Source organism: Pyrinomonas methylaliphatogenes, from assembly GCF_000820845.2.
Lineage (GTDB): Bacteria > Acidobacteriota > Blastocatellia > Pyrinomonadales > Pyrinomonadaceae > Pyrinomonas > Pyrinomonas methylaliphatogenes.
Window position 1 is genome coordinate 169,657 of sequence record NZ_CBXV010000004.1, and the last position, 230,686, is coordinate 400,342.

A 230,686-nucleotide genomic window follows, 5' to 3' on the forward strand; every position below is an offset into this window, starting at 1 on the left:
GATCCAATCAACGACCTGCCGCGCGATGCGGTGCTCATCCATCCAGATGATCTCGCGCGCTTGAATTTGACGGAAGGCATGAAGGTCGAACTCGTAAACGAGCATGGCGTGTTTTGCGGGCGCGTCTTCGCCGCCCCGGTATCGCGCGGCACGTTGCAAATCTACTGGCCTGAGGGGAACGTGCTGGTCGATCCCACCAGCCGCTCGCCGCTGGCGAGGATCCCAGCTTATAAAGACATCATCGCAACTCTTCGCCCCGTTCCGGTTCAGGAGGGCGCCAAGGAAGAGATTTACGAACCTGTGGTGAGGCCATAGCTCTTCCCCGAGCTGTTCGAGCGGCCTGAAGGGAGAGAGAGCTACGAACCTGTGATGAAGCTGTAGCCGCGAAGCGCGCCTTACATGCGGAACGGCTGTTGAAGGAAGCATGACGAGAAGGCGAGCTGACGAGGCGAGACGCTAGAAGCCATCTCGTAATTCCGGCCCAGTTCTCCTCAGCCTCTGCTATTTTTGAGATGCCTTCTACTTCTCATAGCGGTGAGCACGCCCGCCGCCAAGGCGCAGGCGTGCTCCGTTTGAGAGAAACATCAATTTTAAAGAGCTATGCGATATAGAGTCGCGGCCCACGACCCTTCGCCATTAAGCATGCGTGCTCCGTTCCGAGGGAGCTATACCCCTTTCAGCGACGCAGGAGACTGAACAAGCCGTACCAAGTCGTTTCGCGATTCTCCTCGTAGATCGCTTTGGTCAAGGGGAGTTTCATCGGACAGACGCGCACACAGTTCTGTGCATTGCCGCACTTGTGAATGCCGTCCTCTTCCATCAGCACCTGTAACCGATCATCGCGCGTCATCCTGCCGGTCGGATGCATGTTCATCAGACGGACCTGCGCGATCGCTTGCGGCCCGATATAGTTGCCATCGCCATATTGCGGGCAGGCTTCCAGACAACAACCGCATGTCATGCACCGCGAGTAGGCGTAACGCTCTTCGACCTCTTCCTGTGACATGCGCGGCCCTGGACCGAGGTCGTAGGTCCCGTCTATTTCGATCCACGCTTTGATGCGCTTCAGATGATTGAACATCTCGGAGCGATCGACGACGAGATCGCGGACGTTCGGGAATTTCGACATCGGTTCGAGCGTGATCGGTTGCTCTAACTGGTCCACCAAAGCGGAACATGATTGGCGCACGCGCCCGTTGATCACCATCGTGCAGATGCCGCAAACTTGCTCTAAGCAGTTCATCTCCCAGACGACGGGCGTGGTCGGTCGCCCGTCTTTGGTGACGGGGTTCTTCCTGATCTCCATCAAACAGGAGATGATGTTCATGTTCGGACGATATGGGATGGCAAACTCCTCCCAGTATGGTTCTGAATGAGGATTGGCCCGCCGTCTGATCCGCAGTTCGATGAACTTCCTCTCTGTGCCCATAAATCGCTCGTTTCTGCCTCCTAGCTTTTCATTTCGCTTTGCTATAGTCGCGCTTGCGCGGTTTGATCAGGCTCACATCGACCGGGATGTAGGAGAAGACCGGCCCTTCATCCGAATACTCGGCGATGGTCGTCTTCAACCAGTTTTCATCGTCCCGCTCGGGGAATTCAGGCTTGTAGTGCGCGCCGCGAGACTCGTTGCGGTTGAGCGCGCCGAGCGTGATGACGCGCGCAAGCTGTAGCATGTTGTAGAGTTGACGCGCGTGCGGCAGCGCGTGCGTCGCCCACATGTTCGAATCGTTCAACGAGATGCGCTTGTAGCGGTCGAGAAGTTCGAGAAGTTTGTTGTCCGTCTCTTTGAGTTTGTCGTTGTAGCGGATGACGGTGACGTTTTCGGTCATCCACCGGCCCATCTCTTCGTGGATGGCGTACTGATTCTCCTTGCCAGTTTGACGGATGAGCCGTTCGTTGATCTCCTGCTGGCGTTTCACTTCATCCTCGTAGATCTTCGACCCTTCGGCTCCATTGCGTTCGATGCTTTTCGCGTACTCGATGGCCGCCGGAGCCGCGACGAAGCCGCCGTAGACGCAAGAGACCAAGGAGTTAGCGCCCAAGCGATTCGCGCCGTGAATCGAGAAGTCGCACTCGCCAGCGGCCAATAGACCCGGAATGTTGGTCCGCTGGTTGTAGTCGACCCACAGCCCGCCCATCGAGTAGTGAACGGCGGGGAAGATGCGCATCGGGACATGGCGCGGATCGTCGCCGACGAACATCTCGTAGATTTCGAGGATCGCGCCGAGCTTGCGGTTGAGCACCTCTTCTGGGATGTGCGTCAGGTCGAGGTAGACTTGATTCTTGCCGCCGACGCCATAGCCCTGCAAGCAGACCATGAAGATCTCGCGCGTCGCGATATCGCGCGGCACGAGGTTGCCATAGGCTGGATACTTCTCTTCGAGGAAGTACCAGCGCTCCTTTTCCGGGATCTCCTGCGGCGGGCGCGTGTCGCCCTTCTTGCGCGGCACCCAGATGCGCCCGCCCTCGCCGCGCGCCGATTCGGACATCAACCGGAGCTTATCCTCGCCCGGAATGGCCGTCGGATGGACCTGTATGAATTCGCCGTTGGCATAGCGCGCGCCCTGCTGGTAGCAGGCGCTGACGGCGCTGCCCGTGCAGACTTGCGAGTTGGTGGATTTGCCGAAGATCAAGCCGGGGCCGCCCGTCGCCATGATCACGGCATCGGCGGGGAAGGCTTTGACTTCGAGCGTCTGTCGGTTCATCGCGACGATGCCGCGACAGACTTGGTGGCTGTCAAGCACGAGCGAGAGCATCTCCCACCCTTCATACTTCGTCACACGGCCCAGCGCTTCATATCGGCGCACCTGTTCATCGAGCGCGTAAAGAAGCTGTTGCCCAGTGGAAGCGCCAGCGAAAGCCGTGCGGTGGTGAAGGGTGCCGCCGAAGCGACGAAAATCGAGCAGCCCCTCTTTGGTGCGCGAAAACGGCACGCCCATCCGGTCGAAAAGGTAGATGATCGACGGGGCCATCTCGCACATCGCTTTGACCGGCGGTTGATCGGCGAGAAAGTCGCCGCCGTAGACTGTGTCGTCAAAATGCTTCCACGGCGAATCGCCTTCGCCCTTCGTGTTGACCGCCGCGTTGATGCCGCCTTGCGCGCAGACCGAGTGAGAGCGACGCACGGCGACGACCGAAAACAGATCCACATGGTGGCCGGCCTCGGCGATCTTCATCGCCGCCGACAGCCCGGCCAGACCTCCACCGACGACAGCGATCTTGATATCATTCTTCGCCATACTAGTAGATGATACCTCCCAGAAGTCCTCCCGGACGGATGAAGGCTACGGCTGCATTGAGGCCGACGAAAAGGAGCACAGCGCCGACCGCTAAGCAGGCGTAACCGATGGCGCGTTGCGCGCTCGGCCCGATGATGATCCCCCAATCGACGAGAAAGAGCCAGAGGCCATTGGCCAAGTGCCAGACGGTCGCCGTGATCCCGATGATGTAGATGACAAAGATCACAGGCATTTGAAATTCGCGCGATACGATGTAGAAAGCTTGATCGGGATGTGTCGCGACCGCTAGATCGTTCAGCCCGGGGATCAACCCGAACCTGAAGTTGAGCACGTGAAAGGTGATGAAGAAGAAAAGGATAATCCCCGTAATGCGTTGAATCAAGTAGAACCAGTTACGCGCATAAGGATAATGCAAGTTGTTCGGGCGCATCTCCCAAGTGATCACCAAGCCATACACGGCATGGTAGATGAGCGGAATGAAGATGCCGAAGATCTCGATCAGCAAAATGTAGGGGATGTTCTGAATATCCGTGACCGCTTGATTGAACGCTTCGCTCCCGAGCATCGCTTTGGAGTTGGTGTAGAAATGTTCGAGCAGAAAGACGCCAAGCGGGACGATGCCCGAGAGTTGATGCAATTTGCGCAAGATGAAAGTGCGACTCGGATGTATGGCCATCTTACTTTCTCCGTCGAATGAACCTCTGAATCAAGCGCCGCGGATTATACGCAGCTCTTTGCGCCATCACAAGCGATGCTCGGCAAGATACGGCTTCGCCTGCCTTAACTAAGTTTAAGCGATAAGGGTTAATTAGGTAAAATGAAAAAAGCTGAGGAAGAATCTAATCGATTCTTATAATCGGGGTGCAGATCGAAACGCTCAAAATCTTCTGCGATCTCGTCGAAACCCGCAGCTTCTCGCAGGCGGCGGAGCGCAACCTCATCACGCAATCGGCCGTCAGTCAACAGGTGCGCGCGCTCGAAGAACGGTTCCGTCGCCGGCTTCTCGAGCGCGTGCGTGGGCGGCGTGATATCCGCCTGACCGCTGCGGGTGAAGCCTTCTATGAAGAGTGTCGCAAGGTGCTCGCCGCTTACGAAAATCTGGAAGAACGGATGCGTTCGCTGACCGAGACGGTCAGCGGCGTGGTGCGCGTCGCGACCGTCTATAGCATCGGGTTACATGAGCTTCCGCCTGCGGTGCGCCGCTTTATGACGCTCTATCCCGAAGCCAAGATCGATCTCGAGTACAGCCGCACGACGCGCATTGTGCGCGATGTATTGAGCGGCGCCGTCGATCTCGGCATCGTCGCCTATCCGGAGAAGAGGCGCGGCCTCGAGGTGGTCCCGTTGCCGGGAGATAGGCTCGTGCTCATCTGTCCGCCCGGACATCCCCTATCCAAGCGGCGAATGGTCAATGCGAAGGATCTCGATGGCGAAGGGTTCATCCTCTTCGAGCGCGACATCCCGACACGGCGGGCAACCGATCGTATCCTCCGTTCTTATGGCGTAAAGGTAAGGCGCGTGATCGAATTCGACAACATCGAAACGATCAAGCGAGCCGTCGAGGTCGGCATGGGGCTGGCGATCGTCCCGCGTCCGAGCGTGCTCGATGAACAGAAGAGCGGGCAATTGGCTGTCGTCGCTTTGGCCGAGCCCGAGTGGACTCGTTCGGTCGGGGTCATCTACCGTAGCGATCGCGCGCTGAGTACGGCGGCGAGAAAGTTCATCGATCTGCTGGTCGAAGGATCGGAAACAAAATAGAGTGCTCGACGTAAAGAGGCGTTGGGGAGATGTGTTGAAAGAGGGGCGATCGATGGGCGGCGCTGCGGAAGATCAGCCTCGCCGAGCCTCATCCGTCAAGAATGGGGCGCCGGAACTTGGAGTTGGAGAGGGTGTCGAACTCGCCTGCGATGATGAAAGCGCGCAACGCGCTCCGATCGAGGACTTCGCTTTTACCCGTCCGTTATTCTCTTGAGGATGGAGCGCAGATGGGGCGCGATCGAACGTAATTCATCCCTGTGCGCTTCGGTCAAGCGCTCCAAGATGGCCGTGCCTTTCGGCGTCAGCCTAACGCGGACCTTCCTTCGGTCTTCGCGATCGCGCTCGCGCCTGACCAATCCCATGCGCGCTAATCTGTTGATTAGACCGACGGCGCTGTGATGTTTGATCTGTAGACGCTCGGCGAGCTCACCGTTGGTGATCGAATCGCTTCCCGCCCCTCTGATCGCCAATAGCGCTTGATGTTGCTGCGGAGTCAGACCGACTGTCCGCGCCGCCTCTTCGCTGAATTTGAGGAAGCGGCGCAAAGCATGGCGGAATGAGGCGAGCGCTTCGTACTCCTCTTTCTTCAAGGACCGTCTGCTCATCACTTCAACCGTTAGCGAGGGCGCGCGACAGATGTTACCATTGGCGCGTTTTGATTTACGTCGTACTACGACATATAATTGAACACCGTATGTCACTGGAAACGCAAGCGCAAAGAGCATCCGATCGTCTCTCAACGCTCGATCTCGATCAACTGAGCGCCTTTCGGTTGCTGCCGATCTCGGCGCTGGCGGCGCTGATCGGCATCAGCGCCGGTTTTATCGCCTACGGGCTCTATCTGCTCATCGCCATCGTCAGCAATCTGGTCTTCTTCCATCGTTGGGGGTTAGAGATCCCTGATCTGCGGTCCAATCCGCTGGGCCTGTGGCTCGTCATCGTCCCGGCTTTGGGCGGTCTCGTCGTCGGTTTGATGGCCAAGTACGGCACGCCGAAGATCCGCGGGCATGGGATACCCGAGGCGATGGAGGCTGTGCTCGTCAACCGCAGTCGCATCCCGCCGCGCGTCGCGCTTTTGAAACCGATTTCGGTCGCCATCTCGATCGGCACCGGTGGCCCATTTGGGGCAGAAGGGCCGATCATCCAAACGGGCGGCGCGTTCGGATCGCTGATCGGGCAGATCATTCACACGACGGCTGCTGAACGCAAAGTGCTTCTCGCGTGCGGGGCGGCAGCGGGCATGGCCGCCATCTTCAGCAGTCCCATCGCCGCCGTGATCCTGGCGATCGAACTGCTACTCTTCGAGTTCAAGTCGCGTTCTTTCATTCCGCTCGTGATCGCGACGACACTCGCGACCGCCGTCCGTTTTCAACTGATGGGGCGCGGGCCGCTCTTCAAAATCGGCGCTATCGATTTCGGCATCCCGCACGCCATCCCCTTCTACGCGCTGCTCGGGCTGGTCTCCGGCTTGAGCGCCGTCGCGTTGAGCCGTGCGCTCTACTGGATCGAAGATCAGTTTGAACGCCTTCCCCTAGATGAAATGTGGTGGCCCGCAATCGGAGGCTTGGGGTTGGGCTTGATTGGCCTCGTCTTTCCGCGCGCGCTTGGCGTCGGTTATGGGACCATTTCGGACATACTGAGCGGGCGTTTCGCTCTCGAGATGCTTCTCCTCATCATCGTCTTCAAAAGCTTGGCGCTTCTTATCTCTTTGGGTTCCGGAACGTCGGGCGGTCTGCTCGCGCCGATGTTCTTGATCGGCGCGGCGATCGGCGGCAGTTTCGCTTCCATCATTAACCTGATCTTTCCGGCGGCGCATCTATCTCCGGGGGCGTTCGCGCTGGCGAGCATGGCGGCGACTTTCGGCGCCGCTTCGCGCGCGACTTTCACCTTCATCATCTTCGCTTTCGAGATCACGCGCGACTACGATTCCGTGTTGCCGCTCATGATAGCGAGCGTCATCGCCGATGGGATAGCGCTCGTTTTGATGAAACACTCGATCATGACTGAAAAGCTGGCCCGGCGCGGCTTGCGCGTTCATCAAGAGTATGAGCCGGACATCTTGCAACAAGTCACGGTCGCCGAAGTTATGGATCGCACGCCCCCGACCGTTCCGCCGCAGATGAGATTGAGCGAGCTGGCGCGTATGATCGGCAGCGGCGACGCTTCCTTGAGCAAACATCAAGCGTTGCCGATCGTCGATGAAGAGCGCCGCTTGCTCGGCATCATCACGCGCGGCGACATCCTGCGCGCCGTCTCCGAACGCGATCCGGAAAAGACCACCGTGCTCGAAGCGGGAAGCACCGATCTCGTCGTCGCCTATGAAGACGAAACAGTGCACGAAGCGGTGGCGAAGATGCTTCGCCACAACATCGGTCGCTTGCCCGTCGTCAGCCGGAGTCAGCCCGATATTCTGACCGGCTACATCGGACGCGCGGAAGTCTTAAAGGCAAGGCTCTACAAGCTGCACGAAGAGCACGTGCGCCAGCCGGGATGGATTCGGCGTCGGCTTTACTTGCGCGCTCTGGCTCGTGCGGCGCGCGCGCGCCGATAGATACTCGCACGGCTCTGAACGATCGGATCTGGTGTCAGGGATACACGACGCGCCGTTCGGATGAAATCGCTGCTAAAATCGGGCGTTGTACGAGGCAAGAGGCTTTGCTTGTTCTCCTTGCGGCTTGGAGAATCGTTGCAGATCTAGGAGGCGGGAGAGGCGGCGCGCTGGGGCGCTCGAAGCTGGCCGATGGGTTTGCCATGAAAATTTTTCAGCGAACTGTTGAGTCGCAGCCCGCTCAGATCGAATTCAATCCCGACGAGCGTGTGCCATGAAAAGCCTAAGCGAGCTGTTGAACTTACACAGAGATTTGGATGCCTTATTCTTTGCGCATCAATCAGCATTGTTGCGTTTCGAATTCGATAAAGCTTTGAAGCTTTTGGAAAGGTATGAAAGTCTTCTTCTGCGGCACATTCGGGATGAAGAGGAGTTACTGTTCCCGATCTATTCGGAACGCGCCGAGGTCATCAAGGGTGGAAGGATAGAACTATTTCTCAACGAACATTACAAGATGAAAGAGTTGGTCAAACTTTTCAAAGAAGAGATCTCAACGCTTTCAAGCGAACCAAATCCCGATGCGAAAGTGATTCTGCTTTTAGACGGCCAATCGTTCTTCAAACGTTTGTGTGGTCATCATGATAAAAGAGAAGCTGAGTTCCTGTACCCGGCATTGGATCGCGTTACGACAGATCGCGAAAAGTATGATCTATTGAACCGCATCGCCTGTTCCTTCCCGGTCGCTGAGCGGAGTCAGGCCGAAAGTTGAAGTCGTATCTGGAGCTGTCAAGCTCAGAGATAAGTTCCAACTTCAAGCGCGCGCGGTTGACTTTATGAGACCACTCCTTGACAAACTCTGTCAGAGATGGGTTCCAGTTTCGAACGTGCGTGATGGATCAGCGGCATGCGGATCAAGCATCGGGTTGGAGCGCAGCTTTGGAGTGAGCGGTTTGCTGGATAAAGCCATTGAGAAGGAAGAACGCAGCTCATCTCTCTCGAGAAAGACGAGCTGCGTTGGTGCGAATGTTCAGCAATCGACGAGGGCCTCCTGCTCGCTTTCGAGTTCGGCGGTCGCCGTCGGCACCAAACCGCGCCGTTCAAGCTCGGCGATGATCCGCGCGGCGCTCGTTTCGACCGATTCGCGATCGGTCTCGACCAGAACCTCGGGCGCGAGCGGTTCTTCATAGGGATCGGATACGCCGGTGAAATTGGGGATCTCGCCAGCCAAAGCTTTCTTGTAGAGCCCCTTCACGTCGCGTTGGGCCAGCACTTCGAGCGGGCACTTGACGTAAATTTCGATGAAATCGGCGCCGTCCCGTTCGATCGCTTCGCGCACTTCGCGGCGCACGTCGCGGTACGGTGAGATCGCCGCCGAGATGGCGACCACGCCATTTCGCGACAGCAGACGGCAAACGTAGCCTATGCGCCTGATGTTCGTATCGCGATCTTCTTTGGAAAATCCCAATCCCTTAGACAGGTTGGTGCGCACTTCGTCGCCATCGAGGATCTCGACGCGCAATCCGCGCGCGCGTAGTTCGGTCGCGACCCTTGAGGCGAGCGTCGTCTTTCCAGCGCCTGATAATCCAGTGAACCAGAGCGTAAAACCTCTATGTAACGTCATTTTTCGAAACTCCAATCGACTTTAAAGGTTTGCGAAGATTCTGGCGGCGGGCTCATCGCCACATGCGGAAACGGTGCGCGTCTAGTTTTTGGTGATAAGCCCGCCAGAATTCGTGAACGTTAGGATTCGAGCGCGGGATCCGCGGAGCATCATCGCGGCGTGCTCAATTGATTCGGCTCTTCGCGCAACGCGCTGATGAGCACTTGGGCGACCTCGGGCCGCGTGAACTCCGCTGGCGGCAGTTTGCCCGCGCGCAGCATCTCGCGCACTTTGGTGCCCGATAGCGTCACGTGCTCGGTCGCATCATGCGGGCACGTTTTGCTCGAGGCCATCGCGCCACACGAGCGGCAGTAGAAGGCGTTGTCGAAGAAGAGCGGTGTGATTCCCAGCTCGCCGGGTTCGAACTCATCGAAGATATGATGAGCATCGTAGGGTCCGTAATAATTTCCGACACCCGCGTGATCGCGTCCGACGATGAAGTGCGTGCAGCCGTAATTCTTTCTGATGAGCGCGTGGAAGATGGCCTCGCGCGGACCGGCATAGCGCATGGCTGCTGGCAGCACGGCCAGCACCGTGCGCGCCGCCGGATAGTAGAGCGAAAGGAGCGTTTCGTAACAACGCATGCGCACTTCCGCCGGGATGTCATCGGCTTTGGTCTCGCCGACGAGCGGGTGCAGAAGGAGGGCGTCGGCGATCTCCAGCGCGCACTTTTGAATGTACTCGTGCGCGCGATGGATAGGGTTGCGCGTTTGAAAGGCGACGATGCGCCGCCAGCCGCGCTCGCGAAAGAGCGCGCGCGTTTCAGCGGGGCTTTTACGATATTCCTTAAAGGGAAGATCGCGCGGATGGTTGAGCAAACTGATGCGCCCGCCGAGCAGCCAATCGCCTTGGGCGCGAAGGGCGCGAACTCCGGGATGCGCGTCTTCGGTCGTGCGATAGACGAGGGCCGCTTCGCGCTCTTTGTCGTATGTGTACTTCTCGGCTAGATGGAGCACGCCAAGGAGATGGTCGCCTTGATAGAGGGCGACATCATCGCCTTCGCGTAAAGCGCGTGCCTCTTCTTCCGTCACTGCGAGGGTGACCGGGATGGACCAGACCAAGCCGTTGGCGAGACGCATCGTCTCGACGACCGAGCGATAATCCGCCTGACACATGAAGCCTTCGAGCGGAGAATAGGCGCCGTTGGCGATCAACTCGAGATCCGAGATGGCGCGCGCGTTGAGCTTGAGCGAAGGCATGCGCGCGGAAGCTTCGATGAGCTTCTCGCGCTCTGGGCCAGTCACTTGACGATTAACTAAAGTTCCACCATGAGGGCTGATAAGTCTCATCTTCGTCCTTATCCTCTGAGATGAAGCCTTACGTGATCAATCTTCAAATCTTTATCACTCCGCGACGAACGCGAACTCCTCTCGCGCCGCTTGATGAGCGGATTGCTTTTCGAACCACTGGAGCTTTTCGCGCAACGCGACGACTTCGCCGATTACGATCACCGTCGGCGCGCGCACCCCTGCGCGTTCGCACTCATCCGCGATCGTCCGTAAAGTGCCCGTGATGGTCCGCTGGCCGCGATATGTTCCCCAACGTATGACCGCAACGGGCGTGTCGGGTGAGCGCCCAGCGGCGATCAATTCATCGGCGATCGCGCGCAAATGAGCCGTGCCCATCAAAACGACGAGCGTGTCGGCTTGGGCGAGCGAGCGGAAGATCGGTCCGGGAACTTCGCCGCTTCGCGCCTTCGCGCCCGTAATGACGACGACCGAAGACGCCAGCTCGCGGTGCGTAAGCGGAATCCCGGCATAGGCTGGAACGGCTAGCGCCGAGCTTACACCGGGCACGACTTCAAAAGGGATGCTCGCCCGACGAAGCGCTTCGGCCTCTTCGCCGCCACGCCCAAAAAGGAACGGATCGCCGCCCTTCAAACGCACAACGCGCTCACCTCGCCGCGCCCGTTCGATGAGCAGCATGTTGATCTCCTCTTGCGGAGTGTGACGCCCGCCACCGATTTTGCCCACATCTATGCGTTCGACGTCCCTTTGCGCGAAGCGCAGAATCTCCGGGTTGACGAGATTGTCGTAGATGACCACATCGCACGAAGCAAGCAGACCGCGCGCTTTTAGGGTCAAAAGCCCCGGATCGCCTGGACCAGCGCCGACTAGATAAACGACACCGGGTCGCGCTGCGAACTTTTCATCGAACGACATCTCGTCTAGCCCTCGGAAGCTCAGAATAGACAGCCGCCATAAGCGATCGTCAATATAACGGACAGAATGTACAAGATATTATCGCAGGCTGTCAAGGCCTTTATTGTGGGGTTGTATCTTTGGCCTCGATTGAAGCTCTAAGCCGATGAATTGATCGATCGTCTCGTCGGGGTAGGCCTAGCGGTTCTCATTTCGCGGCAAGAAGTAGCGGTTGCCGGATCGGGACCGAAGTAGGTTGCCGCTGCGTGGCGAAGAGATCGGTTTCAAGCGCCCGAAAACGCTTGGCCATCGGCGCGGTAACCGTCGGGGCCGCTTAACTGGACTCGCCCGCTTCTGCGGACTTGGGGCGAAGCGATAGGGGGATGGCACCTGATAGCGAGCGGATACGGCGCTTGATTCGGATAAGGCGAGCTATAGGGACGGCACGCCGCTTCGGATGTTTTTCAGGCGCTTGACGAGCATGGAGCGGCCCGATAAACTTTTGCACTCTCGCGCGTTGAGGGCGAGCCGAATTCGGGTGGTTCAGATTGGCGAGCGAAGCGGCGCGAAGTCCCGACTCGCTCGTTTTGGCGATAGTTGATGGATTCAGGCATCGGGGAACAGACCGGCTTACTGGAGCAAGCTGCGCCAACAACTTCGGACGAGCAGGTAAAGCCGAAGTCAGAGGAAGCGTACGCGTTGCCAAATAAGCCGCTTATCGTCATTGAGCCGAGTCGCGGTTGGGCTCCCGTAGATCTGCGCGACCTGTGGGCCTACCGCGAACTGCTCTACTTTCTGACGTGGCGCGACCTCAAGGTGCGCTACAAGCAGACGGTGATCGGGGTTGCATGGGTCATCATGCAGCCTCTGCTTTCGACGCTCATCTTCACGATCTTCTTAGGGAAGCTCGCGCGCGTGCCTTCAAACGGCATTCCCTACGCGCTTTTCGCCTATGCCGGTCTTCTGCCGTGGACTTTCTACTCGAGTTCCCTTAACAGCAGCGGCAACAGCATCGTCGGCAACGCGCATCTGATCACCAAAGTCTATTTCCCGCGCGTCATCATCCCGGCGGCGGCGGTCGCCGGGCGCATCGTCGATTTCGCCATTTCTTTCACCATTCTCGTTGGCATGATGTTCTTCTACGGCGTCTCTTGGACGGCAAGCTCATTGATGCTGATCCCACTGTTGCTGCTCCTGACGCTGTTTGCGCTCGGCACAGGGATGTGGATTTCGGCGCTCAACGTCAAATACCGCGACGTGGGCATCGCCCTGCCGGTTCTGATTCAGCTCTGGATGTTCGTCTCGCCGGTGCTCTATCCGGCCAGTCTGGTGCCACCGGCGTGGAGGGTAGTTTACGACTTGAATCCGTTGGTCGGGCTGATCGAGAATTTTCGCGCCGCTTTGTTCAACATGCCGTTCAACTGGCGCGCGCTCGCGATCTCGACGGCGGTGACTTTTGCGATGCTGATCTATTCGGCCTATGCGTTTAGGCGGATGGAGAAGGAGTTCGCCGATGTGGTCTGAAGGGATCGCCGAGGCATCGAAAAGCCGGATTTTTACGGCTTCGTGATCGCGTAGCTGCGTTGAAGGCGAAAGAGCATGCGTCCCATCATCAGAGTGGAGAATCTGAGCAAGCAGTACCGCATCGGCACGCGTGGCCCAGCTTACAGGACTCTGCGCGATGCGCTAACCGGTTTTGCGCGTGCGCCGTTGGAGCGTTTGCGCCGCAACGGGCACTCCAATTCTGAGACGATCTGGGCGCTCAAGGACGTGAGCTTCGAGGTCTATCCGGGAGAGGTGGTCGGCATCATCGGGCGCAACGGAGCGGGGAAGAGCACCCTGCTCAAGATCCTCTCCCGCATCACCGAGCCCACGGAGGGCTACGCCGAGATCCATGGCCGGGTGGGTAGCCTGCTGGAGGTGGGCACCGGCTTCCACCCGGAACTGACCGGCCGGGAGAACATCTACCTGAACGGCGCCATCCTGGGGATGACCAAGAAGGAGATCGACCGCAAGTTCGACGAGATCGTGGCCTTCGCCGAGGTGGAGAAGTTCATCGATACGCCGGTGAAGCACTACTCCAGCGGCATGTACATGCGCCTGGCCTTCGCCGTGGCCGCCCACCTTGAGCCGGAGATCCTGCTGGTGGACGAGGTGTTGGCGGTGGGCGATGCGGCCTTCCAGAAGAAGTGCCTGGGAAAGATGGGAGATGTAGCAAAAGAAGGGCGGACGGTGTTGTTTGTAGGTCATAATATGGCAGCGGTTTCAAATCTCTGTGGAAGAGCGATTTTATTGGATAAGGGAAAGATCATTGCTGAAGGTCCGACTGAACAGATAATCTCCCGTTATTTGGAGAGAATACGGAGCAGTAGCCTATCTTCAGATCTCGCCTCGCGCAGAGATCGTCGCGGACGAGGTCGAGTTCGTTTTACCAGCGTATATTTTGAGGACAAAGAAGGTAACCCCATAGAGCAAGGAGTATCTGGTCAGCCACTTGTAATAGTGCTCGAGTATCAATCTGTGGATAACCGGCCATTGTATAACTGCAGGGTATCGGTTGCCGTCTATGACAGCCTAGGCCAAGTCCTGTTTAACTGTTCAAGTGAACTGACAAATAATGAGGTGATAACCTTGCCACCGAAAGCTAGGATTCGTTGTGTAATTCCCCGATTACCACTCAGCCAGAGTCAATATCTAATTTCCCCGTTTCTCGAGGTGAACCGGGAAATTGAGGATTGGATTGAGGGAGCAATGATCTTAAACGTGGTTGACGGCGACTTCTTTGGCACGGGCAAATTATACCCAGAAGGGTGGCGCGGCAAAGGGGTGTTAGTCCCTCATAAATGGCTTTTTGAACAGTGAAAGTTGAGATACGAATTCGTTTCCTTTCTGGTGTGAAGTGGTTTCGAAGCAGTGCATGATGTAGTGGAAACCTGGCTAGGTCCTTTGAAAGCCTGGCATGAACATATCAAGCACCACCTGTGCAGGACGTTGGGTATTGCAGCACACTGGCGTATGGTGTTAAGCCACGCTGAGTGAGGAATCAATTATGAAGGTTCTGATTGTTTACCATGCCGGTGCCATGGAAAACCCACGTCATATCTACCGAGCGCTGGCACAAGCCAGTGACGTAGAATTGACGGTGATAGTACCGACAAGATTTAAGGTAGAAAGGGTTTACGAACCCAGCGGCTGGCTGTGTGTTGAGCATGAGGAGAACCGCGCTGGGTATCGGCTGATCCCCGTGCCTTTACGAAATCCATACAATTATTGGCAAGGCTTTGAAAGTGAACCTTTGCGTCGCCTCATCAAAGAGGTGCGACCTGACATCATTCATGTGCTGGATGAACCTACATCAGGCTGTCTCTTTCAAGTCGTTTGGCAACGGCTCGCAGTGCCGCCGCGTTCCAAAGTGCTTTTCTATGGCTTTGAAAATTTGCCTATTCGGCTGGGGAGGCGCTCCCGCCTTAAATGGAAGTTCACGTGGGCTCAGATAGCAGGGGGAGCTGCTGCCAACAGTGAGGCTTTGGAAAACTTGAAGCGGGCTGGATTTCCCCGAAACCGCCTATTGAAACGTATCTTCTGGGGCATTTCCACAGACGTATTCAGACCGCTGAATAAGCTTACTCTTAAGAACGATCTAAACCTCGATTGTGAACATATCGTGGGATTTGTCGGTCGCCTCGTACCAGAGAAAGGTTTAAGGGTTTTGCTGGCGGCAATGCGCCGTCTTCCGACTACTGTCCATTGTCTGATTATTGGTACTGGTCCTATGCGAACGGAATTAGAGCTATGGTCAGGTTTGCCCGACTTAAAAGGGAGGATTCACTTGTTCGACGTGATGCCACCGGAGAGACTTGTGGAGTATATAAACTGCATGGACGTGCTCGCTATTCCCTCTCTAACCGTCTCGCACTGGAAAGAGCAGTATGGACGTGTGACTGGTGAGGCGATGGCCTGTGGGGTGCCGGTAGTTGGCTCTGATTCAGGTGCTATCCCTGAAGTGATAGATTCAGCTGGATTGATTGTTTCGGAAGGTGATGTTTCTGCATTGGCCAAAGCTTTGCATACAGCAATCTTTGACCGAGGAGTGCGCGAGCATCTCAAACAACAGGGCTTGCAGCGTGTAGAGCAGGAGTTGAGTGTTAAAGCCATGGTCCAGCGACTCATGGATCTTTACCGTCGAGTCTTGGAGGCATAAAATTTTGCACTTACGCCACTTCTCACACCCGATTCGCTCGGCCAAATCCTTATATCGGAAGGTCAGCATGGCCGTATACAGGTGCCTTGCCGAGCGCCAGTTTCGCAACATCCGGCGTGGCCAGCGCGACCGGTGCTGGTGTGGTGGGGAATTGCTGCCATTCAAGTGGCATCCGAGTTATGGCGTGTGTGCCAACTGCGGATGTTATGTGAACCGACGCCCGCCGCTCCCTGAAGAATTGAAACGCCTTTATTCTTTTAACCTTTACTGGCTTACCAGGCAACGACTGAAAGGACACCCAACTATTGAGCATCGCCCCGAAAACGACCTCTCTGATGGCCGTGTAGCATACTGGCTGGGGTTGATCGAACGGTATGGCCCCTCTGTGGGACGAGTGGTGGAGGTCGGTTGTGGACATGGTGTGTTGCTTGCGGAGTTGAAAGCCCGCGGATACGAATGCGTTGGCGTCGAACCGGGTGAGCAAACGGCGGAGTGGACCAGACAAAATATGGGGATAGATGTCCGTGCAGGCTTCTTCCCTGAGGTTGATCTGCCAAAATGCGACTTGTTTCTTGCCTTTGATGTGATAGAGCACAGCCCGGAGCCAGAGGCTTTTATGAAAGGGGCTGCACAATTGCTCAACCCCGGAGGTGTGGCAATTATACAAACTCCGATTAACAGGTACGATTACCAACCGCCGTTCGGGGAACGGTTTGAGGCGGCGTTCGACGACATCGAGCATCTTTTCCTCTTCACCGACAAGGCAATGCAAGAGTTGGCTCGGCGCTCAAGACTGCAAATTGTAAGCATGACAGAACGTTTGTGGCTGCATCATGAGATATGCGTGTTCGGGAAACTATGATGCATGTCTTTATGTTATCCAGTACGGCTAATGAAGTTTATTGTCCGGCATAAGTTAAGGTGGTTGACATCGCCCAGTGTAGCCCTTGCCTTCGGCGAATCCTTCTTCCGGCTCTTGGGCATGCGCTGCAAGGGGCGGGAGATTGACCTCCTCTCTCAGGTCAAACGTGTTCTGATTGTGCGGCTGGATGAGATCGGCGATGTGGTGATGACCACCCCTTTCCTGCGGGAACTGCGGCGCAATCTGCCAGATGCCTGGATGACGCTGGTGGTGAAGCCGGCCGTCTACAACCTGGTGGAACGCTGCCCCTATGTGGACGAGGTGCTGACTTACGATTGGTCGGTCGCTTGGACTAAAAGGGCTTCCTTGGTGAAAGTAACTCGGCACAGTCGAGCAATAAGACTGGCATTGAAACGTCTATGGTGGCGCAACTTCGATTTAGCGATCTTGCCTAGGTTTGATATTGATTACTATCATGGCAATTTCTTAGCTTACTTCAGCCTAGCGAGATGGCGGGTTGGATACTCGGAAGATGTTACGGAGGATAAAAGAATAGTTAACAAAGGGAGCGATAGGTTACTGACCCACCCTGTAAAAGTTAGTAATCATATACATGAAGTTGAGCGAAATCTAGACTTAATTCGTTTCCTAGGAGGAACTGTCGGCAGTAGCAGGCTTGAAACATGGCTCAGTACAGAGGATGAAAGAGTCGCGGAAAATGTTTTAACTAGTAATGGTGTAAACCCGGTGAAGGATACAGTGATTGCATTTTGTCTGGGGGCGGGTCAGGCTAAGAGAATATGGCCGGTTGATCGTTTTATTAAAGTAGCTCGATGGGTCAAGGAAAAGTATTCAGCAATGATAATTGTTATAGGAGGGAAAGATGAGTCAGGATTAGGACATAGATTGCGGCAGGAAATTGGTGAAAATGTGGTAAACATGGCTGGGCGTACCACTTTGAGAGAAACGACGGCTTTGCTTAAGCGATGTGTCCTCTATGTAGGTAATGATACTGGACCGATGCATATAGCTGCTGCTGTAGGAACTCCTGTCGTGGGTATATTCTGTCATCCTTTAGATGGGGACCCTTTACACTCTAACTCTCCTGCGCGTTTTGGTCCTTGGAAAGTCTTTAGCTGCATAGTTCAACCTCACGTGCCAATGTCTCCTTGTTCAGATGCTTGTATGGACTACAAACCGCATTGTATCCTAAACGTTTCCGTAGAACAGGTGTGCGAAGCGATTTCGATTCAATTGGATACCGTGCTTAAAAAGCGACGAGAAAGGATTCAGGAAAATAGTTTATGAAAAAAGCTCTTATTACAGGTATCACCGGCCAAGACGGTTCGTACTTAGCAGAATTGTTGCTGTCCAAAGGGTATGAGGTTCACGGCATCATTCGCCGTGCTTCCACTTTCAATACTGGGCGTATCGATCACTTGTATCAAGACCCCCACGTCAACGGCGTGCGCCTTTTCCTGCACTATGGTGATATTGCTGATTCTACGAACTTGATCAAACTCTTGTACCGCATTCAGCCAGACGAGATCTATCATCTAGCTGCGCAAAGCCACGTGCGCGTGAGCTTTGATATCCCTGAATACACGGGCGACGTTACTGGCTTGGGTACCGTGCGCATTCTGGAAGCTATACGTGAGACGGGGCTTAAGGCAAAATTCTATCAAGCCAGTAGTTCCGAGATGTACGGCAAAGTTCAGGAGATCCCACAGCGCGAAACCACGCCTTTCTACCCGCGCAGCCCGTATGCTGCCGCGAAGGTTTACGCTTATTGGATGACGGTCAATTATCGCGAAAGCTATGGGATGTTCGCTTGCAATGGGATCCTTTTTAACCACGAAAGCCCGCGTCGCGGAGAGACATTCGTCACCCGGAAAATCACACGCGCAGTGGCACATATCAAAGCTGGATTGCAGAAGAAGCTATATTTAGGCAACCTCGACGCGAAGCGGGACTGGGGATACGCCAAAGAATATGTCGAAGCCATCTGGTTAATGATGCAACAGCCGGAGCCGGATGATTATGTCATCGCGACGGGCGAAACTCACTCGGTCAGGGAGTTTCTAGAAGAGGCTTTCTCTTACGCTGGATTGGACTGGCGCGAGTATGTCGAGATAGACCCAAAATATTTCCGTCCGTCTGAGGTTGATCTTCTCGTCGGCGATGCTAGCAAAGCGAGAGAAAAATTGGGATGGCAGCCTCGGACGACGTTCAAAGAGTTGGTTCGTTTGATGGTCGATGCCGATATGGAGTTGTTGAGAGGGGCACAGCTCAGGGAGTTCTGAATTTCGGGAGTGCGCAGATAACGCATGGCTATAGATTGGCAGAAGAAGAGGGTTGTAGTCACCGGCGGCGCAGGTTTTCTCGGCTCATTCGTCGTCGAGAAATTACAAGAGCGCGGTTGTCGAGAGATAATCGTGCCTCGCTCACGTGAGTATGATCTTCGAAATCGGGACGCAATCGTCAAATTGTATGAGGTGACGCGACCGCACATAGTCATACATTTGGCAGCAGTGGTTGGCGGCATCGGCGCAAACCGTCGCAACCCTGGTCGTTTCTTTTACGACAACGCTATCATGGGTATACAGTTGATGGAGTATGCAAGACAATTTGGTGTAGAGAAGTTCGTCGCCATCGGCACGGTTTGCAGCTACCCTAAAGTCACCCCTGTGCCATTCAAGGAGGACGACTTGTGGAACGGGTATCCGGAGGAGACAAACGCGCCATATGGACTAGCGAAAAAGATGATGTTGGTGCAAGCGCAAGCTTACCGAGCGCAATATGGATTCAACGCCATATATTTGATTCCGGTAAACCTTTACGGTCCGCGCGACAATTTCGATTTAGAAACATCTCACGTTATTCCGGCGATCATACGAAAGTGTGTGGAGGCTAAAGAGAGTGGGCGTGATGAGATCGTTTTGTGGGGCGATGGATCTCCTACGCGAGAGTTTCTATATGTTGAAGATGCCGCCGAGGGCATCATTCTGGCTACTGAGCGATATAATGGCGAGCTCCCGATCAATTTAGGCACCGGAGAGGAGATTTCGATAAGAGACCTAGCCGCTTTGATAGCGAGGGAGACCGGCTTTAACGGGCGTTTCGTGTGGGATACGACCAAGCCTAACGGACAGCCACGGCGATGCCTTGACACAACGCGCGCTAAGGAACTTTTCGGCTTTCAAGCGAAATATCGTTTGCGTGAAGGGATCGCCAAAACGGTCGTTTGGTTCGAAGAGAACCGAGAGAGTTTGCGGCAGGTAACTTTCGCCTGATATTAGTTACGATAAGGTTACGGTGAGAAGTTATGTTGCGTTCGCTTCTAGGTGAACTGCCGCCTCCGCCAGATGGTAAAACCGGCTGGCCCTGGACGGAAGAGGGGCGAATCCCCTCAAATGAGGATGTTAGGTGGCCTAAGATCAGCATTGTCACGCCTTCTTATAATCAGGCTCCGTTTCTCGAGGAGACTATCCGCTCCGTCTTGCTGCAAGGATACCCAAATCTCGAATACATAATTATAGATGGAGGCAGCACCGACGGTAGTGTGGAGATAATCCGCAAGTACGAGAAGTGGTTGGCTTATTGGGTGAGCGAACCCGATCAAGGACAGTCCAACGCTATTAACAAGGGTTGGCGACGAGCGACGGGAGAGATCTGTGCTTGGCTAAACTCTGACGATGTCTATTTGCCCGGAGCATTAAAGAATGTGGCCCGGAGTTTCATTGAGTATCCCGAGAAGGAATTGTTATACGGTGATCTGTTGTACATAGACCAAAAAAGCACTATTAGTGGTTATCTTCGTGCACCAGATTTTAGTCTAGAGAGACTAGTGTATGAAAACTATATCCCGCAGCCTACCACTTTCTTGAAACGTGCGGCTCTGGAGCGAGTAGGGTACTTGAATGAGGACTTACATTTTTGCATGGACTATGATCTATGGTTGCGTATTGCGGCAAATCGGAGGTCTTTCTATTTACCTAGAACGCTGGCCGCTTTTCGCTTTCATCCTCAAAGCAAAACCACCACCCAGTTTGTACGTATGACCGTGGAAATGGCTGATGTGGCAGAGCGTTTCATGCGGGAAATCGGATCCGAGTGGCAGTTGGATTGGGAAACAGTTCTCCCCGACCTTTCAGCTCATCCTTTTTGGAAGGCAGGTTGCGCGCTATGGTTCAGTGGAGAAGTTGAACAGGCGGAGCGTTACTTGACTGTTGCATTAAGGTTACCTTTGACTTCCTCCAATACTGAGGTGGCAGCACTCAGTTTGGCACAGATATACATTAAGTGTTGTTGTGGTATGGGGGCGGTAGATAAAGTAAGCAGCTTGTTGAAACTTTCCCACCTTTAAAGTCCCTAGAGAGACTTGCAATAAGTTGGATATACTTTCTCCTGGCACAGGAGCTAGGCCATGTGGCTAGGCGACAGGTTCTGCGAGCGTTTCTACAGGCTCCGTCGAAAAATCTTCTTAAGGCTGTCATGTACTCTATTATGAGGGACGTTTGGGGGGGCAACCATCACAATGTCATGCGGCGATTTAGAAAAGCTTCAGCAAAAACTCCTGTTGGCTTCCCATTGTCGGATGTATGTAGGGATGGGGCATTAATATAATTTACTATTGCTGGCGCTGCGAAAGTAACTCCAGTCGGTTTAAGTACCCTCGGAGGCATTGTAGTGCATGTGATCACAATAACAATATGAATATAGTATTTTTCTCTCCATATTTTGGTAGAACTGGGTCGGAAGTTGCCCTGTATAATATCATCAATCACCTGACTGATTGGCCTGGCGAGCTAGTGGTGGTTTCTGGAGAAGAGGGAGATCTCTTAAATGAACTGCCGCAGGGAATAAAGCGGCATGTTCGTACTCCTCGGAGGAGCTATCTTAAGCTTTACAACAAAATATTTAAACATCTAACGGGGTTAGATAGATTCCTGATGTCAGTCGCAAGGAAGTATAGGAACTATATCTGGTATATCAATACAATTGTCCAGCCTGATGTATTACGGCACGCCCAATTGCTTCGAATACCCTGTATTCTGCATTGTCATGAATTAGAAAAAGTGTTTTTCAGTTTGTCTGAGGAGGATATGTGCAGGTTGATTGGATATCCGCGGTTGATAATAGCTTGTTCTAGAGCGGTAGAGGAAAGGTTGCGAACACTGGGACGCTCATCCAATCTCGAGGTTCTATATGAATCTATTGATGTTGGCAAGATCAGATATTCGGTGGAGAGATCAAACTCGCTCAAGAAGGAATTAGGCATAGATGATGATACTTTCGTTTGGGCTATGGCTGGAACCATAGATCCGAATAAAAACGCCGTCTTATTTGTCGATTTAGCTCACGAGGTTGCTAGTAAAGGTTGGAAAGTACACTTTCTGTGGATAGGGGATAGTAGAACCGGATACAAAATGTTTGTAAAAAATAGGGCTGAGAAGTTGGGAGTTAAAATAAGTTGGGTTGGCTCTCGTAGTCATGATTACTATGATTATTTGAATGTAGCAGATGGGTTTGTTCTAACATCTAATGCAGATTCATTCCCTCTGGTGATGCTAGAAGCAGCGGCTTTGTCTAAGCCAATAGTTGCTTTCAATTCCGGAGGAGTAAGAGAATTTGTTAAACCAGGCATGGGACTGATAGTTGATTCTTGGAATGTTAATGATTTAGTAGATGCCATGCTCGAAGTGATGACAGGGAAGGTAAAGATTGACAAGGTAGTATTGCGGAAACAAGCAGAGAGGTTTGACGTGTCTGTCCAAGTTGAACTTTGGAGAAGAACTGTAACGCGGTATTTTTCTTGACGATAGACAAGATAATGGTGAACCTTGTGAAAGGTGGCATCGCTTATGACGCCGCTCGTTTCTGTTATAATACCAACCTACAATGGTGAGGTGTGGGTGCAGAGGGCTATATCTAGTGTACTGAGTCAGTCTTATCAGAAAATAGAGTTAATCATTGTAGATGATTATTCTTCTGATGGAACTTTAGAGGTCATAGCTCAAGCGCAAAGATATGATGATAGGATTAAGATATTTAAACATACTAAGAACTTAGGAGTAGGAGCGGCGCGAAATACTGGGTTGCATTTCGCGCAAGGGGATTATATAGCCTTCTTAGATCAAGACGATTTTTGGCTTCCCGGTAAACTGATTACCCAAGTTAAGGCGCTTCTTGAATCGCCGGCTGACGTTGCCCTCTGTTATACAAATTATTACATCCAACATGCAGGCGGTGATTGCGTTCCTTTCAACGCTATTTTGCCGGATTCGGGCGGCGAGCTCATCGGAGAATTGATGCTATTCTGCCGTATTAGTTTCTCTACCACTTTATTTCGAAGGAAAGATTTGCTTGAAATAGGTGGTTTCGAAACGTGTCTTAGTGGTTGTGATGACTGGGACCTGCTGATCAAACTGGCTGGCAAAGGGAAAAAAATGCTCCATCTGCCGGACTTTTCTGCCGTCATGACCTTGCATGAACACAACCAAAGATTCCAAAAGTCGGAAAATATCATCGCTAAAAGCTGTCAAGTTCTCGATCGCCATCTCAACGACCCGCAAGTATTATCACAGTTGTCCTCTTGGTACAGAGCTAAGATCCTTCTAAGTAGAGGTTATTGTTATTCAGCTCTGAATGAAATGCGGAAAGCGCGGGAGGATTGGCTGCATGCTCTCAGCTTGAATCCTAGCTTATTAAGCTTTCGTCTTTTAGCGTGGTTGTTGTTAACATCATTGCCCGGTTCTTTTCCTAAAATCATAATTAAGAGCATTCGCGATCTTAGAAAGAGCAGTTTGTTTGGATCTAATGACTGGTGAATCGAGATGAGAGTAGGAATAAGCATCATTATAGTGAATTGGAATACCAAAGACTACCTTAGGAGATGTCTAGCCTCTATTTACAGGAATCTGCCTTCTTGCAAATGTGAAATTATCGTCGTGGACAACGCTTCTTCTGATGGAAGCGTTGAAATGGTCCGCAGTCTATTTCCCGAGGTCAAGCTAATAGTTAGTGAAACAAACCTCGGTTTTGCGCGCGGTAACAATATTGGCTTTCAAAATGCGCGCGGTGAATTTGTCTTCGTGTTGAATCCAGATACAATCGTGCTACCGGGATGTTTGGAGAGTCTATTCCAATTTATGAGAGCCAATCCCGAAGCTGGAGTGATAGGGCCTTGGATACGTGAACGAGAAAATATATCTACTGACAGCTTTCAAAATGGAGAGGCAGCATTCTTGGATGAGAAGTTAAATGTTACGAGGGAAGTCTCGATGCCAGAAAGATGGAACAATCGTTTTGGGAGAGTGCGGATACCTAACAGTATCGGCTCCAAATTCATCAAACCTCATACTAATCCAACAGTCCCTCTCGAAGTTGATTGGGTTCTTAATGCAGCATCTTTTTTCCGTCGACGGGACGTTGATCGTGACTTTCTAATGGACGAGACTTTCTTCATCGGAACTGAAGAGATAGAGTTCTGCTGCGGCTTGATGAAGCGCAAAGGACTAAAATGTTTTATATTACCCTATGCTCAGATCATCCATTGGGTTGGTAAGAGTTATTCTGGACGGATCAATTGGGCGGCTCGGTTGCACCAATTGGCTCAAGCTGCGATTTATTTCCGTCGAGAACAACTTTATGGCTCTTTTTGGGCTCGTTGCGATAGTCTTGTCGCGCTATGGGATCATTCAGTCTTATCGTTAGCATTGAAGTTAAAGAATCTATACAATTATGATGAAGAAAGAGAAAATATGCAACGCATCTATCGATCTTTGTTGCGCACAGATATTAGTCTGATTTTGGGAGGAAGGGATAAGGCTTTGCAGATAGGTAGCGAGTTTCGCGAATGGGCAAGTAGGAACAATAAGAAGAATTGAAGAGAGTTTTTTAGAAGTCGTCTCAAAAATAGTAAAAGCAGAGGACAGAAAGGTATTTATAGGACAGTTTCTAGTCATAAACGGCAACTCGCTTCTGTCTGGGACCGAGCCTTGGGCGATTTGTGAGGGGCGGTTAAGCCTTCCTAACACACATTTCAATTGGGATGTAGGGCAGAGAGGCATGTTATGATGGTTTGTCACCTGTGTACGACCACATTTGATACAAGCTATTTCAAAAATCTGTGGTTTGGCCTATCTGCGAGAGGGATAAGGTCACTATACGTCAGCCTCTCAGAATATTCGCTCCCACATTGGGCCCAAGAGATTGGAGGAATCGACTATGCTTATCTCGACGCTGCTTCTCGTAAGAAATATCCGAGGGCGATACTAAAACTCGCATGGTTGCTTCGTAAACGAAGGGTGAAAGTTCTGCAAACGCACCTTTATGATGCGGGGATCGTTGGTATTTTAGCGGCTAGGATGGCCAACGTGCCGGTCGTAATCGTCACAAGGCATCATCTGGATGAGCCGCAACTTCTTGGGGGGAAACTGCATGTGGCATTGGATCGCTGGATGGCAACACAAGCGGATTGTGTAATCGTTCCTTCTATTGCCGTGAGGCAGCACATGATTAAAAGCGAGAGGGTCCAAGAGAAAAAAATTGAAGTAGTCCACTACGGGTTTGATTTTAGCTCTTTCAGAAACGGACCTGAAGACAGATGGCGTGTTAGAGAAGAATTGGGGTTACAAGACGATTTCGTCGTTGGTTGTGTTGGTAGATTGTTTAAAAACAAAGGGCAAATTTACCTAATAGCCCCACTGAAGCATCTCGTTCAAAGAATCCCTAACATTAAGCTTCTTTTGCTCGGTGATGGGGATAAAAGTGCCATTGAGGCTGCTGCGCATAACCTCGGAGTTCAAGATCGGGTGATCTTTGCCGGATATCGTCGCGATATCTTTTCGTGTATGGCAGCTATGGATTTATTGGTACATCCTTCCCTTAGCGAATCGTTCGGACAAGTCCTAGTGGAAGCGATGGCAGTCGGAACGCCAGTTATTGCTACGAGGGTAGGTGGAATTTTGGAGATAGTCAAACATGGAGAAACGGGTTGGTTAATCCCTCCTGCTGATGAGCAAGCTGTTCTTCAAGCCATTCTATATTTATATGATAACCCAGCGGTACGAAAGCAGATGGCTGAAAATGCTCAAAAGAATGTGCGCGCCCTTTTTCCTGTCGAGAAGATGGTAGATAAATATGTAAATTGTTATAAAAAGTGTTTGAGTAAAGTTTCTAAAGTTTCAAGGAGATATTGCTGATGTCTCAGCCGCGCTTGGATGTAAATGATCAAGTCAAAGGATCGGCTTGGTGGGGAATCCATGCTGCTAGGTACTTCTTTGCAGTACCGCATGTGCGAGGGAAAAGAGTTTTAGATGTGGCTTGTGGATCTGGCTATGGGCTTGCTGTGTTAAGACGATCTGCGAGAGAAGTGGTCGGTGTCGAAGTCGAATTGGATGTTGCAAGACGTGCCAGAGTTGAAGTTTCTAAAGATACGTTCGTTTCTATCATTGTCGCTGACGGATGTAAAATGCCCTTTGTTAATGGGTGTTTTGATGTTATCACTTCTTTTGAGACAATAGAGCACATACATCACAGAGCTAGGTTCCTTGAAGAAATAAGACGTGTGTTGAAAACTGACGGTATGTTTATCATTTCGACACCGAACGCGCACTATACTCAACCAGTCAATGGGAAGCCGCGCAATCCATATCACGTTTACGAATACACTCCTGAGGAGCTAGCTCTAGAACTGCGTAACTACTTTAAATATGTTGATTTGTTCGGACAGATCTTGAGTCCGCGTTTTAAAGTTTCTCCATTTTGGGATGATCAGCGAAGGTTACCGCACACGATTGAAGTGCAATCGATGATTCTATTATGGCGAGTTTTAAACAAACTTCCTGTGATCTTAAGGGACAAGCTCAGCCAAATCTTTTGGGGGCATCCGCTTATTCCTACAGAGAGAGATTATGAATTTTCCCCCTCTGCAGTGGAGACAGCTCCGGTAACCGTGGCTATATGCCGTCAACGCTCGTAAAAGTGACATTCGTATGACCGTGCCTTTGATTAGTGTAATCATCCCAAATTACAACTATGGAGATTATATCGCGGACGCGATTGAGAGCGTTCTATCGCAAACGTACCCCGAAGTGGAAATAATAGTCGTGGATGATGGGTCCACTGATGACTCGGAGTCCAAAGTTATTAAGTATGGAAGTAGAGTGCGTTTGGTGCAGCAGCAGAATAAAGGGGTATCGGCAGCGCGAAATCGAGGTATCGCAGAAAGCAATGGACGGTTTATAGCCTTCTTGGATGCAGATGATAAGTGGCATCCAGAGAAGCTTTCGCGACAGTTTGAACAGATGAACAATCCAAAAGTCGGAATGGTTTACTGCGGATTACAATACATGGATGCTAAGGGGAGGTTCTTGAGTGTAAACCTATCGGGGAGTGAAGGTTATGTGTTGAAAGAATTGGCTCTGCTTGAAGGGCCTGGTGTCCCAGCTTCTGGGAGTTCTGCTTTAGTGCGTAGGGAATGTTTTGAAAGAGTTGGTTTATTCGATGAATCGTTGTCAACCTCAGCCGATTGGGATATGTGGCGCAGAATTGCCTGTCACTATGAGATAAGGATCGTCAGAGAGCCTTTGGTCTTTTATCGCGTACATGCTTCGGGGATGCATCACAATGTAGATCTGCTAGAACGAGATATGCTGCAAGCCGTTTCTAAAATGTTCTCGGATCCAGATGCTCAAGAGGTCCATCATTTGCGTAGGCGTTGTTACGGGAATCTATATCTGATGCTATCAGGATCATGCCTACATGCGAGGCAGTGGAAAAAGAGCATTAAGTACGCTGCAATGAGCATGCTCGCTTGGCCCCCGGCGGTCAGTTATATCGTTAAATTCCCAATGCGCCATGTGAAGAGGTTTCGTGAGAGCTCTCGGCAGAATTCGGATAAACGCAAATCCTAGTCTCCAATTTGTGAGCAAAATTATCTTCTTAGTCGCATCTGAATCCAGTGCCAATAAAAATTTAATATGAATATGACAAGATATACTTTGTATTTATCTTATTTCAGCCTTCATGAGCCTCTAGTGCAAACACAGGTTATCCCCTACCTCAAGGAGATCGCCAGGGATGGCGTTAAAGTTATTTTATTAACTTTCGAGAAGGATCTTAGAAGGCGGTGGACCAAAGAACGAATAATGAAAGAAGCGGAGAGGCTCTCCGGTGAAGGGATTGAGTGGCACTGGTTGCGTTATCATAAAAGGTTTGCCGTCTTAGCCACTTCATATGACATTGTTAAAGGGACAATCTTAGTTCGTCGCCTGATTTCTCGAGGCGAAGTAGATATCATCCACGCCCGCGCTCATGTTCCCGCTTTGATCGGTAGCATAGCCAGACGCCTGTTTGTCAGGAAAAGACCCAAGTTGTTGTTTGATATACGCGGTTTCTTCCCAGAAGAGTATGTCGATGCTGGGATTTGGAGAGAAGGTGGGGTGACTTATCGCACAGCGAAATTTGTCGAAAAATGGTTGCTAAAAGAGGCAGATGGATTTGTTGTACTGACAGAGAAAGCTCGTGAAATATTATTCCCTGAATCAAAGGCAACGGGCTTTGATAGGTTAGGACGGCCTGTGCAAGTCATCCCCTGTTGCGTCGACTTGGGCCGTTTTGCAGCGGTCAGCGAAAAGGTCAGGGAAGAGATGCGAAAAAAGCTGAATGTTGATGATAAAAAAGTCATCGCTTATGTGGGTTCCTTCGGAGGGTGGTACTTAACGGAACAGATGATTGATTTCTTCTCGGTCGCCCGCGAATTCTACAGAAACGCTTTCATTTTAATACTAACCCAACGTGACAAGGAAAGAGTTATCGAAAAACTCAGAAACAGAGGACTAGATGGTCGAGATTGTTTGGTTGAAAGCTTACCTCCGCAAGAAATTCCGACCTTTCTGAGCATAGCTGATGTTGCTTTGTCATTCATAAAACCTTGCTATTCTAAGCTCTCCTCCTCTCCCACTAAAATAGCCGAATATCTCGCCAGTGGAGTGCCTGTGGTTACAAATTCAGGTATAGGAGACATTGCCGAGTTAATTACCGAGGATGAGGTTGGTGTTGTGATCGAAAGCTTCGACTCTAGCTCCTACAAAAAAGCTTTGGAAAGGCTTGAGGAGTTAAGGAAAAAAGGCGACTTATCAGCAAATTGCCGCAAGAGCGCGAAACTTCGTTTCGATTTGATTAATGTAGGGGGGGAGCGCTATCGCGCTCTTTACAAACGCTTGCTTGGGGAGAGGTAGATGCCGGGATGGGAGCCCAGAGGATTGATTAAAATAGTTACTTGAGGGCGTAGCTGATTTAGTGCTCAGTCAAGAAAGTTTATCTGCTGAGGGGCATAGAGCTCTAAGATTCGGTTCTCAAAAGGTTAGGAGATATAACCACGTGCTATGTAAGCAGCGGTGGGGAGAGATGTTTTACCGTTTACCGAGGAGCGAAAAAACTCAGTCGGGGCGATAAAGAACCGGCGTTCGTTTGAGATATCCTCCGCAGTTCGTGAGAGATGGGCGAGGTAAAGGCGCGCACTTCGCGCACTTTAAGAGTTTTGGGTTTAGCTTCTTACCCTGAGCAAGCAGCTGCGACACGCTATCGGTTGATGCAGTTTGTCGCGCCGCTTGCCGATCATGGGATTGAGTTAATCGTTCGTCCTTTCATGGATTCCGAAACTTTCGCTAATTTATATCGCCGCGAGGCTGTGTTCCGAAATGCAGTCAGTCTTCTGGAGGCGACTGTGAGACGCGTAGTTGATCTGCTTGAAGTTTCCCAAGCCGATCTCCTTTTAGTCCAACGCGAAGCGATGATGTTCGGTCCGCCCGTCTTCGAATGGATTTCGACCAAAATTATGCAGCGTCCGATGGTCCTCGATCTAGATGACGCTACTTATGTTCGATATGTCAGTCCGACCTATGGAAAGCTCGCTAGCGCGCTCAAATGGTTCAGTAAAACCCATGATTTGATTAGCTGGTCAAAGCTAGTCATCTGCGGCAATCGAAGCATAGCTGAGTACGTTACAAGCAAGGGAAAGCGTGCTGTCATCATTCCAACCGTTGTTGACACGGACCGTTTTCGTCCTGCGAAAGAGAGGAAAAACGATGTGCCGGTAATTGGCTGGATTGGCACACATTCAACCTTCCCCTATTTGGAGTCTATTTTCCCGGTTTTGCAGAAGCTTGCTCGCAGTCACCAGTTTCGACTAAAAGTAATCGGTTCGGGTAGACAGACGCTTGAACTTCCCGGGGTTGAAATTGAAAATTGCGAGTGGAGATTGGAGTGCGAAGTCGCGGATTTACAGTCTTTTGACATTGGATTATATCCGATCAGAAGGGATGAATGGGCAATAGGCAAATCTGGTTTCAAAGCCGTTCAGTATATGGCCGTTGGTATTCCTTATGTCGTTTCACCTGTGGGAGCATGTGCAGAGATTGGTGAGCCAAACGTGACACATTTTTGTGCTAACACGGAAGACGAGTGGTATGAGGCCCTTGCGCGTTTGATAGAAGATCGCGCTCTACGGCTCAAGATGGGAAGAGCTGGGAGGAAGCATGCCGAAAGCTACTACGCGTTGTCTGATCAAGCGACGAAGTTAGCTCGTGCGCTCAAAGAAGTCGCAAACGAACGATTGAATCTAATGTCTTGAGTTGGGAAGAAGGATTAAACTGATTGCTGCGGTGCTTTGCGTATTGGTTCCATCACTATCGAAAAGGCTTTTTATCGTATTCGGCAAGATTGGCGAAGAGGTGAAAATAGGCGATAAGGTTTGATAGATTTCCAAACGTGCGAGATAGGGAGATGAAGTCAAGTTAAGCGGAGGAGATTAGGGTGTACATTTTAGGACTAACCACTCTGGGCGATGCTGCAGCAACCATTATACGGGATGGTGAGCTAATAGCAGCCGTTGAGGAAGAACGCTTTTCGCGAATAAAGCACCATAGTGGCTTTCCTTTCCAATCGATCCAATATTGTCTGAGAGAGGCGGGAATAAGCCTGGCTGATGTTGAACATGTAGCTCTTTACTGGAAACCGTGGGTGTTGTGGCATAAAGCCATGCAGGCGCTAAAGTCGGCAGCCATATCGCGCGACATGTTCAAAGCCCGTGTGGATCGTGGTATCAAGCAAGTGAGTGAAAGTTATCTAGGGATGTTCACCTATCCTCGGCGCTTGCGAAAGCGATTCGGGCCTAGCCATTTTCGGTTTCATTATTTGGAGCATCATTTATGTCACGCTGCCAGCGCATTCTTCGTTTCCCCTTTTGAGAAGGCAGCAATACTTACTATGGATGGGACAGGCGAGGATACGACGACGCTTTTCTCTATAGGCAAGGGATTGGAGATAAAACCTCTGAAAAGAATAAAGCTGCCGCATTCATTGGGTCAATTTTACTCAGCGGTTACTAACTTCCTTGGATTTGATATGTTTGCCGGAGATGAGTGGAAAGTAATGGGATTGGCGGCGTACGGTGAGCCCGAATATTACGATTTCTTTTCTAAAAGAGTGCTGTCACTTAATGGTCATCATGACTTTCAGGTCAACATTCGCGTGTTGGATCATCACTTGGCGAAACACTATCAATTTAGTGAAGAAATCGTCAGAGAATTAGGTCCTCCACGTCGTCCAGGCGAGGAGATAACTGAGAGACATCAAAATATCGCAGCTAGCGCACAACGCATTCTGGAAGATACGGTGCTACGTCTTCTACAGTGGTTGTATGAAAAGACGCGAGAAGAGAATCTATGCTTAGCAGGAGGAGTTGCATTCAATTCGGTCATGAATGGGCGAATAATCAATGAGTCGCCTTTTAAGCGCGTTTTCATACAGCCAGCAGCCGGCGATGCTGGTTGCTCACTAGGCGCAGCTTATTACGTTTACCATCAGCTTTTGAGACGCCCTCGCTCGTTTGTAATGGAACATGCTTACTACGGTCCGTCATTTAGCAACGAAGAGTGTGCCGAAGCGTTGCGGAATGCGGGCATAGAATTTGAGATTTTACCCGATGAAGAATTGCTTCCGCGCGTGGCGCGCATGATTGCAGAGGGAGCGGTCGTCGGATGGTTTCAAGGTCGAATGGAATTCGGCCCACGAGCACTAGGTAATAGGAGCTTCCTTGCCGACCCGCGACGCGCTGACATGCGCGAACTTTTGAACAAAAAGGTCAAGTTGCGCGAATGGTTTCGCCCGCTTGCGCCTTCAATGTTAGAAGAGATCTCGCATAAAATCTTTGGCAAGGCGCACTACGATCCTTTCATGATTACAGTTTTAAGCGTTACCGAAGAGTATAGGTCACGCATACCTGCTGTTGTTCATATAGACGGCACTGCACGCCCACAGACCGTAAGAAGACATATCAATCCACGATACTGGCGATTAATCAACGAATTCGGGAAGATAACCGGCGTGCCAGTTTTGCTGAACACATCCTTTAATATACAAGAGCCGATCGTCTGTCGTCCTGAGGATGCAATTAGAACGTTTCAGAGTGCCAATTTCGATGCCTTAGTGCTCGAGAATAATCTCGTGTTACGCTACAAGGAGTGATCAGGAATTTCGGTTGATAGAAATTCATGAATCCGGATGTAGTCAGTAAATTTAGAAAGCTGGAGGAGTGCGGGTGAGGTAATCTCCCTCAATTCATCCCAGGCGGGATGGCATACGGTCCACGAACCGAAGCGCTGGGCAGCCCTGCGCGCATCCGCTTGAGGATGCCCCTGGATTCATTTGGGGAAGGGACGTAACAAAGTAATGGCGCAAATTCAATCGCTATTTAATAATGTTCCCATGATATGAGTTGCCAAAAAACGCTATGGTTTTCGACCTAAGGTGCGGTAGTGATTGACGGATAAAATCAGTTGCTAATGCTAGAAGGGTTAGGAAACAGTGCTTTCTTGACGCTAGCATTAGGAAGAGACGACTTGACTCCCTATCTTTTTACCGTAAGTGTAGCTTCTACTTTATGCGATATGCTGGACCTTCTCAGGACGCAGTTGGAGAAGAGATATACGACGTCTCAGACCAAGGAGATGATAAGACGGTCTGGATTATGTTAGATAAAATTCAATGACACTCCGCCTTTTGGGTGTACCATAGGTGCAAGGAAAAACGGTCGTGTAAGGAATTATGTATAGGGTTCTGTGTATGAATAGTGGGTGCTGAAGCGCTCGGCGCGTGGCCGTTTTGCGTGCGCTCGCCTGCTCTTGGGCCATCGGTACACCCACGAGATTACGAGCGCCATCACGGACCAGATGCTAGCGCAGGTAGAGAAGTTCCGTCGAGGACCTTTACCGGAGGAGATGGCTTTTGTCTATCTGGATGGCTTCTTCTTGAAGGTCCTGCGGGAAGGGGTGGGGGCTATGTAGCTTTAGGCATCCCTTCCGAGGAGAGACAGGTTCTTGTTTCTGGCTCCTGCCACGGAGAGCGCCACTGCTTGGGAGGAGTGCGAGGGGAACTGTGGGAGAGAGGCTTAAGGCGGGATTAGCTCTTTGTCACCGATGGTCTGCTTGGGATTGAAGAAGCGATCCGCCGGGTCTATCCCCTAACCCAATAGCAGCGGTGTGTAGTGCACATGGTGCGCGCTAGCATTTTGCAGGTGCTTTCCCCAGACAGAGCCTTGCTGGCCGAGGATTTGCGGGGGGGATATGGCGGAGGGCCGGCAGGAAGCTCTCAAGATCCTTGAGAGGCTCAAGCAGATGTGGGGTGCCAGATACTTGGTGGCCTCTTGGTGGGAGAACGCAGGGCCTCTGGTGCGGTTCTATGAATACCCCAAGGTGCTTTGGCCCTACCTTTTGAGCACCAACCTGATGACGCGGTTTATCCGGTAGGTGAGGTGGGGCTAAGGTGCGGACCATAAGTTTCCCCGGCCTGAAGCGGTATTCAAGCTCCTGTATTTGGAGGGAGAGCGTCAGGAGGAGAGGTAGGCGGAGCGCGAGTTCAAGGGTTTTGCTGAGATGCGGGAAGTACTGGAGAAGATGCCTCAGGAAAGGTATGCCCCCAGACACAGAAGCTTACACATAAATCTTGACACGACCGGAAAAACGCTAAATGCTAACAAATTGGAGCAAAAAGAGAGGCTTCGAATATTAATTGCTATTAAGTTCCCATGAATGCCCTTCTTGCACTATTTTTGCTTGTACTAGGTGTGGTAGTTTCTGTCTTTGTGCCGCAGTACGGTCCAACAGCGGTGATGACTGGCGCTGTGGTTGCTTGCATGGCTGGGTACCTTGTATACCAAGCCGGGATCGATCGTAGATTCCTCTTACAACTCTTCGCTGCGGGGATTTTAGTCCGAGTCGCAATCGGAACCATCATCTTCATAGAGAATTTGCAGGATTTCTTTGGCGGCGATGCCATAACTTACGATGGGTTCGGTTACGCCTTGCTGCGAGTTTGGCAAGGTGAGATTCAATTTAAACCTGAAATAGATCGTTTCAGCGCAGGCGGCGGCTGGGGAATGTTGTACCTCGTCGCCATCATATATGCCATCATCGGACGAAACCCGCTCGCCATTCAGTTCATCAACGCCGTCATCGGTTCGGCGACGGCTGCCGTCATCTATCTGTGTGCCTATCATATCTTCCGAAACATACGCGTCGCCCGCCTTGCTGCCTTCGCTGTCGCGTTCTTCCCTTCAATCATCCTGTGGTCATCGCAAGGCTTGAAGGATGCGCCGGTTGTGCTATCGCTCGCTCTGGCGATGCTGGCGACTTTGAAGCTTGGTGAGCGTTGGAGCGTTAAATACCTCATCGTGCTCATTCTCTCGCTATTCAGCATCTTCAGTCTGCGGTTCTACATATTCTACATGCTGATCGCAGCGATTGCCGGTTCATTCATCGTCGGCATGCGCGAATTGGATGGCAAAAGCGTTGTCCGGCAATTCGCCATCATCATTTGCATCGGTTTAGCCATGACCTACCTTGGCGTATTGAGGCAAGCGGGGCAGCAGTTAGAAAAGTACGGAAGCCTCGAGGCCGTGCAGCGAAGCCGTGAAGACCTTGCTCGTTCAGCTCGCTCAGGGTTTGCCGCCGACGTTGACGTCTCGACGACTTCCGGCGCGATCAGCGTCATCCCCATCGGACTCGTCTATCTGCTTTTCGCCCCATTCCCTTGGCAGGTCGGAGGCCCGCGTCAGATCATCACTTTGCCGGAGATGGTCGTTTGGTGGTTGGCCTTTCCGCTAGTTCTGCTAGGTGGATGGTTCACGATCCGATACAGGTTGCGGCAAACGTTGCCGATACTGATTTTCACGACGATGTTGACGCTTGCCTATTCGGTCTTTCAAGGTAACGTCGGAACCGCTTACCGACAGCGGGCGCAACTGCTCGTCTTCTACTTCATCTTCGCCGCCGTCGGCTTCATCTTCCTCAAGGAGAAAGCAGAGGAGCGCGACCGCGCGGCGGAACGAGCCAGAGAAGCGATCATGGCGCGACGCGCAGCGCGACGGGCTTTGCAAAGGAAATACTCAAGCGGCAGCGAGACGTCACGGTAGCGGTTCGGTGGCGACGAAAATGGTCGATGCGATCAAGAGGTTAAATCTTTCAAAGTAGTATTCAGAAGGAAAATGTGTGGCATTGTTGGCATCGTCGATCCCCGGAAGCGCGCGATAGATGAGCAAACGCTTGCGCGCATGTGCGACGCGATCCGCCATCGCGGCCCGGACGAAGAGGGAAGGTACGTGCGCGAAGGCGTCGGGCTGGCGATGCGTCGGCTTGCCATCATCGATCTCAGAGGCGGACAACAACCGATCCACAACGAGGATCGAACCGTCTGGATCATCTTCAACGGCGAGATCTACAATTATCGCGAACTACGCGCGCATCTCGAAAAGCTGGGCCACCGATTTTATACCAACAGCGATACGGAGGCGATCGTTCACGCATATGAGCAATACGGCGCGGATTGCCCGAAGCATCTGCGTGGAATGTTCGCCTTCGCCATCTGGGATGAGAACAAGCAAGAGCTTCTTCTCGCGCGCGATCGCGTCGGCAAAAAGCCTCTCCTCTACGCGCAGGTCGGCGGCAAGCTGATCTTCGCTTCCGAATTCAAGGCGCTCCTGCTGCACCCGGAGATCAGCCGGGATATCAACTTCGAAGCGATCCATCACTATCTCTCGTTCATGTGCGTGCCTGCGCCGTTGACGGCTTACCGCGCGATCAAAAAGCTCGAACCGGCGCACACTTTGCGCTTCACGCGCGATGGCGAAGTAAAGCTCGAGCGCTATTGGCAACCGGATTTCGCGAAGAAACAGAAGATCACAGAAGAAGAGGCGGGCGAACGCGCCATCGAGATCTTGCGCGAAGCCGTTCGCGTGCGACTAATCTCCGAAGTGCCGCTCGGCGCTTTTCTTTCGGGCGGCATAGATTCGAGCGCCGTCGTCGCCCTGATGAGCGAAGAAGCGAGCGAGCCGGTGAAGACCTTCTCCATCGGGTTCGAAGAGCAGGATTTCAGCGAGCTGGAGCATGCGCGGCGCGTCGCCCGACATGTTGGAGCGGACCACCATGAATTCGTCGTGCGACCGGACGCTCTGGAAGTTTTGCCGACTTTGATCGAACACTACGGCGAACCTTACGCCGATTCTTCGGCGATCCCGACCTACTATGTTGCGCGCGAGACGCGGCGCCACGTGACCGTCGCGCTCAACGGCGATGGCGGAGATGAATGTTTCGCCGGTTACGAACGGTATGCCGCCATGCGTCTTGCGGAAGCCTACAGCCGAATTCCGCGGGCCATTCGTCAAGGCATGATCGAGCCCGCAGTGAATCTCTTCCCTGTGCCGGAGAGAAGGCGCAGTCGGGCGCGCGATCTCAAACGCTTTCTCGAAGCCGCTTCCCTGCCGACCGTGGACAGGTACATGCGTTGGGTGAGCGTGTTCGACTCAAAGGCCAAGGAAGCGCTTTACTCTGAAGGGTTCCGTCGCGAAGTCGCCTCTCGGCCTTCGAGCGATTTCATCGCGCCGTGGTTTCGCCGCGCCAATGGCGCCGGGGTTGTTGACGCTGCTCTCTTCGCTGATACGATGACCTATCTGCCTAATGATCTGCTGGTCAAGGTTGACATTGCGACGATGGCGGTTTCGTTGGAGGCGCGTTCGCCTTTTCTGGACCATCACGTAATCGAATTCGCCGCCAGTTTGCCGGAAGAGTTCAAGCTGCGCCGATTGACGACGAAGTATCTGTTGAAGCGCGTGTTGGGGCGGCTGTTGCCGGAAGAGAATCTCCACCGGCGAAAGATGGGCTTCGGAGTGCCGTTGAGCCATTGGTTCCGCGGACGATTACGCCCGTTCCTCGAATCGACGCTCCTTTGCGAACGGGCGATGCGGCGCGGGTTGTTCAAACCCGAAGCGATCAATCGCCTCGTCACCGAACACGTAAATGGTCAGCGCGACTGGGCGCATCAACTGTGGACGTTGCTGATGCTGGAGTTGTGGTTCGAAAGGTTCATCGATTGAAGTTATGGTGACACTCTGGGATTGGCCGTTCGGTATGAGATGGCTGAAATGGCGATGAAAGCATTCGCGCTTGAGGTTTTGATGAGGCATCACGGTTCCTTTTCAAGTCGTTTCATGAGAGCCAAATCGCCATGGTGAGTCGCGCTTTGGATTGGTTCAAGCAAGCTGAACGTGACCTGGCTCAAGCGGTGGATTCGCAGAACGCTGGCCGTCACGAGTGGGCATGTTTTGCTGCGCAGCAGGCTGCCGAAAAGGCTGTCAAAGCCTTGCACCTTCATCTTGGACAGGAAGCATGGGGACATGTCATTGCGAGGCTGTTGCGTGATCTGCCGGAGACGATTTCCGTTCCGTCGGACTTGATCGAAAAGGGGCGCGTGCTGGATGGCTTCTATATTCCGCCGCGTTACCCGAACAGCCATTCGGAAGGAGCTCCTTTCGAGCATTACGGTTCGTTGCAGAGCGAGGAGGCGATCCGCTATGCCGGTGAGATCGTTGAGTTCGTCCGTCTTCAAATGGCCCGATAAGGCGACCGTCGAGCGGGCGGTGCAATTATGGGCCGAGAAGGTGGCCGCGCAGCGTAAAGACGTTTTGCGCATAGGTTACTTCGGCTCTTACGCTCGCGGCGATTGGGGAGTCGGGAGCGACCTTGATCTGATCATCATCGTGCGAGATTCGCAGCAACCTTTCGAAAGACGGGCTGCGGAATGGGACACGCTTGAACTGCCAGTGCCGGCGGACGTGCTCGTTTATACGGAAGAGGAGTGGCAACGTCTGAAGCAAAGCGGCGGATTCTTCGCTTCCCTTGAGCGCGATGCGGTCTGGTTGTACGCTGCCCCGTGATCGCCGCGCTCATGTTGGCGCGCGGGGCGTTTCTGCCGTAAGATGCGAAATTTCTAACCTTCGATTGAAAGAGTTTCGCTGATTGGAGGAAAGGACGGTGAAAGGAGTGGTTCTTGCGGGCGGATTGGGCACGCGGCTTTATCCGCTCACGAAAGTGACGAACAAGCACTTGTTGCCGGTTTATAATCAGCCGATGATCTATTACCCGATTCAAACGCTCGTCAACGCCGGGATCACAGATATCCTGATCGTGACGGGCGGGAATTCAGCCGGGGATTTTCTCAAGCTGCTCGGCAATGGCAAAGCGTTCGGCCTCAAACATCTCAACTACACTTATCAGGAGGGCGAGGGCGGGATCGCCGATGCGCTTTCGTTGGCGGAAGATTTCGCCGATGGTGATCCCGTTTGTGTCATTTTGGGCGACAACATCATCGAGGGGAATATCTGTCGCGCAGTGCGCGCTTTCCGGCACCAAGGCAGCGGAGCGAAGATCTTGCTCAAAAAGGTGCCCGACCCGCAGCGTTTCGGGGTGCCCGAACTGGATGGGCCGCGCATCGTGCGCATCGAAGAGAAGCCGAAAGAGCCGAAATCGGATTACGCCGTGATCGGCATATACATGTACGACGCCGACGTTTTCAACATCATCAAAACGCTGAAGCCTTCGGCGCGCGGCGAGCTGGAGATCACGGACGTTAACAACATCTACATCGAACGCGGCGAGATGACGTGGGATGAGCTCGAAGGCTGGTGGACTGATGCCGGAACGTTCGATAGCCTGCTGCGCGCATCGAACTTGGTGGCCCAGACCGGAGCGAACAAACTTGATCTGGGCGACAAGGGAGTGAGAAGCGAAAGGGAGGTGACAAGCGGTGTCAAAGCCTGAAGCGGCGCCGTTCAAGCGCGGCATCATTCACGATGTCATCATCCGCGATCTGCGCAAGTTCGTCGATGAACGCGGCTGGTTGGCGGAACTGTTCCGGCACGACGAACTGCCCGCAGAATTTCATCCGCGCATGGCTTACATCTCCGCGACGCAGCCGCACGTGACGCGCGGCCCGCACGAGCATCGCGAGCAGACTGATCTTTTCTGCTTCATCGGGCCGTCGAACTTCAAGCTACGGATGTGGGATAATCGGCAGAGTTCGCCGACCTTCGGCGCGGTGATGACGCTCTTCGTCGGCGAAGATAACCCGAAGGCCGTGCTCATCCCGCCCGGAGTGGTCCATGCCTATCGCAACGTCGGCCACGTTCCGGGCATCGTTATCAATTGTCCGAACAGGCTCTACATGGGCGAAGGACGGCGCGAGCCGGTCGATGAGATCCGCCACGAAGACGACCCGCAGACGATCTTCAGGATGGATGATTGAAATCTTGTTGGGGGCTAATCTCTACCGCTCCCCATCCATCCTTTCCACCAGAAGATGAGGAGCATCAAGCAGGCGATCGCGATCATCACTCCCCAGACGACGAAGTAACCGTATCTGGTGTGAAGCTCTGGCATGTTCTCGAAGTTCATGCCGTAGACTCCGGCGATGAAAGTTAGCGGGAGCATTATCGCGGAGAAGATCGTCAGCACCTTCATGATCTCATTCAGGCGATTCGAGATGACGGAAAGATAAGCATCAAGTGAACCGGTGATGAGATCACGATAGTTCTCCGCTAGATCGGCGATGCGCACCAGGTGATCGTAAATATCGCGGAAGAAGGGGAGAGCTGGACCAGAGATTAGACGGAATTCTCCGTGGCTCATGCGGTAGAGGATGTCGAGTTGCTTCGATGAGATGCGCCGCAGGCGCAGGATGCTGCGTTTGAGGCTCAGTATCTCTTCGAGGATACGGTTGCTCGGTCGCGTGGTTGAAAAGATGTTCTCCTCGAGTTTATTGAGGCGTTCGTCGAAATCATCTAGCGCTGGCAGATATTCGTCAACGATGCGATCGAGGATATGGTGCAGCAAAAATGCCGCGCCGCGCTGGCATGGAACGGGTGTCGAACGCAAGAGTTGTTTGATGTAGTCGATCGCCGGAAACGGCTCGTGATGATAGGTAACGACGAAGTTCGGACCTAAGTAGCCATCGACTTCCACCGTGTTGAAGCGTTCGGGCGTCGTGTTGGTGCGTATGCCGTGAACGATGAAGAAGAGGTAGTCGGGGAACTCTTCGACCTTCGGGTGATGGCGATCCATGCGGCAATCTTCCACCGTCAGCGGATGGAACTTGAAGAGATCGAGCAAAAGGCGATCGTCATCGAGCGTCGGGCGCTCCATGTCGATCCAGATGACGAGCGAGCGATCTTGAAGCAGTGACGGCAGTTGTTCGGCGGTGAAGCCTTCCTCGACGCGCTCAGCGCCGGAACGGTAAACGAAGATCTCCATGCTTGCTCAACCCGGATTGAGAAATCGTCCGAGCGCAGAGAGTTTATCATCGAGCGCAAGGGGGAATGAACCCGCTGGGTTGTCGGACGGATTCCTGGTGGTCAGAGTCGGGGTCTTGTAGGAGCCGTCCCAATGAACCCGCTAGATTGTCGGACGGACTGCACAATGCTACGTCGAAGCCTGCTCTGTTTTGCCGTCCTCTCATCCAAGATAGATCTGCGACTTCATGGCAGCGAAAGAGATCTCTCTATAAGTTTTAGAGTCACCAGCAGCGTCAGGGGATTTAAACGTCGCCGTTGGCAGGTAGGCGGCGTAGTTGCAGAAAGCCTTCCGATACGTCAGATTCTGTCTTCCATTCGACTTTGTGCATTTTGGCTTCGTAACTCGACTCATCGTTGGCCCAGTCCGCGCCGATGACGACGGGCACAGCTTGCGCGCCTGCGCGCCGAAGCGTTTCGGCCCGATTAGCCGCCCTGATCACATCGTAGCCGTTCACGCGGTTGGAAACCTCGGCCACGATGACGGTCTCGCCCTTCCACCAGATCAGATCGGCAAGGAACGGATCGGCCTCGCGTTTCGTCTCCAGTTCTTCCAAAAGGGGCCGAAGTATCTTGGTCAAGCGCTGTTGCACTTGTGGTTGGTCTGGCGGGCCGCCTTGTCCGCCGTTGAAGAGCACCGGTGCTCGGCGAATGACATCGCGTTCGTAACGCTCGCCTTCCCGACGCCCAGCCTCGCCGCGTTGCCAAGTCGCCAGTTCTTGCAGGACGAGCTGCATTTCGCGCATCGTCGCTTCGGTGTGTTGCTGTGCTTCAGCGAGTTTGGCGATCTCCGCCTCAGTCCTTCGTTGCGCTTCGGCTAGCTCAGCGAGCCGTTCGTCAGTTCTTCGTTGCGCTTCGGCTAGTTCAGCGAATCGTTCGTCCGTTCGCCGTTGGAACTCCGCAAGCGCGGCGAAACTTTCATCGGTCCGCTGTTGGAATTCTGCAAGCCGTTCGTCCGTGCGACGTTGAGCTTCGGCTAGTTCAGCGAAACGCTCATCGGTCCGCTGCTGGAACTCTGCAAGCCGCTCGTCCGTGCGACGTTGGGCTTCGGCTAGTTCAGCGAAACGCTCGTCGGTCCGCTGCTGGAACTCTGCAAGCCGTTCGTCAGTTCTTCGTTGCGCTTCGGCCAGTTCAGCAAGCCGCTCGTCCGTGCGAAGTTGGGCTTCAGCTAGTTCAGCGAAACGCTCGTCGGTCCGCTGTTGGAACTCTGCAAGCCGCTCGTCCGTGCGACGTTGAGCTTCGGCTAGTTCAGCGAAACGCTCGTCGGTCCGCTGCTGGAACTCTGCAAGCCGCTCGTCCGTGCGACGTTGGGCTTCAGCTAGTTCAGCGAAACGCTCGTCGGTCCGCTGTTGGAACTCTGCAAGCCGCTCGTCCGTGCGACGTTGGGCTTCGGCAAGCTCGCGGACGGTGATGGCCAGTTCGTCAACCGCTTTCGTTAGCCGGTCGAACCTCTCCGGTAGCGCCAGCAAGCTTTCGGTCAGAAGCTGGCGGCGCACCTCTTCGCGGAAGGCCGCGTCGGTTCTGAGTAGTTCGAGGAACTCTTCTCTGATCATCTCGGCTAGCAACAATTATGCGGCAGGATCTGAAGTCTAGGCAAGATGCTTCTATTCGGAGATGGGTTCTATTTCCTTAGAGTCACGCGCGCCCATCGGCCTTGACGCCATCTCGAAACAATGAGAAAACTTAGGGCTCGGCTTTGTGAAGCGTCGAGAGCTTACATCGAGCTTTATCAAGCGGAACGCCATATTTTCGAGGTAATGAGTGGAAGATGGACGGAGTGAAAGTTTTCGTTGCCGATGATGTGAGCGAAAGCGGGCTCGAGCCGCTACGGGCTGCCGGCTTCCAGATCGAGAAGCGGACCGGTTTGAAAGGCGACGCCCTTTTCGAAGCGGTGCGCGATGCTGACGCGCTCATCGTGCGCAGCGAGACCAAGGTGACGGCTGAGTTGATGGATGCGGCGCGGCGGTTACGCGCGATCGGACGCGCTGGCGTCGGCGTGGACAACATCGACGTGCCAGCCGCGACGGCGCGCGGCATCGTTGTGATGAACGCGCCGGATGGAAATACGATGACGACCGCCGAACACACCTTCGCTTTGCTGCTTGCGCTTGCCAGGCGCATCCCGCAAGCCCATGCGAGCTTGAAGGCCGGTCGGTGGGAGCGGAAGAAATTCGTTGGAACCGAGTTGCGTGGGAAAACGTTAGGTATCATCGGATTGGGGCGCATCGGGCGCGTCGTCGCCAGCCGCGCTCAAGGGTTCGAGATGAAGGTCATCGCGTATGATCCTTTCGTCTCGCCGGAACAGGCGCGCGAACTCGACATCGAGCTTTTGCCGCTCGAAGCGGTCTTCGAGCGCGCCGACTTTCTGACGATTCACACGCCGCTCACGCCCGAAACGCGCGGGTTGATCGGCGCGCAAGCCTTCGCGCGCATGAAGAAAGGCGTGCGTATCATCAACTGCGCGCGCGGCGGACTCATAGATGAGCAGGCGCTGTATGAAGCGATCAGGAGCGGCAAGGTCGCCGGCGCGGCGCTCGACGTCTTCAGCGAGGAGCCGCCGCCGCCGGACCATCCGCTGCTGGCGCTCGAAGAGGTGGTCGTCACGCCACATCTTGGGGCATCGACGCGGGAAGCGCAAGAATCGGTCGCCGTGATCGTCGCCGAGCAGTTGCGCGATTACTTCTTGACCGGCAGCGTGCGCGGCGCAGTCAACATGCCAGCCGTAAGCGCGCAGGAGCTTCATACGTTGCAACCTTACTTGGCCCTAGCCGAAGCGCTCGGGCGATTCCAAGCGCAACTGACCGATGAACCAGTGCGAGAGGTGCGCCTCGAATACGCGGGAGAGGTGGCTGAGTTGAACACGGGAGCTGTGACGCGAGCTTTCTTGGCCGGCTTGTTGCGCAACGTTAGCGCCCGCGTCAACGTCGTCAACTCTTTGCTCATCGCCGAGGAGCGCGGCATCGCCGTGACAACGTCGCAACGAAGAAGCGCAGCGGAAGATCTGCCGGCCCTGCGCGCCAGCGTCGTTACGGTCAGCGGCGGACATGCGGTCGCCGCCGATCTCTTCGGGCCGCGCAATGAAGGACGGATCACGGAGATCGACGGTTTCCGGATCGAAGTCATCCCCGCCGGGCACATGCTCGTTCTGCATAATCGCGATGTGCCAGGCGTGATCGGCAAGGTCGGAACGTGTTTGGGCGCTAGGCAGATCAACATCAGCCGCTTCCATCTCGGGCGTCGCGAGCGTGGCGGCGAGGCGATGGCTGTCATCGAGACTGATGGACCGGTAAGCGATGAGACTTTGAACGCTCTGCGAGCTATCGACGAGGTCATCTCGGTTCGTTATATCGAACTAGATTCTTGATCGAAAATATCGACGGGCGGGCTCGGCGTCGAATCCGCCCGTCATATGCTGAGAGGCAGCGCGACCCGATGAGCGATTGGGAGAGAGTTGAGGATTCGCTCCTCGTCTTGGATCGTGTGACAAAGCGGTTCGACGGTTTCACCGCGGTGGACCAGCTAAGCTTGACCGTGTGCCCCGGACGAATCTTCGGCTTGCTCGGTCCGAACGGCGCGGGCAAGACGACGACGATCCGCATGATCGTCAACATCATCGCGCCCGATGAAGGACAGGTCATCTTCAAGGGGCGACGGATGACTCCCGAATTGCAAGACCGCATCGGATATTTGCCCGAGGAGCGCGGTCTTTACAAGAAGATGCGCGTCGGCGATCAACTCCGCTTCTTCGGTGAGCTGAAGGGGATGACGCGGCAGGCTGCCGAGAAGGCGGCTGGGGCGTGGCTCGAAAGATTGCAGCTCAGCGAGTGGAGGAACAGGCGGGCCGATGAGCTCTCCAAAGGCATGCAGCAGAAGGTCCAATTCATCGCGACCGTGATGCATGAGCCGGAACTGATCATTCTCGACGAGGTCTTCTCCGGCCTCGATCCGGTCAACGCCGAACTGCTGAAAGAGATCATCTTGGAATTCAAAGCCAAGGGGCGCGCGATCATCTTCTCGACGCATTTGCTCGAGCAGGCCGAATCGCTCTGCGATGATATCTGTCTGATCAACCGCTCGCGTAAGGTCCTCGAAGGCGAGCTGCGTGAAGTCAAGCGGATGTTCCGTCAGAATTCGATCGCACTGCGTGCCGAAGGGGCCGGACCTGCGCTCGAAGATCGTGAACTAGTCGCGCGCGTCATCCCGCGGAACGAGCATCTGGAGGTCGTCCTTCAGGAAGGCGCCAGCCCACAGGAGTTGCTGCGCCGTCTGGTCCAGTCGGGCGCGATCATCACCAAGTTCGAGCAGATCGAACCGAGCCTGCGGGAGATCTTTATCGCGAAGGTGAGTGGCGTATGAGGGGAAAGCTGGGGCCGATCATCCGGCGTGAGTATCTGGAGCGCGTGCGGAACAAGCTCTTCATCTTCATGACCTTCATCGGACCACTGCTGCTGATCGGGTTCGCGCTCGTGCCGGCCTTCATCTTCAAATTGGATGCGGGCGAGGCGAAGCGCGTCGTCGTGGTAGATGAGACAGGGAAGCTGTTTGCGCGCGTGCGCGATGAGTTGGAACATGGCAGAAGAGACGAAACGCGCGATGATGCGTTGCATCAGGAGCCGCGGAACGTCATGCGTTATCGAGTGATCGATGCCGGGGCGCTTCCGCCAGATGAAGCGCGGCGCGAACTGAATGAGCGCGTGCGGAAAGGCGAAGTGGATTTCTATGTCGTCCTGCCGAAAGATATCCTCACGAATGGGCGCGCTGAAATCTACGGGCGAAACCTGAGCGATGTTTTCTCCGTCGAGGATATTCAAAGGGCGCTCAACGATGCCGTCATTGCCCAACGCATGCTCGATGCGCGAATAGATCCGCAGCTCATCACCCGTTTGTCCGATCGCGTGCATTTGAACGTCACGCGCGTGAGCGAACGAGGCGAAGAGACTGATTCGGGAATCGGATTCTTCGTCGCTTTCATCACGGGATTCTTGATCTATATGACGATCATCCTACACGGGCAGGCGGTCCTTTCGGCAGTCGTCGAGGAGAAGACGACGCGCATCGTCGAAGTGCTCCTCTCTTCCGTTCGCGCGTTCGATCTGATGATGGGGAAACTTATCGGCGTCTCGCTCGTCGCGCTGACGCAATATGCCGTGTGGGGATTGGCTTTGCTCCTCTTCTCGCTCTATGGCGTGGGCGCGCTGGCGGCGAGCGGCATCAGATTCAAGCTCCCGTCGATCGCCCCATCGGTTGTGATCTACTTCTTCCTCTTCTTCATCGTCGGGTTCTTCATCTATGCGACGCTTTACGCTCTGATCGGCGCGATGGTGACGACGACGCAGGAGGGCGGACAGATCGCGATGCCGGTCGTCTTTCTTCTTATCATCGGATTCTATTTGGTCTTCCCCATCATGCGCAGCCCGAACTCCACTTTCGCTACACTGATCTCGCTGGTCCCGTTCTTTTCGCCGATACTCATGCCGGTCCGTTTGGTGACGGAAGCGCCGCCGGCGTGGGAAACGCTCCTTTCGCTCCTTTTGAGCGGGGCGTGCGCCGTCGGATTGGTGTGGGTGGCAGCGCGCGTTTACCGCGTTGGCATCTTGATGTACGGGAAGCGCGCGACCATTCCGGAAGTGTGGCGTTGGATACGGCAACCTTAAGAATGAAGCTCGATTCGAATCGGTGGTCCTAGAGGTCGATCTAACGGGACACGAAAGTTAGAACATGGGCATCGAGATCGAGAAAAAGTATCGCTTGACGCGAGAGGAGGCGGTTGCGCTCGAGAGGGAGTTGGAAAGATCGGGCGCGCGGTTCATCGGCGAGGAGTTCGAAGAGAATACGATCTATGCGGGCGGTGCGCTCGACCCTCAGCGACAGGTGCTGCGCGTGCGCCGAACGGCGAGCGGGACGACGCTCGCTTACAAAGAGCGAGCGCTAACGAATGGCGCGATCAAACACCAGCGCGAAGAAGAGACGCGCATCGAGAGTGACGAAGCCATCGCCGCCATCCTCTGCGCACTAGGCTTTCATCCTGCGCTCGTTTACGAGAAAAAGCGGAGAAAGTGGCGCTTCGCGGAGGCCGAGGTTGTCATCGATGAATTGCCGTTCGGCATTTATGCCGAAATAGAGGGTGATGCTGAAGGTATTGATCGGATTGAGAGGGAATTGGGTCTGGAGAGCGCCGAGATCGAACATGACACCTACCCGCAGCTTGCTGCGCGTCATGGCGTGAAGCGAGACAACTCGATCGAGGCGCGATTCGTCAATCAAAGCAAAAGCAATTGAGTCTTCCGAGAAGTCGGCTCGTTCAAAGCTCGCCTGTCAAAGACATGGCGAAAACAAGTCCCTGGTTTTAGCTGTGGGGAGCTGACCGAAGTCTTCTACAAAGCAGAGAAGCTATTCGATGTTGCGCCGGGACAGTTTCAGCCTACACCAAAGATGTAGAGGTCCAATCGTGCGCTTGCGCGCAAAACGCGCGGGCAAAGTAGGCTCGCGCGAGAAGGAAACAGCGCTTGCGCTCGCCAGCGTCAGATTCGTCTAAAGACCATGTTCGAAAACTTCGTCAAGCGACGGGACGCATCGGTGCGCGCGTCGAGGATGCAGATGGACCGCCGCCCTGCTCGCAGCAGTGGGAGTTGATGCGCAGCGGCGCGCCGAGTCGCTGACGCTTGCCTAATGGGGACGATTCGTGCCAGCCTCAGTTCGTTGGCCTCATATCCATTGCACAGGCGCGTTCACGGGTTCAGGCTGAGCGTGGTTTGAAACATGCTCGTTCCATCGAGAAGCTTTTGTTCGGAAGAACAAGTGATGAGCCGTGCCTGCAATGGAGCGATTTTCGGTGAAAACCAGGCTATGTTAAAATTGAAAAGTTTTTGTCATTCGCTGAAAGCATGGGGAATGGCTTGGAGGAAGTCATGAAGGAGAAGGGGGATTTGAGGAAGCTAGCTTTGAAACACGAACGTGCTTTGAATACGTTCTTGCGCGAAGCGTGGGGCCAGATTCCCGAGGAACGCGAAACGAAACTCAAAAGCCTGAAGGCGTGGGGATTCGATCTGTTGACCGGGTTGCGCGACGGTAGAGACTCGATCTTCGTCGCCGAAGCCGGCCAACATAAGGTCGGGGAGACGTACGAGGAAGAAGGCGAACGTTTCGAGGTGCGAAGAGTCATCGAGGACTTGAAGGGGGCGAAGCTGCGGATTCGCGTCGAGTTGGAAGACCGCCGCGGTGTGATCCGCGCCTATCATCGCTCGGCGGAAGGCGACGATACCCTGCTCTTCACGCTGCCAGCAGGCGAACTGCTGCTCGCTTATTTCCGCAAGCGCGGTTTCGGCAAATTGGTCGAAGCTTTCCATTCGAGCGGCCTGACCACGGAGTTCATTCAGTCGCGCGGGCAAGAAGGGCGTGCTTATGCGTTCGATGATCTGCCGGCGAAGTGGCGGAGAGCGCTGAAAGAAGCGCAAAACATGTTGCATGACCGCGTCGGTGTCGGGCGGTTCTCCCTAGTCTATTTTGGGCCGAACAAGGATGGAGATGATCGCTACATCGTTACATGGCTGTTGCCGACTATTCATCTATTCGACCTCGACGTCGCTGAGCATTTGGAGAAACTTCTTGCGGCGTTGGACTGAATGGCGATGAGGTCGCAACGGAGCTGAAAATCGAGAAGGCGGGTGGATACTCAGACTTATCTACCCGCCCTCTCGTTTGATCTAGTTCGAAGGCCGGCTCTTAGAAGCTCGGCGCGCTCGGTGAAGAGGTTTTGTCCTCTTCAGGAATTTCGGAGACGAGCGCTTCCGTGGTGAGCATCAAGCCCGCGATGGACGCGGCGTTCTGCAGCGCCGTGCGCGTCACCTTGGCCGGATCGATGACGCCAGCCTTGACCAGATCGCCATATTCGCCTGTCGCCGCGTTGAAGCCGAAGTTCTCGCTCTTCTCGGCACGCACGCGCTCGACGACGACGGCGCCTTCGAATCCGGCGTTCTGCGCGATTTGACGAAGCGGCTCTTCGAGCGCTCGCCGCACGATCGTCACGCCGATCTGCTCGTCCTCGTCAGCATTGCCGTTCGACTCGCTCACTTTGAACTTCTCGAGCGCTTTGGCCGCGCGCACCAACGCCACGCCGCCGCCAGGGACGATGCCCTCTTCGACCGCCGCCCGCGTCGCATGCATCGCATCCTCGACGCGCGCCTTCTTCTCCTTCAACTCCGTCTCGGTCGCCGCTCCCACCTTGATCACCGCCACGCCGCCGACCAGCTTCGCCAACCGCTCCTGCAGCTTCTCGCGGTCGTAGTCGGAGGTCGTCTCCTCGATCTGCGTCCGAATCTGACGCACCCGCGCTTCGATCTCCGACTGCTTGCCCGCGCCTTCGACGATGGTCGTATTCTCTTTGTCCACGATGACGCGCTTAGCGCGGCCAAGGTCTTCGAGCTTGACGTTCTCAAGCTTGATGCCGAGGTCTTCGCTCAGCATGCGTCCGCCGGTCAGGATGGCGATATCTTCGAGCATCGCTTTGCGCCGGTCGCCGAAGCCAGGAGCCTTCACGGCGCAGACCTGGAGCGTGCCGCGGAGCTTGTTGACGACGAGCGTCGCCAAAGCTTCGCCTTCGACATCCTCGGCGATGATCAGCAAGGGCTTGCCCATCTTGGCGACCTGTTCGAGCACTGGCAGAAGGTCGCGGAGCGAACTGATCTTCTTCTCGTGGATGAGGATGAGCGGATTTTCGAGCACGCACTCCATGCGGTCGGGATCGGTGATGAAGTACGGGCTCAGGTAGCCGCGGTCGAACTGCATGCCCTCGACCACCTCGAGCGAGGTTTCGAGCGTCTTCGACTCTTCGACCGTGATGACGCCGTCTTTGCCGACCTTGTTCATCGCTTCGGCGATGAGGTCGCCGATGGTCCGGTCGCCGTTAGCAGAAATCGTGCCGACCTGCGCGATGGCATCGCCTTTAACCGGCTTCGACATGCGCTTGATCTCCTCGACGGCGCGCTCCACGGCTTTGTCGATGCCGCGTTTTAGGGCCATCGGATTGGCGCCAGCGGCGACGGTCTTGACGCCTTCGCGAAAGATGGCCTGCGCGAGCACGGTCGCAGTGGTCGTGCCATCACCGGCGACATCCGAGGTCTTCGACGCGACTTCGCGCACCATCTGCGCGCCCATGTTCTCGAGCGCATCTTTGAGTTCGATCTCTTTGGCGACGGTCACGCCGTCCTTGGTGATGACGGGCGAACCGAACTTCTTCTCGATAACGACGTTGCGCCCCTTGGGCCCAAGCGTGATTTTGACTGCATCGGCGAGTTGATTGACGCCGCGCAAGATGGCGGCGCGCGACTCTTCTCCGTGAATGACTAATTTTGCCATTTCGATCTCTTCTCCTAAGTGTTCAAAGTTTGTAAAAGTGATCGGACGATCGGTTTGAACGATAGGTTCATTTCCCGCTCTGCTGTTTAGCGCCAGCGCGCTCGATGATGCCGAGGATCTCATCTTCGCGAAGGATCAAAAGCTCCTCGTCATCAACCTTGACTTCAGTCCCGCTATACTTGCCGAAGAGGACGCGATCGCCCGGCTTGACGTCGAGCGGAATGCGCTTGCCGTCCTTGTCGTATTTGCCTTCGCCGACGGCGAGCACCTCGCCTTCCTGTGGCTTCTCCTTAGCCGTATCGGGGATGATGATGCCGCCGCGCACTTGCTCCTGTTCTTCGATGCGCCGCACGATCACACGATCGTGGAGCGGTTTGATGTTTGTCGCCATAGTTTTCCTCTCCTGAGATTCAAGAATGGGTCTGTCGAAGTTCTCGCGTCACGCGTATCGCTTTTGGCGATATCGGGTGTCATGGTGGACTCTGCTCTTAGCACTCACCATAAGCGAGTGCTAACGATAAATGAGGGGCGAGGCGCTTGTCAATGTCTGGGCCAAATCTTATTTCCGCGGGCGGCGCGAAGCGGCGGCGAGGGCGCGCTCTTGTGCGCGGTAGGTCGCGACGCGCTTGGCGAGCGTATTGCGGTGGATGCCCAAGACGGCTGCCGTGCGCGAAAGATGATTGTTGTTGCGGGCGAGGGCTTTTTGAATGTAAAGCTTCTCGAATTCGGCGAGCGCTTCGTCGAGCATGATCTGGCCGTCGAGCATCTCTTCGATGATAGCTTCAAGGCGAGCGCGTATTTGCATCAGCTCCTCCAAAGGAAGTTGGCAAAGTCGAATTCGTATGACTTCCGATAGATCGTAGAGTTCTTCGAACGCTGAGGAGTTACAATTCGTCGCCCGTCAATAGCCTGTAGGCGAGCAGATAGCGCGCCGTCGTTGCGTTGACGATCTCATCAGGTAGCGGCGGGGCGGGAGGACGTTTGTCCCAGGCCAAGCTTTCGAGATAGTCGCGCACGAACTGTTTATCGAAAGATGGCGGCGAAGATCCCGGACGATACTCTTCGACGGGCCAGAAACGCGATGAATCGGGCGTCAGCGCTTCATCGATCCAGAGAAGATTGCCGTCTGCATCGCGCCCGAATTCGAACTTCGTATCGGCGATGATGATGCCGCGTGTGCGGGCGTAACTCTCCGCAGCGCTGTAGAGCTTGAGCGAAAGTTCACGCAATCGCTGCGTCATCTCTCGTCCGATGAGATCGGCCATGCGCGTTTCGCTGATGTTCTCATCATGCCCTTCATCCGCTTTGGTCGCGGGGGTGAAGATCGGTTCAGGCAATCTCTCGGCTTCGCGCAGGCCGACTGGCAAAAGATGTCCGCAGACCTCGCCCGCCCGTTGGTAGTCCTTCCAACCGGAACCGGCCAAGTAGCCGCGCACGACGCATTCAATGGGGATCACCTCAGCGCGCCGCACCAGCATCGAGCGATTCTGCAGCGAATCGGCGTGGCGCTGCACCTCTTGGGGCATCTCCTCGATCTTCGTCGTGATGAGATGATGCGGGGCGATCCCTTCCAGCTTGCGAAACCAGAAGCGCGAGAGGGCTGTCAACACTTCGCCTTTACGCGGAATGGGCGTGGGGAGCACACAATCGAAGGCCGAGATGCGGTCGGTCGCGACGATCAGCAGATGATCCTCATCCACCTCGTACACGTCACGCACCTTGCCGCGTCGCAGAAGGCGCAAACCGCTTAACTCGGTCTCTATAAGTGGGGCGCTCATCTTAAGTTTTCCACGAGGTTTAGCTGGAGATGCGTCCGGCGGATCGGATGAATTGTGGCGCCCGAAATCTGGCTTGTCAAGCGAAACGTAATCGTAATTGCCATGAGCCGAATTTCGATGTCGTTCCCATTTTCCTTCATCTCACCCTTCGTGTAAGAATAGAGCATCGCCAAGACTCGGGCTTTCTTTCATCGAAATTCATGGAGGATTTGATGCGACCAGGAAGATCTTTCATTCGCTCGCTTTGTTTGCTCCTCATCTTGAGTCTATCGGTGAGCGCGCGGCCTGTGCAACAGGCGGCTACGGCGGTCCAGCGACGGGCGCTTCCGCCTGCCCAATACATCCCGGCGCGCGATTACGACGCGCGACATTACAAACTCGACCTGCGGTTCGACTGGGAGCGCGAGCAGGCTCTGGGGACGGCGACGATCACCTTCGCGCCTTTGACGTCGAACCTGAGCCGCGTCGAATTCGATGCCGCCAATATGACGTTCGCCAGCGTCACATTGGCTGACGGTCGCCCGCTCCGGTTCGAGGCTGATGAGGCGAAAGAGAAGTTGCGCATCACGCTCGATCGCGCTTATCAACCGACCGATGAGGTTACGGTCGTTATCAACTATCGAACCAATGGTCCACAGAAACAGCCCGCGGGGATCTTCGGCACGTTTGGCGGCGGTCTCACCTTCATCAAGCCGACCGCGGACGATCCGAACCGCCCGCGCCAGATTTGGTCGCAAGGGGAGACCGAATATAACCACTACTGGTTTCCCTGCTTCGATCATCCGAACGATTTTGCCACAAGTGAACTCATCGCCACGGTCGAGAAGCCTTTCACCGTCATCTCGAATGGCAAGCTTGTCGAGCAGCGCGATAATCCGGATGGAACGCGCACCTTCCACTGGGTCATGGACCAGCCGCATGCGACCTATCTGACTTCGATCATCGTCGGCGAGTATGTGCCGATCGAGATGAATTACGATGGCATCCCGGTCATCAGCTATGTCTATCCGAACGAAGTCGAGCAAGGGAAGGTGAGCTTTGCGCGCATCGCCGATATGGTCCGGTTCTTCTCGGAGAAGACGGGCGTGCGTTATCCATACGCGAAGTACGCGCAGACGATCGTGCGCGATTTCGGCGGCGGCATGGAGAACATCTCGGCGACGACGTTGACGGATACGGCGGTGCACGATGCGCGCACGGAACTGGACCAGACGAGCGATGGCTTGATCTCGCACGAGCTCGCGCACCAGTGGTTCGGCGATTATGTCACTTGTCGTTCGTGGTCGGATATCTGGCTCAACGAGAGTTTCGCGACCTACTTTGAGGCGATGTGGACAGAGCACCGTTTGGGGCGCGACGAGTTCCTCTATTCGGAGGTCAAAGGGAATCAGGAGGCCTATTACGAGGCTTGGAGAAGAGGCTTGCGTCGTCCGATCGTCACCAAACATTACAACAATCCGGACGATCTCTTCGATGTCTACGCCTATCCGCGCGGAGCTGCCGTGCTGCACATGTTGCGGCGCGCGCTTGGCGAGGAGAACTGGTGGCGGGCGATCCATCACTATTTGACGAAGTATGCTCATCACCCCGTGCAAACGGAGGAGTTTCGCATCGCCATCGAGGAGGCGACGGGGCAGCCGATGGACTGGTTCTTCGACCAGTGGGTTTACAAGATGGGCCACCCCATCTTCCGTGTGACAAAGGAGTACGACCCGAGCAAAAAGACGCTCGTGCTTACCGTCAAGCAGGAGCAGAAACCCGATCCGAGCGAACCTTACCCGCAGAACGAGTTCTTCCGTGCGCCGGTCGAGATAGAGATCGGCACGTCACGAGGGACGCGCATCGAGCGCGTCTGGATCGAGCCGAAAGAAGAGCAGAAATTCTACTTCGCCCTCGACTCCGAACCCTTGCTCGTCAACTTCGATTACGGCGGAGCCCTCATCAAGGAGTTGCGTTTCGAAAAGCCGGTGAGTGAGCTCGTCTATCAGCTGCGCCATGACGAAGATGTGCTGGGGCGGGTTTGGGCGCTCGGCGAGTTGAAAGCGAAACTGCAAGCGAAGGATGTGGCGGAGGCGGAGAAAGAGCAGATCATCGGGGCGATCGGCGAGTCTTTGGCTAAGGACGCTTTCTGGGGAGTAAGGCGCGATGCGGCCGCGGCTCTCGAAGGAGTTCGAAGCGAAGCGGCGCGAAAGGCTCTGGTGGTTGCGACGCGAGATCAAAAATCGCTCGTGCGGGCGCGCGCCATCCGCGCGCTTGCCGCTACGGGCGACGCGACGCTCGCCCCTATCTATCAGCAGGCCTTGAACGATCAAAGCTATGCGGTGATCGATGCGGCAGCGGAGGCTTTGGGTAAGACGCGGAGCAGCGAAGCTTATGCTCTGCTGACGAAGCTTCTCGATCAGCAGTCGTGGCGTCAGCGGATAAGGATCGCCGGATTGCGCGGTTTGGCTGAGCTTGGCGATCCGCGCGCGCTGGAGATAGGCATGCGTTATGCGCAACCCGGCAACCCATTCGAAGTGCGCGGCGCGGCGTTCGCGCTCATCGGGGCGGTCGGAAAGAACGACCCGCGCGCCTTCTCGTTCCTGTCTGAGCAGTTCAACCGAGCGCTCGTCGCGCGCAACCAAGCGCTCATGATCGGAGCGATTGAGGGCTTGATCAAACTTGATGCGACGCGCGCCAAGCAGGTGCTCGAGGAAGGACGTCACTCCTTGCCTCCGCAAGCGCAGGATCTCTTTCAACGGATCGTCGGAAACTTGATGCGTGAGGCGAACACGTCGCCGTGAACTTTCCGGATGCGGCGCCTGAAAAGTGAAGTGATCGGCAAAGATGCGGTAAGGCTTGGGGCCTATCTTCTCGCGTCGTGGGCGCTGATCGGCGGGGCGGCGGGCGAGGCGAGGATGGTCCAGTCTGTCGCCCCGCCCGGGACGTTTACGCGCGAGGCGTGGCAACAGACGTCAGGGCAGAAAGAGGTGACCGCGCGCAGTGTCGGCGAACGATTAATCCTCACCTCGAACGTTTCGCTAAGCGATTACGCGGCTTACCGACGCGACGAGCGTTTTTACGTCATCATCCCGCACGCGAAACTTGCGAACGCCGCCGCCGTGCGCGCTCTCCCTGGCGCATCGGCAGAGAGTCGCGGCGATGATCTCGTCCTCTCCTTCCGTCTTCGACCGGATTCCGGGGCGCGCGTCAACCAGCGTTTCAATCGCCTTGAGATCGCCTTCACTGGCCCAGGATCGACTGCCGTCAATTCGAGCGTGCTGTCAGCGTCCGACGCGGATCGATCGAGTATGAGGTCTGAGGAGAAGCGTCGAGAGGAGGGGCGACAGAAGGCGAACAGCGCGCCTAGCTCGACTGCTAGCTCAACTGCGATCGCTATCCAGTCAAGCAGCGCTTCTAGTTCGACTGCGATCGCTACCCCTTCCCCGGAAGTCGGCGAGGATCGAAGGCCAGCGAGCGAAGCCAAAGTCGAAGATGCGCGCCGTCCCACGCTCGTCAAAAAGGGATGGCTCGCGGCGGCGCTCATCTTCGCTCTCCTTCTCGCCCTTCTTAGCGCGCGTGCGCTGAGCACGCGAAGTGGGCGGCGAAGCGAGACCAATGACGAGCTTCGTCGAGCCGAGGGCGGGACGCCGGAGTTCGGATCGCTTCCTGATTGGGAGAGCGAAGCTAGTCCGGCGCGCGAGGTTGGTGAGTCCCAGCGCCCTATGGATCGTCGTGAAGATCATCTTCCAACGATGGGCGAAGATCGGACGGATGAGGGGGCAGTCGAAACTCGCGTCGGCATCGGTGCTGAACGAAGAGAAGGGCGCGTCGCTGGCGATTTTCGCGAGGAGGTCGAATCCGAGGAAGAGCTTTGGAGATCGATCGCCACCGCCTTTGACGATCCGATCCGCGAGCGGCGCGAAGAGGCGGCCCGCGCGTTGGTCCAGATCGCCGAGCGGTCGGCGAAGAGCCGAGCCGAGATCTTCGCGCGCGCGCTTCTCGAGGCGGACGCCGAGCGACGCCGTCGCATCGGTGAAGCGATCTGCTCTGCTGGATTAGCGGATGAAGCGATATCGAGATTGGGCAATGAAGATGAAGAGGCCCGTGAGGCTTTCGCTCTGTTGTTCGTCTTAGCGAAGGCGGGAGAGCTTGAACCTCTGGCCCGCGCTATTCAAGAGAGCGAAAGCAATAGAACACGCTTAACAATCGTGCGACTTCTCGCCCTATGCGATCATCCCGATGTGTTGCCGACGTTGAAACGATTGGTTGCGCAGACCGAATTGCCCAGCGATGTGCGGTCGGCTCTGATGGAAGCGATCTATCAGCAAAGCAGCGCCAAACTCTCCGCCGAAAGGCGCGCCTCAGGTTAAATTTCGCCTCCGCTCGATGCTAAAATCTCTACTTTCGAACTCCATCGAGGATGGCTATCAGGAGAGAGCATGCCCTTCAAACTTCGCTCCGACTTCCGGCCACAGGGCGATCAACCGCAGGCGATCGAAGCGCTCGTGCGCGGTCTCAACGAAGGCGTCAAGGATCAAGTGTTGTTGGGAGTGACCGGAAGCGGCAAGACCTTTACGATCGCTTCGGTCATCGAGCGCGTGCAACGCCCGGCGCTCGTCATCGCGCACAACAAGACGCTCGCCGCGCAACTCTATCAGGAGTTCAAAACCTTCTTCCCCGAAAACGCCGTCGAGTATTTCGTCTCGTACTACGACTACTATCAACCGGAAGCTTATGTGCCGGCGACCGACACCTACATCGAAAAGGAGGCGACGATCAACGAGGAGATAGACCGGTTGCGGCTGTCGGCGACGCGCGCGCTTTTCGAGCGGCGCGATGTGATCGTGGTGGCGAGCGTTTCGTGCATTTATGGTCTAGGCGATCCGGACGCTTATTACGGCATGCTGATCTTCGTCGAACCGGGCCAGCGCATGGGGCGCGATGAACTCCTGCGCAAGCTCGTCGAGCTACAGTACGAACGCTCGGACATCGAATTCGGACGCGGCACGTTTCGCGTGCGCGGCGATACGGTCGAAATCTACCCAAGCTATCAGGATCAAGCTTATCGCGTCGAGTTCTGGGGCGACGAGATAGACGCCGTGTCAACGATCGATCCGTTGCTCGGCGAAGTGATTCACCGGCACGAGGCGCGCGTTCCGATCTACCCGCGCACGCACTACGTGATGTCGAAGCAGACGATTCGGCGCGCGATCCGCTCCATCCGCGAAGAGCTCGAATGGTGGGAGGCGCAGTTGATCGCCGAAGGCAAACTCGTCGAAGCCCAGAGGCTCCATCAGCGGACGATGTACGACCTCGAGATGATCAAGGAGATGGGCTTCTGTCGTGGGATCGAGAACTACTCGCGCCACCTGACGGGCCGACGCCCGGGCGAGCCGCCGCCGACGTTGCTCGACTACTTGCCGCGCGATACGGTCGTCATCATCGACGAATCGCACCAGACGATCCCGCAGCTCCGCGGCATGTATCACGGCGATCAGACGCGCAAACGGACGCTCGTTGAATACGGCTTCCGCTTGCCGAGCGCGCTCGACAACCGCCCGCTCAACTTCGAAGAGTTCGAAGCGCGCATCGGACAGACGATCTACGTTTCGGCCACTCCCGGACCATACGAGCTTACCAAAACCGGAGGCGAAGTCGTCGAGCAGATCATCCGTCCGACCGGATTGATGGATCCCGAAGTTGAAGTCCGGCCCGTGCGCGGCCAGATAGACGACCTGTTGCACGAATGTCGCGTGCGCGCTGAGCGGCGCGAGCGCGTGCTGGTGACGACCTTGACCAAGAAGATGGCCGAGGACTTGACCGAGTATTTCACGGAAGTCGGCGTGCGCGTCCGTTACCTGCATTCCGACATCGAAACGCTCGAGCGCGTGCGCATCCTTCGCGACTTGAGGCGCGGCGAATTCGATGTGCTGGTTGGCATCAACCTGTTGCGTGAAGGGTTGGATCTGCCGGAAGTCTCGCTCGTCGCCATCCTCGACGCTGACAAAGAGGGTTTCCTGCGGTCGGAATCTTCGCTCATCCAGACCATCGGACGCGCCGCGCGCAACGTCAACGGCAAGGTGATCCTCTATGCCGACACGGTGACCGATTCGATGCGCCGCGCCATCGAAGAGACGCGCCGCCGTCGGGCCATTCAAGAGGCCTACAATCGCGAACACGGCATCACGCCCCAAACGATCGTCAAACCGATCGAAGCGACCCTGGTGACGGCTTACGAAGCCGATTACTTCAAAGTGCCGCTCGATCTCGAGGCGTTCGAAGAGTATTCGCCCGAACGCCTCGACGAGACGATCAAGCAACTGGAGAAGGAGATGCGCGAAGCGGCGCGCGCGCTGGAATTCGAGCGCGCCGCGGAGTTGCGCGATAAGATAAAGTACCTGCGCGAACGCCAGTTGCAATTGACCTGATGGACCGCAGGAGGACGCGAAGGTGGCGAAGAGCGCTGTTTATTTGTGCAAGGAAGGAAGCGGCGATGCTTGGTTTCAAGCGCCAAGTCGCCGATTCTGCGATCAGCGGTGTTAAGCTTCAGAGGGCTGGCGGAGGTTGCTGGCATAGACTTGTATAGGCAAAGCGCATGTTCCAACGGTTTTAGACCAGAAGAGCGAGAATCAATCCGACTATGTTTCGTTTCACTACAGCCGGAGAATCGCATGGGCGCGCGCTCGTCGCGATCGTCGAAGGCATGCCCGCCGGAGTGCCCATCAGCGTCGAGGCGATCGATCGAGATCTGGAGCGCAGGCAATGGGGATATGGCCGCGGCGGGCGTCAGCGGATCGAACGCGATCGCGCGCAGATATTGAGCGGAGTGCGCCACGGGCGCACGCTCGGTTCGCCCATCGCCCTGATGATCGAAAATCGGGATTGGGTCAACTGGCAAGACGTGATGGCCGTTGAGCCGCGCGACCTGCCGCCCGAAGACGCGCGCCAACTCAAGCGCCCGCGTCCAGGTCATGCCGATCTTGCGGGCGGTTTGAAGTTCAATGCGCGCGATTTGCGCGACATCTTGGAGCGGGCCTCGGCGCGCGAATCTGCCGCGCGGGTCGCTTGCGGTGCCATCGCCAAACAGTTGCTCATCGAATTCGGCATCGAGATACGAAGCCATGTGATTCAACTGGGCGGCATCCCGAGCGAGCCGCTCGAACTCGACTGGTCCAGCATCGTCGCCATCCCGGACGATGCGCCTTTGCGCTGCGGAGACGCCGGGATCGAAAAGCAGATGGTCGCGCGCGTGGATGAAGCGCGGCGCGAAGGCGACACTCTCGGCGGGATCTTCGAGGTGGTCGCACGCGGAGTGGTCGTCGGTTTAGGTTCGCACGTTTCATGGGAGGCGAAGCTCGATGGGCGTCTGGCCCAGGCCGTGATGTCCATCCCGGCGGTGAAAGCCGTCGAAATAGGTGCAGGCGTGCGCGCCGCGGCGCTGCCCGGTTCGCAGGTTCATGATGAGATCGCTTACGATACGGAAGCGAAGCGTTTCTTCCACCGGACCAATCGCGCGGGCGGATTGGAAGGGGGCATCACCAATGGCGAAGAGCTTCGCGTGCGCGGCTACTTGAAACCGATCTCGACTTTGCGCCGCCCGCTGCGTTCGGTCGATATCGAAACCAAAGAAGAGAGCGCTGCCGCTTACGAGCGTTCAGATACGACGGCTGTCCCGGCTGCCGGCGTGATCGGCGAGGCGATGGTCGCGCTCGTTCTGGCCGGGGCCATGCGCGAGAAGTTCGGCGGCGATAGCCTCGTTGAGATGAAGCGTAATTTTCAGATGTATCTCGATCAACTGCGCGATTACTGATTTCGCGCGGTTGGTGAACCAGAGGGTTTCCCGATTAGCATCAAGGTCCCGATCGGTCGTAAAATCGTCTGTTGTGGAATATGGCTAAGCGCAAGATAGTCAAATATCCCGATCCGGTTTTGGAGACGCCGGGCGAGCCCGTGACGGAGTTCGACGCGGAACTAAAGCGGCTCGTCGAAGATATGTTCGAGACGATGTACGCGGCATCAGGCGTCGGCCTTGCCGCGCCGCAAGTCGGCGTGAGCAAACGCCTTTTTGTGATGGACTGTTCCGGCGGCAAGGATCCGGCGCAACGGCATGTCATGATCAACCCGCAGATCATCGCCACCGAAGGCGAACAGACGGGCGAAGAAGGATGCCTTTCGTTTCCCGGAATCTACCTGCCCGTGACGCGCGCGATGCGCGCCGTCATCCGCGCACAGGATCTGGAAGGGCGAGAGTTTGAGCTAGACACGCAGGAGCTTGCCGCCCGCTGCGTGCTGCACGAAACCGATCATTGCGACGGGATACTCTTCATCGAGCGCGTCTCGCCGCTCAAACGCGAGATGGTCAAACGGCGCATCAAGAAATTGATCAAAGCGGGAGAATGGTGATCGACTCTGCTTCCGCTCAGATTCGGAAAACTTTCGCCAGTCTGGATGGGTGCGCTTCCTGGCCCAGTCTGTAAAACTCGCAAAAGCTCTGATGGGCGGTCTCCATTTGCCCGGATCGATATGATTTCTTCTTCACGCGATCGCCGCGTGAAAGAGCGCGAATCTTCTCGGTCGCAGCTTCAAGCTACACCGGACGCTCCAGAACGCGCGGCGGACGCACGGTTGCGGTCAGTCCGGCGCGAACTTATCCGCAATATGGCGAGATCCCATGCGCTGCTTGTAATCGAGCACGGGGGGCTCGCCCGTCGTCAGTGCCAAGCGGTCTATTTGTGAAACCATTTCGGACGCAAGCATATTCGGCGCATACTTTGGCGTTCCTTGCAAATTCTCGAACCTTTTGCCCCGCGCGCCGAGTCCGAGCATAACCGAACGAGCCACCGAGCGTGAAGAGAGCAGATTCTTGCTTCTAGATTCTGCTATCGCGGATCCCATCGTGGCGCAGGCCATTCGGTGCAGCGAAGAGAAGGATCGTAAGAGATCTTCCGAAGATGCCGATTGGATAAGGCGGTGAAGGCGGGCTGACATGAAAACCCCAGCAGTTTATCGCTTGCGCTCCGTAATAGAAGCGAAGTCCCTGCGCGAGGTATAACATGGGGGCAGAAGGGGCGGAGTGAGATGAAGAGCTCGAATGGTCAACGGACGATCGAGTTAAGCTTAAGCGGTGTGGACTGTGCCGCATGCGTTCGGCGCGTTCAGGAATCGATCGCCAGACTTCCCGGGGTTGAAGATGTTCGTGTCGCGCCGTCCGCTCGAAAGGTCATCATCAAGTTCGATCCGAAGCTCATCGATCTCGCCGCGATACGAAAGGCGATCGAGCGCGCTGGTTATTCGGTCGCCGATCTCCCATCGACCGCTCCCGCGCTCGTCCGTCGAACGAAGATTCTAGGCATCCTCTTCAGCGCCGTTTTGTGCGGCATAGTCGCGGGAGAATGGTTCGGGGTATGGAAGAGAGTGAACGAATTCGTTCCGTTCCCTCTCGGCGTCGGAGTTGTCATCGTCAGCAGTCTGCCGATCTTCCGCAACGTTTTGCGCGCTGCGTTCAGAGGGCGGATCACTTCGCACACTCTGATGACTATCGGGGCGCTCGCGGCGTTGATCGTCGGCGAATGGGTGACGGCGGCAATTGTTGTGGCTTTCATGCGCATCGGCGGCTATATCGAGCGTCTCACCGCGCAAAGCGCCCGTCGCGCTGTGGGAGAGTTGCTCGCGCTTGCGCCGCAAACGGCGCGTGTCGAGCGCAACGGAGCGGCGCTGGAAGTGCCGGTCGGCGAAGTGAAGATCGGTGAGATAGTCATCGTCCGACCCGGCGAGAAGATCCCCGTAGACGGCGAGGTCATCGCCGGGCGCGCCACAGTCGATCAGGCGGCCATCACTGGTGAAGCTATGCCCGTCGAGGTCGCCGCAGGCGCGCATGTTTTCGCGGCGACGATCGCGCAGTTTGGGAGTTTGCGTGTGAAAGCTCTTCGCATCGGCGCCGATACGACTTTCGGTCGCGTGATCAAGATGGTGGAAGAAGCCGAAAGCCATCGCGCCGACATGCACCAGCTCGCCGATAGGTTCAGCGCCTATTATCTGCCGATCGTCAGCGCGGTCGCCGCGCTGACACTCATCATCGGCAAACCTCTCTCTGCGGTTGCCGTGTTGGTCGTCGCCTGTTCCTGTTCGTTCGCTTTAGCGACGCCCGTCGCGATGCTCGCTTCGATTGGCGCGAGCGCAAAGCGCGGCCTGCTGGTTAAGGGAGGGAGATATCTCGAAGCGTTGGCACGTGCCGACGTGATTCTGCTCGATAAGACCGGCACGTTAACGCTCGGTCGCCCGCAGATCAGCGATATCTTTTCGCTCAACGGATTGCCGATCTCCGAAATACTCGCTTTGGCCGCTTCCGCCGAACGTTACTCGGAGCATCCTTTGGCCGAAGCGGTGCGCGCCGCCGCGCGCGCGCAAAACTTGCCGCTATATGAAGCGCAGGATTTTGAAGCGCTCCCCGGTATGGGCGTGCGGGCCAAGGTGAACGGCAAGACCGTGATCGTTGGCAATAAGCATCTCATTCCGCAGGCGGGCACGTTGCCGGTGGCACGTGGTTTGGAAGCTGAAGGGAAGACGCTTCTGTTCGTCGCTTGCGATGATCAACTCGCTGCGGTGCTTGCCGCTTCTGACGCTCTTCGTCCAGATGTCACTGCCGCGCTCGACGAACTGCGCGCGCTCGGACTAGAGCGGATAGAGCTGCTCACCGGCGATAACGAACGCGCCGCGGCAGGGCTTGCCGGAAAACTCGGCATCGGGTATCGCGCCGAACTTTTGCCGGAAGACAAGATCCGTATCGTCAAAGAGCATCAAGCGGATGGGCGCACGGTCGTGATGATCGGCGACGGCGTAAACGATGCGCCGGCGCTGGCCCAGTCCGATGTCGGCGTCGCGATAGGTGCGATGGACGTGGCTATCGAAGCGGCGCACGTCGCGCTCTTGCGCGAGGATTGGTCGCTCGTGCCGGAAGCGATACGCATCGCGCGGCGAACGATGCGCGTCGTGAAGATGAACCTCGCGTTCACAGTCGTTTATAACGCGGCAGGATTGGCATTGGCGGCGTTTGGCCTGCTGCCGCCAACGCTCGCCGCCGCCGCCCAATCGCTGCCCGATCTGGGAATACTCGCAAATTCAGCCCGATTGCTGCGCCGCTAGGACGGGAAAAATCACCCTTGACATCCCTCCCCGAGCCCTTATAATCATCATCTTTTAAAAAACAATGAAGAGCGCCTGCCGAACGATGACGTTCGCCTTCTGCACGGTTTCGTGCTCATACCCGAGCCGCCCGGAAGCGGCTGACAAAATCCACACCCCAAAATTTAATAAGGAGAGAAAATGGACGCCAAAACAGCGCTGAAGTATGCTGAAGATCACGGAGCTCGATTCGTCTCCCTTCGTTTCACCGATCTGGTCGGAGCGTGGCATCACTTAACCTTCCCGATTCACGAACTATCCGAAAGCAGCTTCGAAGATGGCTTCGGCTTCGATGCCTCCAGTTTGCGCGGATGGGCTTCGATCCACGAGTCGGACATGTTGCTCGTGCCCGATCCATCGCGCTTCTGGATGGATCCGTTCGCTGAGGAGCCGACCGTATGTTTCATCGCCAATGTCGTCGATCCGATTACCAAAGAAGGCTATGGGCTCGATCCGCGATCGGTGGCCGCGCGCGCGGAGAGTTACCTCCGCTTTACGGGGATTGCCGATACGGCCTATTTTGGTCCCGAGGCTGAATTCTTCGTCTTCGACAGCGTGCGCTTCTATAACGAGCAGAACGCCGCCGGATACGAAGTCGAGTCGGACGAGGGCATATGGAACTCCGGGCGCGGCAGCAACGGTTTCGAAAGCCCGAACCTCGGCTACCGCATCCGCAACAAGGAAGGTTATGTGCCGGTCCCACCGGCTGATAGTTTGAGCGATCTGCGCTCGGAGATCGCCCTGACGCTCGAAAGCGTTGGCATTCAAGTCGAGTGTCATCACCACGAAGTGGCGACCGCCGGGCAATGCGAGATCGACTTCCGTTTCTCGACCCTTCTCGGCACCGCCGATAATCTGCAGCTCTTCAAATATATCGTGCGCAACACAGCGTATCGATACGGCAAGGCTGTGACCTTCATGCCGAAGCCGATCTACGGCGATAACGGGAGCGGGATGCACTGCCATCAGTCGCTCTGGAAGAATGAGAAGCCGCTCTTTGCCGGCGATGGCTATGCTGGGTTGAGCGATCTGGCGCGTTACTACATCGGCGGGTTGCTCAAACACGCGCCGGCGATCGTCGCGTTTGCCGCGCCGACGACCAACAGCTATAAGCGACTCGTGCCGGGCTTCGAAGCGCCGGTCAACCTCGCCTATTCGGCGCGCAATCGCTCAGCTGCGGTGCGCATCCCGATGTTCTCGCAGAATCCGAAACAGAAGCGGATCGAGTTTCGCCCGCCGGATCCATCCTGCAATCCGTATCTCGCCTTCTCCGCGATGCTCATGGCTGGGCTCGACGGGATCCAGAATCGCATCGACCCGGGCGAGCCTCTCGATAAGGATATCTACGATCTTTCGCCCGAAGAGCTGAAAGACGTCCCCAGCTTGCCGGGATCGCTCGACGATGCGTTGAGCGCGCTCGAGGCCGATCACAGCTTCTTGCTGAAGGGCGATGTCTTTACGCCACAGTTGATCGAGCGTTGGATCAGCTATAAGCGTGAGCGCGAGGTGCAGCCTTTGCGGATGCGGCCACACCCATTGGAATTTGCGCTCTATTTCGACGTCTGATCGAACAGCCTTGAGGATCTCATGAGCGCGGGGGGTTGGCCAAAGCCCCCGCGCTCTCTCTTTCGGGGCATCCGTCAAAAAACTCGCAATCGCTCGAATGCCTTGTGCTCTAGTTGCCGCGCTCCTTTCTTTGAGGCGCCCGTCAAAAAAACTATTGTCAAAACGATCGTTGCGTGATATAGTTCGCGGCTCGAATTAAAGCTGAGCGGAGGCCGGGCGCGCGGCTGAAGATTCGGATGCGGAAGATAGATCTGACCAACTTCCAAGTGGCGACGAGCGAGACGGCGCGCGATATCAATCGGCGCATTATGCTCAACCTGATCAGACGGCATCAGCCGATCTCGCGCGCCGATCTGGCGCGTTACTCCGGCCTTCAGCGCAGCACGGTCTCGGTCATCGTCGATCAGTTGATCAAAGAGAAGTGGGTGACGGAAGGGGCGAGCGGGCACGCGCCGCGCGGGCGCAAGCCGCGTTTCCTCTATCTCAATCGCGATCGCGTCGGGATCATCGGGATCAACGTGCGTCCGGCGATGACGACGATCGCGCTGGCAGATTTGGATGCCAACTTCATGGCGCAGGAATCCTTCTCGACGGCGTCCAATCCAGAGCAGTTCATTGCCGATCTGCGCACGCGGTTGCGGAACTTGATCGACACGCATCCCGGCATCGCATACGAGGGCATCGGCGTGAGTCTGCCTGGGCGCATCGATCTCGCCTCGCAGAGGTTGGTCTTCGCCCCGAATCTCGGATGGCGCGACGTCGATTTGAAGACCCCGCTCGAGGAGGCGACGGGATTGCCCGTCGAGTTGGAGAACGCGGCCAATGCCTGTGCGCTCGCCGAACTGTGGTTTGGGCGTGAAGGGGTGCGGAACTTGATCGCCGTGACGGTCTCCGAAGGCATCGGCAGCGGGGTGATCCTCGGCGGGCAGTTGGTGCGAGGCTCAAACGGGCTCGCCGGGGAGTTCGGACACATCACGATCGTCGAAGAGGGCATCGAGTGTCGCTGCGGCAATCGTGGCTGCTGGGAGGTCTACGCCTCGAATTCGGCGGCGGTCCGGTACTACGTGCAGGCGACCACATCGGCGCGCAGCAGGATGGAGAGTCGAACGCCGGAAGCGTCGCTGAGCTTCGACGATATCTTGCGTTTGGCCGATCAGGGCGATCCTAAGGCGAACGAGGCGATCGCTTCGATGGCCCACTATTTGGGCGTTGGGATCGCGCTGCTGATCACCGGTCTGGCTCCCGACGTCATCGTGCTGGTCGGCGAGGTGACGCGCTTTTGGGGGCGGATCGGCCCGATCATCGAACAGATCGTGCGCCGTCGGAATGTGACGGGCGCGCCGACGCGCATTGTGCCGACCGATCCGGCGATGCAGCCGCGTCTGCGGGGGACGATCGCGCTCGTCTTGCAGAAGCATTTCGGCGCTCCGGAAGTCGCCTGAGAGGATCTCTTTGTAAAAATTGTTCGAGGGGCGAATTAAAACTTCGAACTTTTCAGCGATGGGTTCACGAGGCTAACTCCACTTCAGATCTTGCGGACGGCAGGACCGAAAGCTCGAACGCGATCTCGTTCGGCCTCGTCGTCGGCTGAGCTTGTGACGTCCGCCAGGGCAAGGGGGCAGGCGAGTCCCGACACAGCGCGGGCAGCGAAAAAACTCGTTTCAATTGAGGAGGTGACACCATGTGTCGTGTGGTTAAAAGAGCGTCATGTAGAACAGAACGACGATGGGGCTTGCGCGGGCGCCAGTGGGCCGCTCCGCTTCAAGGCTTAGTCGCGTCTCTACTGCTCATCCTTTCCTTCCATGTCGGCGACGCTCAAGTCCTGTATGGCACGTTGACCGGAACCGTCACTGATCCGCAGGGCGCGACCGTCCCTGGGGCGACGGTTGAGGTGGTGAACGTTGGCACGGGCGTCGCTAAGAATACGACCACGAACGAAAGCGGAGTCTATCAGTTCAACGATCTACAGCCGGGCATCTACAAGGTGACGATTCAGGCTGGATCATTTCAGCCTTTCGTCCAGGAGAACGTGCAGATAAACGCGAACACGATTCGCCGCATAGACGTCCAATTACAACTGGCCGGGGTAACAGGCAGCGTAACGGTCGCTGGCTCTGAGATCCCGATGCTTCAAACTGACCGCGGTGACGTAAACTACACGCTGCCGAGTCGGCAGATCAACGACCTGCCGCTATTTGGGAGCGTCGGGCGGAACTACCAGACGATGCTTCTGCTGATCCCGGGCACTTCGCGCAGCCCTGGTTTTGTCAACAACGGGAGCGGCGAGGAGAATTCAGCCGCCGGCAATCCGCAGCGGTCGATCTCCTACAACGTCAATGGCGTATCGCGCTTGCAGAACAACACGAAGATTGACGGAGCGAGCGTCATCTATCCGTGGTTGCCGACCAACACCGTCTATGTGCCGCCAGCCGAGGCCATACAGGAGGTGAACATCGTCACCAACGCCTTTGATGCGGAGCAAGGTCTGGCAGGCGGAGCGGCAGTCAACGTGACGATCAAAAGCGGCGGGAACGATTTTCACGGAGCCTTCTGGGGATATGATACGAACAGTCGTTTCCAGTCGCGGCGTTTCTTCCAACCTGTGAACCAGACGAAGATCCCCAAGAACATCCTCGCGCAGTTCGGTTACGCGCTTAGCGGGCCCGTCATCTTGCCGCGTTTTGGCGAGGGTGGTCCAGCCATCTGGAGCGGCAAGAATAAGCTCTTCTTCTTCACGGATCTTGAGCGCACGACGCAGCGGAACGCGGCCGGGGGCACGGCGACGGTCGCACCGGCTTTCTTGCGCCCGGACGCCAACGGCAACGTCAACTTCACGGGCACGGGGATCACCGTTTACGATCCGCTGTCGGACCCCGATCCGTCAAAGCGGACGCCTTTCCCGAACAACACCATCCCGGCCAGCAGGATCGATCCGGCGGCGTTGGAGCTTATCAAAAGATTGCCGCTTCCGAACTTACCCGGTTTGACGAACAACTACGCGACGACCGGTGTGGGCCAGTTCAATCGCACCAACGTGGATGTCAAGATCAACTATAACGCGGGCGGCAAACTCACATTCTTTGGTCGTTACAGCGCTTCGCCGACGTTGATTATCGACCCGCCCGTCTTTGGCGACGCCGGTGGTCCGGCGATGAACGGCGGACAACTGGGGACAGCTCCCGGGCTCATTCAAGTCGTCGGTCTCGGCGCAACCTACACTTTCAGTCCGACGGTCGTTCTGGATGTGAACGTCGGCTACACGCGGCAGCGGCTCGGAGCCGAAGCCTTCGACATCGGCACCAACGTTGGTCTGAATATCTTGCGGATCCCTGGCACCAACGGTCCCGATAGGCTCCAGGGGGGCACCCCGGCCTTCTTCATATCCGGGTGGACCGAACTCGGCAACACCAACACCGGTAATCCGTTCCTGTTTCGCGACAACAACTATGTCGCCGCGGCGAACCTTTCGTGGCTGAAGGGGACGCATTCGTTCCGCTTCGGCTTCGACTACATGTATCCTCAGCTAAATCACTTCCAACCGCAGGGCGGGACGTTCCAAACCGTGCGCGGTTCGTTCTCCTTCACCGGCAATGTCACGAGGCGGCAGGGCGATGCGGCCAGTCTGGCCGAGAGCTCGCAGCTTCACGCTTGGGCCGATTTCTTGCTCGGCATGCCGACCCGCGCGGGCAAGGTGGACCAGCTTCGCAATCCGAACTCGGTCTGGTGGCAGCAGTATGCTCTTTACGCGCGCGATCACTGGCAGATCGGTCGGCGTTTGACGTTGACCTACGGTTTGCGCTGGGAGCGTTTCCCGGTTCCGCGGAAGGATCACACCGGCATCAACCGCTTTGACCCGGACACCGGTTTAGTCTACACGGGCGGCCTCGACGGCGTGCCATTCAATAGCGGCGTAAAATCCGGCCCCGGACAGTTTCTGCCGCGCATTGGTATTGCCTTCCGGTTGGATGACCGAACAGTGATCCGCGGCGGTTACGGGCAGTCGGCTGATCCCCGTCCCTTCCAAGACATGAGGAACGCTTATCCGGTCGCCAATATCTGGGAGATGCCGACCGCCAAATTCAACGGGGTAGATAATTCTTTCCTCCCCGTGACCACGCTGCGGCAGGGCCTGATCAACACGAGCACTCCGCCGAACATCAACGCGGGCATCATCCCGCTTCCCGCCAACGTCAGCACGACGACCATCCCGAAGACGCCGATGCGCAAGGAGATTCACTCCTTCAACGCCCTCATCGAGCGGGAACTGCCGTGGAAGTTCGTCGCTCAGATTGGTTACGTCGGCACGCGCGCGGTCGGGCAGATGGGGTTCATCAACATCAACGCTGGCCCGCCGGGAACGGGGGACGCGGGGCGTCCGCTCTTCGCCAAGTTCGGTCTGACGGGCGACATCAACATGATCATGCCCTATGGGACGACGACCTATGACAGCATGCAGCTGCTCGTTACGCGCCGTTTGGGCGGTTCGCTCTTCGGCTCGGCCTACACCTGGTCGAAAGCGATCAACTATGCGGACAACGATGGCGGTCCACGGATTCAGTACCTGCCTGAAAAGGAGCGCAATCGTGGTCCGGCAAGTTACGACCGAACACACAACTGGCAAACCTATTGGGTCTATGATCTGCCCTTCGGCAAGGGGCAACGTTGGGCGCGTGAAGGTTGGGCGAGCAAGCTGCTTGGCGGTTTCCAGCTGAGCGGGATCATGAGCGTCATGAGCGGTCTGCCGATCTATATCGTGCAGAATACGGCTCCCAATTTGCTGGCTGCCGGAAGCGGTCAAGTGCCTAACCAGCTTAAGTCCAACATCGCCATCCTCGGTGGAGTGGGAACATCCTCACAGCGCGGGTCTGCAGCTGGGCCTTGGTTCGACAACACGGTCCTCGGCATCAACTGCACTTCCAATTGCGCTTGGGCGCCGGAGAACGGGCCGCGCTTTGGGACTGTCGGCAGGAACAATCTCCGCGGACCCGGTTTCTTCGAGCTGGATCTGAGCATCTACCGCACGTTCTATTTCACGGAGAGGGTGCAATTTCAGCTCCGGGCCGAGGCGTTGAACGCGACCAACCACGCGAACTTCGCCAACCCGGATGCCAATATCAACAGCCCCACATTTGGCTTTATCACGTCAACTTACGGCCCGAACCAGTCACGTCAGTGGCGTTTTGGGGCTCGGTTGGCGTTCTGAATAAAGATTCGGATGGCTCGGGAGATCGCCCTCTCCCGAGCTATCCGAAAGGAACCCATTGAAGGAGTCCGCTTGGTCGTTCCGACGAGCAGCTAAGGGAGGAAAGGAGAATGACATCTCGCAGGTCGGCAGCATGCCTTAGCGCGTCGCTAGGCGCCTTGATCGTTTCTCTTCTGCTTGAAGGAACGATCATCGCGCAAGATTGCTCGATTCTGGATTTGCAATTCCCGACGGCTAGCGTTACCGCCACTCAGGATAGGGACAGAATGTTATGCCTTCTGGGCATAAAGTTCCCCACGCTTCCACCCAGAATAGAGGATCCAAACCGCCCCGTAAACGCTTGGCCGCGTGATCCGGCCAATCCTGAGGGCAACTGGACCGACCCGCGGGGCCATCTGGTTACGCGGACGCCGTTCGGCCTTTGGACGACCTATGATAGCGATTCTGGTGCGCAGGGCGGCGCGATGAGCGGATATGGCGATTATGGTCCGTTTTCGACCCCTCGTTACACCGATATAGATCTGCTGAAGATGAAAGACGGCACGCCCGTTACGACTGCGGAGGATTGGTGGACCAAACGTCGCCCTGAGATTTTCAGCTTGATTCAGCAAGAGCTTTACGGTAGAGCCATCGACCCGCACATCCCGATCAATTGGACGGTGAGCGCCATCACGACCGGCGTCCAGACCGTCAATGGCGTCGATTATCCTTACAGACAAAAGACCTTCACCGGGGTCGTCGATACGTCGAGCTATCCCGCCCTCCGAAACACACCGGTCATCACCGCCCAGTGCAGATTTCCCGCCGAATCGGGGCGGAGATACCCGGTGATCATCACCTACGGCGAGGGCGTAAGTAGATTTCAATACACCGCGCCTTATGGGATAGGGGTCTGCAGCTACAACCCCACCTCAGTTCAACCCGATAGCGGAGGGGCTAACCTCTCCAGCTACTTGATCGGGTTGATCAACAAAGGTAATTGGAGAAAACCCGACGATCCGGGCGCTCTGGTGGCTTGGGCTTGGGGCGTTAGCCGTTTGATCGATCGTTTCGCTACCGATCCCGATCTTGATGCGGAAAAGGTCGGGGTCGAAGGTCACTCGCGTTACGGCAAGTCCGCCTTGGTGGCGGCAGCTTACGACGACCGCATAGTCGTTGTCTGGCCCAGCGATGCGGGCGCCTTGGGCACGGCGATCGCCCGGCGACACTGGGGTGAGCCTTTGGAGTTCGTCGCTTCATCCACGTCGGAGTACCACTGGGTGAACGGGAATATCATGAAGTACATGGGGCCATTGAACCCGGGCGGCTATATCCCTCGAAGGTTGGAACTTTTAGATGTCGATGCCCATTCGACGGTAGCGCTGATCGCTCCGCGCGCGATCTTCATCACGAATGGGACGGATACGCCGCCCGGCTTTGGCGATGCGTGGGCCGATCCGCGCGGCACCTTCCTCTCGGGACTGCTCGCCTCTCCCGTTTGGGAGCTTCTCGGCTGGCCCGGCTTGATCATCCCGCCGGGGACCGTGTTCACTTCAGGCCCGGATGAGTCAGTGGGCGGCACGCCTCCGTTCAATGTGGCCTTCATCGATGGCACCATCGGCTGGAGGCGCCAGATCGAAGGTCATACGCCCGTCCCTAACTGGCCCACATTCGCTCAATTTGCCGCAAGATACTTGCGCGATGAGAGGCCGGTCATCATACCCAACCAGAAATTCACCGTCGCAAAGGGCTCGACGAATGTCGGCAAAGTGGCGGCGATCGATCCGGATGGAGGTACGCTGCGCAGTTGGCAGATTACGGGAGGCACCGGCGTCGGTAAATTCTCCATCGATCGCAGCACGGGGCAGATCACTGTCAAAGACCCGGCCTCTTTGGATTTGAGCGATACGCCGAGCTACACGTTGCAGGTTGCCGTCGGCGATGGTCTATTGATGAGTCGAAGCGAGACGGTGACGATCTCTGCCGCGACCGTTCAGTTGGTCACGACGGCGACTTTGACGAAGCTTGCCGATGGTAGCTATCAAGCGACGGTCGTCATCACTAACAACGGGTTCGCTAACGCGGAAAATGTCCGGTTGACTTCCGCCACGCTCGGCGCAGTTAGCGCAACCTCATTGCCGGTCGCGTTGGGCACGATCCCTGCGGGCGGATCTGCGAGCGTCACGCTTCAATTCCCCGCAAGCGCGGGCCCATCGGGTTCAGCCGTGATCGAGCGCTACGCGGGCAGCTATGCGGGCGGAACGTTCCTCGGAAGCATTCGCGCTCGATTGCCTTAGCCAGAGAGGAGGTGAAATGAGAGGGTTAAATCTCGCATCCCAGAAGAGTGGGTGTGGAATGAGGCTATCAAATCTCCCGTCCTTGTTCGTCTCATCGCGACGGCGGCGAGAACGAGCGAGTGAAATGAGACCATCAAATCTCCCGTCCCTTCTTTTCGCGATGGTGGTTGCCTGCTTGATTCTGCATTCTGCCGCGCGCGCTGACAATCTGACTGTGACACTGTTTTCGCCCGTAGTCGGAGCGCCGGGCAGCACGCTCTCCATTGTCGGCACGATTGTCGCGCCGAGCACAAACAGCGGTTCCGTTTACTTGAATTCGGACGCTTTGAGTCTGGCCGGCCCGTTTACGCTCAATGACGATCCGTTCATTTTGAACGCGCCGACTTCGATGGCCCCGGGCGCGACCTACACTGCCGTGCTGTTCACGGTGACGATCAGTCCACAGGCGTCAGAGGGGATCTATACCGGCTTCTTTACGATCCTCGGCGGAGAGAGCGGCGATCCGTTGGCCCTTGATCCGATAAGCAACACGGCATCGTTCGAGGTCCATGTCGTACCGGAGCCGACCGCTATGTTGCTGATCGGGACAGGATTGATTGGGATCATGCTCAGAGTGCGTCGGCGGCGGTGAAGTTTCAAGGAGCGCATGTTATGACTTCGATTCCGTTGCGATGGCCGTCGCGAGACGAGGCGGTGAAGTTTCAAGGAGCACATGTCATGCCGTGCTTCTCTCTTCTGGCGAAGCCATGAAGATTACTGCCGGAGCGCCCGAAGGCTCTGGCAGTAACTTTTGCGTTTTAAAGGCGAACAGCCCTTAAGAAGGTTCTTTCAAGTCCGGGAGCGATCTCCGAAGATGGTTCATCTATTTGACCGACGATCTGCGCCTTCGCTCAGTAGCGTGGCGTACGCTTTAGTCATCGTTTGCGTCCTTTTGGCGAAGGGCGAGGCTCAGCAAGGTTCACTTCCGCACCTGCGTCGGCAAGGGACGGCCACACAATTGATCGTCGACGGCCAGCCGTTCCTCGTCCTCGCCGGCGAACTCGGCAACTCTTCCGCCTCGAGCCTCGAGTACATGCGACCCATCTGGCCGAAGCTCGTCAAACTCAACTTGAACGCGGTGCTCGCCCCGGTTTATTGGGAGTTGATCGAACCGAGCGAGGGCAAGTTCGACTTCAGTCTCGTCGATGGTCTGATCGAGGAGGCGCGGCGTCATAAGCTGCGGCTTGTCTTCCTCTGGTTCGGTTCGTGGAAGAACAGCATGTCGTGCTATGCGCCGGCATGGGTAAAGCAGGATCAAAGGCGGTTTCCGCGCGCGGAAGATCGCGCGGGGCGCGGCCTGGAGATCCTGTCGCCTTTCAGTCAAGAGAACGTCGAAGCGGACGCGCGCGCTTTCGCTGCGCTCATGCGCCACTTGCGCGAAGTGGACGGGCAGGACCACACGGTGATCATGGTCCAAGTCGAAAACGAGATCGGGATGATACCCGACTCGCGCGACCGCAGCGCCGTCGCCAACAAGCTCTTCAGCCAGCAAGTGCCGGCGGAATTGATGAGTTACTTGGAGCAGCATAAAGAGACGCTTCATCCGGAACTGCGCGCCGCTTGGGTGGCAAACGGTTACAGGGCGCGCGGCACATGGGAAGAGATCTTCGGCAAAGGGCCCTTGACCGATGAGATCTTCATGGCGTGGCACTTCGCCCGTTACACGAACCGCGTAGCGGAACGAGGCAAGGCTGAATACCCGCTGCCGATGTTCGTCAACGCCGCGCTCATCCGCCCGGGCTACGTGCCCGGTCAATATCCGAGCGGCGGACCGTTGCCGCACTTGATGGACATCTGGCGCGCGGGCGCGCCGCAGATAGACTTTCTCGCGCCCGACATCTACTTCCCGAATTTCACCGAGTGGGTGCGACGTTACCATCGTGCGGGCAATCCGCTCTTCATCCCCGAGATCGGCCTCGGTCAGCTCAACGCGGTCCAGGCGCTTTATGCCTTCGCTCAACATGACGCGATCGGTTTCAGCCCATTTGGCATCGAATCGGCGGATGAGGCGACAGGAGAGGCGCTTGCCGCCGGTTACGATCTTCTGAGGCAGCTTGCGCCGCTCATCCTCGCGCATCAGGGGAAGGGGACGATGGTCGGCCTGTTGCCGGAAAATCTCGAACTGCAACGCCAACCGCAACAGATCAGCTTAGGCGGTTACAGGTTAAACGTCACTTATGAACGCCCATCGGCGGAGCGCGCGCCGCTTTCGGGCGGATTGGCGATCGCCATCGGGCAAGATGAGTTCCTGTTTGCCGGAACTGGGGTGACGGTCACGTTTGAAGCCGATTCGCCTGGTGACCCGCAGGTCGGCATTCTCTCTGTGGAAGAAGGGAAGTATGTGAACGGAGCGTGGGTGGCGGGGCGTCGTTTGAATGGCGATCAGACGCATCAGGGGCGTCACCTGCGACTTGAGCCGGGCCGGTTCAGCATCCAACGCATCAAGCTCTATCGTTACCGTTGAGATCGTTTCGAACGAGCGGATCGTCAATGGGGATCGGAAGAGGCTTGAGGGCTAGCGGCCATCGCATCCGCGCCATCGACGCTCGCATTCGCTGGTCCAGCCGTCGAATATGAAGTGGAGGGCAAAATCAGAAGTGAATCAACGGCGCAAGGCGATCATTCCGGTCTTGAGTTTCGTCATCGCCTCTTTCATGAGCGCAGGCGTTATGGCTGAGGATGGCTATCGTCTGTGGTTGCGTTACGATTCGCTTCCCAAACAAACAGTCGAACGCTATCGGCCTCATGTGGCGAGTTTGGTGGTTCAAGGAAGATCGCCCACTTTGGCGGCCATTCGAGAAGAGTTGGTGGCCGGGCTTTCCGGCTTGCTTGGGACGAAGGTTGCGGTCGCTGCCGATCTCGATCGCGACGGCGCCATCATCGTCGGGACGCCGCGAAGCTCGCCGCTGATCGCTCGATTGAGATTGGACCATCTGTTGCGCGCGCTCGGACCCGAAGGGTACATCATCCGTTCCGTCAGGTTGGACGGGCGGAGGGCGATCGCGATCGCGTCTGATGGTGAGGTAGGCGCGCTCTACGGCGCATTCCATCTCTTGCGTTTGATGCAGACCGTGCAACCGCTCGATGATCTTGACATCGTCGAGCGCCCGCGCCTTCGTCTGCGCATACTCAATCACTGGGACAATTTGGATGGCAGCATCGAGCGCGGTTACGCGGGACGATCGCTCTGGAATTGGAGCGAACTTCCCGCGCGAGTGGACCAGCGATTGCGCGATTACGCGCGCGCTTGCGCGTCGGTCGGGATCAACGGTTCGGTGTTGAACAACGTCAATGCCGACGCGCGCATTCTGAGCGCCGAATATCTGCGCAAGGTCGCGGCGATCGCCGACGCCTTTCGCCCTTACGGCGTGCGCGTTTACCTTTCGATTCGCTTTTCGGCGCCGATGGAGCTCGGTGGATTGCCGACCGCCGATCCGCTCGACCCGACGGTCGCCGCGTGGTGGCGGCAGAAAGCGGACGAGATTTACAGCCTGATTCCGGATTTCGGCGGCTTTCTGGTCAAAGCCGATAGCGAGGGGCAGCCGGGGCCGCGCACCTACCGGCGCACGCACGCCGACGGGGCCAACATGCTCGCCGCGGCGCTCGCGCCGCATGGCGGAGTTGTGATGTGGCGCGCTTTCGTCTATGACCCGAAGCCCGGTTATGATCGCGCCGCTGCCGCCTATGACTCGCTCAAACCTTTCGATGGGAAGTTCGCGCCGAACGTCTTGCTGCAAGTCAAGAACGGGCCCATCGATTTTCAACCGCGCGAGCCTTTCCATCCGCTCTTCGGCGCGATGCCGAAGACGCAGTTGATGCCGGAACTGCAGATCACGCAGGAGTACTTGGGTTTTTCCAATCATCTCGTCTTCCTCGCCATGATGTGGCGCGAGTTTCTGGACTCGGACACTTACGCTGAAGGGCCGGGTTCGACCGTCGCGAAAGTGATAGACGGCAGCCTCTACGGGCAGCGTTTGACGGGGATGGCCGGGGTGGCGAACACGGGATCGGATAGGAACTGGACCGGTCATCATTTCGCGCAGGCGAACTGGTACGCTTTCGGGCGACTCGCTTGGGACCCAAATCTTGCGCCGCGTCGGATCGCCGAAGAGTGGGTGCGGATGACCTTCACGCGCGATCCCGCGACCGCCGAGCGGATCGTGCGGATGATGCTCGAATCATACGAGGCTTTGGTCGATTACATGACTCCGTTGGGGCTGCATCACATCATGTGGCCGGGCCACCATTACGGACCAGCTCCGTGGTGGGACAAGGCGGAGCGGCCCGACTGGAACTCGGTCTACTACCATCGCGCCGATGCGCGCGGCCTCGGATTTGATCGAACGGCGACGGGGAGCGATGCCGTAAGCTGCTACAACCCGCCGATCCGCGACCTCTTCGCCAATATCGCGACGTGTCCGGAGAAGTTCCTCCTCTGGTTTCATCACGTGCCATGGGATTATCGCTTGCTTTCAGGCCGGACTTTGTGGGATGAACTGGCGCTTCGCTATCAACGCGGAGTCGATTGGGTGCGCGCGGCGCGCAAAGAGTGGGACGCGCTCGCTGACAGGATCGACGCGGAACGGCACGCGGAAGTGGCCCGGAAGTTGGCGATTCAAGAGCGCGATGCCGTCTGGTGGCGCGACGCCGTCCTGCTCTATTTCCAGACCTTCGCGAAACGTCCGCTTCCGCCGGGCGTGGAACGACCGGCGCACACGCTCGATTTTTATATGACCACGAGTTTGAAATGGTAGAGGGTGAAGTCGGATCTGGTTGGATGATGATGGAAGCTGATATGCTGTGGGGCTTCTTCTGATTTCAGATGCTTGGGGAAAGAGATGAAGATCGCAGATCTACGAACGACGACCGTCAGTGTTCCGCTCGAAGCGCCGCTTCGTCATGCCAACGGTTGCCATTGGGGGCGATTCGTTCGCACGCTCGTCGAGATCGAAACGGATGATGGTTTGATCGGTCTTGGCGAGATGGGCGGTGGCGGCGAATCTGCCGAAGCCGTCTTCCGCGCCATCCGCGAGCAGCTTCTGGGTCATGATCCGAGCCGGCTGGAAGAGTTGCGTTTCTTGCTCGCCAATCCGACCGCCTCGCTCTACAACAACCGGACGCAAGTTCTGGCCGCCATCGAGTTCGCCTGTTTGGACATCCTCGGGCAGCGGTGGGGCGTGCCCGTGAGCGAGATTCTGGGCGGGCGCGTGCGCGAGCGCGTCGAGTTCGCTTCCTACCTCTTCTTCCGTTACGCGAATCCGCGAACGGGTGCGGGCGAGGTGCGCACCGTCGAACAGTTGATCGAGCATGCGCGAGCTTTACGCGAACGATACGGTTTTCGCGCGCATAAGTTGAAGGGCGGGGTCTTCCCGCCTGAGTACGAACTGGCGTGCTATCGCGCGTTGGGCGAGGAATTCGGTGAGGATAGCTTCAGGTTCGATCCGAACGCTGTGTGGAGTGTGGGCGAGGCCATCTGGTTCGGGCGCGAGATCGCTGGGATGAAGAACGATTACTTGGAAGATCCGGTTTACGGGCTGGAGGGGATGCGACAGGTGCGCGAGCGCGTTCCGCAGTTGCTGGCGACGAATACGGTGGTGGTCAACTTCGAGCAGTTGGCGGCCAACGTGTTGCGGCGCGGGGTGGATGTGATCTTGTTGGACACGACCTTTTGGGGCGGGATGAGGCCGTGCGTGAAGGCTGCCGGGGTCTGCGAGACGTTCCAGCTAGGGATCGGCGTGCACTCGTCCGGAGAGTTGGGAGTGCAGCTTGCGACGATGCTGCACGTCGGGGCGGTGCTGCCCAACCTGCGGTATGCGGCCGATGCGCACTATCACCATCTGGCGGATGACGTGATCGAAGGCGGGAAGATGCGCTACGAAGACGGAGCGATCAAGGTGCCGGATGGACCGGGCTTAGGTGTGAAACTGGATCGTGAGAAAGTGGCGCAGTATGCGGAGGAGTACCGGCGGTTGGGTGGATACCCGTATGACAAGGATCCGTTGCGTCCTGGGTGGGTGGCGTTGATCCCAAACGAGCGCTGGGCCGATCCGGCTGATGCGCGACAGCCGCGGATCCCGTATTGAAAGATTTTGCGCTCTCGCCCGGAGATTGAAGCGAGGATGAGAGCGCCTTTTCGAAGTTTCATGGTTCGCACCAGATGCACTCTGAGGAAGGGATGGTTGGCATGATGGATTCCGGTTCGCGCGCTTCCTTTACTGAGAAGTTGGAACCGCTCTTGACGGATGAGGTCGAACTGCGGCGGCATGTCGAGAAAGCGGTCGAAGAGACGCAGGTCATCGACATGCACACGCACCTGTTCTCCATCGAGTTTGGGAAGATGGCCCTGTTCGGCATAGACGACCTGCTCACCTATCACTATCTGATCGCCGAGATGTTTCGCTCAGTCGAGCTGAAGCCGGAACGTTTCTGGCGGATGAGCAAACGCGAGCAGGCCGATCTCATCTGGCGGACGCTCTTTGTCGAAAACAGCCCGCTCTCTGAGGCGGCGCGGGGGATCGTCACGATCCTCAAAGCTTTCGGACTCAGCACGAACGCCGCCACTCTCGACGAAGCGAGGGAATTCTTCGCGACACAGGATGTGGCGAAGCATTTCGATCGGGTCTTCGAGATGGCGCGCGTCAAAGCGGTCGTGATGACCAATGATCCGCTCGATGCGCGCGAAGCTCACGTCTGGGAGAACGGCGTGCGCATCGATGCGCGCTTTCATGCGGCGCTTCGTCTGGACCGCGTGCTCAATGATTGGACGAACGCGGTGCCGAAGCTCGCCGAGCGCGGATATGCCGTCGAAACGGCGATCGATGCGAAGACGGTCGCCGAAGTGCGCCGTTTCCTCGATGATTGGATCACACGCATGAGGCCGCTCTACATGGCCGTCTCGTTGCCGGATGATTTCCGTTTTCCGAGCGATGATGTGCGCGACAGACTGCTTCGCGAAGCGGTGTTGCCGACCGCTCGCGCCGCGGGGCTCCCGCTCAGCTTGATGATCGGCGTGCGGCGCGGCGTGAATCCCGCCTTGCGGATCGCGGGCGACGGGGTGGGGCGAGCCGATGTCAAGGCGGTCGAGCGGATGTGCGCGGAGAATCCGGATGTGCGTTTCTTCGTCACCTTCCTGTCGCGCGAAAATCAACACGAACTGTGCGTGGCGGCGCGCAAGTTCAGCAACTTGATGCCTTTCGGTTGCTGGTGGTTTCTCAATAACCCTTCGATCGTCGCGGAGATCACCCGCGAGCGGATCGAACTGCTGGGGACGAGTTTCATCGCGCAACATTCGGATGCGCGCATACTCGAACAGTTGATCTACAAATGGAAACACTCGCGCCGCGTCATCGCCGATGCGTTGGTTGAAGCCTACACGCGGTTGCTCGCCAGCGGTCGCGCCGTCACGGCGCGGGAGATCGAACGCGATGTCGCGCGGCTGTTCTCCGAAAACTTTCGCCGGTGGGTCGCGATCGAAGGCGCGCCATAAGCTTGACTTGAAGGATCTTTTCTGGCCGATCGAAGAGGGAAAGGAGCGAGAGGGCGAAAGATGTTGCCTTATAAGAATCCAGAGCTTTCGGCAAAGGAGCGGACGCGCGATCTGCTCGCGCGCATGACTTTGGAAGAGAAGGCGGCACAGATGATCTGCGTCTGGCGGCAGAAGTCCGAAACGCTCGTTGACGAAAAAGGCGAGTTCGATCCACAGCGAGCCGCCGCGGCCTTCAAGGATGGTCATGGTTTGGGACAGGTCGGGCGACCGAGCGATGCCGGAGGCGGGCGCGATGCGCGCGGGATGGCGGAGCTGACCAATGCCATTCAGAAGTTCTTCATCGAGAAGAGCCGGTTGGGCATCCCCGTGATCTTTCACGAGGAGTGTCTGCATGGGCACGCGGCGCGCGACGCGACCAGCTTCCCGCAACCGATCGCGCTCGCTTCGACTTTCAACACGGAATTGGTCGAAGAGGTCTACGCGACGACGGCGGAAGAAGCGCGCGTGCGCGGCGCGCATCAAGCGCTCACGCCGGTCGTCGATGTCGCACGCGATCCGCGCTGGGGGCGCGTCGAAGAGACTTTCGGCGAGGATCCGCACTTGGTCGCGCAGATGGGCATTGCGGCGGTGCGCGGTTTTCAGGGCGACGCGCGTTTTCGCGATCGAAAGCATCTGATCGCCACGCTCAAACATTTCGCCGCGCACGGGCAGCCGGAATCGGGCATGAACTGCGCGCCGGCGAACGTCTCGTTGCGCGTGTTGCGCGAAACGTTCCTTCACCCCTTCAAAGAGGCGATTCAAAAAGCGGGCGCGATCAGCGTGATGGCTTCCTACAATGAGATAGACGGCGTGCCCTCTCATGCCAACCGGTGGTTGTTGCGCGATGTGTTGCGCGGCGAATGGGGCTTCGGCGGGTTTGTCGTCTCGGACTACTACGCCATCTGGGAGTTGCATTATCGCCCTGAAACGCACGGCCATTTCATCGCCGCTGATAAGCGCGAAGCCTGTCGTTTGGCCGTGCGCGCTGGCGTCAACATCGAGCTTCCCGAGCCGGATTGCTATCTCCATTTGGTCGAACTGGTTCGCGAGGGCCGCTTGCGCGAAGAGGAATTGGACGAACTTGTCGCGCCGATGCTCCTGTGGAAGTTCAAACTGGGCCTATTCGATGATCCTTATGTCGATCCGGACGAGGCCGAGCGGATCGTCGGCTCGGAGCGCAACCGCTCGTTGGCGCTGCGCGCGGCGCGCGAAGCGGTCACGTTGTTGAAGAACGATGAGCAACTTCTGCCGCTCGATCTCGCGCGATTCAAAAGGATCGCCGTCATCGGACCGAACGCGCATCGAGTCCTGCTTGGCGGTTACAGCGGCGTGCCGAAAAGTTATGTTACGGTCTTGGATGGGATCAAGGAGCGGGTGCGGCATCGCGCCGAGGTGCTCTATGCTGAGGGCTGCGGCCTTACGATCGGCGGCTCGTGGGACCAGGACGAGGTCGTGTTGAGCGATCCGGAGGAGGACCGAAAACTCATCGCCGAGGCGGTCCGGGTCGCCGAACGGGCTGACGTCGTCATCCTGTGCATCGGCGAGAACGAGCAGCTTTCGCGCGAGGCCTGGTCGCTTGCGCACATGGGCGATCGGGCCAGTCTCGATCTCGTCGGTCGGCAAGAGGAGCTGTTTCAAGCTCTGGTCGCCACAGGCAAGCCGATCGTCGTTCTCCTTTTCAACGGTCGTCCGCTCTCGATCAACAGCGTGAGCCGAGACGCGGCGGCGATCCTCGAATGCTGGTATCTCGGCCAGGAGACGGGGAGGGCCGTCGCCGAAGTGCTCTTCGGCGATTTCAACCCATGCGGGAAGCTGCCCATCACGATCCCGCGTTCAGCCGGGCATTTGCCAGTCTTCTACAACCATAAACCGTCGGCGCGCCGCGGCTACCTTTTCGATGACGCCTCGCCGCTCTACGCCTTCGGTTACGGTCTGAGTTATACGAACTTCTCGATCGAGAATGTGCGACTCGAACGCGAACGGATCGGGCGCGACGAGGCGACGCGCGTCTTTGCCGACATAGTTAACGAGGGGACGCGCGCCGGGGCCGAGGTGGTCCAGCTCTATGTGCGCGATCTCATAAGCTCTGTGACGCGCCCCGTTAAAGAACTGAAGGGTTTCCGAAAGGTCTTTCTGAATCCGGGCGAAAAGCGCACCATCGCGCTCGAGATCACGCCTGAAGCGCTCGCTTTCTACGACATCGAGATGAACTACACGGTTGAGCCGGGAGAGTTCGAGATCATGATCGGCCGTTCATCGCGCGATGTCGATCTGCGGAGAGTGACGTTGCAGGTGATCTAGCGCGAGCAAGCGGCTCACGAACGAAAGAGGAGTGCCATGGCTGATCGCATCCATCGACTTCCGGTCAAAGAGAAGCTCGGTTACGCGCTCGGCGACGTCGCGACCAACTTCTTCTTCCAATCGATGATCCTCTACCAAACCCGTTTCTACACGGACACGGCGGGGCTTTCGGCGGCAGCCGTCGGGTCGATGTTTCTCGTGCTCAGGTTGGCGGACGCCTTCTTCGATCCGGTCATCGGCGCGTTAGCTGACCGGACCGAGACGCGCTGGGGCAAGTTCCGCCCATGGATTCTGTTCACCGCCATCCCGTTCGGCGTCATCTTCTGGCTCGTCTATGTGGTGCCGGACTTCGGGCCGACCGGAAAGCTCATCTACGCCTACGTCACATACACGCTGGTGATGATCCTCTATTCGGCGAGCAACACGCCCTATTCGGCGCTCATGGGCGTGATGACTCCGGATGCGAGCGAGCGGAGCAGCATCGCCAGCTATCGCTTCGTCGGCGCGCTCGTGGGGCAGTTCATCATCCAAGCGTTGCCGTTACCGCTCGTCGTTAAATTCGGCGGTTCCGTCAATTCCGCTAGAGGCTGGGCCATCACGATGGCGATCTTCGGCGCGGCGATCGTCGTCTTGAACCTGATCGCCTTCGTCAGCACGCGCGAGCGCGTCGCTCCGCCGCCCGAGCAGAAGCCTTCGTTGCGAGAGGATTTGCGGAACGTTTTCACCTGCGGCCCTTGGGTCGTGATGTTCGTCCTCACGTTGCTCGTCTTTACGATGCTCGTCGTGCGCGGCAGTTCGACGAACTACTTCTTCGCTTACTATCTCGACCAGCAGCAGCTTCGCGCCTTCCTCGACAGGTTGGGCTTGGCGGCGGCCAATGGCGCGGCGACGTGGTGGGAAATGGTCTTAGATTCGCTTGGCCTGCTGGTTAAAGCAGATGGCTCGAATGCCGCCGCCGTCGGGCTGAGCCTGTTCTTCGTGCTGGGCAGCCTCGTACAGATCGTCGGGATCATCCTCTCTAAACCGCTCGCCGACCGTTTCGGCAAGAAAGAGGTCTTCATCGCGGGCGTAGCGGTTACAGCCGTGGCTACGGCCTTGATCTTCTCCGCTGGTCCAACCTCCATCGGCTATGTTTTCGCGTTGGGCATCCTCTGGGCCATCGGCTGGGGACCGACCGTGCCGCTGCTGTGGGTGATGATCGCCGACGTGGCCGATTACTCGGAGTGGAAGACTGCGCGCCGGGCCACAGGTTTCATGTACGCCGGGATCCTGTTTGCGTTAAAGGCGGGTTTGAGTTTGGGCGGCGCATTGAGCGCCTGGGTGCTCGAAGCCTACGGCTACGTTCCCAACGTGGCGCAGACCGAACGCGCGCTTCTCGGGATCCGTCTCGGAGCGAGCATCTATCCGGCCGTCGCGCTCGCCTTCGTCCTCATCTGTCTCGTGATCTATCCGATCGGCAAGCGGCTCAACCTGCGCATTCAAAACGAACTCGAAGAGCGGCGCAAGGGGTACGCGCCGCAAACAGTGCCTTCGACGATGAAGTGAGAGGGGCGAACATGATGAGATCAACGATGATCGCGCTCACGCAACGCTCAGCAGTCAAGCGCGCTCTATCAAGAGCGACGAAGCTTTTGATGGTCATCCTGCTGGCGACGGCGGGCTTCGGCCAAGAACCGGCGCTCAAAGATGCATACAAAGATGCTTTTCTCATCGGCGCATCCATCAATCGGGCGCAAATCTACGAACGCGACGCACGCGCGGTGGGCATCATTCGGCGCCACTTCAACGCTGTTACGGCGGAGAACGTCTTGAAGTGGGAACTGGTCCATCCGGCGCCCGATCGTTACGATTTCGCGGCGGCGGATCGCTTTGTCGCTTTCGGCGAAAAGTACGGTATGACGATCATCGGCCACACGCTCATCTGGCACAATCAGACGCCGCGCTGGGTCTTCGAGGATGAGCGGGGGCGGCCCGTAAGCCGCGAGGTTCTGCTTGAGCGCATGCGCGACCACATTCACACGGTCGTCGGGCGTTATAAGGGTCGGATCCGTGGTTGGGATGTCGTCAACGAAGCGTTAAATGAAGATGGCACGCTTCGGCAGTCGCCCTGGCTGAAGATCATCGGCGAGGATTACATCGCGAAAGCGTTCGAGTTCGCGCACGAAGCCGATCCGGGAGCGGAACTCTACTACAACGATTACTCTCTGGAGAACGAGGCCAAACGGCGCGGCGCGATCGAACTCATCCGTAAACTGAAGTCTCAAGGCGTGCCGATTACGGCCATCGGGCTACAGGAGCATAACCGGCTCGATTGGCCGAGCATCGCGCAGGTCGATGAGACGATCGCCGCTTTTGCCAAACTCGGCTTGAAGGTGAACGTCACCGAACTTGACGTGAGCGTGTTGCCGTGGGTGGAGCCGGGATCGGACGAGGCGAAGCGCGCCGCTTCCGATCCGCGGCTTAACCCGTATACCAAGGGCTTGCCAGATGAGGTTCAGCAGAGACTGGCGCGACGGTACGCGGAACTGTTCAAGATCTATCTTAAACATCGCGATGTGATCGATCGCGTCTCGTTCTGGAACGTGACGGACGCCGATTCTTGGTTGAATGATTTTCCGGCGCGCGGGCGGACCGATTACCCGTTGCTCTTCGATCGCGCGGGGCGTCCGAAACCGGCCTTCTACGCCGTCATCTCCGTCGGCATGAACCGATCGGCGGTCGGAAGCCGACGCGCCGCAAGGGGTGATGAGTCGAATCGAAGGACGGTTCGGAAGACGGATCTCAAAGCGCGCTGAGTCGAGCCGAGAAGAGGTTCGGAAGGTCAAGTTCGCTGCGAGGAGAGCTTATGAAGCATCAACGTCCAATCGCGTTTGCGCTCTGCTTGGCGCTCTTTTGGTCATCGGTCGCCGCGGCGGGCCAGACGCCTCTTCCGCCGTACAAGGATCCATCGCTTCCCGTTGAAAAGCGCGTCGAAGATCTCGTCGCGCGCATGACCCTTGAGGAGAAAGTCTCGCAGATGGTCAACGCCGCCGCTCCTATCGAGCGGCTCGGGATACCGGCCTACGATTGGTGGAACGAAGCTTTGCACGGGGTGGCGCGCGCCGGATACGCGACCGTCTTCCCGCAGGCCATCGGATTGGCGGCGACGTGGAACGATGATTTGATCCATCGCGTGGCGGACGTCATCGCGACCGAAGCGCGCGCCAAACATCACGAGTTCGTGCGGCGCGGCGAGCGCGGGCGCTATCAAGGGCTAACCTTCTGGTCGCCGAACATCAACATCTTCCGCGATCCGCGCTGGGGGAGAGGTCAGGAGACCTACGGAGAAGATCCATATTTGACGGGACGTTTGGCCGTCGCTTTCATTCGCGGATTGCAAGGCGATGATCCGCGCTACTTCAAAGTGGTTGCGACCGCTAAGCACTACGCTGTGCATAGCGGGCCGGAACCGGAGCGCCACAGCTTCAACGCCATGGCGAGCGAACGTGACTTGCGCGAAACATACCTGCCGGCCTTTCGCGCCAGCGTCGTCGAAGGCAAAGTCGCCGGCGTGATGTGCGCTTACAACCGGACGAACGGCGAGCCGTGCTGCGCCAACCGGCGGTTGCTCACCGACATCTTGCGCGGCGAATGGGGCTTTACGGGACACGTCGTGTCGGATTGCGGCGCGATCGAAGATATCTACCGACGCCACCGCTTTGCGCGCTCCGAGGCCGAAGCCGCGGCGCTTGCGGTCAAAGCCGGCACCGATCTGAGCTGCGGCAACGAATATAAGTCGCTGGTCCAGGCGGTCAGGGAAGGGTTGATCAGTGAGCAGGAGATAGATGCGGCCCTCAAACGTCTATTGACGATCCGTTTCCGGCTCGGCATGTTCGATCCGCCGGAGATGGTGCCATACGCGCGCATCCCGTTTTCGGAGAACGATTCTCCCGCGCACCGGCAGTTAGCGCTCGAAGCGGCGCGACAATCGATCGTGCTGTTAAAGAACGAAGCCGGCGCGCTTCCGCTGCGCAAAGATCTTCGGACGATCGCCGTCATCGGACCCAACGCGGACGCGCCTGAAGTTCTCCTCGGCAACTACAACGGACAGCCATCGAAATCGGTGACGCCGCTTGCTGGGATCCGCGCCAAGGTCTCGCCGCGGACGAGAGTCATCTATGAGTTGGGTTCGACTCTAACCGGCGAGCCGGTCGCCCCTGTACCCGCTTCAGCCTTGCCCGGCGGATTGAAAGCGGAATACTTCAACAACAAGGATCTGCAAGGTCAACCCGCGCTCGTGCGCACCGACGAGCAGGTCAACTTCAATTGGGATCGCGGACGGCCCGCGCCGCAAGTGAACGACGATGGTTTCTCCGTGCGCTGGACCGGACGATTCGTTCCGCCGGAATCTGGGCCATACCGAATCGGCGCCATCGCCGACGACGGCGTGCGCGTTTATCTCGACGGGAAGCTCCTCATAGATGAGTGGACGCCAAGTCCGAACAACCAACCGCGCACCCTCCTGAAGGACGTGCAGCTCGAAGCTGGGCGCGCTTACGACGTGCGCATCGAATATTTCGACCAAACGCGCGCGGCTGTGGCCCGGTTCGTCTGGTCCTTCCCGCGTTTCAAAGAGCGATTGATCGAAGATGCTGTGCGCGCGGCTCGACAGGCGGACGCCGTCATCCTCGTGCTGGGCATTTCGCCGACGCTCGAAGGCGAAGAGATGCAGGTCAACGTCGAGGGCTTTCGCGGCGGCGACCGGACCGATATCGCTTTGCCGCGAGCGCAGGAGGACCTGTTGCGGGCGGTGCAAGCGGTCGGAAAGCCGACGATCGTCGTCCTTCTGAGCGGCAGCGCGCTGGCTGTGAACTGGGCCAGCGAACACAGCCAAGCGATCCTCGAGGCGTGGTATCCGGGCGAAGAAGGCGGGACGGCCATCGCCGATGTGCTCTTCGGCGACTACAATCCGGCTGGGCGGCTTCCGGTCACCTTCTATAAATCGGTGGGCCAGCTGCCGCCGTTTGAAGATTACCGAATGGAGGGGCGCACCTATCGCTATTTCCGCGGCGAACCGCTCTACCCATTCGGCTTCGGTCTGAGTTACGCGCGATTTCGGTACAGCAACTTGCGTTTGAGCGCGGAGAAGATACGCGCGGGCGAATCGCTTACGGTAAGCGTCGATGTCGAGAACGTAGGCCAGCGCGCGGGCGATGAAGTGGTCCAGTTGTACATCACCGATCTCGAAGCGACCGTGCCCGTTCCCATCCGCTCGCTCGCCGGTTTCAAACGGATCTCGCTGGCGCCCGGCGAGCGGCGCACCGTGCAGTTTACGCTCGCGCCGCGCCAGATGTCGCTCATCGATGACCGAGGGAGGCGCATCATCGAGCCCGGCGCATTTCTCATCAGCGTCGGAGGCAAACAACCGGGATTCACCGGGCGCGCCGATGCCGCGACGACCGGCGTCGTCACCGGACGTTTCACCGTCTTCGGGGAGAAGCTAGAGCTTCCGGAGAAGTGAGCGTCAAGCCATCGGCTCTCTCGCACGAGAAGCGAGAGCCCGCTCCCTTCGGCTCGGAGGGGGAAAGATGCGGCGGGAATGGCCCGATCTTCTGGCAGAACGGTGTTTGAAGACGAGAGGTTTAGGATCCCCCGGCGCTCTATCGCGGCAGCAATAGACAGTATCGCGAGTTTGAAGGCGAGAGGCTTTAAGATCTCCAACCTCGGCGCTTGGATAATTAGTTCGAGGCTCGAATGAATTCGGGGTCCGGCATCATCGAATTCGAAGTATCGATTGGGGAAGGAGGTTTGTATGCAAAGCAGGAGGCGCCGATTCTCAGTTGAAGGCACGCGGAAGGTTGGGGTTCTTCTCCCGATCGTCGTTTGGATCTGTTCGCTCGCTTTGTTCCCGTTTAGGGAGGGCGAGGCCCAATCGAACATCATCGCGCAGAGCGATTTCGAAGATGGCACGTTGCAAGGATGGATCCCACGTGGCAGCGGCGTCGTTTTGACGAACACGACCGAGGCGGCGCATGGTGGGGCGCGCAGTCTCAAGACGACGGGGCGGTCGGCCACTTGGCACGGGCCGAGTCTGGATTTAACCGGCAAACTCCTGAAGGGAGCAACTTATCAGATCACGGCTGCGGTGCGACTCGTGTCGGGGCAACCGGCCAGCACTTTGAAGATCACCATGCAACGCTCTCCGGTCGGCGATACGACCAAGTTCGATCAGATCGCTTCGAGCGCGACGGGGGGCGTGACCGATTCCGCTTGGGTGACGCTGCAAGGGCAGTACAGTTTCGCCACCGATGTCACGGGCTTGTTGCTTTATGTTGAAAGTCCGGACAATGCGACGGTCCAATTTTACTTGGACGATGTGAGCGTTGTGATGGTCGCGCCGCCTCCGGGTGGACCGCGTGACGACTCGGGAGTCCGCGGCGGGTTCGAGACCGGGACGGCTGAAGGATGGATGCCGCGCGGGAGCGTCACTTTGACCGTGACCACCGCCGATCAACACAGCGGCAGCTATAGCCTTCTGACTTCTAATCGCACGGCGGCGTGGCAAGGGCCGCGATTGAATGTGACGAGCAAGATGTACAACGGATCGCGTTATCGCATCTCCGTTTGGGTCAAGCTCGCCCCCGGCTCGCCGCCGACCAACATGCGCGTAAGCCTCGAACGGACGCTTGCTGGGACGACGACCTTCCATACGGTCGTGCCGAACACGCAGGTGACTGCGGATCAATGGAAGCAACTCTCGGCCACTTACGATTACACATTCAACCACGATTCGCTCTATCTCTATGTTGAGTCGGCGAGCGGGACGCCATCGTTTTACATAGACGATTACGATGTCAGTTACGTTCCGCCGCCGGAGCCGGAACTGAACATCCCGTCGGTTTATCAAACCTTGTCCGATTACTTTCCGGTCGGCGCGGCGATCTGGCAGGGCAACATCACCGGACCGCACAGCGTGCTGTTGACAAAACATTTCAATAGCATCACGGCGGAAAACGACATGAAGTGGGACGCGCTCGAGCCGACGGAAGGGAATTTCAATTTCGCTACCGCCGATGCGCTTGTCAACTTCGCCATGGCGAACAACATGCTAGTTCGCGGTCACACGTTAGTTTGGCACAACCAGAACCCATCATGGTTGTTCAAGGATGCCAATGGCAACGATATGCAACCGACGCCGGAGAACAAGGCCTTGTTGCTTCAGCGTCTGGAAAACCACATTCGCGCCGTCGTCGGCCATTTCCGCGGCAAAGTCTACGCTTGGGATGTGGTCAACGAGGTGATCGATCCGAGTCAACCGGACGGCTTCAGGCGCAGCAAGTGGTACGAAATTACGGGCCCCGATTATATCGAGCGCGCTTTCCGCGTTGCACACGAGGCGGATCCCAATGCCAAACTTTACATCAACGATTACAACACGACGGATCCGGTCAAGCGCGCGTTCCTTTACAATCTCGTGCGCGATCTGAAGCAGCGCGGCGTACCGATCGATGGCGTCGGCCATCAGATGCATAGCAACATCGCTTGGCCATCGACCGCCGATGTCATCGCGACGATCAACCTGTTCGCCGGATTGGGGTTGGACAACCAGATCACCGAGCTCGATGTCAGCGTCTATACGGACTCGACGACCAGCTATGCGAGTCCGCCGCAGGATGTTCTGATCAAGCAAGGTTATCAATATCGCGATCTGTTTCGCGCCTTCCGTTATCTCAAGGATGAGATCAGTTCGGTCACGCTGTGGGGCTTGGCCGACGATCATACGTGGTTGAGCACGCCGACGCGGCTCAATTGGCCGCTTCTGTTCAACGAGCAGTTGAAGGCGAAACCGGCCTATTGGGGAGTAGTCGATCCGTCGCAACTTCCCGGTAGCGGTTCGATGGCTTCGACCACCGGCGCATACTTCATCGGGCCGGGGGGAAGGCGTGCGATGGCTGCTTTCTCTTTGAGCAACAACGGACCGGCGGGGACGTTCGCCTTCAACTACCGCGACGATCTTTCCGTGGTTCAGTTCAAGAGCACGGATGTGATCAGTTACGCCATCTCGCCTTATGCGCAGGGGGCGATCTCCGGTTACCGCGTGACCTTCACCGTCGTCGGGGCGCTCAACAAACAACCGGGTTACATCTTGGTTGGATCGGCGATCGATGCGGGGCCGGTCGGCTCGCGGCGCGATGCGCTTTCGCTCGCGATCTATACGCCGACCGGCGATTTGATCTTCTCGAGCGGCGGCCCGATCGAAGGCGGCGACATCGCGATCAATCCGTGAGCTTAGTCAGCGAAGCGAGCCCTGTTCGATCCGGCTCGCTTCGCGGAATCATTCGCCATTTGCGTCTTCAGGATAAAACGCGGGATCGCCCTCAGAGGGCCAAAAGGAAACTTTTTCGAGTTTGAGAGCAGATGGATTGAGGAGGTTTGAGATGAGACGAGCGATCCTCTATTTCTTACTCGCAGGTTATCTCTTCTTCGGTCAACAGCGGGTTCGCGCCGACGCCGTCACCTACGGCATCACGCCTGTAAGCGGCGGGTATCTCTATTCGTTCACTTTGATCAACACGGGAAGCACCGGCGGCGATCTCTACGATCTGCTGCTACGCATTCCGACGCCGATCAGCAACATAGATGTTTCGACGATCGGCGCGCCGCCCTTTTGGGGCGATGCTTCGGGAGGGTTCCTCTCCTACGGTCCGATAGATCTAGCGACCTCTTTCATCGACTGGTCCGCTGAAATCGGCGCGGAGTTGCCCGTGGGAAGTTCGCTCGATGGCTTTTCGTTCCGCTCTTCGGCTCTGATCCAAGGGCCGATTCAATTCTCCTTAAACGGCGAGGAGTCTTTCGCTGATGCGACGGCGGTGCCCGAACCGGCGGGCGCGTTATTGCTGGCGATGGGAGCGATCGGCGCGATTGCCCTCAGGCGCAAGCGGCAAGATGCGGCATGAGGTCGAAAGCCGCTTGGAGCGCGCAGGGATGGGGACGAATTTCGCGGCGGGGCGGGAGCTCACACGGGCTTTTGCCTCGCTGCGTTTTAGCCGCTCGAAAGAAAATGGCGCTTTCAGGCCCACCTTCACGCGCTGCCGCTCGTCGGGGCTGGACAAGATCCCTTCCTTCGCTATGATTCAATAGGTTTCAGTTCAATCCACATCGCTCGGCGTTCGGTGGGCACCGGGCGGAACCGTTCAAAGAAAAAATGAGGAAAGGACTCTTGATACTGCTCGCCCTTCTGTTCATCGCGGCTCAGGCCAAAGCCCAGAGCGATCCGTTGATCGTTAACGTTGAAGGTCGCCGGACCATCAGCCTCGACGGGCGTTGGAAGGCGATCGTTGATCCTTACGGTATCGGCGAAGAGCAGAAGTATTTTCGCGACGCGCATCAACGCACGGCGAGCGATCTGATCGAATACAACTTCGACACTGCCGATTGGCTCGACGTGCCCGGGGATTGGAATTCGCAGCGCGAGCGGCTCTTCCTTTACGAAGGGGCTGTTTGGTACAGAAGGTTGTTCGACTACCAGCGCTCGGCTGGAAAGAGGCTCTTCGTCTACTTCGGCGCTGCTAATTACATCGCTGATGTCTACCTGAATGGAGAGAGGATCGGGCGGCACGAGGGGGGATTCACGCCCTTCAACTTCGAGATCACCGATCGCGTGCGCGATGGAAGCAACTCGCTGATTGTGAGGGTGGACAATCGCCGCCTGCGCGAAGGCGTGCCCACGCTCGTCACCGATTGGTGGAACTACGGAGGTTTGACGCGCTCCGTCGCGCTCGTCGAGGTTCCGGAGACCTTCATCCAAGACTATTTCATCCAACTGCAGAAGGGGACGCGCGATCGAATCGCCGGGTGGGTGAAGTTGAATGGGAAACGGCTGGTCCAGAGGGTCACCATCAGGATTCCAGAGTTGAACCTTTCGCAAGCGGTCAACACGGATGCGAACGGATATGCGGCGTTCAGTTTCCAAGCGAAGTTGGATCTATGGACGCCGGAGAATCCGAAACTCTACGACGTCCAGCTCGTCGCGGAGACGGATAGCGTCACGGATCAAATAGGTTTCCGTTCCATCGAGGTTCGCGGGACCGACATTCTGCTCAACGGGCGACCGGTCTTCCTGCGCGGCATCTGCCTTCATGAGGAGGCGCCGTTTCGCAGCGGACGCGCCTTCAGCCGCGAGGAGGCGCGAACGCTGCTCGGTTGGGCCAAAGAGTTGGGGTGCAATTTCGTCCGCCTGGCCCATTATCCGCACAATGAGCAGATGGTCAGGGAGGCGGACCGGATGGGGCTTCTCGTCTGGGCCGAGGTGCCGGTCTACTGGGGCATTCAGTGGGAGAGTCGGGAGACGCTCGCCAACGCTTTGAATCAGTTGACGGAAGAGATCACGCGCGACAAGAACCGCGCCGCCATCGCGATCTGGTCCGTCGCCAATGAAACGCCGCAGAGCGAAGCGCGCTTGCGGTTTCTCAGAAGCTTAATCGAACGCGCCAGAGAACTTGATCCGACGCGACTCGTCAGCGCGGCGATGTTGCCTCGCCGCCCCGCCGAAGACATCTACGTGATCGATGATCCGCTGGGCCAGTACGTGGATGTGCTCGGTTGCAACGAATACGTCGGATGGTACGACGGTTTGCCGGAGAAGGCCGATCGCGTCCAATGGCAGATCGCTTATCAAAAACCGCTGATCATCAGCGAATTCGGCGCGGGGGCCGTCTATGGGCTGCACGGCGACCGCTTGACGCGGTGGACCGAAGAGTATCAGGAAGAGGTCTATCGCCATCAGATAGGGATGTTGCGCCGGATACCCCTTTTGCGCGGCGTCTCCCCCTGGATCTTGATGGACTTCCGTTCGCCGCGCCGGCCATTGGTCGGCATTCAAGATTTCTATAATCGCAAAGGAGTGATCTCCAATCGCGGCGAGAAGAAAAGGGCCTTCTACGTCCTGCGGGAGTTCTATCGCGAATTGCAAGAGCGATCGGGCGCGAACGTCCGGTGAGCGCAGTTTGGAAGGAGGCGGGCGATGAGAGACAAGGTGCGTTGGGGCGTGCTGAGCACGGCGCGCATCGCCGTCAACAAAGTCATCCCAGCGATGCAGCGAGGCGAGTGGACCAGCGTCATCGCGATCGCTTCACGCGATGTCGAGAAGGCGCGGCGCGTTGCGCGATCGCTCGGGATCGCGCGCGCCTACGGCTCATACGAGGAGTTGCTAGAGGATAAAGAGATCGAAGCCATCTACAACCCTTTGCCGAACCATCTTCATGTTTCGTGGACGATCGAGGCGGCGAAGCGAGGCAAACATGTGCTGTGCGAAAAACCGATCGCCCTCAACCTGGAGCAGGCGCGACGGCTCCTCGAGGTGCGCGATCAAACGGGCGTCCTGATACAGGAAGCGTTCATGGTTCGCACGCATCCGCAGTGGTTGGCGGTCGTCGAACTGGTCAAATCTGGTCGCATTGGAGATCTACGCGCCATCACTGGATTCTTCAGTTACTTCAATCGCGACGCCGAAGACATCCGCAATCGGTTGGAGTTTGGCGGCGGCGCGCTCATGGATATCGGCTGTTATCCGATCACGCTCTCGCGTTTCGTCTTCGGTGAAGAGCCTCGCCGCGTGCTGGGCTTGATCGAACGCGACCCGGATTTCGGGACGGATCGGTTGACTTCGGCGATGCTCGATTTCCCTTCAGGGCAATCGAGCTTCACGTGCAGCACGCAGCTTGTGCCTTACCAGCGCATGCAGTTTTTCGGGACGCGCGGGCGCATTGAAGTTTTAATCCCTTTCAATGCGCCGCCCGATCAGCCGACGCGCATCATCATAGATGAAGGGAAAGACTTGTGGGGCACAGGCGCGGAGGTGCGCGAATTCCCCATCTGCGATCAATACGCGATTCAAGGCGATCTATTTTCGCGCGCCATCCGCGAAGGGCGACCGCAGCCGATCCCTTTGGAAGATGCGGTGAGGAACATGGCGGTGATCGATGCGATCTTCCGCTCCGCCGAAACTGAGAGGTGGGAGGTGCCGGAACGTCTGTGAGCCTCGTTCGAGGCGCACCAGAGGGGTTGGATCGAGCTTGCGCCTTTCGAGTCGGAGCGTATTATCCCGCGTGGCGCGTTCAGCGTGTGGGGCGTGAGGGTCGGAGGGCGATCCCCCGCGGCGGAGACGGTTTCTTCTTTGGCGGTCGATCCGATTAGAATCTTTCTCGTGCAGAGCGTCGAAGAGAGGATAGATTCGCTGACGAGCGACTTGCCCGATCCGGAAGGAGCGCGCCGATTCTATGAGCGCGCGGTAGCGGAACATGGGCAGACTGCGGGGCTTTTCAAACGCGATGCCGGACTGCTGGCCGATGCTTTGGCGCTAGCGGCTTGGAGCCCTTTTCTCGCTGCGACGCTGTTGCAGCATCCTGATTATCTGGTGTGGCTCGGGCGCGAACGCGCGAGCGCGCGCGTCAAGACCGCGGAAGAGATAAGCGAGGGGCTGGCGCGCTTCGCTTTCACGAACTCGCAACTGGATAGGCAGATTTTGCTTGCGCGTTTTCGCCGGCGCGAGCTTCTGCGCATCTACCTCCATGACATACGGCGCACGAGTACGATCGTCGAGATCACGGAGGAGCTTTCCAACCTTGCCGATTCGATCTTGCAATATGCGCTCGATCTGGCGCGTCAGGAGATGGACAATCTCTATGGCGTGCCCTTATGTGCGGACGCGCGCGGCAGGAAGGGGATCGCGAGTTTCGTGATCATCGCGATGGGCAAGTTGGGGTCGCGCGAGCTCAACTATGCTTCCGATATAGATTTGATGTTCCTCTATTCGGATGACGGCGAAACTTCCGGAACAGGAGCGCGCGGCGCGGCGACGAATCGAGAATACTTCAATCGTTTGGCCGAACGGATTGTGCAGCTTGTCGGGCGTCCGGTGGGTGAGGGAGCCGCGTACCGCGTCGATCTGCGTTTGCGGCCATATGGGCGCGATGGCGCGCTGAGCTGCTCATTGGCGGAAGCGATCAGATATTACCGTGAGAAAGCGCATCCGTGGGAGTTACAGGCTTTGATCCGCGCGCGCGCTGCGGCGGGCGATGCGTCATTGTATGCGCGGTTCGCCGAGGAGGTGCGCGCAAGCATCTATCGCTCGGATGAGACCGTTGAGCGCGCGCTCGAGCATGTGCGCACAGCGAAGCAGAAGATAGATCGCCATCATGCGAAAGAAGGGCGCGGTTATAACGTCAAGTTGGGGCGTGGAGGGATACGCGAGATCGAGTTCATCGCGCAAGCGCTTCAGCTCGCCTACGGCGGAGGCGATATCTGGCTACAAGCTCCGCACACGCTCATCGGTCTGGGACGTTTGGCGGATCGCGGGCTCATCACCGAACGCGAGCGCAGCGCCCTTTCGGCGGCATATGTCTTTCTGCGCATGCTTGAGCACCGTTTGCAGATGGAGCATGGTTTGCAGACGCACACCGTTCCTGAGGATGAGGGCCGTAGAGAATTGGTCGCCCGGCGCATGCATTTTGTCGGTCCGCGGGCGTTAGCGGAATTCGACGCCGCGCTTGCCGAGCACACGGCCAATGTTCATGCCGCCTTCGCGCGGATCTTCAACCTTCGCGAGGTTGATGCTGATCGCCTCGCGCCGCGCGGGGGTGATCTCGGCGCAGCCGGAGAACCGATCGGCCCCTCAGGCCCGGAAGCGAGATCCATCATCTCTTCAGCCTCGGCGTTTGCATCACGTTTCACGCGGCGGATTGGTCAAAAGGAGATCGTCGAATCGCTGCGCGAAGCGATCGCGCTCTCTCCCAATTCGCGGCGCGCGCTTTCAAACCTCGAACGCATCGCCGCCTCGCTCGCCAAATTTGAGGGAGAAGTCTGGCTCGACGAAAGATCGCTCGGTGAGCTAGTCCGTTTATGCGGCGTATCTGATCCGTTCAGCGAGATGATCGCCAGTAACCCATCGCTCATCGAAGCGCTCTCGGTCCCTCGCGAAAGGGTGCTCAGCCGCGAGCATCGCGCGTTGTTACATGAGGCGGTTTGTCGGGAAGGGAGCTTTGGCGGCGAGCTTGCCGCATTGCGGCGAACGTGGGCGCGTTTGATCGTTGAGATCGCATCGCGCGATGTGGCCGGTGAGCTATCGCTCGCCGAAGCGAACCGTTTGCAGACCTCTTTGGCTGAAGCGAGCCTCGATCTCGGCTGTTCAATCGCGCGCCGCGAGGCGACGCGCCGATATGGCGATCTCGATCGCTGGCCGCGCCTTGTCGTCTTCGGCCTCGGGAGATTGGGTAGCGGCGGAGTCGATTACGGATCGGATCTGGATATCGTGCTCGTTTACGATGGCGCCGACTCGTTCGCCAGCGCGCTGACGCCAGAAGAGGCGCATGGCCATTTGGCCGAGATACTTGTCGCCGCCATCTCGAGCATGACGCGGGATGGTTACCTCTATCGCGTCGATATGCGCCTGCGGCCTGATGGCAAGAACGGTCCGCTCGCGGTGAACGAACGGGCGTTCATCGACTATCTACGAGAGCGGGCATCGGTTTGGGAGTGGCTCGCGTATGTCAAATTGCGGGCCGTCGCCGCCGACCTCGAATTCGGTCGGGCGCTCGAGGAGAGGGCGCGGCGGGCGATCTATGAAGCGGCCAGAAAGCTCGACGATCAGCGCTTGCGCCAGCAAGCCCGCCACATACGCGAAAGGCTGGAGCGAGAGCGAACCGAACGATCGTCGCGTTCGCTCGACATAAAATTCGGTCGCGGCGGCATGCTCGACGTCTATTTCGCCGTGCGCTACCTGCAATTACGGGATGGGGTGCTTGATGAAGGCGATGAGCGTTCGACGCTGCATACGATCGAGCGGCTGCGAGCGGCGGGTTCGTTGGATGAAAGCGATTACCTCGCCTTGCGGGAGGGGTACAGCCTGCTTCGCCGACTGGACCACTATTTGCGGTTGATCGCCGGGCGTTCGACGCGCTTGCCGGTGGCCGGTCATCCGACGCTCGATGATCTCGCCCGTTGCTTACGATTCAGCTCGCCCGAAGAGCTATTGGCCGCGCTCGCCGAAAGCATGGCGCAGATTCGCGCCGCTTACGAGCGCATCATCGCGCCATGAGATGGCGCTTAAAGCAAGCTTTCGAGCCTTGCGGCAAGTTGACCGACAAGATCGCCCTTCGGATCGAGCCCGCCGATCGGCGCGCCGGCGATGTTGCCCCCTCGGTCTATGATGACGATGGCGGGAAGCTGGTCCACTCCGAGGCGGCGCGAAACCGCACCTTCGGGGTCGCGTAGAACGGGCACCGTCAGGCTATACCTGCGCGCGAAGTCCTTCAGTTGATCGTCGGAAGCGTAATTTTTCGACTTGGGCGATTCGGAATCGATGCTCACCCAAAAGACTTCAACCCCGCGGTTGCGATAGTCGTCCGCGAGTCGCTGCACGCCTTGAACCTGCGTGCGCGAAAGCGGCAACCACGAAGCCCCAAATGCGAGCACGACGACTTTGCCGCGCAGCTCGTTCGATGTGATCGTTCGCCCGTCGAGCGAGCGAAATGAGAACTCGACCGGCCCAGTCGCCATGGTTGCGACTGGGAAAACCGCGAGCGCGATAAGGAGAATGATCATCCTCATCAAATTAGGCATGCGTTCATTGCGCATTTCATCGACTCCTTACTTTCGAGCGTATGAGCTCATCGGCCCATCCGGCTATCGACTCCGCCCCATAGCGCATCTCATCGATTCCTCGCCTTCGCAAGCTTAAGGCATCTCCCAAGCGCGATTCAACCGCCGGTTGTTTGGATGAACGCCAAATCGCCCCAGTTGTTCGGTCCTACATGAAGGCGATTGTTCCAAGCGGGCAGCAAGATTCGAGGGAAGGGGGCTTATAAAAGCGAGGGGGAGCTATAAAACGGGAGCGGCTTAAGCCTCTCCCTTCATGCATATGATTTCGCTGAACGGGTGATGGCAAGAAGGGGGCGGTTGGCCTCGGCGGGCAAGCATGGCGGGGGCCTTCGATTGGTCGAGGCCGGCGAAAAAAACTCTTGACAACTCGTGCGAGCGGAGTTAAATAAACACGCCATCCGAAGGGTAGTCGGTCCTCACAGGGATACAAAAACCTGCCTCTAGTTCTTCCCCCCCCATGTGCCCCGGCAAGGGAGGTGAATGCGAGGCTCTGGGCTGACTTGTATCAGCCTTCCTTTGCGCTGTGAAGGGTGTGAGTCTACGCCATGTAGCGAGTCTTTGAGGTGCGATCGATGGAGGGAAGGAAGATGCGGAGGAGCTTAGCGTACCGCAAGGTGCTGGCGATCTGTTTGAGCATCGTGTTGGTGTGGCCTAGCGGCGTGATTGTGGGGCGAGAAGTTGGCGGTCGTCTGGCGCGTGAGAGTCGGCAAAAGGTAATCGAGTGGGGGTATCGAGCCGGACATTTGTTGGTGAGGTTTCGGGCTGGAGTGAGCGAAAGCGAGCGGCGGCGCGTGATCAGGGCATACGGTTTAACTTCGGTTGGGCGGTTGCGCGGCGAATCTATGGTTGAGCGCGTTGAGGTGGGAGTCGGTCGAGAGTTGGCCATAGCGGCGCAGCTTGGGCAGGAGCGAGCGGTCGAGTGGGTTGAGCCGGATTGGGAGGTTGTGGCGACGTCATTGGGCAATAGCGTGAAGCGCGTTTCTGAGCCAGGATCTTTAGTGAGAAGAGTCGGCAAGCGAGTGGCGCTCGGCGGGGCGCGGGCTGCGGTTGCAGGCGTGAGCGTGGCGGTGATCGACAGCGGGGTGGATTTCAGTCATCCGGATCTGGTTGGGTGGCAGTGGCGTAACGCTGGCGAGTTGGAGAACGGTGATGATGATGATCGCGACGGATTTATCGACGATTTGGCGGGATGGGATTTTGTGACTGGGCGTGGCGAAGTGGTTGACGAGCAGGGGCACGGGACGATGTTGGCGGGTTTGGTGGCCAAAGGGCCGGGCCTGAGCGGCGGGCAAGTCTTAGGCGAGAGCGAGTTTGATCTCCGATTGATGAATCTGCGAGTGTTGGATAAAGAGGGGCGGGGGCATGTAAGCGCGGCGATTGAGGCGATCGATTATGCCATCGGGCATGGGGCACAGGTCGCATTGTGCGCGTGGGGCTTAGGGGCAGAATCGCGATTCTTGCGCGAGGCTATGGAGCGGGCCGATCGCGCCGGTGTAGTTGTTGTTGTGGCGGCGGGCAATGATGGACATGTGTTGGTCGAAGGTGAGCCATCTGCGATGGTCACCGCACAGTCTCCAGGCAGCGCCTTCACATGGTATCCGGCCAGTTGGTCATCGAAGAATATTTTGGCGGTCGGGGCGACCGATCAGTTTGGGCGATTGACGGAGTGGTCCAACCGCGGGCCGACGGTGCGGGTTGTGGCGCCAGGCGTTGACTTGTGGACGACGCGGGTGGGTGGTGGATACACGACGGTGAGCGGGACATCAGCGGCGGCAGCCGTGGTGGCGCGCGTGGCGGCGCGTTTGAAGGCGGTGGATTGGACGCGGACGGCAGCTCGCGTGATCGAAGCGATCACCTCTTCGGCCCGTCGCGAGGGGACTGAGACTATCGGTGTGGTGGATGAAGCCGGAGCGATAGAGGCTTTACGTCGCGAGCCGGGCCAAGATGCCGCAGGGAGCGATAGACGCAGGATGACGCCGCGGCCCGCGTCGCCACCGAAAGCGGAAGCGCTCGTACTCGATCCGCCGCGGCCCGCGCGTGGGCCGCAGAACTTGCCGCGTTTAGATGAGGTACGGCGTGTGCGCGCGACCCAAATCCGCATGGACGCACCGGTGCCATCGCGGCAGCGTTACTGCTGGCCGGGTGACGCGGCGTGCCGACCACGACCGGCGCGGCGGGAGCGACCCGCGCCACCTACATTGCCGCCAAGTGGGCCGGGGATGAAGCCGGGAACGGGGATGAAATTGCGCGAGATGCTCGAGTGGTGGCGACCCATGGGGCAGTTGGCGGCTGTTGGGACGAGTTGGATGGGCGCAATGGCGAAGCGTAGCGGCGCGGCAGCGAGGGCATTAAGCGCATTCAAGCTAACCGAATCTAAGTCAGTAGCGCGGAGCGGCGCGGCGGCGGGTTGGATTTGGGCCGATTGTCAGCAGGTGCAAGGTTACGTTGACGACTATTATGGTTATTACGGCGGCGGTTATGTGGCGATTTACGTCGATGGGATGCAAGCTGGTGGAGGGAATGCCAATGCTGGAGGGTATTTTGCTTTCGATATCTCCGGATTGGTCAACGACGGGCAGGAGCATTACATCTCGGCGTGGACGTGGGATTACTACACATACTACTGGTATGAGATAGGTGAGACGACCGTTTCCGGCTGCTGGCCGAGCTTCGCTCCGCCGCGGCTCGATCCGCGCAACGAGACGGGGCAGCCCGGGGTCAACCTCGAGTCGCAGAACATCAACTGGAGCGTGCCGCTGATCAGCCTACCCGGGCGCGCCGGGCTCGATCTCGATTTGAGCTTGACCTACAACTCGCTGGTCTGGACGCGGTCAGGCGAGGCTATCATGTTCGATGCCGACCACGGTTATCCGAGTCCGGGCTTTCGGTTGGGGCTTCCGATCATCCAGCCGCTCTTTTACAACGCGCAAGTCGGCGTCTACTCATATCTGCTGATCACGGCGAGCGGCGCGCGCGTCGAGTTGCGGCAGCAAGGTGGGAGCAACGTCTACGAGGCGGCCGATGGCAGCTACACGCAGTTGATCGACTACGGATCGAGCTTGTTGGTGCGGACCACGGATGGAAAGCAGTACTGGTTTGCGCCGACGGTTTACAGCGAATGGCGGTGTGTGCAGATCAAAGATCGCAACGGCAACTACATCACGATCAACTACGATGGCAACGGCAATCCGACCACGATGATTGACACGTTGGGGCGGACCATCCAGTTCAACTACGACGGCAACGGGCGGCTGCTTTCGATCACACAAGCGCGGGCGGGCGGCGGGCAGATCACCTGGGCGACGTTCGGGTATGGGGATATTTGGATGGCACCGGACTTCCCTGGGCTAGCTGTAATGGGGCCGCAGGGCAGTTGGGTGTCGGTGCTGACGCGCGTCGGGTTGCGCAACGGTTCGCGCGTCGAGTTCGAGTACACGCCGTTTGGTCAGGTGCGGTTGATCCGGCGAGTGGCCGAGGATGGGACGCAGCTTGCTTACACGAGCTACAACATGGGGACTGGGCCACACAGCGACTGCCCGCGATTTTCCGAGCAGCGTGACTGGGTGTTGTGGGGCGTGATGAACGAAAGCCAAGAGGTGGTGACCAGCTACCAGGCGGCAGCGGATGGTTCATGGAGCCAAGTGACGACGCCTGATGGAGTGACACAGAAGGAGTACTACTACACTTCGGGGTGGCAGAAGGGGCTGGTCTATCAAACGGAGACGTGGGCCGGCGGGGTGCGGCGGAAGTGGACCACGGTTGCGTGGACGCAGGACGACGTGAACTTGCCCTATCAGAAGAATCCGCGGCCCGTGGAGATCAACGTTTATGACGAGGCCGGGAATCGGCGGCGGACGACGATCGACTACGGGCCATACGCGGCGTGGAGCTTGCCGTACGTGGTGCGCGAGTACGCAGCCGATGGGGTGACGCTGCTGCGGCAGACCTACACGGACTATCGGTTAGATGGCGAGTACGTCAACCGGCGGATCATCGGGTTGGTCGGCGCCGTGCATGTGGCCGATGGCAACAACGTGTGGCAGAGCAAGATGGTCTATCATTACGACTGGGGCGGCGAATACTTTGCGGGAACGGCGCCGAGCGTCGGGCACGATGGGAGCAACTACGGCGCTGGTCTGATCTATGGGCGCGGCAACTTGGTGGGCGTGCAACGGTTCGACGTTGGGGCGATCGATGATGAGAGTCGCGCCGTGTGGGTGGAGACGCGTGGCTACGATGCGGCCGGGTCGGTGAGGTTTATCCGTGATGGGAGCTGGCATCAAGTGGTCTACGATTACGGGGACAACTTTTCGGATGGGAACAATGGGCGGAATACGCGAGCGTATGTGACGGGAGTGACCGATGCAGATGGGTACAGTTCGTACACGCAGTATGATTACGACACTGGGTCGGTGACGGCGCGGCGTGATCCGAAAGGGGCGGTAGAGTTGTTGGAGTACGATGAGGCTGGGCGGTTGGTGCGCGAGACGAATCAGAACACAGGGGCCTATGTGCGGTGGGTCTATCCGGCAGCGGGCGATTATGTGGTGAGCTATCGGACGGTGCGGCAGGTGGGCGAGGAGTTGATGAGCGCAACGTTCTATGATGGTGTGGGGCGGGTGCGTGCCGTGGCGAGCGATTTTCCTGGGAGCAGCGGTGGGCGGCGAGCGGTGCATTACATGAACGACGCGATGGGGCGGCGGGTGTGGGCATCGAATCCGGCGGAGATCAACGACAGTTGGCAGCCTGTTGGCGACGATGCTGGTGATTGGCAGTGGACGAAGCAGGAGTACGATTGGCAGGGGCGGGTGACGCTGACGATCAATCCTGATGGGAGCACACGTGAGTTAAGTTACACTGGCTGCGGGTGCGCAGGCGGTGAAGTGATTACGAGCAGAGATGAACGAGGTCGAAGGAAGCGGCTCTACAAGGATGTGTTGGGCAGACTCACCAGAGTTGAAGAACTCAACTGGGACGGGAGCGTCTATGCGACAGCCTGGTACAGCTACAACGGGCGTGACCAACTCATTCAAATCAATCACGAGGGGCAGGTGCGGACGTTCGAGTATGATGGGCATGGGCGGTTGTGGAGAAGGACCACTCCTGAACAAGGGCAGACGATCTATAGCTACAATGCGGATGATACGGTGAACACGATCACTGATGCACGTGGAGCGAGTCAGACGTTTCAGTACAACGGGCGGCACTTGGTGACGGCGATCAACTATGGCGTTCCACAAGGAGTGGCTCCCACTGCGAACGTGCAGTATGGGTATGATGAAGGAGGGAATCGGGTGTGGATGGAGGACGGGATGGGGCGGGTGGATTACGAGTACGATGTGTTGGGGCGGTTGGTGGCGGAGACGCGGTATTTCAATGAGTTAGGGCAATCTTACAGGCTCACGTACCAGTACGATTTAGCAGGGGAGTTGACGCAGGTGACGAATCCGTGGGGTGTGGTGGTAGGCTACACCAGAGATCAGACCGGCCAGGTGACGGCCATCACCGGAGCCGGTTATGCTGGGGTGACTGTATATGCGCAGGGGATCAGGTATCGAGCCTTTGGGGCGGTGAAGCAGGTGACGTATGGCAACGGGCGACAACAGAGCGTCGCGTATGACAACAGGCTTCGTGTGAGCAGATGGGAAGTGGTTGGGGTGTTAGGGTGGGAGTATGGGTATGATGATTTTGGTGAGCGGAGTGGGCGGGTGACGTTTGCGCGGAACCTGTACGACAACAGATTGGATCGGAGTTGGGAGTACGATCAGGTGGGGCGGTTGCAGCATGCGTACAGTGGGGAGGAGGCGCGAGCGCACGTTGGGCGAGGTGAGTGGGGGAGTCCGACCGGGCCGTATGCGCATAGCTATGAGTATGACGTGTGGGGGAACATGGTGAGGCGTGTCGGGTGGGGCGGCTGGGCAGGGGCCTTCAGTGTGAGTTACGTTGGGAATCGGGTCGTTGGGTTAGGGTACGATGGAGCAGGGGACTTGGTGGACGACGGGCGGCAGCAGTATGGGTATGATGCGGGAGGGCGGCAGGCGTGGGCGCAAGGGAGCGGGTATCGGTTAGAGCAGAGGTACGATGGGGACGGGTTGCGGGTGAAGAAGGATGACAACGGGGAGGTGGTCTATTACATTCGGTCGAGCGTGTTGGGCGGGCAAGTGGTGGCTGAGGTGAGGAACTGGGGATATGGCTGGAGTTGGAGCAGGGGGTATGTCTATTGGCCTGGTGGGGAGCTATTGGCGGTGCAGCAGGGCGGGGTGAGATGGGTGCACCGAGATCCAGTGGTGAAGAGTCAGCGGTTGACGGACGAGGCGGGGAGTGTGGTGGCGGTGGTGGAGTTGGATCCGTGGGGCGGAGAGACGGACAGATGTGTGAAACAGAGGCAGCAGCCGTACCGGTACACGAGTTACGAGCGGGATGGGGACGGGGTGGATCAGGCGCTGATGAGGAGTTACCACGGGTGGTGGACGCGGTTCAACGAGCCGGACCCATGGGAAGGGAGTTATGACTTGACGGATCCGCAGTCGTTCAACCGGTATGCTTATGTGCAGAACGATCCGGTGAACTTTGTGGATCCGACAGGGATGCTGACGGTGGGTCCGGTCAACGGGGTGCAGCTTGGGGTAGTGACGGTGAGAGCCGATGCTGGGCCTGACTGGACGGCGTTATGGGAGTTATGGATGTTTGGGATGCAGATGGATCAGCGGTTGCTGCCGCCGTTGATTGATGAGCCGCCGGAGTTGCCAGCGGTGCCGTCACAAACTACCGCTTCTCGACAGGATTTACATAGACTTGTCAATGACTGTCGCATCCGAGCAATGCTTGACACTATCGCTTATGCTGAAGGCACAGCTGGGGATCCCAACAATGGTTATGGGACCCTTGTCAGAGGGGAGGTTGTTAGATCGCCGAATAACCCAGCTCTTGTGGGTCAAAGAGACGTCATAATCAACGACTTCTCGCAGCATCCGAATGCGTTGGTGCGAGTTGGTGGAAGTTTGTACAGTACCGCTGCTGGGCGTTGTCAGATCAGATACCAAACTTGGAATGAGCTTGGCTTGTCAGATTTCAGCCCTGAAAATCAAGATCTCGGTGCCGTGATATTGATGCAGCGGCGCGGGATGATCGATCCGCTGCTGAGCGGCAATTTCGCGCAAGCGATCAAGAGAGGGAATAGGGAATGGGCTAGTTTACCCGGATCCCCTTATGGTCAAGGGAGAAGAGGGATGGCTCAGCTTCAGCGGGTATATAAGGAAGCACTCGCTAATTGTCAGAGGCAGCAGAACCGCTGAGGAATAGGGTTAGAAGATTTTTACTTTCTTGGCTACTAGTTAGCTGTCTTGTATCTATGAGTTGTTCTACTCCGGTGTCAATGCTGCCCAGCGGCGCGCAACTCACACTTAAAGACTTGTTTGAAGCCGTTTCAAATCCATTCTTTCAAAAGATGAGGCAGCAAATACGTGCAAAGCCGGAAGAGCAAACGAGCTTCAGCGTGGAAGTAGGAATAGAACGTCCGGTCAATGTGCCGGAAGATGTATTGCGAATACTCAGATATGATGAACGGAATCAGACCTGTCTTGCATCGGGGCAATCGATCAATGGCATTCTAGCAACATGGTTTGTTGCATCGGAAGTTAACCTGAATGATGATGACCTGCCAGATCTGATTGTGATGGCCGCCAATCCATGTTTGTTTGGCGCGAATGTCGACCCGTTTTGGGTGTTTTGCGCCACGCCGCAAGGGCACGAGCTTGTGCTAAGTGAGAGCGCGACGGTCTTAGATGTGCTAGACAAGCGGACTAACGGCTATCGCGAAATAAGACTAATGAGGCTATCAGCGACTGAGAAAATCATCACTGTTTACAGATTTGATGGTAGAAAATATCAGGCGCGTTTTTCTAGGGTGGAATCGATTAGGCAGTAGGTGACCGATCCACAATCGTTCAATCGATACAGCTATTGTGAGAATGATCTGGTGTGTGGGTCCAGAAGGGTTAGTGCCGAAGATCATGTGTGAGGTGATAGGGAATAGTGAGACAGGCTATAACGTGTATTGTGTGTGTGGGGGGAGGGGAGTATGGGAGATGGTTTAAATGAAGTTGGTGGCAAGGGTCGAGTAAATGAGGCTAATGGCGGAGGCGGCGCGCTGGCTCCGCTGCAAGGTCCTGCTTCGCAGCCACATCCGGCGCCATCAGTCAAACCGCAGCAGAAGGAGTTCGATGACTGTGTGAAACGAACGATCTCGCAATTCAGAAAGGAGTATATTGCGCAAGGAGGCAAAGCGTTACTTGGGGGAGGCTTATTGATAGGAGGAGTATGGATCCTCATCAGAGGGGTTCCCGGGGCAAGGCCAGCTGGCGGTGTTGGTTTTAGAGCTGCCAGGGAGTTTGTCCGATCTAGCAGCATACACAGTCTCGATGATGCCTTCAATGCATTGAAAGTCGGAGGATTGCTAAGTTTGTCACCTGCCCTTCTCGGAGGATTGCTCATCAAAGAGGCAGTTAATGAAGGCGAGCAAAGCGAAATAAAACTCAAGCGCGCCATAGAGGAGTGTAAAAAGAGGTTCCCCGAAGCCAACCACAAGGTTCCGTTGCTACTGTAACCGCCTTTGTCTTTGCAGGCGATGGTAGAGAGCGTCGTCAAAATCTATCTGATTATCCTTATATGGTCTGGTCTGTGTGACCTTTTGGTCAAACTCTTCAGGGCGTTCCGATCATGGACACTAAATGGTAGGCTGGTGATATCGGATGCATGTCTAAGAAGCCTTCTAAGGGGCGCATCCATGGCCGTTGTCGGTTATGTGGTGCTTGACTTGTTCATTTCGGGCAGAGTGCTTGTACAGGCAACCTTGTTGCTTGTGATGTCCTTATTGATTGTGCAAGAGTACGTGTTGTTCTTAACGGGAAAATTACACTTGGCGAAGCTACAAAACAGCGAGTCCGAAAAGACCAAGGGGTAGGGCGCGCGGCAATCGAGGGCGGAAGAGGCAGTTGGTTCGTGCTAGAAAACGTCTTGGTTTACGGATTAGCTGGATGGGTGGCTGCCTTGGTCACGAGGTTGTTGGTGGGAACAATCTCTCTCCGCTTTCAATTAGCACTGACCTTGATGAGCATGTTGCTGGGCGGTTTAATGGCGTTGTGGCAATTGAAAGTGGACAAAGCGCGGTAATGAAGCGCTAGCTGCGCGCTCCTAATGGTGAGCGAGGTTCGGAGGTGAATTCCCTTCACTGGGAGCGGGTTCGGACGGTAAAAGTCGGTGAGAGCAAATGTCTCGTGAATTGTGTTGTAGATCCTCATCCTTGCTGATCTCCGATCAGCTTGGGCTTCTCAACTGAGTGGAGATTCATCAGAAATCTCCAATCTTATACTCTTCTTGTACTACGCGCTTACGGCCATTGGTTGAGCACTCCGAGTAGTAGTGTCAAGCGCTATGGCAATCTCCGCTTGCTTCCAGCGCTGTTTGCGTGGGATCAGAAGTGGGCAAACCGCGACCCGTAGCCTAATCACACGCGCCACTCTTTCAGGTCATCATCTTATTCACTCAGTTGACCAAAGTTCCGACAGTCAAACGGCAATAAGCGGGCACATGAAAATTCCGCACATTATCAAGAAATTTTTCGTATGCGCGGTCGAAAGGGATTATGATATGGTTTGGAGGTATCCGCGGAAATCGGCGAAAGCTCAGGAAATCAACGACTCCACGACTCGCGGCCTTCTGGCTCCTGAGGTCGGGAAGAGGGTTGAGGATAGGTGAAAAATCTGATGGTCTTCGTTACGAGGGCAGGTGTTGTTAGACCGTAGCGGAGTGCAGCGAGTACCGACGTAATCTGACGGTTCGCTACAAAGATTATATTCCGTTAGATTCTCTTTAAAGGTTGATGATATCAAAGGAGTTAGGTATGGAACCTGATTTGGTCGGGAGGATAGCTGCTAAAGTAGCTCTTCTACCTGTCGAGCAGCAGAAGAAAGCGCTCGAATATGTCGAGGCGTTGCTGGAACAAAGCGTCAATCGTCCTTTACGCGGAGGGCGGAGTCTGATGGGCGCATTCGCCCATCTAGGTTTGAGCGTCACGGACGAGGACATAGAAGAAGCGCGCCGCGAGATGTGGCGTCACTTTCCACGCGAGGAGGCGTAGAAATTGCACGGCATCGTCACAGACACGCATCCGCTGTTGTGGTATCTGTTCGATCCGGTGAAACTATCGGAAGCGGGGCGCACGGCGTTTCTTGAGGCTGAAGCCAGGGGAGAAGTCATTCATGTTCCTTCAATAGTTGTGGTGGAACTGCGTTATTTGGTCGATAAAGGGAAGCTTGGCGAAGTGCATTATGAGGTGATTTTGCAGGTTTTGCGCGACAGCGTGCTGCCGCTTAAGATTGCCGCGCTTGACATAGAGGTTGCCGATAAACTTATTTCCATTCCGCGAGAGATCGTCCCCGATATGCCAGACCGAATCATTGCAGCAACAGCGCTCAAGCTCAATCTACCGTTGGTGACGAAGGATGAGGATGTCCGCAAACTCACCAATGTGGTGACAATATGGTGAGCATTGGTGGCCGAGGTCTTGGCGGATCTGGCTTTGAAAAAGTCGATCGTGCATAAGCGGAGCCTTCGTTGCAGCCTTGGTCGCATTGCTCTGGTGCTCATTATGGCATGGCTGTGCAGGTGTAGATCGTCAACTACTCCATAGCTGAAGCTAGGGGCTTGTAGCTACCCGGAGGCGCTACCTTGAGCAAGCAACTCGTTTGGCTGGTTGACAGCAGCCCTCGCCCGGATGTTCCGGGCCGCCACAACGTCGGCAGGCGCAGCGAACCCGCACGATATACAGGAGAAACGCGCTTGCGTTGGACGATTGCGTTTGTCGATGCATCTACAGACCGGACACGTCCGACTGGTGTTGCGAGGGTCTACAAGAACCACAGGTACACCAGCCAGCCATGCCTTGTACTCGATAAAGGACCGGAGCTGGAAGAACAACCAGTTATGCAATCGTGCACGCTGCCGACGACGGGCCGTTACCCGGTCGCGGATGCTCGTCAGGTCTTCGAGGGCAATCCCGCGTCCGGTGCGTTGCGCTGTGGCCACGATTGCCTTGCTGACGACGTGGTTGACATGGCGTTGAAAGCGCCGTTGCTTGCCGCTGAGCTTGCGCGGCTTCCGTTTGGCAGAGCGCGTGCCTTTCCGCTGGGATTCCATCGGCGGTGTGCGTCGATGCGTCGCTTCTGCTCGACAGTTGCTCCGGTGTAGGTGATGCCGTCCGAATCGGTCGCGATGTTGACGACGCCGAGATCGGCACCGAGTATGTCACCTGCTTTCGTGGTCGGCCGCTCCTCCACGTCACAGACGACGTTCAGGTAAAACGTGCCCTGGTAGAAGACCAGATCGACTTCACCCTTCCGCAACGGCAGATACCGACGCTGGTAGTCGCCACAAACAAAAGGCATCACTTGGCGACCGTTGAGTGTCCAGATACTCACCTGGTCGCCGGGCTTAAAGCGGAGAATCCGGTCATCATAGGCAATGCTGCTATGAGGGCGGAAGGTCCGCCTCACCTTCCGGTCCGTCTTGTAGCGTCGGCAACTTTGGCCCGAGAGCAAAGCGCTTTTTGATGAAATACGCGCGGGCAGGTTTGCATTGGTCATTTCCGAGACATTGCTCAGCGAGCGTGCGCCAGAACAGGGGCAGCAAGCGTTGGCTTCGATTCCACTGAGCGAGGTTGAACTCATCGAGTACAGCAATGAAGTTGATGTGTTGCGCGACGCCTACATTGCTGCAGGCGTGGGTAGTGCAGCATCTGCTGCTGATGCCGAGCACGTTGCCATAGCCTCCGTGGCAGAGGTGGATTGGGTAGTGAGTCGGGACTTCAAGCACATCGTCCATTACATCGCTATCCAGAAGGCCAGCGCGAGGTTCTGCACAAATCCGGCTCTGGAAACGACCAGATCGGGTTTGGCGCTGCAAGCAGATCTTTGCGCTGAGCGCGCTCCGCAGGACCCAGGGAATGGCGCTAGCTGGCTGCAAGGTCCCCTCTTGCTGTCCGATCGCGAGGGAGGGAAGCGATCGAGAGTTCAATGATTGCCAAGCTATCCGTGTCTCTTCGGCTCATCATCAATTTGAGGAAAGGGTTCAATGATCGCTCGGTTATCGACTGCGCAAGCCCGAGGCTTTCCACTGGATGCAGGATCTGGATGATATCGTGCAGCGCGCTTCGACAAGTCGTTCGCCGCCCATTTCCACTGGATGCAGGATCTAGATGATGGACCACAGTGCTAGGTTCTTCCCGCCGGGCCATATTCCTCTCATTCTATCTCAGAGGAAGGTCGCACAAGTCGGTCATTTATGAGATGGCTGCTGGTTCGATCCTCTCCGTCTCCAAAAGATCATTGTTGGCCTCTCGCGCTCGGGTCGCCAGTGGGCGGCGGCGCATGATCCTCTTTAGCTGGCGGACCGAGCAGCTCTGTGAGGATCGGCTTGAGCGCATCGGCCCACACTTGATATCCCTTGACGTCTAGATGTAATCCGTCTGGCATCGCCATACCCTCACGAAATCTCCCATCCTTATCGGCCAATTTATCGTTGATGTTCAGGTACCTGATCCTTTTCCCGTCAGCGAATTTTGATATGTTTTCGTTGATCTTGTTGATGATCGGCATCACAGCCGGATTATCGTTGCGTGGCGTGATCCCCATCAGGATGATTGTCGCGCCGGGCGCTTTTCGCTGGCAGATATCCAAGATGGCTTTAATCCCACGAGTGACATCCGCGATTCGCGGGTCATCGGGCCCTTCGGGCGATCTGTTGCCGATGTTATTCGTGCCGGCCATCAAGACGATGACCTTAGGGTTGACGCCGTCCAACTCCCCGTTGTACAGACGCCACAGGATGTTCTGAGTCGTGTCACCGCCCCAACCGAAATTGGCGGCGTTCCAGCCGAAGAAGTTCTGGCGCCAGTTCTCCAGAAAACGTTTGTATTGCGCATCGCTCGTGCCCCAGCGTCGGGTGATCGAGTCGCCTAGAAAATAGACATCGATGCGCCCTTTCTTTCTCTTCTCAAGCAGCTCAGCATGCGCGATCATCGAGTTTCGATCCGTGCGAGGCACAGGTTGATCGGCTGGCGGAGCGCTTTCGACGTGCAAGCTCGGATTACGGTTCGAGCGATCCGCTGTGCTCGACTGACTGGGCAATTGGCGTGGCGTGACTTTGCCGCCGCGCACGAGCGTGTTGAGCCATTCTTCCGCACGGACGGTGTAAGGGCGTTGCTGTTCCGGCGTCGCTTGGTGGTTGTGTGGAGAGTCGATCATCGGAACGACCTCTTTAGGCCCTTTAATTTGATTGAAAGCGATCCAGATGCCGACCGGCGGTGTGACCGTATCGACGAACCCAATGGCGACCAGAGCAGTGGCTTTAATCCGCGAAGCGAAGTTGACCGGATCAAAGTAGAGCGCCGTCGCCATGATCTTGGGATTATCCGCAGGCCAGTTCGGATAGCCTGACGCCCGACCATGAAGCGGCCCGTTCGTGTCGCATCCGGCTGGCTCGTTGACGATGACATGAGTGATCTTCGGGTGCAGCCCGGCAACGGCAAGCGCCTGCTGCCCGCCCATGCTCGTCCCCATCACGACGAGCGTTTGTCCATCCCAATCGGGCCGGTGCGTGATGTAATCCACGGCGCGGTAGTCGGCCAAATACATCTGTAGAAAGTAACTCTTATCGCGATCCTCGCGCCCGATCAGATGATAGTTCTTGAGCTCTTCTGGTAGCGCATCGTAGTATGACTGCGGCGCGTTGGGCAGCACGTCATGCGGCTCGATGTTCAGCGCAAGCCAACCTTGGGCCGCGCGGTCGGTGACCCACTGTTTTTGCAGAGGGTAGGGAGGCCCGGCCCATTGGAAGATGACCAGCGCCGGAAACTTGCCTTCTCTTTTCGGCTTGGCGATCTGCCCGTAGATATGTTTGCCGTCCACGTTGTCCATTCTGATCGTCGCGTATTCCACGCCGGGCTTGTCGCTTTCGCCTGGCGTCAGGACGACGTTCTCCGGGATCCGCTCGAGCGATTTGATCTTGGAATCCCAAAAGAGATCGAAGTCCGCTGGGCGCGGGACCGATGGGCGCAGCTTTTCCGGCGCTACCGCCGCTCCGAGGGTGACGCTTTCACTTGAGCCGGGCCTTGAAACTTGAACGTAAACCATCGCCGGCTCATCGAGCGTGACTTCAATCGTGTTGCGACCAGCCGAGAGATCAAGAGTCCCGGTCTTAATCACGCTGTAGTTATTCTTCTTGACCGTGTAAGTGTAGAGCCCTTGGGCCGTTCCTTGCGGCACGTGGGCTGTCCAGCCGACCTTCTCGCCAACAGCGTAAATGCCGCTCGGCTTGTACGGCGTAAAGATCGGCTGTTGGGCGACGCACAGGCTCGCGGCAATGTGGCAATAGATCAGCGCCGCGAAGATCATCCGAACGCAATGGCTTCGAGTGCTCATCGTGCCTATCTAGACTCCGTAGGTTCGATCTCAAATCTGCGGTTGATGCGCGCTTACGATTGGCGATGTCGCGAATCGCTCAATGTAAGATTATACAAAAGATCCCTCGGTTCGAAGTCGGCGTTTGAGTTGGATCTTCAAGTTGCTTCCCGCCGACCAAATATCTCCTCGTGCAACGCGCAATATTCCGCCCACGTGTCAATGTCGCGCACGACATATGGAGAAGAGACGGAGACGCAATGTAGCAGGTCGCGCTTCTGGTCCAGTAGAGCGCGAAGCCCGCGCGTTTCGTCAAGGCGCAACAGATCATCGCGCAACGCGAGATCGATCAGCACCGGATGGCCTCGACGCCCTTGCCATTCGGGGACGATCAGTTTTGCTCCCGTCGCCTTCCGCGCTTCGATCAGGCTTCGCATGACGGATGGCGGGATCGCCGGTTGATCGGCGAGCGCTATCATCACAGCGTCAGCTTCCTCTCGGATCGAAGCGATGCCGCACGCGATGGATGCGCTCATCGCGCTCTTCGGATCCGGATTGTGAGCGAAGTCGACGCGCCAGTCTTTCAGCTTCGCGCGCACTTCATCCGCTCTGTGGCCAACAACGACGATGATCTCGCGCAACCCTGCGGCGCGTAAATTCTCTAAACACGCCTCGATCACCGTTCGCTCTCCGAAAGGTAGAAAAGGTTTGAATGCTCCCATGCGGCGCGAGCGCCCGGCGGCAAGAAGCAGCGCGATGATTCTCGGTTCAACGTTCATGGTGTGAGCAGGGCGGTGAGTCCGCGCTTGGCCAGAACGCCGACCATGTGACGCCGGTAAGATGTCGATGCGGCGACGGTCGTGCGCAAAGGTTTGGCCGTTTGCCGGACCAGTTCTGCGACTCTTTCTAGCCTTTCCGGCGTGAGCGGTTGTCCGACGATCATCTCGCGCACACCCTTGACGAGCCGCGGACTCGGATTGACCGCCGTGAGCGCCATACGCACGTCCTCACATCGACCAGCCTCGTTCACGCGCGCTGCAACGGCAACGCCCGCCAGCGGATAGTCAACCGACGAACGGACGCGGTACTTCAAATATATGCCGCGCCAATCGGCGAACTCCGGCGCGACGTGCACGGCGCAGACGATCTCGTCCGGCGCGAGTTCGTACTTCTTGATCCCATCGTTGACGAAGAACTCGGCGAGTTTCACGCAACGTTCGCCGCGTGGACCGGCGATGTCGATCGTCGCATCGAGCGCAAGCAGCGCGGGCGCAAGATCGCCTGAATAGGCCGCCCAGCAGCGTCGCCCGCCCGGCGCGACGTGGCAGACGGTGCCGTCTTTCTTCAAACAGAACCCGTTCGCTTTGCGCCAGAAGTATGATTGATTGTAGTAAACGCAGCGCGTGTCGAGACAGAGGTTGCCGCCCACGGTCCCCATATTTCTGATGTTCGGGCCGGCAACTTGCGACGCGGCCGAGGCGATCACCGGAAAGCGCGAGCGGATGATGTCGTGCTCGGCCACTTCGCTGAGACGCGCGAGCGCGCCGATGCGCAACCCGCACGCGGGATCGAACTCGATGGCGCGAAGCTCATCGAGACGGCTGAGATCGACAATGTGCGCCGGAGTTTCGATCCTCATGCGCATGTTGACTACTAAGTCAGACCCGCCCGCCAGCAGCTTCGCCTGCGCGCCGTGTTCTTCGAGCAGACGCACCGCTTCGGCGAGCGTGTGCGGACGGTGAAGCGTAAAAGATGCCATCGCCATGGTTTTCAGCCCCGTGCTCAGAATGTCACCTTGAGAGCTTCGCCACTGGCATGACCACGCCAGCCGACGCAAGCACAAGTTCGTCATCGCGCGAAGCGAACGCTGACGGACCGCTCATCGACGCCTGAATTCAACGCCAGCGTAAATCTCCGCCGCCGGGATCGTCACCTTGATCGCCCATAACCACAACGGATCTTCCGCTTGTCGATATTCGCGCTTGCGCCACTCGTCGCCTTCAAGCGAGAAGTGTTCGATAAACGCTTCATCTTGTGATCGAGCGATGCGCCAGCGAGCGCGAAGATCTCGCCGTCGTAGTACTCGTGCTTGACTTCAGACATCTCTTCGATGCTGAAGTGGTCATCGAGCGTGTAATGACGTTGCGGGGCTCGTCGCATCTCCGCTCCTTTCATCGAGATCCATCGACCGCGCCGCTCTGCGTCTAGGTTCCACCTCATCTTCAAGCGGTCGGTTTCTCTCCGTGGCCGTTTGCGTCCTTGTCGCGCCGCCGCTTCTCCGCGAGGGCTTTCAAAATCTTCTCGGGCGTGATCGGCAGATCTCGAATGCGCACGCCGACGGCGTCGTAAATGGCGTTGGCCACCGCCGGAATGGTCGCCGCCAAGCTCCCTTCGCCCGCCTCTTTGGCGCCGAACGGACCTTCGGGATCGATCGTTTCGACGATGATCGTTTCGATGGGCGGCGAATCCACCGCCGACGCCGTCTTGTACTCGAGTAGGCCCGGATTCATCGTCAACCCCTTTTCGAAGATCTGCTCTTCAGCGACCGCCTGGCCCAGCCCCATCCAGACCGAACCTTCGACCTGCCCTTCGACGTTGAGCACGTTGATCGCGCGACCGCAATCGTGCGCGACCCAAATCTTGTCGACCGTGAACTGGCCGGTTTCGGGATCGACCGTGACTTCAGCGACTTGAGCTGAGTAAGAGTAGGCGACGCCCGGACCGACGCCCGCGCCGCGAAAGTTGCCGCCCTGCGCTTCAGGCGGCGGCGTGTACGCTCCTTTGCCGATGAGCGTGCCGCCTTGTTCGATCGCCGCCATCAACGCCTCTTGATAGCTGATGGCGCGTTGCGGTTCGTCTTGCGGAAAGATCTTCTCGTCGCGCGCGACCAATCTGTCGGGGCTTTCGCCGAGAAGTTCGGCGGCGACGCGAAAGAGCTGCCGCTTGATGTCGCGCGCCGCTTCGCGCGCCGCGTTTCCGGCCATGAAGGTGACGCGCGACGAGTAGGAGCCAAGGTCCACGGGCGTGATCGCCGTGTCGGCTGCGATGACGCGCACGCGATCGAGCGCGACGCCCAATTCTTCGGCGACGATCTGCGCGTGAATCGTCTCCGTCCCTTGGCCGATCTCCGCCGCGCCCGTGTAGACGGTGACGCCGCCGTCGTAATCTATTTTGATTGAGACGTTCGAGTGCGGCATCTTGGAACGGATGATCGAGTTGGCCGCGCCCGAAACGTAGTGCGACCCGCCGATGCCGACGCCGCGCCCGAAGGGAAGTTTGCCGCGCTTGTTCTTCCAATCTGAGGCTTCGATGACGCGCCGCAAGCATTCATCGTAACCGTAGCTCGTCACGCGCAATGAATTGACGGTGAACGTGTTCGGACGAAGACAATTCTTCAAACGAAGTTCAGCCGGGTCCATGCCGATCTCTTCGGCCAGCATGTCGAGTTGCGATTCGAAAGCGAAGCGGATGCCGACCGTACCGTGCCCGCGCATCGGCCCGCACGCCGGTTTGTTCGTCAGCACGCGGTAGCCGTCATACTTGATGTTCGGGATGTCATAGATGGCCGCGAGCAGCGCGCCAGCGTAGAGGATCGTCACCACGCCGTATGAACAGTACGCTCCGCCGTCTTGAATGACTTTCGCTTCGACCGCCGTGATGCGCCCGTCTTTGGTGACGCCCGTCTTGAGTTCCATGTACTGTTCAGGGCGCCCGCGATGCGCGTAAAAGACCTCTTCGCGCGTGAAAGTGAATTTAACGGGCCGACCTGTTCTCTTTGAAAGAAGACACGCGGCGATCTCGTGCGTGAAGGTTTCGGATTTGCCGCCGAAGCCGCCGCCGACAAACGGTTTGATGACGCGAATCGAAGACATCGGGATGCCGAGCACTTCGGCGAGCGTGCGATGGACGTAATGCGGCGTTTGCGTCGAGGTCCAAAGCGTCACGCGCCCGTCATGTTCCCAGTGGGCCACGCACGCGTGCGGCTCCATCGGCGCGTGCGTCACGCGCGGCTGGAAGAAACGATCGAAACGGACCGCGCCGCCCGATTCGATGGCTTCGCGAAAGCCCCGTTCGACGTCGCCGAAATGGTGATGGTACTCCTTCTCGATGTTGCGTTTTCTATCGGCATGAATCCAAAGGTTCGGATCCTCGCAGGCCATCGCCTCTTCGGGAGTGAGAAAAGCGGGCAGGACCTCGTACTCAACTTCGATGAGGTCGAGAGCCTCTTCGGCGATCTGTTCGGAGATGGCGCAAACCGCGGCGATCTCGTCGCCGACGTAACGAACTTTGTCGAGGCAGAAGGCGGTCTCATCGTGCCCGATGGGCAGAATGCCGTAGCGCGCCGGCGCGTCTTTGCCCGTCACTACTCCCATCACGCCCGGCAACCGTTCGGCCTTTGAAGTGTCGATGCGCAGGATGCGCGCGTGCGGGTGCGGCGAACGGAGTATCTTGCCGTAAAGCATGCCGGGCAAGCGCAGATCATCAGCGTAAAGAGCCGTGCCGGTCACTTTGGGCGGACCATCGGTTGCGGGAATGCGCTTGCCGATGACGGAAAAGGTGCGTTCGCTCATCGCAGCCTCCGGAGCGGAAATGGTAGCCAGTCACGGTTACATGATAGCAGCTTTCGCGTGAGGATGCTCCGCTGCCTTTGCATCTTGTGAAGCGTTTGAAAAAGATGTGCTCCACCCTTTTTCCATCACGAGAAGGGTGGAGCACAGAGAAGCGGTGCCCGTGGACAGTGGGGGGTGAGAAGAACTTTCTGAGCAGGTTCGTTTCAGCCGACTTTGCGCGCGAGCAGTTGATCGAGCGCCCATTTGCCGCCGCCTTTGATCACCACGATCAAGGCGAGCCCGATCGCCAAGAGATGATATTCGAATCCTTCACCTCTCTGCATGCCGCTCCAGTTCATGAAAAAACCGTTGTGCCAATGTACGAGCGCGATCGCGCCGAGCATGATCAACCCGATGCTGAAGGCACAGAAGCGGCTGAGCAGACCGAAGATCAAACCGAGCGAGCCGAAGAACTCGCCGATGATCACCAGAAAGGCGATCACCGCTGGAATCCCCATCTGCGAGAAGAAGTTGATGGTCGCCGAAAAACCGTAACCGCCAAATAGGCCGAGAAGCTTCTGTGCGCCGTGCGGGAAGATCACGATGCCAAGAAACAGCCGCGCCAGCAACGCCGCAATATCATCCTCCGTGCGAAGAAGTTTGTTCCACATCTCTCTTTCCTCCTTCTCGAGATTTCGATAGATCATGGCAGATCGATTAAGATCATCTCGCCACGGGAACGGGTCGAAATATCAAGCCGCGTCACATCGTCGATGCGCGCTTGGTCTCCGGCAGCCAGTTCGCGCCCGTTGACGATCAACTCTCCTTCGATTACGTAAAGAAATGCGCGCCGCCCCGCGCTCAATTCATGCGCTAGGATGTCTTCAGGGCGAACCGTCGAGACGTATAGAGTCGCATCTTGGTGTATCCTGACGGCGCGCCCGCTCGCCGCTCGGCCCGAAGCGATCGGCAGCAGCTTACCGATTCGTTCTTCGGGCGTAAAGTGGGCCTGCTCGTAGGACGGGGTAAGTCCCTTTTGCGCGGGCAGAACCCAGATTTGCAGAAGGTGAACCGGTTCCGTCGCCGAGGCGTTGAATTCGGCGTGCGCGATCCCCGTGCCGGCGCTCATCCGTTGCACTTCGCCCGCGCGTGTGATCCCGCGCCCGCCCGTGCTGTCGCGGTGCTCGAGCGCGCCGCTTAGAACGTAAGTGACGATCTCCATCTCGCGGTGCCGGTGCATGTCGAAACCGCGCCCCGGCTGAATGACGTCATCGTTGAAGACGCGCAGCGGTCCGAACGACACGTTCTGCGGATCGTAGTAGTGGTCGAAACTAAAAAGCCAGTATGTTGAGAGCCAATCGTTCGCGAAGTGGTAGCGATCTTTGGCGGGAACGATGCGGAACATCGCCCATCCTCCTTTCGATTATCCGCTGCGGTCATAACCGTTCGCTGTTAAACTGTTAATTGATTGACATTTTTTAGATGCCAGAATTCCCCGCTGCCCGAGTCATCCGATCCGTATCTTGCCGAGCAGTTCGATCAATTTGCGCTGCTCCTGGCGCGTCAGCGGGCGCATTACCGTCTCGGCGAAGCTCTGAACCTCGATCAGGCTATCGGCCAGAAACTTCGCTCCAGCGTCCGTCAAAGCGACGAGTTTTTTGCGGCGGTCGCCGCAGGCCAACCTTTTGACGTAGCCGCGCTTCTCCAATAGATCGATGAGCTTGGTTACGTTGGCTCGCGAAGAGAGCAGCCGTCGCCCGATCTCCGATTGCGAAAGCGGTTCACCCGCGCCGTTTAAGATTCGCAGCACGTTGTAGTGGTTGTCAGTCAGACCGAAAGCGGCGAATCGCTCATCCGAGGCGCGCCACAGGCGGTCTCCGATCCGCATGAGGCGAACCACCGCTTCCTCGGCGTCGCTGCGCGGGATTTTCACCTTGACGGCCATGACGAGACGGAATATAACCAATCGCTGAGAAATTGTCAACCGATTGACAATTCTCCTTCATCAGATCCGCGGGAGAGTTGAGGGCCGTTCGCCGCATTGACACGGAATCGCCCGGCGTGGATGCTAGCGAAGCCCTATGCCGATGGATTACGGGGAACAGCGGTTGAAGATTCACGAAAACGTGCCATTGGCCCCCTTGACCACGCTCAAGGTCGGCGGGCCGGCCCGCTTCTTCGCGCGCGCTGAGAGCGAGGAGCAGATCGGCGCGGCGGTCGCCTTCGCCGAAGAGCGGGGCTTGGCGCTGTTCGTCCTCGGCGGCGGGAGCAACGTCGTCATCGCCGACGAGGGATTCGATGGTCTGGTTCTGCAAGTGGCGCTGCGCGGCATCTGCGTGCGCGCCGAAGGCGAACGGATCGTGTTGACGGCGCAAGCGGGCGAAGAGTGGGATGATCTGGTGCGCTTTTCGGTCGAGCGCGAGTGGGCCGGGATCGAATGTTTGAGCGGAATCCCTGGGTCGGTCGGCGCCGTGCCGGTTCAGAACGTCGGCGCCTACGGGCAAGAGGTGGCGGAAACGATCGTCTCCGTCCGCTGCTTTGACCGTCGAGAACGGAAATTTTGTGAGCTTTCGCGCGACGAGTGCGGGTTCGGTTACCGGACGAGCATCTTCAACGCCGAGGAGCGCGACCGATACATCATCGCTTCGGTCACCTTCGCCCTGGCGCGCGGCGGTGCGCCGAGGATCGTTTACGAAGATTTGCGAAAGCATTTCGGCGCGAGGCGACCTAATCTTGCGGAGGTGCGCGAAGCCGTGCTTCAGATCAGGCGTGCGAAATCGATGGTGATCGACCCTGCCGATCCCAACTCGCGGAGCGTCGGCTCGTTCTTCAAAAATCCCGTCATTACGGCAGAGGAGTTCGCCGCTTTGAGCGAGCGGTGGGGACCGGTGCCGCATTTCGATATGGCCGATGGGCGCGTCAAACTGATGGCGGCGTGGCTGATCGAACGCGCCGGTTTCCCGCGAGGATATCGCAAGGGAGAGGTCGGGATTTCGACCAATCACAATTTGGCGATCATCAACTGTGGGCGCGCGACGGCTAGAGAGATCGTCGCTTTGAAGGACGAGATCCAGCGTCGTGTGGCCGAGAAATTTCACGTGTGGCTTGTTCCCGAGCCGGTCCTCATTGGATTCGATAAATCAATAGTCTGACCTCTTGCTTCGAAAGCGCGCAGCGAAAGCATAGTGCCAATTAGCCTCCGGTTTCATGAGGCATTTCGAGAGTAAAATCGCAACGCAAGGCGCGGCCATCCGGCGCGATCAGCTCGCAGGCGAAATATTGTGAGAAACTGAAACTGTTTTGGCACAACGGAATCGTCCCCAGCAAGAGGACCGTCCCGGCCAGTTGCGCGCGCATCGGTTGAGGCAATCGGTCCAGCAATTCCTCTGGCCGAAGCAATTCGGCCAGCGTGCCGCGTTGATAATAATCGGTCTTATCTTCCGGTGTGATCCAACTGATGAGTTCCAGTGCGTCCCAAAAATCGCGCACATCGCGGTAGCGCCATGCCCGTGTGGCGATAGGTTTGGGAAGTTCCTTGGCCTCAAGGATCGATCGCCGCTCCAGTGCGCGATCGGTCAAATCGCTCCCGACGGTGACCAGAGCCTCTCCCAGTTCCGACGAGATGAAGATCAGCGCGGCTTCCGCTTCACCTGAGACTGTGCGCGATGGCACGCGCACGGAAGGCGATTGCGAAAGATATTGGGCCGAGAGGTCGTAGAAGATCGGCACCGCGGGCGGCGGTGGGACGCCGTGAAGCTCGAGTTCGCGGATGTGGCGTTGCACATCGCTGGGGTTTCGCCCCGTATAGCCGGCGACGACGAGGCGTTCGGCCGTTATGCGGATCGTCCGATCTTCGAGTGCGAAAGATAGCTCCTTCATGCTGGTCATAGACGACGATCGCGTAAAGCGGGGAAGGTGGTTCTCACCTCGCGCACATGAGTCGGATCGAGCGCGCCGTAAAGGATCTGTTCGCCTTCGCCCGCGCGCGCCGTCGGCGTTCCCCATGGATCGACGATCAAACTGTTGCCCAGTAGCTGTTGATCGCGCATGCGACCGCTCGCGTTGCAACAGACCATGTAGGCGAGGTTCTCGATCGCGCGGGCGCGCGCCAGTACCAACCAGTGCTCCAGTCGCGGATATGGCCACGCCGCTGTGACGAGGAAGATTTCGGCTCCGCGCTGGACCAGCTGTCGATAAAGTTCCGGAAAGCGCATGTCATAGCAGGTCGTCAGGGCCAGCACGCCGAAAGGGGTGTCAATGACGGTCAGCCCGTCGCCCGGGGTGAGCAGCTCGCTTTCGCGAGAATCGTAGCCGAATAGGTGAATCTTGCGATAGGTCGCGCGCAGACTTCCATCCGGCGCGAAAAGGAGGCTCGTGTTGTATAGCCCCTGTGATGAGCGTTCGATGATGCTGCCAGCGTGCAACCATATCCCAAGGTCGCGCGCCGCCGCGGAAAAACGGCGCGATGAAGGGCCGGGGATCGGTTCGGCGTGATGCTCATATTCCTCGAAGTTGAAGTAGCCGACCGTCCACAGCTCCGGGAAGATTGCCAGCTCTACGCGGCGTTCCATCCGCGCGAGAAGCGCCAGACCGCGTTCGATTCGGTCTTGGCAGCTCTCTTCTGCGCGGTGACCGATCTGCAGCAGCGCGATATCAACGGCCATCTTCAGCACCCAATCTCTCCATGACGATCTCTTCCGTATGTTCGAGATGGAGTCTCACGGCGCGCTCGGCTTCCACAGGATCGCGCCGCAAGATAGCTTCGACGATCCTCTGATGTTCATCGATCACTTCTCTGAGACGCCCCAATTTGGTGATCGCCGTCAGCCCGACGATCTGAAAGACGTTCCGCAGATTGGTGATGATCTCGGTGACTTTGGGGAAGCCGGTCAACTGGGCCAGCAGGATGTGAAAATTGCTATCGGCGGTAAGGAATGCCGCGCGATCGCCGCGCTCCAAAGCTTCTTGCTGTGTGACGAGCAGCTTGCGTATGCGCTCGGCGTCGGCGTTGGCGATGCCTATCGTCGCTAGGCGGTTGGCGATGGGGGGTTCGAGGACGGAGCGGAGCCAGAAGAGTTCGCGCACCTCCTCGGGAGTGATACGGCGCACGCGCTTGCCGCGGGAGCCGACCGGTTCTAATAGGCCCTGACTCTGAAGCTCCTGCATGACTTCGCGCACGGGCGTGCGCGAGACGCCGAACTTTTCGGCCAGAGTCGCTTCGGTCAGTACGGCGTCGGGAGCGATCGTGCCTTGCAAGATGGCCCTCTGCAGGGCTTCGTAGACGTGCTGTTTCATCGTCTTGGGACGTTCCACGGGCAGCAGATCCGCCGTTGGGGCTGTCGTTTTCATCGCGATACACCTCGAGACGGATTGATGTGACAAGGGCTTTGTGAAGTCGGGCAAGAGTTTACCCCAAAGGGGGCGCGATCAATAGGGGCGCGAGCCCGAGGATCGGCGGGAGATTTTGGCCCTTGAATTCGCATACGGTATACAGTATAATGTATTCGTTCTTCGATGGCAAGAACGGAGGAGAGAGGTGGCGACTTTACGACGAAGCTTAGCCGTCATCGGCGCGATATTCGTTCTGGTTGCGTGCGGCGCGGCGCAGGTCGCTGTGCTGCCAGAAGGCCATTTCGCCAAAGTCAACGGCATCGAGCTCTACTACGAGATCCACGGACAAGGCGAGCCCTTGTTGCTAATTCACGGTTTCGGCGGATCGGGGCAGGATTGGGCTCCCGTCCTTGAGGAGTTCGCCAAGCATTATCGCGTGATCCTTCCAGACATGCGCGGGCATGGGCGCTCGACCAATCCGACCAAGCAGTTCACCCATCGACAGTCGGCTCTCGACATGTTCGCGCTTCTCGACTTGCTTGGCGTCAAGACGTTCAAAGCTATGGGGATCAGCAGCGGCGGGATGACGTTGCTCCATATGGCGACGCAGCAGCCGTCGCGCGTTGAGGCGATGGTTCTGATCGGCGCGACGAGCTATTTCCCCGAACCGGCGCGGCAGATCATGCGCCGTTCGACCGTCGAGAGCATGACGGCCCAGGAGTGGGAGCGTGCGCGCCGGATTCACAAGTACGGCGATGACCAGATCCGCATGTTGCGTGAACAGTTTCATCGGTTCAAGGACAGCTACGATGATATGAACTTCACTCGTCCGCTCCTTTCCACGATCACGGCGAAGACGTTGATCATCCATGGCGATCGCGATCAGTTCTTCCCCGTCTCGATCCCGGTCGAGGAGTACTGCGCGATCCCGAACTCTTTCCTCTGGATCATTCCGAACGGCGGTCATGTGCCGATCGCGGGGAACGTCCAAGAATTCACGCGCATAACTTTGCAATTCCTGAGCGGGGCTTGGGATCAGAGCAAAAAACCATGGGATTGCCATGCGGCAACGGAGAAGTAGGGCGTTTCCGCGTCCCGAGGAGGTGTAAGATGTGGCGAAATGATCCGTGTGCTTCGAAGATGGCCTTCTTCAGGCTCATTTTGGTGATCAATGATCCGTGTGCTTCGAAGATGGCCTTCTTCAGGCTCATTTTGGTGATCGTCGTGTTGCCAGCGATCGTCTTCGGACAAGCGACGACCTCTACGGGGAGCATTCAGGGGATTGTCAGCGATCCGCAAGGGGCGGTCATTCCGGGCGCACGTATCACCATCACGAACAAGAGCACGGGGCAAACGGTCGAGCTTGTGACTTCGAGCGCCGGAGCGTACAACTCTGGCGCTTTGATCCCCGGTGAGTATTCCGTTCGCGTGGAGGCTCCCGGATTCAAAGCGGCGGAAATAAACGTTCGCGTGCAGGTTGGGGTAGTCACCCCGGGCAACATCCAGCTTCAGGTTGGGGCGGCGACCGCCGTCGTCGAGGTAAGGGGCGAACCGGTTCTTGTGAGCACGGAGCAGCAGACGGTCTCGACCGTCATCGCTTCGGATTACGTCGCGAATCTTCCGTTTAACGGACGCAATTTCCTCAACCTCGCGCAGCTCGCTCCGGGCGTGCAGATTCAGGATGCGGGCAACTTCATGCCGACGAAGGTCGGATTTTCGTCGATCTCTTTCGGCGGGCGGTGGGGGCAGACGGCGCGCATCGAAGTAGATGGCATAGACATCAGCGATGAGTTCTTCGGGACGACGACGCAGGATATCCCGGCCAACGCGATCAGCGAATTTCAGCTCGGTCAATCTTCGCTCGATCTTTCGACCGGGCTTACTTCTTCGGGCGCGGTCAATGTGGTGACCAAATCCGGAGGGAACGAGTTTCATGGCGACGCTTTCGTCTTGGCGCGCTTTCATAATACGGCGGCGCGCATTGGACGACGGGACCAGTTCTTCAGGCGCGTGCATTATGGCGGGCAAGCGGGCGGCCCATTAGTTCGAGATAAGCTCTTCTTCTTCGCCTCCTATGAGCATCCGCGGCAGGATCTGTTCACGCCTGTGGAGCTTAATCCGCCGTTTTCCGCTCTTTCGGGTGGATTCAACACTCCCGTGCGCGAACATGCCGGGGTCGCGCGACTCGATTGGCAGATCAAGACCAACTACCGCCTGTTTGCGCGCTTCTCTTACAATCAGAACGATGTCACGACGGCAGTCCAGAATACCTATCAGCCTTTCCGCAACGTCTCACAGGCTACCGTTTACGCTGGCGGATTAGACTTCAACACCGGCACCTACACGCACAGCGTGCGCGTTGGATACACGCGAAATCGCATCGATCTACTTGATGCCGTCCGCGCGAGCAAAGCTTTCGATCCCGCTCCGGGCATCTCGGTCGTCATCGGAAACAGCCCCGTGTGTGGTCCTGGACCGGCGAACCTTTTCTGTTCAGGGCCTAGTTTTATCGCGCCGCAATTGGAACGACAGCGCAACTTGCAGACGAAGTATGATGGCAGCAAGGTCATCGGCTCGCACATCATCCGTTACGGGGTGAACTTCACGCGCATTCGCAGCGTCGCCGTCGCGAGTCTGATCGGCGCGGCCCCTTCGGTCTTCAGCGTCTTCAACCCGATGACGGTCAGTCTGGCGGCGGCTGGTCCATTCCCGGGCGGCTCTTCCAATCCCCTGAACTATCCCGTTGTCGCCGTCGTCATGGGCAATCGCGCGGGCTTTTTGACCGAAAGGCCCGAGTTCGGGTTCCCGGGCGGGGGCGTTTTCGACGATCGCTTCGGTTGGTATATCGGCGATGCTTGGAAGATTCGGCGCAACTTCACGCTCAACTACGGCGTGCGTTACGTCCGCGATACGGGGCGGAGCGATGCCGATCTACCGCCGTTGCCCGTCTTGGATCGTTGGCAGCCCGGCTTGGGACGGCGCGTCAATCAACCCAACAAGGATTTCGCGCCGCAACTCGGCTTCGCTTGGGATCCGTGGGGGCGCGGGCGAACCTCGATTCGGGGCGGCATCGGCATTTACTACGAGAACCTGTTACATGCGAACACGGTTTTTGATCGGCTCGCGCGCGTGGAGAAGGGGATTTTCAACAGCATCTACTCGTTCTGTCCAACCCCGGTCTTGCGCATGCCTTCGGGGACGATCCGGGATGTGTCGAACATCTGTTTCCGACCGATCGGCGCGGTGGCTCAATTGATCGCACCCTTGCAGGCGCAGATCTACGCCGAGACATTGGCCGTTGGGCCACAGAGCAATCCGCAGTTTATCGGGAACAAGCTTTCGAGCGCGGGCACCAATGGCTTGATCTCTCCCGATTATCGCACGCCCTATTCCGTGCAGATGAACATCGGCGTGCAGCATGAACTAAAGCCCGGATTAGTGCTCAGCGTGGATTATGTGCGCAACGTGGGGCTCCACTTCCTGCTCGGCTACGATGTCAATCATGTCGGCGACGCGCGCTTTTTGAACCGGAGCGCCGCGCTCAATGCGATCAACGCGGTCAATGCGCAGTTCGGTTGTCCTGCCGGAAGCGCCGGGATCGATTGCGCCATTCAAAAGGGCGCGACGATCGTCGATTATGCACGTAGCGGGTTGGATTCGGCAAACGCGCTCTTCGGCGGAATGCCCAGCACGTTGTTCGGGGTTCCTGCGGATCGCGGCGCCGCTTTCGCGGGCCGAGATCCATCTTTAGGGCAGTTGATCATGCTCTTCCCCATCGGGCGTTCGGTCTATAACGCTCTGCAGGTTTCGTTGCGCGGCAGGCTCATCAAACCGTTGCCGTTTGTTCGCAATGCCGATTTTCAGATCTCATATGCTCTATCGCGGTTCGTCGGTCCGAGCGTCAATCAGGACTTCACTCCGGTGGCGGTGGATTATCGCGCTCCGCTCGCTTTCGTCGGTCCGAACAGCATGGATCGCACGCATCAATTGAGCGTCGGCGGTTGGTTCGATCTGCCTTACGCATTTCGCCTGGGGGTGATCTCGCACGTCAAGACGCCTCTACCCGTGTCGCTCAATTTGCCGACTGCGGGGAGTCCAGGAGAGATCTTCCGCACCGATTTCACCGGGGATGGAACGACTGGTGACCTATTGCCGGGGACGAAGATCGGCGCTTTCGGGCGGAGCGTCAAGCTGGACCAGTTAGGATCTGCCATCACGAACTACAACAACACCTATGCTGGCAAACTGACCCCCGCCGGACAAGCTTTGGTCGACGCCGGGCTGTTTACTGCGCAGCAGCTTGCCGCTTTGGGCGCGGCGATGCCGAGCTTGCGGTTGCCGCCACCTGATCAAGTGGGCATCGACTCTTTGATCACGACGGATCTGCGTCTTAGCTGGACCTATCGGCCCATCAGCGGGCGCGAGACCTTCACTATCGAGCCGAACGTTGCGGTCTACAATCTCTTCAACATCGCCAACTATGATCCGGCGGGCGCGACGTTGAGCGGCGTGTTGAGCGGCGCGCCCGGGTCGGTGAACGGAACTCCGCCCGGATTGCGCGTCAATCGCATCACTTTCGGCTACGGGATGTATTCGTTCGGCGGCCCGCGCGTATTCGAGTGGGGATTGAGGATCGGATTCTGAGTTGGAGGAGGGAACGCGATGCGAACAGGGAAGCAGTACGAAGAGAGTCTGCGCGACGATCGTTGCGTTTACTTGAATGGCGAGCGCGTCAAGGACGTGACGCGCCATCCGGCTTTCTCTGGCGTGATTCGCACCGTCGCGCGAATGTACGATCTGGCTGCCGATCCTGCCGAGGACATGACCTTTCGTTGCCCCGAGACCGGCACGTGCGCCAACAAGGTGTTCATGATCCCGCGTTCGCGCGAAGATCTGCAAGCGCGGCGATGCGCCATCACGAAGTGGGCCAAGATCTCCAACGGCTTCATTGGGCGTGGGCCGGATCATGTGGGATCGTTCTTCGCCGGATTCGCCAGCGCATCAGAAGTGTTCAACACGCCGCGCCATCGATTCGGCCCTAATGTCGAACGCTTCTATCGCAAGCTCGTCGAAGAGGACTTATACGTGACCTACGTCATCATCCCGCCGCAGATCGACCGCAGCTCTACCGCGCATGCGTGGGGAGAGGAGTTGTTGCAGGTCGGCGTGCTGGAGGAGCGAGATGATGGCATCGTGGTGCGCGGCTCGCAGATGCTCGGCACCGCCACGGCGGTTTCGGATTATCTCTTCGTCAGTTGCATCAAGCCTTTGACTTCGGATGATGAACGCTATGCCTTATCTTTTGTCGTCCCCGTGCGGGCGCCGGGCGTGAAAGTCTATTGTCGTCGGTCCTATGCCATGTCACAACCGAGCGGCTTCGATTATCCGCTTTCGACGCGCTTCGACGAGACGGACGCGCTGATCGTTTTCGACGACGTCTTCGTCCCGTGGGAAAATGTTTTCGTCTACCGCGATGTGAATCAGCTTCGCCGTCAGTTCTTCGAAACGCCGGCACACGTTCTAGGCAACAATCAGGCGCAGATCCGACTCATCACGAAGATGAAGTTTCTTATCGGCGTGGCCCGCAAGATCGCCGAAGTGAACGGCATCGACGCGATCCCATCGGTGCAGGAGAAGCTCGGCGAATTGGCGTCGTTGGCCGCTTTCGTCGAGGGGATGGTGCTCGCATCGGAGGCCGAGTGCATTATCGATGCCAACGGCGTCGCGCGTCCCAATCCGCGCTTCCTGTATGCGGCGATGGGGTTGCAAGCCGAAACTTATCCGCGCGCGGCTTTGCTATTGCGCGAATTGGCTGGCGGCGGTCTCATCCAGTTGCCATCTTCGTACAAAGATCTGTTGGCCGAAGAGACGCGCCACGATCTTGAGCGGTACTTGCGCTCTCCGCGCCTCGCATCCGAGCAGCGCGTCAAACTTTTCAAGCTGGCTTGGGACATCGTCGGTTCGGAATTCGGCGGACGCCACCTGCAGTACGAGATGTTCTATGCGGGCGCGCCTTTCGTCGCGAAGAACTACGCTTTTCGCCATTATGGCTACGATGAAGCCGTCGCTTGCGTCGAGGGGTTTTTGAGTAGCTACGAGCTCGACGAGGATTCAGCCTGTCGATGAAGGTGGAAGCGGGATTATGAGCAAACCGGAACTTGAGTTCACCCCTGTTCAGAATGTAGCGTGGACTCCGGTCCCCGACGGCGTGCCTGGTCTTTACGAGCGCATCCTCGCGCGCGATCCGCGAACCGGTGTGGTCACGCGCATCCTTCGTTTCGATCCCGGCACGGACACGTCTCCGATGGGAGCGGTGGTCCACGACTTTTGGGAGGAGGTCTATATCCTCGAGGGCGAGTTGCATGACCTAAGCTTGGGAAAGACTTTCGGTGCGGGCTCTTACGCTTGTCGTCCGCCCGGGATGAGACACGGCCCGTGGCGCACGGAGAGAGGTTGTCTGACCTTCGAGGTGAGGTATCACGCGCGGGAAGAGCCGTGACTTAGAAGAAGCGCCGCGCCCGAGAAGCAGAGGTATGCATGAGAGTGCGGATGAGATGGTTGACCCGCGGTCGTTGCGAAACGCGATGGGCCGTTTCGCGACGGGCGTCTGCGTTCTGACGGTGAATGTCGGCAGGGAGCTTCATGGAATGACGTTGAATTCGCTCACGTCTGTGTCGCTTCATCCGCCGTTGATTCTGGTTTGCTTGGCGAACGGCACGCGCACCGAAAGGGCCGTGCGCGCGCGCGGCGCCTTCGTCATCAACGTCTTGCGCTATGAACAGTTGGATCTCGCCAATCGTTTCGCCCGTCCGGGCGAGGACCATTTCAAGGATCTGGCGATCTTATGGGATGAGCGCGGCCTTCCTCTTCTCCCCGAATGCTTGGCTTATGTGATGGGGCGCGTGGAAGAGATCCGCGCTGCCGGCGATCATCAGATCGTCATCGCGCGCGTCGTCGGATTAAAATGCGGTGAGGGGCGTCCGCTCCTTTTCTTTCGCGGGCAGTACCGCGAGATCGGGTCAGGCAACGTTCCTGCCGAATACTGGTACTGGTGATGCAGTCCGGTCGCCTATCGAACGATGACCGGGCATCATCCGATAGGCGACCGGAGGCATCGCGCGGGTTAATTCTAGTCGATCATCGTTTGATGAGGACGAAGACATTGAATTGCGGTCCGGTTGGCGCTGGTGACTTCAGTCCGACCGGAGCGGCGACCGCAAGGCCGGTCATCGGAAGGCGCACCGCATTGCCGTCATATGTGCCTGCCAGCACGGGGGCGGCGAAATAGTTCTGCGCGTTACGAATCTCATACCGGTCGCCAACCTTCAACACCGAGCTGAGGTTCGCTTCGACGCTCGACCGTCCATCCCAGTTGTAGACGATGATGTGCGCGCGCGTTGGATCGTATTGATTTTGGCGCACGATGACGTTCGGTTGAGTCGGCTGCCCGACGGTTAAAGTCGAATGGGCGTCGAGATTGGTCATCGCTTGCCAGGCGAGCAGATCGCCGCGCGGCGAGTTAGCCGATTGCGAGATGAGAAACGGCGGTAGCGTCGCGCCCGGGAACTGGTAGTAAGTGTTCCAGTCCCAGCGGTAGTTCAACAGGTAAGGGAGCGCGCCGCCATCGAGGATCGTCACCTCGTTCGATCCGGCGATCAGGTTATTGGTCACCTCTAAGCTCTCCCACGGCAACACGTACAGCGGCCACCAGCCGCCGACGACCATGTTGCGTTTGAATGAGCCGTTCTCGGCGAACCCGTAGCCGAGCTGCACGTTTCGCGCCGTGTTGCCGTAATGATAGAAGTAGTTGTCGTCGATCTCGATGTTCTCGGCAGGCGTTCCGCCTCCGACGAGCAGATTCGGGACGAGTTCGCCACCCGCTGCCCCATTGCCGAAGACGACGTTGCCTTGAATGTAGAAGTTACGCAAACGCGCGTTCGCGGTCCCGTAACCGTGAATGCCGAAGCCGAACTGGTTGAAGACGATGTTGTCGATGAGACGTTTCGCCCCCGTGTCGTTCTGTACATAGATGCCATGTCCATGTCCGCGATCAGGGGCGAACCAACCGTTGTTGTAGATGATGTTGCCGTAAATTTCAGCATCCGGTGCGGCGGTTCCGGCGAAGATGCCGTTACCGTTGTCGTGGATGATGTTGTTGATCACTTTATGGCCCGGACCGGCGAGCATGATGCCATGCCCGCGACCGTAATAAGGGAACGATCCGGTCTCGCAGATCGTGCGCGGTCCGATCGCATCGGGGGCATAAGGGTTCGACGTGCAAGCGCCGCCATAATTAGTCCAGCTATATGAATTCATGATCTCAAGATCGCGCACGATCGTATACGCTCCTTGAAGCACCAGCGTATTAGCCATCGTCCGCGAACGGGCGTCGAGCGTCACACGCTCGCCGGGATAGGCCCGAACGGTGATCGGCGAAGTGGCTGTGCCGGTGAGCGTGCTGGTGAAACTACCGACGTAGACTCCGCCGCGGAGCCAAATGGTCGCGCCCGGTTTGACGGTCGAAGGTTGGGCCAGCGCCGTGGCCAGATCCCACGGTCGTTCTTGGCTCCCATCGCCCATCGGAGTGCCGTTCGGCGCGACGAAGAAGTCGGACCCGGTTGGTGTTGGAGATGGAACGGGGCTCGGTGTCGGTTGCGGAGTAGGAGTAGGAGTTGGAGTTGGAGTGGGCGTGGGCGTGAGTATTGGTTGGGTCGAGAGTTGTTCCGCGGTGATTCTGAGATAGTTGAAGTTCCCTGCGTATCCGGACCAGCCATTGCCGTCTACGACCAAACGCATCTTGTGCTGTCCGCCCGTCAACGGTACGCCGCGTTTAGTGACGGTTTGATAAGTTTGCCAGCCCTTTGTGTTAGGGATCGTCAGCGGTCCGGTGACGTCTACGCCATCGAATTCGATGTGAAATCTACCCCCTAGATCGACCGATGCGACGCGCGCTTCGATCGTGTACGTGCCGGAACTTGCGACGTTGACCGTATAGACGAGCCATTCACCTTGTCGCGTCCATCCGACATTGTAGCCGCCGCCGCTATCGCCACACGGTTCGATATCGACGCCCGTATTGCGGTAGCTGCCGCCCAGATTCGCTGCCTCTTCATCGTGATAAGCGTTCCCTTCGCCGCCTTGGTCGAAATCTTCGGCTTGGACGATGCCGGGCAGCGCGATGGGCGATCCGAAAAACGGCGTCGTCGCGGCCATCGCCCAAGCGAGATGCAGATCGTTTGTGCTGGCGATCAGCAAGATCAAAGATGCGCACAGCAGCAAGCCCGAAAAGCGTTTCATGATCTGTTTGATGCTCATCGCGCGGTCTTGAAGCGAGTTCACTTTGTGCGAAGCTGATCTCATCTATCTTCTAGGCCTCCCCAAAAGAATGCTTGTGTTTTCGTCGGACAATTACGGATGCGCTCCGTTTCATCTCGTGAAGATGTCCTGTGCGGAGAGTTCCGCTTGAGAACACACCTCCACGGGTCGGGATGTGGACACCCGGCGCTTTGGCGAGTTCCCGTGTCGAAGCTAAGGACGTTTCCGATGTCGGGGCTTTATGAGGGGCAAGCGAAGAGCGATGATAGGAGGACGCCCTTCGCCTGTCAACCGGTTTTTCCGCGATTTACGTGTATAAATCGATCAAAGTCGTGTAATTTCGCTTCTCCGACGACAATCGCTTGTCAGGTGAGGTGCCGCCGAATCGAGCTTCTTCTCCGGATTGCAATCTTGTCGCAACTGCTCGCAAATGCGTCTCAAGGAGCAAATTCTTGCGGCGACGATCAGCGCAGATATCGTCTCGAAGTTTGCAGCGATGGATTCAATTCATTGATTCGGACCGTGTTCTGTCGCCGCTCCGCTCGACGCTTCGGTCGGGCGAGGGCTCTTCCGGCGTGGACTTTCCCGGCATGTGAATTGCCCTAAGCGACGGGGCGCGGCGATCGAAAATCTTGTGGGGCGCGTTACGGGTTCATCGCGCGAGGGTTTTCGTCGAGTGTCCCCCCATCGTCCGCGCAAGAGACGGTTTCGCCTTTTCGAGGCTTCCCTGCGGGGTCGTAAAACGGGTCGAATGGCCCAGGCTGGCGAAGCTCTGCCCGTCGCGGGTCTACGTCCAATGGAAAGCGATCTTCTTTCGAAAAACTTATCGAGGTGATGGGGCGTTGAGTTCTGTCAAGACAAAAGCCAAGAAGAAAAAGAAGAAGACGGCGTTAGTGATATGCCGTAACGGTAAACAGTTCTGGACTACGCAAACGCAATTCTGGCAATGGATCAGAGATCGTGTCATCGCCAAAGTGGCGGACAATCCTCTCACCGGGGTCTTCTTCCGCGAGCACGAAGAGGTGATGGTCCTCGCGGCGCATACCGTGCTCAATCTTGCGGCGCCGAACCATTTGCGTGAAGCGTTGCGCGCACGGCGGATGATTTGCCGAAAGAGATGACGGCTTGACGGGGGCGGCTGTGGCTAGCTCGAGAGCGAGATGGACTCCGATCATCCTCGCGCTCATTTTGAACGTCCATGCGGAATGCGCGCTAGCGCAAACTGCTGCCGCGAGAGCGCGAACGGTTTTCGAATCGACGGTCGCGCGGTATTTGATCGGGGCGCGCGATGTGCTCGATATCAGAGTCTTCAGACGTCCTGAGCTTTCGCGCGACGCTGTACGTGTTGATGAGCGCGGGATGATTCAGATGCCGCTCATCGGCGAGGTGCAGGCGGCGTGTCGGACGGAAGGCGAAGTCGCCGCGGAGATCGCCGAGCGATATCGCCGTTACTTACGCCGTCCGCAGGTCGATGTCTTCATCAAGGAGTACAATTCGCAACAGGTGGCCATCATCGGTGCCGTCCGTGCGCCAGGCAGATTCCTCTTACAGCGACGCATACGCCTATTGGAATTGCTCTCGTTGGCCGGCGGACCAACTGACCGTGCCGGGCGGCGCTTGCAGATCATTCGCACCGCGGGTCCAGCGCCGTGCGCGGCAGAGGGCTCGGAAGACGAGGATGGCATCGTCTTCTACGATTTGAAAGATGCGTTACGCGGCGATTCCGATTCTAATCCGTATCTTCTTCCAGGTGATATCGTGACGTTGCCCGAGGCCGATCAGGTTTACATCGTCGGCAATGTGCTCCATCCGTCGGCGATCCCGCTCACCGAACAGATCACCGTTTCGCGCGCGATCGCCATAGCCGGCGGGACGCTGCCGGACACGAAAGCCGATCGCGTGCGCATCATTCGTCAGACGCCGACTGGCAAAACGGAGATCTACGTCGATTTGAAAGCGATCGATCGCCGACAGGCAGAGGACGTCGCGTTGCAGGCCAACGACATCATCGAAGTGCCGACTTCCGCTGGCAAACGCCTCATCCGTAGTCTGCTCGGCGGACTCGTGCCGAACGTCGGGATGTTGCCGGTGCGCGTCGTGCGTTAGTGAAAGGGCGGTTCAATTCAAATGATGAAGGGCGATCCAGAGAAGGAGCCGCAAAGCCTCATACGCTTGGATGCGTCGGCGCCTTACCCTAAGCTCTACGCTGATTACGATCATCGTTGGGAGAGGGAAGAGAGGACACAGCAAATCGTCGCCGGTTACTGGCGCGCGGTGCGGCGGTACTTGTGGCTAGTGATCGGTTTGGTCGCGCTCGCTGCAGCGGCGACGGCGATCTACATGGCGCGGCAGCCGGACCTATATCTCGCCAGAGCGCGCGTCGAGATCGGCTCAGAGGAGGATTCGGCGCTCAGCCTCTCTCCAACTGGTGGACCAGTGGTGATCAATCGTAGCAGCGATCCGACCTATTTCAGCACGCAGCTACAGATTCTGACCGGATCGCAACTGCTGCGGCGCGTCGTTCGCACGCTTGATCTCGAGCACAACCCGGAATTCTTGCGTCCGCGCGCGGTGCGCGATCTTTCGCCTTGGCTGAATCTGCGGCGCATGTTGATGCTGGGCACGGGCCAGGAGAAGAGCGCCGGGCAGCGCGGGACGAGAGGTCAGATGCCGCTGCCCAGTGAGATCGCGCCGGCCACAGAATCGCAGGATGATTTCGACGTCGCCATGCGATTGGATCCATATGTGAGGACGATCGCGAGCAGCTTGAAAGTCGATCCGGTCAAAGAGGTTCGGTTGCCCGTCAAGGAGACCCGACTGATCGACATCAGCTTTCGGCATCCGGACCCGTATGTCGCTGCAACCGTCGTCAACACCATCGCCGAAACTTACAAGCTCTCCAATCTGGAAAAAAGAACAAGCGCGCGCGCGACGACGAGCCAATTCTTGCAACGGCGAATCGCCGAGCTTCAGGCGCAGATTCGCGCTGGCGAAGCGCAGCTTCTCGCCTATTCCAAAAGCCATCAGATACTCTCGCTCGATCCGAGCCAGAACACGGTGGTCGAACGATTGGCCGGGTTGAATCGTCAATTGCTCGATGCGGAAAATGAGCGCAAATTGGCCGAAGCGGCCTATCTTGCCAGCTTGGAGCCGGGCGCCGCCGAGGCGATGGTGGAGAAAGAGGATGGCATCAGTGTCGCGGCCTTGAATAAGTTGACTGAACTGCGTCAGCGTCGTGCGCAACTACTGGTTGAAGCGACTGAGGAGATGCCGGAGGTTAAGGAGGTCAACGAGCAGATCGCGGAACTCGAGCGTCAAATCAACGAAGCGCGCGCGCGCGCCAAAGATGTCATGCTCACCAATCTGCGGACGCGCTATCGGCAGGCTCTGGCGCGCGAAGAGGCTTTGCGTCAAGCGTTCGACGAGCAGCGCGGTGAGACATTGACGCAGAACGAGGCGGCGATCAACTATCGCATCATCCAGCAGGAGATAGAGACCAATAAATCTCTGCTCGATAATCTCCTGCAACGCGCCAAAGAGAACGGCATGGCGATGGCCGGTGTGGCTAACAACATTCACATCGTGGAATACGCTTTCCCCCCGAACCGCCCCATCGGTCCGGCGCGCTTGCAGGCGGTCGGGCTCGCCATCGTGTTAGGGCTCGCCGTCGGGATCGGATTGGCGATCTTCCTCGATTATTTGGACGATAGTTTGCAATCCGCCGAAGAGGTGGAAAGGGAGTTGCACCTGCCGGCATTAGCGGCGATCCCGACCGTCTCCAGCCGGCGTTCGTTGTCCAAAGCGGTGGCCCTGCAAACGGATGGAACGGCGCACCCGGAGTTGTTGGTCGGCGACGGAGGCGAGTCGGGCCTGGCCGAGACCTATCGTCAGCTTCGCACTTCGGTTCTACTTTCGACGCCGGGACACGCGCCGAAGACGCTGCTCGTCGCCTCGAGCGCGGAAGCGGAAGGCAAGAGCACGGTGGCGGTCAATGTAGCGTTGATCCTTGCGCAGACCGGGGCGCAGGTCCTCTTGATCGACGCGGACATGCGCCGTCCGAAGCTTCATGAACTCTTTGGCTTGAAGAACGAACGCGGATTGAGCACGCTCCTTTCGAGCGAGATCCGCAACGGTGATGCCTTCAAATGCATCCACGACTCCGCAAGAGGAGTACAGGTGCTCACTTCTGGGCCACTGGCGCCCCACCCCGCAGAGTTGCTCGGTTCGGACCAGATGCGCGCTCTGCTCGAGGAGCTTCGCGCTCGCTTCGATTACATCATCGTCGATTCGCCGCCCATCGCCTATTTCACTGATGGCGTTGTCGTCGCCACGCTTGTCGATGGCGTGATGCTCGTCGTTCGGCGTGGTAAAAGCTCGCGTCGCATCGTTCGCCGCACACAGAAGATCCTGCACGATGTCGGTGCGCGGATCTTCGGCGTGGTGTTTAACCATGCCGGCATGCCCAGCGATGCGGCATATTACCGTTACAATCGTTAAAGCAAGGGATGGAGAGTCCGAAGCGCCGCTAGTTTGCGCTGAAAATAGAGGCGCGAGCGAGGGCGCCCCAGATGTGCGCGCGATTCTTATGGCAGCCGCGCAGCATGCTTCGATCTGAACGGAGCGACTGCGATAGTCGCCCGATCTCACGTCAATCCTTGTCATGTTCCGTCTCGCACGCGATGGAGAATGGCCGACGGGGAAGCGGGCGATCTTCTGGGGCGCGCTCGGCCTCATCCTCTTCGCGTCCATCCCTTATGGCACGGTCGGCACTTGGTGGGAGGCGGCGTTCGAGTGCGCCGCCTTCGCGCTCGGCCTCTTGTGGTTGATCGAAGGTTACGTGCGTGGGACGTGGCGGTTACGAGGCATGGATCTGCTGTTGCCGCTCGTCGGTGGCGTCGTCCTCGCATGCGTTCAGTGCTTCACCGGGCGAAGCGCCGATCCATACGGCACATGGTTGATCTTTCTCAAGCTCGCCGCGCTGACGCTCGTGTTCGCGTCGTTGCTCGCGTGCATGGACAGTTTAGGGCGTCTTCGTTTAGCGATTCATTTCATCATCGCGCTCGGCGTGGGGACGGCGCTCTTCGGCATCGCGAGACAGGTAGCGCAGCATCAGGCGCAGGGGTTTCTCCTCCCGCTGCTCAAGCCTGATGTCGGATATGCACAGTTCATCAACCGCGACCACTTCGCTTTTTTGATGGAGATGGTGTTCGGACTGCTCCTCGGATTGCTCTTCGGCAGGGCGATGGCGCCGCACCGCATGCTCGTTTACCTCGCCGCAGCGTTATTGGTTTGGGCTTCGCTCGTCTTTTCGAACTCACGCGGAGGGATCATCATCTCTTTCCTTCAGCTCAGCAGCGCTCTCGTCATTCGAGATCGGCTCGGGGCGCCGATCAAGGGCCGGGCGTTCTTCGGGCGTGTGCTTCTTGCCGTCTCTTTGCTCGCGGTGATGATGATAGGCGTCGTGTGGTTGGGCGGCGAGCGGTTGTTGGTCCGATTGGAATCGGAGCCGCTCGCGCGCGAATTGGGCGATGGAGTTGACAAGGTACGGCGCTTGGGGATCTGGCGCGCGACCTGCGAGTTGATCGCCGATCACCCGCTGTTGGGAGTCGGGTTCGGCGGCTACTGGACCGCCATCCCACGTTATTATCGCTACTCGGGAGAATGGGAACTATATCAAGCGCACAACGATTATCTGGAATTGCTGGCGAGCGGAGGCGTGGTTGGCGCTCTTCTTGGGGTATGGTTCTTCGCCGCGCTCGTTCGTCGGGCGAGGATCGCTTTCGCTTCCTCAGATCGATTCCGGCGGGCAGTTTGTTTCGGCGCAAGTCTAGGCATCTTCGGCGCGCTCATTCATAGCGCGGTCGATTACGGATTGCACATCACGATCAATGCGCTCGTCTTCTTGCTATTGGCGACGATCGTTGCGGTCGAAATAGATTCTCCTTCGGAAAGGTGGCACGGGAAATGTACAGAGGAGTTATCGTTAGTGTCATCGTCGTAAGTTTAATCTTCGGCGCACAGTTCGGCATCCGGGCGATCGCTTCGGGTGGAGACACAGCAGTGCGACCGAAAGGCGAATCGGCGAAAAGATTCAAAGCGATCGGAAAGCTGATCGTTTACGGCAACAAGAAGGTTCTCGTTGACGATCGTTTCGCTCCGTCCGGCACGACCATCTTCGACGGCGCGAAAGTACGCACGCTTGATGGGACCAGAGCCACTGTGCTCTTCGGCGCGCATGGGCGGCTCGATTTAGCGCCGCAAACCGAAACGCTCATTCGCTTCAGCGAATCGCAAGTCGAAGTCGATCTAGATCGCGGAGGTGTCATCTTGATGGCGCGAAAAGGATTGACGGGCAAGGTCAACACGACGCAAAAACTCGTCGCCGTAGCAGAAGCGAAGGATGGCGATTCGGATGAGGCGACGGTCGATGTCTACGTCGATGAGCGTGGCCCGATCGTCAACCAAGGGGCGGCGGCAAAGGCGGGAGCCGTCGGGGCGCTTGGTTCATCCGCGCTCGCTTTGATCCAAGGTGCGGGCGCGCCACTTTGGCTTGCGCTCGGCGCGACCGCTTTCGTGATGAGCGAAACGGTCGTCAGTGAGGAACGTCCGACCGCCGTAAGTGCGGCGGCGCCTTGATGATCGTCATTGGACGTATAAGGCGCGCATTCGTGCGAACCGTCGGGCGAGTGCGTGGGTTGACGGGGGCCACCCGTGCGTGTCGCGTTCCTTTTGAGCGGGATGGTGCTCTTTTCGACCGGCATGTTGGCTGCGGGGCGTGCCGGATTGGGGCGGTTGCTGGCTGCCTACGGAGTGGCGTCGGCCTCATCTTGGGCGGTCGAACTGGCTGTGCGCGTGAACGCGGCGGACCCGGAAACGCATTACGCACGCGCCAATCTGCTGGCTTCCGCTGGCGATTTCGAGGAGGCCAGCCGTGAGATGGAGACGGCCATCGCGCTTCGTCCGCAGGACTATTTTCTGTGGTTGGCGCTCGGTGATTTGCGCGAGCGAGCGGGTGATGCGGATGGCGCGCGTTTGGTTTTCGCGCGCGCCAAAGAGTGTGCGCCGTACTATGCGCAGCCCTATTGGCAGATGGGCAATCTACTGTTACGTCGCGGGGAACGCGAACAAGCCTTTGTCGAGATCGCCGGCGCGATCGAACGCGATCCGCAACTGCTTGACATCTCTTTGTATTTGGCGTGGAACGCTTATGCGGGTGATGCGGAGGCGGTCGCACGCGCGTTGCGTTTAGATGCGCTTGATGGATCGGCGGCGTTGGCCTTCGCGCGCTTCTTGATCGAGCGCGGCCAGCCCTCAGAAGCGGTCGCGTTCTTCGGCACGGCGCGCGGCGCACATGATGAACGGAAGCGCCAAGAAATACTCCGCGCTCTCGTCCATGCCGGATATTTCGCCGAGGCGGTAAGACTTCGTCCCGAAGCGAAGAGCGAGCGCGAGGAGATGCCATTTATGATCGGCGAAGAATCGAGCGATCCGTTCGGTTGGGAGCTGGTGCGTGGAAGCGAGCGCGCGCGTGCCATTCTCGATCAGCCTGCGGGCCGCGCCGGAAGTGGCGCGTTGCGCCTTGAGTTCAATGGCGAGTCGGATCCAGATATGGCGCTGGCGATGCGGACACTTTTGGTCCAGCCGGAGACTGCGGCGCGATTGCATTTCGCCGCACGTGTGGAAGATGTCGTAACTGGCGGGGCGCCAATCGTCGTCGTCACGGATGCCGCGACGGGACGGACGCTCGCCGCATCCGACCCGATTTCAGATGACGGATGGCGCGATCATGAGTTAACTTTCAACATTCCGGCGGGCACGCATGCCGTGCGCATCATCGTTCGTCGCCAACGTTGTGCGCAAATGCCGTGTCCTGCCTTTGGGCGCGTCTGGTTAGACTCATTCTCGCTCGTGTCGCATGCGTCCGGAATGTGAACTCTCATGATCGAGCGCGATGGAAGGTACGAAGACCGAACCGAAGTGCGATTCTGATTTCATCACTGCCGAACGGCAGCGCCTTTTGCGCGAGTACGAGCGGCGCGAAACGGCCATCGGAGCGGACCGCTATGCGCCTTGGCAACCGGCTGAGATATTGCTGCGCGATGAGAGGAAGCGGCTCGCCGCGGCAATGCTGCAGCGCGTCCACGCCTTTCCGCAAGCCGGGGATCAGTGTTTGGAGATCGGCTATGGCGCTCTCGGTTGGCTCGGTGAATTGATCTCGTGGGGAGTGAAAGAGGTTGATTTACACGGCATCGAGTTGAATGCGAGGCGCGCGCAGCAGGCGCAAGAGCGATTACCGCGCGCGGATCTTCGCATTGGCGATGCCGCCGCTCTTCCTTGGGAAGACGAAACGTTCCATTTGGTGATCGTTTCCACGGTCTTCTCCTCGATACTCGATGCACAAGTGCGCCATATCATCGCGCGCGAGATAACGCGCGTCGTGCGACCGGGCGGCGCTCTCCTCTGGTACGATCTAGCTGTCAACAATCCGCGAAACCATCATGTGCGGGGGATCAAGAAAGATGAACTGCGCCGGCTCTTCCCGCGGTTTCGCGGAGAGATAAAGCGCGTGAGCTTGGCCGCACCGCTTGCTCGCCTCATCGCCCCGCGAAGCTGGACGCTGGCGACGGCGCTCGGAGCGATACCGCTGTTGCGCACGCATCTGCTGGCTGTGCTGATCAAGCCGCGCTGATCTCGATCCTTGGTCCGAAAGAGAAGATGGCGCGAGAAGTCTGCTGGTCAGTGAGACGGCGGCGACTGATCGACGGATGGACGCATGCTAGAACAGTCAAAATCAGGGCTCGCGCAAGCGCGCGAGCGTCTGCCGGAATTCAGGATCGGTCCATCGGGTGATTGGGTTGCGCTCAAACTGCGCGACTTGTGGGAATATCGCGAGTTGCTTTACTTCCTCATCTGGCGCGATGTCAAAGTGCGTTATAAGCAAACGCTGCTCGGCGCAGCATGGGCGATCATCCAACCTTTCATGACGATGATCATCTTCAGCCTCTTCTTCGGGCGACTGGCGCGTATGCCTTCAGACGGCATCCCTTATCCGGTCTTCAGCTATGCGGCGCTAGTGCCATGGATGTTCTTCGCATATGGCTTGAACCAAGCGGCCAATAGTTTGGTGGGAAGCGCTAATTTGATTAGGAAAGTCTATTTCCCGCGCTTGATCATCCCGCTGGCAGTCGTGCTATCGGGCGCGCTCGATTTCGCGTTGGCCTTCACCGTGTTGCTTGGGATGATCTTTTACTACGGCATCGCGCCGACGGCGAATGCGCTCTGGTTGCCCCTCTTCTTCTTGCTCGCGGCGATGACCTCTCTTGGAGCCGGATTGTGGTTCTCAGCTCTGAACGTCGAGTATCGCGATGTGCGGTTCGCGTTGCCGTTCTTTACGCAGTTTTGGATGTTTGCGACGCCGATCGCCTATCCGAGCAGTCTGCTCTCTGAACCGTGGCGCACGCTCTTCGGCGTGAATCCGATGGTCGGCGTCGTCGAAGGTTTCCGCTGGGCGCTGCTCGGCGCAAACACGCGCCCGGGCCCCATGATTTTGGTCTCCGCCGCCGCTGCCGCGCTGTTACTTGTGAGCGGCGCTCTCTACTTCCGGCGCATGGAGAAGACATTCGCCGATCTCGTCTGAAATCTCGATGAACGCTTTTCGCGCGCAATTCGGCGGACGCTTGGCGGCGGACGGCGGTCGATGTCTGATTATCGGCGAAGTGGCTCAGGCGCATGATGGCAGTCTCGGCATGGCGCACGCTTTCATTGACGCTATCGCCGATGCGGGCGCGGATGCCGTCAAATTCCAAACGCACATTGCCGATGCTGAAAGTTCTCCGCTCGAGCCGTGGCGCGTCAAATTCAGTCTGCAGGATGAGACGCGCTACGACTATTGGAGGCGGATGGAGTTCACTGAAGAGCAATGGACGGGGTTGCGCCGCCATGCGCAGGAGCGCGGCTTGTTGTTTTTGAGTTCGCCTTTCTCGCTCGAGGCCGTCGAGCTATTGGAGCGCGTTGGCGTCGCGGTTTGGAAGGTCGCTTCCGGGCAGGTGACCGACGCGCCGGTGATCGAACGGATCGCGCGATCCGGCAAGCCCATTCTAGTTTCAACCGGGATGAGCGCGCTCGCTGAGACGGATCGCCTCATCGCGCGTTTGCAAGAACTTAGTTCATCGTTCGCCGTCATGCAGTGTAGTTCGATCTATCCATGTCCGCCGGAGCGCGTCGGTCTCAATATGATCCCGTTCTTTCGCGCGCGTTACTCGTGTCCCGTAGGGCTATCGGATCATTCCGGGACGATCTATGCAGGTTTAGCGGCGACCACGTTGGGTCTCGATGTGCTCGAGGTTCACGTCACCTTGAGCCGCGAGATGTTCGGTCCAGATGTCGCCTCGTCCGTGACGACGCGCGAGTTGCGACAGTTGATCGAAGGGGTGCGGTTCATCGAACGGATGCTGGCCCATCCGCTCGACAAAGATGGCGCAGCCGAAGAACTCGGGCAGATGCGCCGCATCTTTACCAAAAGTCTCGCCGCGCGCGCGCATCTGCCGGCGGGAACCGTCCTGCGAGCCGAACATTTGACGGGCAAAAAGCCAGGCGTCGGCATCCCAGTGGGACGGCTGAACGAAGTGATCGGTCGGCGCACGCGGCGCGAAATAAGGGCAGGCGAATTGTTGTTCGAAGCGGATATCGAAGCGTGAACCGGCCTCTCCGAAGTTGCATCTCGTTGAAGCTGCTCTCTGACTCAACGTCGCTCATCGGAAAGCGATTTGACATTCGATTCAGATATGCGAAAAAGGCGAAAGCGGCGGATCTGCGTGGTCATCACGGCGCGTCCGAGTTACAGCCGGATCAAATCGGCGCTGCGAGCGATTCAGGCGCATCCCGAACTCGAATTGCAATTGGTGGTCGCCGCTTCCGCGTTGCTCGACCGTTACGGTATGGTCGCGCGGCAGATGGCCGATGATGGGTTCGAGATCGCGGCGCGCGTCTACATGGTGCTCGAAGGCGAAAATCTGGCGGCGATGGCGAAGACGACCGGGCTCGGTCTGCTGGAGTTGGCGACCGTCTTTGACAACTTAAAACCGGATGCGGTCGTCACCATCGCTGATCGGTATGAGACGCTCGCTACTGCCATCGCCGCCGCTTACATGAACGTTCCCGTAGTTCACGTCCAAGGCGGAGAGGTGACCGGTTCGATTGACGAGAAGGTGCGTCACGCCGTCACGAAGCTCGCCGATCTGCATCTGGTGGCGACTGAACGGGCGCGCGAGCGCGTCATCAGGATGGGCGAGGACCCGACGAGCGTGCACGTCACGGGCTGTCCCTCGATTGATCTTGCGGCGGAGGTGTTGCGCGATCCGACGCTTAACTTCGATCCCATCGCGAAATACGGCGGCGTCGGCGCGCCGCTCGATCTTGCGCGCGGCTATCTCGTCGTGATGCAGCATCCGGTGACGACCGAATATGAGCTGGCCCGGCGGCACGTTTGGGAGACGCTTTGCGCCGTGCGCGATTCCGCCTTGCCGACGCTGTGGTTCTGGCCCAATGCGGATGCCGGATCGGACGGCGCATCTGGCGCCATTCGCGCTTTTCGTGAGAACGAACGACCGCGGAATATACGCTTCTTCAAAAACATGGCGCCGGACGATTTCCTTCGCTTGATCTACAACTGCCGGTGCTTGATTGGTAATTCGAGCGTTGGAATCCGCGAGTGCGCTTACCTCGGCGTGCCGGTCATCAACATCGGATCGCGGCAGGATGGGCGCGAGCGTGGGCGCAACGTGCTCGATGTCGGCTACGGTCGGCGAGCGATCATTGAAGCGCTCGCACGACATTTGGGCAACGGGCGTTATCCATCCGATCCGCTCTACGGCGACGGGCGCGCCGGTCAACGAATCGCTGAACGATTGGCGCAAGAGCCGCTGCGCATCGAAAAGAGATTGACTTACTGATGCGCGCCGAAGCCTTATCCGTGATCTTTCCAATTAGTTGAGAGAGAAGATGCGCGTCCTCGGGATCGTGCCGGCGCGCGGCGGCTCGCGCGGCATCCGGCGCAAGAACATACGCCGCTTGAACGGCACGCCGCTTCTACAGTACACGGCGGAAGCGGCGCTCGCTTCGCGCCGTTTGTCGCGCGTCATCCTCAGCACGGAAGATGATGAGATCGCCGAAGTCGGTCGCCGGTGCGGATTGGAGGTCCCTTTCCGTCGTCCATTGGAGCTGGCCGAAGATGCGACGCCGATGCTGCCCGTCATCCGTCATGCCGTCCATTATCTCGAAGAGCGCGGAGACTTCTTCGACGCCGCATGCGTGCTGCAACCGACCAACCCTTTGCGCCGCCCGGAGTTGATCGACGCGTGCATCGAGTTTCTCGAAGAAGGCGGTTTCGATGCGGTCATGACGGTGTTGCCCGTGCCCGCCGAATACAATCCGCACTGGGTCTATCTTTGCGCCGCAGACGGCACGCTGCGCTTGAGCACGGGCGAGCGCGACCCTCTGCCGTGTCGGCAACAGCTGCCACCCGCTTTTCATCGCGACGGATCGGTCTATGTGGTCCGCCGCGATGTGTTGATCTTGCGAAACAGTTTATACGGAGAACGGCTCGGCGGTTATCAACTCGACCCTCGCGAGAGCGTCAACATAGATGAGCCGGAGGATTGGCGACGCGCCGAAAGACTCATGGCGCAACGCTCGAACCGGGTCGAATGAGACGCACAATGGGATGTAAAGCGTTTCGCTGCAGGCATTCTGAAAGAGCCGCCGCTAGCGCTTTCTACGCTCTATCATCAATCAAGAACAGGTAAGGATGGCGTGATCGAACATGAAAGAGATGGATCGGCAGCAAGAGGAGACATTGGCCTACTTTCGCCGCGCCGCTGGGGAGTGGCGACGAAGGGCTGAAGGCAGCGTGCCGCGTAAAGTCAACGTCATCAAACAGCGCAATGATTACGTGTTGCGCGTCGCGCAAGAGCGCGCGCGGACTGCGTGCGCTCTCGACGTCGGGTGCGGGACGGGCGAACTAGTTTGCGAGCTTGCCCGTCGCGGCATCGAGGCGGTTGGCGTCGATTTCGCCGCTGAGATGATCGCGTTGGGCAGGCGGAAGGCCGAGGACGAGGGGATCGCCAATGCCCGGTTTGTCCACGCTTCGATCTTCGAGTACGACCCCGAAAGCAACCGCTTCGATCTCGTTTCGGCCAATGGCTTCATCGAATACATCTCGCCTGCTGAACTTGGCGAGTTCATTCGCCGCGCTCGCGCCCTTCTCGCCGCGGGCGGTTCGCTCGTCATGGGATCACGCAACCGTCTGTTCAATGCTTTTTCGCTCAACGAATACACGAAGATGGAGATTGACAGAGGGGCGTACGAGCGGCTCGTCGCCGAATCGCTCATCTGGGCGGACGCTTCTTCGTTCGAAGAAGCGCGTGATTCGCTGCTTGCGCGTGATGGGAAGTTGCCTTCGATCGATCGCCATCCGCTGACCGGCATCGGCGTTCATACGCGCCACCAGTACACGCCGGGCGAATTGATTCGCCGCTTGACCCGCGCCGGATTCGAGCCGGTCGGCATCCGCGCCGTCCACTATCACGCCGCGCCGCCGCGCTTTGCGCGCGAGCATCCGGACGCGCACGTCCAGTTCGCCGAGACGATGAACGCTTACGCGCCCGCTTGCTTGTGCCTCATCCCGTTCTCCTCATCCTTCATGATCCACGCGGTGCGGAGTTAGGACAGCAGATTGAGCGTTTGAAGAATCTGATAACTCATGATCCACGCGGTGCGGAGTTAGGGCATAGTGGGGCAACCGTCATGCGCTATTCGTCCGATCTCGCCGAAGGGAGCGCGCCCGGCGCCGACGTTTCAGACACTTGGGGAGGCTTTTAGATGGCGATGGGAACGGTGACGATCGTGATGTACCACTACGTGCGCGATCTTCGGCGTTCGCGTTATCCGCGCCTTAAGGCGCTGGATCTCGATCTTTTCCGCGAACAACTCGCGTACATCAAGCGTCACTATGTGATCATCACGATGGAAGAGTTGATCTTCGCTGTCGAGCAAAGGCGCGGCGCGTGGAGGCTGCCGCCGAACGCCGCGCTGTTGACTTTCGACGATGGCTATCTGGACCATTTCATTAACGTTTTCCCGCTGCTCGATGAGATGCGGGTACAGGGGAGTTTCTTCCCGCCGGCGCGGGCGATTCGCGAGCGCAAAGTTCTCGATGTCAACAAGATCCATTTCGTCCTCGCGGCGTGCGAGGACCCCAGCGAAATCGCCGATACGGTCTGGCGCGCAGGCGCGGCGCATGGCCTTGATCTTGCCGTCGCGAACGAGCGGGCGCCAAAGTCACGGCACGACCGGCCCGAAGTCGCCTTCATCAAAAGGGCGCTGCAATCGGAGTTGCCTCGCGAAGTGCGCGCGCCGCTCTTGGATAAACTGTTCGCGCGTTACGTGACCGAAGATGAGGCGGCTTTCGCCGCAGAGCTCTACATGAACGTCGATCATTTGCGGTGCCTGATGCGCCATGGAATGTTCATCGGGTGCCATTCGGACGATCATGTTCGACTCGGTCAGCTCGATGCGGAAGAACAAGCGCGGCAGATAGACGGGGCGTTGGAGTTTCTCGTGGAGATAGGCGTTGATCTCGATGGTTGGGTGATGTGTTATCCATACGGCGATGTGAACGAGACGTTGTTGGAGATTCTGCGAGCGCGTCGTTGCCGGATCGGTCTGACGACCCGCGTTGGATTGGCCGGAGCCGAAAACGATCCGCTTCTTCTGCCGCGTCTTGACACGAACGATCTGCCGAAGCGAGCCGACGCTCCGCCGAACCAGTGGGCCACGCACGCTGGACTCAACGGCTACGCCTCACAAGGGGGCAGGTGATGTGCGGGATTGCCGGACTTTTCGGGTTGAAGTGCGCCGCGACGAAGATCGCCGGAATGGTCGCGCTCCAACGTCATCGCGGACCGGACGGGTGCGGTTTCTACTTCGATCCCAATGGCGTCGCCATGTTGGGCCACAACCGCTTAAGCATCATCGATCTATCCGAAGCGGGCGCGCAGCCGATGATGGATTGCACAGGGCGTCTGCACATCGCCTTCAACGGCGAGATCTACAACTACCGCGAACTACGTCAAGAGTTGCGCGATTATCCGTATCGCAGCCAGACCGATACGGAAGTCATCTTGGCGGCGTACGCCCGTTGGGGCGAAGCGTGCCTCGATAGGTTCATCGGCATGTTCGCTCTGCTCATTTGGGATGAGCGAGAGAAACGGTTGTTCGCCGCGCGCGACCGGTTCGGCGTCAAACCGCTCTACTACCATCAGCGACCCGACGGAGCGTTGATGGTTGCCAGCGAGATACGGACGCTGCACGCGGCGGGAGTCGCGCCCGAACCGGACGCAAGAACGTGGGCTGATTATCTCGCGCACGGATTGTCTGATCACTCAACGCGCACTTTCTGGGAGGGGATCGAAGCGCTCGCGCCCGGCCACTGTTTGACGTGGCAGAACGGTTGCACGCGAGTGCGATGTTGGTATGACCTTGTCGAACGCGCGGGAAGCGATCTGGACCGGCGTCCTGTTAGGGAAGTCGAAGAGGAGTATCTCGCCCTGTTGACCGAAAGCGTGCGACTGCGTTTTCGCTCTGACGTCCCGGTCGGGATAAATCTGAGCGGCGGCCTCGACTCCTCAACCCTGTTCGGACTGGTCCAGTTGACGCAAGAAGGGGGATCGGTCAAAGCCTTCACTTACGTGACGGGCGATCCGCGATACGATGAACTCCCCTGGGTAGAGCAGATGCTTCAGCGCACGCAGCATGAATCGGTCATCTGTCGTTTGGAACCGGAGACGGTTCCGCAACTGGCTGCCGCCGTCTTTGCCCATCAAGATGAACCGTTCGGCGGTTTGCCGACGCTCGCTTATGCGCAACTTTGCGCGCGCGCTCGTGCCGAGGGCGTCATCGTTCTGCTTGATGGTCAAGGGATGGATGAGCAGTGGGCTGGCTACGACTACTATGCGACGGATGACGAAGAACGATTGGTGCAGGGGACGACCGGAAAGAGCGTGCGCCCGGATTGTTTGACTGATGAGTTCAAGTGGTTGGCCGAATCGCTCTCTTCGCCGCAGCCGTTTCCAGATCGGCTGCGCAATCTCCAGTACCGCGACATCCGTTACACCAAAATGCCCAAAGCGTTACGCTTCAACGATCGAGCGTCGATGCAGGCGTCGGTCGAACTGCGCGAACCCTTCTTAGATCATCGTCTGTTCGAACTGGCTTTGAGGCAACCTATCGAAAGGAAGATGCAAACCGGAGTGCGCAAATGGTTGTTGCGCAAAATAACCAGAAGATTGTTACCTGAAGGCGTCGTCGAGGCGCCCAAACGCCCGTTGCAGACGCCGCAGCGCGAATGGTTGCGCGGCGAATTGCGTGACTGGGCCAGTGCGCAGATCGAGGCCGCTTTGACGGGCAACAGTTGGTTAAAGGCATCATCGGTGCGCGCCGCATGGCGCGAATACTGTGCCGGAGAGAGCGACAACAGTTTCTACGTCTGGCAATGGATCTCCTTGGGACTCGCCTCCACCGAGCGCCGACGTCTGTTGAATTGTCTAGCGCATTTCGCTCCCGAAGATTGCGTGAAGGAAACGACATGCGCCGTGTGATCGCTCCTTTCCCAAAAGCCATCTCCGCTGCATGGGGACGGAGGCGGCGAGCGGAAGATAGTAAATCCTCGTTCGGATGGTGTTTCGCATGGGCTGTGAACTGGTTTCGATCATCATACCGTGTTATCGGCAGGCGCGATATTTGGGCCAGGCCATTTGCAGCGCGCTCGCGCAGACCTATCCTCATGTGGAGGTGATTGTCGTCGATGATGGGTCGCCGGATGAGGCGGCGGAGGTGGCCAGTCGGTATGTTGGGGTGCGTTTGATCAGGCAAGCGAATCGTGGGGTTGCGGCAGCGCGCAACGTTGGGTTACTGGCGAGCGGAGGAGAGTATGTGATCTTTTTGGATGCGGATGATAGGTTGTTGGAGCGTGGGGTAGAGGTTGGAGTTGAAGCGTCAAGATCCCATCCGTATTGCGCGTTTGCTTGGGGCATGTGCCGCCACATTGCTGCGGATGGTTCGCCCGTCCCGTTCCGGCAGAAGCCACGCATCGAGGCGAATTACTACGCGGAGCTACTACGGAACAACTACATTCGCACGCCCGCGACCGTGATCTATCGTCGTTGGGTGTTTGATGAGGTTGGCTTGTTCGATGAATCGTTGCATGGACCGGAAGATTACGATCTCAATCTACGCATCACGCGCCGCTTCCCGGTCTATTGTCACGGCCAAACGGTCGCCGAATATCGCATCCACACGGCTTCGGCGTGTCATGATTCGACGCGCATGTTCGCCGAGACGCTCGCCGCGCTTCGCTCGCAGTGGCCATATGTCAGAGGGCATGGGGAACATGAGGCGGCTTATCGCGAGGGCTGGCGAGCGTGGTGTCAGCTCTTTGGCAACCGCATCATGGATGAATTGCTCTTGCGGCGCGGCTTGAAGGTGACAGCGCGCGGTTTGGGGTTGCTATTTCGCTACTATCCGCGGGGCGTCGCCTACCGGCTCTGCCGCGAACTGCATCGCGCCATGATCGGATGAAGGCTTTTCGTCGTCACTCGGAAGATTAGCGCATTTCGCGAGTGGGCGAAGATGCCTCTACGAATCACCGTAGAGATGTTCGGTTCCCCTGGGCGACGATACCTTGCAGGTCAACGTGATGTCTCTGGTTTCGATCATCATACCGTGTTATCGGCAGGCGCGATATTTGGGCCAGGCCATTTGCAGCGCGCTCGCGCAGACCTATCCTCATGTGGAGGTGATTGTCGTCGATGATGGGTCGCCGGATGAGGCGGCGGAGGTGGCCAGTCGGTATGTTGGGGTGCGTTTGATCAGGCAAGCGAATCGTGGGGTTGCGGCAGCGCGCAACGTTGGGTTACTGGCGAGCGGAGGAGAGTATGTGATCTTTTTGGATGCGGATGATAGGTTGTTGGAAAACGCAGTGGAGGTTGGGGTAGAAACGTTGACCGCCCATCCAAACTGCGCTTTTGTCTGCGGTCACTGTCGGATCATCACCGCCGATGGCGCGATGGTTGCTTTCCCGCCGGAAAAGAGGATCGAGGGGGATCACTATCTGGCATTGCTACGCCACGACTACATCCGTTCGCTGGCGACCGTGATCTATCGTCGTTGGGTGTTTGATGAGGTTGGCTTGTTCGATGAGTCGTTGCGTGGGTCCGAGGATACGGACCTTTATTTTCGCATCACGCGCCGATTTCCAGCGTACTGTCATGGTCAGGTGATGGCCGTTTACCGCTGGCATGAGGGGAACGCGACGCGCGATTTCGGCATGATGCTTCAATGCACCGTCTCGGTTCATCGCCAGCAGTGGCCCTATGTTCGGGGACGGAAAAACTACGAGCAAGCGTACCGGGAAGGGTTGAGACATTTACAGGCGCTTTACGGAGAGCCGCTGGTTGCACATATCCGCGACTCTTTGCGGCGCGGCGAATGGCAAGCGGCGGCGCGCGGGGCGTCATTGCTCGCGCGTTACTATCCGGAAAGACTGTTTCGGCGCGGATATGGGCGGCGCGTTCTCAAAGAACTCGGTCGGCGTTCGTTATCGTATCTGTTTGGCGCGCATCGAGCGAAAACCTTTCCCTCGAAGGGACCCTTTTGATCATGAGAGGCGAACGATGGAGGAGGCGCGAACGGAATTGACCGGGCGCAATTCTGCGGCGATTTCAAACCCTTATCTTTCGATCGTCATCCGCGCGCGCAACGAGGCGGAGGGTTTGCATCGCGTTTTCGAGGCGCTCCGCGCGCAACGATGCGATTTCGCCTGGGAGACGATCGTCGTCGATAACGAATCTGAAGATGAGACGCCTGAACTATGTGCGCGCTACGGCGCGCGCGTCATCAAGATCAGTCGCGATGAATTCACTTATGGGCGCGCGCTCAATCGCGGCATCGCCGCCGCATGTGGCGAGCTTGTTCTATTGCTGAGCGCGCATTCGCTGCCCGTCGGCTCGCGTTTTTTGGAGGCGGCGGTGGCGCCGTTTGCCGATCCGCAGATAGGCGCTGCGCGTTGCCTGAACGCACATGATCTCGAACAGATGGCGGCCTGGTATCGGGCGCGCGACATCAGTTATCGTTCGTTGGAAGAGCAACGGGAAGCCGAGATCGGTAGCGAATGGACGCGCCTTTATCCGGCAGCGACGTGTTGTGTATTGCGGCGCGCTCTATGGGAACGCATCAAATTTGATGAGGAGATAGAGGCGAACGAGGACAAGCTGTGGGCTTCGCAAATTCTGCGTCACGGTTTCGTCGTACGCTGCTGCGCCGAAGCAGTCTACTTTTATACGCGACATCGCGGTCGACGCGCGGCGCGGATGAGAGACTTACGCGAACACCTCGCCCTTTATCGTTTGACCGGTCAGCCGCCTCTTGGTCGGGCGCGATTCGCCTTGCGAGTGATCAAAGCGATGTTTCTCGCCCCGCTCGTTTCCGCGCGCTATCTGTGTGAACAGGTGAGCTGGAACTTCGCCTTGCTCTCCATCCCGCACAAAGCGCGACGCTCGCCAAGGAGCGGAAGTGTCCCGGAGTTCGACGCGCGGCAAGCGGTCAGGTGATCTGGAGGCATTCGGTCACGTACGAGGGCATCGAAGGTGGCCCAGTGTTTGGGCCGATGCGATGATGAGTGAATTCGCCATTCGAGCCGAAGGGCTTTCGAAAAGATATCTGATCGGGGCACAGAGGCCGTACAAAACTCTGCGCGATGCGTTGATCGAAGTGGCCCATGCCCCTTTCCGAAAGCTCGGTTTATCACGCGCAAAAGCGAACGGGCGAGTCGCGCCGAGCGAGATCTGGGCGTTGAAGGACGTCTCATTTGAGATCAAACGTGGCGAAGTCGTCGGCATCATCGGGCGCAACGGCGCAGGCAAATCGACTCTGCTGAAGATCCTCTCGCGCATCACGGAGCCGACGCGAGGCTTTGCCGATGTGCGCGGGCGCATCGGCTCGCTATTGGAAGTCGGCACGGGATTCCATCCCGAATTGACCGGGCGCGAGAACCTCTTCCTCAATGGCGCGATCCTCGGCATGCGGAAAGAAGAGATCAAACGCAAGTTCGATGAGATCGTCTCTTTCGCCGAAGTCGAGAAGTTCATCGACACGCCAGTCAAGCATTACTCGAGCGGAATGTATCTGCGTCTGGCGTTCGCCGTCGCTGCGCATCTCGAACCGGAGATCCTGTTGGTGGATGAAGTGCTGGCCGTCGGCGATGCCGCTTTCCAAAAGAAATGTTTGGGGAAAATGGGCGAGGTGGCCAAAGAGGGACGGACCGTGCTCTTCGTCAGCCACAACATGGGCGCCGTTCGTTCGCTATGCGAGCGGGGGATCTTTCTGGAGAACGGGCAGGTGCTTCATCAAGGCGAAGTGAGCGAATGCATCGAAACCTATTTTCGCGCAATCGGCGCGCTTCCCCCCCGCGATGGCGTCGTCGCTGCCGTCAACGGCAGCAGGTTCTCTCCGATCATCATCAATGGGAGAAGCGGCGGAGCGGTCCATCAATCACAAGCGTTCACGGTCTCAACCGAGTTGCGCGTCGAGCCGCACATCAGCGGGTTCAGCCTGTTCTGCATCATCGAAGGGATGGACGGCGCAAACGTCGCCATCGTGCGCGAGGAGAGAAAGGTCCAGCGTGTGAGCGAGAACGGACGGTATCGCATCACGGTTGGTTTCCCGCCGCTGTGGCTCAATCCAGGGCTTTACTCGATCTATTTCAAAGTCTTCTTCTGGAGCGAGCGCCAGGGCGCGCGGCACGTCTCGGATCGCTACCCGCTTGATATCGCGGGCGAGAGCAGTCTGACGCAGGCCATCCTTCAACCGCGCGCCATCTGGCAGATAAGCGAAAAGTGATGATGCCTTTCACTACCTTTTGCCGATCGCGAGCGATTCGGCAACCTTCGATGCCGGTCCAAAAATCCTCGGCGGAGACGGCGATTTGAAAGAATCCACTTGTTGGGGGCGAAAAAACGTGCGCGCTTTTGCTGCAACTATTGAAGTTCGCAATCCGGCGCGAGTGATCGCCGCATATCGCGCCAGCCGGCAAGCCGTCCGATGGCCCGTGCCGATCGACGCGCATCCATCGATGAGCGCGCACCGCCGCGAGTTCGTGCGCGCGCTGGCGGAAAAGAGCGTGCCTGAGATCTTACGCTCTTACGTCTATTTCTCGGTCGCGGAGATGGAGCGGATGTTGCGCCTTGCATCGCGTTACGTGCTGCTCGAACCGCTGCGCGGAATCGGTCTCGAACTCGGGGCGGGCAGTGGACTGCTCTCTTCGCTGGTCGCCAGAAGCCGCGAAGTCGACGCGATCTTCGCCGTCGAGATCTGCGAAGAAGCGGCCGATCTGCTGCTTCCCAAAGTCGCCCGTTGGGTGCTCGGCGACGAAGCGCACAAGGTCGTCCCCATCATCGGTTCGTTCGATAATCTGCTTCTGCCCGATAATTCGCTAGACTTCGCCATCGAGATAGACGCTTATCATCATTCGGACGATCTGCGCGTCACCTTCACCGAGTGTGCGCGCGTGCTCAAACCCGGCGGGTGGTTGCTCTGTTTCGATCGTTGCTGGCCGGACGATCATCCCGATTGGGATATCGAACGGCTGCTCTCCTTGCAGTACACGCCGGAATTTCTCGCCGCCAACGGTTATCCGCCGGATCTGAAGCTCACGCGCCGCGAAAACGGCGAACACGAGTATAAGCTGCGCGAGTGGCGCGCCGGGTTCGAGGCCGCTGGCTTTGAACTTTGTCGTTTGTGCAAGTTCTGGCGCGCCGTGCCGACGCGCGAAGCGATCAAAGCGGCGCTCTCCATTCTGCCTCTGTCGCTTCGACGAAGGCTGTACGAACCGGGCGAAGAGAGATTCGTGACGTTCCGTTGGTGGCTGACGCAACGTTGGCGAACGCTATGGCGCAACGTCGCTGGGCCGAAAGATCTGGCCGCGCCCGCTCGTTGGCCGCAGATGAATATCTTCGCTCCGCGCGAAACGAGCGTCCTGCTGTTGCGCAAGAAGAGGTAGTTTCGGCTCGTCCGAAACTTCGGAGGTTTTCAAAACGGCGGACACGGGCGCGATGATCGGCATCACTCTTTTGATCCCCGATGGCGTGGGCGCACGCAACTTTTTGCTCGGCGCGTTCTTGCCGTCGCTTGCAGCGAAAGGGCGCGTGCAGGTATTGCACCGGCTCCCGCCGTCGGCGCTCGAGATGGTGAGCGCGCGGGCCGAGATCGAATGGGAGCAGCTCATCGGGCCGAAAGAGACGCCCGCACGCTTCTTCTTGCGTAACGCGCTGGTTTCGGCCCACATGTACCGCGCCGACACGATGGCGATGCGATTCAACTTGCGTTTGCCCATCAACGGATCGTGGCGCACGCGCTATGGCGTGCGCGTAGCGCGGATGGTGGGGCGCGCCGCTTCGCTTTCAGTTCGCGCGGTCGCCGCGCTCGATCATCTCCACGGCGGATTGTTGCGCATAGGGGGCGAGGTGGACCACTACCGGCAGTTGCTCAAAAAGTTCGGCTCGCGCGTGCTCTTCTGTTCGCATCAACGTCCGCCGAGCGTCATCCCGGCCGTTTTAGCGGCCCGCTCGCTTCGCATCCCGACGGCGACCTTCATCTTCAGTTGGGACAATCTGACGAGCAAAGGGCGCATTGCCGCGCCCTTCGACTACTATTTCGTGTGGAGCGCGCTGATGCGCGACGAGTTGCTTCGTTACTACCCGCAGCTTTCGCCTGCGCGCATCGAGATCGTCGGGACACCGCAATTCGATCCATACGCCGATGAGGCGCTCCTTTGGTCGCGCGAAGAGTTCTTTCGGCGCATCGGCGCCGACCCTCGCCGCCCGCTTATCTGCTACTCCGGCGGCGATGTGACGATCGCGCCCGAAGATGCCGAACATGTCGGCGTTCTTCTGGAACTGATTCGCGCCGGACGGATCAAGAGAGCGCCGCAGGTTTTGCTTCGCCCATCGCCGGTGGATGATGGAAAACGTTACGCGGAGGTGCGTGCCAGATACCCGGAATTGATCTACGCGGCCCCCAGTTGGATCAGGCAGGACGCCAGCGACTGGGCCAGCGCTTGTCCGACCCAGGCCGACGCTCAATTCCTCGCCAATCTCACACGCTATGCGGATTTGAACGTCAACGTCAGTTCGACGATGACGCTCGATTTTGCCATTCACGACAAGCCCGTAGTCAACATCGCGTTCGATATCGCTTCGCCGCCGCCATTCGGCTTGCCGCTGTGGGAACATCACTACAGATTCGAGCATTACCGCCCTGTTATCGAGTTGGGGGCCGCGCGTTTCGCGCGGTCGCCCGACGAGTTGGCCGCACACATCAACGCCTATCTTTCCGATCCAACGCTCGATCGCGAGGGGAGGCGAAAGCTCGTGGAACTAGAGGTCATGCTTCCGCTCGGATGCTCCGGCGAGCGGATCTCGCGGGCCGTGATGCGCATCGCCGCGGAAGGTGAATGAGAAGAAGGGCCGTAGGGGAAAGGGGGGAGCGTCATGCGTAGGATTGTCAAAATACGTCGCAGAAGAAGAGCGGCTAAGGATGATTGCCTGAAAAGCGCGCCGCTTCTGAAGCCCGGGCACATTTACGCTTTGCCAGATGGGCGTAAGCTGGTGTTGGAAGCCGATGGTGATGGTTATCTGCTTTATCATCCTCTGGTCTGGGGCGGATTGCCGTGGGTCTCCTCTTGCCCTATCGAATATGAGATAGATGCACACGGGCGAATCTTGACTTCCACGGGGCAACCGACGCCTTGGCGCGCCGAGGATCTACGCGAACTCGGCACCGCGGTCGAAAATTCCGAACGGAGTGCGCTGCGCTGATCGCTGGTGCGTCTTCCCGCTCATTGCGTGACATCGCAACTGAAGATCTGTTTCGTCTGTCACGAGTATCCACCTGCGACGCATGGCGGCATCGGCGCTTTCGCGCAGGTCTTGGGCCGCGCTCTCGTGCGCGCCGGTCATCACGTGCGCGTCATCGGGATGGGAACTGCAGCGTCAGAAGAGGAAGACGAGGGCGTATGTGTCTACCGTTTACCGACAGATAGCGGGCGTTACGGTTGGATTCGCAACCGCTGGCGTCTTTTTCAGCGAATCGCCGCATGGAGCGCGCGCGGCGAAATAGATCTCATCGAAGTGCCAGATTGGGAAGGGTGGGCTGCCTGCTGGCCGTCGTTGCGCGTCCCGGTTGTCGTACGCGCTCATGGTTCGATCAGCTATTTCGCGTCCGAACAAGGATTGCCCGTCGGGCGAAGGGCTTTCTGGATTGAACGCGCTTCATTGCGGCGTGCCGATTCTTGGTGCGCTGTCAGTCGCTACGCGGCGGAGCGCACGCGTGAGCTATTTACGCTGCGCAACCCCCCTGATCGCGTCCTCTACAACTGCGTGGAGCATATGGTGTCGAGAGAGGAGTTCCCGCGATCGAGACAGACCGTCGTCTTTGTTGGCACGCTGGCGGCGCGCAAAGGCATCGCGCAGCTCATCGAAGCGTGGCCGATGGTCGCGCGCGTCTGTCCGGCGGCGGAACTTCACATCATCGGCAAGGATGGTCGCGCTGAAGGTGGAGGGTCGATGCGCGCGGCGCTTATTGCGCGACTTCCCAAAGAGGCGAAGGTCCATTTTCACGGACATCTGACGCGCGCTGAGACGCTGCGCTTCTTCCAACGTGCGCGCGTCGCCGTCTTCCCTTCGTATGCAGAGGCTTTCGCGCTCGCGCCATTAGAAGCGATGGCTTGCCAGTGTCCGACGATTTACAGCCAGCGTGGCAGCGGCCCAGAGTTGATCGAGGATGGGAAGAATGGTCTGTTGATCGATCCGGCGTGTCCCGAACAGATCGCCGCGGCGATCATACGTCTGCTGGCCGACGATGAACTGGCCCAGCGATTGGGACAAGAAGGGAAAAGAACGGTCGTGGACCGTTTCGCGCTCGCCATCGCTGTCGAGCAGAACGAAGCTTTCTATCGCGACGTGATCGCGAACTTCGAGCGCTAAAAGAAGCGCCGACTTTGCACCAGACCCACATCGAAACTGCGGATGCGAAGTCGCGCGATCACGAAAGACCATAGCAAGTGGCCAGAGTTTAGAGGATGGGGCATGGGGTAAAAGCCGAGCGCATCGACGATCTGGGGGCGCGGACGCAAGAGATGAAGATCGAACGACTTCGCGGTTGGCGGATCGCCTCTGCCGTGCCAAGCGGCCTCGACGATTGCTGTTTGATCGTGCCGACTTACTGCCGACCACGCGAAGTAGTGAGGCTGCTTGAGACGGTAAAGGCTCTGCCTGATCATCCCGCCGAAATTATCGTCGTCGATGGGTCGCAAGACGAATTGACCGAGCGAGCCGTACGTCGTTGGGTTGCTGACCAGCATGCGGGCTTCTCGCTGCTCTACGCGCGAAGCCGCGCAGGGTTGACGCGCCAGCGAAACGTCGGCATAGATCTCGCCTCCGGCGAGTACGTCTTCTTTTTAGACGATGATTGTTTGCCGCAGGCCGGATATTTTGCGGCGATCAGGGATGTCTTTCTGGCGGATGAAAGGGTCGGCGCGGTTGGTGGATTGGCGATCAATCAGATGGCGCAGCCCGTCCCGCGTCGTTGGCGCATACGGTTGTCGCTCAAGATCGTCCCGCGCGTCGAACCGGGCACTTATCATGCTTCGGGAACTTCCGTGCCGCCGAACTTGATACGCCCTTTCACCGGCACGCGCGCGGTCGATCTGCTTTGCGGCGCGCATTTCGCCTTTCGTCGCGCCGTTTTTGCGCGCCATCGTTTCTCGGAGTTTTTCGCTGGTTACGCACAAGGCGAAGACATGGAGTTTTCGTTGCGCGTCGGGCGCGAATGGAAACTGCTATGGTGCGGAGATGCGCGCGTTGCGCACCATCACGCGCCAGGCGGAAGACCCGCTCCGTTCGCGAAAGGGAAGATGGAGGTGCGCAATCGCTACTTCATCTGGAAGCGACATGTGACCGACGTTCATCTTGTCGATCGCGCGCGCTTCTGGTTCGACGTGATCCTTCTGGCTGCGATGGACGTGGCGTGGTTCTGTTCGCGTCCGTGGCAGTTGAGCTGGGCGCAGCATGCGATCGGAGTCGCCTGTGGAGCCGTCGGTTGCGCGCTCGCACCGCCACGCTATGAGGAGCGGTTGCCATCGGTTCGCTACGTCCTGGCAGAAGGCGATGACGATCACGCATCTGGGTGGTCATGATGATCCCCAACGCAAGTTCAATTCCGCTGGCTAGAAACGTCAGGATCGGGCGGGCGACTCAGAAAGTCGATCTAGCGCTCCTCCTTCTGATCGGCGTGATCGCCATCCCGGCGATGGCCACGGTCGGCATCGGATATCCGGCTGCCGGCGCGCGTTGGTTCTTCGGTCTTCTGTTGCTCGCGCTCGGTTATCAACTGGCGCTCAAGCGCGATTGCCGGCGATTCGTCGCTTTGCTTATAGGCGTGACGCCCGTCCTCATGATGTTGCGCGACTTCTTCTTCTACAGCGCTGTGACGGCCATGTTCGCGTGCGGAATCATCGCTTGGTCGTTCCTGTTCCCAGAAGAGTTTGGCGAATTATGGCGGAACCTTTGGTGGCGGATGCTCTTCTTTGTCGCCATGCTCTATTGGGCGCTCTCGTACTATCTGACCGGCGAATACGCGAGCAATTTGCGCGTCATGGAACTGGTCTTGGCCGCCGCGTGTCTTCATCTGCTGGCCGGACACCGTCGGATGTTAGCTGTCGCTCTGTTCGGTTGTTGTCTTTCGGTTCTTTCTATCGGCATCGCCTTTCTGCCCTATGGTGATCGTTTGGGATCGGCGGAGATCGGCGGTTACAGCCTCGGCAATCCGATCACTTTCGGGTTGCCTCTCGCGCTCATCATCACGTTGCTCGTCGCCGATGATGGCAAGTGGCTGTTGTTGGAGCGGCATCGGCTTTGGCGTTTGTCGCTCGGATCATCGGCGGGAGCGTTGCTTCTGCTCTCGACGTCGCGCGGCAGTTGGGCCATCGTCATCGCCAACTTGATCGCGCTGTTTCTGATCGGCGGACGGCGGACGCAAGAACGCCGGGTCGCATTGGCGCTGCTTGCCGCTATGGCGCTGGCTACCATTCTCCTGCTCGTTTCACCGAAGGGCGAAGATCTCGAACGAGCTTTCGAACGGACCGCTTCCGCCGATAGTTCATGGGCGCATAGCTCCAGCGGGCGAACGGATCAATGGCGGCTATTTCCGCGCATCTTCGAAGATGCGCCGCTCTTCGGTTTCGGACCGGGAACGGGCCCATTCGTACACGAACAATATTCGCTGTGGGATAACTCGCTCAGCGTGCACGGCAAGATCCTTCAGTGGCACTCGCTCTATCTACTGATCGGAGTCGAGACGGGGGCGTTGGGCCTTAGCTTTCTGATCCTCTTCCTGCTCTCGCTTCTTGCGCGCGGGATCGCGCATCTGCGCGCGCGCGGCGAGATCGTCCCGTTGCTCGGCATATTGAGTTTCATCATCATCGGCTTTTCCGTCTCCGGGTTCGATGCCTCTTCCGGCCTCTTCCTCGGTTGCGGTCTTGTCGCGGCGCAAAGATCGGAAAGCGCGGGACGGACGAGGGGCAGGCTTCATCCTTCATCTCTGAAAAACGATACGCGCCCTCATCCGCGCTAGATCCGGTCGAGGGCGGGATTCATCTGAGAAGTCTTCGATGAAGTTACTGATCGTCTCTCACGTCGTGCATTATGAAGAGGGCACGCGACTTTACGCTTACGGCCCCTACGCGCGTGAAGTAGACGTGTGGGCCGAGCTCTTCTCAGAAGTCGCCATCGCTGCGCCGTGCCGGAAGGAGCGCGCGCCGGGGGATTGTCTGCCGTTTGCACGACGAAACATCTCGATCATCCCGCAGCGCGAAACGGGCGGCGAGACGTGGCGCGCGAAGCTTCGCCAAATCATCTTGCTGCCTTTGCTCGTCTTCGATCTCGTGTGCGCCATGCGCCGAGCCGATGCGATTCACATCCGATGCCCGGGAAACTTAGGATTGTTGGGGACGATCCTAGCTCCCTTCTTCTCCAAATTCCTGGTCGCCAAGTACGCGGGGCAATGGACCGGCTATCCGGGCGAAACATGGAGCGTGCGGCTGCAGCGTCGTCTTCTCCGCTCTTCGTGGTGGCGCGGTCCAGTGACAGTCTACGGCGCGTGGCCCGATCAGCCAGCACACATCATCCCTTTCTTCACCTCGATCATGACGCGCGAGCAGATGATGCGCGCCGGTCGCAGCGCCGTTCGTCGGCGGAGCGACGGAAAGCTGCGCGTCCTTTACGTCGGACGGTTGACGGCAGCCAAGAATGTCGAAGCCGTATTGTCGGCGCTGGCCCAGTTGCGCGATGCGCAGCGAGATCTCTCCTGCACTATCGTCGGCGATGGGCCGCGCCGCGCGCGACTCATAGAAATGGTGAAAGAGCTTCGGCTCGAGGATCGCGTCACCTTCGCCGGCAGCGTCGGGTTCGAGCGCGCGCTCGATTTCTACGATTGGGCCAACGTGTTGGTCCTCGTTTCCGAGACGGAGGGGTGGCCGAAAGCGATTGCCGAGGCGATGGCCTTCGGTCTCATCTGCATCGGCTCGGATCGCGGACTGATCCCGCAGATGTTGGCGGATGGGCGCGGCATCGTCGTGCCGCCCGGGGACGCGCAAGCGCTCGCCACCGCGCTTGCGGACATCGCCACGCATCCCGCCTCATATGACGCAATGCGCGCGCGCGCTGTCGCTTGGGCCGAGAGGTTCTCGCTCGATGATCTGCGCGATGCGCTTCGCCATCTCCTCTCCTTGTGGTGGGACGTCGAGCTTGCTGGACCAGTCATTGAAGCGCATGACCGGATAGACACAGCTTCGCAAATCGAGGCGGGTGAACCTTCTGATTCCATTCGCCGAAGCGCACACGCCAGAAGAACATGAGACGAGAAGAGAGGACGGGACTGCTCCGGATCGTCGTTTTGGGTGGAGGAGCCGCCTTCACGGAGCTCCATCTGCCGGCGTTGCAAGCGCTCGGTTGGACTTCGCGTCTTGTGGTCGTCGAGCCTTCGGCGCGCGCGCGCGCGCGACTCAAAGCGCGCGATGGTTCGCTAGTCTGCGTAGAGCGTGGATACGCCGAATTCTTCGATGATCTCGCGGAGCCGGAAGAGTTCGACGCGGCGCTCGTTGCACTGCCGAACAGTCTGCACGCGGAAGCGGTGGAAGCGGCTCTGCTCGCGGGCTTGCACGTTTTGTGCGAAAAGCCGTTGGCGCTGGAGGCGCGAAGCTGCGAGCGGCTGGGCCAGTTGGCTGATGATCTTGGCCGGATTCTATCCGTCGGCATGGTCAGAAGGTTCTTGCCAAGCGTCGGCGCGTTGCGCGAGGCGTTGCGCGCAGGATTCATCGGCCCGCTCGAAAACGTCCACATCGAATGCGGCGAGCCTTACGACTGGCCATCGGATAGCGGCTCTTTCTTCGCGCCGGAGAACGGTGGCGTACTGGCTGATGTGGGTGTGCACTATCTCGATCTGATAGCGGAGCTTTGCGGCGCATGCGAGCCGATCGCGTACACGGATGATTGGCGCGGCGGCGTGGAAGCGAACGCGAAACTCGAACTCGTCTCAAGTTGTGGCGTGCGGATCAAATTAGCTCTGTCACGTACGCGGAAGCTGCGCAACACGGCTATCTTTCAAGGCGAGCGAGGTATCCTCGTCCTCGCGCATGACGCTCATGATCATTGCCTTTGGCGTTCCGACGATGGGCGCTTGATCGGAAAACTCTCGGCTGGCATTACCAGCAGCCGGGACGGCGATGGGACCGTGCGCGAAGCGTTCATCGCGCAATGGTTGGCGTTCGCCGAAGCGATTCGGGGAGGAGCAGCGCCATCGGTTTCAGGGCGGCAGGCTGCCGAGACGATGCGCATCGTCGAATGGGCCTATGGTGAGCGGAAGCGCAAAAGGGCCGCCTTCACAGGAGCGGGCTCCGAAACGGCAAACGCGCTTGCGAGGAGGGCATGGGGGGAGGGAAACGGCGGCGGCGCGCCCGCGACCTTGCGCTCCGCGAGAGTGGTCATCACGGGGGCGACCGGATTCATCGGCGGGCACCTCGTCGCGCGCTTGAGCGGGCAGACGCGGGAGATCATCGCTCCGGTGCGCAACTACGCGACCTGCGTGCGCATCGCGCGCTTTCCGGTAGAACTGCCGCGTGTGGACCTGCTCGACCTGAAGCAAGTGACGGAGCTCATGCGTGGCGCGCGCATCGTCTTTCATCTCGCCTACGGAAGTGACGAGCGAGGTGGCGCTCGACTTACCATCGAGGGGACGCGAAACGTCGTCGAAGCGGCCATCGCGTGCGGCGTCGAATGCGTCGTCGTCATGAGCACGGTAAGCGTCTTCGGGCGACCGGAAGCGGATGCCTTCGTCGATGAGACGTGGCCTTACGGCGAGCGCCTTGATGAGTACAGCGCGAGCAAAGCGGAGATGGAGCGATGGTGTTTGCAACGCGCCGCGAGCGGTTCGGGCGCGACGCGCATCGTCGTGCTCAATCCTTCGTGCGTGTACGGTCCCGAAGGGAAGCTCTACACGCAATTGCCCATTCAGCAAGCGCGCAAAGGGAAGTTCTGTTGGGTCGAAGAAGGGCGCGGGGCGGCGAATTACACGTATGTTGATAATCTCATAGATGCGATGATGCTCGCCACCGAACGCGCCGCCGAAGCGCATGGCCAACGTTTCATCATCAACGATGGTTGCTGTTCGTGGCGCGAGTTCCTCACGCCGCTGCTCGGCGAGTATGCGATGGCGCTTCCCTCGCTGAGCGCGCATGAGATCTTGGCGCATCGCGAGACGACGCAACGCGCCAGCCTGAAAGCGATTGTGGCGCACATGGCGCGCGACCAAAAACTCGCCGAGATGATCGGCACCCTACCTGTCATCGGAAGATCGTTGCGCTTTCTCTTCAACGCCTCACCGATCATGCGTGCGCGTCTCGCTAAGATGCGCACGAGCAACGTCGCGCGCGCAAACGGAGCGTTGTCGTCTTTGCCGCCAGAGTGGCTCGTTGATCTGTTCGGACCGGCGACGGCGCGGTTTTCGTCCGGGCGCGCCGCGCGCGTGCTCGGTTGGAGGCCGCACGTCACGCTCGCGGAAGGTCAGCGGATCACGGCAGCGTGGTTGCGCGAAGTCGGGTTGCTGTAGGAAACGCCTGCCATTCTGGCGCGCAAGACTCGTCATCATCTCGCGTTCGGCGAGATCGCCTATGCGAATTGGCATCATGCACATCACCGACACGCTCGATGCTGGCGGAGCCGAACGCATCGCCGTGCATCTCGTCAACCTGCTCCCGCGCGCCGATTTCGCGCCACACTTGTGCACGACGCGGCGCGACGGAGCGTTGGGCGATCTGGTCGCTGCGGATGTCAACCGGTTGCGACTTGTGCGGCGACATCGTTTCGACGTGGACGCGATCCGTCGTTTGTGCGCTTACGTGCGCGAGCATCGTATCCGCATCCTGCACGCTCACGGAACCTCGCTCTTCGTCGCCGTCGCTGCAGCGAGCATGCCGCCTTATCCCGTCGTCGTCTGGCACGATCATTACGGGCGGTGCGAATTCGATGATCGTCCGGTGTGGCTTTATCGGCTGGCGACGCGCCGTGTCGCCGCGATCATCGCCGTCAACGAGAAGTTGGCCGACTGGGCCAAAAAGCGTCTGCGCGTCGCGGCGGAGCGGGTTTGGTACGTGCCGAACTTCGCCGTCTTGCCGCCTGCCGAGTTGGCAAGCGATCTACCCGGAGAGCGCGGCCAAAGGATCGTTTGCGTCGCCAACTTCCGCCCGGCCAAGGACCATTTCACTTTGATTCGCGCCATGAAGCGCGTGGTCACATCGTTTCCAAACGCCCACCTGCTTCTGGTCGGCGTGACGAATGATGCTCTTTACCGTGCCCGCGTAAGCGAAGAGATAGTCAGGGAAGGGCTGACCGGCAACGTCTCCATCTTGGGCCAGCGCGCGGATGTCGCGGCCATTCTGCGCGCGTGTGACATCGGCGTGCTCGCCTCAGCGTCGGAAGGGTTCCCCGTCACGCTGCTCGAATATGGATTGGCGGCGCTGCCTTCGGTCGCCACCCGCGTCGGGCAGTGCGCCGAAGCGCTCGACGGTGGCCGGACGGGCTTGCTCATTTCACCGGGCGCGCCTGATGAACTGGCCGCCGCTTTGTGCGCGTTGCTGGGCGCGCCGGACCTGCGCGCGCGTCTCGGCGAGGCGGCCTTGCGGCGCGTGCAAAGCGTCTACAGCCCAAGCGCTGCGCTCAAAGCCATCGAGCGCATCTATGCCTTGATCTAGAAGCGACTCCAAATGTGCGCAGAGGTTAAACCGGCTTCGGTATTGGCGGATGAATTTCAAGGTGGAGCCGCATCCGCGCTTTCATCCGAACGGGGGTGAGGATGACGGTCCTGCTCGTCGGGAATTTTCTGTCCGAAAGCGGCGGCACACACGGCGTGTGCGAGGAGTTGGCCGTTCGTTTGGAGGATGCCGGGTGTCGTGTGATCACCGTCTCGCGATCGCGCGCGCGCCTGCGCAGGTTGTGCGAGATGGTCGGCGCGGTGTGGCACCATCAGCGCGAGTACGAGGTTGCGCATGTTGATCTGTTTAGCGGAGACGCTTTCTTTTGGGCCGAGGCCGTTTGCTGGACTTTACGGCGCGCGCGCAAGCCTTATGTTTTGACCTTGCACGGCGGGCGTCTCCCGCAATTCGCTCATCGGTGGCCGCGCCGTGTGCGTCGTCTGCTCGCTTCGGCGGCAATCGTCACGGCTCCGTCAAATTATTTGCGCGAGCGCATGCTGCCTTATTGCGCGAGAATCGTGGTGCAGCCGAACGCGCTGGAGCTTGCGCGCTATGAGTTTCGCGCACGCGCGCAACCAAAGCCACGTCTGGTTTGGTTACGCGCCTTTCATGAGATCTACAATCCGGCGCTGGCCGTCGGAGTAATTCGCCGTCTTGTACCGGATTATCCTGCGCTGCGCCTCTTGATGGCTGGTCCGGATAAAGGCGACGGCAGTTTAGAGCGCGCACGCCGTCTCGCCGGGCAGAACGGCTTCCTCGATGGGCACATAGCTTTTCGCGGTTCGATCGATAAACGCGCCGTACCGCGATTTTTACAGGAGGGGGACGTCTTCCTAAATACGGCGAACACGGATAACACGCCGGTGAGCGTCATCGAGGCGATGGCTTGCGGGTTGTGTGTGGTGAGCACGAACGTTGATGGTCTGCCGTTTTTGCTCGAAGATGAGCGCGATGCGCTGTTGGTCGCACCCGGCGATGCGCAGGCGATGAGCGCGGCGGTGCGGCGCATCTTAACGGAGCCCGGATTGGCTTTACGCTTGTCGGAGAACGCGCGTCGCAAAGTCGAAGCATTCGATTGGTCAATGGTTCTGCCAGGTTGGTTGAGCATATTCGAGGAAGCGATGATAGGGCGGTCCAATGGCTGCGGAGCGTAAAATGGTTCGGCTCTTCGTTCGTAAAACACTAGGTTGCGCGCCGAATCGAAGCGTCTGATCGGTCCACTTCCATTTGCTAATCTCTTTTTGCGTTAGGATGGGAAAACTCGACACGCTCTATGCACGATTGCCCGTCTGGGCGCAGCATATCGCCGTCAGTTCATACGGCGTCTATTGGCGATGGTTGCGTTTCGGCTTGGGGTTCAAGCGCGCGCTTGCCGAATACATCGCGCGCGAGCGCTTCAGCGCAGAGGAGTGGCGCGATTGGCAACAGCGCCGTTTGCGTGAGCTATTAACCATAGCCGCGACAGAAGTGCCCTATTATCGGCAGACGTGGGGCGAGATCGAGCGGCGGGCCGCGTGCGCTGGCCATCTTGCGGAACTTCCGTTGCTCGAAAAGGATGCTGTTCGGCGTTCGCCGCAATCTTTCTTGCGCGCAACAGCCGAGAGGTTGAAGCTATACGTTTTCCATACGAGCGGTTCGACGGGAATGCCGATCGCTACCTACTGGACCAGAGCGGAGATGCAGCGCGCCATGGCGCTAAGGGAGGCGCGCTCGGCGCGTTGGGCCGGAGTCTCCTTCAACTTGCCGCGCGCCACGTTTTCGGGCCGGATGGTCGAGCCTGATGCGGAAAGCCGCGGTCCCTTCCATCGTTTCAATGCGGCGGAGCGACAGGTTTATCTTTCGGCTTTCCACTTGCGCCCCGAAACGACGCGCCGTTATGCGGAAGCGCTCGCGCATCACCGCGTGAAATGGCTGACCGGTTATGCCGTCTCATCTTCTTTGTTAGCGAAGTTTCTGTTAGCCGAAGGGATCGAGTTGCCGTTGAAGGCGGTCGTTACGACGAGCGAGAAATTGACGCGCGAGATGCGCGACTCGATCGCGCGCGCGTTCGGTTGTCGCGCTTACGAAGAGTACGGTACGGTGGAGAACGCTTCGTTCGCCAGCGAATGCGAACGAGGCCGCTTGCATGTCAGCCCGGACGCAGGCATCATCGAGATCCTTCGCCCTGATGGGAGCGCGTGTCTTCCCGAGGAAGAGGGCGAAGTGGTCGTGACCGGTCTGCTGCGCGATCATCAACCTTTAATTCGCTATCGTCTCGGCGATGTGGCCGCGTGGGGCGCCGAACGATGCCCGTGCGGGCGCGCCATGCCCGTCTTGAAGGAGATAGTTGGAAGGCTCGAAGATGTCGTCACCGGGCCGGATGGCCGTCAGATGGTCAGATTCCATGGCGTCTTCGTGGACCAGCCGCACGTCTTTGAGGGCCAGATCGTACAAGAGGCGCGTGATCGCATACGCGTGCGCGTAGTCCCGGCGGACGGATTTGCCGAGGCGGATGCGCGCGAGATCGCGCGTCGAATTCGCCAACGGCTCGGACCGCAGGTGAAGGTGGAGGTCGAACGCGTTGACCGCATCTCGCGCAGCGGAGCGGGAAAGTTCAAAGCCGTCATCTCGCGTTGCGATGAGACGGAAAGAGCGTGCGACATCGGTTCGATTCATCCCGAGAATTAATCGATCCCGATTAGCGAGAAGCGCACGATGCGAAACCCTGCGCGAGAAAACGACTGGCCGTTGGTGACCGTCATCATGCCCGTGCGCAATGAGGCGCGTTTCATCGCGCGCAGCCTCGGCGCCGTTCTTAATCAAGACTACCCACCCGAACGGCTGCAGATCATCGTCGTTGATGGCATGTCGACCGATGGGACGCGCGAAAAGGTCGAGCGGTTGCGGCGGCGCGGCGTGGACCTATGTCTGATCGATAATCCGGGGGTGATCGTACCGACCGGCCTCAACGCCGCGCTCCGGTTGGCCAAAGGCGAAGTGATCGTGCGCGTTGATGGTCACTGCGAGATCGCGCCCGATTACGTGCGCCGTTGCGTCGCGCATCTCGAAAGCGGCGAGGCGGATGGCGTCGGTGGTCCACTGGAGACAGTCGGCACGGGCATCGTCGCGCAAGCGATCGCGCGCGCGATGAGTTCGCCTTTCGGCGTCGGCGGAAGCGCCTTTCGCACCGTGCGCGACCGCGCGCTTTACGTCGATACGATCGCTTTTCCGGCCTACACGCGGCGCATCGTGGAGATGGCCGGCCCATTCGACGAAGAGTTGGTTCGCAATCAAGATGACGAGTACAACTACCGTTTGCGCAAACTCGGCGCGCGATTGTTGCTTGCGCCCGATGTGCGCGCGCGTTACTACAGCCGTAGCTCTTTTCGTTCGCTCTGGCGACAGTATCTGCAATACGGTTACTGGAAGGTTCGCGTGTTGCAAAAACATCCGGCACAGATGCGTTGGCGGCAATTCGTCCCGCCGCTCTTCGTCTTCGCCATCGCCGTCGCTTCGATCCTCGCCCCTTTCGATGGGGGGAGTAGTTTGATGACTCTCGGCCTCGTTTATAGCGCGAGCGCGATCGCGTGCGCTTTGTATGAGGGGCGCTCATATCCGACCTTGATGCCTTTGGTCGCGCTCGCCTTTGCGACGATGCATCTAGCCTACGGGATAGGATTCTGGGTCGGCCTGATCAAATTCCGGCGTCTGTGGCGCCCCTATGATGCTGAGGGAAGCGTTCACGGATCGATCCGCGGTTGAATGCCGATGAAGAAAGGGCGCGCGCATGGCGCTTAAGGAGTTGTCGTTCAACGGAGCGTGGGAACGCAAAAGGATCAACCTCGCTTCCCTCGCTTCGCTCGCCGCAATCGGGACCTACGTCTTCTTCCGTCTACACGGTTTGACTGCCGATCATCTCTGGTTCGATGAGATGTTCAGCGTGGATGCGGCGCGCCGCGGTTGGGGCGATTTGCTGGCATTCATCGCAGAGGATGCCGTTCATCCGCCGCTCTTCTACCTTCTGCTGAAAGCTTGGATAACGATCGGTGGCGAATCGCTCTTGTGGTTGCGGCTGTTGCCGGTGCTCCTTTCGATCTTAGCGCTCATTCCGCTGTCACTGCTTTGCCGGGAGCTGAAACTTCGACCCGCTGAGACAAATCTCGCCATCGCGCTCATGGCGGTCAACGGCTTCCTCGCGTATTACGCGCGAGAGGTACGGATGTACAGCTTGCTCTTCCTGTTAACCGCGTGCGCGTTGCTCACATTTTGGCGTGTCTTGCGCGGGAGTCCTCGGCTCGCGTTATTCCTTGCCGACCTAGAACAGAATCTCGGTTGGCTGACACGCCGTTCTGCAACTCATGGACAAATGTCCCATGGTACCGTCCCGGTTGCTTCCTGCCTCATCCACCGGCACCGGCCTTGCGGCCTGTAACCTCCGATGTCCGCAGGCGTCACTTCCCGCCGAACTGGCGGTAGAGAGCGAGCGCAAGTAGGTTTTTGGCTGCGTTCACGTCCCGGTCATGGCGCGTACCGCACCCGGGGCAGTCCCACTGCCGTACGTCCAGTGCCAGCGCCTCCAGTACCTGCCCGCAGCACGAGCACATCTTGCTGCTCGGAAAGTACCGGTTCGCCTCCACCATGCGGCTGCCGTACCACACGCACTTGTACGCCAGCATCCGCCGGAATTCGCCCCAGCCCACGTCCGCGATGTGCCGCGCCAGCTTCGGGTTTTTCACTAGGCCGCTCACAGACAGGTCTTCCACCACAATCACCCGCTTGGTTTTCGCCAGGTGTGTGGTCAGCTTGTGCAGGAAGTCCTGCCGGATATGGCGGATTCGCCGGTGCAGCCGGGCCAGCCGCAGGGCCGACTTCTTCCGGTTCTTCGACCCCTTTTCCTTCTTGCTGTGCCGCCGCTGCCGCCGGCGCAAAAGCCGCAGGCGCCGCAATAGCGGCTTCGGTGCTAGGATCTTTTCCACCACCCCGTCGTCTTGCACCAGCGTGGCGAAGTGCGCCAGGCCCACGTCAATTCCTACCGCCGGGCCCCGCACCGGCTCCGGCTCGGGCAGATCCACCTCCACCGTCAGGCTCACGTACCACCGGTCCGCCTCCCGGCCCACCGTCGCCGACAGGATGCGGCCCTGGACCTTCGGCTCCTCCTTCAGCCGGATGAGGCCCAGCCGGGGCAGTTGCACCGCCCGGCCCACCACTCGGATGGCGCCCGTCAGCCGGAACCGGTCATCCCGCCCCTTCTTCCGAAACCGAGGAAAGCCCACCTTCCGGCCTTCTTTCAGGCCCCGGAAGAAGTTCTGGAAGGCCCGGTCCAGGTCCCGCAGCGCCTCCTGCGGCGCGCACTTGGACACCTCATACAGCCAGGGGAACTGCGTCTTCTTCAGGCGGTTCAGCTCCCGGTGCTGCTCGATAGCATTCGTGCTCTTGCCCGTCTGCTGATACAGCTCGATGCGCCGGGCCAGGCCCCAGTTGTAGGCGAACCGGGCGGCACCGGCGTGCTTCGCCAGCAGGATGCGCTGCTGGACATTCGGATCAAGTTCGTACCGGTAGGCACGGTTAACCTTCACGTTCGATGGCCTCCAGAGCTTTTTTCGCCTTGTTCCGGGCCGACCGGCGGCCGTAAAGGCGGGCACAGAACGACGTCAGGGCCTCGATCATGTCCTGGACCAGGTCATCCTTGACCTCACCGGGCTCGACGACCACAATCCTCCGTCCCTGGGCCGCCAGGGCCGCTTCGACGTACTCGAAGCCGAAGCGCATGAGCCGGTCGCGATGTTCGACGACAATGGTGCCCACCTTTGGGTCGGAGAGCAAGCGTATGAGCTTGGGCCGATGGGACCCGATCTCGGAGACAGCCCGGGTGACTGCCCAACCATGTTCGCTGGCATAGGCCACCAGCCTGGCGATTTGCCGGTCCAGATCCGCCTTCTGGTCGGCACTGGACACGCGGGCATACAGGGCCACGGCCCGGGAAGTGGCCTCCGGCTCCTTGACGAGAATCTTCCCGGTGGGTGTCTGTTCAAAGGGAACCGGCATCTTCCCTTGCCGCACCCAGCGCCAGGCAGTCTTGTACGAGATGCCCTGCTTTCTCGCCCATTCACTCAGCTTCATGTGGATAGGACAGCCGATTTATCCATTTTTGTCCATAGTCTAGTGGATAGTTCTCAACCCTTCGTTCTACCGATTGATGACCACATATGCCACGTTCAATGGGCAATTGGGTTTCAGGTTCAACGTCTCTTTGGGACTAGCGCTCTTCCTCGCGCCCGTTCTGATCTCGGCTTATCGGATCTTTCGATCCGGCGGGCGATCGTCGCTCTATCCGTCGCGATCAAGCGTGTTTGCGGAGATGGAACGTTCCCGACGAGAAGAGCGGTCCGCATTCGCTTTCTTATGCTTCTTTGCTTTCATCCCCATCCTATCGCTCTTCGCCGTTTGTCAAGCCATCCCGCAAATGATTTGGCTCCCGCGCGGGTTGATCATCGCCGCCGCGCCCTATCTCATGCTCGTCTCGATGGCAGTTCATCGGTTCGGTTCGCGATTGGTGCGAGGGGGCGTTTTGTGCGCGTTGCTTTGCTGGGCCAGCGCCGCGGGTTTCAAATCGCTCGATCAGATCGATTATCGGAAAATAGATTGGGGGAGCGTCGTCGAGCAGATGAAGCTTCGTGGGGGAGCGGAAAAGGGGCGAACGATTCCCGTTTACGTGACGGACCGCTTTCACGCCTACAGCTTGAAGTTCTATCTCCGCTGGGTTGACGAGAAAGGGTTCAACGTCGTCTTCGCCGATGGTTCCGGATTCACCCATCCGAGCATTCAACCGAGGTTTCTTCGCCAGCTCGAATCGGTGCGTGTCGAGCGGTTGGACGAGCTCAGAGGGGATAGGTTCTGGGTCATTTTCATTTGCGATGAGTGGCAGCGCGCTGAATGGCCGCAACGGGCTTTCAATCCCGCAGAATTCGCCGTCGGCGATCTGTTCTCCGACCCGCTGGGACAGGTGTGCGCCTTCCCCGTTTGGCGAAAGCTGCGTAAGATGCGGCTATCGGCGTCAGCCCTGTTCTGGCTTCAGCGCATTTCAATGCGGAAAGGAGCGGTCTCTGAGGCGCAGCGGCGCGCTCGATGATCGGCCCGATCGAAGCGGGCGGCAATTCTGTCGCAATTGCTCGCAAATGCGTCTCAAATCACTGGAAGCGGGGCGACGCGCTGTTCCCGTCGTATGGTCCATCGCTGAGAGTCACGCGCATGAAATCGGGGGTTCGGGCCTCAGCGCGCTGGCGTGGAGCATCTCTGGGCTGGGCATGTCGTTTGCTCTGTCGGAGTAAGGGTCGAGAAGGTTTGATTCGGCCTCTCAGGCGGTAAGCGATTGTTCGTCATCTAGGCGGCGGCAATGTGAGCTTCCCGCAGCGCAGGGACGGATTGACCCTCTCGCCCATCCGCACTCGAGCAAATCAGAAGCGGCCTTGCAGCAGGCTTCCCCGAGGGGTATCGGCGTATTCCGCAGCGCCTGAACGTGTCTCGCTATTGCTATGTTTGTTCGATCGAGTGTTGGATTCGGATTTACCTTGCTGGCGCAAACGACGCAACAGCTGTCATTGTTATGTTTGTTCGGTCGAGATGTTGGATTCGGTTGACGTTCGCTCCTTTTTTCTCCTCAGAAACGCGCCGCTGGGATATCGCGAGCTTGCGCGAATCGGCGTATGCATCGAAAGGTTCTGTCGAGGTGCGAGAGCATCTAGGAGGGCGTGATTCGATGAAGGTCGAGCGGCGCACATATTTACAGGCGGGGGCGAGGGGGATCATCCTCGGGGCGACGCTCTTCAATCTATTCGTCTGCCTTCGGCACGAGCTGTATCATTACATCCATTATGGTAATAGGTTGGATGAGGTGGTCATCAATGCGAAGAGGATGAGCGCCGTGCGCGCCGACCTGCCGCGCCGCGGCATTGTCGGTTATCTGAGCGACCGTCGCGGAGAAGACGCTGATCATGAATGTACGCGAACGCAATATAACCTCATCCCGATCATCGTCTCCTGCTCGCCATCCTCGACCGAACCCATTGTGATCGGGGATTTCCGCAAGCCAACCACCGCCGCTGAGATCTACCGCGCCCGCAAACTCACCCCGCTTCGGGATTACGGCAACGGAGTAATGCTGCTCGTCGGAGGTGGTAGTTCGTCTGAGTCGGCGCTTCGCTAGCGCAGTCGAAGTCGTTTTGCTGTGTCGGGCGTGATCCGAAGAGGTTGCCTTTGGGTTTCGAGATAGCCTCATCTCTAGCGCTGGCCCTGCTCTTCGCATACGCGAGCGGCGCTTTATTTACCGATCTCCTGTGGCCTCAGGCGCACCCGTTGACTCTTTGCCGCGTGCGGTGGTGGTTGGGGATAGGTATCGGATTGGGTTTGAGTTCGTGTCTCGCTTTGCTCTGGCTTGTCGCCTACGGGCGTCTATCGCGCGGGTTGATCGTCGTCGATGCTCTCGCCGTCGCCGTTTTGGTTGCGCTCCGTTGGCGGTTGAAGGATGAGGTGAGCGCGGGTTCAGTGAAGCTTGCGGAGGAACAGGTTTCAAGCCACGAGCGCGGACCGAGAGCGATGAGCGCGGGTCCAGTGAAGCTTGCGGAGAATCGTGGAGATGAGATCTTGCGCGGCGGTTTGTGCGTCGCAGTGGTTGCGGGCGGTGTCGCCTATGCCCTCTTCTCCTTGAACAGTCCGCATGGGACATTCGATGCATGGATCATCTGGAATCTACGTGCGCGTTACATCTTCCATGGGGCGGAAGATTGGACCATCGGATTGAGCCGTTATTTTTGGGCGCCGGATTATCCGCTGCTCCTTCCTCTGAGCGTCGCGCGGTGTTGGGAGTATATAGGGCGCGACACGGTGCTGGCGCCTGCGGCGGTGGCGCTGCTTTTCACTTCGGGAACCGCCGGATTGCTCTACTCATCGCTCTCTTTCTTGCGCGGCAGGGAGCAAGCGATGCTTGGGACACTGATCCTCATCAGCGCGCCGTTCTTCATCGCGCACGGGGCGCATCAGTATGCCGACGTACCCTTGGCTTTCTTCTTTTTGGCAACTTGCGTACTATTTTGCCTGCACGACGTTGCGAGGTTGAACGGCGATTGGCGCTTGGTGAGGCTGGCTGGCATGATGGCAGCTTTGGCCGTATGGACCAAGAACGAAGGCGGGCTCTTCTTTGCGGCGATTATGCTCTCACGCGCCGCAATGACCTGGCGAACGGGCGATTGGCGCGCTGTCTGGCGAGAAGCCAAATCGTTCTTTTGGGGTGCCCTTCCGATCCTGCTCGTCGTCATCTATTTCAAGTTTCGGTTCGCGCCTCCAAACGATCTCGTCATCGCGCAAAACGCCGAAACGACGGCGGCGAAGCTATCGGATGCGTCGCGCTATCTTACTGTGCTTCGCGCTTATGGGGTGGCGACCATCAACTTCGGTCACGAGTGGTACAGATACTTTTCCATCGGACCAGCGTTACTGCTGGCGATTCACTGGGCCTGCTTCGGGATCGAGCCGAAGGCGCGTGCGCGCGCGTCGTTCGTCTTCAGCCTCCTCGGTCTGATGCTGATCGGTTATCTGCTCGTCTATGTGACGACCTATTTCGATCTCGTTTGGCATCTGAAGAGTTCTCTGAGCAGGTTATTGTTGCAGCTCTATCCGAGCGCACTCTTCGCCTATTTCATGATCGCGCGTGGTACTGAGGGCGGCATGAAGGCGAGGTCAGTTAGCTGCGCGATGGCGTGTAAAGATGGGTAGCGAAGTTCCATTCTTTCGACCAGACATCAGCGAAGAAGAGATCTCGGCGGTCGTTGCGACTCTGCGTTCGGGATGGTTGACGAGCGGCCCGTGCGTAGAGCGTTTCGAGCGCGAGTTTGCGGCATGCGTCGGCGCGGCGCATGCGGTCGCCGTCAATTCCTGCACGGCGGCGCTGCATCTCGCCGTCGAAGCATTGGGCCTTAAGCGGCGTCAAGCGGTGTTGGTGCCGACGATGACGTTTGCGGCAACCGCCGAGGTGGTTCGGTATCAGGGCGCAACGCCGATCTTAGTCGATTGCGATCCGCAAACGCTCAACCTCAGTCTCGAAGATGCCGCGCGAAAGCTGGCTCAACTGACGGAAGGGAGATTACCGCCGCGCATCAGGGCGGACCTTCCCGTCGTCGGCATCATGCCGGTCCATGTCGGCGGCTTGATGATGGACATGGAGGCGATTTGGGCGTTCGCCGTAGAGCATAATTTGTGGGTCGTCGAAGATGCTGCGCATGCGCTGCCAGCGGCGATGCGTCGCCAGGACGGGACATGGCAACGGTGCGGCGAGGGGACAGCGGATGTCACATGCTTTTCGTTCTACGCCAACAAGACCATCACGACGGGCGAGGGCGGGATGGCCGTGACGAACAACCGAAACCTTGCGGATCGCATGCGCTTGATGTCGCTGCACGGCCTATCGCGCACGGCGTGGGGGCGTTATACAGGGCAGGGAAGTTGGGATTACGAGATCATCGCGCCCGGTTACAAATACAACTTGACCGATATTGCGGCGAGCCTCGGCATTCGGCAATTGGCGCGTGCTGAACAGATGCGTCGCAGACGCGAAGAGATCGCCGCGCGTTATCTCGAAGCCTTCGCCGAAGTGGAAGAGATCGAGTTGCCGCCGACGGATCCGGCGCGCCTTCATGCGTGGCACCTGTTCCCGATCAGGCTCCGTTTGGAGCGATTGCGCGTATCGCGCAATGGTTTCATCGAGAGGTTGTGCGCTTGCGGCGTGCGCTGCTCTGTTCACTGGCGTCCGCTTCATCTTCATCCTTACTACAGAGAGCGTTTCGGGTGGCGCCCGAGCGATCTTCCTATCGCCACGCGCGTGTGGGAACGCTTGGTAAGCCTGCCCATCTTCTCGGCGATGACGGATGACGAGGTCGCTCGTGTGATTCAAGCGGTGAAAGAACTGTGCGCGCGTTACGCGCGTCCCACCGGGCATGCCCGATGACGGATGACGAGGTCGCTCGTGTGATTCAAGCGGTGAAAGAACTGTGCGCGCGTTACGCGCGTCCCACCGGGCATGCCGTCGAGCAAGCGAGTTGGCAAGCCGTTTGAAGCGTCATGAGCGATCTGGAGCGCGAAAATATAAGGACGGGATTGCCGCGCGCGGCGGAGGCTATCTTGGCTTGCGCGGTGCTCGCGCTCGTCGCGCCGCTGCTCGTTCTGGTTGCTCTGGCCATCCTTGTGACAGATGGCGCGCCCGTCATCTTCCGTCAAGAGCGCGTCGGGCGTGGAGGAAGACTCTTTCGAATCTACAAGCTGCGCACGATGCGCGCATCCATTGGGCCGCAGGTGACATCGGCGGATGATGTGCGCGTGACGCGGCTCGGAAGATTATTGCGCCGGGCCAAGATAGACGAGTTGCCCGCTTTGTGGAACGTCATCAAAGGCGACATGGCGCTAGTCGGCCCGCGCCCCGAAGTGCCGCGTTACGTCGCGTTGGATGATCCGCGATGGCGCGCTGTGCTCGCGGTCCGGCCCGGTTTGACCGATCCTGTCACCGTCCAATTGCGCGACGAGGAGCGATTGTTGGCGCAAGTTCGGGGAGATCGCGAAAGGTTCTATCTCGAAAGGTTGCAGCCGCTCAAGCTTGAAGCGTACTTGCGCTATTTACAAAGGCGAAGTTGGCGAAGCGATCTATGGGTGCTCTTTCTGACGTTCATCGCCATCATCTCGAGCCGGATCGGCGATGATTTCCATGAGTTGGGGAAAGCTTCGGTGGGGCGAAGCTCAAGCGAAAGCTCGTGATGGCGGTGCGCGCTATGAGACCGAAAATCGTGCGCGCGGATCGAAGTTCAAGCGAAAGCTTATGACGGATCATTCATATTTGAACGGCGGAAAACGCAGAGTGCCGATGAAGCTTTTCAACGCCCGTATCTACCTTTACGTGTTGCCGGATCTGGTGGTCATGAGCGGCGCGTTCGCGCTCGCCTATCTATTGCGGTTCGATTTCGACGTTCCGCCCCGCGAGGTGCGAAACGCGCTTGTGCAATGGCCCATGGTGCTCGCGCTTCAGTTCGCGGCGCTCTTCTGGACCGGCGCCTATACGTTCATCTGGCGGTATATCGGCATCGCCGAATTGAAAACGTTCATCAAGAGCGCCGTCTATTCGAGCGCTCCGCTCATCCTGTTACGTTTCTTCCTGCCGGATCCGCACGCTTATGGGCGCGTGCCGTTGTCGATCATCCTGATGAACGCGATGCTCGCCTTCGGCGGCCTGCTCGGGATACGCATCCTTCGTCGCGTTCTGTACGAGCGTTTCGAAAAACGGCACAAAGCGCAGCGAAGCGACGGGCGGAAAAGACCGGTATTGCTGATCGGCGCCGGACGCGCCGGCGTGCTCGCCGTGCGTGAGATACAGAGCTGCGGCGACGTGGATCTAGATGTCAAAGGTTTCATCGATGATGATCCGCGCAAGCAAGGGTCGGTGATTCACGGCGTCCCCGTGCTCGGCACGACGCGCGATCTGCCGCGACTGGTCGAGGAGTTGAAGATAGATCACGTCGTGATCTCGATCGCGCAAGCGTCGCGCCGCGATTTTCGGCGAATTTTGGATCTTTGCGAGCAAGTGCCGATTAAGGCGCGGATCATTCCGGGATTGTACGAGCTATTGCAGGGCAAAGTGCAAGTCAGCCGCGTGCGCGATATCCAGATCGAAGATCTGCTGGGGCGCGAGCCGGTTCACTTGGATCAAGAGTTGATGGAACGGTTGTTGGCCGAGCGCGTCGTGATGGTCACCGGCGCCGGCGGATCGATCGGATCGGAGTTGGCGCGCCAGGCGGCGCGTTTTCGGCCCAGCCGTCTGGTGCTGGTCGAGCGGGCGGAGTTCGCGCTCTTCAACATCGAGCGCGAGTTGAAGCAGAAATGGCCCGATCTCGAGATCGCCGCGGTGGTCGGCGATGTGGGCGATGAGGTGCGGATGCGCGCCGTCTTTGCGCGCCATGCGCCGCACGTCGTATTGCACGCGGCGGCGCATAAACACGTGCCGATGATGGAACGCAACGTCGCCGAAGCGGTGCGTAACAACGTGTTGGCGACACGCTCATTGGGCCAGTTGGCGGGTCGTTTCGATGCCGAGGTCTTCGTGCTCATCTCGAGCGACAAGGCCGTGCGTCCGACGTCGATCATGGGCGCGACCAAGCGTGTCGCCGAACTTGTGGTTCAAGATCTGAATCGTCGTTACGCGACACGTTACGTCGCCGTCCGTTTCGGCAACGTGATCGATTCGGCCGGTTCGGTCATCCCGATCTTCCGCCAGCAGATACGCGAAGGTGGCCCGGTGACGGTCACCCATCCGGATATGACGCGCTACTTTATGACGATCCCGGAAGCGGCCCAGCTGGTCTTGCAGGCCGGAGCGATGGGCGAAGGCGGCGAGATCTTCATCCTCGATATGGGTGAGCCGGTCCGCATCCTCGATCTGGCGAAACAGATCATCAAGCTTTCGGGTTTGAAGCCGTTCGAGGATATCGAGATCGTCTTTACCGGCATGCGTCCGGGCGAAAAGCTGTTCGAGGAATTACAGATGACCGAAGAGATGATGACTCGGACGCGACATCCGAAGATCTTCATCGGGCGCATCTCGGCCTATCCTCCGCGCGTCGTCAATGAAGCCCTCGAGCGGTTAGCCGATCTCGCCCAGCGCGATGATGAAGCCGGGATCAGAGATTACCTGACGCGCCTTTTGCCCGAAGCGCAGCTCCGGAGAGCGCCAGTGGATTCAAGTCCTTTCGCCGCAGTCAAAGCGGTTCAACTCGCGGCGCGATCTTGAGCGAAATAAGGGATCGACGATACTCGGTTGATCCAGTTCTCGGCGAAGGGAAGACTAAAGATGCATCTCATCGAGGCGCCGGATCGAAGTGCGGCGAGCGAATGCGATGGGCGCAATTTGGTCTTTTTGGTGGGTTGCCCGCGAAGCGGCACGACGTGGTTGCAACGCCAGCTCGCTTGTCATCCACGGATCCACACGGCAATAGAATCGCACCTATTCGATCACATCATCGGGCCGATCTTAAGGCGCTGGGAGTACAGCATAGACACGCGCAACGGTGGAATGGGACCGGCGGCTTACTACACCGAGGAAGAGTTTTTTCGGATGATCCGGTCGTTTTTGCGCGCGCTGCTGCGTCCGATGATCGAAGACTTGAGGGACGGAGAGATCTTTCTCGATAAGACGCCGTCGCACGCGCTTTTTCTGCCGGAGATCGTGCGCCTGCTTCCAAGGTGTCGCATCATTCATCTGTTGCGCGATCCGCGCGATGTCGTCGCCTCTTTGCTTGCCGCGTCGCGCTCTTTCGGTTCGATGTGGGCGCCAAAGGATGCGCGCGCGGCGATTCGCATGTGGACCGAACACATCTGGTGGGTGCGGCGCGAGGGCCGTCGGTTGCCGCCCGCGCAATTTCACGAAGTACGCTATGAAGAGTTGCTCCGCGCTCCGCATGAGGCGTTGAAAGTTTGTGTCGAATTTCTCGGTTTAGAGTGGAGCGATGACGAGATCGCGCGCGCCGTCGCGGCCAATGAAAAGAGCATCGCGCGCTCCATTGGCGGGACGGCGCTTTACGTCGGCGGCGAGCTTGCGCGAAATATTGGGCCGAACAAGCGCGATCCGGACGGCTTCGTGCGTCGCGGCATATCCGGCTCGTGGCGCGCGGATCTATCGTTGCGCGAACGCTTCTGGATATGGCGCACGGCGCGCAAAGAGATGGCTGAGCTCGGCTACCGCTGGCGCTTCCTTTTCTTCGTATAACACAAACCATTTGCTCCTCGGCGACTCTTGACTCGAAAGAACGATCTCGGTCGTCAGCCTGAGAGCATCGTCGCGGAAGATGTGACTCGAACACGAAACCCAAATGACGAACGATCCTCTGTTGATCCCACCGTATGGCGGACGCCTCGTCGATCTCATGGTCGAGGACGAGGAGCGCGCCGAGTTGATTGCGCGCGCGAACCAACTCTCTTCGGTGCGACTTTCGCCGCGGTCGGTATGCGATCTCGAACTGCTGGCGACGGGCGGTTTCTCGCCGCTCGATCGTTTCATGGGGCGCTGCGATTACTTGCGCGTCATCGGCGAGATGCGGCTTGCCGACGGCGCGATCTTCCCGATCCCTGTGACGTTGCCTGTCGGCGAGACGGATGGCCTGCAGATCGGGCGCGAGGTCGCTCTGCGCAGTCCGAAGAACGAACTGTTGGCCGTCATGCTCGTCGAGGAGATTTACGAGTGGGATCGCATGCAGGAAGCGGCGGAAGTTTACCGGACCACCGATTCGCGCCATCCGCTCGTTGCCGAAATGGCCTCGTGGGGACGGTTCTACATCTCCGGGCCGCTTCGCGTCCTATCGCTCCCGAAGCATTATGACTTTCCCGAGCTACGCCACACCCCACAACAGGTGCGCGCGTTGCTCGTTCGGTTGGGGCGGGCCAACGTCGTCGCCTTTCAGACGCGCAATCCGATGCACCGGGCGCATGAAGAGCTGACGCGCCGCGCGGCGCAAGCCGTTGACGGCACGCTATTGATCCATCCATCGGTCGGGCTGACCAATCCGGGCGATGTGGACCACTACACGCGCGTGCGGAGCTACAAAGCGCTGGTCGAACGATATTACGATCCGCGGCGCACGTTACTCAGCCTGCTGCCGTTGGCGATGCGCATGGCTGGGCCACGGTCGGCATTGTGGCACGCGATCATCCGGCGCAACTACGGTGCCAATTACCTCATCGTCGGACGCGATCACGCAAGCCCGGGGCGCAACGCGAAAGGCGAGCCGTTCTATGGTCCATATGAGGCGCAACAGTTGTGTTCGCGCTTCAGCGAGGAGATAGGCGTCCGTATTCTCTGCTATGCGGATATGGTCTATCTGCCGGCAGAGGATCGGTACGAGGAACGGCATCGCGTCCCACGGTCGGCGAAATCTCTCGCCCTTTCGGGAACTGAAGCGCGCGAAAGGTATCTCGCTTGCGGGCGTCCGCTGCCGGCTTGGTTTACGCGCCCGGAGGTCATGCGGGAACTAGCGCGCGCCTATCCACCCAAACATCAACGCGGTTTCTGTATTTGGTTGACCGGATTGCCGAGCGCAGGCAAATCGACTATCGCCGATGTCATCGCCGTCAAGCTTGTCGAGCACGGTCGCCGCGTCACGTTGCTCGATGGCGACGTGGTGCGCACGCATCTTTCGAAGGGGCTCGATTTCTCACGCGAGGGGCGCGACACGAACGTTTTGCGCATCGGCTTCGTCGCGTCGGAGGTCGTCCGTCACAACGGCGCGGTCATCTGCGCTGCTATCAGCCCGTATCAAGCGACGCGCGATCGTGTACGTTTGATGATCGGGGAGGAGAGTTTCATCGTCGTCTTCGTCAATACGCCGCTCGAAGTTTGTGAGCGACGCGATGTCAAAGGGATCTATGCGCGCGCCCGCGCCAGCCAAATAAAAGGCGTGACCGGAATCGACGCGCCTTACGAACCACCTGCGGATCCGGATCTGGTGCTGGATACCTGTCAAGATTCGCCGGAAGAGTGTGCGCAAAAGGTCATCGAGCTATTGAGGGAAAGGGGCTTTCTACGGAACGATTCCGGCGTGCGCGATGGTGGGCATGACGTTCACGACAAAGACCGGCGCGCGTCACCCCTTCGCCTCGCGTCATCCAGCTTGGTCCGCCCGTTTACGCTCTTTTGGACCGCTGTCATCGATCTCCTTGGCCCGGTCAGGGAGCTAATCGGAAGCCTGTTCGACAAGATCTGAGTGATGAGCGACGAGATCATTGGGTTGATCCCGGCGGGCGGACGCGCGCGCCGCATCGCGCCCTTGCCTTGCAGTAAGGAGATTTATCCGGTTCTCCCCCGCGAGGCTGACAGCGAAGAACGCCCCAAGGTCGTCGGACAGTATTTGATCGAAAGGATGAGATCGGCGGGCGTGCGGCGCATCTACATCATCCTGCGCAAAGGGAAGTGGGATATCCCGAGCTATTTCGGCGATGGCGCAAGGCTGGGGGTGCGGATCGCGTATCTGATCGCGCGCCATCCTTTCGGTCCGCCGTACACGCTCGATCAAGCTTTCCCTTTCGTCGCGCGATCGCTCGTCATGTTTGGTTTTCCCGACATCATCTTCTATCCGGCTGACGCTTACAAAAGCCTGCTCGCTCATCAAGCGAACGCCGGAGCGGAGATCGTCTTGGGCCTTTTTCCCGCGCCCGCCGGGCGCTGCCTCGATAAGATCGAAACGGAGGTTGATGGGCGCGTCCGTTGCGTCGAGCGTCACACGCGCTCCGGTCACACGTGGACCATCGCCGTGTGGACTCCAGCTTTCAATCGATTCCTGCACGAGCGCTTGCGCGAAGATCTAAAGCGTCGCCGGAATAGTTCGGGGTCGAGCAAGAGCGCAGAACTCGGCGAGCTGACGGTCGGCGATGTCATCGCCGAAGCTGTTCGAGCGGGCTTGCGCGTTCATGGCGTGCGATTATCAGGCGCCTCATACCTTGACATCGGAACGCCGGAGGACCTGAGGCGAGCTCCGAGTTACGTTGCGCGTATGGAAGGGATAGTGCGCGACCGGACCACGAGCGAATGAAGGCGGCGACGCTCGCAGGTTCGAATTCAGCGTATATTGAGGACAAAGGCATGGCAGGAAGACGATACAAAGTGAGCGTCGGATTGCCGGTTTACAACGGCGAGAACTATCTCGAAGCGGCGCTCGATTCCATCTTGGCACAGACCTACGAAGATTTCGAACTGATCATTACGGATAACGCTTCGACCGATCGGACAAGGGATATCTGTCTAGATTATGCGGCGCGCGACCGGCGCATCCGCTACTACCGCAACGAGGAGAACATCGGCGCGCCGCGCAACTTCAATCGCGCCTTCGAGTTATCATCCGGTCAGTATTTCAAGTGGGCGCATCATGATGACGTGCTCGCGCCAAAATTCCTGGCCAAGTGCGTTGAGGTGTTGGATGACGATCCGACGATCGTCCTCGTCCATTCGAAAACGGCGCGGATCGAAGACGGGCTAGAGGTTGTCGGCGCTTACGACCATGCGATGCGGGTCGATTCGCCCGATCCGCGCATACGCTTCCGCGACGTGCTCATGGTCCGCCACTGGTGTTACGAGCAGTTCGGCGTGATCCGCGCGCAAACGTTGCAGAGCATGCCACTCTTTGGCGCGTACATCGCTTCCGACCGCCGCTTCATGGCCGAGCTCGCATTGCTCGGCAGATGGTACATCATCCCAGAATATCTGTTCTTCAGGCGACAGCATCCGCAAGCGGCTTCAAACATCTGGCCGTTGCAAGCGCGCGCCGCGTGGTTCGATCCGCATGTAGCTGCGTTGCTGAGCTTCCCGCATTTCAAGGAAGTGGCTGAATACGTCAAGTGTTTGCAACGAGTGCCGCTCGACTGGTCGGTCCGGTTGGATTGTTATCGTACGCTCTCGCAGTTCTGTCGGCTGAATCGGCGTCATCTGATGGACGATCTATGGATCGCCGCCATCAAGGCGCTCAATCGTTCGCGCGGCGGGCGTCGCTTGATCGGTTGGACGAAGCGGATGCGCGGGCGAATCGCAGGTCTGCCTTCCGAACGCCACTCGAACTAGCGCGACGAGGATTCTCGATAAAAGCTCTCAAAAGAAGAAAGGATAAAAGCAGATGAACGCGATCTATCTCGATTCGCGCCACTCCGAAGAGGAGCGGCGCCATCGCATCTACGACGGCCACTTCTACGCCTTTTCGCCAACGCCAGCGACGCGGGCGCTCTGTTCCTTCGCTCGTCAGATGATCGAGGAAGCTTTTCATCCGCTCGATCCGCGGACGGCGCAGTTCGCTCTCTCGGTCGAAGAGTTCGTCGCCATCGCCGGACCGTTGAAGCCGCAGTTCATTCACCATCCGCGCGTCAAGGGGCTGGTCACCGAAATGTTGGCCGAGTTCGGCTGTGATCTGAACGAGACCTATTTCGACGTGCCGCGCTTGCGCGTCGTCACGCACGACCGCTATTTGACCTCGGGCGTCGGCTACGTCCTCCATCCGCACCGCGATACGTGGTATTCGGCCCCGATGTGTCAGATCCATTGGTGGCTGCCGATCTATGCGATCGAGGCCGAGAACTCATTGGCCTTTCACCCGAAGTATTGGGATCGGCCCGTGGAGAACGATTCGCATCTATTCAACTACTACGACTGGAATCGCGAACGGCGCAGCGCGACGCAACATGTCAAGAACGATCCGCGTTTTCAACCACATGCGCAAGGGCCGATCGAGACCGAGCCGGAGCTGCGTTTCGTCTGTGACGCTGGCGGCGCGATCCTCTTTTCGGCGGCGCATCTGCATTCGACCGTGCCGAACGTGTCGGGGGTGACCCGCTTCAGCATGGACTTTCGCACCGTGCACCTCGGCGATTTAGCGGCCCATCGCGGCGCGCCCAACCTAGACTCTGCGCCCCAGGGAACGACGTTGCGCGACTTCTTGCGCTGCTCGGATTTCGCCCCTCTTCCGCCGGAGATCATCAACGAGTACGACGACGCCGAAGCGATCCGTGGAAGAGAAGAGTTTTTGGTCTTCCGGCCCGATAAGGCATCGAGCGTGGCGCGCTGAGTTCCACGGAGGATGGATGATGAAGGCTGTGCTTCTAGCCGGAGGTTTCGGCACACGCATCAGCGAGGAGACGGCGGTGCGTCCCAAGCCGATGGTCGAGATCGGCGGGCGGCCCATCCTCTGGCACATCATGAAGATCTACTCCGCGCACGGGATCACGGATTTCATCATCTGCTGCGGATACAAGGGCTACGTCATCAAGGAGTATTTCGCCAACTATTTCCTGCACATGTCGGATGTCACTTTCGACATGCGCTCGAACCGCATGCAGGTTCATTGCGGGCATGCCGAACCGTGGCGTGTCACATTGATCGACACCGGCGAGCAGACGATGACTGGCGGACGGTTGAAGCGCGTCCGTGAGCATGTCGGCAATGAGACCTTCTGCTTCACCTATGGCGATGGGGTAGCCGACATCAACATTACCAGATTGATCGCCTTTCACAAGGCGCAAGGGACGCTGGCGACGATGACCGCGACGCAACCGCCGGGCCGGTTCGGCGTCGTGTCCTTGGCGAAGGATGATTGCCGGATCACGCGCTTTCGCGAGAAGCCTAACGGCGCATGGATCAACGGCGGTTTCTTCGTTCTCGAGCCCGGAGTGTTCGACTACATCGAGGGCGATGCGACCGTTTGGGAGCAGGAGCCGTTGCGGCGACTGGCGCGCGATGGTCAATTGTCCGCTTACAAACACAACGGTTTTTGGCATCCGATGGATACTTTGCGCGACAAGTTCTTCCTCGAAAAGCTCTGGGAGAGCGGAGAGGCGCCATGGAAGGTCTGGTAACACAGAGTCTGGCGAATCGAATCGCCGTCGTCACGGGCGCCTCTTCCGGCATTGGGTGCGCGATCGCGCGGCAACTGGCGGCCTGCGGCGCGCGCGTCTGCCTTGTGGGGCGCAAGGTCGAGACCTTGCTCCGCGTCGCAAGTGAGACCGGCCACGCCGCTTCGCTCGCTTTCTGCTATCAAGCCGATCTCGAGCGCGAGGTTGATATTCGCGCGCTCGTCGCCAGTTTGCGCGAGGATTGCGGTCGAGTAGATGTGCTCGTCCACAGCGCCGGCACGATCTCGCTTGGACCGGTAGAGGGTCTTCCGGTCGAAGATCTCGACCGACAGTTTGCCGTCAACCTTCGCGCGCCTTATCTGTTGACGCAAGCTTTGCTCCCGCAGATCAAAGCGTGTCGCGGCCAGATCGCCTTCATCAACTCCAGCGCAGGCCTCAATGCCAAAGGCAGCATCGCGCAGTACGCGGCGACCAAGCATGCGCTCAAAGCTTTGGCCGACAGCTTGCGCGAAGAGGTCAACGGCGATGGCGTGCGCGTCTTGAGCCTCTATATCGGGCGGACGGCGACGAAGATGCAAGCGGATGTGCATCGCTTCGAAGGTCGGGAATATCGCGCGGAGCTGCTCATCCAGCCGGAGGACGTCGCCGCAATTCTCATCAGCGCGCTCTGTTTGCCGCGCACTGCTGAGGTGACCGACATTCACATCCGTCCGATGTCTAAAGTCGCATAAGTCGGTCGGCGTGGTTCGTTCGGAAAGATGAGGCTGAGCGTCATCATCCCATGCTTCAACGCAGCGCGCACGCTCTCTTGTCAACTTGAAGCGTTCGCCGCGCAGGAGTGGGACGGCGAGTGGGAGGTGATCGTCGTTGACAACCTTTCGACCGACGACACGCAGCGTGTCGCGCGAAAGCACAGCGGAAAATTGCCGCGCTTGCGGATCGTCGAAGCCGAAGCGAAGCGCGGTCGCGCTTACGCTAGGAACTTCGGCGCGCGGGTCGCTTCGGGCGAAGCGTTAGCTTTCTGCGATGCCGACGATCAGGTCGCGCCCGGATGGCTTGCCGCCATCGGCGCGGCGCTCAAGCGCGGCGATCTGGCGGCATCGCGCTTCGACGTGACCAAACTCAATCCCGTCTGGTTGCAGAGCGTGCATCGCAATCCGCAAGAGACTGGGTTGCAGCGCATGCGTTTCTTCCCATATCTGTTTCACGCTGGCGGTTCGGGGCTCGGCGTCAAGCGCAAGTGGCACGAACGGCTTGGCGGGTTCAATGAGACTCTTCCGGTCCTTGAGGATGCCGAATATTGCTTTCGCGCTCAGATCTTAGGCGCGCGGATCTGTTATGCCGAAAGTGCCGTCGTGCATGTGCGCTATCGCGCGGGTTGGTTGACGCTTTTTAATCAAGCGCGGCTGTGGGCCGTTTACAACGTGCTCATCTATAAACGTTACGGCCTGTGCAACGGCCACCGCGTGCCGCGCGCGTGGCGAAACTACCTCGACGATTGGCGGCGTTTCTTGTGGCGCCTGCGGCGCGCGCGCGACCGCGCAAGCTTTGCCGAATGCGTCTGGCGCGCCGGATGGCAAGTGGGACTGCTTCAAGGGAGCATCGCTTTCGGATCTGCGCCGGTGTCGCTCTAAGATGTCGCAGAGCCTTGTAGTGTGAACTTCAATCTTCAAAGATCGACGCAGCGGGTATGGCGGCGGTTGCGCCGCCCGTTGGCCTACGCGCTGGTCCACTTACGGAGGCGGACGCTCGGCGTCGTCACCGGGGTCGAAACCGCGCGGCCCATCGTCGCGCTGACGTTTGACGATGGGCCGCATCCCGATTCCACGTCTGTGCTGCTCGATGTGCTGCATAAGTACGGCGCGCGCGCGACCTTCTTCATGGTCGGAGCGATGGCGCAGGCGTATCCCCGTTTGGTCGAGCGCGTCGCGTTGGCTGGCCACGCGATCGGCAATCACACTTTCGATCACCTATCGCTTGCGCAACTAGGCCGACGCGAACGGTGGCGGCAGCTCTATGCTTGCGCGCGCGCCATCGCGCCATACGGCGCGCGTCTGTTCCGGCCACCTTTCGGGCATCTTAACCTTTCGGCGCGCCTCGATCTGCTGTGTGCCGGATACGAAGTCGTCACATGGAACGTCGTGATCGAAGATTGGTTCGCCGCCGATTCGCAGGCGATGGCCGCGCGACTGGAAGAGGAGATCAAACCGGGCAGCATCGTCCTCCTGCACGATGCCATCTACCGCGAATGGGCGGAGGATGGTGCGCCACATCACGACCGAACGCATCTGATCGAAGCCGTCGAATTGACGCTCCGGCGATTGCGCTTCCGTTTCCATTTCGTCACCGTCCCCGACCTGCTTCGGTGCGGAACGGCGTGCCGTCGTTACTGGCACGTCGAACGTAGCGCCGATTGGAAATCGTTGCGTTACCGTTGGTAATCGCCGTTCCTTTCGCAAGGAGAACGAACATGTCGAATGCGCGTTGCCGTTTGTGCGGCGAGGAGTTGCGCCATGTGTTCGCGGATCTGGGCGTCTCTCCGCTGGCCAACGGCTACTTGAAACCGGAACAACTGTATGAAGCGGAGAAGTTCTATCCACTTCGCGCCTACGTCTGCGAGAGGGATTTTCTGGTCCAGCTCGAGGAGTGCGAGCCGCCCAGTCGCATCTTCAGCGATTACGCCTATTTTTCATCCTATTCTTCGACATGGTTGCGCCACGTCGAAAGATACGTGGACGATGTGATCGAGCGATTCGCGCTCAGGCGCGACCGACCGATCATCGAGATCGCGAGCAACGACGGATACCTCTTGCAGTTCTTTCAACGTCGCGGATTCAAGGTGCTCGGCATTGAACCTGCCGCCAATGTGGCCGAAGCGGCGCGCGCTAAAGGAATTCCGACGCTCACGCGCTTCTTCGGCGCAGACACGGCACGCGATCTGCGCGCGCAGGGGCGGCGCGCCAAGTTGCTCATCGGCAACAACGTGCTGGCCCACGTGCCGGATCTACACGGCTTCGTCGCCGGGATGAAGATCCTGCTCGCCGCGGACGGCATCTTCACGATGGAGTTTCATCACCTTCTGTCGCTCGTCCGCGGGCATCAATTCGATACGATCTATCACGAACATTTTTCATACCTTTCGCTGCTCGCGGTGGAACGCCTTTTCGCCGCGCATGATCTGGCCCTATTCGATGTCGAGGAGTTGCCGACGCACGGCGGATCGCTGCGCGTCTACGGCAAGCACGCGCAAGCGCCTTCGCCACACCGGACGGCGCGCATCGAAAGGCTGCGCGACAAGGAGCAGGCCGCTGGCTTGAATGATCTGAAGACCTATCTCGCCTTCGGCGAGCGGGTGAAAGAGACGAAGCGACGGTTGCTTCGCTCTTTGATCGAGATCAAAGAGCGAGGCGGTCGCATCGTCGCCTACGGCGCTCCAGCCAAAGGCAATACGCTGCTCAACTATTGCGGCATCGGGCGCGACTTTGTCGAGTACGCGGTCGATGTAAGTCCACACAAACAAGGCTTATTCCTGCCGGGGACGCGCTTGGCGATCAAGGATCCGGAGGCGATCCGCGAGACGCGCCCGGATTACTTGCTCATCCTTCCGTGGAACATCAAGGAGGAAGTGATGGGGCAGATGAGTTGGATCGGCGAATGGGGCGGCAAGTTCATCGTGCCGATGCCGGAAGTTTCCGTCATCTCCGCCGATTGCCCGCAAGAAAGCGTCTGCGCTCGCGCGTCCCGACTAAGTTCGAGAGGAGAAGATCATGGTTCCAGATCCCAAGGGGCGGCATGATTGCCTTTCGGTCGTGATCCCGGCTTACAACGAAGAGGCGACGTTGGCGATGATCGTCCGCAAGGTGATCGGAGTGCCGCATCTGCTCGAGGTCATCATCGTGGACGATTGCTCGACGGATCGCACGTGGGAGATCGCTCAGCAGCTTGCCAGAATCTACCCGAAGGTGAAGGTCGTCCGTCACGAACACAATGGAGGGAAGACGGCTGCGGTCAAAACCGGAATCGCGCTCACTTGCGGCGCAATCGTCGTCATTCAAGACGCCGATTTGGAGTACGACCCGGATGAGATGGGCGGATTGATTCAACCCATCCTCGATGGCCGGGCGGACGTCGTCTATGGTTCGCGCTTTCTGGTCCGGCGCGCGGCGCGCGTCCTCTACTTCTACCACTATCTCGCCAACAAGTTTTTGACTTTCGTGTCGAATCTGCTGACCAATCTCAACCTGACCGATGTCGAGACGGGTTACAAGGCTTTCAATGGCGAGATCATCCGCAACATGGTCATCGTTTCGCGCGGATTCGGATTCGAGATCGAAGTGACGGCGAAGGTGGCAAAGCTTGGGTGCGCCATCTACGAAGTGCCGATCAGCTATTACGGGAGGACTTACGAGGAGGGGAAGAAGATCGGCTTGCGCGATGGTCTTGAAGCGCTTTGGTTCATCCTGCGTTTCAATCTGCTCTGCAACGCGCGCTCGTCTTTTCGTCATCTGCCGCAGTTAAGACGGCTCCAGCCATCGAGCGCGCTGGGAGCGGTAGGCGATCCACGAATGGGAAGGACCTGAACGCATACTCGGTCGGTTTCAGGGAAAGAGCATGGTCGAGGTGCTATCTGCGAACGCTTGTGATATGCGTTCGAACGCGAAGACCACGCGCGTCGTTGGCGCGAGGCAACTGGCAACGTTCAGGCTCATCTGCTGGGCGATCACCCTTTGGTTGGGCGGATGGCAAGCGTGGAGCGGGCGGTATGCGATGGGATCGGACGGGATCTCATATCTGGACATCGGCGACGCCTTTTGGAAAGGTGATTGGGGCGCGATCATAAACGGTTACTGGAGCCCGTTCTATCCTTGCTTGATCGGCGGAGCGGTGCGTCTCATCTCGCCTTCGCCGCGCGCGGAGTTTCCGCTCGTCCATCTGGTCAACTTCGTCATCTTCTGTGTGGCGCTCGCGGCTTTCGATCTCCTGTTGCGCGAACTCAGCGCGTGGCGGCAATGGGAAGGAAACGACACGTGGCCGCCAGCGCTTTGGATGATGCTCGGTTACGTCCTCTTTCTCTGGACGACGTTGGATCTGATCGACCTGAAGATCGTCAGTCCGGATCTTTGCGTCGCCGTCTTCGTCTATCTCGCCGTCGGTCTATTGCTTCGGCTCGCGCGAGGCGAAGCGAGTTTGCGGAACCGTCTGTTATTGGGCGCGACGCTCGGCTTCGGTTATCTGGCGAAGACGGCGCTTCTTCCGCTCGGTCTAGCTCTGCTTGCGGTCTACGCCGCGCGATGCTCGGCCAAGTGCGCGCTAGTGGCAGCGGGTGCCTTTGCGCTTGTCGCCTGTCCGTTCATCCTCGCCCTTTCGTTCAGCAAAGGCGCGATCACTTTTGGCGAAAGCGGCAGGTTGAACTATGCGTGGTATGTCAACGGCGTCACGTATCGACATTGGCAGGGTGAGACTGCTGGTCCAGCGCGACACCCGACGCGAAAGGTCATGGAAGAGCTTCCGGTGTACGAATTCGGGCATCCGGTCGGTGGAACCTATCCGCTGTGGTACGATCCATCCTACTGGTACGACGGGGTGCGACTCGAGTTCGACCCGGCACGACAGACGAAGCGGTTATTCACCAGTCTCAAGTTCTTCTACGGCGCGTTTTTGAATTTGCATGTCAAGCAACTTGCCGAGAGTGGGGCTTTACCGAGGCTCATCTCTCCGGCGTTGTTCGCGCTTATCTTCTGCTTTTCGATTGGGCGATGGCGAGCCGTGCTGACAGGAGCAGCGCGCGCATGGCCGCTCTTTGCCCCCGCCGTCGCCGCTTCCCTCATGTACGCGCTCGTGTATGTCGAGACGCGACACATCGCGCCTTTCGCCGCGCTCTTCTTTCTAGGGGCGCTGGGCAGCGTTCCAGTCGCCGGGCGGAGCAGGGAACGCGCGGCGAAGGTCGTCGTTCCGGTGATCGCCGCTGCGTTCGTCTTCACGCTCATCGTTTCGTTTTCGCGCGCCGAAGCGGCAACTCCGGACTGGCGAGTCGCCGAGAAGTTGCGGCAAATGGGGCTGCCGCCGAAGGCCAAGGTCGCCTCGCTCAAGTATGCCAATCCAGCCCACACGGGATGGGCGCGGCTAGCGCGCGCAAGGATCGTCGCCGAGATCTACTCGGGTGCGTTTCGCGCTGACGAGAACGACTTCTGGCGCGCCGATGAAGCGGTCAAGAAACGGGCCTTGTGCGCCTTCGCTGCGGCGGGCGCGGTGGCGGTCATCTCGCATGGGATGCCGCCTGAGAGCTACCCAGCCGAATGGCGTCCCGTCGGCGAGACCGGTTATTTCATCCGTTTCTTAAGCGGATCAGAACAACGGTGCGTTGAGCGGTCGAAGGGTTAAGCGACGGGTGCCCGAAATCTCTCTAGGGGGAGTATATGCGATCGAGTTCGGTTCAGCCCATTGCGGTATTGCGCGAGAACGATCTGCGACGCTCATCGCCGCCAGCGGATGAAAATGAAGGCTTTACCAAGGTCGGTGAGTGGATGCACGATTTCATTCGCACACTATATCCACTTTGCCGAAGCATCACCGGTGACGGTGTGCGACGGACGCTGGAATTGATCGACGAACGCATCGCGCTCGACGTGCACGAGGTGCCGAGTGGGACTAGGGTCTTCGATTGGACGGTGCCGAAAGAGTGGAACATCAAGGATGCTTACATCAAGGATTCGAGCGGCAAGCGCGTAGTCGATTTCAAGAGGAACAATCTACACGTCGTCAGCTACAGCGTGCCCGTCAGAAGGTGGATCTCCTTTGCAGAATTGAAAGAGCATCTGTTCACTTTGCCGGAGCATCCGGACTGGATCCCGTATCGAACCTCTTATTATCGGGAGAGTTGGGGATTCTGTTTGAGTCACCGGCAGTTCATGGCGTTGCGCGACGACGAGGAGTACGAAGTGTGTATAGATTCTTCGCTTGAAGATGGTCATCTGACCTACGGCGAGCATCGCCTTGCGGGCGAAAGCGATGATGAAGTGCTCGTTTCGTGTCACATCTGCCATCCGTCTTTGTGCAACGATAACCTATCAGGCATCGCCGTCGCGGTCGCGCTGGCCGAGCGGCTGCGTTTGCTCAAGCGGCGTTACTCTTACCGATTCATCTTCATCCCCGGAACGATCGGTGCGATCGCTTGGTTGGCGCAAAACGTCGAGCGCGTTCATCGGATCAAGCACGGGTTGGTGCTGACGTGTGTCGGCGATGGCGGCCCCATCACGTACAAGCGCAGTCGTCGTGGCAACGCGGAGATAGATCGCGCTTTTGCGCACGTCCTCGCGCACGCGCAGGCCAGCTCCAACATCGTCGATTTCACCCCTTATGGGTACGACGAGCGGCAGTATTGTTCGCCCGGATTCAATCTACCCGTCGGCTGCTTGATGCGAACGCCGCATGGGCGCTTTGCCGAGTATCACACTTCGGCTGACGATCTCGATTTCGTCTTGCCCGAAGCTTTAGCCGATACGCTCACGACCTGCCTTTTCGCGTTCGATGTCATCGAGAACAATCGCGTCTATGTCAATCTCAACCCGAAATGCGAGCCGCAGCTTGGCCGACGCGGTTTGTATCGCGCCGTCGGCGGACAGAGCGAGCGGGCGATGGAGGAGTTGGCGATCTTGTGGGTGCTCAATCTCGCCGATGGCACGCACACTTTGCTCGATATGGCTGAGCGTTCGGGCCTGCCGTTCGCCGTTCTCAAACGCGCGGCGAAACTGCTCACCGAACATGAGCTGCTCGGACCACTTTATTGAGGCTCCAACGTGAAGGGTGCGTTCTTCGCCTGATCCGATCGGCGTCGAGTTATCGCTATTAGGGTGAGAATTAGGTACGAGTGAAGGCGGCAGGTTATCGGCGTGGGGCGACGTTTCAGGGATGGACTGCATAGCGCGTGTTCGTCGCTACCGGAAAGAGTCGAGCGGGAGGCGATCTGATATGAACATCCTCGGCATCTCAGCCTTCTATCATGATAGCGCCGCGGCATTGATCCGCGATGGCGAGATCGTCGCCGCGGCGCAAGAAGAACGGTTCACGCGCCGCAAGCACGATGCCTCGTTTCCGGCGCGGGCCATCGAATACTGTTTGCGCGAGGCCGGATTGAAGGCGGAGAAGCTCGACGCGGTGGTTTTCTACGAGAAGCCGTTGCTCAAAGCCGAAAGGCTATTGGAGACCTATTTAGCCTTCGCGCCGCGTGGTTTCCAGTCCTTTCGCGTCGCTTTGCCGACTTGGTTGCACGATAAACCCAACATCCCGCAATTGATCCGGCGCGGATTGGGGAGCGAGTACGCCGGACCAGTTCTGTTCACGCAGCATCACGAGTCGCACGCCGCGAGTGCCTTTTATCCGTCGCCTTTCAAGAGCGCGGCCATCTTGACGGCAGATGGCGTTGGCGAGTGGGCGACGACGACGATCGGCTTGGGCAACGATCACGAGATCAGCTTGACGCATGAGATCAGGTTTCCGCACTCGCTCGGAATGCTCTATAGCGCTTTCACCTACTACACGGGTTTCAAAGTCAACTCGGGCGAGTACAAGCTCATGGGATTAGCTCCATACGGCGAGCCGCGCTACGTCGAACTCATCTACGATCATCTGCTCGAACTCGCCGAGGATGGTTCCTTCTGGCTCAATCAGGAATATTTCGATTATTGCACGGGATTGACGATGACCAACGAGAGGTTCCATCGCCTGTTCGGCGGCCCGCCGCGACGACCCGAGACGCCGTTGACGCAGCGCGAGATGGATCTTGCGGCGAGCATTCAACTCGTCACGGAAGAGGTCATGTTGCGTCTGGCGCGCCGCGCGCATGCCGAAACGGGATGCCGCCATCTATGCATGGCGGGCGGCGTGGCGCTCAATTGCGTGGCGAACGGGCGCTTGTTGCGCGAAGGTCCATTTGACGAGATCTGGATCCAGCCGGCGGCGGGCGATGCTGGCGGCGCTTTGGGCGCGGCGTTCTACGTCTGGCATCAGATGTTGGGCCATGGAAAGGATGGTCGGGATCTTATGCGTGGCGCATTGCTCGGGCCAGAGTACACGGACGAAGAGATCGCCGCATATCTAGCGCACGTCGGGGCCGTCGCCGTCAGGCTCAGCGAACGCGATCTGGCCCAGCGCGTCGCGCGCCTTCTTTCCGAGGAAAGAGTCGTGGGATGGTTTCGTGGGCGCATGGAGTTCGGTCCGCGCGCTCTCGGCGCGCGCAGCATACTCGGCGACGCGCGCAGTCCGCGCATGCAATCGATCATGAACCTGAAGATCAAATTCCGCGAAAGCTTTCGCCCGTTCGCTCCATGCGTGTTGCGTGAGTGCGTTGCCGATTACTTCGATCTCGCAAGCGAAAGTCCATATATGTTGCTGGTCGCCAAGGTCAACGAGCGCCAACGCCTGCCGCTCGACCCGCGGGACGAAGAGCGGTGGGGGATCGAGAAGTTGAACGTGCCGCGAAGTCGCATCCCCGCCGTGACGCATGTCGATTACAGCGCGCGCGTGCAGACCGTGGATGCCGAACGACACGGCCTGTTCTACGAAATGCTGCGCGCTTTCTACGAGTTGACCGGGTGCCCCGTGATCGTCAACACGAGCTTCAACATCCGCGGCGAGCCGATCGTCTGCTCGCCCGAGGACGCTTACCGGTGCTTCATGTACACCAACATAGATGCTTTGGCCATCGGCAATCACCTGCTGCTCAAAGAGGAGCAACCGCCGCTTCCCGGGGCCGAAGCCTACCGCGCACGATTTGAACTCGATTGAAGCACGATGGTCCGAGCGAGGTGAAGATGCAGATCACGGAACTAGCCTGTTTTCGGCGCGTCAACTGGCAGCCTGACGAGCGGGAGCGGCGGCGCTTCGCTCTGGCGATGTTGGTTGGTTGCTTCTCGCTTGGCGCGATCATCGCATGGCGTGCGGCGGAGATCGGTGCGTCATCTCTCATCCTGTGGGGAGCGGGCGTAACGCTCGCCATCTTCGCGCTTTTGCCGCGGCTCGGACGAATCGCTTATCTTGCGATCTACGTGCCGACGAGCCTCGTCGGTTACGCGATCAGCAATCTCCTGTTGACCATCATCTTCTTCTCCATCGTCACACCTGTGGGAGCGTACCTGCGTTTGCGCGGCGAGGACCCGCTCCAGCTCAAACCCGATCGCCGCGGTTCGACGTGGCGCAGACTTCCAAAAGAGAAACGAAAGGGCGATCTCTATCGCCAATTTTGATCCCGCTGCGTTTCGGTGAATTCGACGCCGCGGTGAGGGGACATGCGATGAACGAGAGATTCGAACGAAATCCTGGATTCTTCCGCGATCTGGTCGCTTTCCTCGCGGAGAACAAGAAATGGTATTTGATCCCGATCGTCTGCGCGATCATCCTGCTCGGATTGTTGATCATGCTTGGCGGGACGGCTGCCGCGCCGTTCATCTACACCCTGTTCTGATCGCAGAGAAGCATCATGGTCGCCACCTCATCGTCTGCGGAAGCCTCGCGCCGACCCGCCGCCTGGATCGCGCTGGCCCTGTTCTGGGCAGCTTTCGCCTACCTGTGGGTTTGGCCGTGGTTCCGTCCGCGCGGAGAGTATCTGTGGGGGCACGTCCAACTGCGCGACATCTATTTCGGCATCCCCATCGCCGCGGCGACGCTCTGTTTAACCATCGTCATCTGTTGTCGCGCGCGCGCGCGCCGTTCAGTCGCTTTGCGACTGGCGGCGGTCACCGTGCCGACCATCGCGCTGCTTTTCATCTTCGATGCCGTTTACACGTTCGGTTACCTGAAGATTTGGCGGACCAACTACTACTTCGATCTGGCGAAAGTCTCGCGTCGTTACAACGCCATCGATGAAGAATTGGGATTCAAGCGGCTTGCGCGAGTGTCTTGGCGCGGGCGCAAGAGCGCGGAGACGGGAGAGGTCTATTTTCGCACGGATGAGAACGGCTTTCGCAATCCGCCGGGGATCGAACGCGCCGATGTCGTCTTCATCGGAGATTCTTACACCGAAGCCGCCGAACTCCCCGAAGAGCAGACATTCGTCCGTCGTGTGGCGCAAGCGACTGGGCTGCGCGCGGTCAATCTCGGCGTCGGCGCTTACGGGCCACAGCAAGAGGAAGTCGTATTGCGACGATACGCTCTGGCCTATCGTCCGCGCGTGATCGTGTGGCAATTGTTCGAAGGGAATGATCTTCTAGACGCGCAGGGCTATGCGAAGTGGCGGGAGTCGCCGACCCGCCCCTATCTGCCTCTCGCAGCGCGCTACTTCAATAACTCGCTCATCAATGAATGGTTCGCGCGCACGCGACTTCGCGCGCCGGAGCGGAATCTGGCTCCAGCGACGATCCATTACACGGATGGCACTGTGCGCGAACTGTTCATCCGCTATCCTTATTTGCCAGATCAACCGGTCCAGAAAGTTTGGGGCTTTGAGGAGACGAAACGCGCGCTCGAAGCGGGAACGCGGTTGTGTCGGGAGCGTGGGATTGAGTTATTGGTCGTCCATGTGCCGGTGATGGTGCGCGTCATGGCTCCGTTCGTCACGTTCGCGCGCGAGGCCGATCGCGGGCGTTTTCTGCCCGGCGAGGTCGTGCAAAGCGAGGGCGATTTTGAGAGCGAATTGGGGCGCTTTTGTCATCAAATCGGTTGTTCGTACATCGGCCTCTTCCCGGTCTTTCGTCAAGAGGCGGCGCGCGACAATCGCGGATTGTACATCCCGACGGATGAACATCTGGATGCGCGCGGCCACGCGATCGTCGCCCGCACGATCGGCGAATGGCTCGCTCAATCGAACGAGTTGAATTACTCGAAGTGAACGGTTCTGGCGAAACATGAGACCCTCTCCGCTCATGGCGTGCTCGCGCCATTTTAATTGGCGAACGATCGAATCGATAAGCGCGCCTTTTAGGCGTGACGCGCTTCATCTTGCCAGCAGGACGGAACGCGCTTTGCGCATGAGGTCCATCAGATGGCGAAACCCGAACCAAAATCGGCTCTGCACGTCATGGCTATAGACTGCTGCGAGCACATCCTCGAAAGATTGAGACGCGCTTTGGGATCGCGCTTGACCGCTATCGGAGCGGAAGAGACGCCGCTGGCGGAGCGTGAGGAACGGTTCGATTTGATCGTCGTCGGCGTCCCGAGTTATCCGATAAGGCGTCTGTTCATCAGCGATCTGCGCCGCGCCTTCCCGCGCATCCCGTTGCTCGTGCTCCGGCGCGATCCGACCGGTGAGGGTGAAGCGATCCATGGCGAATTCATCTTGAGCGACGTCGAGAGTGAAGAAGATCTCGATATCGTCCGGCGTGTGCGTCGCTTCCTGCCGTTTCCGCCTTGCATCCATACGCAAAGGACGGAGCACTATGAAATATTGCGACGGGTGATGCGCGTCATCGCCGAGCAGTACAGAGATCCGAAGCTCAATCTGCCGAAGGTGGCGCGCGCGCTGCATATCTCGCCAGTCAGATTGTCGCGCATCCTCAATCAGGAAGTCGGCATCAGCTTCCGTCAACTGCTTAGACAGACGCGCATCGAAGAGGCCAAACGGATGCTCGCTTCGAGTCGTTACAGCGTAAAGGAAGTTGCCGCGCGCGTCGGTTTCTCCGATAGCCACTACTTTTCGCGCAGTTTCAAAGAGGTCACAGGCATGAACGCGAGCGAATATCGAAAGGCTGACGGCAATTCCGTCCGCGCCGCTTTTTGAAAGCGATCTGTCAGGGAGCCTATCGCTGAGCTGAAGAGGCCGCGTGTGACCCCATCGGTCCGCTTCAGTTCTGGCTCTTCAAACCGTACTTGAACTGACCTCCTCTCTCCGTGCGACCCCATTGGTCCGCTTCAGTTCTTGAGCATGATCCCAAACAACAGCGCGAGATGTGTGATGCCGTGCTGAATGGCGTAGCGCGTCAGGCTCGACGCATCATGGATCTCGAGTTTCTCCATGATCCTCTTGCGGTGGGTTTTGACCGTCTCTAGACTGATGTGGAGCGCGCGCGCGATCTCTTTGGAAGATTTGCCCTCGGCGATCAATTGCAGAACCTCGCGCTCGCGCGGAGAGAGTCGGTTGATCGTTCGTTCCTTCGAAGTCAACGCCATCCCGATCACAGCAGAGCCAAGATGCAACGCCCCTTGCGCCGCGTGACGGATCGCCTCCAATAACTCCCGCACCCTCCCGTTCTTGGCTATGTAACCGACGACCCCGATGTCGAGCATTCGCTGCACGTGGAGCTCGTCCACGCAATTTGAGAGCACGATGAGTCGCGTTTGGGGGCTCGTTTGGCGAATGCGATATGCCGCTTCGAATCCGTTCAGCTCTGGCAATGCGATTTCGAGGATGACGACTTGGGGATGGCATCGCTCGACTAGTTCGAGGAGCTCCCTTCCAGTCGCACATTCCCCGACGATCTGCAGATCCTCTTCTCGTTCGAGAAGCGCGGCAAGCCCTTTGCGCATGATCTCTTGTGCTTCTGCTAGGGCGATCGTAATCATACCTGTTCTCTCTTGATTCAAAGATGGTTGCGTCTCGTCGGAAAAGTCGGCGCGTTGTCAGACGGCGAGCTCATCTAGTTTGTAACTGGGTTTCGAATTCAGCGTAAAGAGACCTGAACTTCATGGGGGATCGCCAATCGGTTTCAGGGTTAGATATGGTTCTTCGTTCCGAGTGGAATTGACGACGTTTGTGGCGAGCGAGAAACGCGCCATCCACCCGCGGCTCAATGCGCTTAGCGATCCAAAGTGGAGGTACTCTAACACTATTTGACGGGATAGGCAATCACGATTTGACGGGATATACAAGCGCGGTGCGAAATGTCAAGATACGCTCAGCGGTTTACTTTGAAACTCGGACCAGGGTTGCTCCCTTCGCCAACAACCCCGGCGTCTCGTTATTAGCTTCGCCGGGCTCTCGCTTTCAAGACCGACTTGGAACCGGGCGTAGACGAGGCTGTTTCGATCTCAAGCGTAACGGGACGTGAAGCGTTCGCTTCGATCGGGAAGCATCCGGTCGAGGAAGCCTAGCCTTCGCTTCGAAGCGGTGATGAAGCGAAGGTTTTTACTCCGATTGCCCCTTGGAGGTTAGGTCGATGTCCTCTTACCCGAATTCGATCCATGCCGTCTCTCTTGCCAAAACTCCCATCCCACAGATCATCGGTCGCTCGCCCGCAATCAAAGATCTTTGTGCGCTCATCGAACGGATCGCCGCGACCGATAGTTCCGTGCTCATTACGGGCGCGACCGGCACGGGAAAGGAGCTAGTCGCCCGCGCCATCCACGCGCGTAGCGCGCGTAGCCACGCGCCGTTCGTCGATATCAATTGCTCAGCGATCCCCGATACGCTCTTCGAGGCCGAGCTGTTCGGTCATGAACGAGGGACGTTCACCGGCGCGCACGAAACCAGACGCGGCCTGTTCGAGAAGGCCGCCGGCGGCACGATCTTCTTCGATGAAGTTGATATGCTCAATCTGCACACCCAAGCCAAATTGCTGCGCGTCCTTCAGGAGAAACAGTTGCGGCGCGTCGGCGGACGCACGAACATCGTCGTCGATGTGCGCATCATCGCGGCGACCAATCGGGATCTACAGGCGGCGGTCGCCAAAGGTCTCTTTCGCGCCGATCTCTTCTTCCGCCTGCGCGTCGTGCCATTGCGCGTGCCCGAACTGTGTGAGCGGGTCGAGGATATACCGCTGCTCGTCGAATACTTCCTGCAAAGACATGCCGAAAGCCGCAGCGAAGCGCCACGACGCTTCTCCCCTGAAGCGCTACGCGCCTTGATGCGTTATTCGTGGCCGGGCAACGTGCGCGAGCTCGAGAATGCGATCGAGTACGCGCTCGCCATCGGCGAGAAGATGGAACTCTCCGTGGATGATCTGCCGACGCACGTCCTGACCTCAGCGCGACGGGCAAGCGACGAGGTCGATGGGACCGAGATGGACGAATTGTTGCTCGGCAGCTTGCCGCTTTCCGAAGTCGAGCGCCGATATATCCTCTTCGTGCTCAAGCGCCAACAAGGGAATCAAATCAAGGCGGCGGCGGTTCTCGGGATAGATCGCCGCACGCTCTACCGCAAGCTGAAACGCTACGGTCCGCTGTCGGATTTGGATGAGTGGCGCAACGATGAAAGTGGCGTGAAGTGAAGAGGCACAGCGATCAGGGGCTAAAAATGAAAGTTCTCGTCACTGGGGCGGAAGGGTATATCGGATCACAGCTCGGGCCGTTTTTGCTCGCGCGCGATCATGAGGTCCTCGGCCTCGATACCGGATTCTACAAAGATGGGTGGCTGTACAATGATGGCGCAGCGCGTTTTCCCGCCTGTTTCAACAAAGACGTTCGGCGCGTGACCGAGGATGATCTGCGCGGGTTCGATGCGGTCGTGCATCTCGCGGAGTTGTCGAACGATCCTCTGGGCCAGTTCGATCCGCGCGTGACGTATGAGATCAACTATCGCGGGAGCGTCGGCCTCGCGCGCGCTTGTCGGCGAGCCGGCGTCCAGCGGCTCATCTACTCCTCTTCGTGCAGCGTGTACGGAGTGGGCACGGACGATCATAAGACGGAAGAATCCGGCGTGAATCCGCAAACGGCGTATGCCGAATGCAAAGCGCTCGTCGAACGCGAGCTTTTTGAGATGGCTGATGACAGCTTCTCTCCGGTCTTCCTGCGCAATGCCACGGCCTATGGTCCTTCGCCGCGAATGCGGTTCGATCTCGTCTTGAACAACTTGGCCGGTTTGGCCTGGACGACAGGTGAGATCAAGATGACGAGCGACGGGACGCCGTGGCGTCCGCTCGTGCATGTGCTCGACATTTGTCAAGCGATCGCTTGCTGCCTGGAGGCCCCACGCGAAGCAGTTCATAACCAGATCTTCAACGTCGGTTGCGATGAGGAGAATTACCGCGTGCGTGAAATCGCCTCGATCGTCGCGCGCGTTTTCCCCGATTGTCGGATAAGCTTCGGAGAAAGCGGCGCGGATAATCGCAGCTATCGCGTCAGTTTCGCGAAGATACGCGCGCAACTCCCTTCGTTTCGTCCGCAATATCGCGCGATCGATGGAGCGCGGCAGCTCCGCGAGCTTTTCGCCAAGGTCGCGCTCGGGCGAGAGCGGTTCGAATCGCGCTCCTTTACGCGCTTAAAACAGCTCGAATATCTGGTCGGAAGCGGGCAACTCGATGCCGACCTCTTTTGGACTTGAACGGAAGGCGATGATCTTTGTGGAGACGGAACTAGCGGGCGCTTATCTCGTGGAACTCGAAAAGCGCGAGGATGAGCGCGGATTCTTCGCGCGACTCTGGTGCGAACGAGAATTCGCCACACACGGTTTGACGTCTCGACTCGCGCAAGTCAGCCTCTCGTTCAACCGACGACGCGGAACGCTGCGCGGGATGCACTACCAAGCTGCGCCTTATGAGGAGAGCAAAATGGTCCATTGCGTGAGGGGCGCGATTTACGATGTCATCATCGATCTGCGCGTCGGTTCCCACACGCACGCGAAATGGTTCGGCGTTGAGCTGTCGGCGGATAATCGCCGTGGCGTATTTGTGCCCGCCGGATTCGCCCACGGATTCCTCACTTTAACCGATGACGCGGAAGTGCTCTATCACATCTCGCACCCTTATGTCGCTGCTGCGGCGCGTGGCGTGCGGTTTGATGATCCAGCCTTCGGCATCCGCTGGCCCATCGCTATCGAGGTGATCGCCGAACGCGATCGAAACTGGCCTGCCTATCTCACCACGATGCGCTGCGGCGCGAATTCGCGCTGAGACGAGTTGACCCACGAGGTCACAAAGATGTCACACGCAGACCGAGCGCGCAAAGGAAGCTTACCCGCCTGAGATCGGCGCATGAGGCCGCTGGACTTCACCGTGAACGGCAGCGGGTGAGATTAAAATTACCCGCTAGCGTTCCCTGCTCGAATTGAACTTACGCGAAACAGCGCGCCGTCTGGAGGCGCTCAACGTCCAGCTCCAGCGAGATTTCGAGTCGCCATGAGGTTCGGTTGAGGTGAAAAGCGATTTTCAATCGCGCGGCTTCGGCATCCTCATGCGTCGCGTTTTTCCATCATGGTCTGACGTTTCGAACGAGCGAAGCTGCGACCGCCTGCTCATCTTCGCTCTCCCATTCGTTTGACCCTGAGATGCGGAACGCATTTTGCTCTCATGTAAGACGCGGCGTTGAACTTCGCGCGCTTTTGACCCGCACCCACGCGGAGAAAAGCGCTGGATCCTGCCTACCATTCAGCCAGCGGCACCGATGTTGGGAGGGGCGGCGGGGAAAAGGGCGTGACGGGCGAAGCTTCAACGCCGCAAAACTCAGCACGCCTCAATCCTTCTTCGACGCGCGGCGTTCAACTATCAAAATCTCACGCCGCATGGTCACCTTGATCCTCCCTGTGTGCCCATAAAGACTCGATCGAAAAAGGCGGCGGTTGCCTTATCAACCTTCAGCCAGTTCGCGTAGCGCATGAAATGGTGCGTGTCGTCTGGTATCACGAGTTCTTCACACTTCACCCCCGCTTTCTCTAAACGACGGATGAGATCGACGGTTTGACTGAAACGCACGTTGCGATCGTCATCGCCGTGGATCAAAAGCACAGGAGAGCGCCACGTCGCTACGGACGAGACGGGCGATGAAGCCCACGCGACCCGGAGCGCTTCGTCGAGGTCCGGAGCTTTCTCCACACGCGGCTCAAGCAACGGACGCGCCCGCTCGCCGGTCCAGTCGTGCACGCCGTGAATGTCCACGCCAGCGGCAAAGAGACTCGAATCGCGCGCTAGCGCCAGCGCCGTCAAGTAGCCGCCGTAGCTGCCGCCGTAGATCCCGATCCGTCGCGGATCAACCTCGGGCAAAGAGCGAAGATACTCGCCTGCCGCCTTGATGTCTTGATATTCGGACGCGCCGCGCGATCCGGCCCGCGGTGGATTGTGAAACTCATAGCCGTAGCCGATTCCCAATCGGTAGTTGACTGAAAGGACGATGTAACCTCGACTGGCCAGATACTGGTTGAGCGCATAGGCGTTGGCATAATAGTCCGAATAGTGCCAACCCAAGAGCATTTGGCGCGGCGGCCCGCCGTGAACGTAGACGATTGCCGGGCGGCGTCCGCTCACACCCTCCTTCATGAAGAGCTGCGCATGAATCTCCAGCCCGTCGGGCGCGCGATAGACGATCTTCTTCGGGGTGACGAGTTGCTTTGCGGGAAAGTCTTGCGGGAGGCGATCCTCCGCAAGCAATCGAGCAGACCCGCCGTTGAAGGGCATCACTGCCGGAAGCGGCGGGCGCTGCGCCGTCGCGCTGATGAGGGCGATCGTCTGCATGTCACCTGTCACCACGGGCGACCACTCCAGCCCTGTTCCGGGCGTTAGAACTTCCGGCGCGGCGCGATCGACGGGGACGCGCACGATGTGGCGACGGTCAATGTCATCCGGATCTGGCCCGGTGTTAGCGGCGAAGACCAGAAAACGTTTGTCCGGTGTGAGCGAGATATGTTCGGCCATGTAGCGGCCCGGCGTCAGGAGCAGTGGCTCGCCGCCCGCTTCCGGGATCGAATAAAGGTGGGGCCAGCCGTCCATGTAGGAGAGAAAGATGATCCTTCCACCGGCAGCCCAGTGAAGATTGGGGCCGCCATCAGTCGTCGGAAAGGAGCCGCGCAGAGCGTTCGGGCTTTCCCAAAGCAGCCGCGCTTCGCCTGTGATCACATCCGCCGTCCAGATGGCCCACCTGTTCGGTCGCTGTTCGAGGATGGGTTCGGGCGGACCACCCGTGCCGGGACGACGGATGAAGGCGATCCTCTTCCCGTCGGGGGACCACCGCGGATGAGTGTCGCGCGAGGTCGAAGGCGCGATCCAAAGGATCGGCGTGCGCTCATCAGTGTAGATGCCGATGAAGGAATGATCGCCGCGGTTCGAAACGAAGGCCAAGCGATCGCCATCAGGCGACCACACGGGAGAGCCGTTGTCGCCGCGTGCGGTGAAAAGCTTACGCGCCGGAGCCGACCCGTCGATCGGCACGACCCAGATCGCGCGGTCGCGCACGAAAGCGACTTGATCTCCGCGCGGCGAGATGACCGGTTCGTCTCCTTCGGCTAGCATCTTCGGCTCACCGCCCGCAAACGGCACGCTCCAGATGGCGACTTTGGGCGGGACGGGGCTGGAGGTCGGATTGACCGGCAGTGAATCGTCCCAGTTCGCGCCGTGATCCCCGCCGCGCACATAGACGACCCAGCGCCCGTCGGGCGAGATCGATAGGCTCGAAATCTCTTGCCCATCATCCGTCTCATAATTGGTCAGCTTGCGTGCGCGCCAATCGGGTGCCTCCGCCACCCAAACGTTGCGCCGCCCTTGCTCGTTGAAAGCCCACGCTATGCGCGCTCCGGTCGATGAGGCGACGAGTTCATTGGGGAATGGATAACTGCGCACCTGTTCGAGCGAGAATATTGCTGTCGATCCGATCTGCGCGATCGCCGGGATGGGCGCTTGAACTGCGATGAGCAAGGCGATGGCGAATAAAGAGAGGCCGCTATCCCTCTCTCTCATATCGCTTCCTCCGTCGTTTCAGCGTGATGAGACAGCCTTGGGCTAAAGCATAAATCCATTCGCCTTCTCCATCAATGGACGCCGATAGAGCCCTCGGAGATATGAAGAGAGTAAGCCGAACCATTATCTCGCCTTCAATGGACGCTGAAGAACAGTGCTCAAGGGCGAAGGAGAAACGCCCAACATTAAATTATCTCGCCTTCAATGGACGCTGAAGAACCTCGTCCTCTCGATTGGCGGCGCGGGGGGCGGTCCGATGGGTGGCTCGGGGGCTGTTGATTTTGACCGTGCGGTCAGCTAAACTCGATTGTCGTAGTTGAATTTGAAGCTGTCTAAGGGGAGAGGCCATGGTGACCGACAGCGCGTTGTTGGAGCGGATCAGGGCGGGGAAGCTGGTCGAGCGACCGGAACATGCCAATGAGCGGTATATCGAAGGCCTCAAACGGACGTTGATCGTCTCGGCTGACACTGAGCTGATCAGCGCGCCGGCCTATCTACGTGCGGCGCAGGATGCGCCGAACATCAACGCATACATCTCGGCGCTGGGGATCATTCAAGACGAACTCGGGCACGCGCATATCGCCTACCGGTTGCTGCGCGACCTCGGAGTTGACACCGATGCGCTCGTTTACGAAAGGCGCCCCGAAGAGTTCAAACACCCTTACGCCTTCGACGTTCCGCTCGAGTCATGGACCGAGTTGGTCGTCGCCAACGCTTTCTACGATCGCGCCGGCTTCGTGCTTTTGGGCGATGTTTTTCGTCATACGAGTTACGGGCCGTGGAAGAGGGCATTGGTCAAAGTGGATCGTGAGGAGAATTTCCATCTGCGTCATGGCGAACGTTGGATGAGCATTCTGGCCCAAGATCCGGAACGGAAGGAAGAATTGCAGCGCGCGGTCGATTGGATGTTCGTCCTTACGCTCGAATGGTTCGGTTTGCCGGACCACCTCAAGCGGCATACGGAGCAGATCTCTTATGGCCTGAAGGGAAAGACCAACGATCAGTTGCGTCAGGAGTGGATGTCGACCACCGTGCCGTTCTGCGAGAGTTTGGGGTTGCGTGTCCCCGCCCATTATGATGATCGGACCGGTCAGTATGTGATCGATGTGCCGTTTCCGGCGGAATTCGATGCCGAGAGGAAGCGTTGGCTATTCGAGCGGGGGCCGATCACTTGGGAGCAAGTGTTGGAACGGTGGCGAAAGCGCGGTCCGGCGAACGGCGAATTGGTCGGCGCCATTCAGCGCGGGTATGCGCAATTGAGGCGCGCCATCGCCTCATGATCGCGGATGGATCGGAAGGTGACGGAATGGCGGAAGAGAGGGGATTGACGGTCGAAGCCATCATCTCTGCGTTGAGTGAGGTTTACGATCCCGAATATCCGATCAGCATCGTGGATCTCGGCTTGATCCGCGGCGTGGAGATCGATGGTGGAGTCGTTCGCGTAAAATTGACCTTCACGAGTTTAGGCTGCCCTTGCACGGAGTTGATATGTGATGATATCCGCGCCCGGTTGTCACGGATCGGCGGCGTCAAACGCGTGGAGATCGAGGAAGTCTTCGATCGTTGGGACGCCAGCGCGATCAGTCGCAAAGGGCGTGAGGTGCTGCGCAACTTGGGAGTCATCTGAAAGCGGCATCCATCTTCGAAAGAGGTGAGGGGCGGGAGCCTTGAATCGGCGAGAGGAATACTACGAAGTCTTCGCGCGTCATGAAGCTGGTGACCCTTTGCATCATGTCGGGACCGTGAAGGCGAGATCGGTGAGTGATGCCAAGGTCTTCGCTTACACGCTCTACGATGAGCTGAAGTGGCGCGATATGTTCGTCGTCGCGCGGCGCGAACTGATCTGGATCATCGCACCGGCTTGAGTTTGGGGATAGGCGATGCGACGTTATCTGGTGTTCGGTCGAACGGAATATGCTGAGCCGCTGAAGGAACAGGGCGTGTTGTCGGTCGAAAGCGAGCAACTAGCCCGACATCAGGCGGTCGAAGAGTTCGGTGAGCGATGGGTCGAACTCGTTTTGATCCCCGAGGCTGAGATTCACTGGGTGGTGCGTGCGGAGGGGAGGGATGGAGCGTGATTGGATGGAGGACGATGCCGCGCTGGCCGCGATCGTCAACCTCATCGTCGTTCTGGCCGATAACAAGTACTATCTGGGACGGCGCCTTTCCGAATGGGTCGTCGGCGCCCCGTCGCTCGAAGGGGCGGTAGCCGCTGCCGCTTTGGCGCAAGAAGAGCTCGGCCATGCGCGCGTCCTTTATCCGCTTCTCGAAGAGCTGCCGTTCCCGGGGCGCCCCAGCCCATTGGAACGCGGTAACGGGCGTCATCGGCGTTACGCCGTCAGCTTCGTCGTCGAGCCGTGGTCCAGTTGGGTTCACGCCGTGGCGGGCCTCGCCTTGATCGATCCGGCCATCAATACGATGTTCGAACATCTGACCGATTCGACTTACGTCGCCCTAGCGCGTCGCGCCGCGCGCATCCTGCAGGAGGAAAGTTTTCACTCGGAGTATGCCGAAGGGCGCGTGCGCGAGTTGGCGGAAACTTCGGAGGGGCGATGCGCGCTGCAATCTTGCGTCGATGGGCTGCTTCCGGAGATGTTGCTCTGGTTCGGTCCACAGCATGAGCCAGGCGTCGAAGCTCTGCGGCGGGAAGGGTTGATCGCCGGAGAGAATGAAGTATGGCGACAGCGTTACTTGAATCGTGTCGCCCCTCTTCTGCTCGAAGTCGGCTTGCGGTTGCCTGCTCATCTGAGTTGGAATCGGACCCGATCGGCGTGGGAATATGAGGCGTTGCCGTGGGAGGATTGGGATCAACTCGAACGCCGCTTGAGGAGGAAGGCGAAGCTCTGATCTGCCCCTGGTGCGGATCGCGCGAAGTGGAGCGTCTTGGCGCGTTCGGCCCGCAGTTGATGACCGAGCAGTATCTGTGTCTTCGCTGTCGCAGCCCGTTTGAGCGCATACGTCAGCGAAGCGATTCCGAGAGGGAATCGCGCTGACGATCTTTATTGTGTGGCGGATTCATCGAAGGTGGCGCATCTAAGGTTAGCACGTCGAAGCGCTGAATTCACCGATAAGCAACTTAATTTGCTGAGAGCGACCTACAGGATATGCGGCGAGCGAGGGCTGCGCGCGTTGTCTTTGCAGCGTGTGGCTGAGGCCGCGGGCGTCAGCAAGGGGGCGATCCTTTACCACTTCAAAGATAAGGAAGAGCTGTTGCATGCCACTATGAAGTGGGTGTTGATGCGCGTGGCCGAGCGCATCCGTCAAGCCGTTGACCGGACGATCGCGCCGCGCGAGAAGATCGCCGTCGCCATCGATGCGATCTTCATCGGTCCGGAGGCGAATCGCCGTTTCTATCTCGTCTACTTGGATCTCATCGGATTGGCGGCGCGCAGCGAAAGGTTCGCCCGCCTGATCGCGGATATGCGCGCGATCGAAGAGGGCGTGTATGCGGAAATCGTGCGAGTCGGGGCGGCTCAAGGGGCGTTTCGTGTTACGGATGTCGACGCTGCGGCCAAAGTGGTGCGCGCCATCATCGACGGCCTCTTCATCGAGTGGTTGCAAGAGGCCGATTGGCGGGCGATGCACGAGCGTTACCGAACGCTCTGTAAGCGATCGGTGCTGGCCTACTTGAGTCACGCCGATTGAGTCTTCGGTCCGCCGCGGCGCGCGCGTCACCCTGTATTTCGCATGCCCGCGGCGATCCCGTTGATCGTCAGCAAGATGGCATAGAGAAGTTTATCTCGATCGATGTCGCCGCACTTCGCTTCGTCCCCCGTTTCGCAAGCGCGCTTGCGCGCCAAAAGCTCGACCTGGAAATAGCTCAACGGATCGACGTATGGGTTACGCACGGCGATCGAGCGTTGTAGTACGGGAAGATTGTCGAGCAACTGCTTCTCTCCGGTGATGGCGAGAAGCATACGGCGCGTGCGCTCGTATTCGTCGGCGAGCATGTGGAAGATGCGTCGTCCTAGCTTCTTGTCGGGCGTGCGCGCCGCATACTGACGGGCGATCCGCATGTCGGCTTTGGCGAGTGCCATCTCGATATTCGACAGCGTGCTGTGGAAGAAGGGCCATTCGCGGTACATCTCGCGCAGCAGGCGAAGGTTGGCGCGCGGGCTTTGGCGCAAGAACTTCTCGAGCGCAGTGCCGACGGCCAACCATCCGGGCACGAGGTGTCGGCTTTGCGTCCAACCGAAGACCCATGGGATGGCGCGCAGATCGTCTAGGCTGCGCGAGCCTGCCTTACGTTTCGCCGGACGCGAACCGATACGCAAATGCTGGAGTTCTTCGATCGGCGTCGCTTGGGCGAAGTAGTCATAGAACCCTTCGGTCTCGCGCACAAAGCGGCGATAGGCGGCGAAGGCTTCTTCTGAGATCTGCTCCATCACCTCTTTCCACTTAGCGAGCCGTTGCTCATCTATATCTTCGTGGGGAAGGCTGGCCGCGATCGTCGCTGCCGTGGTCGTCTCAAGGTTGCGCAAGGCGATCTCAGGTAGTCCGTACTTTGACGAAATGACCTCGCCTTGTTCGGTGATCTTGATGCGCGCGGCGACCGTGCCGGGCGGTTGTGCGAGGATGGCTTCGTGCGTTGGCCCGCCGCCGCGCCCGATGCTCCCCCCTCGCCCGTGGAAGAGTCGCAGTTCGATCTCGTGCGCGCGCGCCACCTCGCAGAGTCGTTCCTGCGCCTTGTAAAGCTCCCAACTCGAGGTCAAGATCCCGCCATCCTTGCTGCTATCCGAGTAGCCGATCATGACCTCTTGCAGTCGGGCGTGCGCGGCGATCTGTCGCTGGTAGATCTGATTTTCGAATAGACGGCACATCACCGTAGGAGCGCGCCTGAGGTCATCGATCGTTTCAAAGAGCGGGACGACGCCCAACCTGGTGAGCAGCCGCGGCGCTTCTGCGCCGTCGCTCTCCCATTGCCACAATCCAGCTTGTTTAGCTAAGACGAGGACGGCCAGAAGATCGCTCACGTTGCGCGTCATGCTGACGATATAGGTGCGAATGGCGCGCGGGCTGATCTCGTCCAAAGCCCGCCGTGCGACGCGGAAGACGTTGAGCGTTTCGGTCGTCTCGTCGCTGAAATGCGCGTCAGGGCTGATGAGCGGGCGCGGTGTCGAAAGCTCGTCGGTGAGCCACGCGACGCGCTCTTCTTCGCTCATCTGCGCGTAACTCGGAGTTATCCCGAGCGAGCGCGTGATCTCGTCCAACGCAGCCGTGTGACGATCGCTGTGCTGTCGAAGATCGAGCGTCGCCAGATGCAGATCGAAGGCGGCAACTTGGCGCATCAAACGATCCACTTCGCGCGCCGCGTGGACGGCTCGATTGGCTCGTAAACTGTCGCGCAGCACGCGCAGGTCTTCCCACAATTCATCTCCGGTGCGATAGACGCTCGCCGCGTTCGATTTGGATTTAGTGAGCGCCGCGATGATCGGCAGCCCCGGTCGCGTCGAGATGAGCGTTTGCGGCGATTCGATGCGCAGCGCCGTCGCTAGATCGCGATTGCGCCTGAGGGTGTTCTCCAAGCGCACGTAGATGTACGAAAGCTTCTGCCTGTAAGGCTCTTCTGGATTTCGTCGGTTAATATCTTCAGCGGCTTCCGGTAGTTCGCGCGCGTCCTTCGCCAGCGAAGCGCGCAGCTCTTCTGTCGGCGGCGCGAAGCGCGCTGATTCGCTCAGCCGTTTGCTCAGTTCGGCGACGGCGGCTAAGTATTTGCGCAACACTAAACGTTGCTGTCGCCGCAAGGTCTCCCACGTCACTTCCGGTGTGACGTAGGGGTTGCCGTCTCGATCGCCGCCGATCCATGAGCCGAAGCGGATCGGCGCGGCACCGTCGCGCAAACGCACGCCGGGGAAATATTCGGCGAGTTGGCGTTCGAGCTCTTCAAGCAGAGTCGGCAACGCATCGAAAAGCGTCGTGTCGAAATAGTAGAGGCCGTTGCCCACTTCGTCGAGCACCGTCGGCTGCGTTTGCCTGACCTCGTCCGTTTGCCAGATCATTTCGATCTCGGTCGCCAGTTGTTCGCGCAACTGTTCGCGCTCGCGCCGCGTCAGATCCTTCCGATCGAAAGCGGCGAGCAGATCGGCGACGCGCCGATGCTTCATCAGGAGCGTCCGGCGCGCAGCTTCGGTCGGATGGGCCGTCATTACGGGCATGATCTCCAGGCGGTCGATCACCTCTTGCATCCGCGCGCGCCGTCTCTCGGCGCAATCATCGCCGGTCGCCGAGAGGCGGCGGAAGGTATCGGCGAGCGATCCGCGTTGCGGATGATCCGGCGTGTGCCGTTCGTAGTAGCGTTTACGTCGGATGCGGTGATACTGCTCGGCGATATTGACCAACTGGAAGTAGACCGAAAAGGCGCGAATTACGCCGATGGCCTCATCGAGGTCGAGGCTGCGGATCAGTCTCTTCAACCGGCGTTCATCCGCCAGCGAATATTGTGCGCGCAAACGTTTGCAGAGTAGGCGCACCTGCTCTTCGGTCTCGAAGAGGCGTTCGCCGCCGAGCCTTCTGAGCGTTTCGCCGAGTAGATCGCCCAGCCTGCGAATGTCAGCTCTAAGGGGAGCATCCTTAGCCCGTCTCCCCGCCTGTTGAGACGCTGCTGTCGCTGTGCTCATCGCTTCGCCATCCGGATGATCGCGCACCGAAAGCCGAATTTTACCGGAATGTTGTTAGCAGTAGGAAGCGGGGAATTCGAGAGAGTCTTCTTCGGTGAGAACCTGAATAAAAAGATCGCAGTTCAGAGCATCCGATGCCCCGACCCGATAGCCCCGACTACTATCGGATCAAACATGCTTTCGCGCGGACCTCTGAACTGCGATCGAAGGTTGCGCTGCGACGCAACCGAACTCTGGGGAGTAGGCTCTCAGCGTACTCCCACGTGAATCGCCGCGATGCCCCCCGTCAAATTCCGATAAGAGACCTTTTGAAAACCCATCTGCTCCATCATCTTCGCTAGCTTCCGCTGATCGGGGAAGTTGCGAACCGAGCGTGGCAGATACTGGTACGCTTGCCGATCGCCGCTGATCCACCCGCCGATCCTTGGAAGCAGATGGTCGAAGTAGAGGTTGAAGAGCGCGCGAAATCCGGGCACCTGTGGGTGCGAAAACTCTAGGATCGCGATCATCCCGCCCGGACGCAGCACGCGCCGAAACTCCCCTAATCCCGCTTCAACGCTCGCCAGATTGCGCAATCCGAAAGCGATGGTGACGATATCGAACGTCGCATCGGCGAAAGGCAACCGCAGCGCATCGCCTTCGATCAGTGGAAGCGGCAGATCGGCGACCGCCGCTTTGCGCTTGGCGAGCGTCAACATTGGCCGACAGAAGTCCAGACCGATGACGCGCGCTTCGACTTGGCTGGCGATGGCGAGCGCGAGGTCGCCCGTCCCACAAGCGACATCCAGCACGCGCGACCTCGCCTGACCCGCCGCTTCGCGCACACGCTCGACCACCGCTTGACGCCATCCTCGGTCGAAGTTGGCCGACAGCAGATGATTTAAAAGATCATAGCGGGCGGCAATGGCTTCAAACATCGCACGAACCCGCCGTGCGTGCTCCGTTCGCGCCTCAATCTCTTCGTTGACGTTCGTCACGATAATCCTTGCGATGCGGAAAATGGTTGCGGGAATCTTGCGATTGACTTAAATAATCGCACTCGATCAGTTCGATTTCTCCGTCGGTATCGTCACGCGCACGATTTCAACCTCACCGCGATTCGCCATCGCCGAGCGAAGGGCTGCCCCATCGCCGAGAGCGACGGTGACCGCCGGCGCGTCTTTGAATAAGCGTATTGCCACCTTCTGCAGATCAGCGGGCGTGAGCGCGGCCAGACTGCGCGCTTCATCTGAAGTCGTCACGCCATATGTCTCTTCGTCGAGCCAGAGATCGGCTAAAGCGTCCGCGCTGCTGAGCGGGCGGTTGATCGTCGAAAGGCGCTCGCGCCGCGCGCGTTCAAGCTCTTCGTTCGAAGGTGGGGTTGCCGTAAGATCGCGTATCACTCTTTGAGCCGCATCGAGGGCCGGGGCGAGATCGGCGGCGCGCACGGACGCGCCGAACGTGAAGAGTCCAGAGATCATGTGCGCTTCGTGGCGCACGAAGGATGCGGTGCGCGCGAGCGCCGGAAGTTCGTTCGTCCATCGCGTGCGGGCGATGAGCGCGAGGATCTCCGCGGCGGGGCGGTCACGATCGCGACGCGGCAGGCCGCGCAGGGCGAAGCGCACCTCAGCTGTCTCCGCTCCGGGCAGATCGAGGATCAGTGGGCGCACGTTGGGCGCTTCGGGCTGGCGGAAGGTGGCCGGCACGCGAGTTTCGCTCTTGCGCCACGGGCCGAGCAATTGGCGGAAAGCGCGCATCGCACGAGTTCGATCGACGCCGCCGATCATTACGAGCGTCGCGTTGTTCGCGTTAAGGAAGCGTTCGCGGGCGAAAAGGAGATCGGCGCGCGTAATGCGTGCGAGCGACTCGGCGGTGCCGATGATCGGTCGGCCAAGCGGATAGCTGCCGAACAGGCGCGCGGCGGTCGCGCGATCGGCGATCAGATTGGGGGCGACGCTCGTCCCGCGCAAAAGTTCGAGACGCGCTTCGCGCAGCCGCGCAAAGGTCGCCTCATCAGGCGGTTGATTCAAAACGGCGTTTCGCAATAACTCGACGAGCCTTTCGAAATCATCTTTCGGGGCGACGAGCGTGATCTCGATCAGATCGTAATCGGTCACGACATCCAATCGCCCATCGAGTTCTTCACTGACATAGCGGCGCGTCCCGGGATCCGGGAAGAGGCTGTCGGCGAGAAGCGCCATCGTTCCCTCTTTGCCGGCTAGATCGAAGATCGCGCCGCTGTGAATGCGCAGTTTCAAAAGGACGTTCGGATCTGCGGGTCTGTATTGCAGGAGGATCTTCAGCCCGTTCAGCAGTTGCTCGCGCTGCGGTTCGATAGAGTTCTGATAAGCGTATGCGGACAGAATCGGCCAGCCGCAGATCGTGAGCAAGAGAAGAGCTGTGCTAAATGAAATTCGCCTCATCTTCCGATTCCGATCCGTCGTGAAACTCTGCTCGTGGTGCCCATCCTTTCGGGAGAGCCTCGCTTTCGACCGCTTGCGCCTCCCGAAGGGAAGGCCAACCTGATGGCCTGGGGGAGCGGCAGACAGTTTAGAGACGCTTTTTCGTCGGCGTCAACCGTTCACGCCATCGGCGCATCCAAGAACGTGGCTGAAAAAGGCTTGTACGCGCTCATCGTCGTCTTGAGGTATAATCGCATTCGGTTTTGCGATTGGGTCGGGATGAGTGAAAGTTCGAAATTCGCCGCACCTTTACATTTCCCCGCGTGCGGTTATAAGGTGGAGCCATGAAGAGATGTCCGACTTGCCAAGAGGAGTTCGCCGATCAGTTCAGCTTCTGTCCCGTCGACGGCACTCCGCTCAACGGTCTACATGCGGTGAGCGCGCTTACGGCGCTCGAGGAAGATACGGTGAACGTCGCTGCCGACTCCGAAACTCGGACGTTCACGCAGGCAGGAGAGCAGTCGGTTTCGCCCGTTAGCGCGGAGAGCCGCGAGGTCCCCGAGCTGCACCTGACAATTATCGACGACATCGGTTTGTGGCAACGCTTGGTGGGTGAGCTGCGTGAAGTCGCCCATCAATCGCAGCTTACGTGGCCCGAGTTCAAGCGTGATCCGATCGGCTTCATCCGGCGCTCGATCGCCGGCTATGGGCTCTTATTGTGGCGTTTCTTCTCGCGCCCGAACGTCGCGCTGGCGGTGACCTCCGCCTTCGTCATCGTCTTCTCGCTGATAGCGTTGGTCTTGGTCCTCGATCGCGCGCGCGGGCGATTGGTCGCCGAGCAGGTGCGCGACGATCTCGAATTCAAGGGATTGATCAATGCGGAGATCCCGCTAGAGGAGGAGCAGAAGCCGAAGGATCAAGGCATCGGGACCGGAGAGCAGGGGAGAGCCGGTTTCAATAAAGGGCGCGGCGAAGGTTCAAAGCCTCAGTTCGAACGCGCTGGTGGCGGTGGCGGTGGCGGACAACAGGAAACGATGCCCGCTCAGCAAGGCAAACTCCCCCCGCCCGCTCCGATCCCCGCGCCCATCCCGAAAGAGCCGCCTAAGTTGAAAGAGCCGCCTAAAATCGTCGGCGGGATGGATATCGATCCGGCGCTTTACCGCGATATCCCTATGCCTAATTTCGGCGATCCGCGTTCGAATTCGCGGATCTCGTCCTCCGGTCCAGGAACCGGCGGAGGCATGGGGTCGGGTGAAGGGACTGGCGTCGGTTCCGGTAGCGGCGGCGGTTACGGTCCGGGACGCGGCGGCAATATCGGCGGCGGTGATCGCAACATCGGCGGCGGCGGTGGGGGCGGCGGCACAGGCGATGATGTCGGCCCGTTCCCGGCGAGCCGCGTGACGCAAAGAGCGCGAATACTATCCAAGCCTGAGGCGCGCTACACGGAAGAGGCGCGCAAGAACAACATCACGGGCACGGTCGTCCTACGCGCCGTGCTCGCGGCAAACGGTGAGGTCACCAATATCGTGCCGATTCAGCGTTTGCCCTACGGGCTGACGGAAAGCGCGATCGCGGCGGCAAAGCAGATCAAATTCATCCCCGCGATGAAGGATGGGCGCCCTGTTTCGCAATACGTCAGGCTGGAGTACACCTTCACCATCTACTAAGAGTTCAAACTTCGATGGCCCAACGCTTCGATAAAGCTCGAGGCGTTGGGCCATCGTGTTGTTTGCTCCCTGGGCCAATTGCTTTCTGGCAGAAGGTCGAGCCGCCACTTCCATTCAAGCTGCGGCGAGCTTTTCGGCCAGCTTTCGTATCCGGCGCACGCCTTCCTGCAACCGTTCGAGCGAAGTTGCATAGGAGATCCTGATGTAGCCTTCGGCTCCGAAGCCAGCCCCATCGGTGACGACTGTGTGCGCTTCTTCGATCAATCGCTGTACGAACGCTGCCGATGTTTTGACCTCTCCGCGTAGGCAACCGCGAACATCGGGAAAGGCGTAGAACGCGCCTTCGGGTTCGAGGACGCGGAAGCCCGGAATCTCGCGCAACGCACCGATCAGCCATTCGCGCCGCCGGCTGTATTCGGCGAGCATCGCAGCGACGCAATCTTGCGGACCATCGAAGGCTTCCGCCGCCGCGCGTTGCGCGATCGAAGTCGGATTGCTCGTCGAGTGTTGCTGAACTTTAAGCATCGCGCTGGTCCACTCGCGTGGCGCGATCGCGTAGCCGATCCGCCAACCGGTCATCGCGTAGGTCTTCGAGAATGAGCCGGCGATGCATAGGCGATCGCGAAGTTCTCGCGGGAGCGTCGCCGCGCTCCACACTTTCGCTGGCGGATAGACGAACTGTAGGTAGCATTCGTCGGAGATCGTATAGATGCCGTGTTCTGTGGCGACTTCCATGATCCGTCGGAACTCGTCCGGCGGGATCACGCGCCCCGAAGGGTTGGACGGCGAATTGATGATGAGAAGGCGAGTGCGCGGCGTAATGGCGCGTTTGACTTGTTCGGCGGTCAGCGTGAAGCCGGTCTCTTCCGTTTCGATGAAGACGGGTTTTGCGCCGGCGAAAACGACGATCTCCGGGAAAGTGACCCAGTAGGGTTTGGGGATCAAAACTTCGTCGCCCGGATCGACGAGCGCGACGATGGCGTTGAAGATCGCTTGCTTCCCGCCAGCCGTCGCCATCACTTCCGAGAGATCAAAGCGCGTGCCGAAATTGCGTTCGTAGTAGCCGATGATCGAGGTGAGCAACCGGCGCGTCCCCGCCGTCGGCGTGTATTTCGTCTCACCGGCCCGCAGAGCTTCGATCGCCGCTTGTTTGATGTGTTCGGGCGTATCGAAGTCTGGTTCTCCCGGGCCGAGATCGACCACATCGATCCCCGCCGCGCGCATTTCGACGGCCTTTTGCATAGCCATCATCGTTGAAGAGGCTTGCATTTTGGCCACATTAGCTGACACGTGGAAGCTTTCTTGCACTCGAGCAGTCATCTTTCAATCGTCCTTCTCTCTTGAGTCAATCGCATTACGCGGTAGGCTCCGAAGATCAACTCGCGCTGCGCCTTCGCGTTAAGCCATGAAGGATAACCGAAATGATGGGCATCGTTCAATCTATGAGTACGGGAACAACGATCGAGCAAAAGGGCGCTCTCTTGCTCGATGCCGACATCGTTCAATCCGGTGAGTACAGGAACAACCTTGACGCTCCTATCGCCGCTTGCCTTATATTACCCGCGCTTGGTCGTCGCCGATTCTCTCACGGCGGGGCAAACTAACGTCTCTGGTCTCGATCTGCTGGTCTGAGACAGCGGATCGGTCTTTAGGCCAGCGAACAAGCTGCGCTTCTGGTCAGATGGGCGCGATCACTCTCTCGCTGATCCGTCCTCGTATCTTCGGAGAGAAGCACATGGATGCGCGTTTACGAACTCTTATCTCACACATAAGTGTAGGAATCTGCATCGTCGTCTATCGCTTGAAGAACTAGCTGAAGCGGTAAGTCTTTCTCCTTCCGGTCTTTAACAGCTTCACCACTCTGCGCTTGGAAGGTGCTATAATCGTCGCGTGAAGATATACCTCGACCTTTGCGCCATTCAAAGACCGTTGGATACGCAGAATCAGGTCAGGATAGTTCTCGAATCGGAAGCTGTTTGGGGTCCCATTTCGTATTGCGAGCACGGTTGCGCGGAAATAGTCTGCTCGGAAGCGTTGTTGTACGAAGTCGAGCAGGGTAATTTAGCCGTTCGAAGAGAGCACGCGGTGGCGGTTCTGGCGAAAGCGCGCAGCATGATCGAAGTCACCGATGGGGACAAGGAGCGAGCAGCGGAATTCGTGCGGTATGGCATCAAGCCATTGGACGCGCTTCATCTCGCCCTAGGGGAATCGTGATCACGGAAGCAAAAACGCTGGCGGAAATAGATCAACAGGCCCTTCGCCTGCTCTACAAAGAATTGGGCGTGGCGAATACAGCGCGCTTTTTGAAGCAGTTCACCTTGGGCTACGGTGACTACACCGAGGAGAGAGCGGCTCTTTTCGCCGATGTGTCGTTGGACGAGATCGCCGATGACGTCAAAAGGCGGAGAGAGAAGGCGTAAACTGGTAGCGCTCGAGGTCTACTCTGCTCTCGCCAATAGATGTGGGGAGGATCAAGCGTGCCAGATTTCTCTGCTCTATAAGGCTTTGAATCAAAACTGCCGAGAATCTGGCTCCACTCGCCCCGGAAGATGCGCCGCCCGGGGCCATTCTGACCAAACGGGAGGTGGATGAGAAACTTTCGTCTCTGAGTAAGCTAGGCAGGCTGGCTGTCGTGGTAGATGATTGGTTGGCGTGAGCCGCTTTAACGGAAATGATCTCGGCGATAAACCGGACCACCGTCGCCGCCGAATTGGGCCGGTTGGGCTTCGACGTGGAGCTGTTCGGTTTGGGCGCGCAGAAGGACGAAGTTTACGTCCGGTCCTTGGCAACCGGGATCGCAGATGCCCTTCGGCAGATCTCGGCCCTCGCCGCTATCGATGAGTGGAAAGCCAAGGAGTTGACGGATAAGGAAGCCGATCCACAGCCGTTGAAACGAAAAAACAACCGATCACCACTTTAGGCCTTCCTCTCGCGCCCAATATCTTTTCCCATCTGCCGCAGTTGAAACGAAAAAACAGCCGATCATCGTGTTAGGAAAGCTCTCGCTCTGGCAAGCAGTTTCGAACGACGATTATTGTGAGAAGCTTCCGGCTCCGAGCGTTGGGAGTTAGGCTTTGCTCTAGCAAGCAGCTTCGAACGACGATTATTGTGGGAAGGGGGAAGCAAAGGGATCGGGAGCTTGAAGGGTTCAGGGGCGATCCACGCGGGCGATTTGCGCGTTAGCGCTTCTGGCTCGACTTCCTGCCCCTCTTTTTGGCGGCCTTTTTTGCCGATTTGGATTTCGCCGTTTTTGAGCGCGAGGCTGAAGCGCGACCGCCTTTCTTGCCGCCCTTGCGCGCCGGCGACTTGTTGACTTTCTTGCCGCGTCCAGATCCGCCGGGTTTTTTGCCGCCGCCGGTCATCTTGTTGACCGTCGCCCAAGCGAGACGTTCGGCCTCGTCTTCGGAGACGCCGCGCCGCTCGTAGCTCTCTTCAATATGCTCGGCTTGGCGTTTCTGTTTGTCGGTGTATTTGGACTTATCCCCTCTTGGCATAAGTGACCCTCCGTGATGTTTGGGTAAAGCGAATGCGCGGAGTATAGCACGAGGCGGGCCTAGAGTGTCTCAACTTTTCCGAAATTTTTCGCGCATGCGTCTTTCGACCGATGGCGGGACCAGACCCTGAGCGGCGCCGCCGAGTTGATAGATCTCCTTGACGAGTCGCGAACTGACATAGGAATAGGCTTCCGCCGCCATCAGGAAGACCGTTTCGATGCGCGGTTCCAAGCGCCGGTTCATCAGGGCCATCTGTAGTTCGTATTCGTAATCGGAGATGGCGCGAATGCCGCGAATGATCGCGTCGGCTTGACGTTCGATGGCGAAACGGACCAGCAACCCTTGAAACGATTCGACGCGCAGGTGACACGCGCCACTGTTTATGTTGGCGAGCGCTTCGGCGAGCATCTCCTGCCGCTCTTCGAGCGAAAAGAGCGGGCGCTTTTCCGGGTTGATGAGGACGGCGATGATGATCTCGTCAAACAGTTTGCAGCTTCGTTCGATGATGTCGATGTGACCGTAAGTCACCGGATCGAATGAACCTGGATAGATGGCGCGTCGCATGGCGTATGCATCTCGCTCGATAGTGCCAAGCCGTAGCGAAAATTAGCATAGCGACGTTGTTTGAGACAACCGTTCGAGGGTTATGGCTTGCCGAAAGTGGGCCATTTCAATTGACGAATCTCCGCATGCGCACGCTGATCGCAAAGCCGATGCCGATGAAGGTGGCGAGCACGGATGAGACTCCTGCGCTCATCAATGGGAGCGGGACGCCGATGACCGGCAGCAAACCGAGCACCATCCCGATGTTGATGAAGATTTGAAAGGCCAAACCGCCGATAAGGCCCATGATGACGAGCATGCCGGTGCGATCGGGCGCTCGCCGCGCGTTGGAGAAAAGGCGTGAAAGAAGCAGCACGTAAGCGATCAGCAGCGAAATGGAGCCGACGAAGCCGGTCGTCTCGGCGGTCACGGCGAAGATGAAGTCCGTATGAGGCTCGGGCAGAAATTTGAGACGGCTCTGCGAATATTCCGTCTCGCCCCATGTGCCGAAGACCCTCCCGCGCCCGACCGTTAGGATCGATTGCCATGTGTGATAGCCGTAACCGCGACGGTCGGCGTTCTCCGGATCGAGGATGACCTTGATGCGTTCTTGCTGATAGCTTTTGATGAAACCGGTCTTCACGCCGATCGTGTAAGCGGTCGGGACGCTCGCCAGCCCGAGGACCAGCGCGGCGATGACGATCCACAGGCGGATGGCTGAGAGGAAGAGGACGACGGCCAGCAACGGAAAGTAGGTGAGCGCCGAGCCGGCATCGGGTTCGAGCAGGATGAGCCCGACCGGCAAAGCGAGGATGGCGATCCCTATCGCTATCTCTTTCCACGAGAGCGGCCCTTGGCGCGGTTTGCCGAATTGACGGGCGAGCATCAGGATCGTCGGGATTTTGACGAATTCTGAAGGTTGGAATTGACCGACGCCCGGGACGCCTATCCAGCAGCGTTGGCCGTTGATCTTGAGCCCGATCCCCGGGATGAGGACGATGACCAATAGCAGTAGACCGAAGATGTAGAAGGCGGGGGCGTACTGGACCACTTTGCGGTAGTCCGTCAGCGCGACGACGAGCATCGTCACGAGCGCGATCGCTAGCCCGATCAACTGCTTTTGCCAATAGTTCGCCGTCGGTTGCGCGTTGTAGATCTGCCAGGTGCCGAACAGCACGATCCCTGTCGCCAAGATGGCGAGCAACCAATCGAAGTCGCGATAGCGGCGTTTCTCAAAGATGGCAGCCATCATCTATTCATCGCCAGTTGTGGTGCGGGCGCGCCGCGCGTCTTCTCGTAGTAAACGTCGTAGATGGCGCGCACCGCCGGAGCCGCGTAACTGGCGCCGAACCCGACGTTTTCGATGAGCGCGAGGGCGGCTATTTCCGGTTTATAGGCTGGCGCATACGAGACGAACCAGGAGTGGTCTTTGTTCTTGCCGACGTCTTTGCCGAGGCTGACGACTTGCGCCGTTCCCGTTTTACCGGCGATGTCGAAGCCCGGCATGCGGATACGAGCCGCCGTGCCCGCATCGTTGACCACGGCCCACATCCCGTCCACGACGAGCTTGTGATGTTCGGGCCGGATCGGGACGATCTTCGGCGCCGGTTGCTCGTAAACCTTTCCCGGGCGAGCGGGGAACGGCCCCATTTCGCGCACGGGTCGGAACTCTTTGAGCAGATGCGGAGTGTAGAGTTTGCCTCCGACGCCGATCGCCGCGATCGCTCGCAGCAGCGCTAGAGGCGTAACGAACTCGTAAACCTGACCGAACGAAGCGTAGACCGTATCGATATCCTTCCACTGCGGATCGCGCGGATTGAATCGCGCTTTGAACTCCGGTGACGGGGTCCAACTGCGCAGCTCGTGCGGAAGATCGACCCCCGTGCGTTTGTTGAGCTCAAGCTCATCGACCATACGCATGATGCCGTCGATGCCCATCTTCAGACCGAGCCGATAGAAATAGCCATCGCACGACTTCATGATCGCTGTCCGCAGATCGGGCATCCCGTGATTCCCCATGCAGCGCGTGAACTTGTTGCCGATCAGGATCCCGCCGCCGCAAAGCAGGCGCGAATGCTCGACGGTGATCGCGCCTTGCTCCAGTCCAGCGATCGCCATCGGGATCTTCCAGGTCGAGCCGGGCGGGTAGCGCCCACGAATGGCGCGGTTGTAGAGCGGATGTTGCGGGTCGCGCAGCAGCGCGGCGTATTCGGCCCGCCCTTCGCGCGTCGTGATTCGCTGCGAGAAGAGGTTCGGATCGAACGTCGGGTAAGAGGCCATCGCGAGGATCTCGCCGTTGTTCGGATCCATGACGATGATGACGCCGCGTTTGGTCGGCATCTTCTTTAATTGCTCTTCCGCCGCGCGTTGCAGGTCAAGATCGATCGTCAAGACCATGTCTTGGCCCGGTTGCGGCGGAACCTCTTCGAGCACCGCTTGGATATGACCGCGGCTATCGACGACGACGCGACGATAACCATCGCGCCCGCGCAGGTACTCATCGTAGACCGCTTCGACGCCCTCCTGCCCGATGATGTCGCCCGGTTTGTAACCCTTCTCCTTGTACTTCGGATCTTCGAGTTGTTTCGGGCTGATCTCGCCGACGTAACCGAGGACGTGCGCGAGCAAGCCGTCGGGCGGATACTGGCGTTGCGGTTGCTGCTCGACGCGCAATTCGGGAAACTCCAGTTTATGCGCTTCGACCCAGGCGATGTCGGCTGGCGTAGCGTTCTCCTTGATGCGCACGGATTCAAAAGCGGGCATGGTGCGCATCTGTTCGAACCTTTCGCGCAAAAATTCGGGATCGAGGTTCAGCCCTTGAGAAAGCGGTTCGACGAGCGCAGAAAGATCCTTCCCCTTCACGTCTTCGCGCGAAAGGATGATGTTGTAGATTGGGCGCGAATCGACGATCACGCGCCCGTATCGGTCCATGATGACGCCGCGCGGGGCCGGAATCGGAAGCAGACGGATGCGCTGATTTTCAGCGCGCTCAGCATAGTAGCTGCCGCGCACTATCTGAAGAAAGTAGAGTCTCCCGGCGAGCACGGCGAGCAGGGCGAAGACGATGATCTGGATTGTGGCGAAGCGCGCGCGCAAGTTTTGCGATTCGTCTTCGAAGAACTTCATAACGCCTCTTCCGTGCCCCCCTTTCAAGGGCGCGAGCGGTCCCGATTCATAGGTGACGATTGGTCAATCGGCGGGCCAGACGCCGCCGAACGGCGAACTGGCGACGCCTTTGGGCCCTCTCACCGAAGTTGTAATCGTAGATCAACATCAGAATCGTACCGCCGATCGTCGTCGCGATCAATTTGAAAGCTAGCGTCTCAGCGAACGGGTAGATCAGCGGTTGGTTGAAAATAGCGTGCAAGAGCGCATAGACGATCGCATCGAGCGCCGTCGCCCCCGCCAGGACGAGGATGCGCATCAAGGGAGTGTTGAGCATAACGCGCGTGCTGAGCGCGGCGATGATGTAAGCGATCAAGGTTCGGCTGAACCCCCCAGCGCCGAGCAGTCCGCCGCTTAGGGCATCGACCGCGAGTCCGATCGCGCCGCCGATCACCACCGCTTGTACGGCGTCGTACTTGAGGGCGTAGTGAACGACGACGATGAGCGGAAGGTCGAGATAGACCGAGGGCGGCCACACTACGCGAAGGGCCGCTTGGATGGCGACGACAAGCGCGATGGCGATGGCCGCTCGTATCTTTATGCTCATTTCGGAAATTTTGTCGCTCTCACTGCTTCTGCTTGTGAAGCAAGTGCCGCTCGTATCTTTATGCTCATTTCGGAAACCCCGGCGCTCACCGCCCCTTCTTCTCCACGTTCGGAAGCGAGCGATCCATCTCCGGACGTTCCGGATGGTAGAGGAGGACGGCGACTTCCTCTAGCGATTCGATCCGCGCGCTCGGTTTCAACAGAATCTCATGGGTCGTCGTCGCCGCTCCGGGTTTGACTTCGACTACTGTCCCGATCTTCAATCCCGGCGGATAGATCCCATCTTGCCCCGTACTGATCACATAGTCGCCGATATTGACCGTCTCTAAGCCGGAAACGTAAAGCATTTTGAGCAGACCGTTATGCTCTTCAGATCCGCGCACGACGCCGATCGCGCTCGATGACCCGAGTTGCCCGACGATGGCTCCGACGCCGCTACGTTCATCGGTGATCAGCATCACTTGGGCCGTCCAAGGGCTTGTCGCGACGACGCGCCCGACGAGCCCGTCGCTCGTCACGACGGGCATCTGAAGCTCAACGCCCGAGGCCCGCCCTCGATTGATGATGATGGTGTCGAACCACGCAGAAGGATCGCGCGCGATGACGCGCGCCGGAACCACCCTGTATTGGCTCTGCTCCTTGAGCTCGAGGAGGCTCTTCAACCGTTCATTCTCGTCGCGCGCGGCGCGCAACTCGCGCAGTTCGGCTTCGGTCGCCGCCAGACTTCGCCGCAGTTGTTCGTTCTCGTAAGCCGCTCGGTGTAAATCGACCACGTAGCGCACGGCAGCGGAAGCGGAACCGAATAAACTGGTCGCCACGCGCTCCACAGGCGCGATGATTGCCTGCGCCCAGACGCGAATCAGACGCTGCTTGGTGACAGGGTCGCGCGCATCGATCGTCATCAAAGCGAAGTTGATGGCGAGCAGAGCGCCGAGCCAAAGCGGGGCGCGTTGTCTGATCTCCCTTTGCGAGAGCATGGCCGTTCGCGCGCGGAGGATGAAGGGAAGTGGGCGCTCTTAACATTGTCAGAGGCATGGGAGAGGCGCGCCGCAAAAACCCTTCATGCTGCCGCTCAATTAAACGCCAGTCGCCAGCGCGTTATCCCACTTGACGCGCTTCAGCAGATTGAAATCCGAAAGCATCTTGCCCGCACCGAGCACGACCGATGAGAGCGGATCTTCGGCGATCGAGACGGGCAAGCCCGTTTCGATCGAGAGACGTTTGTCGAGGTTCTTCAAAAGGGCGCCGCCGCCCGTCAAGACGATCCCCCGCTCGACGATATCCGCCGACAGTTCGGGCGGCGTCCGCTCGAGCGCGACGCGTACGGCGTTGATGATCGTCGAGACTGAATCGGCCAGCGCTTCGCGCACCTCTTCATCGGTGATCGTGATCGTTTTGGGAATGCCTTCGATCAGATTCCGCCCGCGCACTTCCATTGAGAGCGGCTCGTCGAGCGGATAGGCCGAGCCGAGCTCGATCTTGATCGTCTCGGCGGTCCGCTCCCCGATCAAGAGGTTGTATTTGCGCTTGATGTACTGCGTGATGGCTTCGTCCATCTCGTTGCCGGCAACCCGCACGGCGCGCGAGTAAACGACGCCACCCAAGCTGATGACGGCGATATCCGTGGTCCCGCCGCCGATGTCGACGATCATGTTACCGTGCGGTTCGGTGACGGGAAGGCCAGCGCCGATGGCCGCCGCCATCGCCTCTTCGACCAGATAGACTTCGGACGCGCGCGCGCGATAAGCTGAATCTTCCACCGCGCGCCGCTCAACCTGCGTGATCTCGCTCGGAATGCCGATGACGACGCGCGGGCTGACCCACGTCTTGCCGTTGTGGGCTTTGCGGATGAAGTGCTGAAGCATCTTCTCCGTCACCTCGAAGTTGGCGATCACGCCGTCTTTCATCGGACGGATGGCGACGATGTTGCCCGGCGTGCGCCCTAACATCTCTTTCGCCTCTTTGCCCACGGCTTCGACTTCGCCCGTCACCTTGTTGATGGCGACGATCGAGGGTTCAGAGACGACAATCCCGCGCCCCTTGGCATAGACGAGCGTGTTGGCGGTGCCAAGATCGATGGCCAGATCGCTGGAGAATAGACTGAAGATAGACTTGAATGCCATTTACTCTTTTACCATTTTTCACATGATTTAGATGCATTCGAGAAGTGAACCGTTCTCGCCCTCTCTCATGCCCCAGCCCGCTTCTTCTGCGGCGTAGCGAAGCGAGGGTTAACGGGCAAAGATACACGAACTAGCCGCACAACGCTAATCAACCGGGGTGATTTTCGCTGTGGGCGTTGGAAGCGGCTGCGGCGGCGATGCGCACGCAATCTTTCCGTGCCGCTTTCGCTTCATACATAGCAGCATCGGCCCGCGCAAGCAACTGTTGAGGGGACTGGGCGTGTTCCGGAAAAGCCGCGACGCCGAAACTGGCGGTCAATTGAAGGCGCAGTCCGCGCCCACCTGTGAAGCGGTGATTAGCGATGCGCGCCCGCACGCGCTCGGCGACATGTGCGGCGTGTTTGGCATCCGTCTCCGGCAGGATGATGACGAACTCGTCGCCGCCGTAGCGTGCCACGATGTCCGTGTCGCGGACCGAAGAGAGGATGACGGCTGCCATCTCCATTAGCACATGGGAGCCGACTAAGTGGCCATGTTCGTCATTGACGCACTTGAAATCATCGAGGTCGAGGAAGAGGGCGGAGACTGGCGAGCCGTAGCGTCTGGCGCGCTTGATTTCGCTGATGAGGTGTTGGCGGAGGAAACGTGCGTTATGAAGCTTCGTCAAATCATCGGTTTGCGAGAGGCGCTCCGCTTCGGCCAAACGAATCGCCCGGAAGATGGCGGCGGCGATCGGCGGGGCCAGCGCCGTCACTAGCATCTCGTCTGCTGGCGAGAAGGCGTTGCCGCGCTCGGCTTCGATGACGCCCAGAACCTTATCTTCGTGGACCAGCGGCGCGGCGAGCAACGCGCGCCCTTCATCGAGTGCGCTCATGAGTTTGACTTGGGAGGCCGCCGCTTGAGCGAAGGCCGAGACGCTCGCCACAGATGTGGCGTTTGGCGATGAGCTGGATTGGATGTAGGTCAAAAAGGGTTCGAGCGAAGTCGCGATGCCTTCATCCTGAGCGAGATAAAAGGTCAAACGCTCGGCGCCGATGAGCGGAGCGAGTTTACGCAAGGTGATCTCGACGGCGCGACGCTGATCTTCCGTAAAATGGAGCGCTGCGACGAGCGCGAAAGCGGCGCGTAGTGGTTCGGAGGCGAGATCGTCCGGGATTTCGATCTCCGGGAGCGGCCTTCTTTCCGCTTCTTCCTCGGCGGCGATCTCTGCGACGATATCGCGGCCCTCGATCTCGTGAAGGAGGGCTGGTAGCTGAGCCGCCTCATCGGCGACGAGATGGAAGCCTATGCGCTTCAGGGCCGCATGGCTGAGACGGCGCGCCGTTTGCGATTCATCGGGCGAGTGGAGGCGGCAGGCGATGATCGGGACTGAAGGCCACCGCGCTTTGGCCCACTGGACGTTTCGATTGAGCGCGTTCATCCGGTCGCCGGCGATGACTCCGTGGATGATCGCAGATGGGGGCTCGGCAGAGCTCGCTTGATCTTGAACGAAAAGGACTTCGATGCCGGCAGCGCGCAGCGCCTCGGTCAGCTCTCCGACCGCGGGCGCGCTCCTTTCACAGTTAAGAAGGATCACTCGTTTGGTCATGCCTGAAGCCCCCGTCTGCTCGCCTCAACGGCTACGTTCTCCGATGGGAAAGCGGTAGCGCTCGCGATGGCCCTGCGAGTCTTCGGCTTCGACAGAAAGTTCGCGTGTACCTGCCGGGATGGCGACCTGCAACCGAAAGGATCCGTCGCGCGCCGCGAGCGTTTCGCGCCCGGCGATGCGGACAGTATTGCCCGGCTGGGTGCGTCCGCGCACGATGTAGATGTTTCCGGCGACGTATTCGGTCTCAACGTCCCACACGACGAGCCGAGCGCTATCTTGAGCGACGATGATGCTGAACTTCTGAGGTTCGCTCCACTCGCTGACCTGCCCCGAGGGGGCGACGGCGCACACGCGCCAATAGTAGACGCCCGGGCGCAACTCACCGACGTTGAACTCCGTTGAGGTCAATTGATCGCGTTCGATCACCTTGCCGGTGGCGACGAAGAAGGGAGAAGTGGCGACCTCGACGCGGTAGTAGGCCGGCGTGCCCGTGCTCGGACGTTGCCATCGCAAGACGATGGAACTGGAGCTGCCCGCGCGCACGATGATCCGTTCGAGGTCGCGGGGCGCTGTCGGGATCGGGACGTCGAGCAGATGCTCGCGCCGCGCGATGTTGCCCATCTGATTGATCGCCAAATATTCGCCGGCGCGTATGACCGTCTTCTCGCCGCTGCGCGTGGTGGTTTCGATGCTGCCCGTGCTGACGCGAATGTCCTCGGTGTTATCCTCGCGCACGCCGAAACTGGCTCCCGTTTGAGCGGCCAAGCGGCTTTCGGTCAGGCGCGTTTCGATGATGTTGTTGGTCTTATCGGTCTGCTCCTCGGTGCGGACGTTGATCTGGCCGCGTTCGACTGCAACGCGCACGTTGGTCTGTTGCCCGCCATCGATGATCTGATTATCGCGTATCGTGACCACGCTGTTGGGGCGGACCAGCAAGGTCGAACCGTCAGCCAAAAGGATGCGCGCTCGTCCATCGGTCTGCGTCTGCACGATGTCGCCCGGGAAAAGCTGCGTGTTAGCGTTGACCTGAACGGTTTCGCGCGTTTGCGCGCGCACGACGCGGACGTCGCCCTCGAAGGAGAGGAAGCGCGCTCCAGTCCTGATGGTCGCTTCATCGTTCTTGAACGGGTTGCCGTGCCGCCAAAAATAGATAAGCGCGCTGCCCAGCGCGATCCCGAGCAGAAGAAGAGTGATGAAGATATAGACGGATCGTTTGGAAAGGACCAACCATTCGATTTCGAAAAGGGATGGCTGCTTGGTACGCATGGCCAAAACATATCAAACCAAGATTGCGGGGCTTCAAGCTGAAAACTCTTTCTGCCGAAGCGCTCTTCGCTTGGGCAGAAAATCGCTGGGTGAGGGGGCAGGCGCAGCCTTCCGAGCGGCACCCACGTGCAAATTATCATAGCCTCATTTCGGCTTCAAGCTCTATGCTCTCTTCGCTGAAATAGGTCCTCTTGCAGGCTGATCGGCATCCATCCGCGCATGGATCGGTGGCGCTCGTCGCCTCGAATCTCGCTCCTTTTTATTCGGCTGCGCATCGCGAACGCTTGACTTCTCATGCCACTTTAATGGATGTTAAGCGCCCAAGCTCTTCTCATTAACTCAAAAGGATCGAAGGCCTTCGCTTTTTGCCGAGGAAGGCGAAAGATGCTTGGCAGGCATTGGCTTTCCCGTAACTGGCTTTCTTAGGAGGAAAGGGGGAATGAAAAGTCGCTTCATTACGTTCCTCGCGCTCTTCTTGTGTTTCGGCGCGGCGAGTCGGGCGCAAGATAAGCCGCAAGCCTTCGTCGGAGCGCAGATCATCCCGATCTCTGGTCCACCGATTCCGAACGGCGTGCTTGTCGTCCATCGCGGCAAGATCGTCGCCGTCGGTCCGGCTTCGCAAGTCGCCATCCCGTCCGATGCGGAGCGGCATGACGTCACGGGCAAAGTCATCATGCCCGGGCTCGTCGATACGCACAGCCACATCGGCGGCGGCGCGGGCGGCGACGCTTCGGCCCCGATGCAGCCCGACGTGCGCATCCTCGATTCGATCAATGTTCGCGACACGTCGCTCAAGCGGGCGCAAGCGGGCGGCATCACCACCGTCAACATCATGCCCGGATCGGGCCACTTGTTGAGCGGCCAGACCGTGTACGTCAAGCTTCGGAACGGCAATACGATCGAGGATCTGCTGATCCGCGACGCGCAGGGCAACTACATGTGGGGCATCAAAATGGCCAACGGGACGAACTCGTTGCGCCCAAACTCGCCCGGTCCCTTCCCGGGCACGCGCGCCAAATCGGCGGCCATCGTCCGCGACATGTTCACCAGAGCGGTCGAGTACCGCGACAAGATACGGCGCGCCGGAGGGGATCGCTCGAAGCTGCCGCCGCGTGATCTGGGGCTTGAAGCCTTAGTTGAAGCGATGGAGGGCAAGAGGATCGTACACTTCCACACGCATCGCCACGATGACATCCTGACGGCGATCCGTTTGTCGAAAGAGTTCGGTTTTCGCGTCGTGCTTCATCACGTCTCCGAAGGCTGGCGTGTGGCGGACGAGATAGCGCGGGCGCGCGTTCCCGCTTCGATCATCGTCATCGACAGTCCCGGCGGAAAGCTCGAAACCGTCAACCTCGTCTTTCAAAATGGAGCGATTTTAGATCGGGCCGGTGTGCCGGTCGCTTTCCACACGGATGACTACATAACGGATTCGCGTCTGTTGCTCCGATCGGCGGCGTTGGCCGTGCGCGCCGGGATGTCGCGTGACAAAGCGCTCGCCGCGCTGACGCTCACTGCGGCGCAGATGCTCGATCTGCAGGATCGCATCGGAAGTTTGGAGCGCGGCAAAGACGCCGATTTCATCATCCTCTCGGGCGACCCGCTGAGCGTTTACACCAAAGTGCTCGAGACCTACGTCGAAGGCATCAAGGTCTTCGACCGCAGCAACCCACAGGATCGCCTCTACGCTGTCGGCGGTTACGGCGCGAGCCGCGATCAGGACGTGCACATCGAATGCTTCGAAGATGGGGAGGGACAAAGATGAAGATGATCGAAAAAGTTTTGCGCGCGCTCACCTTCATCAAGAGGCATGAGAAATCGTCGGGCGCATTGGTCGTCCTACTGTTGGCTTCCGCCGCGGCGCAAGCGCAGATCGCCGTGCGGGGCGAGACAGTTTACACCATGGCGGGCGCACCCATCCGCGATGGCGTCGTGCTCATCCGCGACGGCAAGATCGAACGCGTCGGTCCAGCTTCGCAGGTGGCGATCCCAGTGGGCTACCGGACCTTGACGGCGCGCGTCGTCACGCCTGGACTCATCGACGCGCATTCGACCGTCGGGCTTTCCGGCTACTTGAATCAGCCGCACGATCAGATGCAGCTCGACACCTCGGCCCCGATTCAGCCTGAACTGCGCGCCATCGATGCCTACGACGCGCGCGAGTTTCTGGTCGGGTACTTGCGCTCATTCGGCATCACGACCGTGCACACGGGACATGGCCCCGGCGCGCTCATCTCGGGCCAGACCATGATCGTTAAGACCGTGGGAGACACGATCGATCAAGCGGTGATCGTCCCGGAAGCGATGATCGCTGCGTCGCTCGGTCAGGCCGGACTGGGCCAGGGCGGCAAGTCTCCGGGCACGCGCTCGAAAGAGATCGCCATGTTGCGCGCTGAGTTATTGAAGGCACAAGATTACGTCGCCAAGCAGAAGGCCGCAGGCAACGACCCGTCCAAGGCTCCATCGCGTGACATACGGATGGAAGCGCTCGCGCGCGTCATACGCGGCGAGATCCCATTGCTCGTCAACGTCCACCGCGCGCACGACATCATGTCGGCTTTGCGCGTCGCCAAAGAGTTCGGCATCAAGATCGTGCTCGACGGCGCGGCGGAAGCCTATCTCGTCATGGACCAGATCAAAGCCGCGGGCGTGCCGGTCATCATCCACCCGACGATGTACCGCGCGGCGGGCGACGCCGAAAACTTGAGTATGGAAACGGCAGCGAAACTCCGCCGCGCTGGCATCCCAGTCGCTTTGCAGAGTTGTTATGAATCTTACGTGCCGAAGACGCGCGTCGTGCTCTTTGAAGCCGCCATCGCTGCAGCTAATGGATTATCGTTCGAAGAAGCGTTGGCGACCGTCACGATCGATGCGGCGCGCATTCTCGGCATCGCCAACCGCGTCGGCTCGCTCGAGCCGGGCAAGGATGCGGACGTCGTGCTGTTCGACGGCGACCCGTTCGAGTACACGTCGCACGTCACAGGCGTCATCATCAACGGTCAGGTGGCGAGCGAAGAACGACGCTGAAACGACGGACGAGGGCGCAAGATGAGTGCATCTTCCGCCCGATATAGAAGATCGGCTCATCTTCCGTCCCGTCCACAACCGATGAGGAGATTCGGCAAATGAGATCATGGCGTAATGCTTTAGTCGCACAAATCCTGGTCCTGCTCGCGCTCTTCTCCGTTCATGTCACCGCGCAACAGCAGGCAGCCTCGGCAGCTTCCGAAGTCCGGGCGAGCTACGAAAAGAGCGAGTATCAGATCCCGATGCGCGATGGCGTCAAGCTCTTTACGGTCGTCTACTCGCCGCGCGATAAATCGAAGAAGTACCCGATCCTGCTCAACCGCACGCCGTACGGCGTCGGTCCATACGGCCCCGATGCTTACAAAACTTCGCTCGGGCCATCGCCGCTCTTCATGAAAGAGGGCTACATCTTCGTCTATCAGGACGTGAGAGGGCGATATATGTCCGAAGGCGAGTTCGTCAACATGCGCCCGCACAAAGAGCAAAAAAGCGGTCCAACCGACACGGACGAAAGCACCGATACGTATGACACCATTGACTGGCTCATCAAGAACGTGCCGAACAACAACGGGCGCGTCGGCATGTGGGGCATCTCGTACCCGGGCTTCTACGTGGCGGTCGGGATGATCGATGCGCATCCGGCATTGAAGGCCGCGTCGCCGCAAGCGCCGATCGCCGATTGGTTCATCGGCGACGACTTCCATCACAACGGCGCTTTCTTCCTGCCGCACGCTTTCAACTTCTTGGCGACCTTTGGCCGTCCGCGCCCGCGCCCGACGACCGAGACGCCGCCGCGTTTTCAGCACGGCACGCCCGACGGTTACAAGTTCTTCCTCGAACTGGGCCCGCTACAGAACGCCGACCGCAAATATTTCAAGGGCGATGTCGCCTTCTGGAACGAGATGATGGAGCATCCGAACTACGACGATTTCTGGAAGGCGCGCAACACGCTGCCGCACTTGAAGAACATCCGTCCGGCGGTGATGACCGTCGGCGGCTGGTTCGATGCCGAAGACCTGTACGGCGCGCTTCATACTTATAAAGCGACCGAGAAACAGAGTCCGGACGCTTACAACATCCTCGTCATGGGGCCGTGGTACCACGGCGGATGGGCGCGATCCGATGGTGACTCGCTCGGGGCGATCCAGTTTGGTTCCAAAACGGCGGAGTTTTACCGCAACGAGATCGAACTGCCGTTCTTCAACTGCTTCTTGAAAGACAAGTGCGACCGGAAGCTTCCGGAAGCGTATGTCTTCGAGACCGGCTCGAACCGCTGGCGGACGTACACCGAGTGGCCGCCGCGTGCGGCGCAACCGCGCGCCATATATTTGCGCGAAAATGGAAAACTATCGTTCGATCC

Annotated in this window: 185 protein-coding genes and 1 pseudogene (2 of these 186 running past the window's edge); 142 read left to right on the plus strand and 44 right to left on the minus strand. The window is 58.5% G+C overall.

The features are described 5' to 3' along the window. Positions 1-315: the 3' portion of an FdhF/YdeP family oxidoreductase gene (locus PYK22_RS05315; protein ID WP_041975542.1), read on the plus strand. 2,049 nt of this gene lie to the left of the window's left edge; only the last 315 of its 2,364 coding nucleotides appear in the window; its start codon lies off the left edge, out of view; the stop codon is at positions 313-315. Between the two features lie 361 nt (positions 316-676). Here the strand turns inward: PYK22_RS05315 and sdhB are convergent, their stop codons facing one another. The 3 genes from sdhB to PYK22_RS05330 are packed head-to-tail and all read right to left on the minus strand — an operon-like array spanning position 677 to position 3,915. After that, positions 677-1,429 (minus strand): succinate dehydrogenase iron-sulfur subunit, encoded by a 753-nt coding sequence (gene sdhB, locus PYK22_RS05320; RefSeq protein ID WP_041975114.1) that lies wholly within the window; start codon positions 1,427-1,429, stop codon positions 677-679. Positions 1,430-1,457: 28 nt separating this feature from the next. Next, positions 1,458-3,239 (minus strand): succinate dehydrogenase flavoprotein subunit, encoded by a 1,782-nt coding sequence (gene sdhA, locus PYK22_RS05325; protein WP_041975115.1) that lies wholly within the window; start codon positions 3,237-3,239, stop codon positions 1,458-1,460. Position 3,240: 1 nt separating this feature from the next. Then, entirely contained in the window at positions 3,241-3,915 is a 675-nt protein-coding gene (locus PYK22_RS05330) for a succinate dehydrogenase cytochrome b558 subunit (RefSeq protein ID WP_041975116.1), read from the minus strand. Positions 3,916-4,100: 185 nt separating this feature from the next. Between PYK22_RS05330 and PYK22_RS05335 the strand changes: the two genes are divergently transcribed. Beyond that, positions 4,101-4,997, plus strand: a complete 897-nt coding sequence (locus tag PYK22_RS05335) for a LysR family transcriptional regulator (RefSeq protein WP_041975117.1) — start codon at positions 4,101-4,103, stop codon at positions 4,995-4,997. A 191-nt stretch (positions 4,998-5,188) separates the two neighbouring features. On the opposite strand, the gene PYK22_RS05345 is transcribed toward PYK22_RS05335, so the two are convergent. Next, the gene (locus PYK22_RS05345; RefSeq protein WP_041975119.1) at positions 5,189-5,602 is read right to left on the minus strand and encodes a MarR family winged helix-turn-helix transcriptional regulator; all 414 of its coding nucleotides are present in this window, start codon (positions 5,600-5,602) and stop codon (positions 5,189-5,191) included. A gap of 89 nt (positions 5,603-5,691) precedes the next feature. On the opposite strand from PYK22_RS05345, the gene PYK22_RS05350 reads away from it, so the two are divergent. Then, entirely contained in the window at positions 5,692-7,548 is a 1,857-nt protein-coding gene (locus tag PYK22_RS05350) for a chloride channel protein (protein WP_041975120.1), read from the plus strand. Between the two features lie 271 nt (positions 7,549-7,819). Continuing rightward, positions 7,820-8,314, plus strand: coding sequence for a hemerythrin domain-containing protein (locus PYK22_RS05360; protein WP_041975125.1), 495 nt, complete (start codon positions 7,820-7,822; stop codon positions 8,312-8,314). Between the two features lie 258 nt (positions 8,315-8,572). Here PYK22_RS05360 and cysC read toward each other — a convergent pair whose 3' ends face one another. The 3 genes from cysC to cobA form a co-directional block, all read right to left on the minus strand. Further along, complete coding sequence (gene cysC / locus PYK22_RS05365; protein ID WP_041975127.1) at positions 8,573-9,166, minus strand: adenylyl-sulfate kinase; 594 nt, start codon at positions 9,164-9,166, stop codon at positions 8,573-8,575. A gap of 149 nt (positions 9,167-9,315) precedes the next feature. Continuing rightward, positions 9,316-10,494, minus strand: a complete 1,179-nt coding sequence (gene sat / locus PYK22_RS05370) for a sulfate adenylyltransferase (RefSeq protein WP_041975129.1) — start codon at positions 10,492-10,494, stop codon at positions 9,316-9,318. 54 nt (positions 10,495-10,548) lie between these two features. Beyond that, positions 10,549-11,367, minus strand: a complete 819-nt coding sequence (gene cobA, locus PYK22_RS05375; RefSeq protein ID WP_041975131.1) for a uroporphyrinogen-III C-methyltransferase — start codon at positions 11,365-11,367, stop codon at positions 10,549-10,551. A 579-nt stretch (positions 11,368-11,946) separates the two neighbouring features. On the opposite strand from cobA, the gene PYK22_RS05380 reads away from it, so the two are divergent. The 24 genes and pseudogenes from PYK22_RS05380 (at position 11,947) to PYK22_RS05490 (ending at position 39,050) form a co-directional block, all read left to right on the plus strand. Next, positions 11,947-12,870 (plus strand): ABC transporter permease, encoded by a 924-nt coding sequence (locus PYK22_RS05380; RefSeq protein ID WP_083437626.1) that lies wholly within the window; start codon positions 11,947-11,949, stop codon positions 12,868-12,870. A gap of 75 nt (positions 12,871-12,945) precedes the next feature. Then, entirely contained in the window at positions 12,946-14,208 is a 1,263-nt protein-coding gene (locus PYK22_RS05385; protein WP_041975134.1) for an ABC transporter ATP-binding protein, read from the plus strand. Positions 14,209-14,395: 187 nt separating this feature from the next. Next, positions 14,396-15,547 (plus strand): glycosyltransferase, encoded by a 1,152-nt coding sequence (locus PYK22_RS16415; RefSeq protein WP_060635360.1) that lies wholly within the window; start codon positions 14,396-14,398, stop codon positions 15,545-15,547. A 67-nt stretch (positions 15,548-15,614) separates the two neighbouring features. Then, positions 15,615-16,409, plus strand: coding sequence for a class I SAM-dependent methyltransferase (locus PYK22_RS17175; protein ID WP_083437627.1), 795 nt, complete (start codon positions 15,615-15,617; stop codon positions 16,407-16,409). Positions 16,410-16,439: 30 nt separating this feature from the next. Then, positions 16,440-17,717 (plus strand): glycosyltransferase family 9 protein, encoded by a 1,278-nt coding sequence (locus tag PYK22_RS05400; protein WP_041975135.1) that lies wholly within the window; start codon positions 16,440-16,442, stop codon positions 17,715-17,717. Next, positions 17,714-18,712, plus strand: coding sequence for a GDP-mannose 4,6-dehydratase (gmd, locus tag PYK22_RS05405; protein WP_041975137.1), 999 nt, complete (start codon positions 17,714-17,716; stop codon positions 18,710-18,712). The genes PYK22_RS05400 and gmd overlap by 4 nt, the downstream gene beginning before the upstream one ends. A gap of 24 nt (positions 18,713-18,736) precedes the next feature. Continuing rightward, complete coding sequence (locus PYK22_RS05410; RefSeq protein ID WP_041975138.1) at positions 18,737-19,702, plus strand: GDP-L-fucose synthase family protein; 966 nt, start codon at positions 18,737-18,739, stop codon at positions 19,700-19,702. 32 nt (positions 19,703-19,734) lie between these two features. After that, positions 19,735-20,775, plus strand: coding sequence for a glycosyltransferase family 2 protein (locus PYK22_RS05415; protein WP_060635363.1), 1,041 nt, complete (start codon positions 19,735-19,737; stop codon positions 20,773-20,775). 346 nt (positions 20,776-21,121) lie between these two features. Continuing rightward, positions 21,122-22,228 carry a glycosyltransferase family 4 protein gene (locus PYK22_RS05420; RefSeq protein ID WP_041975141.1) on the plus strand — a complete coding sequence of 369 codons (1,107 nt, stop codon included), beginning with the start codon at positions 21,122-21,124 and terminating at the stop codon, positions 22,226-22,228. A gap of 45 nt (positions 22,229-22,273) precedes the next feature. Continuing rightward, on the plus strand, positions 22,274-23,239 hold the full coding sequence (locus tag PYK22_RS16425) for a glycosyltransferase (RefSeq protein ID WP_060635364.1): 966 nt from the start codon (positions 22,274-22,276) through the stop codon (positions 23,237-23,239). A 6-nt stretch (positions 23,240-23,245) separates the two neighbouring features. Further along, positions 23,246-24,298: a glycosyltransferase family 2 protein gene (locus tag PYK22_RS05430; RefSeq protein WP_083437629.1), complete on the plus strand. Its 1,053-nt coding sequence runs from the start codon at positions 23,246-23,248 to the stop codon at positions 24,296-24,298. 189 nt (positions 24,299-24,487) lie between these two features. After that, positions 24,488-25,615: a glycosyltransferase gene (locus tag PYK22_RS05435; protein ID WP_162199797.1), complete on the plus strand. Its 1,128-nt coding sequence runs from the start codon at positions 24,488-24,490 to the stop codon at positions 25,613-25,615. Continuing rightward, positions 25,615-26,394, plus strand: coding sequence for a class I SAM-dependent methyltransferase (locus PYK22_RS17180; RefSeq protein WP_083437630.1), 780 nt, complete (start codon positions 25,615-25,617; stop codon positions 26,392-26,394). Before PYK22_RS05435 ends, PYK22_RS17180 begins: the two co-directional genes overlap by 1 nt. Positions 26,395-26,407: 13 nt before the next feature. After that, complete coding sequence (locus PYK22_RS05440; RefSeq protein ID WP_060635365.1) at positions 26,408-27,328, plus strand: glycosyltransferase family 2 protein; 921 nt, start codon at positions 26,408-26,410, stop codon at positions 27,326-27,328. A gap of 72 nt (positions 27,329-27,400) precedes the next feature. After that, positions 27,401-28,654, plus strand: coding sequence for a glycosyltransferase family 4 protein (locus PYK22_RS05445; protein WP_162199798.1), 1,254 nt, complete (start codon positions 27,401-27,403; stop codon positions 28,652-28,654). Positions 28,655-28,914: 260 nt separating this feature from the next. Beyond that, positions 28,915-30,048 (plus strand): glycosyltransferase family 4 protein, encoded by a 1,134-nt coding sequence (locus tag PYK22_RS05450; protein ID WP_041975146.1) that lies wholly within the window; start codon positions 28,915-28,917, stop codon positions 30,046-30,048. Between the two features lie 182 nt (positions 30,049-30,230). Beyond that, positions 30,231-31,943, plus strand: a complete 1,713-nt coding sequence (locus tag PYK22_RS05455; RefSeq protein WP_041975147.1) for a carbamoyltransferase family protein — start codon at positions 30,231-30,233, stop codon at positions 31,941-31,943. A 650-nt stretch (positions 31,944-32,593) separates the two neighbouring features. Next, a pseudogene (locus PYK22_RS18010) lies at positions 32,594-33,421 on the plus strand (IS256 family transposase); the annotation flags it as partial. A 188-nt stretch (positions 33,422-33,609) separates the two neighbouring features. Then, positions 33,610-34,887 (plus strand): ArnT family glycosyltransferase, encoded by a 1,278-nt coding sequence (locus PYK22_RS05465; RefSeq protein WP_157770688.1) that lies wholly within the window; start codon positions 33,610-33,612, stop codon positions 34,885-34,887. A gap of 72 nt (positions 34,888-34,959) precedes the next feature. Beyond that, a complete protein-coding gene (asnB, locus tag PYK22_RS05470) occupies positions 34,960-36,843 on the plus strand; it encodes an asparagine synthase (glutamine-hydrolyzing) (protein WP_041975150.1) in 1,884 nt (627 codons plus the stop codon). 131 nt (positions 36,844-36,974) lie between these two features. Further along, on the plus strand, positions 36,975-37,367 hold the full coding sequence (locus tag PYK22_RS05475) for a HEPN domain-containing protein (protein WP_173568267.1): 393 nt from the start codon (positions 36,975-36,977) through the stop codon (positions 37,365-37,367). Next, the gene (locus tag PYK22_RS05480) at positions 37,321-37,683 is read left to right on the plus strand and encodes a nucleotidyltransferase domain-containing protein (protein WP_041975151.1); all 363 of its coding nucleotides are present in this window, start codon (positions 37,321-37,323) and stop codon (positions 37,681-37,683) included. Before PYK22_RS05475 ends, PYK22_RS05480 begins: the two co-directional genes overlap by 47 nt. Positions 37,684-37,780: 97 nt before the next feature. Continuing rightward, positions 37,781-38,566: a sugar phosphate nucleotidyltransferase gene (locus PYK22_RS05485; protein ID WP_041975557.1), complete on the plus strand. Its 786-nt coding sequence runs from the start codon at positions 37,781-37,783 to the stop codon at positions 38,564-38,566. Beyond that, a complete protein-coding gene (locus PYK22_RS05490; RefSeq protein ID WP_041975152.1) occupies positions 38,553-39,050 on the plus strand; it encodes a dTDP-4-dehydrorhamnose 3,5-epimerase family protein in 498 nt (165 codons plus the stop codon). The genes PYK22_RS05485 and PYK22_RS05490 overlap by 14 nt, the downstream gene beginning before the upstream one ends. 14 nt (positions 39,051-39,064) lie before the next feature. Here the strand turns inward: PYK22_RS05490 and corA are convergent, their stop codons facing one another. Further along, a complete protein-coding gene (gene corA / locus PYK22_RS05495; RefSeq protein ID WP_041975153.1) occupies positions 39,065-40,054 on the minus strand; it encodes a magnesium/cobalt transporter CorA in 990 nt (329 codons plus the stop codon). 283 nt (positions 40,055-40,337) lie between these two features. Beyond that, complete coding sequence (locus PYK22_RS05500) at positions 40,338-41,645, minus strand: coiled-coil domain-containing protein (protein WP_175577164.1); 1,308 nt, start codon at positions 41,643-41,645, stop codon at positions 40,338-40,340. Positions 41,646-41,860: 215 nt separating this feature from the next. On the opposite strand from PYK22_RS05500, the gene serA reads away from it, so the two are divergent. The 5 genes from serA (at position 41,861) to PYK22_RS05525 (ending at position 47,714) form a co-directional block, all read left to right on the plus strand. Then, entirely contained in the window at positions 41,861-43,456 is a 1,596-nt protein-coding gene (gene serA, locus PYK22_RS05505) for a phosphoglycerate dehydrogenase (protein ID WP_041975154.1), read from the plus strand. 68 nt (positions 43,457-43,524) lie between these two features. Continuing rightward, positions 43,525-44,448 carry an ABC transporter ATP-binding protein gene (locus PYK22_RS05510; protein WP_041975561.1) on the plus strand — a complete coding sequence of 308 codons (924 nt, stop codon included), beginning with the start codon at positions 43,525-43,527 and terminating at the stop codon, positions 44,446-44,448. Then, positions 44,445-45,746: an ABC transporter permease gene (locus PYK22_RS05515; RefSeq protein ID WP_041975155.1), complete on the plus strand. Its 1,302-nt coding sequence runs from the start codon at positions 44,445-44,447 to the stop codon at positions 45,744-45,746. The genes PYK22_RS05510 and PYK22_RS05515 overlap by 4 nt, the downstream gene beginning before the upstream one ends. A 64-nt stretch (positions 45,747-45,810) precedes the next feature. Then, positions 45,811-46,371, plus strand: coding sequence for a class IV adenylate cyclase (cyaB, locus tag PYK22_RS16440; protein ID WP_060635370.1), 561 nt, complete (start codon positions 45,811-45,813; stop codon positions 46,369-46,371). A 629-nt stretch (positions 46,372-47,000) separates the two neighbouring features. Then, complete coding sequence (locus PYK22_RS05525; protein WP_041975566.1) at positions 47,001-47,714, plus strand: TIGR00703 family protein; 714 nt, start codon at positions 47,001-47,003, stop codon at positions 47,712-47,714. Positions 47,715-47,814: 100 nt separating this feature from the next. On the opposite strand, the gene groL is transcribed toward PYK22_RS05525, so the two are convergent. The 4 genes from groL to PYK22_RS05545 all read right to left on the minus strand — a co-directional run bounded on the left by groL (position 47,815) and on the right by PYK22_RS05545 (position 51,224). Further along, complete coding sequence (gene groL, locus PYK22_RS05530; protein ID WP_041975157.1) at positions 47,815-49,446, minus strand: chaperonin GroEL; 1,632 nt, start codon at positions 49,444-49,446, stop codon at positions 47,815-47,817. Positions 49,447-49,513: 67 nt separating this feature from the next. Next, positions 49,514-49,837 carry a co-chaperone GroES gene (groES, locus tag PYK22_RS05535; protein ID WP_041975158.1) on the minus strand — a complete coding sequence of 108 codons (324 nt, stop codon included), beginning with the start codon at positions 49,835-49,837 and terminating at the stop codon, positions 49,514-49,516. Between the two features lie 168 nt (positions 49,838-50,005). Then, on the minus strand, positions 50,006-50,251 hold the full coding sequence (locus tag PYK22_RS05540; RefSeq protein WP_157770689.1) for an exodeoxyribonuclease VII small subunit: 246 nt from the start codon (positions 50,249-50,251) through the stop codon (positions 50,006-50,008). Positions 50,252-50,330: 79 nt separating this feature from the next. After that, complete coding sequence (locus PYK22_RS05545; protein ID WP_041975161.1) at positions 50,331-51,224, minus strand: phosphoribosylaminoimidazolesuccinocarboxamide synthase; 894 nt, start codon at positions 51,222-51,224, stop codon at positions 50,331-50,333. A gap of 212 nt (positions 51,225-51,436) precedes the next feature. On the opposite strand from PYK22_RS05545, the gene PYK22_RS05550 reads away from it, so the two are divergent. The 24 genes from PYK22_RS05550 (at position 51,437) to PYK22_RS05680 (ending at position 96,370) form a co-directional block, all read left to right on the plus strand. Continuing rightward, positions 51,437-54,007, plus strand: a complete 2,571-nt coding sequence (locus PYK22_RS05550; protein ID WP_162199799.1) for a M1 family aminopeptidase — start codon at positions 51,437-51,439, stop codon at positions 54,005-54,007. Positions 54,008-54,016: 9 nt separating this feature from the next. Further along, positions 54,017-55,576, plus strand: coding sequence for a hypothetical protein (locus PYK22_RS05555; RefSeq protein WP_041975162.1), 1,560 nt, complete (start codon positions 54,017-54,019; stop codon positions 55,574-55,576). A 69-nt stretch (positions 55,577-55,645) separates the two neighbouring features. Continuing rightward, the gene (gene uvrB, locus PYK22_RS05560; protein ID WP_041975164.1) at positions 55,646-57,634 is read left to right on the plus strand and encodes an excinuclease ABC subunit UvrB; all 1,989 of its coding nucleotides are present in this window, start codon (positions 55,646-55,648) and stop codon (positions 57,632-57,634) included. A gap of 212 nt (positions 57,635-57,846) precedes the next feature. Next, positions 57,847-59,016 (plus strand): chorismate synthase, encoded by a 1,170-nt coding sequence (gene aroC, locus PYK22_RS05565; protein WP_041975166.1) that lies wholly within the window; start codon positions 57,847-57,849, stop codon positions 59,014-59,016. Positions 59,017-59,096: 80 nt separating this feature from the next. After that, positions 59,097-59,609, plus strand: coding sequence for a peptide deformylase (def, locus tag PYK22_RS05570; protein ID WP_041975167.1), 513 nt, complete (start codon positions 59,097-59,099; stop codon positions 59,607-59,609). Positions 59,610-60,284: 675 nt separating this feature from the next. After that, positions 60,285-62,348 carry a heavy metal translocating P-type ATPase gene (locus PYK22_RS05585; protein WP_041975170.1) on the plus strand — a complete coding sequence of 688 codons (2,064 nt, stop codon included), beginning with the start codon at positions 60,285-60,287 and terminating at the stop codon, positions 62,346-62,348. A 180-nt stretch (positions 62,349-62,528) separates the two neighbouring features. Then, a complete protein-coding gene (gene glnA / locus PYK22_RS05590; protein ID WP_041975171.1) occupies positions 62,529-63,953 on the plus strand; it encodes a type I glutamate--ammonia ligase in 1,425 nt (474 codons plus the stop codon). A 236-nt stretch (positions 63,954-64,189) separates the two neighbouring features. Further along, positions 64,190-65,395: an ROK family transcriptional regulator gene (locus PYK22_RS05595; protein ID WP_041975172.1), complete on the plus strand. Its 1,206-nt coding sequence runs from the start codon at positions 64,190-64,192 to the stop codon at positions 65,393-65,395. A gap of 239 nt (positions 65,396-65,634) precedes the next feature. Beyond that, a complete protein-coding gene (locus tag PYK22_RS05600; RefSeq protein ID WP_083437633.1) occupies positions 65,635-69,156 on the plus strand; it encodes a TonB-dependent receptor in 3,522 nt (1,173 codons plus the stop codon). Between the two features lie 266 nt (positions 69,157-69,422). After that, complete coding sequence (locus tag PYK22_RS05605; protein ID WP_157770690.1) at positions 69,423-71,432, plus strand: cadherin repeat domain-containing protein; 2,010 nt, start codon at positions 69,423-69,425, stop codon at positions 71,430-71,432. A 160-nt stretch (positions 71,433-71,592) separates the two neighbouring features. Further along, positions 71,593-72,063, plus strand: a complete 471-nt coding sequence (locus tag PYK22_RS05610) for a PEP-CTERM sorting domain-containing protein (RefSeq protein WP_041975173.1) — start codon at positions 71,593-71,595, stop codon at positions 72,061-72,063. 222 nt (positions 72,064-72,285) lie between these two features. After that, complete coding sequence (locus PYK22_RS05615; protein WP_041975174.1) at positions 72,286-73,935, plus strand: GH35 family beta-galactosidase; 1,650 nt, start codon at positions 72,286-72,288, stop codon at positions 73,933-73,935. Positions 73,936-74,125: 190 nt separating this feature from the next. Further along, the gene (locus PYK22_RS05620) at positions 74,126-76,225 is read left to right on the plus strand and encodes an alpha-glucuronidase family glycosyl hydrolase (RefSeq protein ID WP_041975573.1); all 2,100 of its coding nucleotides are present in this window, start codon (positions 74,126-74,128) and stop codon (positions 76,223-76,225) included. 84 nt (positions 76,226-76,309) lie between these two features. Beyond that, the gene (locus PYK22_RS05625; RefSeq protein ID WP_041975175.1) at positions 76,310-77,554 is read left to right on the plus strand and encodes an enolase C-terminal domain-like protein; all 1,245 of its coding nucleotides are present in this window, start codon (positions 76,310-76,312) and stop codon (positions 77,552-77,554) included. Between the two features lie 101 nt (positions 77,555-77,655). Then, a complete protein-coding gene (locus PYK22_RS05630; RefSeq protein WP_211197621.1) occupies positions 77,656-78,957 on the plus strand; it encodes a hypothetical protein in 1,302 nt (433 codons plus the stop codon). 60 nt (positions 78,958-79,017) lie between these two features. Then, positions 79,018-81,297, plus strand: a complete 2,280-nt coding sequence (locus tag PYK22_RS05635; protein WP_041975176.1) for a glycoside hydrolase family 3 N-terminal domain-containing protein — start codon at positions 79,018-79,020, stop codon at positions 81,295-81,297. A 36-nt stretch (positions 81,298-81,333) separates the two neighbouring features. Further along, a complete protein-coding gene (locus PYK22_RS05640; protein WP_041975177.1) occupies positions 81,334-82,842 on the plus strand; it encodes an MFS transporter in 1,509 nt (502 codons plus the stop codon). An 11-nt stretch (positions 82,843-82,853) separates the two neighbouring features. Further along, positions 82,854-84,092, plus strand: a complete 1,239-nt coding sequence (locus tag PYK22_RS05645) for an endo-1,4-beta-xylanase (RefSeq protein WP_211197622.1) — start codon at positions 82,854-82,856, stop codon at positions 84,090-84,092. 50 nt (positions 84,093-84,142) lie between these two features. Next, entirely contained in the window at positions 84,143-86,797 is a 2,655-nt protein-coding gene (locus tag PYK22_RS05650; protein WP_083437635.1) for a glycoside hydrolase family 3 C-terminal domain-containing protein, read from the plus strand. A gap of 291 nt (positions 86,798-87,088) precedes the next feature. Beyond that, a complete protein-coding gene (locus tag PYK22_RS05655; protein WP_060635375.1) occupies positions 87,089-89,563 on the plus strand; it encodes an endo-1,4-beta-xylanase in 2,475 nt (824 codons plus the stop codon). A gap of 151 nt (positions 89,564-89,714) precedes the next feature. Next, on the plus strand, positions 89,715-90,233 hold the full coding sequence (locus PYK22_RS05660; RefSeq protein WP_041975178.1) for a PEP-CTERM sorting domain-containing protein: 519 nt from the start codon (positions 89,715-89,717) through the stop codon (positions 90,231-90,233). 248 nt (positions 90,234-90,481) lie between these two features. Further along, positions 90,482-92,275: a glycoside hydrolase family 2 protein gene (locus tag PYK22_RS05670; RefSeq protein ID WP_041975180.1), complete on the plus strand. Its 1,794-nt coding sequence runs from the start codon at positions 90,482-90,484 to the stop codon at positions 92,273-92,275. 24 nt (positions 92,276-92,299) lie between these two features. After that, entirely contained in the window at positions 92,300-93,313 is a 1,014-nt protein-coding gene (locus tag PYK22_RS05675; protein WP_041975181.1) for a Gfo/Idh/MocA family protein, read from the plus strand. A gap of 138 nt (positions 93,314-93,451) precedes the next feature. Then, positions 93,452-96,370, plus strand: coding sequence for a [protein-PII] uridylyltransferase family protein (locus tag PYK22_RS05680; RefSeq protein WP_157770691.1), 2,919 nt, complete (start codon positions 93,452-93,454; stop codon positions 96,368-96,370). Between the two features lie 8 nt (positions 96,371-96,378). On the opposite strand, the gene PYK22_RS05685 is transcribed toward PYK22_RS05680, so the two are convergent. Continuing rightward, positions 96,379-96,909: a peroxiredoxin family protein gene (locus PYK22_RS05685; protein ID WP_083437636.1), complete on the minus strand. Its 531-nt coding sequence runs from the start codon at positions 96,907-96,909 to the stop codon at positions 96,379-96,381. 611 nt (positions 96,910-97,520) lie between these two features. Between PYK22_RS05685 and PYK22_RS05690 the strand changes: the two genes are divergently transcribed. The 5 genes from PYK22_RS05690 to PYK22_RS05720 all read left to right on the plus strand — a co-directional run bounded on the left by PYK22_RS05690 (position 97,521) and on the right by PYK22_RS05720 (position 107,479). Beyond that, positions 97,521-104,228, plus strand: a complete 6,708-nt coding sequence (locus tag PYK22_RS05690) for a S8 family serine peptidase (protein WP_041975184.1) — start codon at positions 97,521-97,523, stop codon at positions 104,226-104,228. Between the two features lie 56 nt (positions 104,229-104,284). Beyond that, positions 104,285-104,860: a hypothetical protein gene (locus PYK22_RS05695; protein WP_162199800.1), complete on the plus strand. Its 576-nt coding sequence runs from the start codon at positions 104,285-104,287 to the stop codon at positions 104,858-104,860. Between the two features lie 153 nt (positions 104,861-105,013). Then, positions 105,014-105,538, plus strand: a complete 525-nt coding sequence (locus tag PYK22_RS05700; RefSeq protein WP_157770693.1) for a hypothetical protein — start codon at positions 105,014-105,016, stop codon at positions 105,536-105,538. Positions 105,539-106,834: 1,296 nt separating this feature from the next. After that, a complete protein-coding gene (locus PYK22_RS05715) occupies positions 106,835-107,071 on the plus strand; it encodes a hypothetical protein (RefSeq protein ID WP_041975189.1) in 237 nt (78 codons plus the stop codon). A 3-nt stretch (positions 107,072-107,074) separates the two neighbouring features. Continuing rightward, positions 107,075-107,479 carry a type II toxin-antitoxin system VapC family toxin gene (locus PYK22_RS05720; RefSeq protein WP_041975190.1) on the plus strand — a complete coding sequence of 135 codons (405 nt, stop codon included), beginning with the start codon at positions 107,075-107,077 and terminating at the stop codon, positions 107,477-107,479. Positions 107,480-107,643: 164 nt separating this feature from the next. Here PYK22_RS05720 and PYK22_RS18300 read toward each other — a convergent pair whose 3' ends face one another. Beyond that, positions 107,644-108,129 carry an RNA-guided endonuclease TnpB family protein gene (locus PYK22_RS18300; RefSeq protein ID WP_060635377.1) on the minus strand — a complete coding sequence of 162 codons (486 nt, stop codon included), beginning with the start codon at positions 108,127-108,129 and terminating at the stop codon, positions 107,644-107,646. 438 nt (positions 108,130-108,567) lie between these two features. Between PYK22_RS18300 and PYK22_RS16455 the strand changes: the two genes are divergently transcribed. Next, complete coding sequence (locus PYK22_RS16455; protein ID WP_060635379.1) at positions 108,568-109,008, plus strand: PIN domain-containing protein; 441 nt, start codon at positions 108,568-108,570, stop codon at positions 109,006-109,008. 305 nt (positions 109,009-109,313) lie between these two features. On the opposite strand, the gene PYK22_RS16460 is transcribed toward PYK22_RS16455, so the two are convergent. The 8 genes from PYK22_RS16460 to PYK22_RS05770 all read right to left on the minus strand — a co-directional run bounded on the left by PYK22_RS16460 (position 109,314) and on the right by PYK22_RS05770 (position 117,923). Further along, entirely contained in the window at positions 109,314-111,410 is a 2,097-nt protein-coding gene (locus PYK22_RS16460; RefSeq protein WP_083437638.1) for an acetylxylan esterase, read from the minus strand. Between the two features lie 137 nt (positions 111,411-111,547). Continuing rightward, positions 111,548-112,168 (minus strand): nucleotidyltransferase family protein, encoded by a 621-nt coding sequence (locus tag PYK22_RS05740; RefSeq protein WP_041975192.1) that lies wholly within the window; start codon positions 112,166-112,168, stop codon positions 111,548-111,550. Next, positions 112,165-113,148 carry an FAD binding domain-containing protein gene (locus PYK22_RS05745; protein ID WP_162199801.1) on the minus strand — a complete coding sequence of 328 codons (984 nt, stop codon included), beginning with the start codon at positions 113,146-113,148 and terminating at the stop codon, positions 112,165-112,167. The genes PYK22_RS05740 and PYK22_RS05745 overlap by 4 nt, the downstream gene beginning before the upstream one ends. Before the next feature lie 170 nt (positions 113,149-113,318). Further along, entirely contained in the window at positions 113,319-113,549 is a 231-nt protein-coding gene (locus PYK22_RS05750; RefSeq protein WP_157770694.1) for a hypothetical protein, read from the minus strand. Between the two features lie 62 nt (positions 113,550-113,611). Continuing rightward, complete coding sequence (hcrA, locus tag PYK22_RS05755) at positions 113,612-115,960, minus strand: 4-hydroxybenzoyl-CoA reductase subunit alpha (protein WP_041975195.1); 2,349 nt, start codon at positions 115,958-115,960, stop codon at positions 113,612-113,614. A gap of 203 nt (positions 115,961-116,163) precedes the next feature. After that, the gene (locus PYK22_RS05760) at positions 116,164-116,610 is read right to left on the minus strand and encodes a DoxX family protein (protein WP_041975586.1); all 447 of its coding nucleotides are present in this window, start codon (positions 116,608-116,610) and stop codon (positions 116,164-116,166) included. A gap of 32 nt (positions 116,611-116,642) precedes the next feature. Continuing rightward, positions 116,643-117,344 carry a pirin family protein gene (locus PYK22_RS05765; RefSeq protein ID WP_041975196.1) on the minus strand — a complete coding sequence of 234 codons (702 nt, stop codon included), beginning with the start codon at positions 117,342-117,344 and terminating at the stop codon, positions 116,643-116,645. A 102-nt stretch (positions 117,345-117,446) separates the two neighbouring features. Further along, positions 117,447-117,923, minus strand: coding sequence for a MarR family winged helix-turn-helix transcriptional regulator (locus PYK22_RS05770; protein ID WP_157770695.1), 477 nt, complete (start codon positions 117,921-117,923; stop codon positions 117,447-117,449). Positions 117,924-118,026: 103 nt separating this feature from the next. On the opposite strand from PYK22_RS05770, the gene PYK22_RS05775 reads away from it, so the two are divergent. After that, positions 118,027-119,091 carry a UDP-N-acetylmuramate dehydrogenase gene (locus PYK22_RS05775; protein ID WP_041975588.1) on the plus strand — a complete coding sequence of 355 codons (1,065 nt, stop codon included), beginning with the start codon at positions 118,027-118,029 and terminating at the stop codon, positions 119,089-119,091. A 40-nt stretch (positions 119,092-119,131) separates the two neighbouring features. Here the strand turns inward: PYK22_RS05775 and PYK22_RS05780 are convergent, their stop codons facing one another. Genes PYK22_RS05780 through PYK22_RS05790 form a run of 3 tightly spaced genes read right to left on the minus strand, consistent with a single transcriptional unit; the run spans position 119,132 to position 121,288 of the window. After that, the gene (locus tag PYK22_RS05780) at positions 119,132-119,827 is read right to left on the minus strand and encodes a DUF2848 family protein (protein WP_041975198.1); all 696 of its coding nucleotides are present in this window, start codon (positions 119,825-119,827) and stop codon (positions 119,132-119,134) included. Further along, positions 119,824-120,603 carry a carbon-nitrogen family hydrolase gene (locus tag PYK22_RS05785; protein ID WP_041975199.1) on the minus strand — a complete coding sequence of 260 codons (780 nt, stop codon included), beginning with the start codon at positions 120,601-120,603 and terminating at the stop codon, positions 119,824-119,826. Before PYK22_RS05785 ends, PYK22_RS05780 begins: the two co-directional genes overlap by 4 nt. Then, on the minus strand, positions 120,593-121,288 hold the full coding sequence (locus PYK22_RS05790; protein WP_041975200.1) for a GntR family transcriptional regulator: 696 nt from the start codon (positions 121,286-121,288) through the stop codon (positions 120,593-120,595). Before PYK22_RS05790 ends, PYK22_RS05785 begins: the two co-directional genes overlap by 11 nt. Before the next feature lie 187 nt (positions 121,289-121,475). Between PYK22_RS05790 and PYK22_RS05795 the strand changes: the two genes are divergently transcribed. From PYK22_RS05795 to PYK22_RS05815, 5 genes are all read left to right on the plus strand, one after another. Beyond that, positions 121,476-122,351 (plus strand): alpha/beta fold hydrolase, encoded by an 876-nt coding sequence (locus PYK22_RS05795; RefSeq protein WP_211197623.1) that lies wholly within the window; start codon positions 121,476-121,478, stop codon positions 122,349-122,351. Between the two features lie 110 nt (positions 122,352-122,461). Further along, positions 122,462-125,914, plus strand: coding sequence for a TonB-dependent receptor (locus tag PYK22_RS05800; protein ID WP_157770696.1), 3,453 nt, complete (start codon positions 122,462-122,464; stop codon positions 125,912-125,914). Between the two features lie 18 nt (positions 125,915-125,932). Continuing rightward, entirely contained in the window at positions 125,933-127,396 is a 1,464-nt protein-coding gene (locus PYK22_RS05805) for a 4-hydroxyphenylacetate 3-hydroxylase family protein (protein WP_041975202.1), read from the plus strand. Positions 127,397-127,412: 16 nt separating this feature from the next. Further along, positions 127,413-127,769 carry a cupin domain-containing protein gene (locus PYK22_RS05810; RefSeq protein WP_041975203.1) on the plus strand — a complete coding sequence of 119 codons (357 nt, stop codon included), beginning with the start codon at positions 127,413-127,415 and terminating at the stop codon, positions 127,767-127,769. A gap of 34 nt (positions 127,770-127,803) precedes the next feature. Further along, positions 127,804-128,325: a flavin reductase family protein gene (locus PYK22_RS05815; RefSeq protein WP_041975204.1), complete on the plus strand. Its 522-nt coding sequence runs from the start codon at positions 127,804-127,806 to the stop codon at positions 128,323-128,325. 82 nt (positions 128,326-128,407) lie between these two features. On the opposite strand, the gene PYK22_RS05820 is transcribed toward PYK22_RS05815, so the two are convergent. After that, complete coding sequence (locus PYK22_RS05820; protein WP_162199802.1) at positions 128,408-130,585, minus strand: carbohydrate-binding protein; 2,178 nt, start codon at positions 130,583-130,585, stop codon at positions 128,408-128,410. Positions 130,586-131,427: 842 nt separating this feature from the next. Here PYK22_RS05820 and PYK22_RS05825 point away from each other — a divergent pair. The 31 genes from PYK22_RS05825 to PYK22_RS05975 all read left to right on the plus strand — a co-directional run bounded on the left by PYK22_RS05825 (position 131,428) and on the right by PYK22_RS05975 (position 167,409). Next, positions 131,428-131,706: a hypothetical protein gene (locus tag PYK22_RS05825; RefSeq protein ID WP_041975206.1), complete on the plus strand. Its 279-nt coding sequence runs from the start codon at positions 131,428-131,430 to the stop codon at positions 131,704-131,706. Between the two features lie 19 nt (positions 131,707-131,725). Beyond that, entirely contained in the window at positions 131,726-132,691 is a 966-nt protein-coding gene (locus PYK22_RS16465) for a polysaccharide biosynthesis/export family protein (RefSeq protein WP_060635381.1), read from the plus strand. A gap of 24 nt (positions 132,692-132,715) precedes the next feature. After that, positions 132,716-135,082: a GumC family protein gene (locus PYK22_RS05835; RefSeq protein WP_162199803.1), complete on the plus strand. Its 2,367-nt coding sequence runs from the start codon at positions 132,716-132,718 to the stop codon at positions 135,080-135,082. Between the two features lie 163 nt (positions 135,083-135,245). Next, on the plus strand, positions 135,246-136,586 hold the full coding sequence (locus tag PYK22_RS05840) for an O-antigen ligase family protein (protein ID WP_041975209.1): 1,341 nt from the start codon (positions 135,246-135,248) through the stop codon (positions 136,584-136,586). After that, positions 136,550-137,221, plus strand: coding sequence for a hypothetical protein (locus tag PYK22_RS05845; protein ID WP_157770697.1), 672 nt, complete (start codon positions 136,550-136,552; stop codon positions 137,219-137,221). Before PYK22_RS05840 ends, PYK22_RS05845 begins: the two co-directional genes overlap by 37 nt. A 102-nt stretch (positions 137,222-137,323) precedes the next feature. Beyond that, positions 137,324-138,517 (plus strand): tetratricopeptide repeat protein, encoded by a 1,194-nt coding sequence (locus PYK22_RS05850; RefSeq protein ID WP_041975211.1) that lies wholly within the window; start codon positions 137,324-137,326, stop codon positions 138,515-138,517. A 19-nt stretch (positions 138,518-138,536) separates the two neighbouring features. Then, positions 138,537-139,274, plus strand: a complete 738-nt coding sequence (locus PYK22_RS05855; RefSeq protein ID WP_060635382.1) for a class I SAM-dependent methyltransferase — start codon at positions 138,537-138,539, stop codon at positions 139,272-139,274. Between the two features lie 84 nt (positions 139,275-139,358). Continuing rightward, complete coding sequence (locus tag PYK22_RS05860; protein ID WP_041975212.1) at positions 139,359-140,222, plus strand: ABC transporter permease; 864 nt, start codon at positions 139,359-139,361, stop codon at positions 140,220-140,222. Between the two features lie 7 nt (positions 140,223-140,229). Further along, positions 140,230-141,282: an N-acetylneuraminate synthase family protein gene (locus PYK22_RS05865; protein WP_041975213.1), complete on the plus strand. Its 1,053-nt coding sequence runs from the start codon at positions 140,230-140,232 to the stop codon at positions 141,280-141,282. 87 nt (positions 141,283-141,369) lie between these two features. Then, positions 141,370-142,536 (plus strand): UDP-N-acetylglucosamine 2-epimerase, encoded by a 1,167-nt coding sequence (gene neuC, locus PYK22_RS05870; protein ID WP_041975215.1) that lies wholly within the window; start codon positions 141,370-141,372, stop codon positions 142,534-142,536. 49 nt (positions 142,537-142,585) lie between these two features. Next, positions 142,586-143,293, plus strand: a complete 708-nt coding sequence (locus PYK22_RS05875) for an acylneuraminate cytidylyltransferase family protein (protein WP_041975216.1) — start codon at positions 142,586-142,588, stop codon at positions 143,291-143,293. A gap of 112 nt (positions 143,294-143,405) precedes the next feature. Then, the gene (locus tag PYK22_RS16470) at positions 143,406-144,308 is read left to right on the plus strand and encodes a class I SAM-dependent methyltransferase (protein ID WP_060635383.1); all 903 of its coding nucleotides are present in this window, start codon (positions 143,406-143,408) and stop codon (positions 144,306-144,308) included. Positions 144,309-144,463: 155 nt separating this feature from the next. Next, entirely contained in the window at positions 144,464-145,462 is a 999-nt protein-coding gene (locus PYK22_RS05885) for a polysaccharide deacetylase family protein (RefSeq protein WP_041975217.1), read from the plus strand. After that, a complete protein-coding gene (asnB, locus tag PYK22_RS05890; protein ID WP_060635384.1) occupies positions 145,462-147,240 on the plus strand; it encodes an asparagine synthase (glutamine-hydrolyzing) in 1,779 nt (592 codons plus the stop codon). The genes PYK22_RS05885 and asnB (PYK22_RS05890) overlap by 1 nt, the downstream gene beginning before the upstream one ends. Before the next feature lie 88 nt (positions 147,241-147,328). Next, positions 147,329-148,219, plus strand: a complete 891-nt coding sequence (locus PYK22_RS05895) for a glycosyltransferase (protein ID WP_060635385.1) — start codon at positions 147,329-147,331, stop codon at positions 148,217-148,219. 118 nt (positions 148,220-148,337) lie between these two features. After that, complete coding sequence (locus PYK22_RS16475; protein WP_060635386.1) at positions 148,338-149,297, plus strand: glycosyltransferase; 960 nt, start codon at positions 148,338-148,340, stop codon at positions 149,295-149,297. Between the two features lie 16 nt (positions 149,298-149,313). Next, positions 149,314-150,249 carry a glycosyltransferase gene (locus tag PYK22_RS05905; RefSeq protein ID WP_041975218.1) on the plus strand — a complete coding sequence of 312 codons (936 nt, stop codon included), beginning with the start codon at positions 149,314-149,316 and terminating at the stop codon, positions 150,247-150,249. A gap of 64 nt (positions 150,250-150,313) precedes the next feature. Next, a complete protein-coding gene (locus PYK22_RS17875) occupies positions 150,314-151,537 on the plus strand; it encodes an ABC transporter ATP-binding protein (RefSeq protein ID WP_083437680.1) in 1,224 nt (407 codons plus the stop codon). Between the two features lie 85 nt (positions 151,538-151,622). Further along, positions 151,623-152,696 carry a class I SAM-dependent methyltransferase gene (locus PYK22_RS05915; RefSeq protein WP_157770701.1) on the plus strand — a complete coding sequence of 358 codons (1,074 nt, stop codon included), beginning with the start codon at positions 151,623-151,625 and terminating at the stop codon, positions 152,694-152,696. 52 nt (positions 152,697-152,748) lie between these two features. After that, entirely contained in the window at positions 152,749-154,152 is a 1,404-nt protein-coding gene (locus PYK22_RS05920) for a glycosyltransferase family protein (RefSeq protein WP_041975220.1), read from the plus strand. A 33-nt stretch (positions 154,153-154,185) separates the two neighbouring features. After that, complete coding sequence (locus PYK22_RS17495; protein ID WP_157770702.1) at positions 154,186-154,512, plus strand: hypothetical protein; 327 nt, start codon at positions 154,186-154,188, stop codon at positions 154,510-154,512. 6 nt (positions 154,513-154,518) lie between these two features. Beyond that, the gene (locus PYK22_RS05930; protein ID WP_083437644.1) at positions 154,519-155,679 is read left to right on the plus strand and encodes a glycosyltransferase family 4 protein; all 1,161 of its coding nucleotides are present in this window, start codon (positions 154,519-154,521) and stop codon (positions 155,677-155,679) included. Between the two features lie 95 nt (positions 155,680-155,774). Continuing rightward, positions 155,775-156,890, plus strand: coding sequence for a glycosyltransferase family 2 protein (locus PYK22_RS05935; RefSeq protein ID WP_041975223.1), 1,116 nt, complete (start codon positions 155,775-155,777; stop codon positions 156,888-156,890). After that, the gene (locus PYK22_RS05940; RefSeq protein ID WP_041975225.1) at positions 156,887-158,326 is read left to right on the plus strand and encodes an O-antigen ligase family protein; all 1,440 of its coding nucleotides are present in this window, start codon (positions 156,887-156,889) and stop codon (positions 158,324-158,326) included. Before PYK22_RS05935 ends, PYK22_RS05940 begins: the two co-directional genes overlap by 4 nt. A gap of 37 nt (positions 158,327-158,363) precedes the next feature. After that, on the plus strand, positions 158,364-159,608 hold the full coding sequence (locus tag PYK22_RS05945) for a glycosyltransferase family 4 protein (protein WP_041975226.1): 1,245 nt from the start codon (positions 158,364-158,366) through the stop codon (positions 159,606-159,608). Then, positions 159,605-161,857 (plus strand): NAD-dependent epimerase/dehydratase family protein, encoded by a 2,253-nt coding sequence (locus PYK22_RS05950; protein ID WP_041975227.1) that lies wholly within the window; start codon positions 159,605-159,607, stop codon positions 161,855-161,857. Before PYK22_RS05945 ends, PYK22_RS05950 begins: the two co-directional genes overlap by 4 nt. Positions 161,858-161,918: 61 nt before the next feature. Further along, the gene (locus tag PYK22_RS17850; protein ID WP_060635387.1) at positions 161,919-162,998 is read left to right on the plus strand and encodes a glycosyltransferase; all 1,080 of its coding nucleotides are present in this window, start codon (positions 161,919-161,921) and stop codon (positions 162,996-162,998) included. 101 nt (positions 162,999-163,099) lie between these two features. Further along, positions 163,100-164,152, plus strand: coding sequence for a glycosyltransferase family 4 protein (locus PYK22_RS05960; RefSeq protein WP_041975228.1), 1,053 nt, complete (start codon positions 163,100-163,102; stop codon positions 164,150-164,152). Positions 164,153-164,249: 97 nt separating this feature from the next. Beyond that, the gene (locus PYK22_RS05965; protein ID WP_041975229.1) at positions 164,250-165,665 is read left to right on the plus strand and encodes a phenylacetate--CoA ligase family protein; all 1,416 of its coding nucleotides are present in this window, start codon (positions 164,250-164,252) and stop codon (positions 165,663-165,665) included. Between the two features lie 27 nt (positions 165,666-165,692). Next, the gene (locus PYK22_RS05970; RefSeq protein ID WP_041975230.1) at positions 165,693-166,739 is read left to right on the plus strand and encodes a glycosyltransferase family 2 protein; all 1,047 of its coding nucleotides are present in this window, start codon (positions 165,693-165,695) and stop codon (positions 166,737-166,739) included. A 25-nt stretch (positions 166,740-166,764) separates the two neighbouring features. After that, the gene (locus tag PYK22_RS05975; protein ID WP_041975231.1) at positions 166,765-167,409 is read left to right on the plus strand and encodes a glycosyltransferase family 39 protein; all 645 of its coding nucleotides are present in this window, start codon (positions 166,765-166,767) and stop codon (positions 167,407-167,409) included. A 19-nt stretch (positions 167,410-167,428) separates the two neighbouring features. On the opposite strand, the gene PYK22_RS05980 is transcribed toward PYK22_RS05975, so the two are convergent. Both PYK22_RS05980 and PYK22_RS05985 read right to left on the minus strand, forming a co-directional pair. Further along, a complete protein-coding gene (locus tag PYK22_RS05980) occupies positions 167,429-168,553 on the minus strand; it encodes an RNA-guided endonuclease InsQ/TnpB family protein (RefSeq protein ID WP_041975232.1) in 1,125 nt (374 codons plus the stop codon). After that, positions 168,543-169,097, minus strand: a complete 555-nt coding sequence (locus PYK22_RS05985) for an IS607 family transposase (RefSeq protein WP_041975233.1) — start codon at positions 169,095-169,097, stop codon at positions 168,543-168,545. Before PYK22_RS05985 ends, PYK22_RS05980 begins: the two co-directional genes overlap by 11 nt. Positions 169,098-169,173: 76 nt before the next feature. Here PYK22_RS05985 and PYK22_RS05990 point away from each other — a divergent pair, with 76 nt between their 5' ends. The 24 genes from PYK22_RS05990 to PYK22_RS06105 all read left to right on the plus strand — a co-directional run bounded on the left by PYK22_RS05990 (position 169,174) and on the right by PYK22_RS06105 (position 196,095). Continuing rightward, the gene (locus PYK22_RS05990) at positions 169,174-170,106 is read left to right on the plus strand and encodes a hypothetical protein (RefSeq protein WP_041975234.1); all 933 of its coding nucleotides are present in this window, start codon (positions 169,174-169,176) and stop codon (positions 170,104-170,106) included. 597 nt (positions 170,107-170,703) lie between these two features. Beyond that, positions 170,704-171,180: a hypothetical protein gene (locus PYK22_RS05995; protein ID WP_162199804.1), complete on the plus strand. Its 477-nt coding sequence runs from the start codon at positions 170,704-170,706 to the stop codon at positions 171,178-171,180. Positions 171,181-171,230: 50 nt separating this feature from the next. Then, positions 171,231-172,745 (plus strand): ArnT family glycosyltransferase, encoded by a 1,515-nt coding sequence (locus PYK22_RS06000; protein WP_041975236.1) that lies wholly within the window; start codon positions 171,231-171,233, stop codon positions 172,743-172,745. After that, on the plus strand, positions 172,738-173,973 hold the full coding sequence (locus PYK22_RS06005) for a DegT/DnrJ/EryC1/StrS family aminotransferase (protein WP_041975237.1): 1,236 nt from the start codon (positions 172,738-172,740) through the stop codon (positions 173,971-173,973). The genes PYK22_RS06000 and PYK22_RS06005 overlap by 8 nt, the downstream gene beginning before the upstream one ends. Before the next feature lie 113 nt (positions 173,974-174,086). Further along, positions 174,087-174,773 carry a sugar transferase gene (locus PYK22_RS06010; RefSeq protein ID WP_083437645.1) on the plus strand — a complete coding sequence of 229 codons (687 nt, stop codon included), beginning with the start codon at positions 174,087-174,089 and terminating at the stop codon, positions 174,771-174,773. A gap of 61 nt (positions 174,774-174,834) precedes the next feature. Next, positions 174,835-176,796 (plus strand): polysaccharide biosynthesis protein, encoded by a 1,962-nt coding sequence (locus PYK22_RS06015; protein WP_211197626.1) that lies wholly within the window; start codon positions 174,835-174,837, stop codon positions 176,794-176,796. 60 nt (positions 176,797-176,856) lie between these two features. Next, entirely contained in the window at positions 176,857-177,771 is a 915-nt protein-coding gene (locus PYK22_RS06020; RefSeq protein ID WP_041975238.1) for a sulfotransferase family protein, read from the plus strand. A 103-nt stretch (positions 177,772-177,874) separates the two neighbouring features. Then, the gene (locus PYK22_RS06025; protein ID WP_083437646.1) at positions 177,875-179,761 is read left to right on the plus strand and encodes a bifunctional sulfate adenylyltransferase/adenylylsulfate kinase; all 1,887 of its coding nucleotides are present in this window, start codon (positions 177,875-177,877) and stop codon (positions 179,759-179,761) included. A 3-nt stretch (positions 179,762-179,764) separates the two neighbouring features. Next, entirely contained in the window at positions 179,765-180,586 is an 822-nt protein-coding gene (locus PYK22_RS06030) for a nucleotidyltransferase family protein (protein WP_041975239.1), read from the plus strand. A 50-nt stretch (positions 180,587-180,636) separates the two neighbouring features. Further along, a complete protein-coding gene (locus PYK22_RS06035; protein ID WP_060635389.1) occupies positions 180,637-181,608 on the plus strand; it encodes a glycosyltransferase family 2 protein in 972 nt (323 codons plus the stop codon). Positions 181,609-181,660: 52 nt separating this feature from the next. Then, the gene (locus tag PYK22_RS06040; RefSeq protein ID WP_041975240.1) at positions 181,661-182,602 is read left to right on the plus strand and encodes a phytanoyl-CoA dioxygenase family protein; all 942 of its coding nucleotides are present in this window, start codon (positions 181,661-181,663) and stop codon (positions 182,600-182,602) included. Between the two features lie 19 nt (positions 182,603-182,621). Beyond that, the gene (rfbF, locus tag PYK22_RS06045; RefSeq protein ID WP_041975607.1) at positions 182,622-183,389 is read left to right on the plus strand and encodes a glucose-1-phosphate cytidylyltransferase; all 768 of its coding nucleotides are present in this window, start codon (positions 182,622-182,624) and stop codon (positions 183,387-183,389) included. Next, positions 183,374-184,117: an SDR family oxidoreductase gene (locus tag PYK22_RS06050; RefSeq protein WP_041975241.1), complete on the plus strand. Its 744-nt coding sequence runs from the start codon at positions 183,374-183,376 to the stop codon at positions 184,115-184,117. Before rfbF ends, PYK22_RS06050 begins: the two co-directional genes overlap by 16 nt. Before the next feature lie 27 nt (positions 184,118-184,144). Next, the gene (locus tag PYK22_RS06055; RefSeq protein WP_041975242.1) at positions 184,145-185,020 is read left to right on the plus strand and encodes a glycosyltransferase family 2 protein; all 876 of its coding nucleotides are present in this window, start codon (positions 184,145-184,147) and stop codon (positions 185,018-185,020) included. 21 nt (positions 185,021-185,041) lie between these two features. After that, positions 185,042-185,827 (plus strand): polysaccharide deacetylase family protein, encoded by a 786-nt coding sequence (locus PYK22_RS06060; RefSeq protein ID WP_060635390.1) that lies wholly within the window; start codon positions 185,042-185,044, stop codon positions 185,825-185,827. A 29-nt stretch (positions 185,828-185,856) separates the two neighbouring features. Beyond that, the gene (locus PYK22_RS06065; protein WP_041975243.1) at positions 185,857-187,182 is read left to right on the plus strand and encodes a class I SAM-dependent methyltransferase; all 1,326 of its coding nucleotides are present in this window, start codon (positions 185,857-185,859) and stop codon (positions 187,180-187,182) included. After that, a complete protein-coding gene (locus PYK22_RS06070) occupies positions 187,154-187,966 on the plus strand; it encodes a glycosyltransferase family 2 protein (protein WP_083437648.1) in 813 nt (270 codons plus the stop codon). Before PYK22_RS06065 ends, PYK22_RS06070 begins: the two co-directional genes overlap by 29 nt. 64 nt (positions 187,967-188,030) lie before the next feature. Beyond that, positions 188,031-189,767, plus strand: a complete 1,737-nt coding sequence (locus PYK22_RS06075) for a hypothetical protein (protein WP_041975244.1) — start codon at positions 188,031-188,033, stop codon at positions 189,765-189,767. A gap of 143 nt (positions 189,768-189,910) precedes the next feature. Further along, positions 189,911-191,173: a DUF4910 domain-containing protein gene (locus PYK22_RS06080; protein ID WP_041975612.1), complete on the plus strand. Its 1,263-nt coding sequence runs from the start codon at positions 189,911-189,913 to the stop codon at positions 191,171-191,173. 181 nt (positions 191,174-191,354) lie between these two features. After that, positions 191,355-193,169 carry a carbamoyltransferase family protein gene (locus tag PYK22_RS06085; RefSeq protein WP_041975245.1) on the plus strand — a complete coding sequence of 605 codons (1,815 nt, stop codon included), beginning with the start codon at positions 191,355-191,357 and terminating at the stop codon, positions 193,167-193,169. Positions 193,170-193,189: 20 nt separating this feature from the next. After that, on the plus strand, positions 193,190-193,627 hold the full coding sequence (locus PYK22_RS06090) for a hypothetical protein (protein ID WP_157770705.1): 438 nt from the start codon (positions 193,190-193,192) through the stop codon (positions 193,625-193,627). A 47-nt stretch (positions 193,628-193,674) separates the two neighbouring features. Then, positions 193,675-193,845: a DUF5989 family protein gene (locus PYK22_RS17835; protein ID WP_173568268.1), complete on the plus strand. Its 171-nt coding sequence runs from the start codon at positions 193,675-193,677 to the stop codon at positions 193,843-193,845. Positions 193,846-193,860: 15 nt separating this feature from the next. Further along, on the plus strand, positions 193,861-195,207 hold the full coding sequence (locus PYK22_RS06100) for an SGNH/GDSL hydrolase family protein (RefSeq protein ID WP_041975248.1): 1,347 nt from the start codon (positions 193,861-193,863) through the stop codon (positions 195,205-195,207). Positions 195,208-195,360: 153 nt separating this feature from the next. Then, the gene (locus PYK22_RS06105; RefSeq protein ID WP_041975249.1) at positions 195,361-196,095 is read left to right on the plus strand and encodes a helix-turn-helix transcriptional regulator; all 735 of its coding nucleotides are present in this window, start codon (positions 195,361-195,363) and stop codon (positions 196,093-196,095) included. A gap of 131 nt (positions 196,096-196,226) precedes the next feature. Here the strand turns inward: PYK22_RS06105 and PYK22_RS06110 are convergent, their stop codons facing one another. Further along, complete coding sequence (locus PYK22_RS06110) at positions 196,227-196,877, minus strand: LuxR C-terminal-related transcriptional regulator (RefSeq protein WP_041975250.1); 651 nt, start codon at positions 196,875-196,877, stop codon at positions 196,227-196,229. A 593-nt stretch (positions 196,878-197,470) separates the two neighbouring features. Here PYK22_RS06110 and PYK22_RS06115 point away from each other — a divergent pair. The 3 genes from PYK22_RS06115 to rfbC are packed head-to-tail and all read left to right on the plus strand — an operon-like array spanning position 197,471 to position 200,140. Beyond that, positions 197,471-198,520 (plus strand): sigma-54 interaction domain-containing protein, encoded by a 1,050-nt coding sequence (locus PYK22_RS06115; protein ID WP_060635391.1) that lies wholly within the window; start codon positions 197,471-197,473, stop codon positions 198,518-198,520. 26 nt (positions 198,521-198,546) lie between these two features. After that, positions 198,547-199,572 (plus strand): NAD-dependent epimerase/dehydratase family protein, encoded by a 1,026-nt coding sequence (locus tag PYK22_RS06120; protein ID WP_041975251.1) that lies wholly within the window; start codon positions 198,547-198,549, stop codon positions 199,570-199,572. A 10-nt stretch (positions 199,573-199,582) separates the two neighbouring features. Beyond that, positions 199,583-200,140 carry a dTDP-4-dehydrorhamnose 3,5-epimerase gene (rfbC, locus tag PYK22_RS06125; protein WP_041975252.1) on the plus strand — a complete coding sequence of 186 codons (558 nt, stop codon included), beginning with the start codon at positions 199,583-199,585 and terminating at the stop codon, positions 200,138-200,140. Positions 200,141-200,752: 612 nt separating this feature from the next. Here rfbC and PYK22_RS06130 read toward each other — a convergent pair. Beyond that, on the minus strand, positions 200,753-202,912 hold the full coding sequence (locus tag PYK22_RS06130; protein ID WP_083437650.1) for a S9 family peptidase: 2,160 nt from the start codon (positions 202,910-202,912) through the stop codon (positions 200,753-200,755). Between the two features lie 347 nt (positions 202,913-203,259). Here PYK22_RS06130 and PYK22_RS06135 point away from each other — a divergent pair, with 347 nt between their 5' ends. From PYK22_RS06135 to PYK22_RS06165, 7 genes are read left to right on the plus strand one after another with little or no spacing between them, the layout of a single operon-like run. Then, positions 203,260-204,192 carry a Phenylacetic acid catabolic protein gene (locus tag PYK22_RS06135; protein ID WP_041975254.1) on the plus strand — a complete coding sequence of 311 codons (933 nt, stop codon included), beginning with the start codon at positions 203,260-203,262 and terminating at the stop codon, positions 204,190-204,192. Between the two features lie 26 nt (positions 204,193-204,218). After that, positions 204,219-204,539 carry a metal-sulfur cluster assembly factor gene (locus PYK22_RS06140; RefSeq protein ID WP_041975615.1) on the plus strand — a complete coding sequence of 107 codons (321 nt, stop codon included), beginning with the start codon at positions 204,219-204,221 and terminating at the stop codon, positions 204,537-204,539. Between the two features lie 40 nt (positions 204,540-204,579). Then, a complete protein-coding gene (locus PYK22_RS06145; protein ID WP_041975255.1) occupies positions 204,580-204,777 on the plus strand; it encodes a hypothetical protein in 198 nt (65 codons plus the stop codon). A 15-nt stretch (positions 204,778-204,792) separates the two neighbouring features. Then, complete coding sequence (locus PYK22_RS06150) at positions 204,793-204,990, plus strand: hypothetical protein (RefSeq protein WP_041975258.1); 198 nt, start codon at positions 204,793-204,795, stop codon at positions 204,988-204,990. Continuing rightward, entirely contained in the window at positions 204,980-205,759 is a 780-nt protein-coding gene (locus PYK22_RS06155; protein WP_060635392.1) for a Phenylacetic acid catabolic protein, read from the plus strand. Before PYK22_RS06150 ends, PYK22_RS06155 begins: the two co-directional genes overlap by 11 nt. Before the next feature lie 26 nt (positions 205,760-205,785). Further along, on the plus strand, positions 205,786-205,905 hold the full coding sequence (locus PYK22_RS18435) for a hypothetical protein (protein WP_456238928.1): 120 nt from the start codon (positions 205,786-205,788) through the stop codon (positions 205,903-205,905). Positions 205,906-205,936: 31 nt separating this feature from the next. After that, positions 205,937-206,557, plus strand: a complete 621-nt coding sequence (locus PYK22_RS06165; RefSeq protein ID WP_157770706.1) for a TetR/AcrR family transcriptional regulator — start codon at positions 205,937-205,939, stop codon at positions 206,555-206,557. 26 nt (positions 206,558-206,583) lie between these two features. Here the strand turns inward: PYK22_RS06165 and ppc are convergent, their stop codons facing one another. From ppc to PYK22_RS06180, 3 genes are all read right to left on the minus strand, one after another. Then, positions 206,584-209,529 carry a phosphoenolpyruvate carboxylase gene (ppc, locus tag PYK22_RS06170; RefSeq protein ID WP_041975619.1) on the minus strand — a complete coding sequence of 982 codons (2,946 nt, stop codon included), beginning with the start codon at positions 209,527-209,529 and terminating at the stop codon, positions 206,584-206,586. 248 nt (positions 209,530-209,777) lie between these two features. Next, entirely contained in the window at positions 209,778-210,506 is a 729-nt protein-coding gene (gene ubiE, locus PYK22_RS06175; RefSeq protein WP_268871518.1) for a bifunctional demethylmenaquinone methyltransferase/2-methoxy-6-polyprenyl-1,4-benzoquinol methylase UbiE, read from the minus strand. A gap of 66 nt (positions 210,507-210,572) precedes the next feature. After that, on the minus strand, positions 210,573-211,931 hold the full coding sequence (locus PYK22_RS06180; protein ID WP_083437651.1) for a M16 family metallopeptidase: 1,359 nt from the start codon (positions 211,929-211,931) through the stop codon (positions 210,573-210,575). A gap of 323 nt (positions 211,932-212,254) precedes the next feature. Between PYK22_RS06180 and PYK22_RS18140 the strand changes: the two genes are divergently transcribed. Next, positions 212,255-213,577 carry an energy transducer TonB gene (locus tag PYK22_RS18140; protein ID WP_060635395.1) on the plus strand — a complete coding sequence of 441 codons (1,323 nt, stop codon included), beginning with the start codon at positions 212,255-212,257 and terminating at the stop codon, positions 213,575-213,577. Between the two features lie 114 nt (positions 213,578-213,691). On the opposite strand, the gene PYK22_RS06195 is transcribed toward PYK22_RS18140, so the two are convergent. Further along, positions 213,692-214,825, minus strand: coding sequence for a pyridoxal phosphate-dependent aminotransferase (locus tag PYK22_RS06195; RefSeq protein WP_211197627.1), 1,134 nt, complete (start codon positions 214,823-214,825; stop codon positions 213,692-213,694). A 261-nt stretch (positions 214,826-215,086) separates the two neighbouring features. On the opposite strand from PYK22_RS06195, the gene PYK22_RS18145 reads away from it, so the two are divergent. The 4 genes from PYK22_RS18145 to PYK22_RS06215 all read left to right on the plus strand — a co-directional run bounded on the left by PYK22_RS18145 (position 215,087) and on the right by PYK22_RS06215 (position 216,497). Then, the gene (locus PYK22_RS18145) at positions 215,087-215,209 is read left to right on the plus strand and encodes a hypothetical protein (RefSeq protein WP_268871519.1); all 123 of its coding nucleotides are present in this window, start codon (positions 215,087-215,089) and stop codon (positions 215,207-215,209) included. 453 nt (positions 215,210-215,662) lie between these two features. Then, positions 215,663-215,791: a PIN domain-containing protein gene (locus PYK22_RS18150; protein WP_162199805.1), complete on the plus strand. Its 129-nt coding sequence runs from the start codon at positions 215,663-215,665 to the stop codon at positions 215,789-215,791. After that, positions 215,788-215,997 carry a hypothetical protein gene (locus tag PYK22_RS06210; protein ID WP_041975267.1) on the plus strand — a complete coding sequence of 70 codons (210 nt, stop codon included), beginning with the start codon at positions 215,788-215,790 and terminating at the stop codon, positions 215,995-215,997. Before PYK22_RS18150 ends, PYK22_RS06210 begins: the two co-directional genes overlap by 4 nt. A 251-nt stretch (positions 215,998-216,248) precedes the next feature. After that, positions 216,249-216,497: a hypothetical protein gene (locus PYK22_RS06215; RefSeq protein ID WP_041975268.1), complete on the plus strand. Its 249-nt coding sequence runs from the start codon at positions 216,249-216,251 to the stop codon at positions 216,495-216,497. A 259-nt stretch (positions 216,498-216,756) separates the two neighbouring features. Here PYK22_RS06215 and PYK22_RS06220 read toward each other — a convergent pair whose 3' ends face one another. The 9 genes from PYK22_RS06220 to PYK22_RS06260 all read right to left on the minus strand — a co-directional run bounded on the left by PYK22_RS06220 (position 216,757) and on the right by PYK22_RS06260 (position 226,302). Beyond that, on the minus strand, positions 216,757-217,071 hold the full coding sequence (locus PYK22_RS06220) for a hypothetical protein (RefSeq protein WP_041975269.1): 315 nt from the start codon (positions 217,069-217,071) through the stop codon (positions 216,757-216,759). A gap of 69 nt (positions 217,072-217,140) precedes the next feature. Further along, the gene (gene coaD / locus PYK22_RS06225; protein WP_041975270.1) at positions 217,141-217,635 is read right to left on the minus strand and encodes a pantetheine-phosphate adenylyltransferase; all 495 of its coding nucleotides are present in this window, start codon (positions 217,633-217,635) and stop codon (positions 217,141-217,143) included. Between the two features lie 106 nt (positions 217,636-217,741). Continuing rightward, a complete protein-coding gene (locus tag PYK22_RS06230; protein WP_041975271.1) occupies positions 217,742-218,863 on the minus strand; it encodes an FtsW/RodA/SpoVE family cell cycle protein in 1,122 nt (373 codons plus the stop codon). After that, positions 218,863-220,740 (minus strand): penicillin-binding protein 2, encoded by a 1,878-nt coding sequence (mrdA, locus tag PYK22_RS06235; RefSeq protein ID WP_060635398.1) that lies wholly within the window; start codon positions 220,738-220,740, stop codon positions 218,863-218,865. The genes PYK22_RS06230 and mrdA overlap by 1 nt, the downstream gene beginning before the upstream one ends. A gap of 46 nt (positions 220,741-220,786) precedes the next feature. After that, positions 220,787-221,326 (minus strand): rod shape-determining protein MreD, encoded by a 540-nt coding sequence (gene mreD / locus PYK22_RS06240; RefSeq protein WP_041975272.1) that lies wholly within the window; start codon positions 221,324-221,326, stop codon positions 220,787-220,789. An 85-nt stretch (positions 221,327-221,411) separates the two neighbouring features. Beyond that, positions 221,412-222,302, minus strand: a complete 891-nt coding sequence (gene mreC, locus PYK22_RS06245; protein ID WP_060635399.1) for a rod shape-determining protein MreC — start codon at positions 222,300-222,302, stop codon at positions 221,412-221,414. Positions 222,303-222,401: 99 nt separating this feature from the next. Further along, a complete protein-coding gene (locus tag PYK22_RS06250) occupies positions 222,402-223,448 on the minus strand; it encodes a rod shape-determining protein (RefSeq protein WP_041975273.1) in 1,047 nt (348 codons plus the stop codon). A 148-nt stretch (positions 223,449-223,596) separates the two neighbouring features. Continuing rightward, positions 223,597-225,036, minus strand: a complete 1,440-nt coding sequence (locus PYK22_RS16485) for a GGDEF domain-containing protein (protein WP_060635400.1) — start codon at positions 225,034-225,036, stop codon at positions 223,597-223,599. A gap of 24 nt (positions 225,037-225,060) precedes the next feature. Next, positions 225,061-226,302 (minus strand): fibronectin type III domain-containing protein, encoded by a 1,242-nt coding sequence (locus tag PYK22_RS06260; RefSeq protein ID WP_041975274.1) that lies wholly within the window; start codon positions 226,300-226,302, stop codon positions 225,061-225,063. A gap of 439 nt (positions 226,303-226,741) precedes the next feature. Between PYK22_RS06260 and PYK22_RS06265 the strand changes: the two genes are divergently transcribed. From PYK22_RS06265 to PYK22_RS06275, 3 genes are all read left to right on the plus strand, one after another. Further along, positions 226,742-228,064, plus strand: a complete 1,323-nt coding sequence (locus tag PYK22_RS06265; protein WP_041975275.1) for an amidohydrolase family protein — start codon at positions 226,742-226,744, stop codon at positions 228,062-228,064. Beyond that, complete coding sequence (locus tag PYK22_RS06270) at positions 228,061-229,326, plus strand: amidohydrolase family protein (protein ID WP_211197628.1); 1,266 nt, start codon at positions 228,061-228,063, stop codon at positions 229,324-229,326. The genes PYK22_RS06265 and PYK22_RS06270 overlap by 4 nt, the downstream gene beginning before the upstream one ends. Positions 229,327-229,424: 98 nt before the next feature. After that, positions 229,425-230,686, plus strand: partial view of a CocE/NonD family hydrolase gene (locus PYK22_RS06275; RefSeq protein WP_041975276.1) — the 5' portion only. It continues 631 nt past the right edge of the window; 1,262 of the gene's 1,893 nt are visible here — the first part of the coding sequence; it begins with the start codon at positions 229,425-229,427; its stop codon lies beyond the right edge, outside the window.

Bases quoted from the DNA above. Each gene is read 5' to 3' on its own strand.
- sdhB (WP_041975114.1), bottom strand. From the start codon at position 1,429: ATGGGCACAGAGAGGAAGTTCATCGAACTGCGGATCAGACGGCGGGCC.
- sdhA (WP_041975115.1), bottom strand. From the start codon at position 3,239: ATGGCGAAGAATGATATCAAGATCGCTGTCGTCGGTGGAGGTCTGGCC.
- PYK22_RS05330 (WP_041975116.1), bottom strand. From the start codon at position 3,915: ATGGCCATACATCCGAGTCGCACTTTCATCTTGCGCAAATTGCATCAA.
- PYK22_RS05345 (WP_041975119.1), bottom strand. From the start codon at position 5,602: ATGAGCAGACGGTCCTTGAAGAAAGAGGAGTACGAAGCGCTCGCCTCA.
- PYK22_RS05350 (WP_041975120.1), top strand. From the start codon at position 5,692: ATGTCACTGGAAACGCAAGCGCAAAGAGCATCCGATCGTCTCTCAACG.
- PYK22_RS05360 (WP_041975125.1), top strand. From the start codon at position 7,820: ATGAAAAGCCTAAGCGAGCTGTTGAACTTACACAGAGATTTGGATGCC.
- cysC (WP_041975127.1), bottom strand. From the start codon at position 9,166: ATGACGTTACATAGAGGTTTTACGCTCTGGTTCACTGGATTATCAGGC.
- sat (WP_041975129.1), bottom strand. From the start codon at position 10,494: ATGAGACTTATCAGCCCTCATGGTGGAACTTTAGTTAATCGTCAAGTG.
- cobA (WP_041975131.1), bottom strand. From the start codon at position 11,367: ATGTCGTTCGATGAAAAGTTCGCAGCGCGACCCGGTGTCGTTTATCTA.
- PYK22_RS05380 (WP_083437626.1), top strand. From the start codon at position 11,947: ATGGATTCAGGCATCGGGGAACAGACCGGCTTACTGGAGCAAGCTGCG.
- PYK22_RS05385 (WP_041975134.1), top strand. From the start codon at position 12,946: ATGCGTCCCATCATCAGAGTGGAGAATCTGAGCAAGCAGTACCGCATC.
- PYK22_RS16415 (WP_060635360.1), top strand. From the start codon at position 14,396: ATGAAGGTTCTGATTGTTTACCATGCCGGTGCCATGGAAAACCCACGT.
- PYK22_RS17175 (WP_083437627.1), top strand. From the start codon at position 15,615: ATGGCCGTATACAGGTGCCTTGCCGAGCGCCAGTTTCGCAACATCCGG.
- PYK22_RS05400 (WP_041975135.1), top strand. From the start codon at position 16,440: ATGAAGTTTATTGTCCGGCATAAGTTAAGGTGGTTGACATCGCCCAGT.
- gmd (WP_041975137.1), top strand. From the start codon at position 17,714: ATGAAAAAAGCTCTTATTACAGGTATCACCGGCCAAGACGGTTCGTAC.
- PYK22_RS05410 (WP_041975138.1), top strand. From the start codon at position 18,737: ATGGCTATAGATTGGCAGAAGAAGAGGGTTGTAGTCACCGGCGGCGCA.
- PYK22_RS05415 (WP_060635363.1), top strand. From the start codon at position 19,735: ATGTTGCGTTCGCTTCTAGGTGAACTGCCGCCTCCGCCAGATGGTAAA.
- PYK22_RS05420 (WP_041975141.1), top strand. From the start codon at position 21,122: ATGAATATAGTATTTTTCTCTCCATATTTTGGTAGAACTGGGTCGGAA.
- PYK22_RS16425 (WP_060635364.1), top strand. From the start codon at position 22,274: ATGACGCCGCTCGTTTCTGTTATAATACCAACCTACAATGGTGAGGTG.
- PYK22_RS05430 (WP_083437629.1), top strand. From the start codon at position 23,246: ATGAGAGTAGGAATAAGCATCATTATAGTGAATTGGAATACCAAAGAC.
- PYK22_RS05435 (WP_162199797.1), top strand. From the start codon at position 24,488: ATGGTTTGTCACCTGTGTACGACCACATTTGATACAAGCTATTTCAAA.
- PYK22_RS17180 (WP_083437630.1), top strand. From the start codon at position 25,615: ATGTCTCAGCCGCGCTTGGATGTAAATGATCAAGTCAAAGGATCGGCT.
- PYK22_RS05440 (WP_060635365.1), top strand. From the start codon at position 26,408: ATGACCGTGCCTTTGATTAGTGTAATCATCCCAAATTACAACTATGGA.
- PYK22_RS05445 (WP_162199798.1), top strand. From the start codon at position 27,401: ATGACAAGATATACTTTGTATTTATCTTATTTCAGCCTTCATGAGCCT.
- PYK22_RS05450 (WP_041975146.1), top strand. From the start codon at position 28,915: ATGGGCGAGGTAAAGGCGCGCACTTCGCGCACTTTAAGAGTTTTGGGT.
- PYK22_RS05465 (WP_157770688.1), top strand. From the start codon at position 33,610: ATGGCTGGGTACCTTGTATACCAAGCCGGGATCGATCGTAGATTCCTC.
- asnB (WP_041975150.1), top strand. From the start codon at position 34,960: ATGTGTGGCATTGTTGGCATCGTCGATCCCCGGAAGCGCGCGATAGAT.
- PYK22_RS05475 (WP_173568267.1), top strand. From the start codon at position 36,975: ATGGTGAGTCGCGCTTTGGATTGGTTCAAGCAAGCTGAACGTGACCTG.
- PYK22_RS05480 (WP_041975151.1), top strand. From the start codon at position 37,321: ATGCCGGTGAGATCGTTGAGTTCGTCCGTCTTCAAATGGCCCGATAAG.
- corA (WP_041975153.1), bottom strand. From the start codon at position 40,054: ATGGAGATCTTCGTTTACCGTTCCGGCGCTGAGCGCGTCGAGGAAGGC.
- PYK22_RS05500 (WP_175577164.1), bottom strand. From the start codon at position 41,645: ATGATCAGAGAAGAGTTCCTCGAACTACTCAGAACCGACGCGGCCTTC.
- serA (WP_041975154.1), top strand. From the start codon at position 41,861: ATGGACGGAGTGAAAGTTTTCGTTGCCGATGATGTGAGCGAAAGCGGG.
- PYK22_RS05510 (WP_041975561.1), top strand. From the start codon at position 43,525: ATGAGCGATTGGGAGAGAGTTGAGGATTCGCTCCTCGTCTTGGATCGT.
- PYK22_RS05515 (WP_041975155.1), top strand. From the start codon at position 44,445: ATGAGGGGAAAGCTGGGGCCGATCATCCGGCGTGAGTATCTGGAGCGC.
- cyaB (WP_060635370.1), top strand. From the start codon at position 45,811: ATGGGCATCGAGATCGAGAAAAAGTATCGCTTGACGCGAGAGGAGGCG.
- PYK22_RS05525 (WP_041975566.1), top strand. From the start codon at position 47,001: ATGAAGGAGAAGGGGGATTTGAGGAAGCTAGCTTTGAAACACGAACGT.
- groL (WP_041975157.1), bottom strand. From the start codon at position 49,446: ATGGCAAAATTAGTCATTCACGGAGAAGAGTCGCGCGCCGCCATCTTG.
- groES (WP_041975158.1), bottom strand. From the start codon at position 49,837: ATGGCGACAAACATCAAACCGCTCCACGATCGTGTGATCGTGCGGCGC.
- PYK22_RS05540 (WP_157770689.1), bottom strand. From the start codon at position 50,251: ATGCAAATACGCGCTCGCCTTGAAGCTATCATCGAAGAGATGCTCGAC.
- PYK22_RS05545 (WP_041975161.1), bottom strand. From the start codon at position 51,224: ATGAGCGCCCCACTTATAGAGACCGAGTTAAGCGGTTTGCGCCTTCTG.
- PYK22_RS05550 (WP_162199799.1), top strand. From the start codon at position 51,437: ATGCGACCAGGAAGATCTTTCATTCGCTCGCTTTGTTTGCTCCTCATC.
- PYK22_RS05555 (WP_041975162.1), top strand. From the start codon at position 54,017: ATGCGGCGCCTGAAAAGTGAAGTGATCGGCAAAGATGCGGTAAGGCTT.
- uvrB (WP_041975164.1), top strand. From the start codon at position 55,646: ATGCCCTTCAAACTTCGCTCCGACTTCCGGCCACAGGGCGATCAACCG.
- aroC (WP_041975166.1), top strand. From the start codon at position 57,847: ATGTTTCGTTTCACTACAGCCGGAGAATCGCATGGGCGCGCGCTCGTC.
- def (WP_041975167.1), top strand. From the start codon at position 59,097: ATGGCTAAGCGCAAGATAGTCAAATATCCCGATCCGGTTTTGGAGACG.
- PYK22_RS05585 (WP_041975170.1), top strand. From the start codon at position 60,285: ATGAAGAGCTCGAATGGTCAACGGACGATCGAGTTAAGCTTAAGCGGT.
- glnA (WP_041975171.1), top strand. From the start codon at position 62,529: ATGGACGCCAAAACAGCGCTGAAGTATGCTGAAGATCACGGAGCTCGA.
- PYK22_RS05595 (WP_041975172.1), top strand. From the start codon at position 64,190: ATGCGGAAGATAGATCTGACCAACTTCCAAGTGGCGACGAGCGAGACG.
- PYK22_RS05600 (WP_083437633.1), top strand. From the start codon at position 65,635: ATGTGTCGTGTGGTTAAAAGAGCGTCATGTAGAACAGAACGACGATGG.
- PYK22_RS05605 (WP_157770690.1), top strand. From the start codon at position 69,423: ATGTTATGCCTTCTGGGCATAAAGTTCCCCACGCTTCCACCCAGAATA.
- PYK22_RS05610 (WP_041975173.1), top strand. From the start codon at position 71,593: ATGGTGGTTGCCTGCTTGATTCTGCATTCTGCCGCGCGCGCTGACAAT.
- PYK22_RS05615 (WP_041975174.1), top strand. From the start codon at position 72,286: ATGGTTCATCTATTTGACCGACGATCTGCGCCTTCGCTCAGTAGCGTG.
- PYK22_RS05620 (WP_041975573.1), top strand. From the start codon at position 74,126: ATGAGCGCAGGCGTTATGGCTGAGGATGGCTATCGTCTGTGGTTGCGT.
- PYK22_RS05625 (WP_041975175.1), top strand. From the start codon at position 76,310: ATGAAGATCGCAGATCTACGAACGACGACCGTCAGTGTTCCGCTCGAA.
- PYK22_RS05630 (WP_211197621.1), top strand. From the start codon at position 77,656: ATGATGGATTCCGGTTCGCGCGCTTCCTTTACTGAGAAGTTGGAACCG.
- PYK22_RS05635 (WP_041975176.1), top strand. From the start codon at position 79,018: ATGTTGCCTTATAAGAATCCAGAGCTTTCGGCAAAGGAGCGGACGCGC.
- PYK22_RS05640 (WP_041975177.1), top strand. From the start codon at position 81,334: ATGGCTGATCGCATCCATCGACTTCCGGTCAAAGAGAAGCTCGGTTAC.
- PYK22_RS05645 (WP_211197622.1), top strand. From the start codon at position 82,854: ATGATGAGATCAACGATGATCGCGCTCACGCAACGCTCAGCAGTCAAG.
- PYK22_RS05650 (WP_083437635.1), top strand. From the start codon at position 84,143: ATGAAGCATCAACGTCCAATCGCGTTTGCGCTCTGCTTGGCGCTCTTT.
- PYK22_RS05655 (WP_060635375.1), top strand. From the start codon at position 87,089: ATGCAAAGCAGGAGGCGCCGATTCTCAGTTGAAGGCACGCGGAAGGTT.
- PYK22_RS05660 (WP_041975178.1), top strand. From the start codon at position 89,715: ATGAGACGAGCGATCCTCTATTTCTTACTCGCAGGTTATCTCTTCTTC.
- PYK22_RS05670 (WP_041975180.1), top strand. From the start codon at position 90,482: ATGAGGAAAGGACTCTTGATACTGCTCGCCCTTCTGTTCATCGCGGCT.
- PYK22_RS05675 (WP_041975181.1), top strand. From the start codon at position 92,300: ATGAGAGACAAGGTGCGTTGGGGCGTGCTGAGCACGGCGCGCATCGCC.
- PYK22_RS05685 (WP_083437636.1), bottom strand. From the start codon at position 96,909: ATGCGCAATGAACGCATGCCTAATTTGATGAGGATGATCATTCTCCTT.
- PYK22_RS05690 (WP_041975184.1), top strand. From the start codon at position 97,521: ATGCGGAGGAGCTTAGCGTACCGCAAGGTGCTGGCGATCTGTTTGAGC.
- PYK22_RS05695 (WP_162199800.1), top strand. From the start codon at position 104,285: ATGAGTTGTTCTACTCCGGTGTCAATGCTGCCCAGCGGCGCGCAACTC.
- PYK22_RS05700 (WP_157770693.1), top strand. From the start codon at position 105,014: ATGGGAGATGGTTTAAATGAAGTTGGTGGCAAGGGTCGAGTAAATGAG.
- PYK22_RS05715 (WP_041975189.1), top strand. From the start codon at position 106,835: ATGGAACCTGATTTGGTCGGGAGGATAGCTGCTAAAGTAGCTCTTCTA.
- PYK22_RS18300 (WP_060635377.1), bottom strand. From the start codon at position 108,129: ATGGAATCCCAGCGGAAAGGCACGCGCTCTGCCAAACGGAAGCCGCGC.
- PYK22_RS16460 (WP_083437638.1), bottom strand. From the start codon at position 111,410: ATGAGCACTCGAAGCCATTGCGTTCGGATGATCTTCGCGGCGCTGATC.
- PYK22_RS05740 (WP_041975192.1), bottom strand. From the start codon at position 112,168: ATGAACGTTGAACCGAGAATCATCGCGCTGCTTCTTGCCGCCGGGCGC.
- PYK22_RS05745 (WP_162199801.1), bottom strand. From the start codon at position 113,148: ATGGCATCTTTTACGCTTCACCGTCCGCACACGCTCGCCGAAGCGGTG.
- PYK22_RS05750 (WP_157770694.1), bottom strand. From the start codon at position 113,549: ATGCGACGAGCCCCGCAACGTCATTACACGCTCGATGACCACTTCAGC.
- hcrA (WP_041975195.1), bottom strand. From the start codon at position 115,960: ATGAGCGAACGCACCTTTTCCGTCATCGGCAAGCGCATTCCCGCAACC.
- PYK22_RS05760 (WP_041975586.1), bottom strand. From the start codon at position 116,610: ATGTGGAACAAACTTCTTCGCACGGAGGATGATATTGCGGCGTTGCTG.
- PYK22_RS05765 (WP_041975196.1), bottom strand. From the start codon at position 117,344: ATGTTCCGCATCGTTCCCGCCAAAGATCGCTACCACTTCGCGAACGAT.
- PYK22_RS05775 (WP_041975588.1), top strand. From the start codon at position 118,027: ATGGATTACGGGGAACAGCGGTTGAAGATTCACGAAAACGTGCCATTG.
- PYK22_RS05780 (WP_041975198.1), bottom strand. From the start codon at position 119,827: ATGACCAGCATGAAGGAGCTATCTTTCGCACTCGAAGATCGGACGATC.
- PYK22_RS05785 (WP_041975199.1), bottom strand. From the start codon at position 120,603: ATGGCCGTTGATATCGCGCTGCTGCAGATCGGTCACCGCGCAGAAGAG.
- PYK22_RS05790 (WP_041975200.1), bottom strand. From the start codon at position 121,288: ATGAAAACGACAGCCCCAACGGCGGATCTGCTGCCCGTGGAACGTCCC.
- PYK22_RS05800 (WP_157770696.1), top strand. From the start codon at position 122,462: ATGGCCTTCTTCAGGCTCATTTTGGTGATCGTCGTGTTGCCAGCGATC.
- PYK22_RS05805 (WP_041975202.1), top strand. From the start codon at position 125,933: ATGCGAACAGGGAAGCAGTACGAAGAGAGTCTGCGCGACGATCGTTGC.
- PYK22_RS05810 (WP_041975203.1), top strand. From the start codon at position 127,413: ATGAGCAAACCGGAACTTGAGTTCACCCCTGTTCAGAATGTAGCGTGG.
- PYK22_RS05815 (WP_041975204.1), top strand. From the start codon at position 127,804: ATGCATGAGAGTGCGGATGAGATGGTTGACCCGCGGTCGTTGCGAAAC.
- PYK22_RS05820 (WP_162199802.1), bottom strand. From the start codon at position 130,585: ATGAGCATCAAACAGATCATGAAACGCTTTTCGGGCTTGCTGCTGTGC.
- PYK22_RS05835 (WP_162199803.1), top strand. From the start codon at position 132,716: ATGAAGGGCGATCCAGAGAAGGAGCCGCAAAGCCTCATACGCTTGGAT.
- PYK22_RS05840 (WP_041975209.1), top strand. From the start codon at position 135,246: ATGTTCCGTCTCGCACGCGATGGAGAATGGCCGACGGGGAAGCGGGCG.
- PYK22_RS05845 (WP_157770697.1), top strand. From the start codon at position 136,550: ATGTACAGAGGAGTTATCGTTAGTGTCATCGTCGTAAGTTTAATCTTC.
- PYK22_RS05850 (WP_041975211.1), top strand. From the start codon at position 137,324: ATGGTGCTCTTTTCGACCGGCATGTTGGCTGCGGGGCGTGCCGGATTG.
- PYK22_RS05855 (WP_060635382.1), top strand. From the start codon at position 138,537: ATGGAAGGTACGAAGACCGAACCGAAGTGCGATTCTGATTTCATCACT.
- PYK22_RS05860 (WP_041975212.1), top strand. From the start codon at position 139,359: ATGCTAGAACAGTCAAAATCAGGGCTCGCGCAAGCGCGCGAGCGTCTG.
- PYK22_RS05865 (WP_041975213.1), top strand. From the start codon at position 140,230: ATGAACGCTTTTCGCGCGCAATTCGGCGGACGCTTGGCGGCGGACGGC.
- neuC (WP_041975215.1), top strand. From the start codon at position 141,370: ATGCGAAAAAGGCGAAAGCGGCGGATCTGCGTGGTCATCACGGCGCGT.
- PYK22_RS05875 (WP_041975216.1), top strand. From the start codon at position 142,586: ATGCGCGTCCTCGGGATCGTGCCGGCGCGCGGCGGCTCGCGCGGCATC.
- PYK22_RS16470 (WP_060635383.1), top strand. From the start codon at position 143,406: ATGAAAGAGATGGATCGGCAGCAAGAGGAGACATTGGCCTACTTTCGC.
- PYK22_RS05885 (WP_041975217.1), top strand. From the start codon at position 144,464: ATGGCGATGGGAACGGTGACGATCGTGATGTACCACTACGTGCGCGAT.
- asnB (WP_060635384.1), top strand. From the start codon at position 145,462: ATGTGCGGGATTGCCGGACTTTTCGGGTTGAAGTGCGCCGCGACGAAG.
- PYK22_RS05895 (WP_060635385.1), top strand. From the start codon at position 147,329: ATGGGCTGTGAACTGGTTTCGATCATCATACCGTGTTATCGGCAGGCG.
- PYK22_RS16475 (WP_060635386.1), top strand. From the start codon at position 148,338: ATGTCTCTGGTTTCGATCATCATACCGTGTTATCGGCAGGCGCGATAT.
- PYK22_RS05905 (WP_041975218.1), top strand. From the start codon at position 149,314: ATGGAGGAGGCGCGAACGGAATTGACCGGGCGCAATTCTGCGGCGATT.
- PYK22_RS17875 (WP_083437680.1), top strand. From the start codon at position 150,314: ATGAGTGAATTCGCCATTCGAGCCGAAGGGCTTTCGAAAAGATATCTG.
- PYK22_RS05920 (WP_041975220.1), top strand. From the start codon at position 152,749: ATGATCGGCATCACTCTTTTGATCCCCGATGGCGTGGGCGCACGCAAC.
- PYK22_RS17495 (WP_157770702.1), top strand. From the start codon at position 154,186: ATGCGTAGGATTGTCAAAATACGTCGCAGAAGAAGAGCGGCTAAGGAT.
- PYK22_RS05935 (WP_041975223.1), top strand. From the start codon at position 155,775: ATGGGGCATGGGGTAAAAGCCGAGCGCATCGACGATCTGGGGGCGCGG.
- PYK22_RS05940 (WP_041975225.1), top strand. From the start codon at position 156,887: ATGATGATCCCCAACGCAAGTTCAATTCCGCTGGCTAGAAACGTCAGG.
- PYK22_RS05945 (WP_041975226.1), top strand. From the start codon at position 158,364: ATGAAGTTACTGATCGTCTCTCACGTCGTGCATTATGAAGAGGGCACG.
- PYK22_RS05950 (WP_041975227.1), top strand. From the start codon at position 159,605: ATGAGACGAGAAGAGAGGACGGGACTGCTCCGGATCGTCGTTTTGGGT.
- PYK22_RS17850 (WP_060635387.1), top strand. From the start codon at position 161,919: ATGCGAATTGGCATCATGCACATCACCGACACGCTCGATGCTGGCGGA.
- PYK22_RS05960 (WP_041975228.1), top strand. From the start codon at position 163,100: ATGACGGTCCTGCTCGTCGGGAATTTTCTGTCCGAAAGCGGCGGCACA.
- PYK22_RS05965 (WP_041975229.1), top strand. From the start codon at position 164,250: ATGGGAAAACTCGACACGCTCTATGCACGATTGCCCGTCTGGGCGCAG.
- PYK22_RS05970 (WP_041975230.1), top strand. From the start codon at position 165,693: ATGCGAAACCCTGCGCGAGAAAACGACTGGCCGTTGGTGACCGTCATC.
- PYK22_RS05975 (WP_041975231.1), top strand. From the start codon at position 166,765: ATGGCGCTTAAGGAGTTGTCGTTCAACGGAGCGTGGGAACGCAAAAGG.
- PYK22_RS05985 (WP_041975233.1), bottom strand. From the start codon at position 169,097: ATGAAGCTGAGTGAATGGGCGAGAAAGCAGGGCATCTCGTACAAGACT.
- PYK22_RS05990 (WP_041975234.1), top strand. From the start codon at position 169,174: ATGACCACATATGCCACGTTCAATGGGCAATTGGGTTTCAGGTTCAAC.
- PYK22_RS06005 (WP_041975237.1), top strand. From the start codon at position 172,738: ATGGGTAGCGAAGTTCCATTCTTTCGACCAGACATCAGCGAAGAAGAG.
- PYK22_RS06010 (WP_083437645.1), top strand. From the start codon at position 174,087: ATGAGCGATCTGGAGCGCGAAAATATAAGGACGGGATTGCCGCGCGCG.
- PYK22_RS06015 (WP_211197626.1), top strand. From the start codon at position 174,835: ATGACGGATCATTCATATTTGAACGGCGGAAAACGCAGAGTGCCGATG.
- PYK22_RS06020 (WP_041975238.1), top strand. From the start codon at position 176,857: ATGCATCTCATCGAGGCGCCGGATCGAAGTGCGGCGAGCGAATGCGAT.
- PYK22_RS06025 (WP_083437646.1), top strand. From the start codon at position 177,875: ATGACGAACGATCCTCTGTTGATCCCACCGTATGGCGGACGCCTCGTC.
- PYK22_RS06030 (WP_041975239.1), top strand. From the start codon at position 179,765: ATGAGCGACGAGATCATTGGGTTGATCCCGGCGGGCGGACGCGCGCGC.
- PYK22_RS06035 (WP_060635389.1), top strand. From the start codon at position 180,637: ATGGCAGGAAGACGATACAAAGTGAGCGTCGGATTGCCGGTTTACAAC.
- PYK22_RS06040 (WP_041975240.1), top strand. From the start codon at position 181,661: ATGAACGCGATCTATCTCGATTCGCGCCACTCCGAAGAGGAGCGGCGC.
- rfbF (WP_041975607.1), top strand. From the start codon at position 182,622: ATGAAGGCTGTGCTTCTAGCCGGAGGTTTCGGCACACGCATCAGCGAG.
- PYK22_RS06050 (WP_041975241.1), top strand. From the start codon at position 183,374: ATGGAAGGTCTGGTAACACAGAGTCTGGCGAATCGAATCGCCGTCGTC.
- PYK22_RS06055 (WP_041975242.1), top strand. From the start codon at position 184,145: ATGAGGCTGAGCGTCATCATCCCATGCTTCAACGCAGCGCGCACGCTC.
- PYK22_RS06065 (WP_041975243.1), top strand. From the start codon at position 185,857: ATGTCGAATGCGCGTTGCCGTTTGTGCGGCGAGGAGTTGCGCCATGTG.
- PYK22_RS06070 (WP_083437648.1), top strand. From the start codon at position 187,154: ATGGTTCCAGATCCCAAGGGGCGGCATGATTGCCTTTCGGTCGTGATC.
- PYK22_RS06075 (WP_041975244.1), top strand. From the start codon at position 188,031: ATGCGTTCGAACGCGAAGACCACGCGCGTCGTTGGCGCGAGGCAACTG.
- PYK22_RS06080 (WP_041975612.1), top strand. From the start codon at position 189,911: ATGCACGATTTCATTCGCACACTATATCCACTTTGCCGAAGCATCACC.
- PYK22_RS06085 (WP_041975245.1), top strand. From the start codon at position 191,355: ATGAACATCCTCGGCATCTCAGCCTTCTATCATGATAGCGCCGCGGCA.
- PYK22_RS17835 (WP_173568268.1), top strand. From the start codon at position 193,675: ATGAACGAGAGATTCGAACGAAATCCTGGATTCTTCCGCGATCTGGTC.
- PYK22_RS06100 (WP_041975248.1), top strand. From the start codon at position 193,861: ATGGTCGCCACCTCATCGTCTGCGGAAGCCTCGCGCCGACCCGCCGCC.
- PYK22_RS06105 (WP_041975249.1), top strand. From the start codon at position 195,361: ATGGCGAAACCCGAACCAAAATCGGCTCTGCACGTCATGGCTATAGAC.
- PYK22_RS06110 (WP_041975250.1), bottom strand. From the start codon at position 196,877: ATGATTACGATCGCCCTAGCAGAAGCACAAGAGATCATGCGCAAAGGG.
- PYK22_RS06115 (WP_060635391.1), top strand. From the start codon at position 197,471: ATGTCCTCTTACCCGAATTCGATCCATGCCGTCTCTCTTGCCAAAACT.
- PYK22_RS06120 (WP_041975251.1), top strand. From the start codon at position 198,547: ATGAAAGTTCTCGTCACTGGGGCGGAAGGGTATATCGGATCACAGCTC.
- rfbC (WP_041975252.1), top strand. From the start codon at position 199,583: ATGATCTTTGTGGAGACGGAACTAGCGGGCGCTTATCTCGTGGAACTC.
- PYK22_RS06130 (WP_083437650.1), bottom strand. From the start codon at position 202,912: ATGAGAGAGAGGGATAGCGGCCTCTCTTTATTCGCCATCGCCTTGCTC.
- PYK22_RS06135 (WP_041975254.1), top strand. From the start codon at position 203,260: ATGGTGACCGACAGCGCGTTGTTGGAGCGGATCAGGGCGGGGAAGCTG.
- PYK22_RS06140 (WP_041975615.1), top strand. From the start codon at position 204,219: ATGGCGGAAGAGAGGGGATTGACGGTCGAAGCCATCATCTCTGCGTTG.
- PYK22_RS06150 (WP_041975258.1), top strand. From the start codon at position 204,793: ATGCGACGTTATCTGGTGTTCGGTCGAACGGAATATGCTGAGCCGCTG.
- PYK22_RS06155 (WP_060635392.1), top strand. From the start codon at position 204,980: ATGGAGCGTGATTGGATGGAGGACGATGCCGCGCTGGCCGCGATCGTC.
- ppc (WP_041975619.1), bottom strand. From the start codon at position 209,529: ATGAGCACAGCGACAGCAGCGTCTCAACAGGCGGGGAGACGGGCTAAG.
- PYK22_RS06180 (WP_083437651.1), bottom strand. From the start codon at position 211,931: ATGAGGCGAATTTCATTTAGCACAGCTCTTCTCTTGCTCACGATCTGC.
- PYK22_RS18140 (WP_060635395.1), top strand. From the start codon at position 212,255: ATGAAGAGATGTCCGACTTGCCAAGAGGAGTTCGCCGATCAGTTCAGC.
- PYK22_RS06195 (WP_211197627.1), bottom strand. From the start codon at position 214,825: ATGGCTATGCAAAAGGCCGTCGAAATGCGCGCGGCGGGGATCGATGTG.
- PYK22_RS06215 (WP_041975268.1), top strand. From the start codon at position 216,249: ATGATCTCGGCGATAAACCGGACCACCGTCGCCGCCGAATTGGGCCGG.
- PYK22_RS06220 (WP_041975269.1), bottom strand. From the start codon at position 217,071: ATGCCAAGAGGGGATAAGTCCAAATACACCGACAAACAGAAACGCCAA.
- coaD (WP_041975270.1), bottom strand. From the start codon at position 217,635: ATGCGACGCGCCATCTATCCAGGTTCATTCGATCCGGTGACTTACGGT.
- PYK22_RS06230 (WP_041975271.1), bottom strand. From the start codon at position 218,863: ATGGCTGCCATCTTTGAGAAACGCCGCTATCGCGACTTCGATTGGTTG.
- mrdA (WP_060635398.1), bottom strand. From the start codon at position 220,740: ATGAAGTTCTTCGAAGACGAATCGCAAAACTTGCGCGCGCGCTTCGCC.
- mreD (WP_041975272.1), bottom strand. From the start codon at position 221,326: ATGAGCATAAAGATACGAGCGGCCATCGCCATCGCGCTTGTCGTCGCC.
- mreC (WP_060635399.1), bottom strand. From the start codon at position 222,302: ATGCTCTCGCAAAGGGAGATCAGACAACGCGCCCCGCTTTGGCTCGGC.
- PYK22_RS06250 (WP_041975273.1), bottom strand. From the start codon at position 223,448: ATGGCATTCAAGTCTATCTTCAGTCTATTCTCCAGCGATCTGGCCATC.
- PYK22_RS16485 (WP_060635400.1), bottom strand. From the start codon at position 225,036: ATGACCAAACGAGTGATCCTTCTTAACTGTGAAAGGAGCGCGCCCGCG.
- PYK22_RS06260 (WP_041975274.1), bottom strand. From the start codon at position 226,302: ATGCGTACCAAGCAGCCATCCCTTTTCGAAATCGAATGGTTGGTCCTT.
- PYK22_RS06265 (WP_041975275.1), top strand. From the start codon at position 226,742: ATGAAAAGTCGCTTCATTACGTTCCTCGCGCTCTTCTTGTGTTTCGGC.
- PYK22_RS06270 (WP_211197628.1), top strand. From the start codon at position 228,061: ATGAAGATGATCGAAAAAGTTTTGCGCGCGCTCACCTTCATCAAGAGG.